This window comes from Abyssisolibacter sp. ZYX002 (assembly GCF_056892235.1).
The window spans coordinates 1-230,686 of sequence record NZ_JARMXH010000003.1 but is presented as its reverse complement, the minus strand read 5'-3'; the positions used below and the strand labels follow the sequence as shown (position 1 = coordinate 230,686).

Genomic DNA, 230,686 nt, shown 5'->3' with positions numbered 1-230,686 from the left:
AACTAATATCCATATAACTCTAGATATTAATACAAAAAACATCATTATAAAGTTTTGCATAACTCTATATATTCTGCTTAATATAGTCTTCGTAGAATAGTTTTCTCCAAACATAACATTGGAACTTTTCATACAGAAGCTATTTCCTTTTATAACACCAACATATTGATTATCTTCATATGATGTTACAAAAGTACTGCTCATAATGTTATTTTCACCTTTGTATTCCCATACTACTTTATTGTTAAACAAACTTCCTTTTTTAAATTTTACAAGCATTCCGTAATTATATCCATTTTGTGTTAAGCCAGTTAGCATTGAATTTAAATAACCTTCTTTATCACTATACTTTGATATTTCTATATCTTTAATTTCTACCAATGCTCCATATCTATCGTGTACCTCTAGTTTTCTTGTTTTAGGTTTTTGTTTTGATTTCAAGCTAAATGTAGAGTACATTTTTATGCCCTGATTTTCATAAATAATATATCCGTAGTTTTCATCTATGCCAAACTTAAAACTATCAGGTAGTTTAATATTATCAAGCTCGTTGCTCAATACTTCTTTTCCGTTTTTATCTAATACTACATGTCTAATAATCCCCTTGCTAGATAGTAACACATGTACATTTTGATTTTTATCTGCACTAAATTTAGCTGTTTTTATACTATCATATGGTATCTTATATTCTTTATCGTTAACCTTGTAAATCAATTCATTATCATTATATGCTGTTATAAAGTTATCACCATTTACATTAAATACATCAAAATCCACGACATTATTAAATATTGCTTTAGTGTTAGAATCACTTTCTTTGTACAATTTGCTATCTTTAATGTTATACATATAACCATTCATAATTTTATAGCTAACATTTGAACCATCGTCAAGTCTTATTACATCATCAACAATATCTCCATAATGATCAAACTTTATCTTGTATATGCCTTTTTTGTTACTCAGTATTGCCGTTATCTCTTTATCTACATTAATGTCTATTATCTTTTCATAACCATCTTCAACTTCAACATTAGTATATAATGGCTGTATGTCTGCCCTTTCTTTTATCTCATCTTCCCAAAGATAATTGTTAAAAACAAAAATTGCAAACATGGTAATTAATACAGTTAAAGCAGTAAATATGCCTCTCTTAAGTATTTTTTCTTGTATATCTTTGTTTTTCTTAAGCTTTGATATAACTAATATTATTATGATAAATATAACTATTAATACAGCTACATATATTGGAACGTAGTTAGCTATTTCTATCTGCTTTTCACTCAAACATAATCTGTATAAATCATGAGTTTCTATTGCATATTGATTCATATATTCGATAGGAACTACACTAATTTTTTTAATCCTGTTTTTGTCTATATTGTTTATATCATCAGATTTAGTATGTATATTTTTCATGCCTGGGTCTATAAAAGATACCGCGTCAATATCGCATTCATTAAAACTATAATGATCACTACGGCGAGAAGTGTTATATACTTGGAATTCTATTTTATTTTCTTCTAATATTTTAACTAAATCTTTTACAAATTGATTAGGTTGTTTACCAAATGAACTATATTCAAGTGAAAGTTTAACATTTTCTTTAGTCCCAATCATATCTAGATTTAATATTCTATTATTTTCTGCTCTTCTAAATGGTTTTCTAGCATATTTCTTTGAACCCTGTAAACCCACTTCTTCTGAATCAAATGCTACAAATGCTACAGTTCTTTTAGGATTAGTCTTTGATATTAACCTAGCTAATTCCATAACCGTTGATATTCCTGAAGCATTATCTAATGCTCCACCAAACACAGTTCCATCTGGGTCAATTCCTATATGATCATAATGAGCTGTAATAGTTAACATATCTTTCTCTAGATATTTATCAGTACCTTCTATATACCCTATTACGTTTCTAGTTTCTATGTTTTCGTATTTCAAGTCAACAGCTACATCTAGTATATATCCTTTGTTGCTGTATTTTATTAATTCGTTATATGCTTTATTTGAAATTATTATATGTGCGAATTTATTGTTAGTACCAGAGTATTCCCCTAAAGCAACAGTTTTTCTGTTAGTAATATCATATTTACCCGGTGTAATAAAAGCTTTAACTCCTGTATCTAATAACTCTTTTCTAAAATTTTGATCATAACTCTTATTATATAGAACTATAGGTTTTCCTTTTGACTCACTAGCATTACTAATAATATTTATTATTCCACTTGCATTCCCTGATCCAGCGCAACCTGATGTTAACTCATAAAAATCTTCTCTATGTATATAGTCCTTGATAATGTTTCCTTTTTGATCCTTTACCCTTAATATTGGTGTGCTATTAAGCCTTGGTACTGTAGTCCTAAATTTTTGAAAATAAGTACCATTATCTCCACCTGGCTTAAGACCATATTTCTCAAACTGGTTAGCTATATATTCTCCTGCAAGTTTATCACCTTTAGATCCTGCTAACCTTCCTTCATATCTATCTGATGAAAGTTCTTTTATATGATCCATTACTTTATCTTCACTAAAATCATTTATCAAGACTGGATTATTGTTATCGTATGTAACATAAACTGTAGTTAAAATTAATATCATAATACAAACTATTATTATTCTTTTGCCTTTTAGCATATAAAGCCCCCTTTTTATTATAATTTATAATTATAACACATTTAATTGAATATTCACACAATTTAAGTCTAATATGTCATTAATTTAATTTTGTTTTTTCAATATTTTAACATTCTTTCTTCGCTTTATTAAAACTACTAACACTCGTCTTCTTTCATTATTAGAGTCATAAAAAAAGAGTTAAGTAAAATTAATATACATATGAAACCATGTAATTAATTTTATAACTCTTTTTTAATACTTTTAATTTTATATAATGTAACACTATGTACATCTATAGTAGGTATATTAACTTTATGTTAATCGCTACAAAACTGTACATAGCACAACTGATAATGCTTTACGATTTAGTTTTTAATATTTTATCATTTCATATCTTAACTTCAAAAACCAGCGGTAATGCATTTATGGTGTATGGCCTCTTATCAAACCCACTATAATAGGTTATTTTATTAAATCCTGCTTCATTTAATAAATTGATGATCTGCTTTTTCTTTACCGGTATTAAATCAACTCTACCTGTAAGAGTTTTGTTTTCTTCTTTTATATATAATTCTGTTTCAAATATTATTTTATCTGGAGTATATTTGTATCTTCTAATGAATTTTATTTTTGTGTTCTCTATCTTTGGCAGATACTGAATTTTTTCTTCTAATATTTTATCATAGTTTAATATCTGAAATTTAAACACTCCATCTTCTACTAATAATTTTTTAACTGAATTAAAGAAATTCAATATGCTATCAGTACTTTTTAAATGTACTAATGTATTTCCTAGACATGTGATCTGATCAAATTTATCGTCTTTGAAAAACTTTTCTATATCCATCATATTTAGGTGATAGAATTTAAGTTTTGAAATTTCTTTTTTCTTAGCAATATTTATCATTTTTTCATCTAAATCTATACCTATAACTTCGTATCCTTCCTTATTTAAAGCTAAAGCAAGCTCTCCTGTAGAACAACCAATATCCAATATCTTACCTTTTTTTTGGCTTAAAACAAAATCTAGTTTATCTTGTTTTAATGGGAATATATATTCATAGTATCTTGCTATTTCTTCATAGAAACTCATTTACTTTCACCTCTTTTTTATTAATTATACTATAAAATCGAACCCAATATTAAAGATTCTATCCTATTTAATTTTGAAACTTCTATTATTATTTTGTCGTTCTATGTTTTTTATTTAAAAAAAATAGAGTTATTTTTTACATTAATTTAACAATATACCATAACAGCCTTTTATAAGGTATAATATACATATATTTAAAAATAAAGAAATATCTAATATGCTTCAAACTTATTATTTACATTATTAAAACCAATTTAAAAAAATTTTGACATCATGAGAAAATAATATTATATTTAGTATATAATGTTCAATTTATTTTTTCCAATTTATCAGCACACTAATTACACTATAGAATGGAGGTTATACTTATCAAAACATCTACTAAAAAAATACTAAGAACTTTACCGTTTATATTTGTATCAATTATAGTTATTTTTATCTATCACATGTACTCAACATATTATAGCTTAGAGTCAATCTATAAAAATAATGCTATTATAGTTATATCTCAAAGCTTAGACCAATCAAATAAGTCAGTTACACTTGATCTTAACGACAGCAAAAAGTTTGTTTCTCTTCTAAAGATAGATGATTGGAAAAAAATTAAGCACAAAACAGATGAAGTTCCTAAATTATATTTTCATGCTAAGAACCACGGTAATACCGATTTGGGTATTCTAGATAATGGTATATTAAAATATAAAGATAATAAATACTTTCAAATGCCTATTGACTCATACAATGAATTGATGAAGTTCTTAAATACCTTAAATAAGTTATAGACACGTTCTTATTTTGGTGTTATACTATAAACAATTGAATAATATTTCGGAAGGTTCACATTAGATGTGATTAAAAGGGAAGTCAAGTGTAATTCTTGCACAGCCCCCGCTGCCGTAACTGTTTGTTTAATATCAATATGCCACTGAATATTTCGGGAAGGCGATATTAAGCAATAAACAGGAGTCGGAAGACCTGCCTTTTAGAGATTATTATATTCAAACTTCGGTGGGAAGTTAGAGTATTAGTTGTAACTAGTACGCTATGAAACCGCCTTTTATGGCGGTTTTAGTCTGTAGACAAAAGTCCAGTGATGTTAAAATTTCTGTTGCTCACTTTACCTCTAAGTAAGCTCCGCTACTCAATTTTAACACGCCTTGAACTCGAACTCTTACTACAGTCTGTATCTTGATGAATACAAATATCTTAACTTCCTATCACATACTAATTTGAAAGGAAGTGTTTTTATGTCAAAATGTATAACAGTTATATTTATTATACTATTATCATTTATTGTTTTAATAGGTTGTACAAATTCTCAAATTATAAGCAAGAATGTGCAGAACAGTAAAAGAGCAGTTCTAGTAATAAGTTTTGGTACAAGTCATAATGAAACTAGAAAATTAACTATTGAGGCTACGGAAAATAAGATAGCCAAAGCTTTTCCTGGATATGATCTTAAAAGAGCCTTTACTTCTGAGTTCATAATTAAAAAGCTAAAGAAAAGAGATAATCTAGAAATAGACAATGTAAAAGAAGCACTAGACAAACTAGTTAAAAATGGCTATAGTGAAGTGATAATTCAGCCATTACATATTATGAATGGCTCTGAATATCACGATACTTTAAAAATAGTTGGCGAATATAAAGATAAGTTTAAAAAAGTTAATTTTGGAAATCCACTTTTAACTTCTCCTGATGATTATATAAATTTGGTTGATGCACTATCAACAGAAATGCCCAATTTAAAAGAGAATGAAGCATTGTTTTTTATGGGACATGGTACTCACCATTTTTCAAATTCAGCTTATGCATGTCTTGATTATACATTCAAATACAAAGGTCATGAAAATGTTTACGTAGGAACTGTGGAAGGTTTCCCTACATTAGATACTATATTAAAAATAACCAAAAATAAAGGCTATAAAAAAGTTTATTTGATGCCTTTAATGTTAGTTGCTGGCGACCATGCAACTAATGATATGGCTGGAAAAGATGATGATTCTTGGCGTAGTATACTCGAAAGTAAAGGATATGCTGTAGAGCCAATATTAAAAGGGTTAGGTCAAATAGAGTCAGTACAAGAACTTTACGTCAATCATTTAAAAGAGTCTTTGAAAAAAGAAAAACGTGAAGATTAATTCGCCAAACACCAAAAAGTATAGACATAATAAAAAAGAAAGTTACGACTGAATTTTTTTCATGTTTACAACAATAAGGGGTATCTTATAAGATACCCCTTATTTGCTAATCCAACTCTTTTTCTAATATCTGGACACACTCTTTTATCAATGCAAATACTTTATCATCATTTTCCTTTATGACTCTAAGGTTCGTAATAACATTCTCACACATTCCCCATTCTAGTAAATCATAGAGTTTACTTGACCAGTCTCTACACATATTAAGCGCTATTATCTGATAACATATATCATGTGTTTGCCAATAAATTTCTCTTATTTTTTTAAACCGTTTTTGTAGTTTTTTATTATCTACCATATTATATATCACACGATTAAAAGCCTCAGCAAATTGATGTGAGTTAAACGTATACCACATAGTTTCACTAACCAATTTAAACCTTCTTTTTATTTCTTTTATATCTGCATTTTTTAGATTTTTCCAGTAATTAAAAGTATCTATATATTCATCCCATATTTTATTAGCGCAGTTGTATTCCATTATTCTTCTCTAAGATGAACTGACAGGCATATCAAAATGAGGTGTGCACTAGTTTAGTACACACCTCATTTTGATAAATTACTTATTTAATACTACCTATCTTAAATTCTAGCCTACCCATTGAGCCACTTGCAACTTCATATTTGTTAAATACAAACATAATATCTCCATCTTTATTTATGTAGAATGGACGATTATCATCAATTTTCATATCCTTTACATAGTCTGTATCATATTTAATTTGACTGTAATCCTTATTCTTTATTTTTTCTTCTATAGATTTAATAGTAGCCTCTATATGCTTTTTCTCTTGATCGCTTTTGCTTTGTTTAAGCGCTTCTTTAGAATATTTCAAGCTTTCCTTCATTTTTCTTTCTTCATCTTCATTTGAATTCATAAGTCTGTTCATTTCTTTGATGATGTTATCTTTTACGTCTACAAAATCATCCTTTAATATATCTTTAAGAGTTAGTACTTTTCCAGTGCTTACATCTATATTGTAATAATTAACCTCATCATATGCTGGAGCTAATGTTTGATATTTATATATATCAAATGAGATCAACTTATCAGTAATATAATGCTTATTATATCCAATTTTTGTTTCAACTTTTTTGTAGTCCTCTTCTTTACCACCAGTTTCTAGGTAAGCTTCTTTATATTCTTTATCTAGTTGCTCTTGCTCTTTTACCATCTCTTCAACTTTTACTTTTATCATTTTGTTGATTTTTCCCTCTATTTCTTTGTTACTTACATCAGCAACCTCTGGTATCTTAACACTACCTTTAGAAGCCTCATTGTCTATGTTATATTCTCTAAACGTAATCACTTTAGCGATACTACTAAGTATAGGTATTTTACTAACTGCTTGTGCAACCTCAGCACTAGCATTTACTGATATTCCAAGAGCTACTATTAATGATGCTGCCGTTAAACCTATTGTTTTAGCACACCCTTTTACACTATTTTTCTTTCTTTTATTATTCATTGATATAACCCTCCCATTTTTACCTTTTTTTAATGCTTCATGAACTACTTCATCTAGCTTATCAGGCACTTTGATATTATCATATATTTCGTTTAGTTTTTTTAGCTTTTCCTCCATGCTAATAACCTCCCATATATTGTTTTAACTGTTGTATCCCTCTTCTCAACCTGGTTTTGACTGTGTTAGGATTCAATTGCAATATATCTGATATTTGCTGTATTTTCATCTGTCTTAGATATTTTAAAATGACAATTGATTTATAATTAGTGGACAGTTTATCAATAGCATGATATAAATCCATGATTTCATCTTTATCTATTTCAGTAGACTCTGTTATTTCCACAATTTCCGTGTTATATACTATTTTTTTCTTTTTTCTTAACGCCATTAAGCTTTCATTTATAAGTATCCTATAAAACCAAGTTTTCATAAATTTCTCGTCATTTAATTTATGAAGAGATCTTAATCCTTTGTAAACTGCTTCACTCATAATATCTAATGCGTCATGTTCGTTTTTAACGTGGCTATAAGCTAATCTATAAAATTCTTCTTTGTTTTGTTCTATCATTGTTACATATTTTTCTTCCAGCTGGTTGAACACTTTATTAGCTCCTTTCTCCAATTAGATGTAGTATGTAAGAAAAAAGTTTCACTAAGCCTTAATTACTTTTGTATTTTATCATAAACTATTACTAATACTCTCTTGCAATAATTACTTATTGTTCAATCATTTGGTTGATTTGCTATTATGCCTAAACAATTATACGAAAACATACTAGTCGCAAATCTATAACCTAAATAATTCTGCTTAATTACATTACAAAGACTTATTTTAACTTTCTAACACCTTATTAGATGTGGCACTAAACTAAATAGTTTCAAATTATTTAATTTTTTAATATTTAAATTGTTTCCATAGCACTTCATCAATACCTAAAATATAAGTAATTGAATATTTTAACTAAAAAAATCATAAAATCTTTATTATACTGAAGGTTTTATCAGAGCTTTTAACTAAGCTATATAATGAAAGGAGATTTTGTCATGAATTCTTATAAATTTTCAAGTAAACTTTTTATAATTATTATGGTAATGTTTATTTCTATATCATCAGCTAGCTGTATAGAGGAACCTGTTAGTGGAGAAAGTAATACTCTAATTTTTTCTGAATACCTTGAAGGTAGTGGATATAACAAGGCTCTAGAGCTGTATAACCCTACTGACCAACCTGTTGACTTATCAGAATATAAAATTGTTAAATATGTAAACAAAAACGAAAACAATAAACAAGAATTATCATTAAGTGGTAAACTACCAAACTACAAAACATATGTAATTGTAAACAAAGATGCTACAAGTGAATTAAAAGAAAAGGGTAACATCAATAATGATACTACCATAACAACCTTTAATGGTGATGATATGCTAGAATTAGTCAAAAACAATGAAGTTGTAGACAGAATATGGTTTACTGAAAAGAAAGACGGAGCAAATATTAAAATAATGAGAAAAGCACATATTACAAAAGGTAATATTGAAAAGATATCTCCATCTGATGAATGGATTTTTTCAAATAATATAGATGACTTTTCTACTCTTGGTGTTTTTAGTAATAATGAGCCACCTACTACACAATTAAGAATTCATGATATTCAAGGTGCAAGTCATTTCTCACCTATAAAAAACAAAAATGTATCTGATATTGAGGGTGTTGTTACTGCCATACTATATAAATACAAAAAGAACTCATCAGGTGAATTTTATAGGGTCTTTGATGGTTTCACTATTCAAGAAAGAGACGAATTTATTGACAATGACATAAAAACATCTGAAGGAATATTAATACTACCACTGAAAACCCCTAGCTCTAAATATGATTATAAAAAACCTGATTTTATAGATGTAGGAGATCTTATTAAAGTCTCAGGTAAAGTGATAGAATCAGGTTATCCGGGAGAATTAAAGCAGACTTCAATATTAGTTCAAACAGAATCTAACATTAAAGAAATATCAAGCAATAACTCGCTTCCTAGCCCAGTAATTATAGGTACTGGTAAAGGTAAAAGAATGGTTTCTACTTCAATAATTTATAGTGAAGATGAATCTGTAGCTTTTGATGATGCAAATTTTAATCCTGAGACTGATGCAATGGATTTTTATGAGTCTCTTGAAGGTATGCTAATACAAATAAACAGACCTCACATAATAGGTGCTAATGAAAAATTCGGTGAAGTTTATGTATTAGCCGATAATGGTATAGCGTCAACTAGCAAACTAAACTCCTATGGAGGTATTAAAACCACTAAAAATAACAAAAACCCTGAAATCTTTATCATAGGTGAAAATGTATATCCTATCACAGAGCCAAAAGGTAATAAAACTACTACTGGTTTTATTGACAAATCATTTATGCCCAAAACAGGTGATAAATTTGATTCTTCTATCACTGCTGTTGTTAGTTATGCATTTGGTACTTACAAAGTATATAATATAAACCATTTGCCGAAATTAGTGGATTGTGGATTAGTTCAACCTAGTGCTAAAATAGTACCTGATTACAATAAACTAACTATAGCATCTTTCAATATTGAAAACTTTAATAAAAATGTTGGTGAAGAAAAAATAGAAAGATTAGCTAGAGCGATAATATGTAATTTAAAAGCACCAGACATTATAGGAGTAGTTGAAGTTCAAGATAATAATGGCCCTATAGATGATGGTACAACCGATGCCAGCCAGTCTTATAAAGCTCTAATAAATAAGATTGCTCAGCTGTCTCCTAAAGGAAAAAAATACAACTATAAATTTACCGATATTGCCCCTGAAAATGATAAAGATGGTGGCCAGCCAGGAAGTAATATCAGAGTAGGATTTTTATATAGAACTGATAGAGTTATCTTAGTTGGAAATGAAAGTAATAAAGGCACTTTCTCAGACAAAGGTATATATACTAATGGCCATTTGAACAAAAATCCAGTTAGGATAGACCCTCAAAACACAGCATTTTATGGGACTAGAAAATCATTAGCTACAGAGTTTCAATTTAAAGGACAACAAATCATAGTCATAAATAATCACTTTTCTTCAAAAAGAGGAGGGAAAGGTATCTTTACTGTTTACAGTGAAGCAGAAAGAAAGCAAAAAGATAATACTACAAAACGTGTAGAACAAGCAACTGCTGTTCGTGATTTTGTAAAAACTATTCCGAATAATGAAAGAACTACTGTTGTAGTACTTGGTGATATGAATGATTACGAATACAGTGATCCTATTGTAGTATTAGAGGATAATGGGAATATGAATAATCTATTTAAAGATATAAGTGTTAATGAAAGGTTTACCTATATACATGGAGGAAGCTCTCAGGTGCTTGATAATGTACTCATAAACTCTCGTTTTGCTAATAAAACTACTATCAATCCAGTTAATATGAACTCTATGTTTGTTGAAGCAGACGGTAGATGCTCTGATCATGATCCTGTTTTGATTCAGATAGATTTTACTAAAAATTGATTATATTTAAAACAGCTATTTGGGTTATACTTAAATAGCTGTTTTATAAATAGTATTATTAATGTCAATCTGTCTGATTCTAAATTCTATATTTTTACTATGTTTCTTTTATCTAACTCAATACCCTCAAATTCTTTTAATTTTTCATTAGAAACTATATCAACAACATTTGAGGCTTTGCTAAATTTATTTAAGGCGGGCTTAACTTTTCTCTGCTCCAATATACATGCCTTACCACCTATACATCCACCTTCACACATCATACCTTCAATAAAGTTCCCTTGTAATTTGCCCATTTTTGCTAGTGTCAAACATTTCTTTATTTCCGCTTGTCCACTTACTTTGACAGGCTCAAACTGTACATCTTTATCTCCTTGTTCTATAACATTTTGTATTGCCTGTGATAGACCTCCGCTTTGAGCAAAATTTCTTCCATACTGTGATGCATCATTTGCCTTTGTAGCTTCGCATTCTTTTACATCAACATCATACGCAGACAACAATGCTGTCAGTTCTTCAAACGTAAGTACATAATCAACATCTTTTGCGTCTTGCATTTTCATCTCTTCTTTCTTAGCTGTACAAGGTCCAATAAAAACAACTGTTGCGTCGCTATGCTCTTTTTTTATAAACCTTGCTGTAGCTATCATAGGCGATACTGTATGGGATATCTTTGATATCTCACTTGGAAACTTTTCTCTTATATATGATACAAACGCTGGGCAACATGAACTAGTCATATACTTGTCTCCATTTTCCAATCTCTCTATTAGTTCGTTTGCTTCATGTATTGTAACTATATCCGCTCCTAACGCTGCTTCAATTATATCAGTAAATCCTACTTTTTTTAGTGCTGCTTTGACCTGCCCTAAAGAAACACCAGCACCATATTGCCCAATAATAGATGGTGCAATTATAGCAAATAGTTTATCACCTTTCTCTATACCTTTGACAACTGATGCAATATAACTTCTATCTGATATTGCTCCAAAAGGACATCCTTCCATACAAGCTCCACAGTTTATACATTTTGTGTTATCTATTGTTGCTGTTCTATCACTGTCTACAGCTATTGCATCCACGGGACACACCTTTTTACAAGGTCTCATAACTTCTGATACTGCATTATAAGGACATACATCTTTACATCTACCACATTCTTTGCATAGCTCTTGGTTTATGTATGCTCTACCATTTAATCTCGTTATTGCATTTACCGGACATACTTCTACACATTTATGTTGAATGCATCCTCTACATACTTCTGTTATTGTATATTTATTTATTGGACATCTATCGCAAGCAGCTTCTATTATATACATTATTTCATCATCATGCTCTGGCTGTATTAGCTCTTGTGCATAATCGCCATTTGGAATATATCCTGATGCTATCTTTGCTCTTTCTTTTAATATTGCTCTTTCATGATAAACACAACACCTATATAATGGCTTTTTCCCAGGTATTATATCATATGATAGCTTTCTAAATTCATCATTGTTTAATCTATTTTCTTTTGCTAAATTAGCAATTTTTTCCAAAACCTGAAATTTGAGCTTTTTTAGTTCTGTCTCAAAATTATACATTCATTTCGCTCCCTTCTTATAACTTATATGTTAAATTAATATATAATAAATGTTTTGTGTATACAATGTACTCTATGTATATTATAATAGTTTTTATAAATTGTCAAAGCATTTACAATAAAAAAATAGCATTCGTTTACTGTAGAGAATTTAGAGATTGAATAACCCCTATGTAATGATAGAATTGTCTTGCTTCATTATATCATATTTTAAACTAACATCTATATATTTAACTCTTTTTGTTTTATAAAGTTTTCAAAAATCTAGCCTTATTAGGATTTTTCACACCTTTTATTTATCTACCACCCGTACTGACTATTATATATTTTTTCATACTTTTATTAAAGTTCCTTTACACTAACCAGTAAAAAGATAATCACAATAATAAAGGCATTTCTCACGCTCCACTGAGAAATGCCTCGTAATCTTTAATTATTGCCAAACATCTAAATCTATCTCAGGCTCCATATCCATAACAACATTTGAAGCTTTAGCATCTTGAAGTTCATCCTTCATTACAGACGCTGCAGTTGTATCTAATTTATATGAAGGTGCTGTTAGCTCTCCTGCAAAATAAACATCCATTGTAACCATAACATCTTCGTTTGGAAGTATTTCTGGTAAATCAACTGTTACTAAAAATTTACCATTACCTAACATTCTCATCTCATACTCAAACTCTTCTGGTGTAATAGTTATTTGTGATAATATCATTCCAGGAGGAATTGTACTCTCAATAAATACTTGCGCTTTATCAGCTGTTACAAAACCTTCGTTTTTAGTTAATACAGCTACTTTGTTAGTTAAAGCTCCATTTCTTGCCATTGGTCTTGAATAAAATAAAGCCATTGTTAAAGGATTTTTCATACCAATCATATTAATACCTACTCCTTAATTAATCATCAATTTAATTAGGGCTTGTTTTCCTTTGTCCCACTAATATAATATGACATAACTTTTATTTTGACATCCTCTATACTAAAAATACATAAAAAAGGCCGTCTATCAGACAACCTTGTGTTTTTTAGTAATTCCAGTATATTGGATTAATCTATTTCTGGTTTCATAACCATAACTACTTCTGCAGCTTTTGAATCTTTTACTTCATCATCCATAGTAAGATATACTGTACTATCTATTGTATAATTTGGATTCATCAAATCACCTGCATAATATATGCAAGCATTCACTATCATAGAAGAATTTGGAGCCATCTTAGGTAAATCTACTGTTATTTCCATGAAGCCGTCTTCTAGCATCTCTATTAGTTGATTTAATTCCTGTATAATTGTCACCTCTGACAACATTAGACCAGCAGGAATATTTGTCATCATAATCAATTGAGCATCCTCTATTGTTTGAAAGCTAGCATTTTTTATTTGCATAAATATTTCATTTGACAAAGCCGCATCTTTTACCATTGGTTTAACTTGAAAAGCTTCAAACTCCATATTTTGAGTTAAATTATTACTATTCATTTCTGTCATTTCATAATCTCCTTATAACTATATTTTTAGGAATTTTTAAAAAGTTTTCTCATTAATATAATATGAAAATAGTAGTTTATTGCTAATATTTAATTAATAGAGCTAGATAATTCTATACTTTTCATGCTCCAAAATTTTTGTATCTGGAGTTGTTAATATCTTTTCTTGTGTAGATTTTGCATCATATAGCTCGCCATTAAGCATCAAATAAACACTTGAATCCAAAATATATTCTGGTGAACTTAATTCTCCTGCATAATATACATGTATTACTATTGTTTCATCCTCACTTGGTTTCATTTTTAGTATTTTTGTTTGAATCAAAGCCTTTCCATCTGATAATATCTTTAATTTATTATCTATTTCTGTATTTATATCAACCTGTGCTAGTGCTAATCCATGAGGTATAGTAAATGTAATAAATACCTCTACATTTTCTATTGATGTATAGCTTGTATTTAAAACTACCACTTTTATTTTTTTACTCAAAGTCCCGTTTTTTAACATTATTCTTGTATAATAATTATCCATTTTTACACAGCTTCTCAATTCTGTATTGCTGTATAACATCCCTATTACCCCTTACTATCGTATTATTATATATTATGTTATAGTAACAAAAAAGGGACTGCACTTTTTTGTGCATCCCATATACAATATAGTTTTTTGATTAAAATGCTGTATCAACTATGCCTTTAGTTTTTAGCTTTTGCTCACGTGGAACACAAGTTACTCTGTGTATTCATTGTGTGACTTTAACAATTCCTCTATCTCTTTTAATAAATCAGTTCTAATTCCTTTTTCTTAAAGGCGCTGCTCATTGAATTTTAAGAAAGTATTAAGCTTTTTCATATTCATTAGATTTACTATCATATGAGTCATTTATATTTATTTTACTAATTACATGCAAAAATGCATGACTAATTGAACTCATATGATCTGCTCCATCAGATTTATCCACCTCAATAAATTGTGTATTCTTTAAATACTTTAGCATTTCTTTAGCGCCATTTATTGGTACCATCTCATCTACTTTCCCATGATAATATATTACAGATTGTTCAATATCTTCAAAAGGAACACCCCAATCTATAATCTGTAATCTGCTCTCCATTGCCATTCCAAAACAATCTTGCTTGATATTTTCATTCAGTGTTTTGTTAATATAAGGCTCACCATGCGATGCAAGCTCTTGTTTCAAGTGGTCTAGATATGCTACATACTTGGATTGAATATCCTCTATTGAGTTTTCTAGAAAAGACATATATTCCACCTGTGCTTCTTCTGAGTAATGCTTAAAAATTGATTCTTTATAAACCGAAGGTACACCTCCTAATATAAAAACTCTTTCAACTATCTCCCCTAAAGCATAAGCAGTTGCATAAGCATAGGGAGCTCCTGCTGAACAGCCAATAATATCGCATTTGTCTATATTTAATTGAGTAGCTATTGTTTTAGCTATATCTGCGAAATCAGCAACACTATTCATCTGTATCTTTGATGAAGAACCATACCCTAAGCGCTCTATCGCTATTAAAGTTATCTCTCTCTCTTCTATAGCTTTAATCCACTCATTACTAAGATATCCCCCACCTATTATTCCATGAAAGAACAATATCTTGTGTTCGCCTGATCCATGAACTATATAACTTAATTTTTTCCCATCTTTTAAATCGATATATCTTTTATTATTCATTACTAAGCCTCCTTATTCTTTTTAATAAACTCCATATCCTTTACCTCAGACCCATGATATAACTTTAATATAGGGTCATCACAGAGTTCTTTAATTAATGGTATAAGCTCTTTATCTGTTCCAAAAGTTATGCTAGAAATCCCCTCAATACCATTGGGATGAATGAAATTAAATGGTTTTGGATCAATATTAAAATAAGTCATTAGAAAAGGTATTTTCAAATTATAAGGAAATGCTACCTTGAATTTAAGTAAATTACCCTTGGTATCCATCCGTTTACTATTCATCTTAAAATATTTGTGCTTGTATTTTTTGAGTATCGCTAGTTCATCATCTAAATTATCTTTATAGTTTTCTATAGCCACTCCTATAAGCCCTTCACCTGCATTTTCCCAATATTCAATTTGATTAACTAAGGCACTTTTTCCAAGTAATTTTAAAATCTTCTTAACTATATTTGGCATTCCAGAGTTTTGAAAAAGTTCTATATATGGTCCATTTGTGAAATATATAAGAGCATTATAGGGATTTTTCTCTTTTCCATATTCGACCACAAACCCTTTATCTCTCCATTCCTCTACTGCTTTATCTAATTCATTAACTTTGTACAAAATATGACTTACCTTCATATCCTATCCCCCTTTATTGATATTGACTATCGTTATCATAATTATAATACAAACCTTATACTCTTTGTCAATAGTGATAAAAAAATAGTTTACCAGATTATGTGACTTATAACACCCCATCTCAATATAAATGTAGAAGTCACATCAATACATTTTGTTGGCTTACTAGATGGATTACTTCTTTTCAGTGCAATTACAAAGTATATGAGCAAATTATTCCAATAATTTTATAATTGTATCAAATTACAAACTAACCTAAATCTTACTGTGTTTATTTGTCATGGAACCCTCGTTCTATTAATGCAGTAAGAAGGAACTATATTAATACCAAAAAATTATTATTAATCACTTATAATTTTAGCTTGATGTACTAAATCTAGTAATACACAAACAAAACCTTATAGTTTTGAGTCAATAATAGAAAAATTTCAAACTAAATTGATTTAAGTAGTATGAAAATATAAATAAAAAAAATTGATGATACTCATTTTCTTATTGGATATAAAAATACTAATGTATTAATGTAAAAAGTATTATTGATAATATGTAAGATGACGATAGCAATTTACACTTCTTGTGTGAGATGGAACAAACATTATTACTTGTTTGAGAGAATTCTCTAAAGATATAAGGTTAATCTTAATTTAGGAAAATTATCTAAAGAAATGGTTTATGATAGTACCAAAAGCTATATTTATAGAGCTATTGGCTATTTAACAAATGAAACTTTGTTATCATCTATGGAACACACTGAAAATTCTATTACAACCATTTTGACAAAACAGACAATATTATTATTATGAAGTGGGGTTTTATATCCTCATATCCAACTGTTTCAAAAGAAAATAGTATTTAAAGCATTGATATTTACTAGAACTTTATATTTACCATGTGCTATTATACAGTATTAATATATTTTTTGTATAACTTTATATGGTATTTATAAATATGAGTAAATATAATTGTTGTATACTTTATTGTGTCAGATATATAATAATATCATATTAGTATATTGGAGGATTTATGGATGCAAGAGAATACACTACATTTGGAATTATAATAGATTGTACAACTCTAGAGGTAGTAGATAAAAAAGAATACATAGCTATATCTCCAGAAGAAGAGACAATATTTATATATGGGTATTCTAAAAATAATGGACAACCTGAATTATTGCATATAGAATCTGATGAAGAGTATGCTAAAGTATCAGAGGCTTTTATGCAATTATGCGATGAAGATGAAGATTTACACGAAGACGATACACATGAAGAAAAATAAGGAGAATTAAAGATAATACAATGTAGTTTGTAGATGGTAAAAACTAGAGTCATTTCTTTTATACACATTAGTTAATTTGTGATAAAATGAGTATAGTTTTATAATATTTCTAAAGTTTAAATTGAATGGATACAAAACTGTTCATTATATAATATAGAAAAGGATGATATATACATGCCTTCAAATGAAATGGCCAAATTGATACAAGAACGACAAAATAAATCTAATAAAAAGAAAAATCAATTCTTTTATGGAATATTATTCATATTAATTTCCATAATCATTTTTATATTCTTATTAAAGAAAGATAATACTATGGCGATATGTTGGATTATTGGAGTATGTTTTGGTATCGTACTAAGATATTCAAGATTTTGTTTTACAGCAATATTTAGAGACCCTATAATCACTGGTGATACTAGACTTATGAGAGGATTGATATTGGCATTAATAGTCACAACATTAGGTTTTACTTTTATACAAGGAGAATATCTTTCTAATAATACAATAAATTATAATACAATACCTGGAGAAGTAAGTTCTGTAGGACCACATGTAATTTTAGGGGCAATAATATTTGGCATAGGTATGGTGATAGCTGGAGGGTGTGCTTCAGGAGTGCTTATGAGAATAGGTGAAGGACATTTACTACAGATAGTTGTATTAGTAGGATTTATAATAGGTGCATTATTGGGAGCTAGAGACTATTCTTTTTGGCATAAGATTACTAAAAATTTATCTAAAGTCATATATTTTAGTGAGTATTTAGATTATAGAGTAGTTACAGTAATTCAAATATTTGTGCTTGTTATTCTATACAGGTATGCAATATACTATGAGAAAAAACGATTCAAAAACTATATGTTCTAAAAAATATTAGGATGAAGAATTTAAATGAAATATATTAAGTTATAAAATAAAGAAAAAGAGAGAGATTGATATGGCAATAAGAGAATTAGATTGTATGTGTGAAGCATGTCCAGTACCAATAATTAAATCTATTAAAGAGCTGAAAGCTATGGATACTGGTGATATTTTAATAGTAAAAACTGATCATAGTTGTGTGGGAATAAGTCTGAAGGAATGGGCTGAAAAAAAAGACTATTCAGTAGAGGTAATAGAAACAGAAAATGGAGAATGGAATGTTTTTATAGAAAAAAAGTAGGTGAATTAATGAAGAAATGGCTTAAAAAGCCTTGGCCTTTTTGGGTTGGAGGTATTTTATTGGGGGCTTTAAATGTAACACTTTTAGCTCTTAGTGGTATCAGCTGGCAGATAACAAGTGGTTTTTTATTATGGGGAGTTGGAATATTACAGTGGTTAGGTTTTGATCCTATTAGTTACGAATATTTTAATTATTTTCATCATTATTATGACCCTATACTACAGAGTGGAAATGTAATGCTTAATAAATATACAATCATGAACATAGGAGTTATAGTAGGTTCTTTAGTAGCAACATTGCTAGCATCTGAATTTAAAATAAGACGAGTTAAAAATAAGAAGCAACTTTTTTTTGGATTAATAGGTGGTATATTAATGGGCTATGGAACAAGATTAGCATTAGGATGTAATATAGGCACATTATTTAGTGGAATACCTTCATTTTCATTACATGGATGGGTGTTTGCGTTGTTTTTATTTGTAGGAGCGTGGATAGGATGTAAGATACTTATTAAATATCTAGCATAGGGCATTATTATTAACAAAAGCCCCTTTTGCTAGATATTATAAAATCAACAAATTTCTTTTCGAAATCAGTAAGTGTATAATTTTTTCTATATGCAATATAGTAATTAAACGAAATGTTTAAACCTATAACGTCTACTTCTTGAATTGTTTTAGCTTTTAATTCATGTTGTATAGCAAGTTTTGGTAACAAAGAGTGTCCTTTTCCTGATATTACTGAAGATTTAATAGCTTCAAGAGAATTTAAATCATACAAAATATTCAAACTATCTGTTGATATGTTTTTATCTTTTAAAGCATCCTCAATTAAATACCTAGTGCCAGAATTTTTTTCTCTTAAGATTAGAGGAATTTTTTTTAGCTCATTTATTGTAATACTTTGATTTTCATCTGACTCATATTTCTTTACGAGTACAATGTTATCAGAAATAATTTTTAAGGTGCTAATATCTTTATATTCATGCCCGTACTGTATAATACCAATATTAATTGTATGATCTCTAAGTTTTTCAATAACACAATCTGAATTACAAATATCCATGTTAATATCAATTTCTTCGTTGAGTTTCTTATAAGTATATACACTACAAGGTAGTGCATATTCTCCAACACTTTTGCAAGAACAAATATTAAGCATTGGTCTTGATTGTTGAAGATTTTTTAAATCTCGTTCTATATTTCCTTGTATAGATAAAATTGTATTAGCATAATCAAATACTACCTTACCCTCTTCAGTCAACTTTACACCTTTATTACTTCTTATTAAAAGTTTTGCTTCAAGTTCTTTTTCTAAGTTTTGTAGTTGAAGGCTCAGACCGGGTTGAGTCATGTGTAGTTGCTTTGCAGCTTTAGAAATGCTATTGCAATTTACAGTAGTGTAAAATGATTGTAGATACTCAAGATTCACATTATCACATCCCCATTAAAAACTGTATTTATACCTAATTATTCATAGAGGGTTGAAAATTTATGCATTTTTAAATCTATGATATTTGAGGTTAAAAGTATCTAAATAATAAAAATAAATCAAATATTTATAGTAAATAAAGTTAGTATCTCTTCGTTTTGTCTAGTATGTAAATTAAACGTCCTATTATTTAGTATATCCAAATAGAGATAGTATTTATATGAAATTGACAAAGTTAAGAATTAATCTAAAACTTAATTAATAATCTGTCCATATGATTTTCACAGTTATATTATCTAAAAATTTATATATTATGTGTTTATTTTTTGTCATTCAAAACTATTTAGATTAAATTGTAAATTTAATATAGATCAAATAAAAAGAAATATAACATTATTATACATTAGAAGAACAATAAGTGCAAACAATACTTCTATTCAAGATATATACTCATCTAATCAATGTAAAATTAATGAAATAAATAACTATAATTATGTATCATAACAAATGCTTATAGTACATAACTTATATTTATTATGAAAATATGTAATTGTAGATTATAATTGAATTGAGATAAAATTAACAAAGATTTTACGAGAGACATAAGGAGCGATAGATATAAAAAATATAATAAGCAAAATTATTTACACACTTAATGGGTACTTGTGGGATGTGTTTTTACCCATAGTAATCTTAGCAGGAATTTTTATAATATATAGAACATTTGAATATAGAAATAAAATAAGCAAAGCAGACAAAAACAGATGGTATTGGTCGAAAATAAGAAATTCTATTGCTATATCTCTTTCTTCAAAAATAGGTACAGGAGCAATAATAGGTGTTTTAGCAGCAATGTTTAAAATGTCCAATAACGGTGTTGGTGGTGAAAGTATAGTATTATGGATTTTGTTAGGAATGTTAATTTTAGTTCCTATTACTTATTGTGAAGTGCTTTTTTCGAGAATAACAAAAAGAAAACCTAGAGAATTTATAAGCTATAATTTAAATGAAAAATCTGGATATGTTTATTCAGTAAGTCTAGTTGTATTATATACATTTGGTTTTGTAGGATTTCAACTTACAGGGATACAAAGTGTAATTAAAAATATAGCAAAAGTTAGTTTGGATTATGAATTTACTAATACTAGTTCAGCACTATATATTGTTTTGCCACTTATAATAGTTGTTAGTTTGATAGTAATAACTAAAAATCATGAATTATTCATAAAGACACTAGCATCAATGATAGGGCTTGTCATAGCATCATATGTGCTGTTATTTATAGTATTTGTAATTAAAACTAATGATTTTATCCCAAAATATTTTTCATTGATATGGAAAGACTTCATTACATTAAGAAGAGCTGCTGTTGGATTGCCTATAGGTATTGTAATAGGTTTTCAAAGAATTATACAAATTAGTGAAACTGCATTAGGAACAAGCGCGTTAGCAAGTGCTGATGGATATAATTCACCTAGAAGAGAGGCAGCAATACAGATACTATCAACCATAATAACAATATTTATAGCTGTAATTATTACATCTTACATATTTACTTATGGTAAATATAATCTGACTGGTGTAAATTTAAGTGTAAATGGTTTTGAGAGGATATCGGGTTATTTTAAAAGTGTAAAAGAAGTAACAGGGTATATCGGAGAATTAGTGATAATGTTTTTCTTTATAATATCAGGATTGACAACAATACTAGGTTCATTTCATTTTGTAAATAAAACTATAAATATAAAAGAGAATAAAAGAATAGTATTATATATAACATTAATTAGTTTATCAGGAATGTTAAGTATAACTGATTTCAATATGATATTTGATGCATCTGATTTACTAATGTTTATAGTAGGGTCATTAAACATATTAGCAATGCTTATGTTTACAATAAAAAATATTAAAAAATATATAAGTTAAAATAGGAGGATAACAATGTCTAGAAAAATTTTGATAGTTGGTGGAGTTGCTGGTGGAGCATCAGCAGCAGCAAGGCTGAGAAGATTAAGTGAAGAAGATCAAATCATAATGTTTGAAAGAGGACCTCATGTATCTTTTTCAAATTGTTGTTTACCATACCATTTAAGTGGTGTAGTAGAGGATTCAGAAAATTTAGTTTTAATGCATCCTGAAAAATTTATGTCACAATATAAAATAGAAGCTAGAGTTAATAATGAAGTTTTATCAATAGATAGAGAAAACAAGCAATTATCAGTAAAAAATACTTTAACAGGTGAAGAATATGTGGAAAGCTATGACAAATTAATCTTATCTCCAGGAGCTAAAGCAATAGTGCCTAATATAAAAGGTATAGATAAAGTAAACGTATTTTCTGTTAGAAATGTAGTTGATATTGCTAAATTGAAAAAATATGTACAAGCAATGGATTCAAAAGAAGTATCAGTTATAGGTGGTGGTTTTATTGGAGTAGAAGTAGCTGAAAACCTTAAAGAAGCAGGATACAATGTAACTTTAATAGAAGCTATGCCTCAGATTATGAGACCTTTTGATTATGATATGGTACAAATATTACACAAAGAGTTACATGATAAAGGAATTAATCTAATTGTAAATGATAAAGTGGCTTCATTTGAAGAAGATACTGTAGTACTTGATTCAGGTAAAAAAATAGAGTCTAAAGTTGTAGTAATGGCTATTGGTGTTACTCCAGAAACAGATTTAGTAGTTAATGCAGGACTTGAAATAGGAAAAACAGGAGCAATAAAAGTAAATCAAAACTACAGAACTGCTGATAAAGACATATATGCAGTAGGAGATGCAATTGAAGTTTATCATGCGCTTACTAAAAAAATGGTAAAATTGCCACTAGCAGGACCAGCACAAAAACAAGCTAGATCAGTAGCTGACCATATAAACGGTAAAAATATTAGAAACACAGGATTTATAGGTTCTTCAGTAATAAAATGTTTTGATTATAATGGAGCTTCAACTGGACTTACAGAAGTTCAGGCAAAAGAGATGGGATTAAATTATGAAGTAGTAAAAATAATACCTAATGATAAAGTAGGCTTAATGCCAGTAAGTGAACCATTACACTTTAAATTAATATTTGAACTTCCAACTGGAAAAGTGTTAGGAGCACAAGCAATAGGCAGAGGAAATGTTGACAAGAGAGTAGATGTAATAGCTACTGGGATAAAATTTGGAATAACTGTAGAAGATTTAAGAGATTTAGAATTGTGCTATGCACCACCTTTTGGAACAGCTAAAGATGTAACAAATTTTGCAGGATATGTTGGATCAAATATATTAAATGGTTCATTTAAACAAGTTCATGCCTCAGATGTAAGAGATTTAATAGAGCAAGGAGCTTTTATAGTAGATGCTAGAGAACAAAAGGAATATGAACAAAGTCATATAAAAGGTGCAGTGAACATACCTCTAAGTCAATTTAGACAAAGACTTGATGAATTTCCAAAAGATAAAGAAATCTATATTCATTGTAGAAGCGGTCAAAGAAGCTACAACATGGTACTCGCATTAAGCCATCTTGGATTTGACAAAGTTAATAATATATCAGGTGGATTCATGGGATTATGTTTCTATGAATATTTTAATGATGAAACAACTGATAGAGAACCAATAGTAACAGATTACAATTTCTTATAAAGATAAAAACTATGAGGACCTAACAAAAAAGTCCTCATAGCTAATCTATAACTAATATCAAATATTTCATAACAACAATCATAAATAGTTGCAAAACGAAAAACAAATAAAAGTAGATATATTAATAAATAAAGTTGATAAGCATTTGGTGAGGGATTTATTATAATGATGGAATTTTATTTATAACAAATTGCTCATAAGCATATAAATAAGTAAAATTTTATTTTATCCATAGGATTAGAATAGTTTTGGTAGTATTAAATAAATTAGAACTTTTAAAACAATTAATTATAAATTTTGTAGAGTTTTGTGACTAACTATAATAAACATAAAACTTAGGAGGTATAAGTAATATGAAGAAGAATCAAATTTATGTTGGTTTTGCTATATTAGCTTCAATGATAGCGTTGGGAATATATCAGTATAGCAAAGACTACAGACTTGCATTGCATTTAATAATAGGGCTTTCTATAGGATATGTTATGCAAAGATCAAGATTTGGATTTGCAGGTGGTATTAGAAAGATATATCACACTGGTGATAGTAGCTTAACAAAAGGACTTATGTTTTTATTTTCAATAACTTTGGTAATAACTGCTGCTATACACTATGGTGCACACGTAAATGGTGCAGATGTGTATTATAGAGCAGTAGAATCTGGTGTAGCAGTTATACCAGGGTCTGATTATGTAGAGCCAGCAAATATTGCAACAATACTTGGTGGTATATTATTTGGAATAGGAATGATGTTTGGTGGTGGATGCGCGTCTGGTACACTTACAGATGTAGGAGAAGGATACGGTAGAGGAATTATAGTACTTTTCTTTTTCTCAACAGGAGCATTATGGGGAGCACATGATATGCCATGGTGGACTCAAAGTGTATTCTTCAAAGTTCACAAAAGACTGTATTTACCAGATGTATTTGGATATATGGGTACAATAGTGTTATCATTGTTAGGTTATTTTTTAATATATGCAATTGCTAAAAAGTATGAAAACAAAAGAAGAAATAATAATACATTGAAACTAGAAAAATATGAAAACTGGGAAAAAGAAATAGCTAAACCAAAAGAATTCAAGATATTTAGCAAAGAAACATATCATAAATTCTTTGTAAAAAGATGGTCATATTATACAGGTGCTGCATTTATTATGATAATGTTTGTAACTATATTAGTTACAACAGGTACAAGCTGGGGTGTAACAGCTATATTTGCAAAGTGGGCTGGTTGGATTTATCAATCTATAGGACTTATAGATGTATCTGATTGGGGTTGGTTTGCAAATAAAATGGATTCAATGAGAGCAGGATTTATTAATGATGCAGGTTCAATGAGAAATATGGGGATTATAGTTGGGGCATTAATTGCACCTTTATTAGCAGGTCACTTTAAATTTAAATTTAAGTTTAATTTCAAAGATGTAGTGTTTTATGCAATAGGTGGTTTGTTAATGGGATATGGTGCTAGAATAGCATTAGGATGTAACGTAGGAGCATTATATTCAGGATTGTCTAATATGTCATTGTCAGGATGGGTATTCTTGCCAGCGTTAACTGTAGGTGGAATATTAGGATTGAAATTAGCAGATAAAATAAAGATAAATATATAGATAAAAAACCTTGAGGTCTTTTCAATATTATGACGCAGTCATTAGTATAGGAGATTGTAGTAAAATCATAAGTTTAAGATATGTTTTTGAATGAGATTTTGACTATATTATGAAAAGACCTTGAGGTCTTTTTTATTTAATAGGAAAATTAATATTTTCAGAAAAGGTCAAAGAATTGGTACAATAAAAAAATTTAAATGTGTAGATTGAATTGTTTACTATATTAAGATTCTATACTTTTAATATCAATATAAGAAACAGATGTCATAGTGTCATCTTAAAGATAAATCATAATAACTCATAGACAACTTCAATTTTTCATCTTCAAATGGATATTCAATCTCGTCTATAAGCTTATTAATGTGTACGACCTCTTTATCTTGAATTTCTAATTCTATAATAATATTTCTACATCCACATTTACATATTTATACCCTTATATATTTTAAATCTTCATAAGATACAAATAATGATGTATGACTAGCTATTGTAGCTAACTTTTAAATGATATTATGATATATCAATAACAATTACTAATCCTTTATAGCCTTTGTCCTTTACTGTTGCCACTATATTCTATATGTTGTACTTTTACTCGTTCCTCCTTTTTAATTTGCTACTTCTCTTATCTCGCTCCTTCCATTAATTTTTGAGTATTAAAAAATTGGACTTCAATCGTGTAACCACCCTTGTAATTTCAAGGTTTTACTGATTTAAAGTCCAATTATATCACTGTCGTATAAGTGCTTCTATTCACATATACCATATATCTTCTTTACTCGTTGATATTCCTACTGCACCTACTTTTAGGCTTTGTATAACATCTTCTTTGTCTATAATAAGTCCTCCAGTTATAACTGGTATCTTTGTCTCTTTAGTTAATATCTTTGTAACCTTAGGCATTATTCCTGGCATAATCTCTATTGCATTTGGTTTTGTGTTAGATATGATTTTTATTCCTGTTTCAAGTGATAGCGAATCAAGCATAAACAATCTCTGTATTACAAACAACCCTAGTTCTTTAGCTGGTTTTATAAGATTGCTCTTAGTTGTTATTATTCCATCTGGTTTTATGTTTTCACTTATGTACCTCATTGCTACTATATCTCTCGAAAATCCATCTAGTAAATCTATGTGTATATAGACACTTTTAGATTTGTCTTTGCATCTCTCTACTAGATTTTTTAGGTTAAATATACTTCCTGTTAATAAAAATATAATCTCGCAAGGTGATTTAAGTGCTTCTTCTAGTTTTTCTATGCTTGAAGCTGCGGCTATTACCGGATTTAATTCCAGCTTACCGTAAAAACTATTAGACATAAAAACACTCCCTATTAATTATTCACTTATATTATATATATTTTTCTTAAACTAGTCTATCAATACTTTCAATTATTGCATAATTATTGTCATATTCAATCTCTATTATTGTACCTAGACCAATTTTAAAATGCCATCTTTTATCTATATCTATTCCTAATAGATAAGTTAAAAAACTCTGTATAACTCCTCCATGAGTTATTATTAAATGTATACCTTCTTTTAATGATTTAACGAAATCTTCTACTCTATATTGTAGATTTAATAAGTTTTCGCCTTTAGGTAATGTATAGTTTATGTAGTCATTAGTCCAATTATTCCAAATATCTTTGTATTGCTCTTTCGCCTGTTTATAGCTCAATCCTTCAAATACTCCAAAATTCAGTTCTTTTAACCTATCATCCTGTATTAGCTCTTTATCTACTGCTAATCTCTCTCCTATTGCTTTAGCTCTATACATAGGACTAGTATATACATTATCAAATTCATATTTTTTTAGCTTCTTTACTAACTTTTCTATTTGTTCATACCCTCTTTGAGTTATTTGCGAATGAGTATGTCCTATATACTTTTGTTCATAATTAGCTTTTGTCTCTATATGTCTTACTAAAATTAGCTTCAATTTATCACCTCAAACACAAATATATATATGTTATGAATAAATAAATACACTGAGTAAACTCTATTGTAAATCCAATTGTATCTCCTGTTATTCCATCTATTTTTTTTGTAAAATACTTCACTATAAGTACTGCAGTAAAGATTGCACCTATCAAGAATGTAAGTGATACCAATCCACTTACAATGAAAGAAATAATACCACTAATTAATATCGCCAATATTGCTTCTTTCTTTCCACTACTCTCTATTATTGCTTTTCCCATACCATCTTTTCTTGCATATCTACCAATTGATGCTGCAACTACTCCCGAGCATCTTCCTACTACTGGTGTTAGTAAAATATAGCGTGGATCTATATAACATGTAAGTGCTATATTAAATGTAAATAGCATAAAAATCGCTAACACTCCAAATGCACCAATTCTACTATCTTTCATTATTTCTAGTACTCTTTCTTTGCTCCTGTTACTTAGTATTCCATCTACTGAATCTGCCAATCCATCTATATGAAGACCTCCTGTTATGTATATATATATAATCCATACCACTATACTAATTATAGGTTTATGGAAGTATTGAGATGGTAAAGTAACAGTATACATTAACCCTCCTATTATTAGACCTATTATAGGCATCATATAAACTGCACTTAAAAAATCCTTTTCTTTAAACTCAAATTTAATATTTATTGGTATCCTTGTTAAAAAAGTCAACATCAATAAAAAACCTTTCATTTAGTTACCTCACTTTATTTGTAATGGTATTCCAGATACAGTAAAATACACTTCGTCTGCTATACTAGCGATATATTGATTGACTCTTCCTGCTATATCTCTAAATACTCTTCCCATTCTATAAGGTGGAACTATCCCCATTCCTAATTCATTTGTGACAATTATAATATCCTTTTTATGCTCTTTTACAACTTTTATGAGTTCGTTTATCTCTTCAAATATGCTCTCTTCCAACTCATCAACTTGCTCCATCTCACATTTATCAAAATCTAATCTACTATCTAACAATAGATTTGACACTAAAACAGTCATGCAGTCTAATAATATATACTCACACCCATCAAAAGCATCCATATCTTTTAAACTGTTGAAACCCTTATATTTTTCGATAGTTTTCCAATGGCTAGGTCTTGAGTTTTTATGCTTTTTTATTCTATCTTTCATGCCATCATCAAAAGCTATTGCTGTCGCTAAGTATGTCACTGTTTTATTAGATTCTCTTGCTACTTTTTCTGCAAAAGTACTCTTTCCACTCCTAGCGCCCCCTGTAACAACTATCATCATAAACACTCACTCCTTGCTAATTTTTTGAGTTCGTTTAATAATTTATCGTTTTCTAATCTTGTTTTAAGTGCTATTCGAAAATACTTATCGTCTAACCCTATAAAATCTTCACATGTTCTTATATATATACCTTTTTGCAATAACATTTCTTGTAGCTGGAATGCTGAGATATTTTCAGTTTTACATATGTGAAAATTGGTATGACTCTTATAAACGTAAATATTATCTATATCTTTAATGGCACTATAAACATAGTCTCTTTCTTTATTGCACCAATCTATAGTAACCTCTTCGTATTCTTTATCCTCAAGCAAAACGGGTACTGCCCTCAGTGATAAATAATTTAAACTCCAAGGTTCTTTATATTGGTATAACTTGTTTATAATCTGCTCATCTGCAATACAAAAACCCAATCTAAGACCTGGTACAGCATAAAATTTAGTCATTGACCTAAGTATAATCAATGGGTATTTTCTGTAATAATCAATTAAAGATTCTTTATTAGCAAAATCTATAAACGACTCATCCACAAACATTATTCCGTTTATTTCTTTTATAACTTTCAATATTTTTTCTAATTTATTTACTTCATTGTATGTTCCAGTAGGATTGTTAGGATTACAAAGCACAATGACATCTGGCTTAATTTTTTTTATATGATTAATCAAATCATCTTCATTTAATTTAAAATCATGTTTATCTAATACATACTCATGAATTTCTGATGAGCTAAGTTTAAACGCTCTCTTGTATTCGTTGAATGTTGGGTGAACTATTAGTACTTTCTTTGGTTTAAGTGCTCTTGCAAATAGATATATAAGTTCTATAGCTCCATTACCTAACGTTATATGATTCTCTTTAATATTGTAATGCTTTGCAATATGTTTAAATGCTGTGCTACCATCAATTTCTGGGTATTTGTGTAATTGTGATATACCACTAATTATCGCCTTTTCTAAATTTTTAGATATTCCTAGTGGGTTTATGTTGACACTAAAATCTATGACGTCTTTACTCTCACCATAATATCCTCCATGTTTATTCATCTGATTACCTACCTTCTCTATATTATAAACACTATAAATAAATACGCTAATATAAATGAACTGTACATTATTTTAACTGTTGATTTTATATCATGTGCTTGTAGATTTCTTTTTTTATCTCCTAATGTTGGTTTGTACAGTTTTTGCCCAAAATAAGTATTAGTGCCTCCAAGCTGTATATCTAAAAGGCCTGCTACTACCGCTTCAGGATATCCACAGTTTGGACTTTTGTGATTCCTTTTATCTCTTAATAGTATCTTCCATCCATCTTTTATATTGTATTTTAGTAATCCTCCACCTAATAGCATAAATATACTACCTATCCTTGCTGGCAGATAGTTTAAAACATCATCAAATCTAGCTGAAGCATACCCTATATCTTTATACGGCTGTTGTATGTATCCTACCATTGAATCGAGTGTGTTTACTGTTTTATAGATATATACTAATTGAACAGGGTATCCTATCATAAATCCTATAGCTATGTAAAGCAAAGGGGCAAGTATGCCATCTATTGTATTTTCAGCTACTGTCTCTATTGTGGCTCTTGTTATTTCTTCTTTAGTAAGACTACTTGTATCTCTGCCTACAAGGTAAGATATTTGAATTCTAGCTTTCTTTATATCATCACTTTTTAGTGTATTATATACTTTTAGTGCCTCTACATGAAGGCATCTTGACGCCAATGAAGTATATATAAAATATATAGACAAAATGATCTTCACATAATTATTAATTTTACCTGCAATATATAACATTAAACTCAGTATAGCCACTACTGTAGCTACACTTAATATTAGCAAAATAAAACCTCCTAATTTTTCTGATATTATCTTTTGCTTTCTTATCCTAGATTCTAAACTCCTAATCATTTTACCTATATAAATAATAGGATGTGGCCATCCGTTAGGATCACCTAATATCAAATCTAATATTACTGCTACTGTAAGCATTATTACGTTTTGCATACTATAGTCCCATGATACCTTTTATTTTGCTTATATCTAGATGATTTCTAACTAAATCAGCTAATTTATCATATTCTCTTTTTTTATATTCTTCATAGCTCATATCATTCTCTTTAAGCTCTAATCCTTTTTTACTAAGTAATTTTTTTATTATTGACTTTCTAAAATCATCATTTTCAAATATTCCATGTAGATATGTTCCTATTATATTTCCTGATTCATCAGTTGCTCCGTCAAATCTACCATCTTCTAGCTTAATAAATGGCGTTACTGCATCTAATAGCTCCGTTTGTCCCATATGGATTTCATAGCCACTTACTTTTGTATTTTTAAGTTCATCTCCTAATATTATATCTTTGTTAATTATCCCTGTAATTTGAACTGTCTCTTTACTATTTGTTATCACAGTTTTAGTTCTTAGTAGACCAAGTCCATTAATTTGCTTAGTGGTTGATTCCATATTTTCAGGATCACTTATTGTTTGTCCCAATATTTGATATCCTCCACATATACCTATTATAGGAACTCCTTTTTTGTGAAGTTTATATATAATTTTGTCAAAACCCGTATCATATAAATATCTCATATCTTTTATAGTATTTTTACTTCCCGGTATTATTAATAAATCAATATCATCAAAATCATTAGGATTTAGTATATATCTTACGTTTATGCCATGCTCTAATTCTAGTGGTGTAAAATCACTAAAATTAGATATATAAGGAAGCTTGATTACTCCTATATTGATATCTCCATTGCCTTTGTCTTTAAACCTCTCGGTCACGCTGTCTTCATCATCTATATTAAGATTCATATAAGGTATTACTCCTAAGCATGGGATACCTATTTTCTCCTCTATCATCTTTACTCCCGGCATTAGTATATCAACATTGCCTCTAAACTTGTTTATTACAAATCCTTTTATCCTCTTTTGTTCTTCTTCTGTCAAAAGCTTAATCGTTCCATATATTGATGCAAATACTCCCCCTCTATCTATGTCTCCAATCAGCAAAACTGGAGCATCGACCATTTCTGCCATACCCATGTTTACTATATCATTATCTCTTAGATTTATCTCTGCCGGACTACCTGCTCCTTCTATTACGATGGCATCATACTTTTCATCTAGCTTGTTATAAGCCTTCATGATACATTCTTTTAACTCTGATTTGTGGTTATAATAGTCAAACGAGTCCATATTTTTATAAACCTGTCCATTTACTATAACTTGACATCCAACATCACTAGAAGGCTTGAGTAGTATAGGATTCATTTCTACTGTTGGCTGTATGTTAGCTGCTTCTGCCTGTACAACTTGAGCTCTCCCCATTTCCTTGCCATCTTTTGTTACGAATGAATTCAATGCCATATTTTGCGACTTAAACGGTGCTATTTTGTATCCATCCTGAACTAATACTCTACATAAACCCGCTGTTAATAAGCTTTTGCCAACCGATGACCCTGTTCCTTGAAACATTATATTTTTTTTCACCTTTGTACACTCCAATTCTTATGTTTTATTTTTAAATGCAAAAAACACATATGGAAATTATGTGTTTTAATAATCGAATGTTAATATTAACACACTTCCCACCGAAGTAGTTACAATCCTCAATCAAAGGCAGGTTTCCTGACTCATAGATTTCTTTACTCTCTTTCCTTCCCAACATAGTCAGTGGTATTAAGATTTCATATCTATTTACAGTAGCGGGGGCTGTAGGGGTTTTTCACCTCTTTCCCTCTTAGCTCACTATTTATGAGCACCTTTGATATTATTTAATTTATATATATGATTATTATATCACTATATCAAACAATCTCAATAGTTGAAAGGATATATTTTTACTTTGTTAAACTAGCCAAACTCTTAGTATTAATACTTTAGTTTTTAATTGTAGTTATTTAGCTATATGGACTTAATCTACATTGTTCTACCATAACTAATATTTTTTCACACTAAATATATTACATAATATAATATAGTATAGTTTGATTTATCACCTTGTGTACATTCTACTATCCTCAAATTTCAGGATTTATTGTTATTCTTTTACTTAAAATGGTTAATATATTAAAATTTCTTGACTTTTATTTAGAATACATCTATAATAGATTTTAATAACTGAATATAATTTTGATTTCCTTATCAAGAGTGGTGGAGGGACTGGCCCTATGAAACCCGGCAACCTGTACGTTATGTACGAGGTGCTAAATCCTGCGAATAATTTCGAAAGATGAGGGAAGCGGTTTTTTTTAAAAAGCTTCTTTCTTCTTTTAGAAAGAAGCTTTTATTTTATTTATGACAAAGTCATTAAATTTCTAGACTGTAGTAAAAGCACAAGTCGGGGGCGTTCTAAAATTGAGTGGCAGAGCTTATTTAGAGATAAGTGAGCAACGGAAATTTTAGTAACAACTCAGAAATTGGGTTTTTGTCTAACTGTCTGTAGCTTCTTTCTTTTTAGGGAAGAAGCTTTTTATATTTAACTGGAGGTGCAATATGATAAAAATAAAAAATCTGACTAAAACATATACCAACAATTCTACTGTAACTACAGCTGTTGACGACATAAGTTTAGATATCAATGAAAATGAAATTTTCGGCATTATAGGTTTAAGTGGTGCTGGTAAATCTACTCTTATCAGGTTGATAAACAGATTAGAGGAAGCCACAAGTGGAACTATTCTCATTAACAATACTGATATAAACAGTATAAACAAAAAACAATTAAATGTTTTTAGAAAAAAAATAGGTATGATATTTCAACATTTTAATCTATTAAAATCAAGGACTGTTATCAAAAATATAGCATTTCCTCTTGAAATAGCTGGCTTTGATAAAGATACTATAAATAAACGGGCTAAAGAACTTTTACACTTAGTAGGTTTAAGTGATAAAGCTTTAAGTTATCCAAGCGAGTTAAGTGGAGGTCAAAAGCAAAGAGTTGCTATAGCTAGAGCTTTAGCCAATAACCCAGATATATTATTATGTGACGAAGCTACTAGTGCCCTTGATCCTAAAACTACTAAATCAATTTTAAAGCTATTAAAGAATATTCAAAATAAACTTAATATCACTATTATATTGATAACTCATGAAATGGAAGTAATCAGAGATATTTGTGATAGAGTAGCTATCATGGAAAATGGAAAAATAATCGAGCTTGATACCGTTAACAAGGTGTTTAGCAATCCTCAATCTAACACAGCTAAAGCATTCATATCACATATGACTAAAGATGATATAAGTCTAGCTACATTATCTGATAGCTCTAAAGTTTATAAATTGATTTTTAATGGTGATATCTCTCACCAACCTATTATATCTGATTTAATTAAATCTTTTGATATATCTATAAATATTCTTTCGGGCCATATTAATGAGCTATTGTCTACTAGTTTAGGAACTTTGGTGGTTGCATTTAAAGGTGATGATAATGAAATTGACAAGGCTATAAATTATCTTAATGAAAAATCTATAAGATTGGAGGTGATTCGTAATGAGTAATTTTATTAGTTTAGTTTTACCTTCTTTATTTGAAACTATATATATGGTAATACTATCTAGTAGTTTTGCTATTTTACTTGGTTTCCCTCTTGGTATATTACTATTTATTACTGAAAAAAATGGGATATATGAAAAAAGAACTCTTAATTCTATACTAAGCTTTATAGTCAATATATGTAGATCTCTACCATTTGTTATATTGATGATATTGGTTTTTCCGCTTTCAAGACTCATAGTAGGTACTTCTATTGGTACTACAGCAAGTATTGTTCCCCTAGCTATATCCGCTTCACCTTTTATAGCTAGGATAGTAGAAAACTCTCTAAAGGAAGTTGATAAAGGTGTTATCGAAGCTTCTATTGCTATGGGATGTTCTACTAGACAAATAATTTTCAAAGTTTTATTGCCCGAAGCACTACCTTCATTAGTACTAGGTATAACTCTAACTATTATCAATATCATAGGTTATAGTGCTATGGCTGGAGCTATCGGAGGTGGTGGTCTTGGAGATTTAGCTCTTAGATATGGATATCAAAGATTTCAAACCGATATAATGTTTGAATCTGTAATCCTCATCATAGTATTAGTTCAAAGTGTACAATTAATAGGAAATAAAGTTTCACAAAATATTTTAAGTAAAAGATAGGAGAGTGTAATTATTATGAAAAAGCAACTTTATATTTTATTGTCTATATTTGCTCTAGTTATATTTGTATCAACTGGTTGCAACAAAAGTTCTAAGGAAAACACAATCAAAATAGGTGCTACACCTGTTCCTCATGGAGAAATACTGGCTCTAATCAAAGACGACCTTAAAAAAGAGAACATTAACCTTGAAATTATTGAGTTTAATGATTATATCAAGCCAAATATAGCTCTTTCTGATAAAGAAATAGACGCTAACTTTTTTCAACATACACCATACTTCAATGATTTCAAATCAGAGCGTAAGCTTGATTTAGAAGTTCTTTGCAGTGTTCATATCGAGCCACTGGGTGTATATTCACAAAGCATAAAGTCTATCAAAGACATCAAAGATGGTAGCTCTATAGCACTACCAAATGGTGCTGTTAATCAAGGAAGAGCCTTTTTACTACTTGAGAAGAATGGACTGATCAAGCTTAAGGAAAACTCTGGTCTAAAAGCTACTGAGAAAGATATCGTAAAGAATCCACACAATCTAAAGTTTAAATTTCTTGAAGCTGCTCAAATACCAAGAATACTACCTGATGTAGATTTAGCTGTGATAAATGGTAACTTCGCTCTTGCTTCTGATTTGAATCCTGTTAAAGATGCTATTATATTAGAAGATAAAGATTCTCCTTATGTAAATATTGTTGCAATCAGAAAAAATGAAAAAAATAAAAAAGTATATCAAAAACTTATTCAATATTTACAATCAGAGAAAGTCAAAAACTTCATTAAGGAGAAATATAACGGTGGTGTAGTTGACGCTTTTAAATAAATTTATAGCGTTTTCAATTACTACGCTACTTTATTAATAGTTGGGGATAGCCTCCATAAGTCATCCCCAACTATTACAAACTTGAATATTTTAATTAAACTGTAATATTTTTTAATGGCATTTTTACGTCTAATATGCTACACTGTATTTACTAATATATACGAAGGAGGGCATATGTTTAAACGTAGAAAAAGAACTAATATTTTTAAAATTTTTATAAGGTTATGCTTAATTGTATTCTTATGTGTTTTGGGATACTATTACATATCTAGCACTGGTAATGATAATACAGAGGTAGCTGAAGCTAAAAAATCTACACCTAAAAAGACGCTTAGTATTTCAGAAATGGAGAGCTTAATTTTTCCTGATCTAGGCTTAACAGCTCAAAGTGTTTTCATGGCTGATCCCACTATTTCTAAATTGATTTATAGTAAAAACGGTAATAAAAAAATGTATCCAGCTAGTACCACTAAAATCTTAACTGCTATTACTGCACTTGATTATTTGGACTTGAAAGATGAAATTAAAGTTGGTGATGAAGCCAATAAAATATCTTTTGATTCTAGTAGGGCTGGATTAGATTATAATGAAAAATTAAGTGTAAATCAGCTTCTTTATGCTTTGTTGGTGCCATCTGGCAATGATGCTGCCTATGTTTTTGCTGTGAATGGTGCTAGAAAATCTGAAGAAAACCAATCTATGGATGTGGACACAGCTGTCGATAGATTCATAACTCTTATGAATGAAAAAGCTAAAAAACTAGGCGCTATTTCGTCTAATTTTGCTACTGTAGATGGTTATCATGATGAAAATCATTATACTACAGCTAGAGATTTGGCTGTTATAGCTTCCGAAGCTTATAAAAATCCTACTATTCGCCAGATCGTAAAAACTGACCAAATGAAAGTTAAGGACTGGAAACAATATAGTAAAAACGACCCTGATTTTAGACTATGGATAAATACAAATCTTCTTATACAAAAAAACAACAAATGGTATTTGAAAGAAGCTACTGGTTTTAAAACAGGGCATACAGATAAATCTGGGTACTGTCTAATAGCTACAGCAACATATGAAGGCAAGGAATATTTAGCTGTTATATTAGGTAGCACTAAAGAAGAAATATATAATGATGCTCATAAGTTATTTGAGTATGCCTTCAATAAAAAATAGTAACTATCGCCTTTTTATTCCATGATATATATTGTATAATATATACTGTGGTTAAGGAGGTGATTTTTTTGAAAAATTTTAAGACCATTTGCATTGTTTTTTTATTAATAGTCAGTGTAGCTTTATCAGTTGCACTTTATAAAACCTATAATACTACACCTGATGTCCAAATAGAAGCAGATAAAATGTTTGATGAACACTTGTCTAAGCTATTAGGCTCTTGCTCTATTATTTTTTCGGATAGTCAATTAAACTCTGAAGATATTGATTTTTACAAGCCAAGATTATATCATAGTTTGCATAGTGCTTACGAGATGGTTTATCTTACATCCTACACGAATAATCATATGAACCTGAGAAATGCTTTAAGCCTACTGATAAAATATACAGATTCTCATAACGAAGAGGTATTTAATAATAAAATTATTGATAAACAGCTTATTCAGAAGATAACAAATATCGCTGGTAGTCCAAGTAGTGAGAAGCATACACTTAATTTATATGATTATTTACTTGAAAAGCAGGCAAATGATAAGTAATATTGATAGTATAAAAGTGTAGATTACTGGTTATATATACATAAGTAATGTTATAAGGATTAATTAAGTTCAAGAGTTAAACTATCAATAAATAAAAATTGAGGGGAGATTTAATCTACCCTCAATTTTAGTTCGTTATCAATATTATATTAATTGTATGTAATATCTATTGGAATATTTGAAAAATTATCTTTAGATTTCATACTGTATATCCAACATAGGCATAACTTATCAGAAACAACCTCAAAGTTCCTTGCAACATAAAAGGTATAACCATGTTTTGATCATTCATTATTATATATTTGATATAATCGTCTGAATTAGATTCCAAATTACTAAACTCAATAAAAATTACTAAATAAACTTTATCTGATGTTAAATTAGGTTCATTTGTAAGAATATTAATATATTTGACTTTCATATATTCACAACTTTATTCAATCGGATAATATTCATATCCACTGGAATTACATGGTGTGAAAGTTTATTTAGTTTAGTTAAATCAAAAAAACCGTCCATTTTATTCAGTTAAAAATATCTCTACAGGAATTCTACACTTATTCTATCTACCTTCATTTCAACATATTTACCTAGCAAATACTTATATTCTACCAGCAATTCATTTTCAAGAATTATGCCAACATCAATCTTTCCTCCTTCTTGTAACTTTCCTCTAATTAAATATTCAAAACCATCATTTATACGCTCTATCTCTTTTGTTTTTGATGTAGATTCTGATATACTAAAATCATCTAAGATAGTAATTCCTAGCGATACCTCGTACTCATCCCCTACATTTATCTCATAAGGTATAAAATTAGCAAAACATACAAATTCTATATCAGAAACTTGTAAAATAACTTCTTCCTCCATAATTTCACTAGCTCTTTTTAATATAGCTCTTTGCTCCAATTCTTTTCACCTTCTCTCCAGTCTATAGGATTTATTATTTTTATAAATCGTAAATCAAAAAGAACCGTCAACCGTCCCTTTTGATTCTATTTTCCTCACTACCTTCTTTACCAAAGGTATCAAATCTTTACTAAAAATCATCAGGATTTGGAATCTGGTATCCATTCGGTAAAGTAATGATTTTATTATTTTTAACATCTATTACATACTTAAAGCTACTTCCAATACTAAAAAAGTAGCTTTAAGTTCTTTGTCTTATATGTATATTCCTCTTTTAAATTTTTAACAGTTTTTTGCTTTATTAGTTTAGTCATCTCTCACTCTCCTAATATATTATTTCATGTTTTTCGTTAATTCGCTTGTTTTTTCCTGTGATATCTGATTTTCATTTCCAGCACAATCATAATTGTATAATTTTAACGTCAACTCCTGTACTAATATTAGCATAGACCTTTTCAACTAATCCATCTCGTACCTCTATTATTAATTACTTCTTTGCATTCTTCAGAACCCATCATCTCCTTTGTGGAAAATAAATGGTGCAATCTCCTAAAACGTTTAAAATAAAAATAGAGTATGCATTTTATGAATTTTAGCACTTATATTATTATTATTTTCATCATAAAATATAATATCATAAAGACATTTAGTTTGATCAATATTAGTCAGTTCAATTATATGATAATCTAACAAATAAGAATTAGGATTAACTTCAATAGTAATTGGATTTTTATTTTGGATAACTAATTTGTATTTTGCTATTTTGTTATTTAAATTATTACCTCCAACTAATACAGATATAATATGTTTATCGTTTTTTTGTTTGCCCGAGAATCCATAATAAATATAGCAATTTCTTTTCCAACCCATTTTTATTATCGAAAATCTATTGAAATAGTGTTTATCTAGCTGTGCTACTCCAATACCTTTATTATTTTCTAATTCAAAAAGTAGTAAAACATCATTATTTTCACAGTATTTAACGGTTTTTATTGTTATTTTATCGTTCACAGTTTTTTCTATATTGGTCTGTATTTTAGAAAAAGGTATTGTTGTTTTATAAATTATAAAAAAAATAATTGAAATCACAAATATAACTAATAATATTATTTTCAAGTAAATACTTTTTTTTTGAGACAACACTTTTTTCACTTCCCTATTTATCATTTTAATCTTATTCTATCATCAAAAAAAACTGCAGGCAACAATTGTCTGCAGTTTGAATTAGTTATTTATTTCTATACTAGATAATATAAGCGATATAGATTTAGAAACAGCTCTAGGGAGTTTGATGAGTTTATTTGCACACTCAACTTTTCCAGCTTAAATTTGTAAATAGACTCTTGATATAGCTTGTTTGTTGGTCAATCCTAATACATATATTTAAGTTAATGAAATCTGAAACCATTATATTTACTACTTGTTATGGTATTTTTTGTAGCAATATTACCATATAGGTAACGTTAACTACTTCTTGACAGCATGTGACTATTGTGATAGTATACTATTGCAATAGTCATTTGTATGGCTTCTAAAAAAATTAAAGGAGGATTAATAATGAACCATAAGAATTTAAAAATTATTGCACTCTGCAGTATGATTTTTGATCACACATTTCGTATTTTTTCATTGGATAATGTCGTTATACCTGTTTGTAACTACCTTGACCATAAGGGGTATAGTGATTTAGGATGGTGGATTATTGAATGGTTCCCAAGGCTCTTAAACTATATTGGTCGTTTAGCTGCCCCCATATTCCTATTTTGTCTGGTACAGGGATTTATACATACTCGCAACGTTAAAAGATATATTGTTCGTATCTTTATTACAGCCATTATTGCACAAGTTCCTTATGTTCTATTTGATTTTGTGAGTTGTGGGTTTACTAATTGGTGGGGTTTCAACATTCTTTTCACTTTGGGATTAGGGCTATTGGCTCTGACTGTAATGAAGTATTTTCATCAGAGAAAACAAATCCTATTAAGCATTGGCTCAGCAGCACTTGCATTAGCACTTGCCTGGTTTCTTCCCATAGAAGGAGGACAGGGATACATACTCATTATTTTCGCTTTCTACCTACTAAGAGATAGTGCTATGTGGAAAAAAGCCTTATATTTTATTCCTATTATTATACTGTCCCGATTCCGTCTTATTCTATTAACTCTTGAAGCTCCTTCACGATTGCTGGCATCTTATATTTCTACTTGTCTTCTTAATATTATTGGTAATTACTTGGGTATATTGATAACATTATTCTATTCAGGTGAGAAGGGAAATATAGGGAAAAGGTTTCAATATTTTTTTTACGCCTTCTATCCCCTTCACTTTTTGGTACTAGCTATCATTGGATATCTTTTAATGTTATAAATGCTTTATATACTTACCTGAACAATCAAAAGCTCTCCATAAAAAAAATAACACTTTAAAGGCAATTTTATAATATCCTCTAAAGTGACTAAACAATAAAGGATAAAGTCAACATTGAAGAGTTATATTTAGTTAAGTTTATCATATTTTTCAATGTTAAACATAGGAAATTACTAAATGATATACTTATAAGAATAAAAATTTTATTTGTTCAGTACTTAATATACGCAAGAAAATATAACTATACTACTATAATTATGTATTTATATCTCATTTAAAGCTCTCTAATTCTATAAAGATTCTTTGAGAGCTTTGATTTATTTATTTCTGCTGTTTATCCGTACAAATTACTATCTGTGATTCACCTGTAGTATAACTTGTCACACCTTTAACATATTCTCCTTTCTCATGCATGTTGTCTTCAATTCTATCAAGCTTGTATACTATCACTTTACCAGATTTAATTTCTTCCAATAGTTTTTCCATTCTCCTAATTGTTTCATCAAGTTCCTGTTGAGTCCAGCCTAAATTCTTCATAGTAGAAGGAGAAATCTCTTTCATTTTTTTAATACGTTCTTCATATTCTTCTGCAGTATATACCGATCTATATATTGAATCAATTTCTTTTGAAAATCTACTTTCAATACCGCTCGAATCAGTAATAATAACACTTTTAACTACTCTATTCAATCCAATATCTTTATCCTTAGCAAATGCAACTAAACTTAACGAACCAAACACGAATGCGAGCCCTAACACTTGACCTATTTTTGATGTTTTTTTCAATTTCATAATGCATACGATCCTCTCCTTAATGGCATTTTTACAAAATGCATTATCATAGGCGTGCATGGAGAAAAAACTTGATTTTTGCTCCGCCAAATTCAAAATAGCCAAGGCATAATCGGATTTTACATCTTCGCCATAGATGGAAATTACTTTCTCATCACAAGACATTTCTATATCCCTATTTAATAAAATATACAGTAGCCATACCATAGGATTAAACCAATGAATACATAAAGCTATTACAGCCCCTATTTTCCATAAAGCATCAAACCGTTTAATATGTATTAGTTCGTGGCTGAGTATATATTCAAGCTGCCGTATGTCAGTATAATCTATACCTTTAGGTAAAATGATTTTGGGATGGATAAAACCATAGGCAATTGGAGTTGAGATTATATCAGAAGTCATTATCTGTAATTTGCGATACAATTTTTGCTGTTCTATCCAACGAGTTATAAAATCGTTAGTTTGAATAGGTACAGCTACTCGTATCTTTTGATAACTCTTTATAAAGTTTATCAAAAAATATAGGATAAATAGTATCATAACAATTAACCAACAGATAGTCATTGGATGGATTGTTTTCATTTCTTGTTGCGGAACATAAATCAAATTATCTTGTATAAGATTATTTATACCTGTAATAGCATTCTTCATTATTTTGTAGGTATGGACTTCATTCCTTTGCATATAATTATTAAAAAGAGTATAGATATTATAACGTGAAGGTATACGTATTGGTACCAACAATTGAACAATTGCAATAATCCATAAATATACAAATGTTCTTTTTGCTAGGAAGTTAAGTACAATCATCCTTATAATGGTGACAAATACGATAAAAACACTGGCTATTAAGCTCATTTGCATAATACTCATAATATTCACCTCACTTTAATTCTTCAATCAGCTTTTTCAATTTTTTAATTTCTTCATTGGATAAATTTGAGTTGCCAAGGAAAGACGCAAAGAATTTTTCGGGTGAGCCATCAAACATTTTTTTAATCAATTCATTAGTCTCATATTCTCCAACCTGTTCTTTGCTAATAATAGCCTCACACATAAAATTGGGTTCATATCTTTTTATGGCACCCTTGTTTATACATTTTTTTATAACAGTATACGTAGTATTCCTATTCCAACCAATTTCTTGTTTTAATATCTTAGCTAGTTGTCCTGCAGATAAATTACCTTTTTCCCATAAAACGTTCATGACTCTACGTTCAGAGTCAAATAATTTAATGTTCATTTTCATATCCTCCTTATAAACTATTACTATAGTCATCGCAATATTACCACGATAGTTATCAATTGTCAAGATATACGAACCGAAATCAGCTATAAAAAGTAAAAATACAAACTACTGTATTTGAAAATAACTACTATTATGTATGATTTAATTATTTCTAGTTTTTTTAAAGTCTTGCACCATTCTAACAAAGGAAGATATATTATACACCGAGAAAAAAACGCACATCAATTAGCGTTTCTTGATATAAGTAGTATGCTAAAGGATGTGGCTAAAATGAAACTATAAAAAAATGAATTACAAGTATGATTGGATATTTCTAATTATAGAGTATGGATGACTATTCATTGGCATACCACGAGCAGAAATCAAAAAAAACCGTCCCTTTTGACGAAAACAAATTGAGAGAAGATTAATCTCCTCTCAATTTATGTTTAAATACTTAAAAATTTATTTTTTTGATATTATATTATATAATCTATAACAGCATTATTAAAATACTCAGGTATGCTTTGAGTAAAAAATTCTTTCATGTCCTCTAGTTGCTCTTTTGGATATACGTATTTTCCATAACCAAATTGACCGTATTTAAATTTTCTATCTTCTTCATTCATTGGAAGTGTAGTGTCCTTAAAAACTTTAAGTATTTGTTTTTTAGCTGATGCTGTAAATCTATGGGATATCACTTCAAAGTGTATTTCACTACCACTTAACTCTGCTAACTCGTTAGCTGTTTCTTTTAATAGTTCACGATATTCTTCTTTCCAATTTTTATATAGCACTACTGGCCCTATTATAAAACCTGTGTTATATCCTGCTTTTATTATCTTTTTAGAAGCGATTATTCTCTCTCTTGCTGTGGATGTTCCATGTTCGTAGCTATTTATTACTGTATCTGTATTAAGACTAAATCTAATTGTTGTATGTCCTCCATGATCTATATCTAAGTAATTATCTACCTGAGGAAATTTGGTCACAAACCTCAATCTGCCAAATTCTTCGTTTGCAAAAAACTCAATTGCTTTTTTTAATGATTTGCTATAATAATCTAATGGTACTGGATCTGATGTCGCTGCTGCCTCAAATATTGTTACCTGTTTTTCTCTTTGGTTCATATATTCTTTAGCTTGATTTAAAATATCATCTACATTTACATAAATCGTATTATATGGTTTGTTTCCAAAACGAGTATTCAAATAACAGTATTCACATTTACCAACACACCCTGAAAACAAAGGTAACTGGTAATGTGCTGATGGTTTACAGGTTTGAAATTCTCCCTTTTTTCTAACTCTTATTGCTAATGTACTTTTCCCTTCGGCAAATGCTTGCTGAGGTGTCTTCCCTGGTATCCCTGTTATCTTGTTGTTTTTTAATACATTTATCTCTACTCCCTTTTTTGTAAAATAATCATACAATCTTTTTCCTATTTCATAGCTTATTGCTTTTTCTTCTATGTAAACTCTCTTTGGTTGATATATCATACTTTATCTTCTCCTGTCATAGGTTATAATTTTGGTATTATCCTATGATATATTCTTTACTATATCTATAGTTATATGCATACTTACAAAACTAGGACAATAGGAAAAGGACTGATTTTCTTTATATATATCAGTCCTCATAAAATTTTATGCTATTCATGAATATCATTAAATTTTTGTTAATAAGAAGCTCTGTCAAGTGCTATTATTGCTTGAAGCCCTGGCTTAGCATTCGCAAGACCTATTGCATATATTGTATAGTACTTATTTGAACGTAATGTAGCATTAGGCACTGTTAATACTACTTGCTTTGTACTATTAACTCTTACTAAAATTGTATAATTTGCTGGTGAGACTAATAAATTTTCACTTGATTGTTTGTAACTAATATCATTAAAAAGCACTAATCCATTAGGGAGTATTACGTCTACTGGTGGTGCATTAGGAACTAAATGAACAAATTTGATTTGTGTTTTATAATCAGTTATAGTCATTGCAGTATCATAGACTCTTATAGCTTCTAAATTACTTAGCTCTCCAGCTATTGCCATAGTATTATCTGAGCCATGTGATATATCAATCATTTTATTAATTATCGGAACATCGCGCATACCAGCTTTGTAAATTTTTAGACTATATGATCCCGGCATTAATGCCATATATTTAGTAAATTCCCTATATCTCAAATTCGACGCTACTAATTTATTGCCTAATAAAATATCTACACCAGGTGCTCTTGGACTTGCATGAAATAATCTTAGATGTGATGTATTTCCATGCTGAACAGGTATCATCCAATTAAAATAATCATAATAATTATAATACATGTCTATTCAAGTCCTATACATTGTCTAATAATACATTTGACAGAAAAGTATTACTAGAATTAAGAAAAAGAATAATAAACTTTCATTTCCTGGATCAAACCAGCCATAATCTTTCATTAATATAACTAATAATAGGAAGAAAAACAGCAGATTCGTGCTTATTCCTGAGCATTCATCACAGTTAACATTGATTTCTTCAGTCATTATATTACCTCCTAAAACTTATCAATTTCTAGATATGTAAATTTTCATATATAACAAAATACAATCTTTACTTAATTCATTTTATTCATATTAGTAATATATGTGACAAGGCAATACTTTGAATTTTAATTAAATTTAAATTTTAGGTATATAATTTTGTTTTTTTAGAAATAATAAACATGACTATAAATTTACTAAATATTTCTAAATTCAAGGAGTGATTTTATGGATATAGCAGCTTTAATACTAGTTATTATTGGAGCTATTAATTGGGGCTTAATTGCACTATTCCAATTTGACTTGGTTGCATCATTATTTGGTGGCCAAACAGAAATTTTAAGCAGAGTGGTTTATGGTTTAGTTGGAATAGCAGGATTATACTCTATAACATTTCTGTTCAGAGACTATGACAGAAATAGAAGAACTACTAAATAAGCTTCCTTATAATTGTTAAAATAGAAGAGATGCATTTAGCATCCCATAACAATTAACTTACTTAAACAAGTAAAGCCACCTTTAAAAGGTGGCTTTACTTGTTTAAGTATATTTATTTAATTATATATATCTAATCTTCTAGCTTTAATAAGTGGCAATTGTTCTCTAACTTCTCTAACTACTTCTAAATTAAGTTCTTGTATTATCAAGCCTTCATTACTATCTAATCTTGCCAATATTTTTCCCCATGGATCTACCACAATACTATTTCCATATGAGGTATAAGATGCTTCTCTATTTGTTGCAGGTGCTGAGCCTATCATATATACTTGATTATCTATCGCTCTTGCTCTAAATAGTGTTTCCCAATGCATTGGACCAGTAGTCATGTTAAATGAAGCAGGAACTATTATTATTTGTGCTCCCTGCTCTATCATTAGCCTACACAGTTCAGGAAATCTAATGTCAAAGCAAATACAAACTCCAATCCTTGCAAATTTTGTATCAATTACTGTTACATTATCTCCTGATGATAAAGTCTTTGATTCCATAAACGAAATACCATCCTCAACCTGTACGTCGAATAAATGCATTTTTCTGTGCTTTGCTATTATTTCTCCACTACTATTTATTATAAAACTCGTATTATATATTTTTCCTGCATCAATCTCTGGTATAGACCCACCTATTATGTGCACTTTATGCTTAATTGCTTCTTCTTTTAACATTTTTAAAGTTATACTGTCGTGTTGTCTCTCTGCATATCCCTGAAATAAGTCACTATCATATGGACAATTAAACATCTCAGGTAGAACTACTATCTGTGCGCCTCTTTTTACTGCTTCTTCTATAAATTTTTGAGCAGTGCATATATTAGATAGCTTATCTTCTGTAGTTATCATTTGACAAACACCAATTTTAAATTTCATTTTCTTGCCACCTTAGATTTTTTATTTACCTGATATTGTTAACTCTTTTACTAATAAAGATGGTGATCCAAAGCAAGTATTTGTTGATGGTATTGAAAATTTAAAGTCTGAACATATTTCTTCTATATCCTTTAGCATATCAAAGAAATTACCAGCAACAGTTATTGTGTTAACTACTTTTTGTATCTTTCCATCTTCTATATAAAAACCATTGCAAGATAGAGAAAAATCACCCGTAACTGCGTCTAAACCAGCATGTAATCCCTGTACATCTGTGATTAGAACACCTTTTCCCATCTTTTTCAACATGTTCTCAAAAGATATTTCTCCTTTTTGTATATACATATTTGTTGGTGCAATCTTAACTACAGACTTAAATATAGGTTTAAATCCGTTTCCTGTCGACTCTACGTCGTCTTTTTTTGCTGTTGCTATGTTGTGTAAGTATGTCTTTAACATCCCGCAATCTACTAATTTTTTTGGTTTTGTTGCAACTCCTTCATCATCAAAGTTCCTATTAACTACACTATCTTTAGCAAAAGGATCATCTATAATTGAGAGCTCACTGCATGCCACTAATGTGCCTATTTTATCTTTTAATAACGACATTCCCTCATGCACTTTTTGTGCTGAAAATATTTCACTATAACTATCTAGTAAGTCACACATAACCTCATTTTTAAAAGCCACCTTGTATTTACCAGAGGCAATTTGCTCTGCACTTAATTTATCTACAGCATCTTTTACTCCTTCTTTAGCTAACTTTTTATAATCAAATTCACTGAAATCTGTGGCAACTTGATATGCTATCCCTGTCTTGATATCTTCTCCTTGTTTTGCAGTAGTGCTTAAATATACATATGCTTTATTTTGTCTATTCTTTAATTCTAAACCTTTTGAATTAAATATCTCTATATCGTTTATCTCTTCTATATATTGACTCATTCCTACCATTGTAATTCTATCATCTAAACTCAATGCTTCTTCTTCAAGTTTTAGTACAAAATCTATTTTCTCTTCTTCTGATACATTATCTAGCTTGTTTTCTTTAGTTTGGGGTTGCATATATTCACTAGAACCTTCAAAGATTGTATCTACATCATCTTTTTCTATTATAGAAGCATTTTCTATTACTTCTTTAACTAATCTATCTATAACTTCTTCATTGATATTTTCTGTGTAAGCATACCCCATTTTGCCGTTGCTTATAGCTCTAAATGACAAACCTACTTCATCTGCTATATCATATTTATCTATTTTTTTATTAAATGAAGCAATCTTTAGCTTGCTCTTTTTATTTATATAAACTTCCATTTCTGATAGTCCTAACGCTTTACCATGTGCAAATAGTTTGCTTGAGAATTCTTTCATCATTATTTTTCACTCCTTCCACCAACTGTCATGGATTTTACTCTTACTGCCGGCTGTCCTACGTTAGCTGGTATCTGCCCACTTACAGAGCCACAAACTCCTATTGCTTGTTTCAAGTTATTTCCTACCATATCTATATCATGTAGTACTTGGCCTCCGTTACCTACTAATGTAGCTCCTTTAACTGGCTTAACTATTACTCCATTCTCTACCATATAGCCTTCTAATACTACAAAGTTAAAGTCTCCTGTTGTAGTATTTACTGAGCCTCCACCCAATCTTTTAGCATATAATCCATGCTCTGTATTTGAAATAATTTCATTTAGTGTAGATTTACCGTTAAGTATAAAGGTATTTGACATTCTAGATGTTGGTGCAAATCTATATGATTGTCTTCTTGAACATCCTGTAGGAGCACTGTTCATTCTTCTACCGTTTAATCTATCAATTAAGTATCCTTTTAATATACCATTTTCTATTAATAAGTTTCTTTGAGTTTTGATTCCTTCATCGTCTACATTAGATGAACCCCATTCATTAGGTAATGTCCCATCATCTACTGCGCTAACTATGTCTGAAGCTATTTTTTGACCTATTTTATTTGAAAATATAGATTTATTTTTAGCTACTGATGTCGCCTCTAATCCGTGTCCACATGCTTCATGGAATATTACTCCACCAAAACCGTTATCTATTATAACTGGCATCTTCCCACTTGGACAATACTCTGCATTTACCATTGTGTGAGCTAATCTTGCAGCTTCACGTGCTGTATCTTCAATATTGTAGATATCATATATTTCGAAGCCTCTGTGGCCACCTATATTATCGCCACCTCTTTGAGTTTGTCCTTTACTAGTAGCTACTGTTATAATATCCGTTCTTGTTCTAACTCTTTTATCTTCTACATATAGCCCTTCTGAATTTGCAATTAATATATCTTGCTCATATTCAGAATACCTTGCTTCAACTTGCGAGATTGTATCATATGCGTTTTTTGCTATATGATATCCTCGTTTTAACATTTCTACTTTTTTTAATTTTGCTACTGTTGAAGGTAAAACTTTTATTGGGTTTATGTCTATCATCTTCCCTGATATTATATCTATTTCTTCTTTGTATGTTGATTTTTTGATAGCTTTAGCAGCTTTTAGAGCCGTTTTTATTAAGTTCTCTTCACTACTATCATTGGTATATGCATAAATACAATTAAACCCACTAAATATTCTTATACCTACTCCATAATCTATCCCCGAATTACTATCTTTTACTTGTCCACCTATCAGAATAATATTGCTGTTTATTCTGTTCTCTACAAAAATCTCTGCAAAATCCCCCCCAGTGGTCAATGCAGCTTCTAGAACCTTCTCGATAGTGTTTCTATTAATCATCCTCTTACCTCCTACTCGATAGTATACTTTAAATTTTTGCCTAAAGTTGCTATTTATAATTTACACTAAATTCTTAAAAGTAGCAATACTTGTACAATAATTTTATTATAGGATTTACATATGTCTGATTTAACTGCAATCATATTATGTTATTATTTCATCGAACTCCCTGTTTATCGAACCCATTTAAGATTAATTGTAGTAAATTAGAAATATATTGACAACCATTGGCTTATTATGTTATATTCAATTTAAAATGATAATCTTTATCAACTATATGCAGAAAGGAGTGTTCTTAAAATGGAATGGTTGAACAGCCCTGCACCAATTAATCCAGATTACAGCTGTAAATGCTTTGGAGCTAAATGTCTTGGAAGGGATACTTGTTGCCCTGAATTTTTCTGTGGTGTTAAATTTGGACAATGCCCTGGTTTAGTATGCGTTGTTCATTTTACGTAATTTAAGTTATAAATATTATTTTGGAGGAAATTAAAATGGAATGGATTAATATACCTAATGATTCAGTTAAAGGAATTTGTATTGCTCAAGCATGTTGGGATCGTGTATCTTGCAATGCTGATGCTTGCTTTGCAAAACTATGTATAACAAAGTTCTGTTTCATAAATTATTCTAGCTAATAGCAATCTATTATTAAATAATAATATTGCACACAGAAATTTTTAAAATAGTAGTTTGTATGGGAACTACCAAAATGATTAAATGGTTTGTTCCCATATTAATTATTGACAACTCATAATCTAGCGTAATAATTTTTTTCATTAAAAATAATGAATCAAAGCTTAATATACTATAGAGAAAATTCATTTTAAGGAGAATGTACATGAAACTTTCAATATTCAATAATTATATTAATAAAAACAATAAAATTATTATATACAATTCATTAAGCGGAGGAATTTTATCTCTAAATTTAGAATACACTTTAGAGTTTTATAGAATAAGAGAACAACTGCATGAATATAATGGTTTATGCAATAAAAACGAGCTCATCAACAACCTTCTTAAAGGAAAAATGATAGTTGATTCGAATCTTGATGAGATAAGCATGGTTAGAACTGATTATAATATTTCAAGGTTTAATAGTAATTCATTCAACTTGACTATTGCACCAACATTAAAGTGTAATTTCATCTGCCCTTATTGTTATGAAAAAGGTAGGAATTACAAAAGTATGGATAAAAAAACTACTAGCCAAACCATAGATTTTATTAATAGTATTATTAAGGATAAAAAAGCTTTAAGTATTACATGGTATGGAGGAGAACCTTTGCTAGAAATAGATACAATAGAACAAATAACTAATTCTATAAAATTACATGAAGATATTTTATACAATAGTAATATTGTAACAAATGGATATTTTCTTAATAGGGAAAACGTATTAAAGCTAAAAAAACTAAATATATCTAAAGCTCAAGTAACAATTGATGGTCCTCCTGAAATACATAATAAACGCCGAAAGCTTCCTAGCAACGAAGATACTTTTTATAAAATAGTTAATAACATAAAAAACGTATGCGATTTAATTACTATTAGTATTAGAATAAATGTTGATAAAACAAATATCTATCAAGCAGAAGATGTCCTAACTTATCTAGATAAGGCTGGATTACAAGGTAAAGTTAGTGTATATCTTGCACCTGTTGATGAAATTACACCTTCTTGTAATGCTCCTCTTTGTTTTAATGATAAAGAATTTGCAGAAGAAGAAGCTAATTTTATCCTTAAAAATATAAACAGTGGTTACACATATATTAATATACCAAAATATAATCCAAGTATTTGTGGTGCTGTTTCTTTAAACAGTTTTGTAATAGATCCCTGTGGGGATTTGTACAAATGTTGGGATGAAGTAGGTGATAAAAATAAAAAATGTGGAGATATTTTCAATAACTTCACCCATTCACCTAACTCTCTAAAATGGCTAGACTATAATATTTTCCAGCATGAAGAATGCAACACGTGTAGTATGCTACCTGTCTGCATGGGAGGTTGTCCTTATAAAAATCTTGAAAATAAATTTAAAAGCTGTCATTCTATTAAATATAACGCTAATACATTAATAGATATTTTAAAAGGTTTAAAACAAAAAGAATACCGAGGTGAATAATATGTCCTATGTTATTGAAACAACTAAGCTTTGTAAAAGATATATAGATACTGCTATTGATAATCTGGATTTGTGTATTAAACAGGGTGAAATATACGGACTCATAGGAAAAAACGGTTCTGGTAAGACTACCTTCATGAAACTAGTTATGGGACTTTGTAATCCAACATCTGGCAAGATTAGTTTATATGGTAAATCCACTCCATCTGAAATATTATCTCAAAAAAAAAGAATAGGATGTTTTATAGGAAAGCCATCTCTTTATCGGGATTTTACTGCAACTCAAAATATTGAATTACATAGAGTTTTGAAAAATATAAAAGATAAAAATATCACTGAAGAACTATTAAAAAAGGTAGACCTATGGAAGTACAAGGATCAAGTGGTTCGAGGTTTTTCTATGGGTATGGAGCAAAGATTATCTATAGCCATTGCACTAGTTGGTACTCCTGATTGTCTGATATTAGACGAGCCTTTTAACGGTCTAGACCCTATTAGTGCAATAAACATTAGAAAACTTTTACTAGATTTAAATCGTACTAAGAGTGTTACTATGCTTATTTCAAGCCATGCTCTTGAAGAACTACAAAAGATTGCAACTAGGTTCATCATGATAGATGATGGTAAATTAATAAAAGAAATATCTTCAAAGGATTTGTATAATGCTAGTGTTGAATCTATTTTGTTAAAAATTGATGATACTAAAAAAGCCCTTATGGTTTTAAAATCTAAGCTAAATATTCAAGATATAAGCTTTGTTGATGATAATTGTATCAGGCTTCGTAACCCATCTGTAAATATAGGCAAAATATCAAATACTTTATTTTCAGAAAATATTAATATTACTCATATAGAATCATCTAAAGAAACATTAGAAAATTATTTTCAAAAAGTTTTAGGAGGTGAAATATTATGATACAATTGCTAAAAACAGATATCCTAAAACTCAGATGGTCAAAAGTGTTTCGATACTCAATAATAGGTGTACTCCTTATAGTTATGAGTAATATATCCTCTATTACCCTCACGTTATTTGGAGTTGGAGGAGGTAGTATTCCAGTTGGTAAAGGAGTTGGATTTGTTTTTAATGGATATTTATCTAAACCAATTTTTGAAGAAGTAATGCAGACATCTCTAGCAAATACAGGTTTTTTTTGGGTTATTGTTTTAATTATTGCAACTTCATATGTTGCCAAAGATAATATTAGTAACACTGGTAGTCTATCAATTGTAAATGGTTATAGTTCTTTCAAAATCTTTATTTCTAAATTATTCATTGGAATAGTATATATGTTCATTTTGTATTATACTTGTATATTATTATCACTATGCGTTAATATACTTAAAACCAATACATCATTTAATTATCATCAAATTAAAAAAGGTATACTCCTTATTAACTACAACTTTATAGCTTTAGCTATATTTTTATTTATTAGTTCTTCATTGTGTATACTACTAAAAGAAGTTAACAACGTTAGTACTATAATGTGCTTGTATTTTTTTGCAGGTGGATTTGTGTATATATTTAATTATCATAAATTAGATAAATTATTTTTCTTGGTGAAGATATTTTTGTACTCAAACCCTATAGTTTATTTGCTCAATATTAGTAGTTATAATCTATCTAATCATTTAATACTCAAATTGTTTATTTACTTAATTACTACTATTATTCTAGCTACTATCTTAGTTCACAATGTTTTATCTAATAGAGATTTTAGTTAATAAATTGCTCTTTTAAGACTTTAAAATCAAAAAGACATTTCATATTGAAATGTCCTCTTGATTTTATTTATCTAGGTAGGGGGATTTTACTAATTTATTAAAAATATTGAAATAATTAAAAAGAAAAACAATAAACTCTCTTCACCTTCTGAATAAGATATGTAATTGTTTAATATGACTGCTAAAAGTAAAAAGAAAAACAATAAATCGTCAACGCCTTCTTTGATATACTTCTTTACCCTATTAAACATATATTCCCATAGCTTAGGATAAGCCCTACTGCTACAGTCCCTCCCTAATTATAAGTATATGTTCATTATATGCTTACGTTCTTTTTTTGTTACAATAATTAATTACAATTAATTAAGGGACTAGTCACTTTTCCAAATGAGTAGCCCCTTTATATCAATCTGGTGATTTCAATACTTCCACCGCTCTTTCAAATTTGTCAAGATTCCTAGTATGCTCTTGGCTAAGTATTGGCTTAAAACATTTTATAAATTCAAACAAAATATCCATAGTACTATTAATACCCACGTCATCTAATGCATTAAGTCCATTTATTTTACTCTTAGCTGTGAATATTTGCTCTTTAACCTCCATTGCTTTATCTATTATTTGTTTTTTATCATAATCTAAATAATCATATAACGCCTCAATGATCCTCTGTTTTTTTTCTCCCACATCCAATTCAACATCTAAGCTACAAACTTCTGTTTCGTACTGCTCTCCTCTGATTCTGCCAACTTTATTTAATACATCAAATATATCTTGCAATTTAGAAATTGTGTATTGTTCGCTATGAGAAAAATACGGCTTAATATGTTTTAATAGATTAGCATTTTTCTCAAACCCTTTTGACATTCCTGTGATTTCACTAAAAACTTTACCTAGCCCAATAGCTTTTCCGCCGAAAATCCCTATAGCGATAGGAACTGCTAAGCTCGTAATGCTTTGATTTTTTATATTTTTAGGCTCTTTATCACTCATATTACATTCACCTCAAATACCTAGACATATACTCTTTATATTTTATGCTAATGTATATTGTTTTGTGATTGTTATATGAAGTAATACTATCTTACTTGTAAAGTCAAATCAAAGCCTTCTCCTAAAACTTCGTTTACAAAATTCATTATTATAAATGTTTTAGGTGTTTGTTTTTTTATAAAGATTTTTAGTTTTTTATACTCTTTATAGGTTAAAACTACACTTATTATTTTTTTATCACTGTTAGTATAACCTCCTACTCCTGGTAAAAATGTTGTTCCTCTCTTAAGTTCATTGTGTATGAAATTATTAACTGTATCAAAATCCTGTGAAATAACTAATGCATGAATTTTTATGTTTATTTTCTCAATTACTTTATCTATTATCAGTCCATTTATGAGTATTCCTAAAAATGCATACAACCCTAATGTCAGTCCGAAGGTTAGTCCTGCTAATAATGTAATTAATGAGTCAGACAAAAACAACGATTTTCCAATGTCTATATGTGTATACTTGTTGATTATTTTAGCAATAATATCTGTCCCTCCTGTTGATGCATTATAATGAAATATTATAGCCATTCCTATCCCTTGAATAACTATTCCAAACACTAAATTGATTATTATATCATCTGATATTGGAGCTTCTAAAGGTAAAACTATTTCAAAAACACCTATTATAATTGATAATAAAAAACTACAATAAATTGTTTTCCCTCCGAATTGTTTGCCTATAACTATAAGCCCTAGCAAAAATAGTATTATATTAAATACTCCCATAACTAAGCCTATGTTTATAGATGGTAAGTAGCCTTGTATTACCATAGCTAAACCACTTACTCCTCCAACAGCTAGATTTGCAGGTATTAAAAAGAAATATAAACCTATTGCCATTATTAATAATCCCAAATTTATAAAAATGTAATCTTTAAGTTTTTGCACCACAACCCTATCCCCTTTCTCAAAAAACTTTTAATTTTGATTATTCTTTAAAGCCAATAAAAGTTCTGGTACTATATCAGATATTGTTTTAGCTACTTTTACTCCACATGAATTCAGAGTTTCTATTTTACTTTGAGCTGTTCCTTTTCCTCCAGAGACTATTGCTCCTGCATGCCCCATTCTTTTTCCTTTTGGCGCTGTTTTCCCACCTATAAATCCTACAACGGGTTTTGTCATATTGTTTTTAATCCACTCAGCTGCCTTTTCTTCTTCGTCTCCTCCAATTTCTCCTATTATTACAACTCCATGTGTCTGATCATCTCTGTTAAACTCTTTTAATACATCAATAAAACTAGTGCCTTTTATTGGATCACCACCAATTCCAACAGTAGTCGATTGCCCCAAGCCTGCTTTTGAAATAACATTGACTGCTTCGTAAGTCAAGGTTCCTGATCTTGAAACAATACCTATATTACCTTTCTTGTGAATATGTCCCGGCATAATACCTATTTTGCACTCACCAGAAGTTATAATCCCTGGACAATTTGGTCCAATTAATCTAGTTTTCTTATTCATAATATAATTCTTTACTTTTACCATATCTAGGATAGGAATGTGCTCTGTAATGCATATAACTAAATCTAACTCGCTGTCAACAGCTTCTAATATAGCATCTGCTGCATATGGTGCTGGCACGTAAATAATAGAAGCATTAGCACCTGAAATTTCAACCGCTTCTTTTACTGAATTAAAAACTGGCACACCCTCTACCTCTGTATTCCCTTTATTGGGTGTAACACCTGCTACTATTTTAGTCCCATACTCTAGCATATGTTTTGTATGGTACCTAGCAGCTGAACCAGTTATTCCCTGTACTAAAACCTTAGTATCTTTATTTATCCATATACTCATTATCTTTTTCCTCCTCATGACTAGTTAAGAAATTATTCATATGTGTCATATTTTTTATGATTTTCGTAATTTATCTTATTGAGCAATTTTACTATCATCTCACTACCTTCGTCCAAACTGTTTACTATATGAATATTTGCATTTGACTTTTTTAATATCTCTTTGCCTTTTTCTTCGTTTGTTCCTTCTAATCTAACAACTATAGGCATCTTTGTATGTATAATATTTGTAGCTTTGATTATACCATTTGCTATAACATCGCATTTCATTATACCGCCAAATATATTGACAAATATCCCTCTAACTTGAGGATCTGATAGAATAAGTACAAATGCATTTGTAACACTTTCACTACTAGCACTTCCACCAACATCTAGAAAATTAGCAGGTAAACCACCAGCATTTTTTATACTATCCATTGTTGCCATCGCTAAACCAGCTCCGTTAACTAAACATCCTATAGAACCATTTAACGCTATATATGATAATCCATATTCAGACGCCTCTATTTCTTTTGGATTTTCTTCTTTTATATCCCTTAAATCTTTTATATCTGGATGTCTAAATAATGCATTATCATCAAAGTTTATTTTTGAATCTAACGCTACGATATCATTATCTAGAGTCAACACTAAAGGATTTATTTCTACTAAACTACAATCATTTTCTATATAACATTTATACAGACCTTTTAATGTTTTTTCCATTGCTTTGTGAGCTTCTAAAGGTAACTTTAGCTTATTGATAATATATCTTATTTGATAGTCAGTCAATCCTATGCAACTATTAACATCAGTTTTTATAATTTTTTCTGGTGTCTTTTTTGCTACTTCTTCTATCTCTACTCCACCTTCTTCTGATGCTATAACTGCTACCTGACTATTTGAACGATCAAGTACTATACTCAAATAATATTCTTTCTTTATATTACATCCTTCTTCTATATACAGCTTTCTCACTAAAACACCTTCGCTTCCGGTTTGGTGTGTTACGAGTGTCTTACCTAATAGATCTTTGGATGTCTCTATAGCTTCTGCTAATGATGTAACCAGTTTGACTCCTCCTGCCTTGCTTCTTCCTCCAGCATGAACTTGAGCCTTTACAACTGCTATATCACTTTCTATCTTTTGTACATTAGGTTTTATATCCTCTTCCTTAGTTATTAGATAACCTTTCATCACTTTTATACCGTACTGTTTTAAAATTTGTTTAGCTTGATATTCGTGTATATTCATTCCTAACTACCTCCAAATAATAGATTTGTAAAAACAATCATAAACATCAATGCAAAGGGATATGTTGCACCATAGCCTACTACCACCTCTTCGCTTTCAAATGTATCTATAGCTGTTGCTAATCCTGGCGTACTTGTCATCCCACCACAAATTCCTCCGATTAAATATATAGTCTCTATCTTTAAAATATACTTACCTACTAAATATCCTGCCCCTATACTAATTATTCCTATAGACGATCCTATTACCAATAATGTTATTCCATATTGACTTAATGCATTTATAGCTTCATATCCATAATTTAGTCCAACAATTGCTAGAAACATATTTAGAGATATATCTCTGATTATACTAAGATGCGTAACGTTAAAATCAAAAGATAACTTTCCTATTTTTCTCAAACTACCAAGCACTAGAGCGCTTATCAATACTCCTCCTGTCATACCCAATGAAAGCGTCGTAGTTTTAGTTAATTTTATTTCAATCAAACTTAGTAAAGTTCCTACAATTATCACTACTATAAAGCTTACTAAATCAAAAGGCTTTTGAATTTCATCAGATACTTCAACTATTTCTTCACTAACAATTGCTTTATTTTTCTTTCCTACTAATTGAGTAAATAGTATTACGAGCAACACTCCTGGTATATAAGCTATCGAATATCCTAATCCTACATTTGCACTTTGGTCAGTATACATTCCTTTGGCTATTTCTAATGCTGTAGCTAAGCCAGGTGAGCTAGTTAGTGCCCCTATATACGTACCTACTATACTTGCTTTTTGGCTATAAAATAAACTTATAAATATTAGTGTTGTAGCTGCTCCTGTAAATGTTATAATAAAAGCTAATATTAAGAATTTAATACCATACTGTTTTAGTATCTTTGCTAAATTTTTAGATGCTATAAGCCCTACTGAACTTATAAATCCAATCAAACTTAGTTCAAATACTGTTTTTTCTATACTAATATCTACTTTTAAATACTTTGTTAATAAATAACTTATTAACAAACCCAAAAACAGTATCGCAGAATTACCAAGTTTGATATGTCTTATTCTTATTGTCCCTATGATTTGCCCTAAAACAATACAAACTGCAATCATCAATAAAGGATTCTGTACTAATTGCTTTACCAAAGTCTCATCTCCTTAAACAAAAAACTAGCCATAATTAGCTAGTTATTTTCACAATTAATAAAGCCCTTTCATAAGAAAGGGCACTACAAACATATGGAAGGAATCTATAAATTCCTCTATGTTATATAACACCTCCTCATCCTCGTGAGTCAATAAATAGCATTGTTACTATTGGCAGGTCTCCTGACTCAAGCAATACGTATATTCTCCTTCCCATAACAAATTACAGTGGATAATGAATATACTAAGCTCTTACAGTGGCGGGACCGTGTTGGAATTTAACCAACTTCCCTTTTAACAATATTATTGCACCAATAGCCTTTATTATTCAGTTTTTAAATATATTATGAGTGTACCATTGAAGCTCATTCTTGTCAATGAATTATTAGTTTCTTTTCTGATTCTTATTTTATTATTGTAATATAGCATATCCTTTGTGAGCCCTTGTGGTTGATTATATTTTATTGTAGTGATAAAACCGTTTTTCACTAAAAAATAATAAATGTGTCTTGGCTCTAGAACATGTCTATACTATCTCATTTTACTTTATGATATACTTTTAGGTTAAAGGTTTATATCTATTTCTGTTATAATAATATTAATACCCATGTACAAAATATTACACTTGTATTGTTAAATGGAGGTACAACATGAAGAAGCAATTTGTTGCAAGTTTATGCCATATAGGGGCACATGGAGGCATGATATTACTAAGTAATGAATTTTTAGTTTATAAAACTCAAAATCTTGTCTTATCTGACAACTACAGAAACATTAAAATACTATATTCTGATATAAAATATATTAGGCGTTGTCGTTGATTACTTGTATTCCCCGCAGTAATAATAAATTTGAAAGATGGCTTACATTATAAATTTATAGTTTTTAATAGAAAACAATTTTTTAAAATTCTAAATAATAAATGTATCCGTATATTATAACTTAATAAGTCAACTTTTCAATCTTGACCCCACCAATTTTACTTACGAGTAAATTTCATATCACAGCAGGTTTTACCTGTAGCTAATGTTCCCTCTCTCTTAAATTCAAAATTAACTTGCTCACATAGTTTAGGAAAGAAAACTTCATCGCCATAGCAAGTTGAATAATAGCAATTTATTGAGTTCCCTAATGCCTTAGCTACCTCATGGTACACGCAATAGGTTACATTCATTTGGAAGCAATCTTTTGTATCTATACCAACCTCATATTCTTCTAAACCTACCTCCTTCATAGCATCTTGAAGAGCTATATAATATTCTTTAAAAGATACTAAAAAATCACCTTCACCGCACGCAACAAAATCCTCAGGTTTTGCGAAAACTTCTTGTAGTATGTAATAAGCACATCTATCTGAAAAGTGGTTTCTAATCTTCGCAGCTTGCTCATAGCCTAAGATATCAACCATCACCTTAGCTACTACCTGTTTACTGATAACTGAGGTAAGATCTTTTTCAGAGATACCCTTTGCCCGTACATGGGTCCAATCCATTTGAAGCGCTTTATGCTTTTCTAATTTCACTTTTTTGATAAACTTTAAAAACCCGACTGGGTTCATATGCCAAACTAAACGACCTCCTAATCTTAGCGCTGAATTTATAATCTTCATCTTACTTTTTAATGGTAACTTCATGTTTTTTTGAATAGTTAAAATATCCTTCCCGTAATTCCTTAATTCATCTACTCGCATAACACCCACCTTTCATTTAATAGTTTTCTAAACTAACCACATCATTTGTATTTATCTCATATACCTGTTGCTCGATATGAAAGTGACAAGTATATTAACCACAATCATTTTTGACAATTATTAGGCGTTGTCATTCATCCTTATTTACCAAAGTAATAGTAAATTTGAAGGATAGCTTACGTTATAAGTTTGTTGTTTTAATAGAAAGGTCTTTGTGAAATTAATTAACCAATATAAGGCTTGTATCGTAAATAATCGCAATTTATGAACAGTGTTTAAACATCTTTAATAATACACTGCTCTTTTTTGTCTAATCTCTATTTTGATTTAATATATCTCTTGCCTTTTTTAAAAGTATGTCTTTTTTATTATCATTTGGATGTTGATAGATTTCGTGTAATAGTGTTTCTAACATATTCCCTATCGCTTGCCCTTTTTTTATTCCTATCTTTATCAAATCATCTCCATTTATAGCTAAATCTCTAATCTCTAACGGGAAATTTGAATGTAATATTATATTTATTTTTTCTTTATTTTCTATAAAAATATTACTATTATACTTTTTTAATAATTGTAATGCATCGCACACTTTAATCAACAGTTCTATATACTTTAAATTACCTCTTAGTAACTCTTTTAACTCCGTTTCATCGTTGCTCTTTAATAATTTATTGTAATTCTTTAAAATAAACCTATTATTTTCTATTGTTTTATTATCATATTTTAATTTTTTCATAATCTCTTTTGATTGCTCGGTGCTGATATTATTTACTATAAACATCACCGATAATCTAATATCAGTATTTTTAGGAATCTTATTCATCATTGTAAGTATTTCATTATTACTGAATATATCATAAGCAGTTATATATTCACCTAGTTCTAGTTTCTTAATAAGTTTAATCCCCATATCTACAAATTCACTACTCAATATTTTATTGAATTCTTCTCTTATTCTTTCTTTACTTATATTTTTTAATTTTTCTCTTCTTAACTTAATTGCTTGTATACATCTCTCGTCTAATTTATAACCTAGTTGAGAAGAAAATCTGACTGCTCGCATTATTCTTAAGGCATCTTCATTAAATCTATCTTTTGCATCCAAAACACATCTAATAATTTTGTTTTCTATATCTATACACCCGTTAAATGGATCAACAAGTCCCTCTAAAGGGTTATATGCTATTGCATTTATTGTAAAGTCTCTCCTACTTAAATCCTTTAGTATATCTTCTGTAAATTCAACTCTCTCCGGCCTTCTGTCATCCTTATATTCGCCCTCTACTCTATATGTTGTTATCTCATAAGCATTACCTTCTATAACTGCTGTAATTGTCCCATGCTTAATCCCTGTAGGTATATTTTTTATATCATGCTTATCCAATATCTCTCTTAACTTATCAGGCTTACAGCTTGTACAAATGTCAAAATCGTTAGGGAGCCTCCCAATGAGGCTGTCCCTAACACATCCACCTACTATATAGGCTTCATAATTATATTTTTTTAGTATATCTAATATTATTTCTACATTTTTAGGTATTCTTATACTCAGTTTTATCCCTCCAATAATATATTTGGATTATCAAGTGCTTCTTTTATCAACATTTCATATATTAACTTATCATTTTCTTTTACATTGTCCGGTAATTCATTAAAAAGTTTAACTATATCAGTTTCACTCCATCTAGGTTTTGGCTCAAACTTATCTATCTGCCCAACTACTACTCCTGTTGTAACTTTTGTATCTTCCGCTATAATTTCATAATAAGCAAATGGTTGCACAGTGTTAAACGTAGCACCTATTTCATTGAACCCACTTCTTGCTACACACGCATTTATATCTTCATCAGTTATCATTTCTGTCTTAGGAAAATCCCATACTTTTTTCTTTGGATGATAAGTCATTACTAAACTTGAATTATAAAAAGGTATTACTAATATATTTTTAAATTTATCTAATAAATTATCTATATCATTTTCAAAATAAATACACACTTTATCTTTTAATCTATCTATAATAAAATTAGCTTGCAAATTTTCCACCACCATAAATTAAAAATTTCTCTCTATAAAATATAGTATGGAAAAATAGTGTTTTTGGTTTCTACTCTTCTCTGTAACAACTGCCTCCTATAAACTCTTTAATTATTGATGTATTGGGTATTATGCTTTCATCTTTTATCTCTTTAAAATAATCTAAAAATTTTAAAAGTCTTTTGCTCTCACTATAATGCTCACTATTTTGATGTATTTCTCTGAGTAAAGGTTTAGCATGTTTTTTTAATACAGAGAGTTCATATACAAGTGCAGAATTGAACATTGCATCTGCTTCTTCTTGATACGGGAATATGTTTCTCTCTTCTCCATTTCTTACGTTAGTCCATAAATCTAATGTTCTCTGAGCGCTATTTCCTCTATACTTGTAATCTCTAACCATTCTCCTGATTAATCTTGTATCTGTTGTTGGTATTCTATTATGATTATCAATGTTTAATTGTGTTAACGCACTTATATAGATTTTGAATTTTTTCTCATGTGGTATCATACTAGTAAGTTTTTCATTTAGTCCGTGAATCCCCTCTATTATTATAATTTGAGATTCATCAATTTGTAACTTTATCCCTTCTTTTTCTCTTTTACCCGTTTTAAAATTAAATATAGGTAGTTCTACTTCTTTACCGTTCATTAGATTTAGTAAATCTTCGTTAAATTTAACAATATCTATAGCATCTATTGATTCAAAGTCATAATTTCCGTTTTTGTCTTTTGGCGTATCTACTCTGTTAACAAAGTAATTATCTAGTGATATAGAAACTGGTCTCTTTTCATTGACTCTTAACTGTGTATATAGCCTTTGAGCAAAAGTAGTCTTTCCTGAAGACGAAGGCCCTGCTATCAATATAAGCTTTACACTCTTTTTTTCACATATCTGATCTGCAATATATGCTATCTTTTTTTCATGTAATGCTTCTGCAATTCTAACTATTTCACCAGACAATCCCTCTGATATTTTATCATTTAATGCTCCAACGTAACCTATATCTAAAATTTCTGCCCAGTCTTCAGTTTCTTTAAAAATCTTTGCTAACTTCTTATGTTCTTCATATTTTGGGATTTTAAAGTTATTTTCTTTTCTTGGGAATTGTATTATAACCCCCGGTCCAAAATATTTTAAGTCAAATGAATGTATGCAACCTGTCAGTGGCGCTAAATATCCATAAAATTTATCATACAAGCCATCTAATATATATACATGCATTTTATCTTGTTTTCTATACTTAGATAATCTAAGTTTATCAGTATAACCTTGCTTTTTAAATATAGCATCTGCTTTTTGTAAGTCAATTAGTTTTCTTTCTATTTTTAGATTCATATCTATAATTTCTTTTATTCTGGCTTTGATTTTGTCTACATCGCTTGCAGTTAAAGGTGAATCCTTAGTAATCTCAACATATTTCCCTTTGTTAAGAGAATGTTCAATTGACACCTTACATTCTGCAAATATGTCTATACATGCTTTGATAAATATAAAGGAAAGTGTTCTTTGATATACTCTAAAACCATCTTTATCTTCTATATCTAATAACTCAATATCGCAATCCTCTGTTATTTCATAGTTCATATGCTTAATATCATTTTTTATTTTAGCGCATAGATATTTTTTTTCTATATTATGCTTTACTAATATATCATATATACTAGTACCTTTTTCTATTTTTATTTTACCAACCTCAGTTATATTTACTGTTTGCATATATCACCCTCCTTATTTATGTGTTATATAACTATGCATTAGGCGAGCACTATTATTCCAAATATGTTTGTCCTAATATTATTATAATATATATTGCAATAATATTCATACATAATAGGGATGTCATATAGACATCCCATAAAGGCATCTCCCAAGAAGTATTTCCTATTTATTTAAGCACATCTTCTGATATGCTAGAAAGAGCACTTCCTGCTTCATTTTCATATATGTCTCTTATTGCTAAATCTCCTATAGATACTATCCCTACTAGCTTGTCACTATCTACGACTGGTAATCTTCTTATTTGATGCTTAGCCATTATTCTTGCTGCTTCATGTACATCTGTATCTGGTGAAGCTGTTATAACGTTTCTTGTCATTACTGATTCTACTGGCTCTAAGCTGTCCTGACCCTTTGAAACACTACCTAGTACTATATCTCTATCAGTTACTATACCTATTGGTCTGTTTGAGTTATCACAAACTGGTATAGAGCCAACATTTAAGTTTTTCATTTTCTCAGCTGCTTCTCTAATTGAAGCATCGCTGTTTAAGCTAGATACTTCACTAGTCATTATGTCTCTTAATATTTTCATATACATCTCCTCCTTAGTTACTCTATTATTTAGGATATGTATTTTTCTAGTTTTTAATCAAAAACTTAGGCTCTAAATATATCGTTTTCAATATTTGCAAAACTTTCCTCTATATTGTCTTCAAACTCCATTCCATTTAAATACTTCATTTCACCTGATATATTGTCAAATTTCAATTTATATGCTATTAGAAATTGATGCTCAAGCTCAAATTTTTCTTTAAATATTTTATTTACTTTCTTTAGTCCATATTTACTATCACCAACTATTGGATGACCTATTGATGCTAGATGTACTCTTATTTGATGTGACTTCCCTGTTATTAATTTAACCTCTAGTAAACTATATTGGTTATTTGCTTTTATTATTTTTACATCTGTCTGTATCTTTTTAGATTCTGAAGTCTCATATTTTGTTATATACGACTTATTCTCATCTTTGTTCTTCACTATATAATCTTCTAGCTTAAGATTATTCTTGAGTGTTCCTACAACTAAGCTTTTATAATATTTATCTACATTTTTAAGCCTTATAGCCTCGTTTATAGCTTTTAATGCTTTATAATTTTTTGCACCTATTACTATTCCTATTGTATTTCTATCAAGTCTATTGCATATAGAAGGTCTGAATACCATTTCTTCATCTGGATTATATTCACCTTTATTATATAAGTAATTTACTATATCATCTGTTAATGAGCTCTCCCCTGCTTGAGATGGCTGTGATAATACCCCCGCTTCTTTGTGTACTAGTATTATATTATTGTCTTCATAAATAACTTTTATATGATTTGATGACTTTGATAGTTTATCTTTTTTAGCCCTAAAGCTGTCAATCGTATCTTGAGATAAATATAGTTGTATTTTATCTCCAGCTAAAATCATCTCTTTTGGATCAGTTCTTTTACTATTAAGTTTTATTCTCTTTTTCCTGATCATTTTATATATGAATGAATTAGGTGCTTTATCCATGTATTTTTTCAGAAATCTATCCAATCTTTGTTCACTTTCATTTTCTTTTATCAATATTTCTATCATAATTTCACCTGCTTTTTTCTCTTTAATCTAAACCAAATTATCTATAGAACTCTATTTACAATATATTTATCAATATTCCACGATATTTCATGATAATATTTATTATATCATCTTATTGTAATTGAATTATACAGTAATATTATGATATTATAAAAACAGAGTATCTATACACTATGTTTTAAGAATGGTCATCTTATATCCATGAGTACTCATAGGTATTGATAAATACATACTAATTAACAGTTTTAAGGGAGTGGTAATTTGAAAAAATTTATTGAATGGTTTAAAGATGGTGTTTATGATATTTCTGATTTCTTGATTATGGGTGCTGTTGTTATAGTTGTTGGCGGTATTATAGGTTGGAAACTCCCTATTTTATTTACTGATTCAAATGATACTAGTATTGCAGCTGTAGAAACACAAAAAACTAATACTGATAGTAAAGGTAATACAGATAAAAAATCTCCTGACAATAACACTGGTGATGTTAAAGATCAGGATGGCCAAGATTCTAACGCTGATAGCAATACTGCTGATCCAAAAGGAACAGATAAGAATATTGATAAGAATCAAAATAGTCAAAACAATAACAACCAAAACAACCAAAGCAATCAAAACAATGAACAAAAAAATAACAATAATCAAGAACAAAATAATAATGGTGAAACACAACCACCTAAACAAAACACCAACGAAGCAACAGTTGTAGAAATTGATATTCCTTCTGGGTCACTTCCTGGAACTATTGGAGATATTTTAGTTAAGAACAATTTAATTGAGTCTAAAAAAGCATTTTTAGACAAAGCTGTTGAATTAAAATTGGACACTAAATTGAGATCTGGATCTTATAAGATTAAATCAAATAGTTCTCTAGAAGATATAATTTATAAATTGGCTTGGAAAAAGAAATAAAACTAATGATATTTGTTAAATAAAAGAGCATCTGTAAAAGATTGCTCTTTTTATTTTTTATTCATGTCATACAGGCGTCAAGAATATAGTGCTATATTTATTATATTCTATACAAATAGGGAGGATCACTATGTTAAAACTAAAAAAGATGAAGGTTGCCTTTGTATTTTATTTTTAGATTAAAACCTTCAAAACAAAGGATTTGGTACTAGTAATTAAATTGTTAGAAAATATACATGAAAACTCCAATATCTATTTCTTAAAAATTGTTTTAAACTAAGGATACTTGTTAAAACTAAAGACATCTATCAAAGCTTTTATTTTATATTATGCCATGCTGATGTCAAGAATATAATGTTATACTGAATATATTAATTAAAGAAAGTAGTGATATAAATGAAATTTGAATGGCGAAAAAAAGAAAAAGACTTATATTTACCTAGTAAAACACCGTCTCTAATAACTATACCTAAACAGAAATTCTTTGTCATCGATGGTAAAGGAAATCCTAATAGCCCGGAATTTACTGAAAAAATAGGCATTTTATATTCTTTAGCGTATGCAATCAGGATGATGCCAAAGAAAGGTTATACTCCTGATGGTTACTTTGAATATACTGTTTATCCTCTTGAAGGTATATGGGATTTGACAGAAAAAGGTCAGCAATCTGATACTTTCAATAAAGATGAGCTAATATATTCAATCATGATTAGACAACCTGATTTTGTTACAGATGATGTTGTAGATAAGGCATTTGAACTTGTTAAAAAGAAAAAAGATAACCCTCTTTTAAATGATGTAGTTTTTAAAACAATTGAAGATGGACTATCTGTTCAAATGATGCATTTAGGCTCATATGATAACGAGCCTGAAAGTTTCAAACAAATGAATAAATTTATAAATGAAAACAATCTTGAAAAAACAGTATTTAAACATAGAGAAATCTATCTTACAGATTTCAGAAGAGTTGAAAGCTCAAAATTAAAAACTGTACTTAGATACATGGTACGTTATAAAGAATAGCTTTTACCAAATTACAGAATAAAAACTTGGAGTCGTTTATTACGTCTCCAAGTTTTTTATTAATATTTTACATTAACATATTCATCTATTACTGATTTTTTATAATCTCCTGAAAAAACTCTTTCTTTTTTTAAGATTTCTAATATTTTATAATTTTGAGAATGTAATATTGCTTTATCATAATCTTTTAAGCATATCTCATAAAGTTTACCCATTAAATTTTTAGAATTTAGTTTTATAAAATACGCTTCCATGTTTTTAAACTTTAGTAGCTTTAACAAGTTTAATGTTGATTTATCTTTCATTCTATAATAATAGTGTCCTTCTTCGATAAAAGATTTAACATATTTTTCATCGTCTTTGTTTTCATTTAGTATTTTACCTTGCATAAAATAATACTTAGCCATCATGTTATAATATTGATAGTTATACATTCCTTTTTCATATATATCTATTTTATCAAATGGTTTAATATTATTTTTATATATATAATCAACATTAGCTTGTATATACTCTTTTTTTGTTAAATCACCCTGTTTATACTGTATTATAAGATAATCCCTATGATTAAAAAATTTATCAAATATAGTTTCTTTCATACTTGAACCTTTCTATTATGTGATTATTTTAGCTTCTGCTATCTTTTTTTAAGTTTTATTCTCTTAGTTATCATAGTATATGATAATAAAAGCATTATAACAGCTAAAACTACAATATTTATGTAGTATTTAGTTAAGTATAGTGATATTATTGCTACTATACCACCAGACATGGTAATTGGTATACCGTAATAAACTCCATCAAACTCCATTACATTATATCTAGCTAACCTATATGCTCCTGCTATTGAATATAATATTGTAATAATTATACCTACAACTCCAAATTGATTTAATGCTATATTCCACATCAACAATGTGGGTGCTACTCCAAATGATATTAAATCAGAAAGAGAATCTAGTTCTTTACCTATTTCTGATGTTGCATTGAGCTTTCTAGCTATTTTCCCATCATATCTGTCCATCACGGCAGCTAGTAATATTAATAATCCCGATACAAAACAATTTTCTTTAAAAATCCACATAATAGCTAAAATTCCTAATGCTAAATTAAAAAAAGTAAAAATATTAGGAAGATAGCGTTTTATATTCATTAATTAACACCTCCAAATTTTTCATGGCTAGAATATACAGATAGTTATAAATGCTATATATAATACACGTTTTTCTTTAACTAATTTTGTGTATGTGAAATTATAAATTTATTTGATAATATCTATATGCTTTTAATTGCTTTCTTATTAATTACTTTATTATAACACAATATTCTACCACTATCATATCATAAAATTCACTCATTATGAAATTTTTTAATTGCTTTTCCATTTAAATAATCACATACATCTCCTTGTTTTGCATGTAAATCATTCATTTTTTCAACTATTTCATCTTTAATTTTCCACCAACTAGTGTTCCAGTTTACAAACAATGTTTCTTTTTTAGGAGCTCTTCCTAGCAATCTTTCAACTACTATATCTTTTTTTAGATACTTCAAAAATAATATCACCCTATTTATATAGTCTTCCTTAGATAGCATTTGAATCTTATCTTGTTTGTAAAGCTGTGCTAAATGTGTATCTCTAACAATATAAAGTGAATGCAGTTTAACATAATCCACCTTTAATGCAGATAGTATTTTTGCATTTTCTATAACATCTGTTACGTCATCCCATGGTAAATTCAGTATCAAGTGTGCACATACCTCAAATCCACGCTCTTTAATTCTTAAAACACTATCTATAAACTCTGCTAGTGTATGTCCTCTATTTATTATTTTTAATGTCTTATAGTTTACAGTTTGAAGCCCTAACTCTATTGTAATTTCAATATTATTTTCTATTTTTATTTGTTTTAAAAAATCTAATATATTGTCATTTATACAATCTGGTCTTGTTGATATAGATATCTCTACTATATTTGGTTTGATAGCTTCATTAATATATTGTTTAAACGCTTTAAAATCAACATATGTATTTGTGAAATTTTGAAAGTAAGCTATAAATTTGTTAGCTTTATACTTTTCTTTTATATACTGCATGTTTTGATTTATTTGCTGTGATACTGTAAGTTTATTGTCCAAATTTTCAAATCCAGCCCCAACTTCTCCGCAAAATATGCATCCGCCTTCGCCAACACATCCATCTCTATTAGGACATGTCACTGGTAGATTTATTGGCAATTTATATACTTTAGCATTGTACTTATTTTTTAGATATTGTGAATAGGTTCTATATGGCATTTCATTCATTTTTACAACTTCTTTCTTTTAAATTTTGAGCTATCTAATAAAATACTTTATTTTCTGTATAAATACAATAGTTATCTTAATTTTATTATATATTATATCGTCATAATTTTATTTTATAGTTATTTTAAATTTATATAAATATTATTTTCTTATCAGGTAAAAATATATATAACGGTCAATAAAGTCTAGATTGTTTAATTTATTGGTTCATAGGAGGTTGTCATGCGCATTAGAGAAGGTATGATTCCTACAGTTTTAGGAACAGCTGTTACTGTAGGAGGAATTTTATCGAAAAAAGTTCTACCTAAACAGGTTGCTTGGGGTATTGTTGGCTTTGGTTTAGCTCATGTTGTTTTAGGTGGAATAGACTTATTTGAACATCATAATTGCGATTTTACAGATGAATTATTTGATTAATTTATAATGGGGATGTCTCATATGAGACTCCCCATTATCTACAATTACTTAACCTCAAACTTATATTTGCTTCTTAAGCTATTAGTTTTGTTTAAGTATTCTTTGTTTTGTTTCATAGCTAATAGTTGATTTTTAATTTGTGATTGCACTTCATCAAATTTCTTTGTACCTGCTTCTTTTTTATCTGTCACCTTGATTATATGGTATCCAAATTGTGTTTTTACTAGATCACTTAATTCTCCGATAGCTAATTTAAATGCAGCTTCTTCAAACTCTGGAACCATCTTACCTCTAGTAAATTCACCTAAACTACCACCTTGAGCTTTTGAAGGACACTCTGAGCTTTCTTTTGCAACTTCTTCAAAGCTACTGCCTTCTTTTAGCTTAGCTAAAAGTTCTTTTGCAACTTCTTCATCTTTTACAAGTATATGACTAGCTTTTACACTTTCTTCACTAACAAATTGCTCTTTATTAGCTTCATAGTACTCTTTAACTTCTTCATCAGAAACTTCTATTGAATCTAATAACTGCTTAATAGCCATTTGCTTTAATATATTTTCTTTTGCATGTTGTAATTCCATCTTGAACGCTTCTTCTTGGTCTAATCCTTGCTCTTTAGCATCTAAGTAAAACATCTCTTGGTTGATTAATTCATCTAATAACTTTTTCTTTCCCTCTTCGTTATTGAATTGCATTGCTCTTTGAGGGCCTATACCTGCTAATAAAAAATCTAAATCTTTTTGTGTTATTTCTTTACCTTCTACAACTGCTAAAACTTTATTCTCCATTTAATTCTCTCCTTTTTAAATCTACTTTTTTTATATTATCAAATTATGGCACAGATGTCCAACTTAAACTTCAAATATTTGAAAAATCAATAATAATACATCTACATATATTACAGGTTAAATATCTTTTTAAGTATATGTCCTACACCATTTTGATTATTAGTTCTGTCAGACACTATATCTGCAAATGCTTTAATATCTTCATGTCCATTTTTCATTGCTATCCCTAATCCTGATTCCTTTATCATGCTTAAATCATTCATATCATCACCTATGGACATGATCTGATTAGTTTCTATATTTTTAGAATCAGCATAACTTTTTATTGTATCCCATTTAGAAGCGTTTACTTTCATTACTTCTAACATTGTACCTACTTTAGATAAGGTTCTCAGTATATGGCTTGAATATAACTCGCTATATCTTTGCTTCAATATGCTATATAATCTTTCTAATGTCTTCTCATCTGATATATAGCACACTGATAGGACTTTTCCACAGTTATAATCTAATCCATTTTGTATCTCTTTATACCTTTTAACATTTTTGAGGTAACTTGAATATTTCTCATGATTCTTGTTTAATTCTATAATCATATCATACCCTTCATCATAATGATCAACATGAATTATTGGGTATAAATCAATTTTTCTACCTTCTTTAAGTAGTATATGCAAATGTTCGTCATGTAAATACTTAGATAATATAGTTTTATCATCTTTTATATTTCTGACTATATTACCGTTGTTAGCCATTATAACTAAATCAAGTTTACTATCCTTAATGAATTGCTTAGCAGAATGATAGCTCCTTCCTGTTGCTATAACTACTTCTACTCCTAGCTCTATTACCTTAGTTAAGACCTCTATATTTTGCTTAGAGATAGTCTTTTCATCATTAAGCAGTGTTCCATCTAGGTCAATTGCTACTAATTTGTAGTTCATACTAACACCTCTTGTTATATGTTATAAAAATGTAGCATTGCCTCTTTCATATAGTAGTGATCATATACTCCTGCGAATTCTCTAATTGAATGCATTGCTAATAAAGGATTACCTATGTCTATTATTCTCATACCTACTTTACTAGCTGTAATAGGTCCTATTGTGCTACCTCCTGGCATATCAGATCTATTGACAAACTTTTGGCATGGAACATCAGCTTTTTTACATATTTGCTCGAATACTGATATTGAATCACTATCACTTGCATATCTGTATTTAGCACTTATCTTAATGGCTGGGCCTTTATTGATTAAACAATTAGCACTAGTATCAAATTTATCCGCATAATACGGATGAATTCCTTGAGCTGAATCAGCTGATATTAAGAATGAGTTCTCTATGCTCTTATAGTAATCTATTTTATCTTTGCCAAGCTCTAAACATATTCTCTCTAGTAATGTAGCTAGTAATGGTGAATCTGCTCCCTGCTTTGTTGAACTTCCAATTTCCTCATTATCAAAACATACAAGTACGTTAGTCCCTTTTGTTATCTCACAATTTAATATAGCTTTTAAACCTGTATGAACCATAGCTAAATCATCAAGTCTGCTACATGATATAAATTCTTCTTTTAAGCCTACTAAACATCCCTTTTCAAATTCATATGTATAAAGTTCAAAATCTGTTATTTCACTCACCTTGATATCAAGCTCTTCTGCTATTAAGTTCACTAAAAAGTTATCTTTGTTCATTTCGTCATTTATTGTCGCCAATACTGGCAATAGTTCTTTTTGAGGATTTATCTCTACACCTTTATTTACACTCTTATTAAGATGGATCGCTAGGTTCGGTATCATCAATAATGGTCTCTTAAAATCAATGAGTTTATGCTCTGGATTTAATATATCATCACTCTTTACCATAACTCTACCTGCTAGAGATAATGGTCTGTCAAACCAAGTGTTATATATTGGCCCTCCATATGGTTCTGTATTCAATGTAAGAAATCCTGATTTAATAGTCTCTGGATTAGGTTTAATTCTCAAACATGGTGAATCAGTGTGTGCTCCAACAATCTTGAAACCATCCTCATCAACTTCTCCTGTTCCTACTGTAAAAGCAATAATTGCAGAATCATTTTTAGTTACAAAATATTTACCTTCTTTTTTTATATTCCAGTTCATTCTCATATCTAATTCTTCGAAATTATTTTCTTTTAGTATACTCTTTACTGTTTTTACCGCATGATATGAACATGGACTATTTTGTATGAAATCTATTAATTCCTGTGCAAAATCTTGTTGTTTGTTCACCGTCATCACTCCTTATATTAATGTTTATACCCTTTGTGTAGAATTGTCATAACATCGTTTAACTCTTTTTCATCCTCAATAATTTGTAGTTGTTCTTCTATTATACTAAAGGCATATGCTTCATTGTCTTCCTCATTTAATAATACCACATATTCTTTATTTTTCATTATAAATGATGCTATTAATTTACAAACTACATTATTACCATTAATACTAATCTCTATATTGTCTTTATCCATTATAGCCTCCAACCATGATTTTATGTCGTATAATTTATAGGTGTTCTAAAAAATATGTATATAGTAAATTTAAAATTTATACTTACAATTCTTGGGACTGTCATCAGACAGCCCCTTATAAATTTATTTAATATTCTTTAATACTTCTTTTAAAAACGTGTATGTTCTCTCTACTGATGATATGCTTATACATTCATCTGGAGTATGCACATCAAATAAATCTGGCCCAATAGAAATCATATCTATATCTCCGAGCTTTTCTTTCAAGAAACCACACTCTAAGCCAGCATGTATAGCCATTACTTTAGGTTCTTTATGGTACATATTTTTATAAGTTTCTATGCATATCTCTCTGATTTTTGAATCCTCTTTATACTCCCAACCTGGATATCCATCAGATGCAATAAACTCAGCACCTACCAGATCAGCCGTTCTTTTCATTTGTTTTACCATATATTCTTTTAAGCTATCAACTGAGCTCCTTAATGCACATCTAAACTCTATGTTATCATTTTCTAGCACTACTACACCTAAACTTGTTGAGCTCTCTACTAAATTCTCTATAGACATACTCATAGTTTGTATCCCATTTATAACTGTTGTAATCAATGCAATAACTTTATTTTTAACATCGCTTGTAAATGTCTTTTCTGGTTTACTGACTGGCTTTAGCACTACTTTTACATCTGAATCTGTAATGCTAAATTCGTTTTTAAATGTCTCCTCGCATTTCTTTACACATAACTCTAAGCTAGTTTTATCCCCTGCATTTACTCCTATAACTGCATCTGCCTCTCTAGGGATAGCATTTGCTTTTGCTCCTCCTTTAATATCAGCCAACGTATAATCAAAATCAAAAGAATCTAATACTCTTGCCATTAACTTATGAGAGTTCGCTCTACCTTTGTCTATATCTGCGCCAGAATGGCCACCTTTTAACCCTCTTATTTTTACTGAGTAAAACTCATCATACTTTGAATCTACGTCAACATAATCTGCTTTAATATAAAAACTACCACTTACACCACCTGCACATGATACACAAAACTCTCCTTCTTCTTCTGAGTCTAAATTGATTAAAGTTGTTCCTTTTATGTCTTCTGGATTTAGATTCATCACGCCAGTCATGCCACTTTCTTCATCTGAAGTAATTAATACTTCAATTGCAGGATGTTCAAGAGTTTTGTCAGCAAGTATAGCTAGTCCATATGCAACAGCTATTCCATTATCTGCTCCTAAAGTAGTTCCCTGTGCTTTAACCATATCTCCATCTATTAATAGCTTTAAAGGATCAGTGCAGAAATTATGCACACAATCATTATTTTTCTCACATACCATATCCATATGACCTTGCAATATTACTGTAGGCGCATTTTCATAGCCTTTAGTCGCTGGCTTTCTGATTATTACATTTAGACACTCTTCTTGAGAAAAATCAAGTCCATTATCTATTGCAAACTTTACAAGATAATCACTTATACGTTTTTCATCTCCTGAACACCTAGGTATGTTTGATATTTCTTCAAAATACTTAAATACATCTTCTGGTTTTAAACCTTTTAATACTTGCACTTTGTTCACTCCTTTATAAATTTAATTTATTACCCATTGCTTCCTGTATATACGGCTTGACATTCCAAAATGTTGTCAAATCCTTATAGTTTTTTATTGCTTTTGTATTATCTTTTTTGTCGTTTTTAATTGCTCTTATCATTATATTTTTAGGGGTATGCTCCATATCTATAAACTCTAGTATTTGTGTATTATAGCCTAGTATTTCTAATATATTTGCTCTAATACTATCTGTTATAAGAGAGGACATACGCTCTTTTATTATTCCATACTTCTCTATACCCTCCATTATAGGATTATGTATCTTGCTCAATAGTTCATGCTGACAACATGGTACTGAAAGGATTATATCTGCTCCCCAGTTTACAGCTTTAACTAATGCATCATCTGTAGCTGTATCACATGCATGTAATGTGATAACCATATCAACACTGTTTAATTCATCATAGTTTTTAATATCACCATGTATGAATTTCAATTTATTATAACCTAAATCCTTAGCTGTTTTATTACAAAACTCTATTACTTCTCTTTTTAAATCCAGTCCAATTATCTTTGCTTTGATTTTCTTCATTTTCACTAAGTAATGATATAGTGCAAATGTCAAATACGACTTGCCACATCCAAAGTCAATTATCATGAGTTCCTTATCTTTTTTATAGTTCTTAAAACAATCTTCTACTAACTCTAAGTACCTATTAAGTTGCTTGTATTTATCATATTTTTTATCAAATATTTTACCACTTTTATTTGTTATTCCTAACTTATATAAAAACTCTGTTTGTTCCTTTAGAATATAGTTCTTTTCTCTATTATGATTTATATCCACTTTCTTTTTTGTTGGTTTTTTCTTTAGTATCTTGATTTTATGATCTTTGTTTATAAATACTTGATAATCACTGTCTGTTGTAAATATATTTGCCTGCTTGAATCCATTTTTAAGCAAAATCTCTAACTCTTTTTTTGCTTCCTCTTTACTTATATTTCTGTGAAATGCTTGCTTGTCTGTTTGCTCTTCAATCTGAATATATAATTGTTCTTTTAGTTTTACACATTTGAATTTGACCTTTTTTATTTGTGGATTAAACTCGTTAGATGCTTTTTTCTTTCTTCCACTCAATACCCCATATATTAACTTATCTTCATTTATAATTTCTGTTAAAAACTGATTTATGTTCACTCGTTACACCTTCTTTATTTCATCATAATTATCTTTTATTGTTAATATTTTTACTAAATTAGGTTTCGTAAATATGTAGCTGAAAAGTGGGAATCCAACTAATGTCACTACAGCAAGCTCACCTATTGCTATCATAGTACTCCAAAATAAAAACGATCCCTTACCTAAAACATATATCTGAAGTGCAATTATAACGCTTGATATAGCAGGAAATAAACTAGCTACAAATAACGCTCTATGTGTATTTTTTATATAACTTCTACACTTGCTTATCATATAAACTGCAAAAAAAGTCGCTGTACTTCCAACTATTGCATCTATTACCCCAAAAGGTCCAAATAGATTGGCTACAAAACAACCTATTACAAGACCTGGTATATAAAGCGGATCTATAAACGCAAAGAATACCATTATTTCTGAAATCCTAAACTGTACTGGACCATAACTCATAAATGAAAATGTTATAGTTACTACTACATATACAGCAGCTATTAGCCCTGTTAATACTAAAAACTTTGTTTGATCTTTTACCATGTACAAATCTACCTTTCTTTCTTTTTACTAAATATATTGCCCATTATATAAACTATAATAATCAGTACTAAAAAAACAAGTATTTTTTGATCTACTGACATACTTTTAACTGTTTTCATAAAAGCATCACCATATTTAATTGTTAAAATACCTACTGCTGTAAACCTAAAACCTCTACTTATTAGAGCTGTTAATGCAAGTTTTTTTCGCTCCATACCAAGAATTCCTGATATTAATGCAAATATCTTATATGGTAGTGGCGTGAGTGCTGCTATTGCAACAGCATAAACTCCGTATTTATCAAATAATTTGTGTATCATATCAGACTTATCATTTTTAATGTATTTATATATAACTCTTTTACCTGCTACTTTACCTATATAATGATTAATTAACGCACCTATCACTGAACCACCTGTACTAGCTATAATAGCAAATACTATCATTTTCTTATTCATCATGAGATATGGTATTATTAATGTTTCTACTGGAACTGGTAAAAACATTGCTTCTAAAATTCCTAGTACAAATATACCTATTAAACCATATCCACTCAATAACTCAGTAATCATTGTTACACCTCTTTTTAATGTCAAAACATTCTTATTTATTATTCCCTAATCCAAAGGATATAATGATTAATATAGGCACTACATAAATTATATAATATTATATACTATTAAGAATTATATTTTTGTAATATATTAGTTTATTTATGAATTAATAGAGACTATTCGTTATTTTTCTTAAATAGCCTCTTTAGTAACCCTATTTTTCATCCTCTTTGTATTCCAAAAGTTCTATGACTTTACATTGTTTAGCTTCTTTTATATCACCGTATTTCAGCTTTGCTTCATATTCATTTAATTTCTCTTTCATTGAGAATATTACAGCTAGCAAAACTACCAAGTCGTCTATTAATCCAATCCCAAAAACTGGGTCTGGGAGCAAGTCTATAGGTGATATTAAGTATAAAAATCCAAAAAATATCAGTATTTTTTTTCGAAATTTAACATTTGAATCAAATAGATACTTAAAGGCTATTTTTATTTTTGCTATAACTCTAAAAATCCTCATAAAATACCCACTCCATCTTTTCACTTCTTACTATATTTTGTTACTGTCATTATACACTTATATTAACAGTGATGCAAGTTACAAAGCTGTAAGAAAAAGCTTAAATATGACCATATAGAGTATGCAATCAGCAAGATATAGTATCCCTATAGGATATCCAAGTAAGTGTATAATATAACGCTATCTTTCAAGATGATTTAAAAATAAAAAACTGCACTTAGATATAATTGCAGTATATAAATATAACCCTAATTTTGTACATAGTTAAGCTTTGTAAATTAGGTTATTACAATGGTTTTGAGTAACCAAAAAAGTTTAACGTGTTAAATATTTTTTTATTATATATATATATAAGTATTTATGTAGATATTTTTAATTTTACACTATCAAGTCGTTTTAAATATTTTTCATATGTGATATAATCAAAATCATCCGCAAAACGGGTATATTGTTTTAATTTAACTAATTTTAAAATATATAGTTTTATAACCACTTATATTTATATATATTTTGATGAAAGGAGGTAGTTTAATTCAAATGAGCAATATATTTTATTGGAGGTTGGGTGTCGTATCTTTTAGTAATTATACATAAATCAACAATTGCCATGATAACTTATCAAGCAACAAATCTTTCTTAAATGATAATAGTATTATAGTAGTTTGCACGAAAAATGAAAACCACACTTAAAAGGGTGATAACATTTATTACATATAACAAAACTCATGGATTAGTAGCTTAATACAACTAAATAAAGTATTTATGTCTACAAAGCAACAAAAATAATTTACATATTTTATAGTTATTTTTCAAATTGAGTTAGTGCAGGAGTATCCTAAACTGGCTTTTTTCAGTTTAAAAAACTTCAAATTTTAAGTTCCAGTAGCTAAAGAAATAGTCAAGAAAATTAGAACCAAATTTATGGAAGTAAAAATAATGACTTAGGAGATGAAAGTATGAAAAAAACAAGAACAATATTAATGATGATTTTAACGCTTTTTATTTTTAGTATTGCATCATTTGCAGCTAATCTTAACATTGTTATCGATGATGAAAAAATGCTATTTCAAGACAATGTAAAGCCTTATATTGATGAGAACAATAGAACAATGATTCCTGTTGCAGAAATTGCTAAAGTTTTTGGAGCAGAACCTAGTTGGGATGGTAAAACTCGCACCGTAAAACTTGAATCGGAAAATAATACAATTACACTTACAATTGATGAGAATATCATTGATATAAACGGAAGCAAAAAATCGATGGATACAAATGCAATAACAAACAATAACAGAACCTTTGTACCACTTACATTCGTAGCTAAAGCTTTTGGTGCATCTGTTAGCTGGGATGGTAAAACAAACACAGTCACAATTACTAAAGCTCGTTCAAAATTTGATATAACAGTCAATCCTAAAACAAATTACAATATAATAAATGCTCCAAGTTATAATATTGTTAATACGGATGGTCAGTATTTATATTTTTCTAATGTGGCAGATGGGCGAAAATTATATCGATGTGATTTAAAAGGCAATAATGTGGAAAAAATCAGTGAGATTAGGGATGTATTTGATATAAATTTAGCTGATAATTTTATTATTTTTTCTTATTATGACTATGCTAAAAAATGCGATAATATAGGACGTATTAATAAGGAAAATCATGAATTTCTCTCTTATAATGTAACTCCATACCGCTTAAATGTTGTAGATAACAAAATCTATTATGCTGATAATCCTGGAGATAATAAAGAAATAATATCTTTAAGTATTGATAATACAAATAAAAAGCAATTAATTGAAGACTGTGATGACATGCTTGTTTTAGACAATAAAATTATATATACAGAAAATGGAGATATTCATATATTGGAAAATTCGGAATCTAAGTTATTAGCGGAAGGATCAGGATCATGTATTATAGGTTTACATGCAATTAATGACCATATATATCATACTTATTTTTCTTCAAATAAAATATCAAAGATAGATTTTAATGGCAAATCAGAATCATATGAAATGAACAATGAAGTAGGTGAATATGCTATAGTTAATAATACTATTTTCTATACAGATGAATCAACAGGATTATATGAATATGATATAGATTCTAAAAAAGAAACTAAAATCACGGATGGAGTAATATTATTTCCATGTGTTATAGATAATTACTTATTTTTTCAAAATGGATATGATGCTAAGTTTACTAATGTTTATGACTTGAATACTGAAAAAATAATAGAGTTTAAATAAATGTGATGAGGTGTTAATATATCAAGTAGTTTTAAAAGAGATGATTCTTGGATTAGTGCTAATAATTTTAATATTTATATATCTAATTCAGGGGAATTTGATATATATCTTAAAACAACAGATAAAGCTGATTATATGACTATGAAAAAATCTGAAACATCTAAAATGACTTTACGCTAATGATGTAATGTATATTGCTTTTTCTAAGGAGATATAATAATATTAATACTGTCATAAATTAAATTGGGTGGTGAATTTAATGTACGATTATCATGTCCATTCAGAACATTCATTTGATAGCAAATCTTCAATGAAAAATCTTATTGAGAATGGTATAAAATTAGGAATGAAAGAAATATGTTTTACCGATCATGCTGATTTTAATGAAACAAGTATAAATTTTGATGTTCTGAAACACACTGAAGAAATAAATAAACATAAGGGTATTTATAATAATCAAATAAAATTACTTCAAGGTGTTGAACTAGGTGTGCAACCACACCTCTTAGACAAATGTCAAGCTTTCGTTGACTCGGCTGATTTTGACTTTGTTATATTATCTTTACATACTTGCGATAAGCAGGATGTCTACTTCAAGGAATTCTATAATGGTAAAACAGCAATTGAGGCTTATAATAGGTATCTAGATGAATTTATTGATTGTGCTGATAAGTTTGACTCTTATTCAGTACTTGGGCATATTGATTTAATGAAAAGATATAATGAAGATATAGCTAAAGTTGATACGTCTCTTTTATATGAAAGACTCACAAAATTATTTAAAATAGCTATAGAAAAGGGAAAAGGTATTGAACTCAATACAGGTGGTTTAAGATACTGGGTTAAAGATATCAACCCTTCAAGTAATATTATAAGATTATACAAGGATTTAGGTGGAGAGATAATCACATTTGGCTCTGACTCTCACACAGTTGAAGAACTAGGTGCTGATTATCAATATGCAATAGATGTTCTAAAACATGTCGGTTTTGATTATTTGACTACCTTTGAAGGTATGAAGCCTAAGTTTGTGAGAATATAAGCATATTCATTTAAAATTAAGTATATAGGTCATGTTCTCATGACCTATCAGACTGTAGGCAAAAGCCCAATTTCTGCGTTGCAGTCATAATTCCGTTGCTCACTTACCTCTAAGTAAGCTCTGCTACTCAATTTTAACACGCCTTGAACTTGTACTTCTACTACACTCTGCTATCTTGATGACTTTGTCATCAAGGTAATAGGCATGTATTCATGACCTTATACATTTTTCAAGAAGAATACACGAGTGTAAAGTTATATAGATAGTTACATGACTGTTATAAATAGTGATTATTTATAATTAGTCATGTAACTATCTATAATTTCTTATTATTAACTATCGTTTCTGTCACTAAAAATACTATCAATATTATTCCAAAGTATATCCAAGTTCCCCTAGCATTTTTTTATCACTTTCTATATTCTGCCCTGTAGTAGTTAAATAGTCTCCTGTAAGCATTGAATCTACTCCTCCTCTAAGCCCTAGTCTTTGATTATCTCCTAGCGCTAGTCTACCTCCTGCATATCTTATGTTTGCTTTTGGTAATATAAATCTAACCACCGCCATTGTTTTAAGTGCCTCTAATGGCTTTATTGGATTCAAACTCTCATAAGGTGTCCCTTTTATTGGATTTAATATATTAATAGGTACAGACTCTATTTTCAGTTTTTTTAGCTCAAATGCCATATCCACTCTATCTTTTAATGATTCTTTCATACCTATTATTCCACCACTGCAAACCTTTAGCCCTGCTTTCATTGCATCTTTGATTGTATTTACTCTATCTTCAAAGCTATGTGATGTACATATATTACTATAGTTGTCTTTGCTAGTCTCAAGATTGTGATGGTACATATCTACTCCTGCTTCTTTTAGCTTTAATGCTTGATCATATGTTAATATACCGTGTGATGCACATAACATAAGTGTTGTATCTCTTTTTAGTTTTTTATATATCTGAGTCAATTTTACTAAATCATTTTCTTCTATACCTCGTCCACTTGTTACCAATGAAAACCTATGAACTCCTTTTTTCTCTACATATAATGCTCTTTCTAGTATTTTATCGTATTCTAGTAAATTATACTGATCTACATTTGTGTTATAATGGACTGATTGAGCACAGTATTTACAGTCCTCTGAACACTTTCCTGATTTTGCATTTATAATAGTACAAAGATTTGAATCATTCCCCACGTTAGCTTTTCTAATATTGTCTGCTGATATTAATAAGCTTTTAATAATTCCTTCTTCATCTAAATTTATTAGCTTCAAACTCTCATCATATGTGATTTCTCCACCACTTAATATCCTTTGCTCTATATTTTTTATTAGATTTTTCATATTACACATCCTTTTGTCTATCATAATTAAAATCCTTTTTGTCATATACTTATATTATACAAACACATCACTATTGTCAACCTTACAAAATTGCAAGTTGACGATTTGATAACAAACTTGTTTTTGGTATATAATGTAAATATCGAGGAGGTGCATATTATCAAATTTTATTTATTTAAACAAAAAAATAAATCTAGTTATTATCCACATATACTTGTAACAATTTTTATATTCATAATAATCCTATTAACATCATCTATTCTATCTTTTCTTATTAGTCCATACATAAAGAAATTTATACCATCTAAAACTGGTTTGATAAGTAGGAGTATTAATTTTTCTATTTTATCATTAGCAGTTCCCTTTGGTTTAATTATATTGCTCGTCTTTTTATTTGCTATCTTTATCGAAAAAAGAGGAATTTGTACCCTTGGCTTTAATACTAAAAATAAACCTCTCAAAAAGTATTTTATAGGCTTTGTGGCTGCAGTAGCTATGATTATGATATGTACATTATTTCTATTGTTAACTAATAATATCAAGCTAAATACAACTCCTAGAAGCTATACTGGATTAAATGCTATATGGGGTGTTTTAATTGTTTTGTTCGGATGGGTAATTCAAGGTGCTTCTGAAGAAATATTAGTTAGAGGATGGTTTATGACATCGGTTGGTATTAGGTACAATGCTATTAGTGCTATTACTCTATCCTCACTATTATTTGCGTTGATTCATATAGGCAATGACAATCTAACTATTCTTTCTATTGTTAATCTTTTAATATTTAGTGTTTTTGCATCTATTTATTGTTTACTAGACAAAAGCATTTGGGGTATATGTGGTTTTCACACTGCTTGGAATTGGGCTCAAGGTAACATTGTAGGCTTTGAAGTAAGTGGAACTACTCCTGCTGGTGGAATGTTACTAGATTTTGAAAACATAGGCTCTGACTGGCTAACTGGAGGTAGTTTTGGACTTGAAGGTGGAGTTACTGTTACTGCTATTTTTGCTTTGAGTATTGTGGGGATGTTGGTTTATATGTTTAAATTTAAAAGCAGATTTATTGAGTAGTTTTAATATCAACTTGTTGCTTAAATGCACGTATTAAGAGTGTAAAAAGTAACTTATTGCAAAAAGTAATATACTAGTAAATGGAACTCTAAGATAAACTTTACGGTGTAGTAGAGAGGCTGTTTCTAAGTATTTAACTAGGGTTTTGAAGAAACAGCTCCTCAAATTTACCTACAAGTAAAATCCCTTAATTTCCCAAGCAAATTGATCAGTTATAATTTTTTATGGTAGTTAATTTGGATCACGGTTTTGATAGATATACCCAGTGGCAAAACAAGAGCTGGACTGCACAGTCGTTATTTTGCAATTTGGGTGCTGATATTTCATATTGGTGTTGTCTACAATAAACTATCGAGGTCTAATGATGACTTTCCCGACGAGCTAAGGTGGTGGGATGCGCAGAGGACTTTCCAAGAAATTCTTTGGTTTTAAATTTTTACTATTGTCTTACTTTATTTATTCAATACGCTTATACCATCTGCCCAATACACTCTTTCATCAATAGGTCTAAACATACGATATGCAACTGGTTTGAATCCTTCTTTTGGCCAAAAATTAGATGAACTTAAATTGGCAATTCTCCAATCAGCAATAGCATTTTCGAATCCTTGTTCTATAGCTCTGTTAAACATTAACTTAGTAAGTATGTCGCCAACACCAGTTCCTCTACTTTTTTCTATAGTTCCACCAATAGATATTTCTAAAGATTTTTCAGGAATCATCATATTTGAGTTATTCTCTTCTATATTAGCACATTGAAATCCTAATAATTTACTATCATTATAAGCAAGTAAAACAATTGCATCTTCATCATCTGGTAACTCTCCATAACCATCTCTTATTTGTGCTACTTTTTCTGGTAATCCGGCAGCGTAAGTTGGTGATCCAGCTTGATAAGAGTATATAAGATTAGAAATTTTTCTTAACTCCTGTGAATCGTTTTCACCTGCTTGTCTGATAACCAAATTCTCTGGAATACTAACCTCTGCTTTTGATAAGCTAGTTATTCCATATACTTGTTGAAATGCAAAACTAAGTTTTAACCACGAATCTACTACTTCTTTATGACCAGCTGGGACTTCTATGTAGTGGGATAGCGCTCCATTTTCCACCCATATTTTTGCTATTTCAGCATAAAGTTTTCTATATAATTCAGGTGTTTCTGTATCTGCTATTGCTAAGCCCTCATAGCTTACAAATGCGCATCTGCCAACCATACCATCGGTCTTAATATTTGATAGTAAAAATCCTAATAAATTATTATTTTCATATGCACATATTCCTTTAACATAACTACTCTCCATCAAATCATAAAGTATTTTTTCTGTATGCTTACTGTCTTCGAATTCTCTTTTTAATGAGGGGAAAATATCCCTTTCTTTTCTATGCCTATTTGCCAATAATTTCGATGCTTGAATTACATCTTCTTTGTTAAATTCTCGAAATTTCAATAATGTCACTCCTTAAACATATTTTGTTTAACTTACAAGTTCAGACTTGATCTACTCCATCAAAAACTAATGTCTAAAAGAATACTCATTGATGTGTCCAGAAAAACCGTCTGAATATAATATTCCAGCCCTTTCCAAATAAATATTGTTAACTTATATTCTATGATATTTTATATCTCTAGCATATCCTCACTCTTCATAACCTTGACCTGTACATCTTTTACTCCACTCTTAAATTCTTTTACTTCTATCACAGGAAATGTATCATCGTTTATATCATAAGTATTATAATTAATACCATTAAAAGCAAAATGCCCTTTGCAATTTTGGTCAACCAGCTATTTTCATAGTAAGCAGCTTTTTCTTTTCTTTTTATTCTAATACAGTTCTAAGTACCCTCTCTATGCCTTACCTTATTCTTAAAATAAAAAATAGTGGTTATTGTAGCTATTAAAAAAAGTCCGTTTATCCAAACACTTGTCTTGCCTTCAAACTTTAATTTATTTATAAGAAATATATACCAACAAAATATATAACATAATCTCAATATAATAAATGTTCTAGTTTTCATTTTATAAAATATAAAGTTATCATAAACAAATATAAGAATAGCATTAATAATGAATATTATAATATGTGTCTTATCCAAAAACCTTCACCTCTATCACGATGTATCATTCCTTTAGATATTCTTAATATATATTATATACTATATTTCTAGCATATCCTCACTATTCATAACCTTGACCTGTACATCTTTCACTCCACTCTTAAATTCTTTTACTTCTACTTCTATCACAGGAAATGTATCATAGTGCATCGGCACAACTGTTTTTGGTTTGATAAAGTCTACTGCCCTTATGGCATCTTGTATATCCATGGTGAAGTTACCTCCTATTGGCAGTAATGCCACATCTATGTTCTCATATTCTAGTAACTTCATATCCATTGTAAGACCTGTATCCCCTGCATGGTATACTTTTTTGCCATCTACTCCTATTACATAACCACAGGCAGTTCCCCCATTTATCACTGTACCATCTGGTTGCTCTATCCCACCACCATGAAGTGCGGGAGTCATTTTAACTGTTCCAAAATCAAAGCCAAACCTTCCTCCTATATGCATTGTGTGTACTGATAGTCCTTCTTTAGCTAAATATAGCCCTAATTCATATGGACATACTATCAGTGAATTGTTTGCTTTTGCGAGAGCTACTGTATCTCCTAAGTGATCCCCATGACCATGCGTCAAGAAAATATGTGTTATGTCTTTTAAATCTTCTACTTTTACAGTACACTTTGGATTGCCACTTATAAAAGGATCTGTTAATGCTTTTATTTTATCTCCTTCTAATAAAAATGCTGAATGACCTAAATAAGTTATCTTCATATTCTCACTCCTTAGTATCCTAGGTTTTGGTTAACTATTATTACGTGTATTCTGTCTTTATCGTAATCCCCTTTAATTACAACGTATTTTCTACATATTCTATCTTTGCTTAAACAGTCTACACATTCTCCTACTTTGGTACAAGGGGTCTGTTTATCTATTCTTTTGGCATTTGCTGGTGCTGCTATTTTAGCGTTTCTATTTATTGCTTCCTGCATTGTATCTACTAGTTTGTTTACACCTACCACAAATATTACTTTATCTGGACCAAATATTGTTGCAGCTACTCTATTTCCATTTCCATCTACATTGTATATTTCTCCTTTTGTTGTAAGTGCATTAGCACTTGTTAAGTAGCCATCTGCAAAGAATGCTTTTCTGTATATTTCTTTTTTATCCTCAGCTGTTAAGCCTTTAACTTCTCTATCTAGAAAATTATATCTTCCCTTTCTTAAATAATCCATAACACCTGTTTCTTTTAGAGTTATCGAACCTCCTGCCGTAACTGTATCGCCTTCTTTTAATATTTTTTCTATTATTTCTATAGCGTCGTTTCCATCTTCTACTAAATAGCCATTAATATTTCCTTTTGCTAAGTTTTCTATTGTTTTTTTTGCTCTACATTGATTTACAAATTTCATATTATCATCCATAATCACTACCTCCTTTAAATGATTGTCCTTAAAATATATATTGTACTAATTAGTCTGATTTCCTCTAATTATATTAAAAAGGAGCTATGTTTTTTCTATAGCTCCTCGTGTAAAAGTTTTATCAGTTTTCAAGTACTTCCTTTAAAAATCTACCTGTTACAGACTCTGAAGATTGTGCAATTTCCTCTGGCGTTCCCTCAGCTATTACTATTCCACCCTTTTTCCCACCTGTTGGGCCTAGGTCTATGATATGATCTGCCATCTTTAGTACTTCAAGATTATGCTCTATAATTAGCATTGAGTGACCTTTTTCAATAAACAGCTTTAAACAGTTTAACAATTTTTTTATATCTGATATATGTAGCCCAGTTGTAGGCTCGTCTAGAATATATATGTTATGTTTACCTCTTTTTATCTTACCTAGCTCTGATGAAAGCTTAATCCTTTGTGCTTCTCCTCCTGAAAGTGTTGTAGAGGGTTGAGATAGTTTAATATATCCTAATCCTAATTGATTCATAATATCTAGTTTATAGTGAATATTTCTCTTTTCTTTAAAAAACTCTGTTGCTTCTTCTACGCTCATATTCAGCACTTCATATATGTTTTTATCCCTATACTTAATATCCAGAACTTCTTTTTTATACCTTTTACCTTTACATATTGGACAAACAACTTCTACATCGGGCATAAACTGTAGCTTTGTTACTATTCGCCCTTCTCCTTTGCAATGTTCACATCTTCCACTGCTTTTACTATTAAAGCTAAAGTTAGATATTGTAAACCCTTTTTCCTTTGATTCTTCCGTATTTGCAAATAGCTTTCTTATACTATTAAACACTCCTATATATGTTGCTGGATTTGATCTACTGCTTTTTCCTATAGGGGATTGGTCAATGTTTATGATACCATCAATATGTTCTATACCTTTTATTTCATCATGCTTGCCTGGGATTATTCTAGGGTCTTTTATACTTCTAAGTTTTTTGTAAATTATATCATTAACTAGTGTGCTCTTTCCTGACCCTGACACCCCTGATACACATACTAATACACCTAAAGGCACTTCAATATCAATTGATTTAAGATTATTTTCTCTTGCCCCTAATACGGATAATTTTTTATCACTCTTTAACATTCTTTTTGTCGGTAAATCTATCTTTTCTTTACCACTTAAGAATCTACCTGTTATAGATTTTTTATCTGATAAAATTTTCTCTATCTTTCCTGATTGTACTATATAACCTCCATGAAATCCTGGTCCTGGTCCAATCTCAACTATATGATCCGCACTTTTTATCACCTGTGTGTCATGTTCTACTACTATTACTGTGTTTCCTATATCTCTAAGTTTTTTTAATACATTGATTACTTTGTCACTATCTACAGAGTGTAATCCTATCGTAGGTTCGTCAAGTATATATATCATACCCATTAACCCTGAACTTACCTGTGTAGCAAGTCTTATTCTCTGTGCTTCTCCTCCTGATATAGTATCTGCTCTTCTGCCTATAGACATATAATCAAGTCCAACTTCTAGCAGAAGTGCTACTCTCTTTTTAATCTCTTCTACTATTGGCTCTCCAATATGTTTTTTATCTTCTCTAAACTCTAGCTTTTTAAAGAAATCATGAAGCTCGGTTAACTCCATTTGTACTAGTTGATTAATATTTTTACCGTCTATTTCTAAATTAAATCTTTGCCTTTTTAGTTTTTTCCCTCCACAATCTGGACATGTATATTCAACCATTTTCTTTCTAAACCACTCAAGAACTGATTCATTTATTTTATCTTTTCTTATTGACTCTCTATACCAACGCTCTGTTTGATTTACATAACCACTAAACTGTATCTTTCTTCCTATCAGCCAGTGTCTTTTTTTTAATGCCGGAGGTTTCTTGATTAAAATACTCTCTCCCTTTGTTCCATAGAATAACACTTCTTTATCTTTATCTAATAAACTATCAAACGGAACATCTAAACTAAATTTATAGTGTTTTGCTATATTATACATTATGATGTCTTTGTATGTCATCTCACTTCTTCTATAATATACACTAGCATCAAATGCACCTTCGTTTATACTCTTACTCCCGTCAACTATCATCAACCTAGGGTCAGCTTTTTTAGATGTTCCTATTCCTGAGCATGTCCTACAACAACTGTTTATATTATTAAAAGAAAAGTAATGTGGTTCTATGTTTACCATTGCTATATGATGATGACAACATCCTATTTTTTTATAAAACTCATCTTTAATTCTCTGATCTATTTCTGATAATATCTCTATCTTGAGTACATGCTCTCCGATTATATTTAGTCCTGTTTCTAATGAATTAGCAATACTTTTCTCTATAGAACTATTCACATCAAATTTATCCATCACCACATATATCTCATGTTCAGTATATTCATCTATGTCTATTTCTTGACTTATATCTATTCGTTCACCATCTATGATTAGATTATTATAACCTTTTTGTCTAATCTCATCAAATAAATATGAATACTTTTCTCCATATATCTTGTATACTGGTGCTAAAAATTCTATTTTTGTCCCTATAGGCAAAGATAGTACTGTTTCTATAATCTGCCCAGATGTCTTTATATCAAATTCATTGTTACAGTGTGGACATTTCACTCTTCCAACTGTAGCATATAATAGTCTCATATAATCATATATATCAGTCATTGTTCCAACTGTAGATCTTGGATTAACAAGCCCTCGTTTTTGCTCTATAGCTATAACTGGTGATAATCCTTGTATGAAATCAACGTCTGGCTTTTTCTGCTGAACTATTCTGCTACGTGAAAACACTGGTAATGAATCTAAGAACTTTCTTTGTCCTTCTCCATAGATGATATCAAATGCAAGTGATGATTTGCCTGAACCACTTACACCTGTTATAACCGTCAATTTGTCTCTAGGTATATTGATATCTATATTCTTTAGATTGTGATGTTTGGCTCCTTTTATTTCTATATGCTTTTTAATCATTCAACCACTCCTATCCTTCTATAGAAATATATCAATGTCTTTATTGCTTAGGAAATAAGCTGGTTCATATACTATTGTATTACCCTTTTTAGTTATTCTAATTTCTGACATGTCTTTAACTAAGATTCCTTCGTCGCACAACCATTCGCACACTTCACATATTACGTTTGCATTAAGAGCGTTTTTAAAATCCTGCGCTATCATTGATAAGGGTTTCATTTTATTGGTACTATCAAAATAATCTAATATAGTCTTACATATTACTTCTACATTCTCACGGAGGTAAGCATATATCATATCTATTGCTTGAGATATGTTTATGCTGTTTTTTTTCTGATCCATAAGCCCGATGTAAAGCTTGTCGATTAAAGGATTTTTGTACTTCAACGCTTGTAATATGACCTCTCTTGATGGTACTCCATCATTCATTATTACTTCTATTGATGCGATATACCTCAGAGCCTCTGTTATCCAAAGATATGCATATCTGACATCACTTTTAACTTTCAACCATTTTTCAGCTTTGTATATTCTCCATAGTATGTACGCAATATTGTTCATCAGCATGACAGATTTATCTTTTTCTGGGGAATTATCATTATTACAGATTTCTTCAAATAATTCTCTTATTGACTCATCTTTACAATATATCATAGTGCTTAATGAATAGTATGAATAAAAAAAAGATGATTTAAGACTTTTGTTGAGAAGTCCTTTAAAGTCACTTCTCGTTATTACATGTCCATCTACATATATGTCTTCTTCTAATAAACATATCTCTGATTTTAGTTTGCAACCATCATTGACTATAATAGATATGTCTATATCTGATTTTTCCCAAACTTGATCATATGATAAGCTACCTGATATTATCACTGCCAGTATATTTTTATCCTGTTTCAATCTATTACATAACCGTTCTACCGCTTTCATGTACTTTTTTTGCAAGTCACTATTAGCAAAACTCACCTTCCAAAAATTTATTGGTATTGCATGTGTATTTAGTTTTCTATACGCAGTAGGTGTTATATCAAACGTTCTTTTAAATGCTCTCGTAAATGTCTCATGCGAATTGAAGCCATACTCTGTTGCAATATCTAATATCTTTTTATCTGTTTCTATTATTTCATTTGCTATAACTGCTAATTTCCTTTTCCTTATGTAATCACTGATTGGTATTCCTACTATTGACTGAAAGATTCTATGAAAATGATGGGATGAATAAAAACACATTTGAGCTAATTTGTCTAAAGATATCTCATCTTTTATGTTACTCTCGATATACTCAAGAGTTTTTTGAATTCTACTATAATAATCTGACATTAATATCACCAACCTTTATGTAAAAGTATAACACAAATATATCAAGTATTCTTGACAATACTTGATATATCTCTATATCTTGATTTTTCAATGATTGTAAGTGATTTTTTTCTATTATCTTCATTTCTTGACATACAAAAAAAAGAGACTTTCGTCTCATACATCATTTATTAAAATATACTTTGTAATCATACATTTCTTTAATTGGGTCTAGCTCCTCATCTTCTCTTATATAGTCCATAAGATTAATATTTAACTCGACTGCTTTCAAAGCGTCTTCTAATGCTAATTTTAAATTGCCTATATGTACATAAAAACATGCTCTGTTATAGTATAAAAATGCTGATTTTTCGTTATTCTTTATTCCTAGTGAAATTATATCTATAGCGTATTTATAATCTAACCTCTCTTTAAAAATAATAGCTAGGTTTAAATAACTGTATGGATAAGTATTGTTCTGCTTTATTGATAACATGTAACTATCTATAGCTTCATCTATTTTCCCAAGTTTTTTCATTATTACTCCCATATTAAATAATGCTAAAAAATTATCTGACTTTATTGCCATAGCTTGTCTTATCATTTCCAAAGCTTTTTCATTTTCATTTAACTCTTCGTATATTGAACCCAAATTTATATATGCCCAAAAGTCGTCTGGTTTAAGCTCTATTGTTTTTTTGTAATACTTTATAGCATTTTCTTTATTTCCCATACAGTCCCATGTATCAGCTAGAAAGAAATATGCTCTGTCATAGTCTGGTTTAATTTCTATTGCTTTTTCATAGTATTCTATTGCTTTAAGATGCTCCTTTTGCTCGTCATATAATATAGCTAGTCCATAATAAGCCCTCGCTTCATTTGGATTTATCTCTAATATATGCCTATATTTTTCTTCTGCTAGAGTGTAGTTTCCAATCTCATCATAAATTAGACCCATTTTAAGAACTATTTCATATTTATCTATTTTATCTGCATATGACAATGCCTTTTTAAGAAATTCTATCGACTTAAATAGTTTATTGTTTTGTCGAAAATCCTCTGCTAGATTGATATAATTATTAAGCATATAATTTCGTTTCATCTCAATTATTACTCCTTTATAAATCAAATATTTAACTATTTTTTTAGAAATTCTGAATCATACATATGTTTGGATTCTTTATAGTATGAATTTAATTTTCTTAAGCTAATAATCCACAAATAAACAACAAATGCAATCAATATCGGCATTAAAAACGGTATATTTGACATCAATATAAAATTAAATAGTCCATGAAATATGATTGGCACAACTAATGATTTAGTCATGAATTCTCTAGCCTCTTTTTTATTATCTGCAAATTTAGATAAAGATAAATAGTACCCCATAGTAACTGCAAATAATGTATGTGCAGGGACAGATAATAGTCCTCTGTAAATTCCTATATGAGGGTTTGTAGTAAATCTAAAAGCAACATAAATAATATTTTCAACTAGAGCAAAGCCTAGAGCTGAATATATACAATATACAATTCCATCCAGCTTTTCGTTAAAAGCTTCATGATTAAAGGCTAATCTAAGAACTACCTGCCTTTTGAAAAATTCCTCTGTAAGCCCAGCTACTATAAATGCTACATATGCAATTGATAAAAATCCCCCAAATATATCAAAAGACATTAAAATTTTTTCTATTATAGATATTGGTATTGCTGATAACATTCCAAAAATAAATACTTTTACTAACAAATTGAAAGGTTCTTTGTCAAATCTATCTGTTAAGTATATTCCTAATCCAAGTGCAAAAACTGGTATAGTTGCTATAACTATTAGTCTTACATTCATAATCCTTCACCATCCTAATTTATAATCAATCTCATGAGATTATTTTTTCGTGTTATTAGGTTTGTTATACAAGGATATTATGGTAATGTAAAACCAACTTGGAAAGAATATATTATTTTAGTTCATTTATTAGTTTTGATTTTATTATAAAATAAAAAAAAAATCAAATATCAGAGGGTAAGTATAAATAATAATACCCTCTACATTTATATTGTATCATAAAACACCCATTTTTTGTTTATTTTAACTCGAACTTGTATACTATTGACATTTTTTATATACGATTTGACCATCGATTATAGTGTATATAACTTCTGAACTTATTTCTAGTGGATTGCCATCCCAAATAGCTATGTCTGCATCTTTACCAATTTTAATACTTCCAACTCTATCGTCAATCTTTAGTATCTCTGCTGGATTTATAGTAAGTGCTTTTAATGCTTCCATCTCATCTAACCCTGCTTTTACTGCTAATGAAGCACATACTGGTAATAAATGTAGTGGTATTACTGGATGGTCAGTCATAAGAGCTACTTTTACTCCGTTTTCAGATAGTACCTTTGGTGTAATAAATGATCTATTTGCTAGTTCAAATTTTGATCTATGTGTCATAATAGGTCCAACTATAGCATCTAAATTTGCATTCTTTATACGCTTCGCTATTAAATGACCTTCTGTACAATGTTCTAATGTTAAATCTACATCAAATTCATCTGCTATCCTCATTGCTGTTAATATATCATCTGCTCTATGTGCATGTACTTTTAGTGGTATTTCTTTGTTTAATACTTTAAGTAATGCTTCATTTTTCATATCAAATGCTGGTCTTTTTGAATAATCTCCTTTTGTAGCTTCTATTCTATTTTTATAATCTTTTGCCTTGAATAGTGCTTCTCTTAGTAATCCAGCTATACCCATTCTAGTTATTGGCATTTTTCCTTTTTCATTGTAGACTCTTTTAGGATTCTCTCCAAAAGCACATTTCATACCAACACTCTTTTTTACTACCATATCATCTATAATATTACCATATGTTTTTATAGCTACGAATTCACCACCTATAACATTAGCACTCCCCGGACCAGTAGCTGTACATGTTATCCCTTTTTCCACAGCTTCTTTAAATGCTATATCATTTGGATTTATAGCATCAATTGCTCTTAAATGTGGAGTTATAGGATCTGTCCTCTCATTGTGATCTGATCCTTCAAATCCAATACTACTCTCTGTTATCCCTAAATGCGTATGTGCATCTATAAATCCAGGCATAACAAGTTTACCTTTGGCATCAATAATTTCCACATCACCATTTGTCTTTATATCATATCCAATCTCAGCTATTTTACCGTTTTTGATTAGTATTGAAGCCCCATCTAATATTCCATTCTCCATAGTGTAAATTTTCCCGTTTTTAATTAATATCATTAAACTCACTTCCTTTTCATTTCACTTATGCTATATAGTATTATACCATTTTATTCTATATAATAAAATAAAGATATCTCAAGGTATGTAATCTTGAGATATCTTTTTCGGGACAAAGTCATCAAAAAAGCAAACTGTAGTAAGAGTTCATTTTCAAGAAGTGTTAAAATTGAGTAGCAGAGCTTACTTAGAGGTATGTGAGCAACAGAAATTTTAACTACGACGCAGAAACTGGGCTTTTATCTACAGTCTGAGATATGTCAAGACAATACGCCTTGACATATCTTTTTTATTCTTATCTACCTACACAATAATACTTAAATCCCAATTTCTCAACTATATTTCTATCATAAATATTTCTAAAGTCAAAAAAGTAGTTTCCCTTCATTATCTTTTTTATCTTTTGGAGATCCATTGTTCTAAATTCATTCCATTCTGTTAGGATTACGATTGCATCTACATCTGTAACTGCATCATATTCATTTTCACAATACTTAATCTTATCTAATATATTTTGTAGCCTCATTGCACTTTCCTTATGCCCTTGTGGATCATATACTTTAAATTTTACATCATACTTAGATAGTTTATTTAATATAGTTATAGCTGGAGATTCTCTCATATCATCTGTTTTTGGTTTAAATGTTAACCCTAAAACTCCAATTGTTTTTCCATTTAGATTTCCTATCTCTCTTTTAATTCTTTTTGCCATTTTATGTTTTTGATGTTCATTTGCCTTTATTGTCTCTTTTATCAATGTAACTGGTTCCTTTTTTTCTTCACTAATTCTAAATAATGCATTTGTGTCTTTTGGAAAACAGCTACCTCCATATCCGGGTCCCGGGTTTAAAAACTTTGAACCTATTCTCTGGTCCATACCCATTGCTTTTGCCACATGACAGACATCAGCACCCACTTTCTCACATAAATTAGCTATTTGATTAATGTATGTTATCTTCATAGCTAAAAATGCATTTGATGCATATTTTATCATTTCTGCTGTCTCTATATTTGTAATTACAAATGGTGTCTCACTTAAATATAGCACTCTGTAGACTTCTTTCATTATACGTGTTGCTTTTTTACTATCTACCCCTAAGACTATTCTATCAGGGTTAGTAAAATCGTATACCGCTGAACCCTCTCTTAAAAACTCTGGATTTGATACCATATCAAACTTGTGACTTACACCTTTATTATCTAATATTTCTTTTATGACTTTTTTTACTAATTTTGCAGTCCCTATAGGTACTGTTGATTTGTTAACTATAACCTTGTATCCATTCATGTATTTTCCTATAGTTTTAGCAACTTCTAATACATTGTTCAAATCCGCTTTGCCATCCTCCATAGCTGGTGTCCCCACTGCTATGAATATTACTTTACTTTGCTTGATAGCATAGGATATATCTGTTGTAAATTCTAATCTTTTATTCTGTCTATTTTTCTTTATCAGAGCCTCTAGATTCTGTTCATATATTGGAATTATACCGCAATTTAATTTATCAATTTTCTCTTTATCTTTGTCTACACATATAACGTTCATACCAAAATCAGCTAGACAAGCTCCACAAACTAATCCTACGTAACCACTTCCTATAATAGTTATGCTATTTATTTTATATGCCTCCTTTCTAAATACTGTCTCTATTAATTACTCAAATATCTTTATACTTTATAATTATGACGCTATATAAAATATTGATAGCATAAATTTATTATTTTTTAGATTAAATCTAAATTATTCACAGAAAATCAATAACTACACAGCATCCTTCTAATTATTCTATCGATTTTTCACCGTACTAACCAGTACGCTTACAAAATCGCTGAAATATTTCAATTTAAAAAACTACAGTGTATTTAAGACGTTCCATGAGTAATTCAAATTAGTTGCTTATCAACATTTAAGAACTTTATTATTTCACATCCATCTGTTGTTAAATAATATCGTACATATTTACCTTTTTTAAGACTTTCTATGTATCCCTTATACAATAAATCCGATACAGCAGCTTTTACAACCAGTATCTCTAGTTTAGTTTCTCTACTTATTCCTTCTATTGATCTAAATACAAAAGTACTTTCGTATATTGCGGTTAATATCAGTATCTTTTCGCTATCCATCATTGCATCCTCTGGTTTAATTGATACTTTTTTGTCACTTGGTACTACTTTCGTATCATTGTCTTCTATCTCTTCATCCTCTATCACCTTATTTACTATTGGGTCTATATATTTATTTATGTGATTTACCTGACTTTTCACTTCATCTACTTGTTTTAGGAAAGAACTTGTCATTGAATTAATAAACGAGCTTGACGCTATTGAAGCTATAGTACAAAATCCTAAGAATACAAATAACTTATTTTTATCAGTCTGACTAGCATCAATTAGATCACTAGAAATCATATTTAAAAATAATGGTACTAAAAATGTTGCTGCTATACCTATAATAATTGACTTAAACAACTTATCTTTTTTGCTTTCAATATTGTCATCTGTGCTATTTTGCATATAGTTATTTACCACACCTCCTAATACTCCAGAGATAATCATAATTGTGATAATACATAGTGTATGCATCATAACTAACCAACCTCCCTTTGTGTATATTTTATCATTAATTACTTATTTTGTAAATTTGACTATTCTTTGTTTTTGTTATACTATACAAACGACAAATAAATTTTCCACATAAGAGGTGTTTTATATGAAGCTTAATTTAAAATGTTTGCCTTGTAATATAAATCAAGTTCTCAAAATAACAGAGCTTATAAATTGTGGTGATCATCAAACAAAAGCTATACTCTCAGATGTTTTTAACTTACTTAAAAATGTAGATTATGAACTACCCAACCCACATACTATGAAGTTCATCATTGAAATTATACAAAAACACACAGGCAATGATAATCCATATAAGGAAGTAAAAGAATATTATAACCGTATTTTACTTGAGCAATTTGATGAAATTGAAAGTATGGTTTTAGAATCTAATAACATCTTCCTTACTGCTCTAAAGACTGCGATAATTGGAAATATAATAGATTTTGGTCCTGCTCATAAATTTGATAAAGAAATAATACTCTCAAAAATAAGAAGTGTTAACGACTACAACCTAACTATTGATAATAGTGATGCTTTAAAAGAAAGCCTTAGCAGTTCTAAATCTCTTTTATATATTGGCGATAATTGCGGTGAAATAGTACTTGATAAAATTTTTATCAAAATTTTGAAAAGGTTATATCCTAGTTTGCATATAACTTTTGCTGTTAGAGGCAAACCTGCTTTAAATGACGTTACTATAGATGATGCTATTATGGTTAATATGCACGAACTAGCAGATGTAATTGATAGTGGTGATAGATCTCCAGGTGCTATTATTAATGATTCTAGTGATGAGTTTAAGAATTGCTTTAATTCATCAGATATTGTTATTGCTAAAGGCCAAGGAAACTATGAAGGATTAAGTGATGAAAAAAGAAATAATCTTTTCTTATTATTTATGGCTAAATGTGAAGTAGTTGCTGGCTTAGCTGGTGTAGAAAAAATGAGTATAGTTTGCCTAAATAATTAGGCTCTATACTCACTTTCTTATATTACTTAAATCTTTTTAAATTATCTTTACTAAATGTCCACTCTGGTGTTATTATAGTTTCGTTATTATCTAACATATACCAAGGGCTTATATCACTATTGTTTGGGTTACATAGTATTTGTATATCCTGTGCAGGCATGTAGCTTTGTGCCAACATATAATATTTTTTACCATTTGTTTTATCTTCTGCCATGTCTACTACTATTACAGCATGCCCTGGGCTACCACCTTGCACCAATACATCTCCTATTTGCATATCCTCAAATTTTACAGGTTCTAACTCCTTTTCTAAAGATAATGTTCCTGCATATATGAAAACAAATGTCATATATTCTCTAAAATCCTTGTAGGTATTTGATGCTTTTTTGCTCTTAACCCAACTAGTTTTATTGCCACTAACTTTTACTCTGTATCCTTGCATCCACTTTTTATAATCCATCCTGAAACCATTTGTGAGATTAAAATGAATTTCATCATATTTTTTTAGACTGTATAGATACTCTCCTCTCAGTCTCATAACTGCATCTGCACATTGCTGTAAATTTTTATCTCCTATATCCATATCTACAACAGCTTCGTATACATTGTTGTTTGATTTTGTGCTTCCATTATAGTACTTTACTTCACTACCATGAGGTTTTAACTCTAAATCTCTAATATATTTACCAAAACTATTTTCACTTACATCTATTCGTTTGCATCCATTAATTACATTAAACCTAGTTTCTATAGTTTTGCCTTCCTTGTTTAATATTTTATTGTCTGTTTTTATAGGTTTTTGATCTTCTTTCTGCTCCCCTTTTGGTTTGTTGTCACAAGTTATATTACTGCTCTCTTTATTATTATCTGCTTTTTTATTCTCTGCACCTTTATTGCTACATGAAGTAATTGCTATCATCATTACTATAATTAGAGCTAAATATCTTTTCACGTTAACACTCCTTTATTCCGATTTATATGAATGTGAAATTACCGTATCATAAAAACCAATCTTACTATATAAATTTGATGCATTATTATCTATATCTGTACTTAAATATACTTGCTTAATATTTTTATTAGCACTTTGATTTATTACGTGCTCTATCATAGCTCTTCCTATTCCTTTACCTCTATGTTTTTCGTCTACTGCTACATATTCTAATCGTGAAAAATCCATATCATCAAGGTAATCTGAGCAAACTGCACCTATAAGCTCTTTACTATCATTAACAACATAACCTAATTTATATCCTTCTTTTAAGAATTCTTCTATTCTTTTTCTATCTCCTTGCCATTTAAATACTCTATCAAATAGTCTAAATATACTATTTATTACTTCTTCATTTTTCTCATTTAAATCTTGCACTTGATATTTCGTTTGATTATATACTATTTCATCAGAAATATCAAAACACATTTCTCTGTCTGTGCTCTTATATGTCCAATCTAACTCCAAGTAACAATCCTTAAGTAGTGTATTCTCATCAGTTATAGCCGCATATATTGTTTTTAGAGTATCCTTTTTGCTTTGTTTTACTAAACCTATTATTTCTTTAATGATAGTCTTAGTGCTATGTTTTGGCCTTATTATTGGCCCAATCATATATCCATATTGGTCCTCTGGTGCATATAATAAACCACTTATTCCTACTCTTTCATTTTCATATAGTATAATACATATACAGTTTTTTAACTCATTTTCGTATATTTTAATTTCTGCGATTAATTCTTTTAAATCTTCACATCTAGGATATCCAATCCCTGCTTCTAAATTATTGAATGAATACTTAAGCATTTCGTCTATGAAACTATTATCCTCATCTATTGCGTATCTTATTGATAATTTCCCCATATTATCCTCCTTTATTTAAAAGGACTGCCTCATATTCGGTGGCAGTCCTTTTAAAATATTCCCTATAGTTTTGAAACATTCATATCTATTACTAAACATTTATTATCACTATTTGGTAATGCTTTGCTTTTTGCTACACCTCTAAAATCGTCTCCATACATATCATACATGTTTGAAGATACTTGAATTTCTGGTAATCTACCTATTATCTTTTCACCATCAAATAAATATGCAAGTTGAACTGGTGTTGAGAAATCTCCACTTGATGTAAAATCTCCTCCACTCGCTACCCAGATTAATATACCTACTTCACCTTTTAGCAACTCTTTTATATCTTCATTGGTTTGCTTTATACTATAAGTAATATTCGCATTATTAGAAGGTTTGTCGAAATACCCACCTGTAGCACTTCCTGTTTGCTTTAGATTATATTTTCTAGCCGTTGTTTTACTTGTATAAGGTAGTTTAAATACTCCTTCTTCTATTATAGCAAATCTATAGTCCTCATTCACCACTCCTTCTGTATCAAAAAATGGTTCTACAGCTACATCTTCTGGATTAAATGTATTGTATATTGTGAATTTTTCATTAAACAACTTTTCTCCGATTTTGTTACTAAATTTTGAGTAGCCAGCTCCATACAACTCTCCATTTGATTCTTGGCGTAATTTATTTACGAAACTTTGTGATAGATCATGTAAGATAATTACTGGCATTTTAGTCTTTTCAGGTAATTCTACAACATTTCTATATCCATCTAATATTTTATCAATATCATTTAAGAAATTTTCTCTATTATATTTCTTACCTTCACAAAAAATATATCCATCCATTATGTTTACTGATTTCTTTTCTGTAAACAATAATGAAAATTCTAACCCCTTACCATGATACCTCAAATCAAGATTGTTGTCATTGCAGAGTGTAACTTCTCTTTCTTTGAGTTTAAAATTTCCTGAGAAATCAAAATCTGAATGATTTGATTTCAAATGTGATAATACCTCTTCAACTTCATCCTTCAAATCTTCTTTAATAATATCAGGTATATCTTCTAACTTCTTAACCATGTTCTTGCTAGGCTCATCTTCATATACCACATTAAAATCTAATGCTTTTATAGCTTCTTTCTCTAACTCACCTTCATCAAAACTTCCGATTGCTCCAGCTATACCTATCTTTCCATTATCATATATTCTAATACCTGTTTTGACTGTATCTTTTGTTCTAGTAGATTGTATTGAAGTATTAGCTATTATTACAGCACTCTCTTTGTTTTTATCTATATACTTTTCCTTTATCATCCTACTTACCCCCTTTTATCTATCTAACATTTATATTTTTAACTCTCATGTATGGGCCACCCATTCCTACTGGTAACGGAAACTGTTCCATTTTACCACAACCACCTAGTACAAATGATAGAACCTCACATTCATTAGATAATCCATCGACTTCCCCCAGTGTTTCAAATACATTTCCTGTGATTACTGCAATCTTAACTGGATTTGTTATCTTTCCATTCTTTATTCTATAAGCTAGTGATGGTGCTATAGTAAACGTAGACATTCCGCTTCCATGTTTTATGGTTTCTATATATATACCATCTTCAACTTCATTAAACAACTCTTCTTTGGTTTTATCTCCACCAAGAATATATGTGCTTGTCATCCTAACTATAGGCTCAAACTCAAAACTGACTGCCCTTGCATTACCTGTTAACTCTTCGTCTAACTCTACTGCGGTAGCTACACTATGTAACCTTCCTGATAATATACCATTCTTGATTAAAAACGTCTCCTCTGTTTTTGTTCCTTCATCATCAAATGGCACATATCCACTTCCCGGTGTCATCCCATAATCAACTATTGTTAATATATCCGAACCTACTTTTTTACCTATAGCCCATTCTTTTTTCATAGTTTCATTTCCTACCATAAAATCTGCTTCACTTTTATGCCCAAAGCTTTCATGTGCAAATACACCTGTTGTTATTGGTGACATTATTACTGTATATTTCCCTGGCTCAACTGGCTGTGCGTTCAAAAGTGCATCTTCACACTGTTTTAATCTTTTTACCATGTCTTCTTCTAAGTTATTAAGGAAGCTGAAATTATCACCATCTTTAGAGAAACCATCTGCGAAATTTTCACCTTCATGCTCTAGTGCAAAGACAAATTTGAATCCTGCTTTTTGTGTATCGTACTCAATTTCTGTTCCCTTAGATGAATAAAAGCTTATAATTTTCTTAAAATCTACATACCTAGCTGTAAATACCTTTAAATATTTTGAATCAACAAATTTAAAATAACTCTCTATTAAATCCATCTTATCTTTTCTAGATACTTTAGTAACATCATTTTCCTTGTCGTATTTAAAAACCTTCTCTTTGTTAACTTGATATTTCATAACTATAGGATTATTGTTTATATCTTCGTTAGGTATGGCTTTCTTTGCAAGCTTATCTATCTCTTCTTGAATATTATCTACATTTGTAGTAGATGCATAATGCCATATGTTACCGTCAAATACTCTAATAAATACTGCTTTGTGCTTTGATGCTTTAAAATCTTCTAACTTTCGTTGTTCATATTTAATATCTGTGTTAAATACTTCTTCAATTCTTACATCTGTGTATAGATTTTTTGGAAATTTAAACATTTTTTTACCCCCTTAGTTTTTTAACCTTTTATTCTAGTAATTCATAACTGCTCATCATAAATGGCATATTTAAATTACTCAATACTTTTTCTAGTAATATACCTTCTTTTCTATCATAGTTAAATCCATAGCTTGCCCTAATACATGCAGTTATAAATTGAACGCCTCTATCTAATGCCATAGGTAGACTATCTCCATTTAATAAGCTTCCTACTATAACACTTGTAAACGCATCTCCTGTTCCAGGAAAATGAGCAGGTATGTATTGACAACTAACTTTCCAAAACTTATTTTGTAGACTATCATAGGCAATAACCGACGTGTTTTTTGTGTCTGTTTCCGGAACACTAGTTATGATTACTGTTTTGGCACCCATATCTGACAATCTCCTTAGCCAGCTTTTTACATTTTCCTCGGAAATATTTTTATCATATTTTTCTCCAAGAAGAAACGCTGCTTCTGTAAAATTAGGTGTTATTATATCAGCTTTACACACTAGTTCTTTCATATTCTGAACCATTTCATCGTCCATTGTACTGTATAAGTGACCATTATCCGCCATAACAGGATCTACAACTACTAAACACTTTTCATGATTAAATTTGTCTATGAATTTGGATATTATATCTATTTGTCTACTAGAACCTAAAAAACCACTGTAAATACAATCAAATTCTATTTTTTCTTTAACCCAATGATTAATATAATCACCCATATTGTCCGTAAAATCTACAAATGTATAATCATTGAATTCTGTATGGCTTGATAATACAGCTGTTGGTAGTGGGCATACTTGTATACCCATTGTTGATATTATCGGTATAATCACTGATAAAGAAGCTCTACCAAACCCCGCCAAATCATGTATAGCCGCTACTCTCTTTACTTGGTTCATTTATTCACTTCCTTTATTAAAACACATTTTTTCATAATATTTAGGCAACTTAAGACATGAATAACATATATATATTATATACCATTTTTTCATTTATGTCATTATTAATTTTAATAATATTATTACAAAATTATATTAATTTATTTTAACTGTGCATTAATCAATTTAAAAAAACATATTAAAATAGCTGTTTAAATTTAAACAGCTATTATCTAATGGATTTCATTTTCCATTTGATAAAATCTATATATACTATCTGGTGTAAATTCTTCTGTTGGTGAGTATATTATCCAATCTGTCATTGTATCTAGATCATATATAACTCTGTCTTCTTCTTTCATTTTTGATACCCAGTATGGTTTATTAAGTAATACTGCATCAACTTTATCATCATATATACTTTCAACATTAAACCATAAATGCTCTTTTTGATTTATGTCCTCATAACTATCTACTATTATTCCTAGCTTAATTAAAAATCTCCATCCTTTAATATGTTTATAAAAACTTAAAATATTTCTAAAATGCTCAAATCTTTCTTTTGCTAAACTAGACATTCTATCCGTCTCTGATGTTGTAACATAAAATACTGGATTATCTTGCAGTAATCCGTGATATATACTTGGATGAGTAAATTGTTTATCTTTTACTGCAAATAGTATACCTGAAGGTCTGTCATGCAATCCATCTTGCCTATCTTCTTTCCCGCCTACTATAATTTCTTCTATTTTTAACTCTTGTTTTATTTTTTTTAGGCCTTTTTCCCAAGGAACCCAGACAAAATCCATTCCATCACCGACATCAACTACTTTTTCAGTTCTTATCATACCATTCTCTATAAATCTTTTAGCTATAGTATTTATAATAGATATGTACTCGTCAGGCTCAAACTCTATTTCTACTATTTCTATTTCTACACAACCACATCTATGTAAACCATGAGTATGTAACCAATACTTAGTTTCTTCATCATACTCATCATATACAACATGTACAGAATATAAGTATGTTGGACTAGGGCATATATCAGAATTAGCTACTAATTTTAGCCACTCACCTGATAAAAGCTTTAAACTACTAATATCTAATAATAAACCTTTATTGGGTACAATGGCATCCAATATTTTAAGTTGTATATGATAAGAAACTAGTGAATCATTATCAAAATACATTTTGCTTTCTATATATTGTGTTTTGTTTTTTAAGCAACTTAGTTCATCTGCTCCAAGTTTATTTCCTAATTTCATTATCTCAAGGTCTAATTCCTTTAAATTATAAATATGGAATTCTACTTTAAAGTTCTTATTTTGAATTAATATATCACAGTTAAGTTTTTCTTGTGTGATTCTAACATTTTTTACATCAAACAATTGACTATTCTTTAGATTGTATAAGATGTTCTCAAATGTAAATATGTATTCTGTATGAGGTACTATACCCATTACCGAGGGTAATTTAGTTTTTCCATCCATAAGGTACTCATATAATTCATTATTTTTCATATAGCCTCCTTTAATGTCTTAAAGCTATAATAATTATAACATACCTGTAGCGGTATTTATATCATCCCACCACTTTATTAACACTGTTAATCACCTATTTTACCTACAAAAAAGTCATCCATATTAGATGACTTTTTCATAGTTTTATAAGTATTATGAATATATACTTATTTCTGTGCTTTTATATAGGTTGCTCCTGTATGATATTCAATGTTGATTCCTTTATCTATTTCTAATTGAATATTTTTTATACCTTCATTAATTTCTTCATCACTTAAAGCTGTAAACATTGAATATGCTCTCTTTTTTGCTATATTAATAAGAAGTTTTCCATAGTTTTTTACTGGTGGCATATTTACAATCCCTGACTTAATATTTTTATAATTATTGCATGTTAGCAAACCAGCTAATTCATCAAAACTTTGGTATCTGTTTAATTCATACTTTAATGTTTTGGGAAAGTATTTTGTAGTAAGTCTATTTTTTATATGCTCATGACTATCTGTAAATATGTATAAACGCCCATTATCTTTTAGTATTCTATATATATTATTAAAGAAAATTTCTTCCTCTTTAATATGGTGTATAACATCTACCATATAGATTAAATCGAATTGATTATCTTTATAATCTTCTAGCCTGATAGCATCTCCAGCTGTAAAAGCCACATTATTACATTTTTCCTTAGCTTTTAAAAGCATACCAGTTGATTGATCTATACCATATAAATTAAAACATTCTGGCATCATTTTTATATAATTACCTGTTCCGCATCCTATTTCTAAAATATTGTCACCTACTTGTAAATCACTACATCTGAGCATCTCTTTTATTATCTCGTAATCTCCATCTCTAACATCATCATACACCTTACTTATTTCATCATAATTATAGACAATCATTCGTCCCTCCTATTTAACTCTATACCAGTAATAATATTGGTGTTTATAACCTAATTTCCTATATAAATCTACTGCTGGTGTATTACTATCTACTACCTGTAAATATGTTTTGTTTACTCCTCTTTCTTTAGCCTCGTATAGCAGTGTATTCATTATTTTTTTAGCAAACCCTTTTCTTCTATAGTTTGGCTTAACAAATATCCCATATATCCCTATATATCCTCGTTCTATAATACCTAAACCGACTCCCACACATTCGCCATCTATGATTATTGATGCACATAATGGTTGTTGTACTAGATTTCTGTATATTTTCTTCGAAGCTTCTGCATGTTCTTTACTTTTATTACTTATGCTATTAGAATAATCTAGCCAACCATCAAACATTGTATCTTCAATATTAACATCATTATCTATTTTTATGTTATTATCTATATCCATTGTCATGACACCTGTTTTAGCCTGTATTTCGTAACCTCTTTCCTCTAATAAACTATCTACTTTTAAACTTTCTTCATCTTCTGTTATTTTGAATACTGTTTTTATACTCTCTTTCTCATAGATGCAAGAACAAACATCTATTTTTTCTTCCAAAGGCAGTGTTGAGTTACTCACAGGATAAACCGAATTTGCCCTTTTGCTTTTAGAATTCTCGGTTATTCTTATAACCCATCCATCATATAAAACTGTCTTTAACGAAGGCATTGCGTTCATTGTTAGTTCTTCAATAAGTCTTATCATTTTATCCCTCCTAATATAAAATTGTTTATATCTTCTAGTGCTTGTTTCACCTTGACTTCATCAAGGTAATAGTATATTGAATTACCTTCCCTAGCTTGTATATCTACAAAATTTGTATCTTTAAATATCTTTAAATGTCTAGACACTGTTGAAGCATTGACTTTCAATATCTGTGCTATTTCATTTGCACTCATACTTTTATTAGTTAAGAGTTTAAGTATCTTGAGCCTAGTCTTATCGTTAAATGCTGATGTCTTTAACAACAGCATATCTGAAGGGTCTGTAGGTGTTATTTGGTGGCTATCTAGTCCTATATAAAAGATAAAATCACTATTGTTATACCAAAATGTAAAGTTTCTACATGCGTACAATGATGGCATAATTATTATGTTTTCTATAGATTTAATCTCTACTTCTAAATCCGGTTTGATATGAAAACTTATTATATCGTTACATATATCAAATCTATCTGTTATGCTTTGTAGGTATTTAAGAAGTCCTTTTTCGTTCACTTTTTTATCAATGTGAAATACTTTTTCTACTAATTTCTTATGGTTTTTAGAAATCTCAATATTAAAATACTTTTGCCACATAAATATCAAAAAATTGATGTTACTCAAGTTGTTGTTACAATCGTTTAGAACTAATGCAGGGTTTTTAATTAATTTTAAAAACAATTCTTCTATTATTACATTGTTTTTTAATGTAATATCAATAGCTTTTTCAATAGTATCAAGATATCCATTATTTTCATCTCCTATATCATTAATACTTTTCAATTCCTCTTTTTCTAACTTAGCCATTAAATCTGATAATTGAGTACAATAAGGTTTGAACCTCTCACCCATATATATCTCTCTAAAACTGAGTAGCATATCCAAAAATCCATAGTATCCTTGTTTGAGTTTCACGAAATCACCTCTTTGCGTATTTGTGCATCTATGCAAATAATAACATGTTTTTTTATCTTTGTCAATGAATCTTAGAATATTTTTTGTAATTTTTAGGTAGTTTTGAATGTATTTATACCAAAATCGTATCTGCTTCAAGTTGGTTGATCGGAAGTCTGTAGAAATACTCTGGTAGGACGAAATGATTAGTTTTTTGTAATTTTTCACTTGAATTTTTCTCTAAAAATAGAGTAATGTCTTTACCAATTAGGCAAAATGATAATGAGCTATGTCTTTTCACATGACATGCTTTTCAACTTTTCAAGTCTGATACCCTTTTACCCATATAAAGTAAAGAGCAACACTCTAAGTGTAGCTCTTTTATCCCTTATAGTTATTTTAGCTGGTCATATATTTATAAGTAAATTTAATTTTTATTAGGATCATAAACAACTCCCATAAACAATACAACGCCTGTTTCATTGTGTTTTATTACATATATAAATGGTTTATTTACATGTAATTTTATGATATTTTCTTCAGGTGCCTCGCTCTCATTTACTTCAGCTGATGTTACTGCTGCTGCTTTTGTGCCCTCTTCATCTACCTGTATGACACATTTTTGTCTTATTATATCTGTCCATAATGGTGTATTAACTTCTAGTATTCCTGACAAATCAGCTTCGTTACTAGAAAACAAGTCTCTAATACCTATATCTTTCAAACACTTTGTCAAATCATTTTCTACCTTATATTCAAATCTTGGTAGTTTTATCTCGCAATTTCTATACTCCATTTCTTTGATGCATTCTAGATTAAAGTTCTTAATATAGCTATCTATATCGCCTTTAGGTACTATTATATTCATACTACAATCTTTGTATTTTAGCTCTCCTGAAACTATTTCATCATCTTCATAGCAGTCTATTTTTCTTTCTTCATTCATCATATTTACTTTTACAATATCTTTGTTTTTTAGTGTAAAATTTTCTTTTTTTGTGAACCTCTGATTAAATTCATCTATCCAATTCCCTTTAAAATACAGAGTATTTATCACATACATTACTTTTAAATCATCTATATCTTCTATGAATTGTTTTATCAATCCTTCTGTCTCTTCACTAATCCAATTATTTATACTTTTCTTAGCATTTTTATTACTAAACTCTATACTAAAGGTATCTGTATCATAGTATCTCCCAATTAACTGCTGAAAATCGCTTTTTATGTTTTTATCTTTATCTACCCACAATGAATTAGCTAGATTAATTATAGTGTCTGTGTTTTTTGTCGTTTTAATTAATGCATTTATTATTATTGCATATTGCTCTGCCAACTCCATATTACTTAAACCTACACTGTTTATAGCTGTATCTAATTCCTCTTTTGTATTGCCTTTTGCACCTTGACTAATCGATGACAGCACCATAGCTAAACTTATAGGTGAAACTATATTATTTGTTTTGCCATCAGAAGTAGCCTTAAAAGCTTTCACTCCTAATGTGTTAATATCAGCTACAACACCTTTATTTAATGACTTATCTTTTATGTCAATTAATCTACTTGATGTCTTTTTCATATTGTTATCTGCACAACCAACTAGATTTATTGCCATGATGACTATAAAAATAGTATATAGCTTTTTCAACTCAAATCCCCCCCTTATTGGTTAGACGATGTGTTTGAATAAATGTTCCCCAAAATTATATAAGAGTTAATTATTAAATCAGAAAATAGACAAGTAATCTTTATAGTAAATAGTCACACTCTTTAAGCATAAGTCTATTATCACTTATCGTTAATTAAAATCATGTGTATAGTAAGTAAATTTAATTTTTATTTCTAGGATCATAAACAACTCCCATAAACAATACCACACCCGTTTCGTTGTGTTTTATTATATATATAAATGGTCTATTTGCATGTAGTTTTATGATATGTTTTGAAGGTGGCGCACATCCAACTGCACCCGCTGAAGTTACAGTTGCTACTTTTGTGCCCTCTTCATCTACTTGTATAACACATTTTTGTCTTATTATATCTGTCCATAATGGTGTATTAGCTTCTATTATTCCTGACAAATCAGCTTTACTAGAAAACAAGTCTTTAATCCCTATAATTTTTAGACACATTGTCAAATCATTTTCAGCTTTATAATCAAATTTTGGTAGTTTTATCTCACAATTACTATACTCCATTGCTTTGATACTATCTAGATTAAAATTCTTGATATAATCATCTATATCATCTTTTGGCACTATTATATTCATGCTACAGTCTTTATATTTTAACTCTCCTGAGACAATTTTATCATCTTCATAACAATCAATTTTTCTTTCTTCATTCATCATTTTTACTTCTACTATCTCTTTGCTTTTTAATGTGAATTTTTCTTTTTTAGTATATCTCTTGTCAAATTTATCTACCCAATCCCCTTTAAAATATAACGTATTTATAACATATAATACCTTTAAATCATCTATATTTTCTATATATTTTTTAATCAACCCATCTGTCTTTTCGCTTATCCAATTATTTATACTTTTCTTAGCATCTTTATTACTAAATTCTATGCTAAATGTATCTGTGTCGTAATATCTCCCAATTAACTGCTGAAAATCGCTTTTTATGTTTTTATCTTTATCTACCCACAATGAATTAGCTAAATTGATTATAGTATCTGTGTTTTTTGTCGTTTTAACTAATGCATTTATTATTATTGCATACTGCTCAGCCAACTCCATATTACTTAAACCTGCACTGTTTATTACTGTATCCAGTTCCTTTTTCGTATTGTCTTTTGCACCTTGATTAATTGACGATAATACCATAGCTAGACTTATGGGTGAAACTATATTATTTGTTTTGCCATCAGAAGTAGCTTTAAAAGTCTTTACACCTAAACTGTTAATATCAGCTACAACGCCATTATTTAATGATTTATCTTTTATTTCAATCAATCTACTTGATGTCATCTTGTTATTTGTACAACCAACAAAACTAATTACTATGATAATTATAAAAATAGTACAAATTTTTTTCAACTCAAATCCCCCCTTATTCGGTTAGACTATGTATTTAAATAAATGTTCCCTCTTATCTATATAATGTCTAAATTATAGATTGTAGTAATTTAACATTATATAGAAATTTAGTCTATCCCTGATGCTTTCTTTTTTAACGCAACATTTATTGTTATTATTTGAAATTATTACACGCTATACTTGAAGCTGAAAAAGTTATACTTTACTACTCTTTATACTATTTTTCTTTAAAATATATCTAATAACCAAAAAATATAATATCATACAAATCAAGACTATAATTGCAACTATGAACGAAAATGTGTTTCGTATACTCTTTCCTGCTGTTGAATTGATTAAAACATCCCAAGTGGCTCCTACACCCCAAAATATAGGAAACATTATAAACATATTATTGGTAATATAAATGACTGATGTATACATAATTCCTACATAAAATAGCTTTAAAAATTCTGGCTGAAACCCTGCATGATGTAAACTATAAAATATCGCAGTAAGTATGATTGCAGGTATTACTCCAAAAGCTCTCTCAAAATAAAATCTAAGAAATCCATATATAAATACTATCTCAAATATACCTGCCATAAATATATATGTAATGGCACAAATATTGTTATAATCTATTACTATATGCTTATCAGTTTCTTTCATAAACATCATTAATAACCCTACACCAAGTAACACATTGATAATTAAACTTAGTGGTAGTTTTCTTTTTGTAATTCCAAGATCAGCTAAACTACCTTTTTTATTAATTAGAATATAATACAATGTAAATCCAATGCCAACTACCAATATCATTAATATATCTCTTAATATCACACATACTATTTTATTTAAAATTGTTTCTTCATGAAATAAACTCATAGTAAAGCTAAGTGTGATGACTATGATTCCGCACATTAAGGCAATATACGTATCTCTTGTCGGTTTAAATCTAAATAATCTATTCATTTACGTATTTCCCTCCTTTATATCATTTAAAATTCTTTTTGTTCCTATTATCTCGGCTTTCACAATTTCAACCATTCTACTAACATTACTAATATGATGTATTGGTACTTGGTCGTTTTTTAGTATTGGCAGCTGTTTGTTTATGTTTCTTAAATATACATCAAGATATTCTAATCTTCTTTCTAATATATCTACAATCTCTTTTCTGTTAAAAACATGGATATAACATGCTGCAATAGAAAATAAAACTGTATCATAACTAAATGATTCACATATTTCTATTATAGAAGTTTTTAATTGGTCTATTCCTTCTTGTGTAATTGAATATACTTTTTTACTTGGCATATTCCCTATCTTCTCTATATTTCCACAGATATACTTCTTTTTTTCTAGAACCTTTATGGTAGCATAAACTGTAGAATCTCCAATATTAAACCACCATTTAATATTCATGTATTCTAGTTGTTTTATTATTTCATATGCATTTACAGGTTCATCATTTATTATACCTAATAACATTATTGCAGTTTTATTTAACATAACTTATTCCTCCTCGCTAAAATACTATAAACATATACTACTCTATATATAGAGTAGTATATGTTTATAGTATTTGTCAATAAAAAAACTCTCTTTTTCAAGAAAGTTTTTTAACTACACTATTAACTCTATACCATTATCTGTTATCTTTATTATTCTCTTCTTTAATAATCTTCCTACAGCTTTTTTGAATGAGCCTTTACTCATATTTAATTGAGCTTTTATTTTATCTGGAGAGCTTTTATCGTTTAATGGGAGTTTGCCACCATTTTTTATTAATTTATTCATCAATGTATCTGTGTCTTTATCCATTTGCTTATACGTTTTATCACGAAGACTTATGTATGCCTTTCCATCCGGTCTAATCTTTGTAATTCTTCCTGTTACTGTATCTCCTATTTTTACATTATGAAAAATCTCATTCTTAGGTATCATAGCATGATATCTGTTATCTATCGCTACAAATGCACCCATTTCTCTGTTTAGACTATACACAAATCCTTTAACGACATCATTTACCTTGTATGGTAGCTCAGTGCTAAGTAAGTCATAAACCCTCATTGTAGCACATAGTCTATTGCTCTTATCTACATAAACACCAACTAAATATTCTCTTCCCTCTACTATCTTATCTTTTTGTTCTTTAAAAGGTAAGAATAAATCTTTATCCATATCCCATTCTAAAAACGCTCCAAATTTAGCTATTTGGGCAACTTTTAGATATCCTATCTCCCCAACAGTCAATTTGGGTTTTTTTGTAGTAGCTACGATTTTGTCATCTGCATTTCGATAAACAAACACCTCTATTTTACTACCTATTTTAATATCTTGATTTATTTCATTACTTGGCAGTACTATATTGTTGTTTCCGTTCATATTGTCATTTAGGCATGCTCCTTTAGAACTTACATCAACAACATATAATTCTTGTATTTCACCTAATTTCACCATTTACTTCTCCTTATCATGTAATAAATTCACTATGTCATAATATATCACTATACCACATAGTTTTCAAGGGGTAAAAAAAAGATAGTTAACTTATATATCAAAAAAAGATATCTTGCATTAGATATCTCTTTCTGATAGTAAATCACTAAACTCTCAACATTAAAATTGCACATAGTCTAACTCAACTTCTTAAGCCCATAGTCAGGCACTTTACTCCATTCATCGCAATTGAAATGTGTATCAAGATTTAACATATTTTTCAAACATAATTTTCCTCGATATATTCTTGATTTTACCGTTCCTATACTGATATTTAGTTCGTCGCTTATTTCTTTGTAAGATAGATTTTTGTAGAAATAAAGGTAAATAACCTTGCTATACTTAGGATTAAGACATTCAATCTTTCGTAGCATAAACGATCTACGTTCCTCTTCTATAAGATTCTCTGGAATAGATGTTAACCCTTTATCATAATTGAGCTTGTCGAAACAATACTGTTCTACTTTGACATTTTTCTTATTTTGGTTATAACGTAATTTTGAAAAGTTGTATGCTATGGAGCAAATCCAAAATTCAAGTTTTTCGTCGTTTTTTAACTGACCAATTTTATCTACAGCTTTCATAACTGTGTCTTGTACTATATCTTTTGCATCATAATCATTTCCCAGTACTGAATAAGCAATATGATAAATTTTACTTTGATAAGTATTAAAAATAGTGATGTACAAATCGTAAATATTGTACTCTTTTTTTAACAATTTAAACACCTCAATCATAATTAATTTTGTGTTAATCAGTAAAATTAAAATAGCTTACATATGATTACAATCCAATATTTAGTTTTAAGTAAATAATTCTTCTAAAAAAATGTCTATTCCATTTACCTTTGAGTTTCAAAAATATGCCTATGTAATATGTTATTATTATAACATCAATTTTACGCAAATTTTGTCATTTTTACTGTAAAAAGTAATATTTTAAATATATTATTATATTTATTTCATCTGAACTCAAAAAGGGGGCTGCTTTCACAGCCCCCTGAGGATATTATTCGACACTATTTATTATTTACAATACTACGTATTTAAGCTACTACTGTATTGCTTTTACTTCTCTTTTGTAAAATAAATCCTAATATTAACATTCCAAGCCCTATTGCATTGAATGTATAATTTGTTGTAACTAGTAGAACTCCACCTGCTATGAACAACAACCTATCTACTATTGACATCTTTGCTATGAAGAATCCTGTTAATGCTGATGCTACTGATATTATACCTATTAATGATGTTATAATTATAAATACAATCTCAATTACTGTTACATCTATCAATAGTAGCTGTGGAGAATAAACAAATATAAACGGTATCAAGAATGCTGCTATTGCAAGTCTTGCTGCTTGTACACCTGTTCTCATTGGTTCTGATTTGGCGACTCCTGATGCCGCAACGGCTGCTAAGCACACAGGTGGTGTTACATCTGCTACTATACCAAAATAAAACGCAAACATGTGAGCCGCTAATACTGGAACATCCATCATCAATAACGCTGGTGCTGCTATCGTTGAAGTTATAACATAGTTTGCTGTTGTTGGCACTCCTATTCCTAATATCAAAGACGTAAGCATTGTAAAGAATAATGTTAAGAATAGTTTTCCTTTTGCCATACTAACAAGTATTGAACCCATCTTAAGCCCCAAACCTGTCTGTGTTACAACACCTATTATTATACCAGCACATGCACAGGCTGCAATAACTGTTATTGCACTTCTTGCGCCTTTCTTTAGCCCATCTATTATATCCCAAAAGCTCAGTCTAGTCTCTTTTTTAAATGCTGAACACACTATAGAAGCTACTATTGCACCTAACGCTGCTCTTATCGGAGTATATCCTGCTACTAAGAAGTAAACAACTATTATGATTGGGATTAATAAATGTCCTCTTTCCTTCATTATGTTCCCTAATCTTGGTAATTTATCTTTTGGTAATCCTTTTAATCCAAGTTTTTTAGCCTCAAAATGTACTCCTGCCCAAACTCCAAAGTAATACAATAAAGCTGGAATCGCTGCTGCTGATATAACTTTAATGTATGGAGTATCTGTAAATTCAGCCATAAGGAAAGCTGCTGCTCCCATGATTGGAGGCATTAACTGACCTCCTGTAGATGCTGTTGCCTCAACTGCTCCTGCAAATTCTCCTTTGTATCCTAGTTTCTTCATCATTGGTATTGTAAAACTTCCTGTTCCAACAACGTTTGCTACTGAACTTCCTGTAAGTGTTCCCATACACCCACTTGAGATAACAGCAACTTTTGCTGGTCCACCAGAAGCAAATCCTGCAATTGCGTTAGCTGCATCTATAAAAAATTCTCCCATTCCTGTTTTTTCTAGGTATGCACCAAATAATAAAAACATGAATATAAATGTCGAGGAAACCTTTATTGGTATACCAAATACACCCTCTGTTGTATAGAATAAATGTTGTACTAAATCCGATACATTAACACCTCTATGTGCTAACTTTCCTGGAATATATGGCCCTAATAATGCATATGCAATAAATAGCAACGCTATAATCACCATAGGCCACCCTATAACACGTCTAGCTGCCTCTAAAACCATCACTATAGCTACAAGCCCAACTATCATGTCTGTCGTTGTAACTCTACCTGCTCTAAATACTAAATCTTTATAGAATACGAAGACATACATACACACTGCCGCCGCTACTATTGCCAATACTATATCAACAGGATGCATTTTATCTCTTGACCATTTTTTGCTAGATGGATATAGCAAATATACTAAAGATAATCCAAATGCTAGATGTACTGATCTTTGAAGCATTGCATCTAATTGTCCGAATACAGCTGTATACAGTTGGTATAATGTAAAAATAATTAGTATTGCAGATATTACTTTAGCTGCAAACCCTTTTAGCTCTCTATAGTCTGACCCTTTATCATATTTTCTCAAAAGGTCATTTGCATTTTCAGGATTTGCATTTTCAACTACATTACTTTTTTGCATTCTCAAACTCCTTTCTCTTTGGTTATAAAATCAATTTTCTTTTTCCGAACTTTATAATCAACGTGTTCTTTGCATATATTTTTATCAAATCTTCCTCTTTTGCGATTAAGTCTACGAGTTGATATTTTGCATTTCCTATTTGTAACCAGTGCTTTGGAATTGACGATATTCTCATATTTATTGAATCAAAAGATCTCTTTACATATAATATAAACTTACCGTCTTTTATCTCAAATTTGTATTTTTCTCTATCATAAGGCAACCCTACTCCAAAGGACTCATAAATAGTCTTTTGGAGTAGTAATTCATTGTCTCTTCCTACAGTAAATACTTCTTCTGCTGGTGTGAGTAACACCGAATGAATATACCCTAATGTGAATTCATTATCTTCTAGCACAAATTTAACTTTTGAGTATTCATCTAAGTCTTCTATTACTAATACTTTGTCATAGGATAGTATATCTGTTAAAAAGCACACACTCACTAATAGAAGCACTCCTAAGCTTAGTAATAATATCCTTATTTTAATATTCACGTTATTTTATTACACCAATCTCTTTGAAGTATTTTTCTGCTCCTGGATGTAAGTCTATTGACATACCTTCAGCCGCAGTTTCTTTAGTTATATATTTACCTACATTGTGAGCTGCTTTTACTCTTTCTGGGTTTTCGTATATTGTCTTAGTTAAGTTATACACAACATTTTCGTCAAGTTTGTTACTAACAGCAAGCATTGCTTTTACTGTCAAAGTCTGTACATCCTCTGTTTGACCCTTATAAGTTCCTGCTGGTATAGTAAACTTTGTGAAGAAATCATATTTAGCCATCAAAGCATCAGATATTTCAGTATCAACTGGTACAACATGAACATCATGTTGTGTAGCTAAATCTTGTATAGCAGCTGTTGGTATACCAGCTGTTAAGAACGCTACATCAACTTGATTGTCTTTAAGCCCAGCAGAAGCTTCAGAGAATGATAAGAACTTAGCATTGATATCTTTCTCAAAATCAAGACCAGCAGCTTTTATTATCTGTCTAGCATTAGCTTCAACACCTGAACCTATAGCTCCAACAGCAATACTCTTTCCTTTTAAGTCTGCTATAGTTTTTATATCTGGATCTGTTGTTACTATTTGCAATGGCTCATTGTACATTGTAGCCATACCTCTTATGTCATCAAATTTTTGTCCTTCAAACATAACTTTTCCATTCTTTGAATACCAAGCTATATCATTTTGAACGATAACAACTTCCACTTTTCCATCTTTAAGTAAATTGATATTTGCAACTGATGCACCTGTTGATTGCGCTGTAGCATTTATCCCCTCTATATTATTGTTCCATATATCAGCAAATGCTCCACCTAGTGGGAAATATGTTCCTGCAGTTCCTCCTGTACCGATGTTAACAAAAACATCTTTGCCACCACAGCCAGCAAACGTTACTATCATTAGTAAAACAACAGTAAGAATTAATCCTTTTTTCATCTTCATAAGTATAAATCCTCCTTGAAATATATTATAAATTGTTCATTATTTATATATTATTTACTCACTACGATTTACTACGCCAAACTACTAAATACTACATTAAATTTTCTGACTTTTTTAAATATTGCATTGCTTCAAAATAGACCTTCATTTGTTTGAAATAAAATATACTTAGAAAATAAAAAAAAGACCTCTCACAACTGATTGGTCTTCTCTCTATTTTAAAACTCTATGTATCCTATAATACCTTCTATAAATTTCTTTATATTAATTTTCCCTGGTTTATCGGATTTTTTATCTAAATACAGCATTTCTTTTCTCACCTGTGAAAAATCAAATAATGTGTTTGAATATCTCTCAAACTTAATGTTAGTATAATCATCTAATCCTATACTAGATATATTCACAAACGAACTTTGTACTACTCTCCTAATTCTTTGTTCTATCGCTTTAATAGATACTTTATCATTTGCTTCCTTTTCGTATTTATTAGCTAATTCTTTGTATAGCTCACCGATTTTATATTGATGAACCTTTACATCTAATTTTTTTCGTTTTTCTATTATTATCTCTAACATATTAATCAAATCTTTGCTTCCTGTCTCTCCCAATATCCCTAAATCTGATAATACCCTTATTATCTGAGGCTTTACTACATTTTTATTGTCTATTATTTTCCGCTTTCGTTCCATTGTCCTTTCTATAAGTGATAGAGCTTTCTTTAGATTAACATTGTCTATTACTTTCTCTATAACTGATACTACCTCGATTACATTGAGAGGTTTATTGATAAAAAACTCTATACCACTTTTGTACGCTTTTGCAATCATGTCTTTAGATTTTACTTCTGATATCATAATGAACTGCACTAAATCATTTTGCGATTTTATTTTCTCTACTATTTCTATCCCATCAACTGATGGCAACAACAAGTCTACTAACACTATATCTGGACTAAGCTCATTTATATCCTGTATTGCTTGGTTACCATCCTCTGCTTCACCTATTACATTTCCAAGGGAATACTCAATAATTATATTTTCTAGCATTTTTCTTATGCCTAAATCATCATCTACAATATAAAATGTTTGCAATACAACCCCTCCATAATACCACTTATATTCTATCTATTGGTATATAAACATAAAAACTTGTTCCTTTATCTCGCCTCTTCACTTTTATGTCGCCACCAAATTTATTCATGGCTATATTTCTAACATGAGTAAGTCCTATGCCCGTCGACATGTTACCAGTCTTTCGATCAAATTTGGTTGAAAAACCGGGTTCAAATATAGCACATAGATTCTTTTTTGGTATTCCACAACCATTATCTAACACTTCAAATATAACATTATCATCATTGACTGTCTGAGTAACCTTTATAAAACCTCTACTATCTATAGCTCCTATCGAATTGTTAATCAGATTGTTTATTATAGTAATAATTGCATAATAATCTTTTATATTAATGTTTTCATTTATTATAAACTCAAGACTGATTTCTTTGTTTAGTTGCTGGATAAATCTCTTCGTGTTATCACTGATAATTTCAAATATAGCACTTAGCGACATACTATTATTCGTCTTTTCATTTGGTAACAATTTTTCTATCCCTAATACTACTCTCTTATTATCTTTTTTTATTTCATGGATATCTTTAGATAAATTAAGTGCCTTTTGCCTTAGCTCATTAACTTTGTGACAATCTAATGTATCTTTCGTACAGTTGTAGTCCTTTAACTGCTGATATATTGAATAGCTTTCTCCCATAACTTGCTCAATTAGTTGTGAGTTCTTCTGTAAGAAAAAGACCTCTGCTTTCATGTTAGCTGTAAACAGCAATAATTCTTTATACCTCTTTTGATGCTCCTCTTTTATAGTCAATGTATTAAACGACCTAACCATCATATAAAGAAAAAGTGTTAGCAAAGCTCTTCCAAATCCAGTAATTAATAATCTATTCAATATAGCTTCAACCATATTTATGTGTACTTCATTTCTAACTAATATCTCCACTATATTTGAAATAACATCTGTAATTCCTAATAAAAATATTAGCAATATTGGTTGTCTTTTATATCTACGTATATTAACTTTGTTAAATATAAATCCCATAGTTATATAAAATGCAATTGCAGGCAAATGATTTAAAAGTAACTCTCTCACCATACCATATTTTAATATATCTAGAATTGTCCTAAATGAATATATCATAGCAGATGTTATTATAGTGGTTTTGATTATTGATAGTTTTTCAAACCAAAGCAATAAAAACATTAAAACTGCAACACCTATACATATTCTAAAAGATGAGTTAAAAGGATTGATGTACACTTGCCCCATTAGAGTAGCTATAGCTGATACTATGATGATTTTTTTTAGAGTAGTAATTTCTTTCATATCTTTACTTCCTATTTTGTATTATAGTAAAACCAATACATATGAACTTCTAAGTTAATTAATATTATAATGATACAATATTTTATTGTCAAATTTATAAATGTTCCAACAAGTAAAAAAGCAATTCTTCTGTACTTTATTATCAGGAGAAATGCTTTAATATATTTATTGATAAACCTAAAATCTAGATGCTTAGAATGCCCTTTTTCTAATTGTAATATACCTTACCAAAGATATCTTTCTCTCTATAGTGCGTTGTTTTATTACTTCCGCTACGTTTCTTAACCTCAGTTCCATCATGTAACATATAAAAATATTCTTTCCCTTTAACGGCCTTTTTAATTAAAAGAATTTCGTAAACTCCTGGCTGTAATGCATAAGATTTGTTTATATATAATTCATCTGTTATCCTATGTTTATCTATAATGCTATCTTTATTTTTTAGCATTATTTCTATATATCCATCCTTTAAACTTGCATCAAACTTCAAATATATTTTTGTATCTTTTAAAACTTCTAGCCTATATTTTTGAACACCTTCAGCTATTTCATATGTACTATGACTATGACTTGTATTCATATATTCGAATGTGTGAATTAATGAATAAGAACTAAATGCTAAAAATACAAGAGCTATTAACAATATTATATTTCTCTTTTTCATGACCTCACCACCTAAAATTTATATTCACTGATTTTTGTTAATTTATAATTTAGAATACACAATAAAATATCAACTATAAGCATTATAAATATAAATTTATATATCCCTGCACCAAAATAAGCCAATATTATTAACTGCTTTGCAGATAAAAATGCTATTGAGACTACTATAAGCATGTACGCTAATGCTATCTGTTTATTATATGTATTGCTTATATTGTCTAAAGAAAAGTAAAAGTTAAATACAAAATTAATTACTAAAATCATAGCTATAAACAGCGTTATAACCTCTTCGCTATTTAGTGTACTTATCTTGAACCCTAAAAAATAACTATTATTGCTAAAATATATACTGCCCATATAGATAATTGATAGTATTATACTTCTTTTAATTATCTGATAAAACATAACTTTACTTAACAACTTTTTAGGACAATTCATGTATGATGCTTGCGGTAAACAGTAAAGAACTATTAATAAAATATACATTATTGCATATAAAAACAATATAACTCTAATCATATAAGGTCCAAGTTCCGCTATCATTTGCATCATAGATTCATTTGTATCATCTAAAAATCCACCCACACCTATAAGTACCATGAAAAATATAACCAGTATAATTGAAGCAAGTATAGCGAATTTTTCATGTTCAAATATTAACTTTTTTATATTTTTACTAGTTATCATTTTCCTTACCCCCTTTTGAAAGATTGACAAATAACTTTTGTAACCCTATGTTCTTTACATTAATGCCTAGCTCTCTCATATGTTTCTTTTCATCTTCAGATAAGAAGTCATAAACAGTATAAGTTACCATTCTTCCTAAGATATTTCTGTTTATTATATTTTTATTTTTTAGAGCTTCAAATGTAGTCTGATATTCTCCCTCAACTATATAAGCTTTGCTACTTAGCTCCTCCATCGAAGTCTCAAGTTTAAGTTTACCTTTTTCGAGTATTAGAACATGCTCAAATATATTCTCAAATTCACCAACTAAGTGCGAAGATATTATTATCGTCCTTGGATTTTTATCGTAATCTTCTAACAATAACTCGTAAAATAACTCTCTCGCTACAGGGTCAAGTCCTGAATATGGTTCATCAAAAAGTGTTATAGGTGCTCTACTTGCTAACCCAATGATTATTCCTACACTTGTCTGCATACCTTTTGAAAGTTTATTGTATTTTTTGTATGTATCTAAATCAAACCTTTCTATTAACTCATTTGCATACTCATTATCCCAGTATGGATACATATATGATGCTTGTTTTAATATATCTTTTATTTTATAATTTATAGCACCAAAGTAATTCTTTATAGTATCTCTTGCTAAACATATTTTTTGCATTAATTCATCATTATTTTCAAGTATCTCTCCACCGATTTTGATTTCACCTTCACTTGTTCTTAGCTGATTTGCCAACAATTTAAGCAATGTTGTTTTTCCTGCACCATTTCTTCCTATCAATCCATATATTTTATTTTCCATAATCTCTATTGATATATTATCTATAGACTTTACTTCTTCGAAATATTTGCAAACTTTACAAATCGTTATATTATTCATTTAATCCCTCCTCTGAATAATTATTGATCATACTTATGATTTCTTTTTTTGTAATTCCTAGTTTTTTACCTTCTGACAAAACCTTTCCTATGAAATTATTTAAAAAATTATTTTTCCTTTTTTCTTTAATTAACTCTACAGCTCCTGATTTTACAAACATACCTATCCCTCTTTTCTTGTATATTATTTCTTCCTCTACAAGCATGTTTAACCCCTTTCTTGCTGTTGCTGGATTAATATGTAGGAGTGTGGCAAGTTGATTAGTTGAATAGACTTGTTCTTCTTCTTTTATAATTTCTTTTAATATTTGGTCTTCTATCAATTCAGCTATCTGTACGAATATAGGTATATTTGAATCATTTTTTACCTCCATATCACACCTCCGTTATTTGAACTTTAGCTTTTTAGAAAAAACTACGCCTTCTAAGAAAATGATAATCATTAATATAACTGCCAATGCTATATATTTTTCATTATTGTCTATGTAGCCCATTGGGGTTATTTCTACTTTACCTGTTGACGAGCAAATGTATTTAAGAGGTGCTGTCATACTCCCAATTATGGTGTATATATCATCTTCTTTAGCCCATTTTAGATTTTCTAGATATATTTTATGTTCTTTATCCTTACATCCATAAGATAAATGTCCTCCATCAATCTTCCCAAAGTTATTTTTTCCTCCCCATGCTGGGTCTGCATAATGCCATCTACCATCAGCATAAAATTCCACCCACGCATGTGCACCAGCTTGATGATTCCATGCTTTTTTTGACAACTTTGCTATTTTAGGAAGTGCCAACCCTGATATACTTTTAGCTGGAATATTACTCGCTCTACACATAGCCACCATCAGATTCGCATGTTCTCCACACCCTCCAATTTTGCAGTTGTAAGCTTTAATAGCAGATTGACTAACTCCTATTCTATTTTGGGTGGGATAACTTAGATGCTCTGATACGAATGTGTATATCTTATATGCATTTTCAACAGTATTTCCTTTTGTGATTTTACTCGTTGCTTCTTTAAGAATAACACTGTCTGATTCTATGTCTTTGGAAGGTTGTAAGTAATTATTATCTATATTACCTTGCCAACTATATTCTCTGGTTTTAATTTGTACATCATATTTTGCTACTATCTTTTGATTGTGTCTAGTAAATTTACCGCTTACTCTTGCTACTTGAAGGCTGTCATAGTCTACCATCTCTATATTTTTATCCCAGTCTATTGATATATTACTTACTGTTTGATATGCCCCATCCTTGGGCAACAGTATAGCTAATCTAATATCTTCTCCGATATTATTTTTAAATTCATACTCCTCAACTATTGTGTATTTCACTGGTCTTTTCAATATCTTAAACAATACAGGATGCATTATAAAACTCTCTATTACCAAAATGTAAATTAAAACTCTAAGAAACTTTTTTAATAGATTTTTATTTTTCACATTTATACCTATCCTTTTACTTGGTTATATGGTTAGTTAGTTAACTAACTAACCATATAACCAATATAACATCTCCTTATACGCTTTGTCAATAATAAAACCAAAAAAAGGCTTATCCATTAAAAAAGCCTTTTTAAATATTAATCAAATATATAAAATTTTCACGACCTAGTTTTTATTTGTCAATTGGTTATACACATCTAATAACTCAGTCATTTTTGATGTATCTCCACCAAGATCAGGATGGTAGATCTTTGCTAATTCTCTAAATCTCTTTTTTATTTCAGCTAATTCTGCATTGAAAGGTAGTCCTAATATCTGAAGTAAATGTGGATCGTATGAAGACATAGTCAAACCGTTTTCTATGTAACTCCTAAAATAAACATTAAAAAAGTATTCATCTATTACCTTTTTGTATGTCTCTTTATCCATTGCAATTAAAGTTTTGAGGTTATATCTGACGCGTGCTTTTTCATCCTTTGTATCAAAAAACTCATTCCATACTAATTTTCTTCTTTTTTTATTATCAGAATAGAATCTTATCTTAATTTCTAATTTTTTTAATTTTCTTAGCTTTCTTTTTAGCTCATTTATGCTAATCACCTCTAATATATAATACTACTTTTAATTTATAATAAAACAATCCCAATATCAAGGGATTGTTTAGATTGATGATAAAGTCATCAAGATAGCAGACTTTAGTAAAAGTTTAATTTCAAGGCGTATTAAAATTGAGTAGCAGAGCTTACTTTAGAGGTAAGTGAGCAACGGAAATTTTAACAACAACGCAGAAATTGGGCTTTTGTCTACGGTCTGCACAATCCCAATACCAAGGGATTGTTCTAAGAGTTAAATACTTAGTGTTTTATAAATGATAAATAGGTTCGTCTTCTTTGCAGAAGCATGGTTCTATATTTTGAGTAGGTAAACATGGTCTACGAGACTTTGACACTTTATATCCTACAAATTTTGATAAAGACATAAATTCGCCTCCTTTTTATTTTTATCCTTTATTATAAGATTATTTCAGCTATTTTTTTGTTCCGATAAAAAGTATTATACTTACTTCACTCTAATATATAATAATACTTCAAAGTTATAGTAAAACAATCCCAATAGTATCAAAGAGTTAATTATAAATAACATCACCGCAGATATTTGTAGAAACTGCTTCAGGGATACATTCAAAACTCTCTAATGGTTTATATTCTACAAATCTTGATAATGACATAAATCAACTTCCTTTAAATTTTCTCATTTATTATAAGATTATTTTAGGTGTCTTTTTGTTCTTTCTTCACTTTATTTACCCATAAATCAGCAAAAAAGATATTTCTCAATTATTAGTAATATTTAATGTTGTTTAGCTATGACATTATTAATTGCACCCATTGCTTGACAAATAATGAAATGAGGCTTATAATTTATATTACGTTTAACGATATAAATAGGTGGTGTAAAAATTGTATGTATGAAAGTAAAAAAACAGGAGCTTTAACAGAAACGACATTATATATGTTATTAGCGTTATATAAACCTAAGCATGGATACGCTATCATGCAGTTTATTGAAACTAATAGAGGAGTGGGAATTGGTGCAGGCACATTATATGGTGGTATAAAAACTTTATTAAAAAACAAGTGGATTATCAATATAGAAACAGATATAAAAGATACCAGAAGAACAAAAGAGTATCTTATAACAGACCTAGGAAAAGAAGTTGTACAAAAAGAAGTAATAAGATTAAAAAAAATATATAAATTAGCATCACAGATTTCAACGGAGGGGTTAAAATGATAAAATATAGATTTTTTATTGATACAGAAAAAGAAGCTAAATTTCTTAATAATATGTCATCACAAGGTTATAGATTGACAGATACAGGAAGTATCAAATACACTTTTGAAAAATGTCAAAAGAATAAATATATTTATGCAGTAGATTTCGTAGGTAGAAGAGGCGATAAAAGTTTTAAAGACTATACATATTTGTTAAGTGATTTGGGTATAAAATATTATGCTAAAAAAATGAATTTGGGCAAATATTCTTATCATAATCTAAAACTAAGGTTTTTTAATAGAGATAGAATAGGAATTGATACAACCAAAGGCTCTTTAAATTCAGAGTTCTTAATTCTTGAAAAAGAAAATGACAGTAAAGCATTTGAAGTTTATACAGACAACGAAAGTAAACTAACACACTATAGAGCTATACGAAATATAGGATTTTTATATTTAGTAGTTATTTTATTAAGTATAATGGGAAGTCCTGAATTGACCATTATGGGAAAAGATTATACATACATGATAGAGGATTTTGCAAGTAAAATAAAAATCCCTCTAATAGGAGTTCTTTCTTTATTAGCAATAATACCTATATCTCAATCTATTGGAATAATTAATAAAATAAAACACATTAAGGAGAATGGATATGAATAAAAAAGTTTTTATAATATTGATTATATTATTATTAATTCTAACTGGATGTAACGTCAGGTCAACAGGCGGAAGTTTCCTACTTATAAAAGGCGATATAGATTTTGAAGACAATGAAATTACAGGTAAGTATTCTAAATTTAACGGAGAAAAATATGGAAAATATTCTTTCAATGAAGATGATAAATTAGTATTTGATATAACGACAGAAACCAATAAAGGTAAATTTGCTTTTTACATTGTAACAGATGATAATAAATGCGAAATAAAAGACGGTGATACATTTTCTGTTAAAAAGAATACCACCTATACATTTAAAGTTTTAGGTAACAACCATAGTGGCAGTTTTAGTGTAAAGTGGAAAAAATAACGAAATATAATTTATTTGCCCAAAATCTTATTTAAAAAGTAATAACTAACTGTGAGCAAAAGTATTGTTATTTATAACTTAATCAAAACTATTGTATCAGTTAGTAGTTAATATTAATTATCCAAAAAAATACAAAAAGATAAAACACTCTGAACTTTGTAGTACAGCGTTTTATCTTTTATTTGTATCTCGCTCTAAGATATCTTTATATGTAAGCAATCATGTCGTATACAAATCTTATCTATATTTATAGTTTTTTCAACTTCCCTTAGCTTTCTTTTTTGCTCAAAATCCTAAGCGTATCTGATATAATATTATAAGTTAAATTATAATAAAACAATCCCTCATAGCAAGGGATTGTTTTAAGAATTAAAGATTATTAGTACGGATGAACAACAAAATAAGTTATAAGTGTCTGGCATACATTAGGCTCTTCATATATTGTATATGCTACAAATTTTAATAATGTCATAAACTTACCTTCTTTTATTTTTCTCCATTTTTAACATAAGATTATTTGAACCATTTTTTTTGTTCCTTACGCAAACTAAAAACTGCTCTATGAGCAGTTCAGACCGTAGACAAAAGCCCAATTTCTGCGTTGTTGTTAAAATTTCCGTTGCTCACTTACCTCTAAGTAAGCTCTGCTACTCAATTTTAACACGCCTTGAAATTGAACTTTTACTAAAGTCTGCTATCTTGATGACTTTGTCATCAATCTAAACTGCTCTATGAGCAGTTTTTTATAATATAGATTTAATCTTCAAATCACCTTTACATTACACACTTGCTTCGGCTAACTTCTTAACGCTTTTCTCTCTGAAAAATTCCATTTTCTCGCATATCTCTTTTACAGAACTATTTACTTCTCTCAATTCTTTATCCCATGTAATCATTTTTTCATCTAGTTTATCTAGCTTAAACTCTTTTACTATATCAATCATATCTCGCTCTAAAATATTGCCATATGTGAATAGATCTTCAGGAAAGAAATCACAAGGTAATATATTGCCTTTTGCTGATATACACCAAGTTAGTGTTCCTGCACCACAGCCCATTCCTTCTCGCTCTTTTTCATCCTCTTTTTTTTCTTCCTCTTCTGGTTCTTTTGCATCTTTGCCATCATTCCATTGTTCTATATCTATTTTGCCTTTGTATTTTTCTCCTAACTCTAATAATAAATCTTCTGCTTTTACCCTATGTTCTTCATCCAAGAACCAATGATCTTCTAAATTCAACCCTCTACCACATTTACTTAAAGACCCTAGGCTAAATCTCTTAACTCCCATAGACAATAAAAACTCTAGCATAAGCGGTATTTCATCTAAGTTCTTATGATTTGCAAGCATAGCAACCGATACATTAATATCATTTTTAACTAACTGTTTTATTCCGTTTACTGTTTTATCATACGATCCTTTTGTATTAGTAAGCAGTTCATGTTTTTCTTTAATATGAGAATATAAAGATATTTGCACACTTTTTGTTCCTTTAAATTTAGGCGCATTTTCCTCTGTGATTAGTGTTGCTGTAGTAGTTATATTTACACCGAAATTTCCATTACAATATTTCAAAATATCAAAAAATCTTTCATGTAACATTGGCTCTCCACCTGTTAATTGAAGACCAGGTACTTTACCATTTACTTTTTCTAGGATATCTATGAGTTCATCATATGGTAAAAAATCCTTATTATTTATGTTACATGATTTGTAACAGTGTTTACAGGTAAGATTACACCTATTTGTCAAAGATAATATAAGAGTACTTGGGTACTTCATATTTCGCTCTCCAGTATATGGTATTGTATATACTGCTGGTTTTTCTTCATATTTTAAAATATCATTATTTGCATCTAAGAACTTGTCAAATACTACTTCAATTTGAGATCTTTCCTCCGCACCTAGTTCAATAGCTATTTCATCTATTACATTGTCTATAGTCTTTTCACCTGTTAATTTATCAAATATATAAATATCAATATCGCTTAACATACGGTCTTTGCCACCTGTAACTATGGCATAATCATTAATATAATGGAATTTTAACTCTTCCTTTAAATGTGGATACATAGCTTCTCCTTTCTCTATCTTTTTAGTATACAGTTAAAATACAAACAATCCCCCTTGTCCATAATTTATTTGCCTCTATGTACTATTCTTTTACAAAAGTATATCATATACAATGTAAAAAATTTGTAGTATTTTGGTACACTTTTTGTTTTTTTAAATGGGAGATGTCTAAACACCTCCCATTTTATAATTAAAGCAAATTTATTACAGATATAATCACATATTAATTCATTCCAATAATTACATTAGCTACTCTTATAACTTTTATAGCTTATAAGTTTAACTAATTTTATTTTCCTCCTCAGATTGAACTTTTAAGTATATCTATATTTATTAATGATAAAATCACCATTTATTGTAGTGTTCTACATATTAAGGAGTATTAGTTCTTTTACTTAGTATTCTGTTTATCACTAATTTACAATATATAATGTAGTACATAAATATTGTATAAATTCAGTGCATTATTAATCTTAAAATCTGCACATGAATCTTCTATCAATACTATAATCAGTAAATCTAACTAATGTCATAATTTATCTCATCTATTTTTTTATGATTTTTTATTTTTGATATAAAACTTTAAGAAATATAGTTCTTTATGGATCTTATTATTCATATGAGCTACATGTTTTTATTACATTACTTAAGAACAATAAGATGAGATATCAGTCTGTCAAAGGAGTGCATATTGATACTTTATTGAACTTGTTATTATAGATGTTGCTTATATTACCATTACACACTCCTCTTTATTGTATTATAATATTTTGTCTATGATTGTTGAATAAAACTAAACTGCAATGAATCTAGCTGTACTACATAAATATTGTGTATCTGTTTTGCACCAATCTGCGTAACGCACTGTATAAGGATAACAATACAATTTATCTGATTTGTTATATTCATACTTAGAAAATCTAGCAAGTGTCATTATTTCACCTCCTCTTTTGATTGTTTTTTAGATTTTAGCTTTTGTAAAAAAGTAATAAATTTGAATTTTTTATTGGATTGAATTATTTATATGGGCTAATTGATTAATTTATTTTATGGAATTTAAAATTAAAAGGATGTACTGCAGTTTTTTTATGGTTTATATTAGTAGATTACAACATGTGCTTTTGTTTCACATTCTTGTATTTTTTTATGGGTTTTAGTGTGTTATAGATTTGTATTCCTATATTGACTTGAACTTTTCTATAAATTAGTTATCTAATCTAGCTATAACTAGTGGTGGACAATATAAACTAATGCATCCGTAAAGCTTGTCTATTTTTCTGTATTGCTTAAATTTAATAATAGTCAAAATACTTACCTCCTTTATTATTTTTTAATATCCGTTTATTTTATTAATGTAATTATAATAGATATATATTGCAAATTTTGTAGATATTTATTGTCGATTTATTACAATTGTGTTATGTTTTGTTAATATATCGTAATATATAATGGAAGATGTCTAAGGTAAACATCCTCCATTATATGTACCGATTATTTATTATTTAACCATTATAACTATAGTTTACTGATGGTGGGCAATACGTACTAAAACAATGGCGTTTTGATGTTTTTGATTTTTTGTATCTTGTAAAATTAGATAGCTTCATACAATTATCCCTCCTCTCTAATTAATATTATTTTTATATAAGTTAATTTATACTTTTCTTCTGATTTTTTATTTGAGCTATATATTAAATAAGCCGTAGACAATTGTTTAATTGGCTACAGCTTAAAAAATTTAATAGAATCTTTAACTAAAAATTTGTCATAGGTGTTATCCCTGGCAGACAACTAATTAACGACTTAACAGTATCACATCCTTTTGTTTTTTCAGATTTTCTATAATTGATAAATTTCCCTATACTCATTTTTTTCCTCCTTTCTAGTAATTAATGATCAGCATAACTAACTTATACTAATTAAACAATAAGTTTAACCATAATAATAGTTTAAAAGTTTCTAATGCTGTTATAGTCTTAATTATAATAAATGCTGTTTTAAAAAAATGTCATCATTTGTTGCAAAATTTATTACATTAAATTTAGAATATGCCCATAAGCCAAAACACTTATATGAAAAGTCTCTATGTGTGTATTTTACTGTTGTTTTATCCATTATAACTATATCTCTTTAATGAAATAATCAGTGTTAAAAAATAATATTTGACATACTCTTTTATACTTTAATATAGCAAATTTTTGCAATTAAAAAATGCCATTTCATCCACAAGTGAATTACTTTGACATTCTTTCTGTTGTATATTAAACCTTAACTTTTCATAGAAAATCAATAACTATATAAGCATCCTTCTGATATTTATGAAAGTTTCCACAATCATTTCAGTTAAGCATTTATATCTCTATATTGATATTTTTTATATGTCAACGCTATACCTGCCAAAATTATAGCAATTGATATTATTATATAAACAGTTTCTATCTTTCCAGTTATCAATATCTTTTTAGCATCAAAATAGTAAAATGGTATAGCGTAGCGTATAAAATTAATTTTATCATACATTCCGATTACTATTGATAATATATATGTTGCTAATAAAACAGATGTTGATATACCTGAAGCCCGTTTTGCCGATTTAGTGAACATAGAAATCATCATTCCTATACTAAAAAAGACAAATTGTAATATCAATAGTGTTCCTATTATTTTTAGTATATACGACGTTATTGAAGCTCCCTTATTCAATTTGTTCACAAACAACATTGATGTTATCAATGTCACTGCATTAAGTATAACCATATTGATTACTGCTGCTATTATCTTAGAAGTTACTATTCGACTTCTCTTAATTGGTTTAACCATCAAGAAATCTGCTGTCTTATCTCTTTCTTCTTTTATAAGAATTAAGGAACCTAACAATACTGCATGTATGCCTGCTATAAGTGAAAAATATATATTAAATATCGCATAATACCCGCTTATCTCTGAGAGATTAATTTTATCAAGTGAAAAAACCCGTTTAAATATATCTGGCATGCTATTTAGTAATTCATTAGCTTCTTCTCCCATCTCAACAAAACCTTGATACTTTATCATCCCTACTGCTATCAGTAAGATCATGCATGAACACCATATGATGAGTGATTTTCTATTTGAACGTAATTCTTTTAAAACTATATTCATACCATTTCCTCCAATCTATATAGAAGGGAAATCCTTCTTTTGATATTTCACATATGTTAAGATAAAAAATACAATAATCAATGTGAAATTGATAATAACAAATTTACTACTATACGCTTCACTTAGAATAATTGTATCTGTATCAAAATAACCAAATGGAGAAATGTAAGCTAACTTTGCATCTTGTAGTGTATTGTTTAAAAGCTGTAATATATATAATCCAAATACAGTCCCCATAGCTATTGCTATAACACTTTTAATCTTCTTTAGCCATGATCCAATAAATATTCCTAATGAAAAAAAGAACATTTGTATAAAGAACATACTGAGAGTTATCAATAAGAATACTCTATAATTTATATCTCCCTTTCCAAATATTCTAGTTGATATTAAAGATACAAGTAAAAAAATTAGATTCATAAAGATTATATGTGTAAAAACTGCAATCAATTTATAAGTAACCACCTTGACTCTTTTTACTGGCTTAGTGATTAAAAATTCAACTGCCTTTTCTCTTACTTCTTTTGATATGACATCTAGCCCTAACTTCATTGCAAATATAGCACTTATCAATTTAATATACAGAAAAATCATACTATAAAAGCTGTTAAACTCAGACAAATTTATACTACCAAGACCAAATGCTTTTTTAAACACATCTGGAAAGTTCTCAAACATTCTCTCTAATGTTTCTGCCTCTGCTGCAAAAGAATTAAAAGTAGATAGGAATAAAAATAAACACGCTAGTAAAGATATAGTCCATATTATATTTTCTTTTAAATATGTTTTTAGTTCATATTTATAGATATTCATACTATTCCTCCTTTTCATAATAATACATGAAAATCTCCTCTAATGTTGGTTCTTCGACTAGTAGATTTCTAATATTTATACCTAAAAATATCTTTATTACTTTGTTTATATCACCTTTAAACATAAAACTCGCATTATTTTGTTCTATTTTTAAATCCTTTATGCCACTTGAATTAAACATTTCAACGCTAAGTTTTTCTGTTGCCTCGATTCTTATTTTTTTATAGTTGTTTTGTCTTAATGTCTCTATACTTTCTACTTTAATTAGCTTACCTTCTTTTATTATTGCTACTTTATGACATAACTTTTGAACTTCATCAAGAATATGTGATGAAAAGAAAATAGTAGCTCCCTTTTTGTTTTCTTCTTTAATAAGCTCAAAAAATTTCTTTTGCATTAGAGGATCTAAACCACTTGTCGGTTCGTCTAATATTATTAGCTTTGGCTCATGCAATAATCCTTGAACTATACCTACTTTTTTCTTGTTTCCCAATGATAAATCATCTATCTTTCTCTTTAAATCTAAATCCATTATTTCAGCTAAGTGATAAATTCTTTTAGTGTAATCTTTAGAATAAAAACTAGCAGAATATTTTAATAGATCAATTACTTTCATGTTATCGTAATAAAAAACCTCTGATGGTAAATATCCTATATCTTTTCTTATCATTGAACCCTCTTTAATACAATCTTTCCCAAATATTTTAGCACTCCCACTTGTTGGGTATATTAGAGATAGCATTGTTCTTATAGTAGTAGATTTGCCTGCTCCATTTGGACCTATAAACCCAAATATCTCTCCTTCTTCAACTTTTAGTGAAACATCGATTATCCCCCTCGCTTTGCCATAATATTTTGTCAATTTGTCGGTTTCAATAACATACATAATATTACCTCCTTCAAATTATTTATAAAAAGCACTTTTTAACATAATAACATATTGATCAAACTCTTCCCATAATTCTTTTAGGTTTAATTTGTACTCAGAAAGCTTTAATGTTTCTCTATACTCATCAGCATATTTTTCCATAGTCCATCTGATGATTTTTATCGCCTTGGTTGTGTCAATACCTTCTTTGAACTTTGTCAAATCAACATTGTAGGAATATACCTTTTTCATCAACCCAAGCGTTTCATTACCAAAAAGTTCATTCAATTCTTCTTGAGTTTTGTTTTCAAAAGTTTTAAGTGAAAATTTAAAAATATGAGGATATTGTTTTGTAATTTCAATCTTTACTATTACTATTTGTTTCAATCTTTTAAAGATATCTGTTTCATTCCAATCTACTTTCTTTTTTATAGTTTCAAAAAATACTTCATAAGACAGTTTTTCAAGATAGTCATATAATGCTTTTTTATTTTTAAAATAATGAAATAATGCTCCTTTTGATATATTTGCATTCTTTACTATATTATTTGTAGAAGCTTTTTCATAAGTATTATTACCGAATTCTTGCATCGCACTATTTATTATTCGATTTCTTTTTTCTTCATCAATGTTTTTAAATGAATCTTCCAATATATTCACCTTCTTCTTATTTATAACTTGTTAAGATTATAGTAATAATATCATACTTAACCATAGTGGTCAATTTATCTATTAAACTAATTTATATGTTATTTCTATAGATTTTATTCTATATAAACAAAACCTCGTTTACAAAAAACGAGGTTTCATTAGCAATAAAATTAGCTATATAATACTTCTCTAAATAAATCTAAATATTTATCCATCTCAGCTATAGCTTTTTGCATATCAATATCTTCTTCAAGTTTTTTAGCTTTATTAAAGTACTCTTCTGACATTTTTTCTATTGTCCATCTTATCGTATTTATTGCCCTTGAAACATCAATGTCTTTAAATTTTGAATAGTCAATATTCTTATTATAAATCTGACATATTAATTCTGGCATAATATCTTCTGCTTTTTCTTTTAACTCCTGAACAGTCCTTTTTTCCATTATAACGTTTATGAAAGATTGTATCTCAGGATATTTTTTTGTAACTTCTAACTTAATTAGAGCCACTTGCTTAATTCTTTCTAGTAAATCACTCTCTTCCCAATCAATACCATCCTCAATAGCATTGATCATAGTTTTGTAGACGAATCTTTCAATATACTCATACATCTCGTCTTTGTCTTTAAAGTAATGGCATAGTTCCTCTTTTGATACACCTGCCTTTTGAGCAATACTATCAAATGAGGCTTCTTCATAGTGTTTTAGTGCAAATTCCGTCAACGCACTATTTAAGATAGTGTCTTTCTTCTTCGGGTCAATGTTTTTGAAGTTCTTATTCAAATTATCACACCCTTTATATTTTTTGACCAATGCGGTCAATATAATTATATCAACATTGACCGCATTAGTCAATAAAGAAATTGAAAATTTATCCGATATGTTTTAATTTTATTTAGGCATAGCACAAAATAAAGCCCCTTAACGGGGCTTCATTTTAATCATTATAAAATCTAGTATGGTGGATAATATGGTTTACCTTCTGGGCATGGCTTTCCAATTGGTTTATTAGGTAAACAAAGATATCTAGGAACATTTTTATAACTCACAAATCTTGATATTGTCATATTACACCTCCTAAATATTATTCTATGTCTAGTTTATCAAGGTGTTTTGTTAATTTTTATATCATGCTTTATTTCTATCATTTTATGCTTAGAAATATGTTATTTTGTCTACTTTACATGGGTCAATTCTTTTAGGTAACTCTTTATAATTTATAAATTTTGATAATGACATTATGTCACCTCCTTTATATTATTAGTAGTAATACTTTATAGCTATATCTCGCTATAGCGATTTTGTATTAATTATGCTCACCTTTAATTTCAACGTGAAATATAGATGTTTATAAATATAGTCAATTTAGTAAAAGATTTTATCGCCTGAGCATGGTTTTCCTATTACTTTGTGAGGTAAACAAATATATCTAGGAACATTATCATAGCTCACAAATTTTGACATTGTCATATTTTCGCCTCCTTTGTATTTTTATCAATTCAATGCTTTATAAGCTATATTTCACTATAGCTATTTGTGCTTAAATTATACTATTTATTGACAAGGTATAAACTACAGGTGTTTATAAAATCTAGTCAGTTTTAGTAGTGAATTTTATCGTCTAAGCAAGGCCGTCCATGTATTCTGTCAGGTAAACAAAGATATCTAGGACCCTCTTTATAGCTTATAAATCTAGATATTGTCATATTTACACCTCCAAAATATTATTTTATATGTATAGTATATCATTACATTATATCATTTTTTTGTCATATTTTGCATTTTATTATAGTTTTCTTTATTTCTTTACAACATGAAAGAGACCGTCCATCTAGGAACAGTCTCTTATTGTTATTTACCCTCTTAAGCTACTTGAAAATTGTATAACTTTTAACCTTTTTCTTTTGTTATTTGTTCTGAGATCAATATTTAGTATATTTGTATTTTAAAATCATATTGATTTTCTGTTAATCAGCTAATTTTCATCTTTAAGTAATATCAGCTGTGTTAATGCAATATATTTATTATTCAATTATATTATACGTATAATTATTATATTGTGTTACTAAATAATTATAACTCTTGTTTTGAAATAGAAGTTTTGACCTGAACATTCTCTAATCTTCCTAACTTTCCTGTCAAGCTATTTATGTTATCGAGCTCTCCCATTACTACTATACATATTACTGTCACTTTATCATTACTAAGTGGTAATCCCATTCTTCCTTTTATCAAATGTTTGTAATCTGATACAATATCATTAAATTTAGCCTGCGAAGCTAATGGATTATCTAGTATTGCACTTATTACTGCAACTCTTTTCATAATCTATATCCTCCTTTGTTGTATTATTTCTCTTTATCAGCAATATTAATATCAAGCAGCATTTTTTGAGCTAATCGTTTATTTATATCTGCTTTTATTATTAATCTTAGTATAGTTTCTACTTTGTTAATACTCTCATTTTGCTCTTCTTCACTCTTTGATTCATTCAGAACCTTCTCTTGGATGTCAATAAACATATTGTACATTTCTTTAATACATATAGATTTTTCAAACTCACAATTATCTGAATTTAATTTGAATATATCAGAAACTTCATTTATAGACATTACATTCTTAAGACTATAGATCATTATGAGTTGCATAATCTGTTCTTTACTATATTTTTTCTTGGTAGGTTTTTCTATTAGCTTGGCTTTTACATAGTTATTAATCATCGTCTTAGTTAATATTTTCTCATCAGTTGACACTTTATATTTCTCAAAAACGGAATCTAAATAACTCGTCAACTGATCCATATATAAATCAATCGTTGGTATACTATCAGCTGTTACAGCTTCGTATGATAGAATATTCCCACTTTCATTCATTACACTCACCTCAAAGTTATGTACTTACTATTCATTAATAATTATATAGTAATAACTCTATTATTACAAAACTTTTAAAAACTTATTGACTTGTCTCAACTATGTTGCTATTATATTAATATGATGTTATCTAGTTTTTTATACTATGTATGGAGGTGTTTGTATTATGAAGATGAGAGAACCAATTAATTCAATTACTCATTTAGTAGGAATCTTTCTTTCAATAATAGGTTTAGTTCTATTGTTGTTAACTTCTATTAGTTCCCACAGCTGGATTAAGATTTTAAGCTCTGTAGTTTTTTGTTTAGGTCTTATAGGTCTTTACAGTGCTTCTACAGTATACCACTGGTCTAAAGCTTCTGATGATACTATAAAAATCCTTAGAAAAATTGACCATACAATGATTTATGTGCTTATTGCTGCATCTTATACTCCTATATGCTTGGTTGTACTAAAAGGAAAAGTGGGTTATACTTTGCTTAGCGTTGTATGGACATTGGCTATTGTAGGTATAGTATTGAAATTTTTTTGGCTGAATGCACCAAGGTTACTATATACTAGTTTTTATCTTATTCTAGGATGGTCAGCTATATTTGTTATTTACCCTCTTTATAACTTGTTACCTAAACCTGCGTTTTTCCTTTTGTTTTTAGGAGGAATAGCTTATTCCATAGGTGCTATTATATATATGGTTAAATCAAGTAAAATACGTATATGGAAATTTGGATTCCATGAGATTTTCCATGTATTTATTCTTTTAGGGAGTTTATTTCATTTTCTATTAATTTATAATTACATAATATAAAAAAACCTCTTGTATTCTCTAACTTATTGGGAATAATACCGTTTAGAGGTGATAATTTGAAGGATAAATTAAACAATAAAGAATCTATTGTAGCTCTAGTACAAAATGATAATGAAAGTACAGCTGTATTAGATGCTCTTGAAAAAATAAACGCTAAAGATATCATAAATACTAATGATGTTGTTGTAATAACACCTAATTGGGTAAACAACAAAAAAAATCATGCGAGCGATGCTATTGTCGTAGGTGCTAAAACTCTAAAGACCATTATAAGATATGTAAAAAATCTAAATCCAAAAAGGATTATTGTAGCCACTGGTTCTGGAAGTGTAAAAACTCACACTGTTATGAAAGAAGTGGGCTATGATGAAATAATAAAATCAGAAGATGTTGAATTTATAGACCTAAACAATGGGCCTTTTATAGAAGTAGAACTTAATCACGACAATCCAAAGAAAACCAAAATTAATAAGCTCATTGAAGAAATGACTGTATTAATATCTTTTACTCAATTAAAACATCACGAAGAAGCAACTATGTCAGCCAGTATAAAAAATATAGCTCTTGGATGGCCTCCAGCTGAAATACATGGCTATCCAAAGAAAAATCTAGGTATTCATGACGATTTACACAGCTTTATTACTGCTATGACAAAAATACTACCTATAGATATAGCCATTGTAAGCGCTAATCCAGCTATGATAGGTTCTGGTCCATCAAATGGTATAGCAAGACACACGGGTATAGTAATATGTGGCAATGATGCTATAGCAACTGATACTATAGGTGCTAGGCTTTTAGGCTTTAAACCTCAAGCTATACATTATCTTTATAATTGTTCAAAGCTAAAGTTAGGTGAAAGCAATTTGGATAATATAATATTAAAAGGTATGACTATAGCAGAAGGTGAACGTGCTTTTAGTAAAAAAGTATACGGTGATATTGTGGTTATTGATAAGTAGGTTTAATCATTAAAGCTATTTTTAACATAGAATCGACTCTAAGCTTATTGATTATTGACAAAAGCATATCCTGATTTTTTCAACAGGTATCCTGTTTCTTTATTCACTAGAAGCTTTGCAGGAATAAGTCCTCTAAAGTGCTTCTTCAAAAAACGGATATGCTTCTTGTTGCTTTAATGAAACACTACTCTCGCATGGTTTGGCAGATGTTATTTATCCTTTCCACCAAAAGAAAAGAGCCACACTTCAAAAGCATGACCCTAAGTGATTTATTATCTCACATCCATTCTTCTAAAGTACCTGATTCCCAACCTAGTAAACAGTCCAAATGATACTATCGTTACAAATACCATGACTATTGAATAACTATTGCTATAAAAACATGTACCTGCCATAATCAAATGACTTGGAAATGCAAATGGAAACACGCACCATAATTTACTTGAATTAATTATCATAGTAGGAAATACTAGACAAATTGATAGTATAATTGGTATTATTCTGTTTCTTAGTCTTATGTTTAAGTAATAATATATAGCTACTATTGGCAAAGAAGATACGAAAGATATCAGAGGACTCATTATTACATATAACGGTATTTTATCTGGCTTAATTATAATTAAACCACTTACAGCTATAAAAACAATAAATATCACTACATTTAGTAAAATCATCAAGCTTACGACTATTAGTTTACTGATATAAACTTGTTCTTTTTTTATTGGCAACGTAAACATATTTTTAAGGTTGTTGTTTTTAAACTCTACTCCTACTATAGCTCCAACAATCACTGCTATCATAATTTGAAAAAATAGCCCACCATAAAATATTGCGTTCTGTTCGTAAACTATAGACCACGGATCTGTGTTACTAAAGAATTTTTCTTTATATCTTATAACATTCATCAATCCAAGTGAACAAAATATTAGTGGAAACAATATAAATATTGGTATTAATTTTGTCCCTTTTAATTTATTAAATTCAACCTTTATTAACTTTAAGAAGCCTACTCTCATTATCGTACATCCTCTCTGTTAAAAACTATACTACTAATAGATAGTGATATCACTATACAAGCAACTGAACTTATACAGCTTGATACTATGAATCTATCACTACTCGGCTCTAATCTAAATATATAAGCATATGGTATTATTTTGGGCAGTAATGGACTCTGAAGCACCATGATACTACCAAAACTTGCTATTAATCCAATTACCATTGCAGCAATTTCACTCTTTAGTACTATTGCTACTAACTGTTGAAAGCTAATTAATGCAACTACTGCTAATATCATTGATGCAATATAAATACTTAACTGATAGTAGTCTATATCAGATAGCATATTATTCATATCTGCAACAATCAAAACACTAATGTAAGTCAATATCACTATAACTAATGTCCAGATCGCCATTGCTATAAATTTACTTATTATAAAGCTCATTTTACTTATAGGTCTTGCGAGTATTAATTTTAACGTATTATTTTGCTTTTCTATGGTATTTGACATATATACCATCATAACTACTATGGCTGGTAAAACTAACCCCCACCCATTCATATAGAAATTTTCTATGAGAGCAATTCTCCATAACTCACTGATTTCATAATATTTCATTGTCCCCTTAATTATTGTCTCTTTTCTTAGTAGTATATCTATATAAAATAAGCTAGAAATAAAAAGCGGAACTATTAAAGTCAATTTATACAGCAAGTTTTTTCTAAATTTAAAAAGTTCGATTTTTACTAATCTACTAATCATTAATTTCACCACCATTTTTTAATATATCAAAGAACACCTCCTCAAGATTAGCATTGGGTTTAAGCTTTTTAAGATGCTTTAGCGTTCCTTGGTATAGCAATTTCCCCTCATGTATAATACCTATATCATCAGCAATTAATTCTATTTCACTTAAAATATGACTAGATATTAAAACCGTTATACCGTATTTTTGTGGGAAGCTTTTTATAAGCTCCCTAATTTCATGTATCCCCAATGGATCTAACCCGTTGGTTGGTTCGTCTAATATTAAAAGCTTCGGTTTACCAATCAATGCCTGTGCTATTCCTAATCTCTGTTTCATTCCTAGCGAGAATTTTTTTACCTTTTTGTTTCTTACCTTACTGAGATTAACAATGTCTAATACTTCATCTATCTCTTTATATTCTAATCCAAGTATATCAGCTGATATTTTTAAATTATCATACGCAGATAGATTTGGATAATATGATGGTGATTCTACAATTGACCCTACATTTTTTAGTGTATCTATCCTGTGTTTATTGATGTCTTTTCCAAATATACTCACCTTTCCTTTACTAGCCTTAATAAGACCTAGTAACATACCAATGGTTGTCGATTTTCCTGCACCATTAGGCCCTAAAAAACCATATATTAATCCTTCTCTAACCTTTATGTCTAAATTATTTACTGCTTTCATATCCTTGTAATTTTTAGTTAATCCTTTAGTTTCTATAATGTACTTGTTCATTTTTTGACCTCCTATCTTATAAATACACAAATTATCCATGAATAAATATTGTATATATTCATGATACTATCTTATCTTTAACAAATAATTTTCTTAACCTTAACTAAACCTTATTTTTTTATAGAAACATTGAACATCTATATTTTTTTTGCTATATTTAGAGTAATTAGAAGAAAGTAGTGTGATATTTTATGAAAAAATCATTATATTTAAAAAATATATTATTAGTAGATGACGAGCTGTCTCTCTTGTTGCTTTTAGAAACTGTTTTAAAGAAAGAAGGTTTTACAAATATTTATAAAGCAAAAACTGGTGCTGAAGCTATTAGAATGTCAGAAGACGTTTCTTTTGATATCATAGTCTTAGACATAATGTTACCCGATTTAGATGGCTATGAGGTATGTAAAGAAATACGCAAGTTTTCATTTGTACCAATTATATTTTTATCTGCAAAATCTGAAGAGTTTGATAAATTTTATGCTTTTAAAACTGGTGCTGATGACTATGTTACTAAACCATTCAGTCCTACAGAAGTAGTTTTGAGGATTATAGCAAACCTTAAAAGGAATAATTATGTAAATAAAAAACATAACGAAAATATACTTAAATTCGATAATATTATTATTGATACCGATAGGCATGTAGTATTGAAAGATAACCATGAAATAACATTAACACCTATTGAGTATAAGCTTTTGGCTTATATGGCAAAGAACTATAATTACGTGCTTAGCAAGAATCTTATTAGTCTTAATGTATGGGGTTGTGACTTTGAAGGTTATGATAACACTATAATGGTTCATATTCGTAAACTACGAAAAAAGCTTGAAGTTGATCCATCAAAGCCCAAATTTATAAAAACTATCAAGGGCATGGGTTATAAATTCGCTTACAATAAAGGGGAGTATTATGAAAAAATTTAGACAATGGAAAACAAATATAAGATTGACTAATACATTCTTAATAGTATTCATCCTGATCACTGTATTTGTTATTGTAATAAATATCATTTTTACTGGCTTAGGTGTAGTATCATATAACAAAATAACTAATACTGACCCTGAAACATTGACAAGGAAGTTCAAAGAGTATATTTCCTTTAATAAAACAATATTAATCAAAGATAGAGGTAAAACTTTTCTTACTGACAATAATGCATGGCTTCAAATACTAGATGATAATTTAACTGAAGTCTATTCAACATATAAGCCTTCTAGTATACCAGCTTCATATACTACATTTAAACTACTTAACAACTTCAAATATGATATAAATAAAAGTTATACTATATTTGTAAACAATATCAATGTTGATAATCATGAATATATATATGTCATAGGGTATCCATTAGAAGAAATTGCAAAACATACTGTTGTATTCAAACCTTCAATGCTAAGAAATGCAATACAAAAACTTGGTCTGCTTGTCACTCTTGATTTGATTTTAATCGTTCTAGTATTATACATTTTACTTTCTAGAAAATTCACTACACCTATAAATAAAATAATTGGTGGTATTGACAATTTAGCAAAAGGAAACTATAATATTAATCTTGAAAATAAGGGCATATTCAAACACGTTTTTTATAATTTGAATCAGCTAGGAGAAACTTTAAATAAAAGCTTAGCTAGTAGAAAAGAAGTAGAAAACATTAGGAACGAATGGATTAGCTCTATATCTCATGATTTGAAAACACCTCTTTCTTCAATAAGAGGATTTGCTGAGCTACTAAAAAATCCAGATTATAGCTTTAGTAAAGATGAATTAATTGAATACTCAAATATAATATGGTCAAAATCAATGCATATTGAGAATTTAATCAACGACTTGAATCTAACAAATAAGCTTAAAAATAAGCTAATTCCTTTAAAATTAGCTCGTATAGATGTTAATGATTTGTTAGAGGATATAGTTTTACAAATTTCAGGTAATCCTTTATACTCAAACAGAAATATCGACTTACAAAAATCCAATAGTAAAATCAATGTTAATATTGACAAATCGTTGATGGAAAGAGCTATTAATAACATTATAATAAATGCTCTTAAACACAATGATGACAATGTAAATGTCAATATATCTATAAATAAAACAAGTACAGCTAATATTATAATCAAAGATAACGGGAAAGGTATACCTCAGGATGACTTGAAGCATGTTTTCAACAAATACTATAGAGGCACTAATACTAGCTCTGATATAGAAGGTAGTGGTTTAGGTATGGCAATTGCTAAGAGCATCGTAACATCACATGGTGGGATAATAAGCATAGACAGTTCTATAGGTGTTGGGACAGAGGTTGTTATTTCTATAAGATTATAAAAATTGGGATGTAGCTCTAAATTTTTAGAGTAACATCCTTTATAATTGTCATTAATCAAATCTGCCATCTTGTTTTAACTCATAGCTTCTTTGCTTTCATCCTTTAAAGCACTTACATTACTTACATTGAATAGTGAATAAAAAAATCCCTTTTTAGAAATTAATTCATCAAAAGATCCCTTTTCGTAAATAGCCCCATCATTTAAAACTAAAATTTCATCATACATAGATAATATATTTTTGTCCATCTTATGAGTAATTACAATTTTAGTTAATCCATCAATTTTAGCAAGCTCTGCTTCAATTTTTTGTGTTGTAACTACATCAAGAGCAGATGTACCCTCATCCATAATTAATATAGGTGACTTTCTAATTAAGCTTCTAGCTATGGAAATACGTTGCTTTTCACCACCAGATAAAAATTTCCCACTTTCACCACAGCTATAGTCATAGTTTTTTTCATTTATTAAATTATCTAAACTTGCTATATCTACAGCTTTATTAACTATATTTTCCTCATATTTCTTAAACATTACTATATTTTCCTCAATAGTGTTATCAAATATAAATACATTCTGCTGAATTACAGAAAAAAGTTCATATAAACTGCTTGCTTTTATTCTTCTCAATTCTAGATCATCAAAAATAATCTCTCCTCTATAGCCATCCATATATCCAAGAATCAAATTGAGTAAGGTAGATTTTCCACTTCCACTACTTCCAACTAAAGCATAACTTTTCCCTTTTTCAAAACATACATTGATGTTCTTTAGTATATCTCTACCTTCATCATATCCAAAATAAACATTTTTAAATACTATACAATCGTCAAATTCGTCTTTATATATCTTATCATCTTCATTATTATCGCAGTAAGTAGCTATCTCCATCTTTTCTATAAGGCCTTTACTAGATCTTCTGGCTGGAATCAAATTGCCAAGATGATTTATAGGGTCTATTACATAGTTTAACAATTGTATAAAAGCTACCACTGTTCCTGCCGTAATGACTCCTTTTATTGAAAAGTATGCACCCACACCATAAGTTACCAAAGCAAGAGCTAATCCAGCTTCTCCTGAAATCATTTCTATTAATTCAGCTTTTCTTTTTTTTCTCTTCTTTGAATATTCCACCGCTTTATTGCTTAAGTTAAATTGAGCAAAGACCTCTTTTTCCACTTTAAAGCTTTTAATTATAGGGAATCCAGTTAACATATCCTTAACTGTAGCAATAAATTTCTCATTGATTTTTGATAGTTCTTGATCCATTTTGCTAAGAGAATTACCAAATAAGATAGATACTATTATGGATAATATGCTGGCTGTCACAACAATCGCCATAAGTGTAAAATTCATATATGCCATCGCCAAGATTGCTAGGACAAATTGTAATCCTTGAGCAAATATAGTAATAGCGGATTTTACATACCCTGATTCTATAACATTCAAATCATTTGTAAATATTGAAATATATTTGCTAGTAACATTTTCTCCAAAGGCATTCATGTTTTTCTTTAGTAGGTTATTAAAAGCATAGTCCTTATATTGTTTCATAGCCCTTTCAACATAATTATTTATAAAACATCTTTTTAATAAATAGATCACTAAAAACATAACCATAAAAATAATATATCTTAAGATAACAACTTTTAATTTTTCTAATGTTCCGCCTGTTGCAACATCAATGAGTTGTTGTAATAAAAAAGCATTTACTATATTAAAAATAGCTCCTAGTATACATATAAATATAGACATTGAAAAATTAAGCTTATTGTTCTTATAAAACTGCTTTATATACGCACTTTTGATTTTCATAACTATATTTTGTCCTTTCTTTATTTTCTTTCAACAGGAATTATAATGATTTGATTAAATGTAACGGATTCTTTTACCTTTTATAATGTTTTTACTATAGATTGGATTTTAAGGTTAATTATTGGTTTCATTTCATAATCATTTTACCATTTTTTCAATTATATTTAAATAGTTTTTTATATATAAAGTACTATAGTATATATAGAAGATAACGGTCTAGGTATGGCAATTGCTAAGAGCATTGTAACATCACATGGTGGGATAATAAGCATAGACAGTTCTATAGGTGTTGGGACAGAGGTTGTTATATCAATACCATTAAAAGTTATATAGACAGGGAAAGGAGTGTTTCAACTTTGAAACACTCCCTTAAGATTGTACATTTTAATTCATAGTACAAGATGCATATTTTCAACTTCTTACTCAACCTATTTATTCTACTTGTTTAGTTAATAAATTATTATCTATTTGCAATTGACTTTATTCGTTAATTAGTTTAAGCAAATCCTCATTTCCATAATATTTGCCTTTTTCTAATTTCCCATCTTTATATGCGTCGTTGAATACTTTTGTGTAATATTCTAACACTTTAATTATATCATCTTCATTACGACACCAATCAATGCAATTTTTATTATTAGAATTATATTCGGTACTGCGTTCGTTGTTTATTCTATTGAAATTCGAGTTATAATTATTCGTGGCTGCATCTGCATTAGTAGGGGCTAGTATACTAGCAGATATAAGCACTCCTAATCCTAGTGAAATTATTTTCTTCATAACATACCCTCCTATATTCTTTGTGTTTTTAACCGTAAGGTTATTTATAGTAAACAATTCAATTTTCGTGATAATAAATATTAACTATAGACTAAGTATACATAGATAATTTGGTAAGATTATGTTTGTATTGTGTGATATTAAGGTAAATTGTGTGTAATTGTGTTTTCTATATTATTACATATTATCTTAACATTCTAACGATATAAGCTTATAATGTTATTACTTCTTTAGGTATCTCTAAGTACCATGAAAATAATTCGACATCTATGCTATTATAAAAATCTTTTTTTATTGGCTTAATCATAGCTAATCTATTCTTAAATCCATTAATACCAATTTTTTTGTCTAATCTAAAACCCAAGGAGCCTGAATAATTTTTATAGACTGGCTTTTTATCAAGATATTCCTTTGTATAAAAATTAAGCTGTATCCCATCTTCTGTTTCATATTCAAGCATTGCTAAATCCATACCTTTAGGACAAATTTCTTCAATACTAGCTAAATAGTCTGTTTTCATCTGCTTCATCTGATTCTTTGAAAAGTTCTGAAATTCTTGACTTTCCAATTTTTTATTTATGTCTTGCCATACATCATAATGCTCCATTTTGTCAATATAAAAAGTACGTTTTTTGTTTCCAATAGTGTCATAAAAATAAAGCTCATTTCCTTTTTGCATTTCACCAAATTCTAGTTTGATAGGCTGATTTATTAACACTTCCTTAAATCCTTCACTAATCGTTATTGTGATATCTAGTTCTCTTGATAAATCGATTTTAGGAAATTTTTCGTCTTCTTTTTGCTCATACGCTTCTATAACTATATTAGATACGTTGACTTCATCCCAATGATCTGTAGACATTCCATTTTCAATAAAATGTTGCAACCAACTATATCCTTCGTCTGGGTGATAATCATCTAAGCTTATTCCCCTTGATCTTATAAATGTCATCTTTTGATTTTGTATGTATAATTCAGATATATAAAAATTAATATCTTTCATGTGTTTATTCACACTGTTAATCATTTTATCTCTATTTGAAATGTATTCTTCTCTTTCTTCTAAGTCAGTCAATTCGTCATTGCACTCATACAATACCCACAAAACATTTTTATTTTTTTCTTGAGTTAGCGATACTATATGAACATCAAAACCTCTAATTTTTACTATCTTATCTATTAGAATCTCTTTAATTGGAAAAATCATTTTTTCCTTAAAATCTTTTAATAACATATTTATCTCCTTAGATTTAACTTATATTCATTAATACAAAACTGTATACAACTAAGGAGTGTCTTGATAGTATAGACACTCCCATAATTGGTGTTTATTCTGCTTGATCTTTATACTGAAGCTCATACAGCTTATAATACATTCCTTTTTTAGTTAGAAGCTCTTGATGATTACCCATTTCACGAATCTTTCCTTTGTGAAGTACTATAATCTTATCAGCATGCTGTATTGTCGAAAGTCTGTGTGCAACTACTAATGTAGTACGCCCTTCCATAAGTTTCTCCATTGCATCTTGTATCAATCTTTCTGTTTCTGTATCTATATTGGCAGTTGCTTCATCTAGTATTAATATTGAAGGATTGAACACAAGCGTTCTAGCAAAGGATAAAAGCTGTCTTTGACCTGCTGAGAATGTAGCCCCTCTTTCATAAACCTTTTCATCATACTTATCTGGTAACTTCTGTATGAAATAGTCTGCGTTTACGTACTTGGCAGCTTCTTTTATCTCCTCTATTGTGATATCTTCATTACGTAATCTTATATTACTCTTTATATCTCCTGTAAACAGGAAAACATCTTGTAACATCTGCCCTACATGCTGTCTAATAGATTTCTTATCATATTCTCTTATATTTACTCCATCTATTAGTATTTCTCCTTTTTGAATATCATAATATCTACTTATTAGATTCAATATTGATGTCTTTCCTGCTCCTGTGGCTCCAACAAATGCTACTGTTTCACCTGGTTTAATATTAAATGAAACATCTCTTAGTACATATTCACCTTCTTTATATGCAAAAGATACATCTTTAAACTCTATTTCCCCTTTAACCTGCTTCAATTCCTTATGGTCTTTTTTATCTTCTATACGATCCTGTGTATCTAATATAGTAAATATCTTTTCTGCTGCTGCCATAGCTGATTGAAGTATATTAAACTGCTCTGCTAGTTCGTTAATCGGTTGGAACAGTCTTGTATTATAATTGAAAAATATTACTAGCGTTCCGATAGTAAGCGCACCGTTAAGCACCATGTTTCCACCAAACCCTAAAACTAAACAAATTCCTACTATATACATAGCATACATTATAGGTCTAAACATTCCGAATATTATAATACTTTTTAGATTAGATTTGTAAAGTTTCTTATTGTCCTTGTCAAACTCATCAAAAACTTCATCCTCCATTGAAAATATCTGTATAATCTTCATTCCTTGAATGTGTTCTGATAAAAATGTATTGATTTTAGCTACTCTTGTTCTGATCGTTCTAAAATTCTCTCTTGAGAATTTCTTAAATATAAATGTTGTTATAATTATGACAGGCATTATACACAACACTATTAAAGTAAGCTTTACTTTTAATGTAAACATCATCACTATTATTCCTACTAATAAGAATACATTCTTTATAGAATTTGATATAACACTAGTGTACATCTCATTGAGTGTTTCAGTGTCATTGGTTATTCTAGTTACAAGCCTACCTACTGGATTATTGTTAAAATAATTTGTTGATAATCCTTCTATATGGGTAAATATCTCATTTCTGATATTGTAAATTATCTTTTGCCCAGACTTTTGTAATAACACTGCTTGGAAATACTCCGCTAACATACCTATTATCAATAATACAAAATATAAAGCAACTAGCTTTGCTAATTGGACAAAATCATCTTTTCTAATATCCTTTAAATTGTCTTTTGATAACTTAAGTATTGAATATTTTTGATTATTCATTATTAAACTACCATCAGATATATTGATCTTTTTTTCATCTACACTTATAAATTTAGATAAATCTCCTGTTGTTAAATTTACAGCAAGATAATACGTATCATCGCTACTAAATATTCTTGCATATGTATTTGAACTATTAAGCTCATTAACATCATCTTCATCATCTACGTCTATTAGCTTTAAATTATAGTTTTCTACTTTTATATCGCCTGTATCTTCAATGATAAATGTTTTTTCGTAGTTTTGAAATATTGAATCTATTGCTCTTCCCATCAATAAAGGTCTAATTAGCAAAACACCCGTTGATAATAATAGCAATAATATACTAAACATAATCATTAATTTATAGGGCTTTGCATAACCCATGAGCCTCTTCATAATATCTGGGTCATAGGATTTGTATTCTATTTCGTGATTATCCATACTAACACCTCCTACGCCTCATCATCTAATGATTTTTCAAGTTGTTGTTTTTTAGCCATATCAGCATATAGTCCATCTAAGGCCATAAGTTCTTCATTTGTACCTTGCTCTATAATTTTTCCATTATCTATTACTAATATTTTGTCAGCTTGCTTTAAAGTCGATATACGATGAGCTATTATTATTGTCGTCTTACCTTTTCTAGTTCTCTCAAGCTCACTCAATATTTTTTCTTCGGTCTTTATATCAACAGCAGATACCGAATCATCTAATATCAATATTGACGGGTCTTTAATTAATGCTCTTGCTATTGATACTCTTTGCTTTTGTCCTCCTGATAAAGTTGTTCCTCTCTCACCTATTACCGTTTCGTAACTATCAGTAAAATCGACTATATTTTGATGTACATCTGCCATCTTTGCGGCTTCCTTTACTTGCTCACTGGTCTTATCTCTAGCTCCAAATAAGATATTGTTTTTAACTGTATTAGAGAACAGATAGTTGTCTTGAGGTACATAACCAATCTGCTTGCGTAGTATTTTTAACGGTATATCCAGTATATCAACTCCATCTATAAAAATTTCTGATTTCTTTGGATTATATAATCTAAGCAATAAATTAACAAATGTAGTTTTGCCACTTCCTGTTCTACCGATAATACCTACCATCTGACCCTTCTCTATTTTAACATTTATATCTTTTAATGCTCCTTTTTGACCGCCCTGATAATCAAATGAAAAGTTCTTAAACTCTATGTCCCCTTTTAACTCTTTTATATCAGCTGTGTTCTCTGAATCAAATATTTCTGGCTCCACATCTAATATAGCTTGTAATCTTTTAGCTGAGGTCATTCCCTGTGAGAATATGTTTATTGTCATACTAAACGCCATCATTGGCCAAACTAACATTCCTAAATACTGTATAAACTCAATAAATTGTCCTAGTGATATCTGCCCTATCATAGTCATGTAACCACCATAACCTATAGTTATCATAGTACTTAGTCCACTTATTAAGGTTATAGTAGGAAATAATAAAGCAAATAACTTTACAACATGGATATTCTTTTTGAAATTATATTTGTTTATGTCTGCAAATGCTCCTATTTCTTTATCTTCTTGTGTAAATGCTTTGACAACCCTGATTCCTGAAATATTCTCTTGAACTTGCTCAGTCATATCAGAGAATGCTTCCTGTTTTGCCTTAAATCTCTTCATCATTACTTTACCAAAACCAACACCTAGTATCCCTATAAATGGTAAAGGAATTATTGCTATCAATGTTAGTTTTAAAGATATACTGTTTATCATTTGATATAAAACTAAAGAAATAATCAATATAAAATCAAATGCAAACAACATTCCTTGTCCCAGTGACATCCTAATAGTATTCAAATCATTGGTTGCATGAGACATTAGATCTCCCGTTTTTGTCTTATTGAAGTAACTCAATGATAATTTCTCTAAGTGCCTAAAAAAATCATTACGTAAATTATACTCTATCTTTCTCGCGGTACCAAAAATGAAAAATCGCCAAACAAACCGTCCTATCATGATAAAAGCTGCTATCATTATTATCTTAGTTAAATTTTGGTATATGTTTTCTTTTGTATAGGTTCCCATTGATATACCATCTGTTGTATCTCCTATAATAGCAGGAATTTTAACTTGCAAAAAATCCACCATAAAAAGGCTAAGCAAACCTATTAGATACAACGGACTATACTTCTTTAAGTATGGTCTTATACTTTTAACTATCATCCAATCACCCCTTCTTATCAAGTCTTAAGATACCAAGTTAAATATCTTCGAAATAATATGTCACTATGTTACAATTATTTCTCTATGTAAATATTGCAGACATAACTATTATAAACTATATTAACACAACTGTCATGCTAATTTAATATTTTTTTACTTTAATATAATTAATTTTAAATTTTATTTTTGTATACAATATATTATAAAAGATAATAAAAATATAACATCTTATATATATATTTAAATAATACTTTACCTTACAATTTTCTTATACAGCTACTACTGTTAATCCTTTCTATATATACCGCAATACAATAACCTTTAAGATTTGCTATTTTGTTTTATATTTTTACATGTTTTTTACAACTTCACGAAATTTTGTGTTATAATTAAAATCGTCAATAGAACTTTAGACCTAATTTTTGCGAGGGAGATATTATGAACATTATTCTAATGCAATTAGACATCAATATATTCGTTGTTGTATTACTTACAATTGCATATTTTTATTTTAATAAAAACAAAAGATTTGATTATACGTCTGTTGAACATCGACTGATGGTATTATTTCTTACATTAAATATATTAATAGTTCTTTTAGGGAGCCTTTCATATTTGTGCGATACTCACTTTATAACTAATGATGTGCTTTGCATGACAATTTATTCTATATATTATGCTTTCTTTTGGCTACCTTTTTATGTTTGCGCTATGTTTATAGATTATCAAATTCATTCAAATTTAAATAGAAACTCTAAGCTAAGGCATGTTCTTTATATCTTTATTATAATAAATTCAATTTTAATAGTTATTAATATATATACTAATATAATTTTTTCTTATACTGATAATTCTTTTATTAAGGGTTATTTTTATTCTTGTTATGTAATTGCAAATTACAGCATACTATTTATAGCTTTTATAGAAATTATATACAAAAGAAAAAATATGTTTTCGTTATTATCAGTAGTTCTCCCGCCTATGATTTGTATTATATCTCAAGTTATATATGATAATCAATCAATTATCTGGATTAGTATGGCAATATCTAACTTTTTAATATTGTTTGGTTTTCAAGAAAAAAATATAACCTTTGATTACCTAACTAATGCTTTTAATAGAAGACACCTAGATTCTTATTTGAAAAATAAAATCAAGACTATAAATCCATCTAGCACCTTTACTGGTTTTATGGTAGATGTTGATAATTTTAAGCATATAAACGATCACTACGGACATACTCGTGGAGATGAAGCTTTGATAGCTATTGTAAAAATAATGAGAAAATCATTTAAGCCAAATGATTTTATTGCAAGATATGCAGGTGATGAGTTTGTAATAATCAGTGAAATAGATAGTCATTATGATGCACAAAACGCTATAAATATGATTAAATACGAGCTTTCAATATATAATGATACTACCAATAAAGACTCTAATCCTTTAAGTGTTAGTATTGGCTATGAGCTTTACACTTATGAAACAAAACAAGAAGCTAATCAGTTTATTAAGTGCATAGACAGCAAAATGTACCACAATAAAAAATTAAAAAAGAGATTGTATAAATAAATTTATATAATCCCTTTTTTGATTTATCGTTACTTTTTTATACTGATCTGTCTAAAACATGATACTTACCTATATTGAATTTAACAATATCACCTTGTTTATATTCGTCTGAATTTACTGATATTATGATAGTCTGATTGTTAAAATCAACATACAGTTCGCTAATAAAACCTCTATATATTACTCTCTTTATTTCTCCAGTAAATTCACCACTACTATGTATATATATATCCTCAGGTCTTACTGCTATTGTATTTTCCTTAGTTATATCTGTGATATTACCGTACATACCTGAATGTATAATATTGTTTCTTCCTATAAACTCAGCTACAAATTCATTTTTAGGATGTCTATATATCTGCTTTGGTGATCCTTTTTGGACTATTTCACCCTCTTTCATAATAACTATCCTATCCGCTACTAAAAAAGATTCATTTTGATCATGTGTAACGTATATCATCGGTAGACTATATTCTTTGTTTATTCTTGATATTAAATTTAATATCTGATGTTTGAGTACAGCGTCTATATTGGCAAGTGGTTCATCTAACAACAATAACTCTGGCTTACTTACAACAGCTCTAGCTAGTGCAACCCTCTGCTTCTCTCCACCACTTAATTGGCTTTCATAACAATTGGCCTTGTCAGATAACTCCACACTTTTTAGTATATTTACTACTTCCTCTTTAATTAGTGATTTTTTTAACTTCTTTATTCTAAGTGGATAAGCAATATTTTCAAATACATTCATATGAGGCCACAGTGAATAATTTTGAAATACAAATCCGATATTTCTTTTTTCTACTTGTACATTTATTTTATTATCAACTGAAAAAAGAATATTGTTGCCCAATATAATATCTCCATATTTTGGTTTTAGTAAACCTGATATCGCAGACAACAAAGTACTCTTTCCACATCCACTAGAACCTAATATAACTAAAAGTTCTCCATTTGCTAGATTCAAGTTAAAGTTCTTTATTATTTCATCCTTACCGTAGCTAACTTTTAGATTACTTATACTTAACTCGCTCATTTGTTCAGTCTCCTAATACCTATTTTGTTAATAATTATATTTCCTATAATACTTATAGCTATAACTATCACAGCAATTGCTGATGTCATCTCTAATCCATATGAATTTGATTGTATAGTAAATAGCATAACCCCTATTGTTTCGTTACCTTTTGAATACAATAATAATGATATGGGGATTTCTCTTAGTGCTATAAGAAAACATATTAAAAACCCTGTTATAACCCCTCTATTTATGAGTGGAAGAAATATATCTTTTATTCTTCTAAACAAAGGAACTCCTAACGTTTTAGCTACATTATCCATAGAAATATCTATGTTTTCTGAGATACCCTTTATTTGTTTAATTATCATAGGAATAAACAATATCACATAAGTAACTATTATTATCCATTTAGTCCCATATAGTTTTAAAGGCTTATTTATCCACGCAAAAACAGCCCCTATAGCCAATATCATATTAGGTAAAGCTAAAGGTATTATGGCTATGTTCATTGCCAATCTAGCGGTCCTTTTCTTTGAAAACTTATAAATATATATTATTGCTATGCCTATAATACATGCTATAAATGCTGATACAACTCCATATTCTAGACTGTTTATTATCGCCCTCTTTATTAGTGTATTTTCAAATAACACTCTCTTGTAATTAATTAGCGTCATATTTGCACCAACAACCGAAAGTCCCCATCTTTTCATAAGGGATGATATGATTAGCGTTATAGTTGGTATCACTAGCACTATCATAAAAAAACTAAAGACAATAGGATAAATTATAGTAGAAAATTTACCTAAATGGATTACTGTCTTATTACTTGAGGCACCGTCTTTAATATCGAACCTTCTTCTAAATATATATTTTTGAGTTATTATATAGATCAAGCTAGATATTATAACCAATGTTATAGACAATACACAAACAAGTGGAATGTTGAGCTCTGACATAGCTTTGAATATCCTTGTAGTTAACACTTCACTCCCTACTGGTAAAGCTAAATATGCTAATACACCAAAGTTAGCCATTGATCTACTCACAATTAATAATCCTGTTGATAAAAAAGCTGGTATAATTAATGGAAGAGTTATTGTCCTCATGACATGTATTGATGAGCCCCCACATATACGAGCACTTTTTTCTAGTACACCACCTGTTTTCCTTAGAGCATTACTAATACCAAAATAAACTAAAGGGTATAGATGTACCGACATTACTAGTACACAAGCTGTGATTGAATATGTTTTAAAATTGTAACTTTGTATATTAAATAATAATTTAAGTATTCTATGTAAATACCCTCCCTTAGAGGTGATTTGAACCCAAGAGACAGATATTATATATGATGGTATACAAAATGAAAGAAAAACTAATTTGTCTATTAGCTTGCTATATTTAAAGTCTGTCTTTTGGCATAAAAAAGCTAGACTACCCCCTAATAACCAAGTCAGTAACAATACTCCTAACGCTAACTTCATCGTGTTATATAGAGCTTTATATGTACCAACACTCGTTATCATATCCTTATATGCTTTCATAGAAATATTACCATCTATATTGAAGCTATTATACACTATCTTCAGTATTGGAAAGCAGAACAAAAACGCTATAAATACACTAAATACTAACAAAATTGCATTTGTAAAATTCAAATGCAATTTTGGTTTTTTTATGTTTTTACTAGTCTTGGAATATCTGTTCATATTGTTTTTTGAAATTATCTTCATTATCGGTAGCCTTCTTCCAATCAATGTTACACTTTTTGATATCTTTTGGTAAATACTTATTTTCGATATCTTTTCTAACACTTACAAATCCAAAATTATTAGTTATCATTTGTGCTTTCTTAGATAACATAAAATTCACAAATTCTTTAGCTACTTTGTTGTTATTGTCACTTCTATTTTTATTTTTAACTATAGCAATAGGTCTCTTTATTGATATAGCACCTTCAGCTGGCCAGATAATATCTACAGGCATTTCATAACCTTCTTTTTTAGCTTTTTTTCTAAGTCTAATAACAGAATCATGAGGCCCAATTCCTAAGTCAAATTCGCCCTCTAGTATCTTAGATGGGACTATCCCATTAGATTTAGCAAGATATACTCCATTTTTCTGTAACTGTTTAAAGTAATCTATGTTTTCATTCTTAATCTGATAGATACTAGATGCAATCCCAAGCGCTGTAGAAGATCTATTTGCATCTGCCATAACTAACTTATCCGTATATTGTTCTTTTAATAAATCTTCATAACTCTGAGGCACCTTTGAATCTTTAAATGCTTTTTTGTTGTACATTATAGTAATGTATCTTTCATTTATGTATATGTAGTTTCTGTTTTTTATTATGTATTCTTCATTCATTGATTCCATATTTTTGACTTCAATTTTCTCAAGTAATCCTTGATCATCTAGCTTGTTATAAATAAGTGGATCAGACCCCCATATTACATCAGCCTGTATCTGCCCAGCTTCTTTTTCAGTCCATACCTTACTTCTAACTTGCCCACAACTCATAGTAAGAAAATCAGCTACATCTCCTCTATCTTTCTCAAATTCTGCTTCTAACTTATCTATCATTGCTTGACTTCCCGATAGATAAATCAATATTTTATCAGATGATTTCTTATTGCTTTGACTACCAGCTACGTTTTCTGTTTTATCATTAGAGCATGCTGTAAATGATAAAATCATCATCAAAGATAACATAGCACATATTAATCTTTTCATTATAATATCCTCCTAACTTTCACTGATAACAGTTTTCATTATCATTTCTATGTGTAGTATACACCCATAATACTAAAAAATCAAGTTGAAATATTAAATTTTATATTCTAAATTAAAGACAATAATGATTAACATCTGAGAATCAACTTAATTAATTAACTTGCTTGATACTTCAGTTGTTTTGATTAATTTTAATATATTTATTTACATTTATGTAATTTATTGTTATAATATTATTGATTTAAAATTTTTCTAAACTGTACGATATTGATGATACATTATCAAATGTTCAAAGTAACAGGCAAATGCAATCTTGCTTGTCATTATTGCTATTATAGGATGAAATGTGTTTGCTGGTTTTACAATTATACAACCAACTATAATTGATAGGAGGAAAAAAGATGAAAAAATTAAAAAAAAGAATGAATAATGATGGTTCATATGTTGAGATCTTTAGACTTGAGGAATTCTGCGATTGTATATGTGCTGTTTCTATTTCATGGCAAGCAACAGACAATTATTATCCACCAAGAACGATATTATAACTTTCTATATACTTTAAGGTAGCTTCTAATGTTATATTATATAACATTGAATAGTTGCAAAACTTTTACTGTAATGTGTGGTTAACGTTTATTTACTTACCCATAAGTTTATGATTAGAAAAGAAATGAAGAAACGAACTTTTGAAGTAATGTATTTAAAAAATATTAGGTTATTTACTAGTATCTATTTTAGTGATTTATAAATTAACATATGGGAAATAAATAGTGTAAAGTTTTGCAACTACTATATTAAATCAAATTCAGAAGATGAACTAATGGAGAAATAATTAAAATAGTTTTATGACTGAAACTAATGATATATTAACAGACCCAAATAAACCACCACAATTGGGTCTAACTTTATGGAATCTATCTTTCTAAATTCTAGGACAATTATATAAGTTATATATAATCCTAGCAAGTAAAAGTAAAGTACAATTTATGTATAAATTAATACTTTACTTATTTTCTTTGCTAAGTTTTATGTCTAAAAACAGACCAATTATCGGATTATTAAATCCATTAATTTGGTCTATTGTTTTTTCTACTACAATCTAAATAATGCTTCTAATATAGTTACGATAAAAAATATGTACTCAATATTTTGCAATCCATGTAATTGTAAAAGCCTAACTCTTTTTCATGAACTTGTTGCAAAACTGTTGCAAGAGCTGTTGCATACTTTTTTCAAAAACAGTTATATTATATAATGATGTCGAGGTGATAGAATGCAAGAAAAAATATATATAGCAGACGATGAACGTAACATAAGAGATCCTATGGCTGCATTTTTAAGAAGTAGCGGCTTTGTTGTAGTTGAATTCGAAACAGGAGATGCGCTTCTAAAGCATTTCTTACTTGAACCTGCTGATTTGGTTATTCTCGATATAATGATGCCTGGTACAGATGGTCTAGCTCTTTGCACAAAAATCAGGGAAAAAAGCAATGTACCTATTATTATTGTTTCTGCTAGAGATAGCGAAGTAGATAGAATAACAGGCATTACTCTGGGGTCAGATGACTACTTAACTAAACCATTTTCTCCTGTTGAATTAGTAGCTAGAGTACGGGCAATTTTTAGACGTATAAATTTTACTAAAAAATCTAATGAAATCATAGAGTTATCTTATGGCAATCTCAAACTCAATATTAATAGTCGTAATACTTGGTGCGATAATAAAGCTCTTGACTTAACTCCTACGGAATTTGTTCTAACCAAATATTTATTAGAAAATAAAGAAATCGCATTATCTCGAAAAGAACTACTACAAAATGTATGGAATTATGATTTTGATGTTGATACTCGTTCTACGGATTATGCTGTCAAGCGATTACGCAAAAAATTTGAAATTGCTGGTGTTAATCTTATTATCGAATCTGTTTGGGGATTCGGCTTTAAGTTAACTAAAGGAGGTACTTAACTTGAAATCTCTTAAGCAGAAATTATTAGTACCTATGTTTGTAATTATTATACTTATACCTATTATTACTCTATTGGTAGTAAACATTGGTATGAATTATGCCGAAGAAAAAATTTCTAGAGATGAGCTACAAAACATAATTAAAATGTCTAAAAATCGAAAAATACTATGGGATTCAACTAAAAGAAATGCATCTATAGCTATCAATAATGGTGTTTTAGCACTTGTTTTACAATCCACACGCTTTAATAAAAACATTGAATTCGTGGTTTTTGATAGAAATTACAAACCCCTATCTCAATTTAACTCAGGTACAGCTCTAACTGGTAACTTTGTAGCAAATTTACAAAAAAAACTTCCTGATTTAGAAGCAGAAAAAATTTACAAAGTTAATTTTGATAATAAAAACTACCTATACGCTGTCTTTAAAATGAATTCACTCCTACTAAAACCAAATATCTTACTAGTATCCAGAGTAGACTTTGCAGGGCCTATTATATCTATTATGAATATAATTTTTATATCTATAGCTACTATAGCAGTTATTATTGCTTTAGTCCTAACATCCTTTATTGTAAAAGGTATAATTAAGCCAATAAGCAAATTATGTAATTATACTAAACTCATTGGTAAAGGGGATTTTATAGATGTTCCTCCTAATGAAAGTTTTACAGAAATATATCAATTAAGCACTCATATGGGCGATATGTCTAGGCAATTACATAAGTTAACTGAAAATCAAAAAAGCTATATGCAAAATATTTCTCACGAACTTAGAACCCCTCTGATGGCTATTAGTAGCTATGCTGAGGGTATTAAGCTAGGGGTTTTTACTGATGTTCACCATGCCTCTAGTATCATATGTGAAGAAAGTCAAAGGTTAAACGACTTTGTAAATCAAATACTAACGCTATCTCGCATAGAAAATATTGATTATAACTATGAACTCAGTCCAACCATACTATCACATAGCTTACTAGAATATTACCAGAGCCTTAAAGGTATAGCTGTAAAACTAAATAAAGAGTTAATAAGCAACATAAAGGTGGATGAGGTTATGATAGAAGCAAATGATACATTACTATCACAAATCATATATAATATTACCTCAAATTGTTTACGCTACGCCAAACACAGTGTATCTATTACTTTCGAGTCTACTGATCATGAAGTTATAATCACTATTAAAGATGATGGTTCTGGTTTTGATGATAAAGATTTACCTCATATATTTGAACGTTTCTACAAGGGCAAAACTGGCAAGTTCGGTCTTGGACTTGCAATAGCTAAGGCGTCCACTTTACAAATGGGAGGTACTTTAACCGCAATGAATGGTGAGGGTGAAAACGGAGCAATTTTCAAAATATCCTTTCCATTAATTTAATAAATATATTATTATACATTTGCAACAACTTAGCAACAGTTTAGCCGTTGATATGAAAATACAAGAGGATATACAATAAAGTCACAAGCTGATAAAAAATATTGAAAGGATGATGATTAATATGAATCTTTTAAAAACTTGTATATCTTTTTGTTTATTAGGTAGTATGATCTTTACTAATTGTGCTTTTGCAAATGATAAAAATATGGATGGTACTTCAAAATCTCAAACCTCTTTAATAAATAGTTCATCAACTATTGAAGGTGGTTGGGATAATGAATTTATAGGCAATGACCCCACTATCAAATTTTATCCAGATGCGTATGCTAATTATTGGCGTTTTGGTCTTAATCGTAAAGACAGTAATAAAAATATAGGCTTAAAAATAACAGGTGTGTTTCCAGATGCTAGATACATGAGTATTAATGTTTATAATGACTCAAATTTTTCACCTATAGAAAGTATAACTGATTATGATATAGTTCCAGACGAAGGTAGTATTAACCAATTCGCTTCACTTGAAGATAATAAATATAAAGCAGACCAGCACTATACAATATATGTAGTTCCAAAAGGCACTAAAAATATTTCTGGTAAAAACGTTGTTTATTACGACAACTCACTCAATAAAATATCTGTTTTCTTACGTTATTATTTGCCTAACCAAGATGACAAAGGAGGCGCTGTGCTTCCTACTATTGAAGCATTCGATACAACCACAGGAGAAAAAACAGACTTGCCTAAAACAAGTAAAAATGTTGGCTCAAAAAGAATGCATATACGTTCTTCGGTAGGTAATTATATCATTAAAACTATCGTTAGACCATTCTTCTTGGTGAATCGTACTGAAGATTTACATTCATACCATCTAAGTGGTAATGGGATGTATCCAAATAAAGACAATGATTATTTAGTTATGCCTATTACTAGGAAAAATGACGAAGTAGCTGTTGTAAAATTTAAAGCACCTACTCTATCAAAAGTAAATGAAAAAGACGTACGTTATTTTTCTCTAGGTCAAGGAGATATTGAAAGTCATAACCTTCTGACTCTATGTGATGAAGAGATTAAGATAGCCGATGATGGATATGTATATCTTGTTATTGGTGATACTAAAGTAAAAGATTCTTTAGATGCAAATTATAATTATATGCCTTGGAAAGCAGATTCAAATATGGTACTAATCTACAGAAATCTTGTATCTAATCCAAACTTTGAAGGTAATATAAATCTCGTACCAAACTTCAAGGAAAATAAAAAAGCAACTGGTGATGCTTATATCGGAGATTATGCACCAGTAGGAAAGCTTGTAACTTATGATGAATTTATCAACAAAGGCTTTGATGTGTTGAAATAATTCCATCGTTATAAACACCCCTTATTTAGAATCATGTCCTAAATAAGGGGTTAATTTTTTCTATAATGAACTTATTATTCTCTAATCTTGTTTATTATCTCCTCAGCTAAGTAGTTCAGCCCTCCGAAACCAACGTAAGGAGTTTTATTATAATAAAGCACTTTATTTAGATTTGGATTTGATACTTGTAAGTTTACTTTTGTCTGATAGTATTTGTTTGACATAAAATCCCCTAATATCATATCTGGTTTCACGCTTTCTAATATATCCTGTAGCTTACTTTCACTAGGGCATATTACTACATTCTCGTCTTCAAGTTCTTCCTTTGACATATAGTTGCTATCTTTTATTTTGTGGTTTATTACAGTATATTGAACTTTTATTCCTATTTCTCCTAAAAAGTTCTTTAGTCCCAATGCTCTATCATATGGTGCGGTTACTATTGCATTTTTTATTTTATAGGATTTTAGATATCTAGATAAGTTCATCATCACACTAGTTGCTTCATGACTAATAATATTTAGCTTCTCTTCATTAATTTCAAGATTAAACTTATTCTTTATATCTTTAATCCACTTCATCGTACCTTTAAATCCGTATGGCCTACCTACTGTATATTCTTGCTTGTGCTCTTTTAACATGTATTTTGCACAATCAATCCCCTCTGCCCTAATTACGATATTGAATTCTGCCTTAGAAGCACCTTCTATTTCATTTATACTTGTATTTGCTGTCATAACACAGTTACATTCACAGTCAAATAGTTCTTTCATCATCCTCTTTATTTCCCACACATCCGATTTATAGTTATAATAGTCCATTTGATTTCCAATGATATTATATGTTTTAGGTACTTTGGCTGTACTAGCTTTTACTATTTCTTTACATAACATTTTCAGTGTATCTTTTATTCCAACTGTATAATCCCCTTTAAATCCTCCTGTATCTATAGCTATCAATCTTGCTCTTACTTTGTCTTTCATCATATAACATATACTTTCTGTGTCAATCCCTATAACTGATGATATTGATGAAGCTAATATAAATATCACTGGTGGGTTATATATTTTGTCTATTTCTAATAAAGCCTTTTCTAATCTATCATGCTTTCCAAAAGCTATGTCAGTCTCATCTATATGTGTCGTAAAGGTTCTAGCTAGGCTATCTCCTCCTAGTTGCATTAACCCTTCTATTGCAAAATGTGTAGTACCTGCCGGCCCAAATTCAACTATTATAGCATCTTTTATTGATGTTAAAGTCCAAAGTGTACCCATCCTATCCGAAGGTAATGGAAAATTCTCATATAGCATTTATATTACCTCCTTTTTTTTGCTTTTCATCATTTTGTTTCTAAAATTAAAAGATTTATCATTTGTCAATATTTCTAATGTCTCATCTATAACTTCATACCCAAGCTTTTTACTTACAGGGTCTAGTATAATCTGAGTTATTCCTCTAGATATTAATTCCATAGGGTTTTCGTGTCCTAAATAGTAGCTTGGCTTATATTCATCATACACAGTCCTAAGTGGTGCTATGTTAGCTATTCTACTCACATAAGGATTATTACCTGTATCTAGGATTCGTTTTATATTAATCTCATCTTTTTTGAGATATTCCCTCATTTGAATTAATATTGGTTTCATTCCTAATTTAATTAAAAATAAAGACAACTTCATACAGTCAAATGGAGTGTTTCCATATATAAATGTTTTTCCCGAAAGTTTTGCTTTAGACTTTTGTACTTTTTCTAATGCTTTCTCTCTAAGAATCTCTAATTTTTTCGTTAAATTTATTTGCAATAAGTCCTGTAACTTATTATAAGCTTCATCTATATCATCAATATCTAGATGCTTTGCAAAATTAATATATTCTATACCATATTGGTCTTTCATTTGATGCGCTAACATCATTGCTGTTTGATCTACCACGATATTAACTGTAGCTGTTGGAGCATACTTTAAGTTTTCTATAGTACAGCTAGATGGTATCGTCATATTGACTTTTATTTCTGCATCACTTAACAACTTGTACAACTCAGTGTTTTCTATCTCGTCATACCTATAACCCAGTATATTCACTGTTTTTTCTTTCTTTTCTCCGCTAACCATTAATTTAGAAAATACCTGTAGCGTCTTTTCTATTCCTGAAATATGACTATTGCATTTAAAGTGATCTGTTTTAACAACTAGCAGTTTACAATCTACCTCTTCTTGCATGCCTATAATTAAAGATTCGTAATCTTCTCCTATTAATTCAGGTATACATGTTGTCACTATCAATATCGCTTTTGGTTTTTCTTTTTTGTATATTGCTTTTAATGCCTTTTTTACTTTTTCTCCACATCCAAATGTTACATCGTTTTTATCCATTACTAACGAATAAAATCTATCTTTGCCATTTTGCCTTAAGTATGCAAAATCTTTAGCATAGTAAGTACATTCCTCTGTTCCTACAACCATAACTACTAAATCTTCTATATAAGAAGCTGTCATAACACTTCCGAATAATGGACAATGTGTTCCTGGAAATTGTGCATATGACAATTGTGGTATATCTTTATCACTTTTTATCGTATCTAATAATGCAAGTAACGATAAATCATATTTGTATTTCAATGTTCTACCTCCCAGCTATTCCTAATGGTATTATGTGTGGTTTACCAGTAACTTCTTCCTGCCTGACCTGCACATCTACGTTATATACATCTCTTATTGTCTGTTTAGTCATTATATTTTGTGGCAATCCAACCTTATATATTTTTCCTTCTTTTAAGACACAAATTCTATGTGAATACTTACTTGCTTGATTTAAATCGTGTAGGACCATAATGCATGTAAGCATTAAATCTTCATTTAATTCTCTTACTAGCTCTAATACCTCAAGTTGATGACATATATCAAGGTATGTTGTCGGCTCATCTAATAATAATATCTTAGGCTTCTGAGCTAGTGCCATTGCTATCCAAGCTCTTTGCCTCTCTCCACCTGATAGTGTTATAACCTTTCTAGAACTCATATGTAAAAGCTTAGTTTTACCAAGTGCCCAGTCCACTACTTCTTGATCATTTTTATTTTTCTTTTCATACCATTTTTTATGGGGCATTCTTCCATAATAAACTAAGTCTCTTACTGTAAAATCTGCTGGTGATGTGTTTTGCTGTGATACTACTGCGAGTATCTTTGCTATCTCCTTTTGGCTGATTTTAGTTATATTGTCCCCTGAAAGATAAACTACTCCGTTTTCAGGTTTTATTATTCTTGCTATTGATTTGAGTATAGTTGATTTGCCTGAACCATTTGGCCCTATGATAGAAAGTATTTCTCCTTTTTTTACATCTATAGAGAAATCCTCAACTACTATTTTACTTTCATAGCCTATCATCAATCCTTTAGCCTCTAACATTAAGCATCCCCCTTTCTTAGTAAATACAAGAAGAAGGGTCCACCTAATACTGCCATAATAACTCCTACTGGAAGCTCTATAGGTGCAACTATTGTTCTCGCAACAGTATCTGCTATACTAAGAACACTACCTCCTAGTAATATACTCAATGGAAGCATGTATTTATAATCAGATCCTATAATCAATCTACTAATGTGAGGTACTACTAGACCTACAAATCCAATTATTCCAACTACAGATACAGATACTCCAGCTAAATATACAGCTATTGCTGATATTATCACTCTATCTCTATTGACATTTTTACCTAGATTTGTTGCTGTATCATCACCTAGCTGTAGTATATTTGCACTTCTTATACAAAACACTGATAAGAGTTGTCCTATTATTGAATATGGTAATAACATATAGACATCCTTCCAGCTTTTAGCTGCAAGTGAACCGTTAACCCACATCAAAACTCCTTGAATCTTATCACTATGCAGTATCGAAAGAAGTGATGTTCCTCCTCCTAAAATTGCATTAACAGCAACTCCAGCTAATATTATCCTAATAGGCTTTATACCATTTTTCCATGCCAACATATATACCATCAAACACGCGACCGCTCCTCCTGCAAAAGCAACCACTGGTAGTAAATATGTAAGTGTTGGAAAAAGTAATAATATTATTATTGCTGATAAGCTTGCCCCGGCACTGACCCCTGTTACTCCAGGGTCAGCTAATGGGTTTCTCATAACTGCTTGTAATAATGCTCCACTTATAGAAAGATTTGCGCCTACTATTATCGCAATTATAGCTCTTGGCACTCTTACATCCATCAATATAACATTAAGCACTCCTTCATCTTTACCTAATATTATATTTACTACACTTTTTAAACTACACGAAATACTCCCAAACTTAATCGAGCACAAAAACGATAAAGCTAATATTAATATACCTGCAAATAACACTGATTTTTTATTGTTAGTTTTAATACTTGAAAGTTTACTCATTTGTTTATAACTCCATTATCTAAGACTTATTTGTGTATCATCTCGAACATTTTTTCTAAAGCCTTACCGCATCTTATATTTGCTACAACTCCAAAATATTTATTGTCAAGATCATATACTCTGTTGTTCTTTACTGCATCAAGTGATTGCCATACTTTATTGTTGTTAAATTCTTTATCAAACATCTTTCTACTCTGCTCTGGATTTGCATGAGTCATTCTCAATATTACATCTGGATTAGCTTTTACAATGTTTTCTATACTAAATGGTACATATGGTCCTTTTGCACTTTCTAGTGAATCTGTTATATTTATCGCACCTGCTTTATTTACCAAATCACCAACATATGAATGCTTTGTACACATCATGAAACTTTCTGGAGTTCCAAATATAGCAAGCACTGTTATCTTTTCTTTATCCTTTGTTTCCTTTTTAATCTTTTCTTCTATAGCTTCCATATCTTTAATTAGCTTATTCCCTTTTTCTTGTTTTCCAAATGTATCAGCTAATGATTTGATAGTATTTTTAACATCATCGTATTTTGAAGTTTTATAAAATAATGTTTTTATATCTTGGTTTTTTAATTTTTCTTGTAATGAGTTTTTAAGTACATCGTCTGATATAAAGAAATCTAACTTTAGAGATTTTAATTTCTCTATATCGGGATTCATAGGACTCCCTATTGTATCAATCTTCTTAAGTTCTTCTTTTCTTTCATGAGTCGTAGTAGGTATTCCAAGCATTTTTATACCTAACTCATTTATTATTTCTGTTAGAGAATTTGTACCAACTGCTATCCTACTTTCAGCTGTTAATTTATCAGCTTCTTTATTTTGATCATTTTCATTGTTTTGTTCTTTTTGCTCTTTAGATGCGCTAGTATTAACATCCTCTTTTTTTTCTGAGCACCCTGCAAAACTCATAATCATTGCTAACATACTTATTATAATTAATATTTTTTTCATAACATAACCTCCCATTTTATTATCCAATAATTTGATTTGCTAATTTCATGTATTGTTTTGATATATCTGCATCACAAAAAGCTTCTACTACAGTTTTACCCTCGTTTTCTGCTTTTTGAATATTTCCATCTCTAGGGATATATTTGATAATATTTGTTCCTATTTCTTCGCATAACTTTTCAACTAATTCTTGTTCCTTTTCTACTCCTTTCGCATTTAATATAAGGCCTTTTAGCTTTGCATAACCTCTATTTTGGAATTCTCCCACTGCCTTTGATATATTAGATGCAGCATACATGCTCATCATTTCTCCACTAGTCACAATATAGACTTCCTGTGCATAACCATTTCTAAGGGGCATTGCAAATCCTCCACATACTACATCACCTAAAACATCATAAATTACCACGTCAGGCTGATATTTCTCAAATGCTTTTAACTCATCTAGTTTTTCAAATGCAGTTATAATGCCCCTTCCTGCACATCCTATCCCTGGTTTAGGCCCTCCAGCCTCTACACATAAAACCCCATTGTAACCCTCAAACACTATATCTTCAAGTGATATATCCTCTTTATCTCTCATCACTTGCAATACCGTTGGTATGAATTTACCTTTCATTAAGTTTTTTGTTGAATCAGCCTTAGGGTCACATCCTATTTGCATAACTTTATATCCTAATGTAGTCAATGCAGCTGATAAGTTGGATACTGTTGTTGACTTGCCTATCCCACCTTTTCCATATACAGCTATTCTCTTCATTTTGATTCTCCTTTGATAAATATCTTTACTTTTTATGTGATATTGATTATCATTATCCTATATAGTTTAACAAAATTTTTTTATAAGTTCTTATAGTTTTATTCACTTTTTTATAAATTTTTCACGAAGGAGTTTTTTATATGAAATGTATATTAAAAAAAGATGGTTCTATTAACAACCATCACCTAAATGTTATACTAGATTATTTTTATAATATAAGTGGTATTAGCATTTTCGCTATATCTTCTAGCTTAGAAATTATATGTAAAAAAGGAACAATTCCAAAAACAGTCGATATAACCTCTGTATTAAAAAATACAAACAGTAAAAATACAACTATTTGCATTGAAAGTGATTATTTTATAATTCTCCCAATTAATATACGTAATACTCAATTGGGATTTATAGTTATCGGTTCTTTTTCTGATATAACAAAGGAATGTTACCTTAAAAATTTTATAAATTTATTAGTAGAAAATGGCCTACATCATATAAGAAGTTTAAGTGATTCTTCTACTATGAAAAGATGTATCTGTTATAAGAAGCTCAATCATTCAACTAATTATCTAAGTATAATGAATGAAATTATTGCAAATATCAGGCTATCTAAATTCAAATTAGCTCTAAGTATTTATGAAACCTCTTTTACCCATGCTCTTTCTTTACTTCCTTTTGATATTGCTAAAAATGTTATTGTAAGTTTTATTGGTACTATAAGTAATTACCTAATTGTTGATTACAATAACTGTTTCATATATAAAATATATGAAAATAGCTTAGATAAGTTAGCAAGCTCAACCGAGTATAGCTTTATTTTTATGATAGGTAAATCTTTTATTAAAGAAACTCAGTTTTTCATATTATCTAGTATTGAAAATGATCCCAAATGCTATCTAATAAAGAAAGTTATAAATTATATCACTCAAAACTATGATAAATACCTCAGTCTAAGTGATGTTGCTAATAAAGTAAAGCTAAGTCCCGGTTATCTGTCTACCAATTTTAAAAAAGAAACAGGAGAAAGCTTCACTTCTTATCTTAATAAAGTTCGTATAGAAAACAGTAAACTCTTATTTGAAACCACCGATCACTCTATAGTCGATATTGCTTTAGCTGTAGGTTTTGACAATCAAAACTATTTTACTACTGTATTTAAAAAATATACAGGACTTACACCTAAAAAGTATCGTATGTCTTTAAAAAGAAATTAATCTGACTTATGATCTTTGTGTTTGACAACTCACTAATAATACCTTCCTAAATTTAATCGATTAAAAGCAGTTTGATTTCACGGTTGAATTGGTCTAGTACAATCTGTCAAATAAAAATATTAGGTATATTTGTGCTTTATAGGGGATATTGAATCTCCCCTCTCTTTATTTTCAATCTGTCTCTTTTAAATAGATTGATATCATTGTTTTAACTTTCTTATAACCAATAATCTTCCTCTATTCCAATATCTTTTTATCCTTTAATATTTTCATAGTTATTTCTTTTGCTCTTATTCCTCTTGCTCCTTCTTCTCCTTTAACATTGTTAGCAAAGTAGTATACATTATCGTCTTTTTCAACATATCCAATAAACCAACCATTTATAAATTTATTGTCTCTTGTTCCTCCTCCAGTTTTTCCAGAGAATACAACACCATTTTGATTTGTTAGAACTATTATTTTCTTGACTATATCCATATTTCTCTTACTGAATGGAAGATCATAATTGTACAACCTTTTAAGTATCTCTATTTGTTCTATAGGAGATATCTTTAGCGATGATTGTAACCAAAACTTTGTTATCCCGCCTGATATGTCTTTATTTCCATAATCTATTTTGTTTAGATATTTTTGCATATCCTCTTTTCCTACTTTTTCTGCTAGCCTTTGATAATACCAGACAGCTGAGTTTGCTATAGCTGTAGCCAATGTATGGTCCTTATTCCAACTCTCTAAAAAGCGTTTTTTACCATCCCATTTGAAAACTGTGTTTTCATCTTCTACAACCTTTGTCTCGAGTCCAATTAATGAATTTACTATTTTAAAAGTAGAACATGGAGCAACTCTTTTGTTCATTCTATCAATGTTATGTACAATATATTTATTTTGATTACTATCAAATAATATAAAACATCCATCAAGTTCATCATAATATTGGCTCAAATCTTCTTTTGTTATATTTCCCTTTATACCTTTATTGTCTTTTGAGCATCCTATAGTTACTACAATAATCAATATTGCTATAAAGAATAATTTTTTCATATTTCCCCCTTTTATCGTTGATAAAACTCATCATATCTTTCTAGAAACTCTTCTATACACGGTCTTATTGGATCACATAAATTATATGGTAATTCTTCTATTGAGAAAAACTTTGCATCTCTTCCTTCTGTTTTCTCTACCTTTATTTCTCCACTATAATCTTTGCATACATACGTAGCTGTTACGTTATATACCTCATTTCCATCTGGATATTTATAGTACAACTCTTTCCCAGAATAAAGATTCATGAGTTTCAAATTCTGGCAGACTAGATTCACTTCTTCCTTAGCTTCCCTTATAGCTGTTTCCTGTAAAGATTCACCTAACTCCATTGCACCACCAGGTAATCCCCACCAGTCTCTATCTGTCCTGTGATGTAATAATACCTCTCCCTTTTTGTTTATAATGATTACATTTGCGCCAACCATTATTATAGGTTTTGTTCCAATGTATTTACGTAAATCATCTATATATCCCATACTCTCTCCTCCTCTGTTTGCTCATCTAGAAATACTACATGTAAGCACATAAAGCCAAATGCTCATTAGTATTGATGATTTAATATCAACTATTTCGCACAAAGATATAATAGCAATCCTCTATATAAAAATTCTTCAGCAGGTAACTCCAAAATATATTAAAATACACGTTTTCAAAAAACCTCTATTCACCTCCATTATTTTCAGCCTGACTCCCTTAGCCATTAATATATTAATTGTTAAAATACAATTCCTATTATTAAACTACAGGCGTTTCCTCCTTATAAATTAATACAGTCCTCTTTTACCCAACCTACCTCATTTTTGTATTTGCCTAGTACATAACCGCCAAATTTCTCTATCACCTTAAATTGATTACCCTTCTTTATATCCAAAAACAAAGATATGTAAGTTTTTTTAAGACTAGGCTTGTCCGTTGTTTGGTCGATAAATTCATTCTTAAGTAAAAACTTCTCACCCGTACTAGCTTTTTTACAAAGCGAAAATTCACAATCCTCTTTTAATATATCAAATTCTAAATCTCTCCAATCTAATTTTACTATTTGATTATCTTCTGATATAAAATCCTTTACTACTTCTTTTATTTCAAATTTGTCTTCACTAATACTATTGAATGATGTTTGGTTATCCTTTTTTTCTATAATCAGCGCATTGACTTGACCAGCATACTTTACCCCATTTCCACCATCTATAGCAATGATTTTCTTTTTATTATCTATTATCACATCACCATTTAAACTTCTTTCTCTATAGTTTTGAGTTGGCCAATGTCCTACTACTACGTATTTTCCTGCGCTGTGCTTTTTTTCTAAGAATTCACTTATACTAAGCATACTTCTGACTTCTGATTGAGTCCAATCCTCTATATCATCTATACCTGCATGTACAAAAATAAACTCATCAAGTTCTAGCGCTATGGGTAAATCCATCATATATCGTATATAGTCTTGATATCTAGAAACTATCTTTGTTTGTATGTTTTTTATATCATTTATACTTTTATATTCTATGCCAAGTTCATTGATCCATTCTTTTATTATACAAGGATATCTCACGTTATTCAGATGATAAGCTAAATCTTCTGCATTTTCTTCTTTTAATAGCCCTAGAATATATCTTTCATGATTGCCGGTGAGTATAATTGTATTGTTTCTTTTGGATAGCTCTTTTATATAATCAAGTGTTTTTCTGTTATCTTCACCTTTTTGTATTGCATCCCCCAGAATAATAAGATAATCATTTTCTTTTAATTTTGCTCTATCTATAAGCCTCTTTAACAAATCATAGCTACCATGAATATCGCTTATAGCTACTATTCTATAATTACTAATTACATTCATTTTGAGTATCTTGTCCATTCTCCCCCTCCTACTGTAAAACAAAATTATCATTGAAAATCTAGTCTCATGTTATATATGGAACCTTCGTACAAATTCGTTCTTCAATTTTTTATCTGAGAATATAAACATTCCTATCAGTGTAAGTAATGTATATAATGCTGATACAGCACTAGGCCAAAGTATTTTTGCTATATTAGTTAAATAAAGCACAATAGGTATTAAACCAATAAACATGATTATAAACAAATATCCTATATACTCACTCCAAAGCATTGGAATTGTATATATAATTATAGTCATTATAAATATTGATGTTATTATCAATAAAGGTATTACTATATCTACAGACCAACTAAACTGGCCATTGGTTATATCAACCATAAAAAGCATAAACGATAGTCCTATTAATTGCAGTAAAATCTTTACCCCATAGTGCATGTTAGATATTATAGTATTTCTAATTGATAGCCAAACATATCCTAATGGAAATGTCACGTAAAATGACCATAGTAATCCATTGTAGTTAAGTAAATTTATTAACGTACATACGCTTATTACTATAATAACTATAAACGAAAACACTTTAGATCTATAATTCTTTTTTTGTATTTTCTCTAAGTTATATTGAGGATATTGTCTATCTTCATTTTCTATTTGACCTTCTAATTTCTTATGACATAACGGACATCTTACTTGACTATCATCTATATTTACATCACAAAACTTACAATGCTTCATCTTCCATCCCCCATTCATTTGTGTATATATCAACATTTAATCCTTCTTCTTTTGACAGATAGGAAAAGAAATGTTTTATTATCTCTGTCTGGACAATGGTTCTAGAGAATGTTATTGACAGATCATGTTTAACGGAACAAATAGAGCAATTTAAAGGATTGCTTGCTGTAGAATACAATATAACATCTACACGCTCTACATACTTCTCTATAGACTCAGGTATCGTTATTTTCCCCAAATTTGTTACACTGCTTGTTTTCTTTATATTGGCTCTTTCAAATGCATATTTCATCACTATATTTTTAACCCACAGAGGTACAAACCTCGCGATAAGTAGTTTTTCAAATTTAATGTTTTCTGCTATTCTTGGATAAAGATTCTCTTTCTTAACTTTGTACTTCAGCTGCCTTGATGTTTCTTTTATTATTTCATCAAGTGTCATATCCTTGTCTACTTTGACACTTATATTAATAACTGTAAAGAAATTTCTAAGTGTTCTTGAAGGAAAAATCCCTCTCAAGTTAACTGGTACAGATATGGATATTGGATGAGTATATATTCCATACTTCATATTCTCGTTATAAATTGAATAAATTAATAGAGCTACAATATATTCTGTCATAGTTGCTCCATATGATTTTACTACTCTTTTAAACTCCATTGAATCTATTACACCATGTATTACATTGTTACCAAAGTTAACAAATGGCTTTCCTTCTATCTGGTAAGCATCTTCATCTTTTATAGCTGGAGTATCACTAGGCTGATAGTATCTTTGAAAACTATCTTCTATTTCATATTTTGAAGGTGTATCTTCTATCAATAATATTTTATCTTCGTGTTTTATATCTGTATGTATTCTTTTAAGATATTCATATGTTAGAGTTTTTAAAAACTCAAGTGCCCCTGTTCCATCAGTTAAAGAATGAAATATTTCTACTGATATTCTATTCTTATAATATAAGACCTTTATAAGATATCTATTATTAGAATATTTATCTATCTTATGACATGGTGAGTCAACTTCTTCCTGGATTATTAGTCTTTTGTCATTATGCTCGAAGTAATACCAAAATAGGCCTTTTCTTATCCTTACAGCATATGCAGGAAATCTTGTTATTACTTTATCTAATGCTTCTTGAAGTAACTTTGCATTTATGGCTTCTGTAAGTGTTACAGATACTCTAAATGTTGCTGTATTGCTTGATGTAGATGCGGCAGGGAATATCTTCGCTGCGTTGTCTAATCTGTACCATCTATCTTTATCACTCATATATAATATTTCCTTTCATAATAATATCCGTAACGTAATAGTCTAATCTCTTTTATTATTATACCATATCGCATAAATCAGTTTATATTTATCTGTTCTTAAATAATCCTTCACATATATTATAAACTTAAAAAAAATAAATACCCTTAATCTATGAAACTTAAGAGTATTTTATATCATAACATTTATATTTTTATTAGTTAAAATAAATATATTTATATATTAACACAATCAGCTTTAATCCAACCTACTTCTCCATTATGCTTAGCTAATACATATTCACCACAACGTTTTATAAGTTTTATATTATCCCCATTTTTAACTTCTAAAAATAACGATATGTATGTTTTTTTAAGGCTAAGTTTACTTTTTGTTTTATCTATAAATTCATTCTTTATTAATACCTCATCACTCACATTTGCTACTTTACAAATTGAAAATTCCTTGTTTTCTTTCAATATTTCAAACTCTGTACCTCTACAATCTAGTTTCATTACTTGAAATTTATGTGGTAATGTATCCTTTATTACTTGTACCCTTTCAAAGTAATCTTCTCTAAGACTATTAAATAATAATTTACCCTCTAATTTTTCTATAACCAGCGCATTAACTTGTCCAGTAGTCATAACACTATACCCACCATCTATAGCTATGATTTTTTTATCTTTATCTATTATTACATCACCACTTAGACTGTTTTCTCTATAATTCTGGGTAGGCCAATGTCCTACTATTACATATTTGTCTGCTTTATGTTGTTTATCTAAAAATCCTTTTGTCTTTATCATATTCCATGTTTTTGATTTAGTCCAGTCTTCTATATCATCTATACCTGCATGTACAAATATAAAATCATCTAATTCTAAAGCAATCGGTAAACTTTCTAAAAACTTAATATCATCTTTATATCTTGATTTTATTTGATTTTGAATATTTAAAACATCCTCTATATTGTTATATTTGATATTTAGTTCTTTCATCCACTCTTTTAATATACAAGAATGTTTCTTGGTTTTAAAATAACTGTCTACATCAGTGCAATTTTCTTCTTTCAACATGTGCAATATCTTTCTTTCATGATTACCAGCTAGTATTATAGTATTTTTTCTTTTTGACAACTCTTTTACATATTGAAGTGTCTGCATATTGTACTTTCCTTTTTGTATTACATCACCTATTATAACTAAATAATCCTTTTCTCGTAAGTTAACTCTATCTATTAATTTCTTTAATAATTCATATCCACCATGGATATCGCTAATAGCAACTATTCGATAGTCACCTTCTAATTTATATCTTAGTATTTTGTCCATAAAATCCCCCTGTGAAGTTGTATATTTATATAAAGTTATTACATATAAATAATATATTTATTATATCATAGTTCATATGTTTATCTTTTCTCAACCAATAAGCATTTATATTATGATTAAGTAATAAAAAACACCCTCGATTTATTGACTTCTTGAGAATGTTTTGTTAAATCATTGTTTATTAGATTTAGGTACAATCTTTTTTAGTATGTGAAATGTTATGTTACCTATAGCTTTTTTAAATGGGTTCTTTACTGTATCAACAGGATATACTTTATCAAACCAATCCAGTTTTTTATAGTATTTATAATCTGCTGTATCTTCGGTAGTATCCAGAAAAGTTATAGCTCGAAAAGCGTTATAAAATGCTATCCTTCTTACTGAAGGTTCTTTTAGCTTCTTAGACTCAATGCTATTATAAAACATCTTAGATATACGCTTTGCTTTTTGCGCTAATTTATCGGTTATTTCTAGCTTAATGGCAAACACTTTATGTCTAAATATAAACACCTTGTTCGCTCCCCAGTACTCAAATACATCTTTTAAATATTTCGCAACTTTTTTATCTCCCCCACCAGCTGTACTCACTACTACTAGTACATTTTTATCAAATAAAACAGGTCTATGCAATATATAAGCAAAATGATCTACAAAATTTTTAACTACTCCGGGTACACTCAACATATATACAGGTGCAGAAATAATTATAGCATCTGCGTTTAACATTTTTTGTTCTAGCATATCTGTTGTTTCTCTATGAGGGCAAAATTCTTCTCCTTTAAGTATACAGTTGTGACAAGATATACAGTAACCCAAGTCTATATCACCAAGAAATATCTCTTCAAATTCTACATCGCCTTGCTCATTCATATTATCTTGGACTAATTTAGTTAATTTATAAGTGTTGCCCTTTCTAAGACTTCCTAATAATACTAGTACCTTCACTTAAATCACCTACTTATTAATTTTTTTATTATATTCGATTATTTTATTAAATATATCGTAATCATCTGATTTAGTAAATAAATTATGATGCTGTATTGTCTTTTTTGATGTATCGTATTTTTCTGCTACTTCAATTCTATTATGTAGCCATATGTCTACATACATTTTTGAGAAATATTTTTTCCCGTCTATAGACATGTATTTTAGTGGTATTCCAGTATATTCATTACTGCTCAAACTTCTAATCTCCATCCTTAATATCTTATCTATAATATTAGTTTCTATTCCTAAATATTCTGATAACTCATTTATATCCATAAGTGCTGTCTGTTTTTCTTTTTCAATAGTTTTATCACTATGAGTAAATATATAAGCAGTAGATATAATTGATATTCCAATGATTACACTTGCTATTAGTATATATATACCCTGTTTTTCTTTCAAATTTTTCACCCCCTATTTTGGTTGTTATATGTTAATTCTATTAATTGCAGATGAATTTGTCAATCAAGTCACAATAAAAGGAATGTCTCAATAGACACTCCCTCTCTATGTTATTTTTTCATATAACTCTCTAAATTTTATGACCTTCAATCCATATGGATTCATTTCATCTTTTTTATTACACAAACATGTCTTCATGCCTAATTCATGTGCTGGCAGTATATCCGCTTTAAAATTGTCACCTATCATAATTGCCTCTTTACCGATTACTTTAAAATACTCCAATGCTTTGTTAAACAGCTTAATATTTGGCTTCATATAGTTATTGCTATAACTAAAGAAATATCTGTCTACATATTTATCTATACCTTTACTTTTGAATATGTCTATATACACTTCTTCTGGTAAGAAACAATTAGATATGATACCTATTTTCTTGCCATTTTGTTTGACATGCTTTAATATATCCACCACAAAATCATTCACTACTACCTCTTTCATGTACTGTGAGTAAAATAACTTTGAAAGCTCTAGGATTACTTTTTCACTGAGCAACTTCTTGTCAACTATTAATCTAAAAAAATCCTCTATAGGGGTTTCGTGCCCATTCTTTTTTCTACTATTAATCATGTATTCGTCCAATGGATCTAAAAATTTCACTTTAAGTTCATCTACAGTATAGTTTATACCAAACTTATCTAAGTATTTTTGCATTTCTTGTAATCCTATAATATCCTTTTCTACATCTGTTTTACCTTGGTGAAAATCCATCAAGGTATTACCCATGTCAAAGAAAAACACCTGTATATCTTTTGTATTCATGCTATTCTCCTCTCATTTAAGGTTTAGTAGAGATATGTTATCATACTTTTATTTAGGATACAATGTTTTCTTTGCTTTAGATGAATTAATTCAAAAAACATCTAAAATATATTATAATACTCATATGGAGATGATATAATTTTGTGAAAATGGCAGTAATTTCACAATGCCAATTTAGAGGAGGAGTTAAAGATGAGTAGCAGATACGAAGAAGGATTAAGATTAATAGCGGAAAGTTGTGGCAATGGAAAAGATAATGTCATTGCTCTGTCAACCATCGGAATGGAACCGAGTGGTGGCAAAGTCACCTTTCCTTATGTCCGTGAGGTGGACGCTTATTATGAAGACGGTGTGTTTTATGTTACTACTTGGGGAAAATCAAATAAAATGCAACAGATAGCTCAAAACAAAGAGGTTGCATTTACAGTTTGCTTACAGGGGATTTCCGGAAATGGAATTGGCGAAAACCTAGGATGGGTTTTAGATCCGAAAAACGCTGAACTAAGGGCTAAACTTCGTAATGCCTTTGCCGATTGGTACGATGACGCAAATAACGAACAAGATGAAAACTGCGTTATTTTGGCAATACGCATCACAAGATGCTCGATATTTAGAGACCACGGTGCTGTCCGTTATAATATGGACTTTGTGAATAAAGTGGAGACTGCAGAAGTATAAATTAGGTAAGTCATTAGCTGTATCTAAATGAGAATTCTCCTTAGTACACTTTAGTATAATTTATATAGCGAAATATTTGATAATGTGAAAACATAGAAGCTAGAGTAGAATAATATCATTATATAAAATCAAAAAGATACAAAATATATGAGTTTTAAGGAGTTGATACATTGTACGAATATAAATCAGTTGAAGTACCACTGAAAAAAGGACTAAAGGTTAAAGTAGGAGTTACTTTTGAAGAATGTATGAAAATCATAAAAGAACATGCACAAGACGGATGGAGATTGGTTCAGATTGTAACTCCACAAAATGAAAAAGCGGGAGCTTTTATGCCTTATGCTTATCAAATAATATTTGAGAAGAAGATATAAACATATAAGATATTAATAAAGGAGCTGTTCACTTAAAAACATCTCCTTTATCCTTTACTATCTAATTCTAAAATTATACACTTCTACTTCTCAATCAAATGACACGAAACATCATGGTTTTTATCTATACTTATTAACTTTGGCTCATCTTTTTTACATATATCTTTTGCATGTATACATCTAGTATGAAACCTGCACCCTGTTGGTGGATTTATAGGGCTTGGTACATCTCCTGTTAGGAGTATTCTGTCTTTCTTCTTGTTTGGATCTGGTATCGGTATTGCTGACAATAAAGCCTGTGAATATGGATGAGTTGGATTATCATACAGCTTATTACCATCTGCTATTTCTGCGATCTTTCCTAAGTACATTACGCCTACTCTATCACTTATGTGCTTTACTACGTTCAAACCATGCGCTATAAACAAGTATGTCAGTTTGAATTCTTCTTGCAAATCTTTTAATAGATTTAAAACTTGAGCTTGTATTGATACATCAAGCGCTGAAACTGGTTCATCACATACTATTAACTTTGGTCTTAATGATAATGCCCTCGCTATACCTATCCTCTGTCTCTGACCTCCACTAAACTCATGTGGAAATCTATCCTTATGAAACTTTGCAAGCCCTACATAGTTTAAAAGCTTTAAAACCTCGCTATTAATATCCTGTTTTTCTACTATTTTATTTACTCTCATTGGCTCTGCAATAATATCCCCTACATTCATTCTTGGATTGAGAGATGCATATGGATCTTGAAATATTATTTGTATGTCTATAGCTAACTTTCTCTTCTCTTTTTTTGATAGCTTTGTTATGTCTCTACCCTCATACAATATCTGTCCTGATGTCGGGTTTAACAAATTTACGATCATTTTTCCTGTTGTAGATTTACCACAACCTGATTCCCCTACTAGTCCTAATGTTTCTCCTTTATATATATCAAATGTAATATCATCAACTGCTTTAACATAATTAGTAATTTTTCCGAGCGTTCCTGATTTAACTGGAAAGTACTTTTTTAAGTTTTTTACTTGTAGTAGAGTTTCCATAGTTATCACCTACCTTTATTTTATCTCTAAGAAACACCTTACCCTTCTACCATCAATAAATTTAAGTTCTGGCATCTTTTCTTTACATATATCCATACACTTACTACATCTAGTGCTAAAAGCACATCCTTTCGGCATATCGAGAGGATTTGGAACCATTCCTGGAATAATGAATAGTTTTTCAACCTTTTTATCCATCTTTGGTATTGAAGAAAGTAAACCTTGAGTATATGGATGTAGCGGTTTTTCAAATATCTCTTTAACACTTCCAGTCTCCACTACCTTTCCACAATACATTACTACAACTCTATCGGCTGTCTCTGCTACAACACCTAAATCATGTGTTATCAGTAGTATGGAAGTATTAAATTCATTTTTCAGCTTTACCATCAAGTCTAATATTTGAGCTTGTATTGTAACATCTAATGCTGTGGTAGGCTCGTCAGCTATTAATAACTCTGGCTTACACGCTAACGCTATAGCAATCATTACTCTTTGTCTCATACCTCCACTAAGTTGATGTGGATACGAATGTATTCTTTCCTCTGGAGAAGGTATACCTACTAGTTTGAGCATATTTATTGATTCTTTAATCGCTTCTTTTTTGCTCATCTTTTTATGTCTAATAAGTGCCTCTGAAATCTGTTTTCCTACTGTAAATACTGGATTAAGTGAAGTCATCGGCTCTTGAAATATCATAGATATCTTATTTCCTCTTATATCTTGCATTTGTCTTTTAGTTTTTTCTAGTAGATTTTCACCATTAAATAAAATTTGTCCATTTATTATTTTACCTGGAGGATTTGGTATAAGCCCCATTACAGATAATGAAGTAACACTTTTCCCGCTTCCTGACTCTCCAACTAATGCAACTACTTCTCCCTTATCTATTTTAAAATCAACTCCATCAACAGCATTGACTAGTCCTTTTTTTAGTTTAAACTGAGTTTTTAAATCTTTAACCTGTAATAGCATAATTTATCCCTCCTTATTTTCTAAGCTTAGGGTCTAATGCATCTCTCAGACCATCTCCAAGCAAATTAAATGCTAAAACTGTTATCGTTATAGCAATACCTGGGAAGAATACTAGATGTGGTGCATTGTAGAAATATCCTCTACCTGCTCCAAGCATAGTTCCCCATTCAGCGTATGGAGGTTGAACACCTAGTCCTAAAAATCCAAGTGCTGCTGTTTCCAATATAGCTGTTGATATACCTAACGTTCCTCTTACTATTATGGGTGAAATAATATTAGGTAGTATATGTTTAAAAATTATAGTAAAATCATGATTTCCTATAACTTTAGCTGCTTGTACAAATTCACTTTCTTTTATGGATAATATCGAACCCCTCACTATTCTCGCGTATTCTGGTATTGTAACTATACTAATTGCAATGATTGCTTTATCTATTCCTTTACCTAATGCACTCATAAAAGCTATAGCTAACAGTAATGAAGGAAAAGCTAATATAATATCCATAAATCTCATCAAAATCAAATCTATCTTACCTCCATAATATCCTGCTAATGCGCCAATTATTATTCCTATACTGAGTGAAATAGCTACCGATATCATTCCAACCCTAAGTGATATCTGTGTACCATCAATTATCCTACAAAGTATATCTCTGCCTTGCTCATCGGTTCCTAAAGGATGAGATGATGATGGAGTTTGTAAGCTATCTTTTAGTTCTCCCACATTTGGATCATACTTCATTATAAATTGCCCAAAGATAGCGATAAAAACTAGAAATATTATTATTCCTAGACCAACCATAGCTAATTTATTGGTCTTTAACGTATTCCATAATTCTAACCACTGTGACGATTTTTTTTCCATCTATTTCACCTCTCTTTATGAAAATTTGATTCTTGGGTCTAAAAATCCATACAATATATCAACTAATAGATTCATTCCCACAAATACGACTGCCATCATCATTACACTGCCCTGTACTACTGGAAAATCTGATTTGAGTATAGCATCAACTGTATAGCTTCCAACTCCTGGCCACCCAAACACAGTTTCTGTCAATACTGCACCTCCAAGTAATCTCCCTAGCTGTAGTCCTATTACGGTCACTATAGGTATTAGTGCATTCCTAAGTGCATGTGATAGAATTACCACTCTTTCAAACAATCCTTTTGCTCTAGCCGTTCTTATATAATCATGTCTTATTATTTCAAGCATTGTGGACCTAGTCATACGTGCTATTATAGCTGTTGAATATGAAGCTAATGCTATAGAAGGTAATGCAAGATGTTTTAAAGTGCTAATTAAAGCTTCGGTATCTCCTGTTGCTATACTATCTATAATATATAATCCCGTAATTTTGACAGGCTCAAGCCCAAGTTGGATTCTACCTGCTACTGGTAGCCAATGAAGATTAACTGCAAACACTACTATTAGCATAAGTCCAAGCCAAAATATCGGCATAGATACTCCAATAAGCGATGCTATCATACTTATATAATCAATAATAGAATTTTGCTTTATTGCTGATATAATCCCTATAGTTATGCCCAATACAGAAGCTAGGATTATAGAAACTATTGCAAGCTCTACTGTAGCAGGAAATCTTGCAAAAAATTCACTGGTTACAGATTCTTTCGTTATCAATGAATCTCCAAAACTCCCATGCATAATACCTTTTATAAAATCCCAATATTGGATATATAAAGGCTTGTCAAAACCTAGCTCCTGTTGTAATGCTTCTATCTGATCAGCTGTGGCATGTTGTCCTAATATAATACTTGCTGGATCTGTTGTAAATACATGCATAACTACAAATACCATTATTGATATTCCTATTAGTACAGGTATAAGCAACATCAATCTTTTAATAATATACTTTAACATATAACAGTCTCCTTTCTTATTTAATAGTATGTAAAAAGGGCAATCTCAAGATGACCTCAAGATGCCCCTTTAAGTGTTCAATATGTGTTTAGAATCTTAACTACTCTTTATCAATCTTACTTATATTAACAACACCTGTTGGATGAAGCTTGAAACCTTTAATATTCTTAGCTGTTGCTGCCATATCTGTAGCATGTGATATAGGTAACCAAGGAGCTTCTTTAGTTAACTCTTCTTGTGCTTTCTTATATACCTCGTTTCTTTCCTCGCCATTTGGTAAAGTTCTCGCTTTAGCTAAAAGCTCGTCTACTTTTTCACTACCAAAGTTTGCTGAATTAAGCCCACCTTCTATCTCTTTTGAATCTAAAAGGGATAAGAAATTATCTGCATCTCCATTATCACCAATCCAACCATTAAATAGGATGTCTCCTTCACCTTGTCTTACTTTTTGCTTATACTCCTTCCAAGGATAAACATCTATTGTAGCTTTAACTCCAACTTTAGATAGGTAATTTTGAATAGCTTCAGCTAACTTTTGTCCAACTGGGTTATATGGTCTTGGATTAGAATAACATATTATTTTGATCTCTAAGTTTTCTTTTCCTAATTCTTTTAACATTTGTTTAGATTTTTCTACGTTATACTCGTAAGGCTTTATGTCATTATTATATCCTGGTATAAAATCTGGCATGTAACTATTAGCCATCTCTGAATATCCTTGATATAAGTATTTAACTAGCTCTTCACGGTTTATTGCATATGATATTGCCTGTCTTAAATTTGGATCATCAAATGGTTTTCTTTCACAATTAAACGCCATGTAATTAATATTCATACCATTTTGTTTTATAACATTTAACTTATTGTCTTCCATTTGTTTTACATCATTAGGGTCAACTCCGTCGATTATATCAACAGAACCAGCTATTAGCTCACTAGCTCTAACAGAGTTTTCTTTTGTTATTTTAAATATAACTTTATCTATCTTAGCTTTTTCTCCCCAATATTCATTGTTCTTCTCTAGTGTTATAGATTGCCCTTTGTCCCATTTTACAAACTTATAAGGTCCCGTACCTATTGGGTTTGATGCTAGGTTTTTTCCATTTGGACAAGCAATAGGTGCTGCTAAAGCCATTGCCATATTAGCCAAAAACGGTGTATACTTATCCTTTAAAATAAACTTAACTGTGTAATCATCAACCTTCTCAACTTTTTCTACGGCTCCATATGTAAATGATGCATATGGCATATCACTAGTTCTCTTTGGTGGTAATTGTCTCTCTACACTAAATAAAACTGCATCCGCATTAAAAGGTGTACCATCATGGAATTTGACATCTTTTCTCAAGTTAAACGTATATTCTTTCCCATCTTCGCTAACTTTCCAATCTGTTGCAAGGGCTGGCTCAACTTCTGTTGTACCTTCTTTATATCTTAGTAACCCTTCATAAATATTACATGTGACTTTTGCTGACTCTCCATCAGATACATACGCTGGATCCAAACCTACAGAATCTGCGCCTCTTGCATAAATAAGAGTTTTTGGCTTGTCATTGTCAGCTTTTTTATCATCTTTTTTTGGATTATCACCACATGCACTTAGTAGTACTGTACTTAGTACAAACATAGATAACATCAATGCTATAACTCTCTTCTTCATTTTATTCCTCCTTGTTTTTATTGTCTAAAACATAATATTATTATCGGTTTATTTGATTATAACTTTAAAGCAATAAAGTTAAATTGTTATATCACTTTTCCAAATAACTATATGTACTACCCCTTATAGCTAAACGAATTACCTTGTTTAGTAATACCAATATCAATATTATGTTATAGGTTTCCTAATATATTAACACATGCCCATTACTAAATGCAATTGATTTTTATTTTATCGTTAATAATTATTACGATAGCGTTTTCCCGCAATACTTTATTAAACACTATTGTCAATATAGCTAATTTAATATTATGAATATTCAGTAAAATGCTTTCCACAAAATTGGAAAGTTGTCCAAAAATATAGACAAATATCTAAAATTAATATAAATTATCCATAATACTAACCTTTTAGGTATGTATTCTATATGTTAATATAAAAATAACTGCACTATATATGTAAATTGTATAAAATTTTATAACTATAATTTTATTATTTATAGAGTTGGCACAGTTTTCGCATAACTAATAATAGAAATTTCATGAGTAACGAAGGAGGATAACATGATAAGCAAAAACAATAATTCGGTGTTATATTTTGATGGTTGTAATACCATAGATTTGGCAAATAAATATGGTACTCCACTGTATGTTTTTTCTGAAAATGTAATAATTTCAAGATGTAAAGAAATAAGGGAATCTTTCCTCAATAAATATAAAAATACAAAGGCAGTATATGCATGCAAAGCATTCCTATCATTAGCAATGTGTAAAATCATAGAGCGTGAAGGATTAGGTCTAGATGTAGTATCTGGTGGCGAGTTATACACTGCTATCAAGGCAAATTTTCCTGCTGATAAGATAGAGTTCAATGGCAACAACAAATCCCAATCAGAGCTAGAAATGGCTATCGACTATGGAGTAGGAAGAATAATAGTAGATAATTGTTATGAGCTTAATTTGCTAGAAACAATATGTAAATCAAAAAACAAATCCGCTAAGATATTGTTTAGAATAACTCCAGGAGTAAAAATAGATACTCACAAATATATTACAACTGGTAATAAAGACTCTAAATTTGGAATTCCATTAAATGAGAATATCATCTACCCTGCTATAGAAAAAGCTATTAATTCTAAATATATTGAATTTATGGGCTTTCACTTTCATATAGGGTCTCAACTTCATGATAATATATCTCATTTAGCTGCTCTTGATGCTAGTTTATCGTTAGTGAAATACACTAAAGAAAAACATAATTATACAGTTAATGAATTAAATCTTGGTGGTGGTTTTGGTATAAAATACACCAATGATGATGAGCCTAAATCTCTTTCATATTTTATTGACCCTATTATGAATAAGATAAATGATTTCTGTGGTAAAAATCACATTGATGATATGCATGTCATCATAGAGCCTGGCAGATGGATAGCTGGTGAAGCCGGAATAACTCTTTATACTGTAGGCTCTATAAAAACCATACCAAATATCAGAACTTATGTAGCTATAGATGGAGGTATGACTGATAATATAAGACCAGCATTATATCAAGCCAAATATGATGCAGTAATAGCAAATAAACTTGACAGCAAAACATACAAAACAGTTACTATCTGCGGTAAGTGCTGTGAATCTGGTGATATATTGATACACGATTTGAAAACTCCTGAAATTTCTCCAGGAGATATATTAGCAGTATTTAGTACTGGTGCATATGGATATTCTATGGCGAATAATTACAACTCAAATGTAATACCAGCAGTAGTATTGGTAAAGGATGGAAAAGATGAAGTCATTGTAAAAAGGCAATCTTATGATGATATGCTTCGTAATAATATAATCCCAGATAGATTGAATTTTTAATCTTCAATATTCATAAAATTTGATGATTAAGTTGTAAGTTTATAAATTACAAAATTTTAGGGGGACTGATTATGATCAATAAGCCAAAAGCTCTAAAAAAAGGAGATACTATAGCAATCATTGCTCCTTCATCGCCTGTAAAGAATCACCGATATATTAATTTATTGAATGATGTTTTAGAATGCTACGGATTAAACCCTATAATGTACCCTAGTTGTTACGCAAAGCATGGTTTTTTAGCAGGAAATGATTCACTTAGAGCAAAAGATATAAACGACGCTTTTGCTGATAAGTATGTAAACGGTATTTTGTGTATAAAGGGGGGCTATGGAACTCCCAGGTTATTACCGCTATTAGATTATGAAACTATTAGAAAAAATCCTAAAGTATTTATGGGATATAGTGATATCACTGGACTTCATATGGTTCTTAATCAAATATGCCGTATGGTCACATTTCATGGTCCAGTCGGTATGAGTGACTGTTTTGTTAAAAATAAAATGGACGAATATACAAAGAAAAGTATTATAAATAACATATTTAAAACTGATGTCATTGGCTCAGTTAAAAATCCTATCGGTGAAGAAATTATCACTATCAATGATGGGCAAACTTACGGCGAAATAATAGGTGGTAATCTATCCCTACTAGTTTCAACTCTAGGTTCTCCTTATGAGATTGATACTAGAGGTAAAATATTGTTTATTGAAGATGTAGGAGAAATGTATTATAGATTAGATAGAATGTTTAACTCGCTTGCTCTTGCAGGAAAATTCAAAGACTGCAATGGTATAATTCTTGGCACGTGGAATAAATGCGAAAAGGAATACGAAGATTTCTCATTATCATTAGAGACTATAATTGATGAAATAATAAAACCTTATAATAAACCTACGATTAATAATTTTAGAGCTGGTCATATTCACCCTCAAGCAACTATTGCCTTTGGAACAAAAGTAAGACTTAATGCTACTACTAAAGAAATTGAATTTTTAGAATCTGCCTGCATTTAACTACAAATAAAGGAGTTTGATAATGTCTAATTTATTTAGAGATACCATATTAGAAGTAAATATTGATAACTTAGAGTACAATATCAAAGAAATCAAGAAACTTATTGGCGAAGATGTAGCTATAGCTGCTGTTATCAAAGCAAATGGATATGGTCATGGAGGAGCTTTTTTAGCACCTATAATCATAAAGAGTGGCGCAGATATGATTGCTGTTGCTACCTTGACGGAAGCTCTTGAACTTAGGAAAAATAATTTCACTGATGATATACTTATAATGGGATATACTCCCGATAATGTTCTAGAACATACTGTGAAACACGATATAATTCAAACAATATTTTCGCTAAATCAGGCACTCCTATTAGATAAAGTTGCATATAATTATAATAAACAAGCTAAAATTCACATAAAGTATGATACTGGTTTTAATAGATTAGGTTTTAGAGATTGTACTTGTAGTATAGATGAGATTGAGCAAATCTATAACCTCAAACATATATCCCCTGAAGGTATATTTTCACATTTTGCATTAAAAAACAAATCTACCGACAGCATTCAATACAATAAGTTTGTAAACGCTATTAACGAGTTAAAAAAACGCGGTATCATCTTTAAATATAAACATATATGTGATAGTATAGCAGCAGTGGATTATCCAGAATATAGACTAAATATGATTAGACCTGGTGCAATAATTTATGGCTTGAAATCCTATGAAAATGATTCATTAATATTAAAACAAGTTATGACGTTTAAAACAAAGATTTCTCATATAAAATTAGTTTCAAAAGGCGAAGGTGTTAGTTACGGTTATAGATGGATTGCAAAAAAAGATAGTATAATCGGCACTCTACCTTTTGGATATGCTGATGGTTACCCTAGGAATATGAAAGATAAAGGTTATGTAACTATTCACAATCAAAAAGCTCCTATAATCGGTGTAATATGTATGGATCAATGTATGGTTGATTTAACACATGTCCCTAATGTTAAAATAGGCGATGAAGTAATAATATACGGAGACGGTAAAAATAATACCATGAGTATACAAGAAGCTAGTGAATTAGCAGAAACAAATAAGAATGAAATTGTGGCAAGAATAACTCGTAGAACGCCAAGAGTTTATATAAAAAGCAATAATATTATTAAAATTGTTGATTATTTACTTGATTAATTTTCAAATATTTAAAGGAGTAGAGTACATTATGGATTTAAAAAAAGCTGTTAACAGTATATATAACGAATTAGTTGATATTAGAAGAGATTTTCACATGCATCCAGAACTAAGCACAAAAGAATTCAGGACTAGAGATAAAATATGTGAATATTTAACCAAATGGGGTATTGAACATGAAGTAATAGCTACTACAGGTGTAGTTGGTATAATTAGAGGAAAAGAAAGTGGAAACACAGTAGCTTTAAGAGCAGATATCGACGCACTTCCGATTAAAGAAGAAAACAACGTACCATATAAGTCTAAATATGAAGGTATTATGCATGCTTGTGGCCATGATGCCCACGCTACTATACTTCTAGGAGTAGCTAAGTTACTTAAACAAATGGAAGATTCTATAAAAGGAAATGTAAAGCTGTTCTTTCAACCTGCTGAAGAATCAACTGGTGGTGCTTTACCAATGATAAATGAAGGCTGTATGGATAATCCAAAAGTAGATTATGTACTAGGACTCCATGTGATGCCTAATTTGGATGCTGGTAAAGTAGAATTAAAATATGGTAAGTTAAATGCTTCTACTGACAGTGTAAATATAACCATAAAAGGTAAAAGTGGTCATGGTGCTTACCCTGAGCAAGGAATTGATGCTATAATGATAGCTGGCCATGTTCTTGTAGGTCTACAATCTATCGTAAGTAGAAACATATCTCCTTTAAATTCAGTTGCACTTTCTATTGGAACAATACAGGGTGGTACTAGGGGTAATGTAATATCTGATGAAGTAACTATGATCGGAACACTTCGTACATTAGATTCAGAAACTAGACAATATACTAAAGACAGAATAAAAGGTATTGTAGAAAATATCTCTGCATCTTTTGGTGGTAGTGGAGAAGCTCAAATACTCGATGGCTATGAGCCTTTAGTAAATGATTCTGATGTTGTAAATATTATTAAAAATACTTCGGAAAGTTTACTTGGTAGAGAAAATATTGTATTTAAAGAAACGCCTAGTTTAGGCGGTGAAGATTTTTCTTATTTCTCTAATAGAACAAAAGGTGGTTTTTTTCATCTTGGCTGTGGTAATTCTAAAAAACATATTAACAACTCTCTACACAATTCTAGTTTTGATATAGACGAGGAATGTCTAAAAGTTGGTGTAAGGCTGCAAATAGCTAATACTCTTGCTCTATTGGACTTGTAATCTATATCTCTTGATATTACAATTATAAGGAGTGGTATAATGAATATCGAATTTTACAAACTACAAGGACTTGGTAATGACTTTATCATTGTAGATAATAGAAAATACAATCTATCAGACAAAGAACTGTCTACTCTAGCATCAAGAGTTTGCAAAAGAAAACTTTCTGTTGGAGCTGATGGTTTAATGGCTGTGAATAATCCTGTTACTGAAGGTACTGATTTTCTAATGAAATTTTACAATACTGATGGGAGTATTGCAGAAATGTGTGGAAACGGCGCCAGATGTATAGCTAGGTATTCTTTTGAAGAAAATATCGTAAATAAACAAATGTCTTTTGAAACCACCGCTGGAGTAGTTAATGCTGAGATATTAGATAATAGACAGGTTAAAATACAGTTAAACAATCCAAGTGTTTTAGAACTCGACAAAACAGTCTATATTGAAGGAAAAAAATACGAATGTTCTTATATTGAACTTGGTAATCCTGGAGTACCTCACTGCGTTATTAAGTACGATAACTTAGCTAATACTGACAATGATAGTATATTTGAGCTTGGTAGATCTCTTCGATATAATAAAGCTTTTCCAAAAGGGGCAAACATCAATTTTTATGATATAATAGACGAAAATACTGCTATTGTCAAAACATACGAAAGAGGTGTAGAAGACTTTACACTAGCTTGTGGAACAGGCTCTACCTCTGTAGCTATAGCACTTATTCTCAAAGGCATACTAAGAAAAGATACTGTCAATATACTTGTGGAAATAGGAGCTTTAAAAATTAGTTTGTTAAAAGATAATAATGCTATAACAAAAGTATTTCTAACAGGAGATACTAATATAGTATGTAAAGGAATCATAACTGACGAAGATTTAAAATAAACTAAGGAGGGTAACTGTATGAAAGTATATGTAAGTACTGATATTGAAGGGGTAACTGGCTGTAATAATTGGAACGAAACAACTCTTGGTCATAGTGAGTATGCTTTGTTTCAAGAACAAATGACAAATGAAGTCAAAGCAGCATGTGAAGGTATCAATGAAGCTTTTGACAGTAATGTTGAAATAGTAGTCAAAGATTCACACGACTCTGGAAGAAATATAATAATGAAGAACTTACCTGAAAACGTAAAATTGATTAGAGGCTGGACTTCTGACCCCAATATAATGATAGGCGGTATTGACGAATCATTTGATGCTTTAGTTTATATAGGCTACCATTCAGGTGCAGGAGAAAATGGTAATCCTTTGTCTCATTCTATGAATCTGAAAACTAATTACATCACGGTTAATGGTTTGCAAGCTACAGAATATTTATTACATACTTATGCTGCCAGTGAGATGGGAATACCTGTTGTCTTTTTAAGCGGAGATGCAATGCTTTGTGAAAGTGCTAAGATAATAAATCCTTCTATTGAAACTGTTGCTGTAAAAGAAGGGCTTGGAGATAGTACTATAAGCTTAAATCCTAACTATGCTTGTTCATTAATTAAAGAGAAAATAAAAATTGGTCTATCAAAAATTGATGAATGTATAGTTAATCTTCCAGATAGCTTTGAGGTTGAAATCAATTATCAAAGACATCAAGATGCTAGAAAAGCAAGCTTTTATCCAGGTGTAACTTTAATAAACAATACTACTGTAAAATTTGTGGCTGAAACAGCTAGAGATATGATGGTAACTATTTTCTTTATATTATAAAGATGAGGGAGATATAATTTCTCCCTTTTTAGCGTTCTAAAACAAGTGTCTATAGTCACTTTCCATAAAAGCGGATATTCATTTAGTTAGTTTTTGATACCGTAGTAATCACTTAGATATTTTGCTAAATATCATCCTATACAGCTTTAATGATATACATAACTACTGTATATATTCCTACTGTTGATACTATGCTGAAAAATATTCCTAACAAATAATACTCTTCAAAATATCAATCTTTAAAAATATGTTGCAGTCTACAGTGCAACTTTGTTTAGTGTTGCAGTTACAAATGCAACTTTTAAATCCACCGAAAGCCTTCTTGACAAATCTAAACATATTAGTAATACTAAATATAACAAAAAAACTATAGGAGGTATGTTCTTATGAAGGTATTTATAAGTGCGGATATAGAAGGTGTTGCTGGCTGTACTCACTGGGATGAAGTTCGTATGGGAAACATAGACTATCCGATGCTTAGACAGCAGATGACTAACGAAATCAAAGCTGCATGTGAAGGTATCAATGAAGCCTTTGGTGATGATACTGAAATATTGGTAAAGGACTCTCATGCTACTGGAAGAAATGTAATAATAGCAGATTTGCCCCAAAATGTTAGATTAGTTAGAGGGTGGACATCTGATCCAAATTCTATGATAGGTGGTATAGATGATACATACGATGCTGTTGCTTTTATAGGTTATCACTCTGGTGCTAGTAGAAATGGAAATCCTCTATCTCACACCATGAATACTCAGATAAACTATATAAAAATTAATGGTACTATAGCAACGGAATACACGCTACATGCATATGCTGCTGCTGAAATGGGAATCCCTGTTGTTTTCTTAAGTGGAGACAAGATGCTCTGCGAAGATGCAAAACTTATCAATCCCACTTTGGAAACTGTAGCAGTTTTAGAAGGCCTTGGAGATAGCACAATTAGCTTAAACCCTAGCTATGCTTGCTCTCTAATAAAGGAAAAAATAAAGGTAGGTCTATCAAAGATGGAGAAATGCACTATAAAACTTCCTGAAAAATTTGAACTAGAAATCAACTACAAAAAACATCAACTTGCTAGGCGAGCAAGTTTTTATCCAGGTGTTGAGTTAGTAAACGATACTACTGTTAAATACACTGCCAAAACCGCTAGAGACATGATGGTAACAAACTTTTTTATACTATATTAGGTATAAAAGCGACTGCTTTAGAGTCGCTTTTTTGCTATCTTAATTAACTAAAATATGTTTTTCACCGAACTGTTTTTCAACTTTTCAAGCCTGACCCCAAAACCCCACGATCTGAAGTTACTGCTTGCAGTCGCTTTTTTTCTATCTTAATTAACTGAAATATGATTTCACTAAACTGTTCTTCAACTTTTAAATCATAACCCCAATCCGTCTTTAACATAAACGAACCTTCAAACTCATGGAGGTTATAGTTAAGATTAGTTTTAGACTAATCAATATGTTTGCTTGTATGTGATTTCTCATTTTTTAACCTTAAATCATGTATTTCAATTCTTTTAACACTTCCAGTTTTAAACTTTTGTACTCTAGCTATACTATAGCTTATGCAATAATCTAACTTTGTTTTTCAATATCAGCACTTGTTTTTAATGTATTTACAGGAGAAAAACCTAAAATAAGAGCAACTAAAACTTTTTAGTTGCTCTTATTTTAGGTTAAAGCAGTCTATATTACTAAAGTTTAAAAAATTACAAAACAAGTCAAAATATACCCGTTTACAAAAACAGCTCCAAATTCATTTGTATCTAGTACAAGTATGTTTAAAAGGGGTCGCATGAGATGAAGTTAAGTAAAGCAATACTAGACGCGCAAAAAGAAGATAAGCAAGCATTAAAAGAGTTATACGTTGATTTTTATAAATCTATAGTATACTACAGTAAAAAAAATGAAGATATGCAAAGTGATTTAACTATATCATTCTTAGATTTCATATTAAATTTAAATCCAAGCAAAATAAAGAATCGCAATAATAGTCAGATAGCTAAATATATTAATGCTTTTTTAAAAAGTAAATCACTTGGATTATTAAGAAAAAACAATCAAATAAAAACAAAAGAATGTCTTAAAATTAACCAAGAATTATTGAAAAATAGCGCAACGGTAGACTTTGCTAGTAATCTGTTTATTTGTGAGTTACTAAAAGAACTACCAGTACAGCAAAGAAGAATTGTTGTAAGGAAATACATTTATGATTTGTCAGATATAGAAATAGCTAAACAATTAAAAATATCAAGGCAAGCAGTAAATCATTTAAAAAACAGAGCATTGAAAAATCTTAGAAAATACATATCATCCGACGGAGGTGAAAAAGATGGAATCGAATCTAATAGAAATTGCCTCCAAACATGGTATTTGGGCAGTATTGACAGTAATATTAGTGTTTTACATTTTAAAAAATCAAGAAAAACGAGATATTAAGCAAGAAGAAAGAGAAATAAAATATCAAGATATTATAACAAGTCTTACTGAAAAGCTTAATTTAGTTTTAGATATTAAAGAAGATGTAATAGAAATAAAAAAATATGTATTTAAAGCCGATAAAAAGTAACTCGTTAAAATAATTTTTTGAGGGGGTTTACATTTCGATTAGTTTTTTTGTTTGTATATAGTGAGAAGTTAAATTTAACCGGTTAAACTTTCTTAGAAAAAATAAATAGGAGGTTTTAATTTGAAAAAAATATTAATAACAGGTTTCGATCCTTTTGGAGGAGATTCTGTAAACGCTTCTATAGAAGCTGTTAAAAAATTACCTGATACGATAATGGGCTATAGTATCGTAAAACTTGAAGTTCCAACAGTCTTTAGAAAATCTATAGATACTTTAAAGAAAGCAATAGTAAAAGAATCGCCTGATATAGTAATTTGCACTGGTCAAGCAGGTGGTAGTTCTTCTATATCTATTGAAAAAATTGCACATAACTTAGATTATGCTACAATTCCAGATAATGAAGGAAATCAACCTATTAACAAACCTATTTACGATGATGGTAAATATGCCTATTATTCTAACTTGCCTATTAATGCAATTCTTAAGAAATTGACTGATAATAATATATCAGCAGTTATTTCAAATTATGCAGGTACTTTTGTTTGTAACCACTTAATGTATGGTTTGCTTCATATGATTGAAAATGAATTTAGCAATATCAGAGGAGGTTTTATACACGTACCATATTTACCTGAGCAAGCTGGATACCACTTACCTTCTATGCCTCTTGAGACTATAGCTACTGCTCTAAGGTTAACAATAGAAGCTTCGATAGAAAATAAATAAAGTTATAGCTTTGGTTACTGATAGAACTCATTAAAAACGATAAAGGAAGATGTCTTAAGTGATATCTCCCTTTATCACTTTTATTACTTTGTCTATTTCTTTTTGCACAATTTATATATCCAAACTATATTATCTCTTTTAGTTTGTTTATGTATATTTGATGAAAAGAAAAAAGATGGGATCATAACTAATAGAAATTATCTCCACACAGTCTTGACAGTAATCTTAATGTTTTACATTCTAAAATTCAAAAAGAATAAGATATTAAGATATCAAGCAAGAGATATAGAAATAAAATATAAGGATATTATAGTCTTACTTTCTCCAACTTTATAATCCAGTCCCTAAGGCATTTTGTGTTAATTAAAAGAAACTCTTTTGTACATTACATATATCATAAATATTACTAAAAACTTTAATCAAATCATCTCTATTTACCTTTTTATACTTCCATCCCATTTTATCATCACTAAACCCATTATCATCTAAATACATCATTATCTCTTTTAAAAATTTATCATTCTTCCCTATTATCACTTCATATTTTTCATCTTCATATTTTCTCAAAACAATCTGTATGTTTTTTAACTCATTAAAATAAGTAGTCAATATAAAATAACCTGTACTTGTCAAAGTTAATGTTTCATAGTCACAATATCTTATAATAGTATCTTTTATACATGTTTGTATGAACTCTTTTGTATCAATATTAATATCATTTTTCTTCATAATATTTTTATATTGCTTTACTAGTATAGTCTTACCATTCCAATCTACAGGTTTCTCACAAAATTCTAGTAGTTCTTTAAAAAATTTTCTATGACCATCTACGAGTTCACTTTTTAAATAGAATCTTGAATGTAAAAAGCATGTCCTGTTATCACTTGTTAGATGTTTTTTCCCGTATTGATTTATCCAATCTAGATAATTACACTGATTTTGCTTATATACTTTTAATGAATTAATGATTAATCTTATACTATCTAAAAAAGATATTTTACTCTTAGTTTTTTTCATTAGTCTCTTTTGTGAAACATTTTTACTCCATCCTTCTTCAGCAAACGTAGAAAGTATCTTTTCATCATTTAAGCTGTCTGTATAGAAAAACTGAAATTTAGTTTTGTCATTAGCAATACTCATATTAAATGGCATTTCATATTTTATATAATTACCATAGTCAAAAAAATTTCTGAATCTCTGCTCTCCGTTATATGTTAACTCAAATACATCTCTATTATATTCCAGTTCTATCAAAAACGGAGCATATAGACATCCTATTATTTCATTTTCCACCCATTTCCTTGTCATATTTATTTCTCTACCATACTTATATAGCTGCTGTCTAGTTATTGATTTATTCTTGTATTTTAAAAAATGATTATGTATTTTTTTATAAAATTTGAATCTATATTCATTTGGCTTCATATAATTATTCAGTCCAAGTTCATACATAATAATCCCCCCGATTAATACTATATTTTTGATTCACATTATATTCTATACAAAACTCTTCTATAAGAATATTGTAAACTATATCTGTTATAAATCAAAGAAAAAAGCTGTATCAAGAATTTTATCTTGATACAGCTTAGCAGGATGTATATTGAGTAACTATTTATTTATTGCGTTAACTGCGTCTCTTAGCCTTTCTAAGCCTTCTTTAAGCATAGCTCTTGGGCAAGCGATGTTTATTCGCATAAAGCCTTCTCCCACTTCACCAAACCAGTGTCCACTATCAAGGGCGATTTTAGCATCTTCAAAGAACAGCTTGTCTATATCTTTTGTATCTAACCCTAACCCTTTGCAATCCATCCACATTAAATATGTTGCTTGCATTTTGTATGGAGTTATCCCTTTAATGTTTTCTGTTATAAAGTCGTATACAAAATTCATATTTCCTTCCAAGTACTTAACTAACTCATCTACATACTCTGCTCCATTTTCGTAAACAGCTTGTGTGATTTCTCTACTAAATGAATTTGATCTGTTAAGATCTAACAACCCTAACTCACTTCTGTATGCATTCATTTTTTCTTCGTCTTTGATTATACAGAAAGCAGTGTGAAGTCCAGCTATATTAAATGTCTTGCTAGGTGCTGTACATATGATAATATTTTTGTTCCATTTTTCGTCAACGTTTATCATAGGTGTATGCTCGTATCCACTATACACTAAATCATAGTGAATCTCATCTGATACTAACAATACATCATTTTTAAAACATATTTCTCCAACTTTTCTCAATTCATCTTTAGTCCAAACTCTTCCTACTGGATTGTGTGGGCTGCAAAGAATCATCATTTTGCACTCTGGATTACTTGCCTTTTTCTCTAAGTCTTCAAAATCCATTACGTATTTTCCATCTTCAAATACTAAAGTATTGTCACTAACTACTCTTTTATTGCCTTCTATAACAGCTTTAAAAGGATAGTATACAGGTGTTTGTATTATGATTTTGTCACCTTCATTTGTGAATTTTCTAATCATCATGTTGAGTAAGAAAACTACACCAGGACCATACTCTAATTCTTCTCTTTTAACAGTTATATTGTGTCTTGTATCTAGCCAGTTAATTATAGCACCATAGTACTCTGGCATTCTCTTAGTGTATCCAAACACACCATGGTTTGCTCTCTTTACAAGGCAATCAATCATGAAATCAGGGCATTTGAAATCCATGTCTGCTACCCAAAAAGGAAGTAAATCATTACTGCCAAATTTAAGGCCCATTTCTTCATATTTTACTGAACTAGTATTTTTTCTATCTATTGCTAAATCAAAATTATACATGTTTACCTCCAAATCTTTCGTTAAGCACTGTTTAGCGCTAATTTATTTAAATGCTTTTTGCATCCAATTCTTACCTTCAACTCTTCTTGTAACCATCATTGAAGCAACAGCATCACCTGTAGCATTGATCATAGTTGCTATAGCATCTGTTAGAAGTCCTATTGTTACAATAATTGGAATAACTTCTGTGTTAAATCCATAGAACCCTACTATGATAAGTGATCCCATCATTCCTCCACCAGGTATACCACTCATTACAACACCACTCATTACTGATATTGCTATCGCTGTAGCCCAAACACTAAGTCCTGTAAAGTTCATATCAAATATTCCAAATAAGAACGATATCTTCATCAATGTTGTGAGCGCTGTACCATCCATGTGCATAGTTGCTCCTAATGGTAAAACTATACTACTGATATCTTCAGGTACTCCCATCCTCTTAGTTCCACTTAAGTTTGTTGGAAGTGTTGCTACTGAACTTTGTGTTGCTAATGAAGTTATAACTGCTGGTAAAATATTTTTATAGAATACCTTGATACCTTTTAGTCCCCCAGCATAGTATGCATAAAGAGTGAAACATACTAAGAAATAGAATATACATATAGGGAAGAACATTCCAACTGCTTTAGCATAAGTTTTTGCTAAATTCGAGCCATAAGTTCCAATTAATGATGCAAAGTATGCACCCAATCCTATTGGAGCATAAAGCATGATTATATTTATCATCTTCATAAATGCTTCTGCACATATATCCAACACATCTACTACTGGGTTGTGTTCAAGATTCCTGCTACTTGTTATTAAACTCACGCAGTAACCAAATACTATTGAGAAAATTATCAATGGAAGCATTGCTCCTTTAGATAAAATATCTTTAAAATCACCAACGGTTAAAGCTTTTACAACCTGATCCATCAAATTCATTTGCTCTGGTTCTTCATAACTTCCAAGTGATATATTAACACCTTCAGCTGGTGGGAAAATAGTCACTACTCCAATTATAAATACTGACGCTATAAGTCCTGTAACAATAAATACTAATAGTGTGTTACCTAGTATTTTTCCAAGTCTTTTTGTGTTTGACATTTTAGCTATTGAGCTAGATAAACTAAAAAATACAAGTGGTACAACTGCTGTAAACATTAAGTTTAGAAAGATTTGACCAAAAGGCTTAAGTACAGTCGCTTTCTCTCCATAAATTAGACCAATAATACAGCCGGCTATAATACCCATTAGCAATAATATCAATGATCTGTACGATTGAAACACTGTTTTTTTAGTAATTTTTGTTTGTGACATAAATAACCTCCTAATTTTAGTCCTATTTAATCATGTTTCATATCATTATATTTACAAACTTAACCATTGTAAAGCATTAAATTTGAAAAGTAATAATCAAGCCCACATGATTGCCTAGGTAAGTATGAGTAAAATAATTTCACGAAGCGATATCAGCTTTCGTTCTTTTATATTGCAAAAGAAGTGCCAAATTAAATAGATTTATATTATTTTTTTATTAAACAATTCAAATTTAAACATTTTTCTCGCTTATAAAAAAATATCTATGAAAAAGTTTTCCTAAACAATTTAAAATAAAATGGGCTAACGGAATTTTTATCCCCCGTTAACCCATTTTATTTTTCATTATATCTATACCTTTACTAGTAATAGTACTTCCACCTCTACCAACTTCAATATTTATATATCCTAATTCTTTCAATTTATTAAGTATTCCTCTAACATCATACTCTGTTATATGCATATTTTCTTCAAAAGCTCTCTGTGATATACTTCTTCTTCCTAATTTTTTGCGACTAAGGAATGACTCGTAAAATAGATTTAGAACAAAACTTTGTTTTTCATTCAAATCTTCTATAGTTTCCACTTGCTTTGATTGTTTACTTTTTTTATATATTTCCTCCATGTGATGTGGCAAATGATTCATCTCTATAACTTCTGTACCTATATTATCAAAATACTCAATACAGTTTATAAGCTCTCTGATATTTCCATCCCATTTATATCCCTTTAAAAATCTCATGACAGAATCAGAGATTTTAAAATCGTATCCTTCCTTGCTTTTAATATGTTCTATCAATACCTCCAAATCTTCTACCCTATCTCTTAGTGGAGGTAGATTGATAGGAAGTACATTAAGCCTATAATACAAATCCTTTCTGAACTGTCCCTTTTCAACTTGCTCATAGAGATTTTTATTTGTAGCCGCAACTATACGAACATCTATCTTGATAATCTTATTGCCTCCTACACGCATAACCTCTTTTTCTTGTATAACTCTAAGCAATCTAGCCTGAAGTTCCATAGGCATTTCCCCTATTTCGTCTAAAAACAGTGTTCCATTATTAGCAAATTCAAATATACCTATCTTACCACCCTTTAGAGCTCCTGTAAACGCTCCACTTTCATATCCGAATAGCTCGCTTTCTAGCAAATTAGGTGATATTGCAGCACAGTTAATAGCAACAAAATGTTTATCTCTTATTGGAGATGCATTGTGTATTGCTTGAGCTACTATTTCTTTTCCTGTTCCACTTTCTCCTGTAATCAAAACAGCTGATTTTGAGTTACCCATTCTAACTATCAGACTCTTTACTTCTTCTATTTCTTTGCTTCTACCTACGATATTATTAACATTATATTTAGCTATATGACCCTTGTTAGCTAGTTGTAGTCTTAACATATTCTGCTTATTTTCTTGTGATTGAAAACTTTCTATTATAGCATAAGCACCATCTGTTATGTCGTAAACATCTGACCCACTCACTACTCCAATTGGATATATTGATACTGTTACGTATTTTCCTTTAACCTCAATTAGTTTATCCTTTACGGTTTTTTTCGTTTTGAAAAATTTATCAAACTCTATCTGTGGCAGAACCTCTCTTGCATTATGTCCAATAGATGATTTGCTTTCGCCTAGTATCTTTTTTGCTATGCCATTGCAACTTACTATATTGCAATCACTATCCACACCGATTACTCCTTTTTTCATAATGGAGAGCAATGTATTAAATTGGTTTTTTATAGTGTTAGATCTACTTATCAAAAACTCCACACCTTTGTTGTATGCAACCAATGATTCAAAGTATTTAAGAGCTCTTTTTTCTGAAAGTACTTCTTCTAAATTCAAGCTGGCAGCAATCTCAACAATAGTATTTTTATCTATCAATCTATGTCCTAAATCAATAACTTTTTTGATATCTCTGGGAACATATCTCATTTCTCCAGTAGTTATTGCTGTATCTAGGTTAGGTATTTCATTAATATTAGGATACATAGGAATTAATTCATAGTTATCAAAACCTAACTGATATAGTAAAGCCATAGTTTCTATACACATCTCTAAGCTTAAATTTACAAGCATTGCTGTTTTATCAATCTTAAAATTCCTCAACAAATCAAAACTTCTTTTAGAGAGCGTGAGTTTGGATATTATAATCTCAACTTCATTGTCTATATATTTTTTTAAAACCTCGTATTGTGAAAAAGTACTTATCAATATTGCATCTAGATTTGTTATATTTTTCACGTCATTTGACTCAAATGCATAAGTGATAACCTCTATCTTATCACCAAAGACATTTAGTAGCTGTTTTTCGTATTCATGTCCAACATCTTTACTAGATGTAACTATCCCTAGTCTTCTTTTCATATCGTCCTCCATCATCTAATATAAAAGTACTTATTTACAATACAATCATTAACAATTCCTTTAAACTATCTTATTTTTTGTATAACTAAAATTTTTACTCATTTTAGTTTCATCCTCTTATTATGATATATAGAACAATTACTAATAATAATGTAAGAACAACAATACCTACTATGGCGGATCTTTTATAAAATCGGATTAAATCTTCACTAGCTTTTGGTTCTTCTTTATACATCCACCTTCTACCCATTACAAAACTTTTCTCTGGATATAGGTACTGATAAATCATAAATCCATAAAAAACAGTTGCAACTGCTAAAGTCATAAAACACTCTAGTATTTTTTCAATCATTATCTATCCCCCCAAAATAATTTATAAATAAAATAAAACTACAGATTCATTACGAAGTCACGTAAGATTATTAATTTTCAAAATAATTACAATTAAGTTATCCACATTTTCTTGTTACTGTTTATTCTATCTTAGACAATGCATTTCTTTTTCACACTCATCCCATTTCAATGTATACGATTTACCCTTAGAACAAAATATAGAAGATGATATATACTCACTATCCGCCGTTTTATCATATCCAATCTTGGCTATTACTTCATCTTGATTATGACAAGCTTCATAACCCGCCAATTTAAAACTTAGCTTACCTTTCCCTTTAGTAAACGTTGTTAATTCCATACTGTAGTTCATAAAAGTTGCAACTGGTCCTTTACCTGTTATAATCACATTATCGCCTAAATTTTCTGGTTCATTAAAACTCCCATGATATTTCTGTATATCTGATATTACTCTTCCAATATGTTCGTTTTTTACTTGTATTTTAAAATCATAATAAGGCTCTAATAGTATATTTTCTGCCTTCTCTAACCCTTGTCTCAAAGCTCTATATGTTGCCTGTCTAAAATCTCCACCACTAGTATGAAGCTTACTTGCTCTACCTGTTAAAAGTGTTATCTTTAAGTCAGTTAACTCACTACCAGTTAATAACCCATTGTGATCTTTTTCAAAAATATGTTTTTCTACTAACTTTTGATTTCCTATTGGAAGCATATCTACATGACATTGATTCTCAAATATTATTCCCTCTCCGCTTTCGTTTGGCTCTATCTTTAGATGAACCTCCGCATAATGACGGAGTGGTTCAAAATGACCATAGCCGATGGTTTTTGTTTTGATAGTTTCTTTATATATAATCTCAGGTTTTGCAAATTCAACATCAAGTGAAAATCTATCTTTTATTATATCAGCTAAGACCTCTAATTGTATCACACCCATTACATGAACATGTATTTCCTCTAACTTTTCCTGCCATGATACTTTTAATGATGGTTCTTCTAAATCAAGAATCATAAAATATTTGAGAGCCTCCTTTGGCCTTGTATCGGATTTGAATATTACTTTTGCTTTTAATGCAGTCATGCTTTCATAGTTATCTTTAGTTCCTAATAGCTCACCCAAGCCATCCCCCACATTTGCCTTTGTAAGTCCTAATACACACGCCATATCACCTGCATTTAAATCATTTACTTTTTCATACTTATCCGCATTGTACTCTCTTAACTGTGTAACTTTTTCTTTAATTTCTTCTTCACCAGCTATATAGTTTACTTCATCTCTCACTTTTAATTTGCCTGTAGTTATTTTTATATGTGTAAGTCTAGCGCCATCTTTATCATGCCTGATTTTATAAACCCTGCCACCAAAGCCACTTTCTATGTCATTTTTGACATGTGTCAAAAGGTCTACATTATCAAAAAAATCCACTACACCATCATCTAGGAGCGCAGAACCACTCATACATATACTAATATTATTTTCTTTTATCATATGTTTTAAAGCTTCTATCCAGTATTTATAGCTTCTCTCACCATCCAAGTATTTTTCAAGTAATTTTTCATCTCTTTCTGCCATGAATTCAATCAGTTCTTCACTTAACATATTTTCATGTTTTAGATTTTTTTCTATATAATATACATCTTCAAAGAGATTGTCCTTTATTTCCTCCATTACTTCTTCTACCCTAGCACCTATTCTATCTATTTTATTTATAAAAAAGAAAGTAGGTATGTTATTTTTTCTTAAAAATTCGTAAATAGTTTCAGTATGACCCTGCAAGCCTTCAACTGCACTTAGAATAACTATTGCATAATCCATCATCTTTATTGCTCTATTCATCTCAGGAGAAAAGTCTACATGCCCAGGTGTATCTATCAAATAATATTTGCATCCTGAGTAATTTATAACTGCTTGATCTGAGAACACGGTTATTCCTCTGTTTTTTTCTATATAATGTGTATCCATAAATGAATTTTTATGATCTACTCTACCTCTGCTTTTAATCTTATCTGTATGATATAATAGCTGTTCACAAAATGTAGTCTTCCCTGCATCTACATGAGCAAGAACTCCTATAGTCTTTATCATTTGTTCACCTCAACGATAATTACATCATTTGTTTTTGTTATTACCTGAAACACTGTTTTTAGTTCTTCTTCTCTGGATATAATAATTTTTAAATCCTCTATATCGGAAATCTTTTTATTCATACTTTTCCACTTCTGTTTGAACTCTTTCATTAAATCGTTAGTATTTACATATTTATTGTTTATGTTGATGTTAAAAACAGGTGTTATTTTATTTGTGCTAACCTTACTACTAATTATATTTTCATCTGAAACAATCTCTTTTTGTGAAAGTTTAGTAGCAAATAATGCTTCTTTTGCTAACTGATCAACCTCTTCATTATATTTATCTCCCGAATGTGCCTTTACTTTAACAAAAACAACCTCTAGTTCTTTGGAAATACGATTAAAATACTCCTGATAATCTTTAGTTCCTTGTTTATTAGCTGACCAAGACATGTTAGCCCATTTTTCAATACCTTCATAGTCATAATATAGGTATAGTCGCTTTACCTTTTGCTCTAGTGCGTATTCTATGGCTTTTTTAGCTCCTTCTAGTTCCCCTGCTACATTTCTCATTTCTACAAGGTCTATATCATTTGCTTTATCCGAAAAATCTTGTCTTTTATTTTTGTAGAATGTTATAGCTCCATAACTGTACCATTTCTCTTTTTTATCATAACTACCATCTACATATGCTATCATTTCGTCGTCATCTAATTGCTCTATTGTTTTTACTTGCTTCTCATCAATAGCTTTATTCATAAACTGTAGAGCATTCTCCATATTATCGAAACTTTTATATTCTGCGCCCGAAAACCCCATTATTGATCTTTGACACTCACTCCATGTATTAAATATACCTGTTTTTCTTCCTTTTCTAACCGCGTATACTTTACTTTTACTCATAACTAACTCCTTAATTTTATTTTCCATTTCATCAATTCACTTATATTATAGCACATAATATCTTCATACATTATTAACAGTTAATATAAAAGCAAGAATACTTAGCAAACTATCGTCCACTAAGTATCCTTTATCTAAATATCTTATTATTTGTTTTTCCTATCAGCCAAACGTTATTCAGCCTTGATTTTTTGGTTATTTTTCTCCCATTTCCAAGGATTCTTTTTTATTATTTTATCTGCAAACGGTACAAATATTGATATGATAGCAGACACTGCTAATAGTTGCTGATACCATAAAAGAGGAATTACATCAATAGATGATAGTGAATCTTTCGCAAAACTAGTCAATATAAGCATCTGTGCACCATACGGAATCAAGCCCTGTACTATACATGAGAAAGTATCAAGCAAAGATGCACTTCTTCTAGGATCTACTTTATATTTTTCACAGATTTCTTTTGCAATAGGACCATTAATGATTATAGCAACTGTATTGTTTGCTACTGCTGCATCTGTTAAAGAAACTAATGTAGCTATCCCTAATTCTGCTGATTTTTTGCCTTTAATTATTTTTTGTATCTTATCAAGTAAAAACTGTATTCCTCCACACTTTGTTACCATAGCCGCTAGACCTCCTGTCAGCAGTGATAACAACAATATGTCAGTCATGTTTGTGAACCCTGTAAATATCTCATTTGCTAAACCAATAATATTCAGATCATTATAATATAACCCTATAACACCTGATAAAAAAATACCTCCTGTTAACACTACAAAAACATTTAAGCCTGACAATGCCAAAATCAAAACGAATAAATAAGGTATTACTTTGATAATATTAAAATCGTAGGATTGCATAGCAGGAACAGTTTCTGGATGTCCAAATATTAATAATAATATAATCGTACCTATAGCTGCTGGCAACGCAATAAATATATTAACTTTAAACTTATCTCTCATTTCACAGCCTTGAGTTCTAGTTGCAGCAATCGTAGTATCTGATATTACTGATAGATTATCACCAAACATTGCACCACCACAAACCGCTGCCAAAGTCAATGCTAATGATAGACCTGCTTTGTCTGATACTCCTACAGCTATAGGACCAAGTGCAGCGATAGCTCCTACAGATGTACCTGTTGCTATAGATATAAATCCTGCTATTACGAAGAGTCCCGCCATTACATATTGTGGCGGTATATATGTAAGTCCCAAATTAACTGTGGAATCAACTCCCCCCATAGCTTTGGACACAGCAGCAAAAGCTCCAGCAAGAAGATAGATTATACACATTATTATAATATCGTTGTTTCCACAGCCCTTTACAAAAGTTTCAAATTTTTCATTAATAGTTCCTTTAAGTATGATAAATGCAACTATAATCCCACAAAAAATCGCCACTGGTGCAGGGAACTGGTAAAAAGCTTTCGCTACGCCCTTCATCTGAAAATATATGCCACTCCCTAAATAAACTCCAACAAATACCAATAAAGGTATTAGAGCAAATCCATTAGAGGTCTTTTTATTTAATTGTTTATTCACTACAATTTCCTCCTTTGTTTTAGTAATGCGTTAAATTTATAAAGTTAAAATAGTATGAATACGTTTTCAAATATGTAAAAAATTTATATAGCCAAAAGGTGCAATCGGGATTATTCATGTCCCAATTACACCTTTTAATTTCATGATGTCTTAGAACAATTTATTATTTTACTATTAAATCTAGAGCTTGCTTAACATCTGCTATGATATCATCTGCATCTTCTAATCCTACTGATAACCTTACTAAACCTTCACTTATACCAGCTTTTGCTCTCTCTTCTGGAGTATATGGCGAATGTGTCATTGAAGCTGGATGTTGTATCAATGTCTCAGCATCTCCTAAACTAACTGCTAGCAAAGCCATATGAACACTGTTCATAACTATTTTTCCTTCTTCTAATCCACCTTTAAGTTCAAATGCAATCATAGCACCTGGTAACTTCATTTGTTTCTTTGCTAAATCATAGTATTTGAAACTCTTTAATCCTGGATAATAAACTTCTTCAACTGCTGGATGTCCTTCTAAGAATTCAGCAACTTTCATCGCATTCTCGCAGTGTTTCACCATTCTCACTTCTAGTGTTTTCATTCCTCTTAAAATCAAATATGCATCATCTGGGCTCATAACTGCACCTGTCATATCTTTTAACCCAAATAATCTAACATCATTCATAAATTCTTGAGAACCAGCTACAAATCCTGCTATAACATCTCCATGTCCATTTAAGTACTTAGTTGCTGAGTGTATTATTACATCTGCGCCAAGTTCTAAAGGTCTTTGAATATATGGAGTACAGAAAGTATTATCTACAAATACTAAACAATTTTCATTTTCATGAGCAATTTTTGCTACTGCTTCTATATCTGTTATTTTTAGAGTAGGGTTTGCAGGTGTTTCTAAATATACTACTCTTGTATTTGGTTTCATTGCATTTTTAACTTCTTCTAAATTAGCAACGTCAACAAAAGTAACTTCTACTCCAAATCTTGTTAATCCATGACTTAAGAATGCAAACGTACATCCATATAACGTATCAGAAGCAACAATATGATCTCCTGCTTTTAATGCTGTCCACAATGCTGAAGAAATTGCTCCCATACCTGAAGCCATAGATACTGCTGCATCTGCACCTTCTAATATCGCTACCTTCTCTTCTACTTCTGTATTTGTTGGGTTTCCTAATCTAGTATAGATATATCCTTCTTCTTCTAGAGCAAATCTTCTTCCTCCTTGCTCAGCTGAATCAAATACAAATGTTGATGTTCTGTATATCGGTGTTGCCAACGCTCCATATTGCTTATCTGGCTTATGACCACCATGAATAGTTTTTGTTCCAAAGCCTTTGCTTTTTAAATAATCTCTGTTCATCTAAATCTCTCCCCTTATTTATATTTGAATATATATAATTCACATAATGTACTCGTGAAATAATTAATAGCAAGTGTTGTGCCAAAAATCCAACATCAGTTATCATCAGCTTTTAAGGTGCTTTTTAGACTCCCACGTCTTATTCGTGTAAAGTTTTAGAACCACTTCAATTTGCAAAGTGTAAATATTTCTTTACATATGTCAAAATATCTTTACACTTAAAAAGAGTTGTAATATTTTACAACCCTTTTTTGATATAATAATTTTATTTTACTATTAAATCTAAAGCTTGTTTTAAATCAAATATAATATCTTCTGCATCTTCAAGACCTACAGATAATCTTACTAATCCATCAGTGATTCCCGCTTTAGCTCTATCTTCTGGCGAATATGCTGAGTGAGTCATTGAAGCTGGATGTTGTATCAATGTCTCAGCATCTCCTAAGCTAACTGCCAGTTGTGCCATATGGATATTATTCATCACTTTTTTACCTTCTTCTATTCCTCCGTTTAATTCAAACGATATCATAGCTCCAGGTAACTTCATTTGTTTCTTTGCTAGCTCATATTGTGGGAAACTCTTTAACCCTGGATAGTATATTTTTTCAACTGCTGGATGATTCTCTATGAACTCAGCAACCTTCATAGCATTTTCACAGTGCTTTTTCATCCTCACTTCTAGTGTTTTCATTCCTCTTAAAATCAAATATGCATCATCTGGGCTCATAACTGCACCTGTCATATCTTTTAATCCAAAGAATCTAACTTCATTCATAAATTCCTTTGGTCCTGCTATGAAACCTGCTATAACATCTCCATGTCCATTAAGATATTTAGTAGCTGAATGAACTACAACGTCCGCTCCATGCTCTAGCGGTTTTTGAATATATGGAGTACAGAAAGTGTTATCCACAAACACTAGGCAGTTTTCGTTTTTATGTGCTATTTTAGCTACTGCTTCTATATCTGTTATTTTCAATGTTGGGTTTGCCGGAGTTTCTAAGTATACTACTCTTGTATTTGGTCTCATCGCTTTTTCTACTTCTTCTAATTTAGATACATCTACAAACGTTACTTCTACTCCAAATCTTGTTAGGCCATGGCTTAAATATGCATAAGTACATCCATACAATGTATCAGAGGCAACAACATGATCCCCTGCTCTTAACGCTGTCCAAAAAGCAGTCGTAATAGCTCCCATTCCAGAAGCAGCTGATACAGCTACATCTGCACCTTCTAATATAGCAACTCTTTCTTCAACTTCTGTATTTGTTGGATTTCCTAATCTAGTATAGATATATCCTTCTTCTTCTAAAGCAAATCTTCTTCCACCTTGCTCTGCTGAATCAAATACAAATGTTGATGTTCTATATACTGGTGTTGCTAATGCCCCATACTGCTTGTCACCTACATGTCCACCATGTATAGTTTTTGTTCCAAAACCTTTACCTATTAGATACTCTCTGTTCATTTATTATGTCTCTCCTTTTTTAAAATGTTAGTTTATATATAATCCTGAATTATTCATAGAATATAAATTTATCAATCCATATGAAAATTTAGAATGTGTATAATTTGAAAACGTTTATAAAATATAATGCAAATTATATGCCAATAACATTAATTTTAATTCAAATAGATACTTGAGTAGTATTTTGTATTATAGCTCTTTATGGTGGTAATTTGTATATCAATATTTTCTATATACATATTTGCGTAGCATCAGTCCAGTAATTCGTGAATAAGTATTATTTTAAATGAAAACTGATTATGTTAAATCCTACAAAACAATTTGGGTTTTTAAAAATAACCCTTTAACTAACCCTGATATTATAGCCCTTTAGTGGCTTCTTTACATTCCTGAAGATGTTTAATTACTGTAATAAATCATTTAAGGCAAAATATCATTCTAATATGTTAAAAACATATTTATTCAATAAATTTAATAAAGTCATAAAATACATATTGACTTTCCAGTTACTGGACATGATATACTAACAAAGAGTTAACTCAATATGTTTGGAGGTTGTTATCATGATGAAAATTGGTGCTTTTTCACAATTAACAGGTATACCTGTTAAGACACTTAGATATTATGCAGAAATTGGACTATTAAATCCTGCATGTATAGAGGGTAATAATTATCGGTACTATGGACTTGAACAACTATCGGAAATCAATCATATCGTTGAGTTAAAAGAATGTGGTTTTACGCTTAATGAAATTTCTAATAAGGATATAAATAAAATGAATGATTCTGATTTGCTCCGTCTATATCAAAAAAAACTATTCGTTGCTGAAAAAGAACGTCAATTTACTGATATGAAAATAGCAAACCTAAAAAAAAGAATTTCTGAATTAATAGAAAAGGAGAAAGAAGAAATGATTTTAAATAATTTATATCAATCACCTGACCACTCAACCTTAATGGGAACAATAAAAGGAATTGCAAATTTTTATTCTTTAGATCTTAGTCCAGCGATGCTCTATGGGCTTACTGGGCAAGCATTTATGATAAATATACATGATGAACTATGCGCTAGTGGACCTTATTGTTACAATTTAACAGTATTTATCGAGCTTCTTAAAAACATTGGTATTGAAATGAAAAACTGTGGTTTCTTCACTAAATCAAGTACATTAAAAGAAAGAAAGCAAATTGAAAAAACAATCAAAGAACATTTAGACAGTAATAATCCATGTGCACTATTAAATACGGAATATCAGCTGATAAATGGTTATGATGATAAAGGTTTAATTACAGCACAACCGTGGTCAACAGATTACCCAGCAGGACATTTGACATTTCAATCATGGGAAGAGATTGAAAATGAAATTCATATGAGCATTTTTACTTTTAAAAGTGTAACACAAACGCCAATAAATGAAATGATAAGAGCTGCTCTGTATTCCGCAATAGAGATCAATACGAATCCTGACAAGTATACAACTAAACCATATTTTACTGGATTAGAGGCATATGATGTTTTTATTAAAGCCATTGAAGATGGACATGGTAACGGACAAGGTAATCGTTGGAACGCTACAGTATGGGGAGAATGTAGAGTTATGGCATCAATCTTTTTTAAAGAACTTTCTGAAATGTATCCTAATTTGTCAAATGAATTTTTATCATTGAGCCATAACTATAAATTAATAGGTGAAAGCTTACTTAAAATATCTGAAAGTAATCTTCCAATAGTACCTAGAATAGATGTGCTTAGAGAAATAAAGGATATTGAAAGTACATCAATAAAAAAGATAAAAAGTGTTTTAAACAAGTTATAATATTAAAATCATGAAATCCAAGAAAAATGAACTCAAAGGATTAGGAATTGGGCTATGATTTTAGGTCAACTAAGTATATATTTTGAGGGGAGAATTTAATCCCTCCTCTCATCTTAAAATTGTTATTTATTTTAGTTAGTTTACACCAATTACTTGACAGACTCAAGAATATTACAACTTATGAATAAAGGGAGGGATTGTTTAAACAATACCTCCCTTTATTCATAAATTTATTATATTTGTTACGCATGTGTGAATATTTTATTTATTTCTTCATCCCTTTAATCCATTCTTCTAAAGGATCTACCCCTTGTACTATATCTGATACAGTTAGTGGCATATATATGTCTGGCTCTAAAGTATATTTGACGTCTCGATTTGAGAAATGTGTAATAAATGTCGAAACACTATAGTCTATTTGTGTTATTGGCAATGTCACATACCTAGGGCGACCATATACAACATTACCACCACCTGTCGGTTCTCCAATTATTTTTGCTTCCTTGTTGATTTTTAACATATATGCAATTAATGGAGCTGCACTATATGTCCCATTTGAAGTAACTACATATATTTCTCCATCGTATAACTTATCATTATAATGTTCTATAGTTTTTTTTGTATTATATAGATAATAAAACTTATCTATGTCAATGTACTTAAAAAACTCTTCTGCAATTGAAGTATGTCCTCCAGGGTTGTCTCTTAAATCTATGAATATATTAGAGATATTGTTATCGTAAACATATTCAAAAAAGCTTTTAATTGCCTCTTTATGTTCATCGTTATCTCTACACCTCTTATAAACAAATACAGCTGAATCAAACTCTTTAAATCCCTTGTGAAAATATTCTTTAGTTTTTTCACCTTTACTATTATTTATTTTTACAAATTTAACAGTACAGCTTTTAATTTCATTTTTGGGTGTTTTTACTTTAATTAACGCAGAATCATTCTCATCATTAACGACCTCTAAGTATTTCAATACATTCTTCGCTGTCACATAATACGACATTTTATACTTTTTACCATGAATAGTCTCTCCAGAAATTATTTTTTTCAGTTTATCCAATATTTCATCAATATCAACCCCATTAATCTCTAAAACTATATCACCCTTATTTAATCCATCATCATTATCATTAAGCACCGCTAAACCTTCACCTATTAATCTTAAATTCATCGGTAAATACCATTCATTTTCAATCTCAACCCAACTATGCCCATCATCTAATGTTGCAACGTATTCCATTAGCATGAACCTTATTTCATGTTTTGTCATAGGTCTATTTATCGAACTCACTATTTCATCATATCTTCGGAAAAAATCTTCCCTTATTTTTTTGTCCCTCTTTGAAAGATGCATCGTATCATACGCTAACCTTAACTCATATATATCTTTTTTTATTTCTTTGACACTAAATGTTTCTTCCTCTGTTACATTTTGAACACTCAAATTACTTTTTTATCCTCTTCTACTTTATTACATCCCGCAATTGCTAATAAAATACCAATAGTGATAATACATAGGATTTTTCTCATAGTTACACCTCCCCTAGTTTGTTATGTAATAATTGATATAAACGTAATAATATACCACATTTCCTGTTTTGTCAATTTTTGATTATTATAACTTAAAAAGAGATGCCTGTATTTAATAGACATCTCTTTAAATATATGTTATTTAACTATTTCATATGGCCAGTCTAATATTCCGCCCATATCATAAACATTTGTATATCCCATACTAATTAGCTTATTTGCTGACAATTTACTTCTTCTACCACTTCTACAGTATACTATTATTTTTGTGTCTTTATCAGGTATTAAAGTTTCTACCTCGTCTTCTATCTGATACATCGGAAGTAATATACTATTCGGTATGTGTCCCTGTTCATATTCCCACGAATTTCTTACATCTAACAGTTTTATACTAGGATCTGAATCAAGCATATGTTTCCCTTCTTGCGGAGTAATCTTTTGGTAGCCACTAGCTTGTACTATAACCGCTGACATCACTATAACTACAAGTAATGCAATCATTAAAACGTTATACTTTTTCTTCATATTTCACCCTCCTTTAATATAATATTTCTAATATGAGTAAGATATTATTAGAATTACATTTACTTTTTTCTATTATATTACATTTTTGTAAAACCCTCAAGATTTTTATTGAAAATTTTCTTATTTTTCTACTTCATATGGCCAATCTATAATTCCTCCCAAATCATATACATTCTTATACCCCATATTAATTAATTCCAAGGAAGCTATTTTACTCCTCCTCCCACTTCTACAATAGACTATTATTTTTGCATCTTTATTTGGTAATACACTTTTCGCTCTATCTTTTATCTCGTCGTATGGCAAAAGTATACTACTAGGTATATGGTTTTCGTCATACTCCTGTTTTGTTCTGACATCTAATAGTTGGACATTTGTATCTTCATCAATCATTTTTTTAGCTTCTTGTGGAGTTATAGTTTGATATGTGTTATTTACAGTTCCAACCTTTACCCCTTCATTATTTTCACTATTACCTTCAGTTTTTTTACTACAGCCACTAAAATTAACCAGCGTTATAACTACAATAAATATCAAAGTATATTTTTTCATTTATCATCCTCCTTTTGCACATTTATTATGTGATTTTTTGCGTTGTTTATTCTTTTATACCCATATTTTTTGATAAATATCATAAACAAAAAACTTATTATAATATAATGGCATATGTTACCTTGTATTTAATTAATATAAATGTTATTATACTAATATTGTATCTTACAGGAGGTTTTCTATGAATGATAAATTAAAGGGAACATTTTTAATACTTCTATCAGCATTATTTTTTGCACTAATGGCTGCTACTGTTAAGTCGTTACCAAATGTCCCTATGGCAGAAAAAATATTTTTTAGAAATATATTAGGCTTTGCTTTTTCACTAATTATACTTAAAAAAAGAAAAAGTTCTCTGTTTGGAAACAATAAAAAACTGCTTATATCCAGAGGTGTTTTTGGATTGCTCGGCGTAGTTTGTTATTTTTACGCATTAAATAGGATAAAATTTGCAGATGCTGTTATACTCAATAAGTTTTCACCATTCTTTATAATATTGTTATCTGCACTATTTTTAAAAGAAAAAATAAAAAAATACCAAGTAATCTCTTTAACCATAGCTATAGTGGGGGCTAGTCTTGTTATAAAACCCAAATTCGACTTGAGTATTGTACCATCACTATTTGCTTTATCTTCAGCATTTTTTGCTGGATGCGCATATACCATTATAAGGCATCTTAGAAAAACAGATTCACCAGAAACTATTGTTCTCTACTTTACTTTTATTTCAACTGTAGCCACGATACCATTTATGGTTTTTGGAGACTTTCGCATCCCTACAAATCCTGAAATAATACGTTTAATTCTATTAGGTATATTTGCAACTTCAGCACAATTTTTGATGACTTATGCATATAGATACGCACCTGCAAGCGAGTTGTCTATATATACTTATGCTAATATAATTTTCTCAAGTATAATTGGGTTATTAATATGGCAAGAAGGCCTAGATTGGCTTACTTTTATAGGAGCGTTGCTTATAATATTAGCTGGAAGTATAAATTTCGTTGTTAATAATAATCTGTTTAAAAAATCCAAGCAGTAGCTTTGCTCTCACGATAAATACAAAATACCTAGTTTATATAGACTAAACTAGGTATTTTTATAGTTTTTATTGTATGATAATTTAATTTACTTTATTCATATCCTTACTCTTCTCTGCTACTGCCAGAACTTCATCAAGCGAGTTTCCTATTGATGCCTGAACTGAAGCAACTACACAACCTTCTACTATTGGTGCATTAGCTATTCTTACTCTATTTTTTAATTCTTCATCTAATAAATCAAGTGCAAGTTCAGTACTCATGACCGCACTTCCCATATCCACCAATATCAATACTCCATCTTTATCATCTGCTTCTTCTATAGCATCCATTATTTTAGTAGCATCAGTTCCTATTCTCCCATCTTCGGTTCCTCCAGCTGCTATCAACTTCAACTCTTTGTTAGCCATTTGCCTACATAAGTCAACTATGCCCTCTGCAATTTTATTGCTGTGAGATACTACTACTATTCCAACCACTTCTTTATCCTCCTATTCAACGCATCTTGTTATTTATTCAAAGTTTTAGCTATAGTGTCTATTATAAGATAACTAGAAGTTGCCCCTGGATCTTGATGTCCTATACTCCTATCTCCCAAATAACTAGCTCTACCCTTAGTAGCTCTTATAGTTTTAGTATACTGCACACCTTCTAGTGCAGATTTGGCAGCTTTATCAAATGCAACTTTAGTCAAATCACCATTTTCAAATGAATTTTTTAGAGTTTCAAAAGCAGGAATTAATGCATCAAGCATTGTTTTTTCACCTTTCTCAGCTTTACCTCTCATTATTATTCCTTTTATAGCTTCATCAAACATGTTTAATATATCATTTTGATCTATGTCATCCTTCCCTCTAATTGCTGTTGATGCTTTTAAAAATGCCGTTCCATATAAAGGTCCTGATGCCCCTCCAACTGTTGATATCAAAGTCATAGCTACAGTTTTCAATATTGTAGAACAATCCTTATCTTTTAGAGTATCAAGCTTTTCCCCAGCAGCCTTAAATCCCTTACTCATATTTATGCCATGGTCTCCATCACCTATCGCTCCATCCAAATCCGTTAAGAATTGTTTATTCTCTTGTATAACTTGTGCAATGTTATTTAGTACCTCTAATAATAAATCGCTTTTTATCATATCTTTTCTCCTTTCCACTACTTAAAATAGGAATATGCCAAAAAAAGACATCCCCTATTACTTAAAATTGTTTATAAGCAGGAGTATCAGCTTTATAGTCTAATAATTCTTTTAGTTCATCGTCTAATTTTAATATCGTTATAGAGAATCCAGTCATTTCTAGAGATGTCATAAAGTTACCCACAACTGTTTTGTATGATTTTACTCCTTTTTCTTCTAATATTTTTTGCACTTCATTGTTTACTATATAAAGTTCCATTAATGGAGTACCACCTAACCCATTAACTAACACAGCAACTTCATCTTCAGATTTTATCTCTATATCATCAAATATTTTGTCCATTAAATCCTTTGTTATCTTATCAGCGGTCTTAACTTTTTCTTTATGCGTCCCAGGTTCTCCGTGTATCCCTAGTCCTACTTCCATCTCATCTTCTTCTAGCGTAAAACCAGGCTTTCCAGCAGCAGGTACTGTACAAGGTGATAATGACATTCCCATACTTCTAACATTGTCATTGACCTTTGTCGCTATTCTTTTTACTTCTTCCAGTTCCATACCTTTTTCAGCTGCTGCTCCTGCTATTTTGTGAACGAATACTGTTCCTGCTATACCTCTTCTTCCTGTTGTCCATGTACTATTTTCAAGAGCTACATCATCATTTATAACTACACTATCAACCTTGATGCCCTCTGCCTCAGCAAGTTCCCCTGCCATTTGGAAATTCATAACATCTCCAGTGTAATTCTTGATTATTAATAATACTCCTTTTCCATTGTCTACAGCTTTTACTGCTTCAAATACTTGATCTGGTGTTGGAGATGTAAATACCTCGCCAGCCACTGCTCCATCTAGCATTCCTTCACCCACAAAACCTCCATGAGCTGGTTCGTGGCCACTTCCACCACCACTCACTAGCGCAACTTTACTATCACATGGCTTTTTAGCTCTTACTAAAACATCAAATCCCTCTAATCTCTTTATATACTCTGGATGTGCTTTAACTATACCTTCAATCATATCGTTTACAACGTTCTCTGGACAATTTATTATTTTTTTCATCGTACAATTCCTCCCTATATTTTACTTATAATTATACTATTTATAACTACCCTATGGATAATATAAATATAAATAATTAATAAAATTTATAATATAACTTCCTGTTTATAACAAGATAATAAAATGCACCTAATGTTCCTCCACCATACAAAAAAGCTTTAGTAATCTTTTTACCAAATCATCTCCACTTAACTTTCATTGATATATTTCACCATAAATCAATTCATAAATATAGCGTTAATCAACTTTAATGATTAACGCTATATTTATGAATTGCAATTACCTCTGAGCAGAATTCTTAACATCTCTACTCCTTTTTTACTTTATTTCTTCTTTAGTCCAACTGCTATTTCCACCATCTGAACGTATGTATTTCGTCCATACCGTCCCTGTAACCGTGTCTAGAATAGCTATATTAACATCATTTGCTTGATAAAACTGATATCTACCTATCTTATCATTTTCCGAACAATTTGCTGTCGATATCTTATTTATCTCTACATAGCATATAAAAGCAAGCATAATAGTTATAGCAGTTAATAAAACAACTCTTATTAGATTTTTTGTATCTTTTGCTCCTTCCATTTCTTCCTCCTCTAATCTTAATATTAATAAAACTAGTAAGCACTGCAACTCTTGCATATACTTACAATAATATATTGAATTATACCTCAGATAACATTATAACATAGAACATATAATATAAGTCTAAGTAAGCTAATTTTAAACGATGGTAATATTAGGAGTTTTCAGTTTGCTTCACTCTCCTATTAGCTGTGTTTTGGCTTTAATATTTACATACTATATTTTTGCTTTTTTCTAACTAACGTCGATATGTCTATGTCTAGTTTTTCAGCAGCATGTTTAAGAGTTTTAGAGTTCTTTATAGTTTGCTCTATAATTGATTTTTCAAATAACTCCACTCGTTTTTTAAGGGAAAGATTAGTATTCCCTTTTGCTATAATTTGTTTATAATCAAATGCTTTCTTTATAGTTTTGCTCGATACTTGTTCATTAAATGTATTTGAATCTATTCTAGCATCATCAGATATTATGACTAATCTCTCTATAAGATTTTTCATTTCTCTAATATTTCCATGCCAAGAATACACTAAAAATAACTCTAATATATCTGGAGAAAAGTAACATGATTTTTTGTATTTAGTGTTGTAATATTCTAAGAAATTCCTTGCTAACGGTAATATATCTTCTCTACGTTCTTTTAGCGAAGGTATCCTAATATTTATGACATTTAGCCTATAATATAAATCTGCTCTAAAATTCTTTTCTTCAATTAATTTTTCTAAGTTCGCATTAGTGGCAGATATTATTCTAGCATTGAATTTTATGGATTTATTACCTCCCAGTCTGTGAAATTTTTTATCATTTATAGCGTTGAGTAGTTTGACCTGTAATGTATATGGCATATCTCCTATTTCATCTAAAAATAATGTCCCATTATTAGCTTCTTCAAACAACCCTTTCTTGCCACCTTTTTGTGCTCCTGTAAATGCTCCTTCTTCATAACCAAATAACTCTGATTCTAATAGATGCTCTGGTATAGCACCGCAGTTTATTTTTATCAAGCTTCCCGTTTTACTTCTATCACTTATTTTGTGTATAAATGAAGCTATGAAATCCTTCCCCACACCAGTTTCTCCTAGTAATAAAACAGTACTATCTACATTGGCTATCTTTTTGATTTTGCTGTATATTGATTTCATATTCATATTTTCAGTTACTACATGATCATTTTCTATATAATTGATACTAGTATTTATTCTTTTAGCATAACTAAGTGATAGATTATCTTCTTTTGCTATCTCCTTCATTAGTAAATCTAGCTCAGATACATCCCTTACAACTGCTATAGTTCTCTTTAAATTATTATCATCATCATATATAGGAGAACCACTAACTAAGCACTTTTGTCCTTTGTAATAGTTATTAATTGTTGATACTGGGGCCTTATCTTCTATTACTTTCATGCAACATGAATTTGGCAATATATGTTCTTTTCTCAGTTCATATACGTTTTTACCTAAAAGTACATCTCTAGATAATCCTGATAAATTTATAAATGCATCATTGACGTATAATGTTTTTCCGTACTCATCTGTTATATATATACCATCTAGAAGTTTATTAAACATCTCATTATAAAAGTAAATATGTTCATTTAGATACTTAATTTGATCAGCTAATTCATATTTTACAGAAAAATCAGTGAAGAAAAAAATGTACTGCGTACTATTATTTACGTTTATCTTATTACCTATAATATGAATTTTTTTGTTATTATTAATTGCATCTACTACTATACCATCATTCATTGTATACTCTAATAGTTTTGGATAGTAATAAGTAAGCGGTTTAGTTATTGTTTGATTATTTCCGTTTATTAAAAAATTAAAAACACTATTGTAATCAATTATATTATAATCTGCATCAGTCAGTACAAATCCGATATTATTACCAAGCAGTGTTTGATTCATTTTTTCTCCCTCCTAGCTATCCAAAGACATAAAATTAACTATATTACCGTCAACATCTCTAAACCAAAACGAACTAGTCCCCCAGTCATGCATTTGTAGTGGCTTGATGATTTCCACACCATCTGCAATTAATCTATTATATTGTTTCTCTATATCCTCTACCTTTATTGCAATAGTAAATCTACCTACTCCAGAATTACTCAAACAGCCTTTAGCCATTTCCTTCATTCGTTCCTCAGAAAATATCGATATACCAGCACCATCAACTTTTATGTTTGTATGCTCTTTATTTCCTTCATACTCAGTACTGAGAATCTTACAATAAAATTCACTGAGTTTTATAACATCTTTAGTTATTAAGCATATACCTACAAACTCCATAAATAATCCTCCTTTTTACTATTAACTTTATAGTCTCACAAAATATAAAATTTATCAAGTTGAAAATATGCAAAACTGCATATTTTATCACTTCTGCATATGCAGTTTTGCATACAATGCAATTTCGGCATATCTTTTTTAATAGCTCGTCCTCATGAAATACATATCTTTACTACTTGAATCAATTGGCACACATCTTGCTAATATATTTACATTGTAATAAATTTTTTATAAGGTAGGTTAACTAATGTTTAAAAAGTTTACAAATTTTTGCGTAACAATAGTAAAAAAATTACTACCAGACCCTTTCATATTTGCAGTTATACTAACATTCATAGTTTTAATAATGGGTGTCGTTGTCACTAACCAAAGCATTTTTGATATGATAGGTCATTGGTACAACAAGTTTTGGAGCTTACTAGGTTTTTCTATGCAAATGGTTCTAATTCTAGTAACTGGCTTTGCAATGGCTAGTGCCCCATTATTTAAAAAAATGCTAGAACGAATAGCATGCATTCCTAAAAAGCCTACATCAGCAATACTATTGATTTCTTTTGTTGGAATTATAGCTTGCTGGATCAACTGGGGCTTTGGTTTAGTAATCGGAGCGCTACTCGCAAAGGAAATTGCTAAGAAAGTGAAGAATGTAGATTATAGACTATTAATTGCTTCGGCTTATTCTGGTTTCTTAGTATGGCATGCTGGTCTCTCAGGATCTATACCGCTTAAATTATCTTCTAGTGGCGCAGATCTTGTTAAACAGACAAATGGTGCTGTAACTGAAGCAATAAGTACTTCTGCTACATTGTTTTCACCAATGAATCTCGCTATATTAGGTATATTATTACTTACTATGCCTTTTATAAACAGAGCAATGCATCCTAAAAAATCAGAAACAATCTCTATTAATCCAGACTTATTAAAAAATGATACTGAAGATAAAGAAGTTATTTTTGCTAAAACACCTGCTGATAAGTTAGAAAACTCTACTATTATAACTATACTATTGAGTTTAATGGGATTTATACTTATTGTTACTTATTTTAAGAAAAATGGTTTTACTCTAGGTCTAAATATTGTTAATTTTATATTCTTATTTGTAGGTATATTCCTTCATCGAACTCCTAAAAATTATTTAGACGCTGTCAAAGATGCTATCAAAGGTACTTCTGGTATAGTATTACAGTTCCCATTCTATGCAGGAATAATGGGAATGATGACAGGAAAAAGCATAGAAGGCATTTCATTAGCTGGTTCTATATCTAATGCATTTGTCAGTATTTCAAATGAAACAACTTTCCCACTATTTTCATTCCTGAGTGCAGGAATTGTGAACTTCTTCGTACCTTCTGGTGGAGGTCAATGGGCTGTGCAAGCACCTATAATGATGCCTGCTGGTGCCGAGATAGGTGTACCTGCTGCTAAGACTGCTATGGCTATAGCTTGGGGAGATGCTTGGACAAATATGATTCAGCCTTTCTGGGCATTACCTGCTTTAGGTATTGCTGGTCTAGGTGCAAAAGATATCATGGGATTTTGTGTTATTAATCTACTATATAGTGGTATAATTATAAGTGCTATGATGCTTATATTTTAGCATATATTAATATATAAATATCAAAGGGAGGATTTTAAATGAGAGATGTAGTAATTGCATCAGCTGTTAGAACTCCAATAGGAAGTTTTAATGGTGCATTGTCAAAAGTTTCAGCGGTTAACCTAGGCGTAACTGCTACAAAGGAGGCTCTATCTAGAGCAGGTGTAAAACCAGAAATGATTGATGAAGTTATTATCGGAAATGTTCTAAGTGCAGGACTTGGACAAAACGTAGCTAGACAGGTTAGTATCAACGCAGGTATTCCAAAAGAGGTGCCCGCTATGACTATAAACAAAGTATGTGGCTCTGGTTTAAGAGCTGTAAGCATGGCGGCTCAGTTCATAATGCTAAATGACGCTGACATTATACTATGTGGCGGAACTGAAAACATGAGTCAGTCACCATATGTACTCCCTAAAGCAAGATGGGGAATGAGAATGGGAAATTCTACAGTTATTGATACTATGGTAAATGATGGTCTTACTGATGTTTTCAATAACTACCACATGGGAATAACTGCTGAGAATATTGCTGAGCAATGGAATTTGACAAGAGAAGCTCAAGATGGATTTGCAGTTAACAGCCAAAATAAAGCTGAAAAAGCACAAAAGGCTGATAGATTTAAAGAAGAAATTGTTCCAGTAAGCGTTCCTCAACGTAAAGGCGACCCTGTAGTTGTTGATACTGATGAATACCCTAAGCATGGTGCTTCTTTAGAGAAGGTTGCAAGATTAAGACCTGCATTCAAAAAAGATGGAACTGTAACAGCTGCTAATGCTTCTGGTATAAATGACGGTGCTGCTATGTTAGTAGTAATGTCTAAAGAAAAAGCTGACGAATTAGGTATTACTCCACTAGCAGTTATAAAAGGCTATGCTTCTGCTGGAGTTGACCCAACTATAATGGGATATGGACCTGTTCCAGCAACCAAAAAAGCTCTAGCTAAAGCTAACTGGACTATAGAAGATTTAGATTTAGTTGAAGCTAATGAAGCTTTTGCTTCTCAATCTCTAGCTGTTGTTAAAGATTTAGGTTTAAACCCTGATATTGTAAACGTAAACGGTGGTGCTATAGCTTTAGGTCATCCAATAGGTTGCTCTGGCGCTAGAATATTAGTAACACTATTACACGAAATGATTAAACGCGATTCTAACAAAGGATTAGCCACTTTATGTATTGGTGGAGGAATGGGAACATCAATCCTTGTTGAAAGATAATAGGAGGTGCAGTCTATGAATAAGATTATTTCATACGATGAAGCTGTAAGCAGAATAAAAGATGGCATGACAATCATGATAGGCGGTTTCTTGGGAGTAGGTAATCCTCATGGTTTAATAGATGCATTGATAAAAAAAGGTGTTAAGGATTTGACTATTATAGCTAACGATACTGCTTTCACTGAAATAGGTATAGGTAAGCTAATAGTAAATAAAATGGCTAAAAAAGTCATTGCCTCACATATAGGTACTAATAAAGAAACTGGTAGACAAATGTCAGAAGGAGAAACTGAAGTTGTATTAGTTCCTCAAGGAACGCTCGCTGAGCAAGTTAGAGCTGGCGGAGCAGGTCTAGGTGGTTTCTTAACTCCTACAGGAGTAGGTACTATTGTTGAAGAAGGAAAACAAAAAATTACTATTGATGGTAAAGACTATATACTAGAACTTCCATTAAAAGCTGATGTAGCTCTAGTAGGAGGATCTATGGTAGATAAAAAAGGTAATGTATTCTATAACAAAACAACTAGAAACTTTAACCCACTAATAGCTATGGCTGCTGAGACTGTAATAGTTGAAGCTGAAAAAATAGTAGAAGTAGGAGAAATCGATCCTCACTTAGTTATGACTCCTGGAGAAGTTGTTGACTATATTGTAGAGGGGGTTAGTCATGAATAGTAAAGAATTTATAGCTAGAAGAATTGCAAAAGAACTACATGACGGAGATATCGTAAATTTAGGTATTGGACTACCTACTATGGTAGCTAATTACGTTGCTAGTGATATTGATGTAACTTTCCAATCTGAGAATGGATTCTTAGGTTTAGGCCCTGCCCCAGAAGAAGGAAAGGAAGACAAAGACTTAACAAATGCAGGTGCTCAGCCAGTGACAATGTTAACTGGTGGTTGCTATTTTGACAGTGCAACTTCTTTCTCTATCATTAGAGGAGGACATGTTGACATAACTGTTCTTGGAGCTTTACAGGTTGACCAACAAGGCAACCTAGCAAACTGGATGATTCCAAACAAACTTATACCTGGTATGGGTGGCGCTATGGACCTTGTTACAGGTGCTAAAAAAGTAATAGTTGCTACAGAACATTGCACTAAAAAAGGTGGTTCTAAGATACTTAAAGAATGTATCTACCCATTAACAGGAGCAAAGGTAGTAGATGCTATAGTAACAGAACTGGCATATATTGAGGTTACTAATGAGGGACTAGTACTTAGAGAACTAGCTCCAGAAGTAACTGTAGAGGAAGTTGTAAGTAAAACAGAAGCAGACCTTATCGTCCCAGAAGATGTAAAGGTTATGGTTGTAGAGTAGATAAATAATTTGCTAAATAAAAATAACCTATCATTGAATGTTAATTTCAATATAGGTTATTTTTTGATTATATTTATAGTTGTATGGTTCTTGTATTGCTCGTTTCTTAGTTATAGAAATCATATCTCACTGTTTTGTCAATTTCTATGAATTTCCCTAAATTTATCTAACATTTATCAAATAAAAAAACACAATTTATACTGAACTAGTTTTGATTTTGTACTCCTATAAAATCTTTAACTTTGTCAAAAACACCATCTTGCCCAACAAACAAAATTATATCTTCTTCTAAAAAAGTAAAATGAGGTCCTGGAGAAATGATTAACTGTTTATCTCTTTTTATACCTAAAATAGTAGCACCTGTATTTTGCCAAAATGCACTACTACTAATCGTTTCGTGAACTATTTTACTTGATTTAGGTATTGTTAATTCCATAGTGTATATTAATCCTATGTTTTTAAATTGTGAAGAATACTCTATTATGGAATTGATATTGTCTAAAATCTGATTCTCCAAATCTTTTTTGTCATTTAATAATTTTTCTGTATCATGTTTTAATCTTAAAACATCATTTTTGACATTAAAATAATTAACAAAGGAATGTGCTTGCTCAACACTAAGAATATTAATACCACTTTTCTCGGAAACTTCAACAACATTCATGTCTCTAAGTAAAGCTATTGCCCTTCTGATAGTTTCAGGCGAAACATTGTATTTACTAGCGAGAGTTGAACGTCCACTTACTTTTGTTCCAATCTTTAAATCACCATTTATTATACTGTAAGCTATATCTAGCGCTATTTTTATGTACCTTGGCATAGAAACTTTTTTTTTCATAGTAATCTCCTTTATTGATATAACTAATTTTAACAAATATCTATCCTAGAAATCAAGAAAAAGTTCACTTCACATCTGTCAACTTATGTGTTATAATAAGATTATTGCAAACCTTACTTCAAAATGAAGTTGTCAGTTTGCTATTTTATTATATATTAAAATAATGTACAAAAGGAGGATAAATGATACAATTAAAAAACATATGTAAATCATACAATGGAAAGAAAAAGATAGTCGATGATCTTAACTTGTATGTAAATAAAGGTGAGTTTGTTGTTTTAGTTGGTGAAAGTGGTTGTGGTAAAACAACAACTATGAAGATGATCAACAGATTAATTGAGCCAACCAGTGGACAAATCTTAATCAATGGAAAAGATATTAAATCTATTAACAAAAATAGTCTTAGAAAAAATATAGGTTTTGTAATTCAAAATATAGGACTATTCCCACATTATACAATAGAAAAAAATATAGCTACCGTTCTAAACCTCTGTAAAGTAAATCCAAAAACAATCAAAAGTAAAGTCAAAAATTTAATGAACATTATAGAGTTACCCTATGATGTATACGCCAAAAGATATCCTAGAGAATTAAGTGGTGGACAACAACAACGTATTGGTGTTGCAAGAGCTTTGGCTAATGAACCCGATATTATTTTAATGGACGAGCCCTTTAGCGCTTTAGACCCTATAACCAGAGAACAACTTCAAGACGAATTGTTAAGACTACAAGATGAGTTAAGCAAAACTATAATATTTGTTACACATGACATAGATGAAGCAATAAAATTAGGTGATAAAATAGCAGTTATGTGCGATGGTAAGATAGTTCAATATGATACCCCCGAAGAAATACTCAAAAATCCTAAAAACGAGTTTGTAGAAAACTTCGTTGGTAAAGACAGGTTATGGAAAACACCCGATATGTTACGAGCTCAAGATATTATGAATAAAGAGGTTGTAAAAGTGCATGCAAATAGATCTGTAGCTCAAGCTATAGAAATTATGAAGAAAAATGACACAGATGTATTGGCTGTGATAAATAAAAAAGATAACAACGAAAAACTATTAGGTATCGTTGGTTCTAATAGATTTTATGGTATAAATGATCACAGTATTAAAATGAAAGATATAATGAAAAAAAATATTATAAAGATACCATTTGATATGCCATTAACTGACGTCCTTAATATAAGGCAAGATAACAAGTTAAAATATAGTCCCGTAATAGATGTACATGATAATTTACTAGGGATTATTAGCAATACAAGTATACTAAATGTACTAAGTCAAATCGTACCAGAAAGTGAGGAATATTAATGAACACTAGTTTAATAGATATTTACAATTTTATTAGTACAAATGCCAATGAGATTTTGACTAAGACTTTTGAACATGTATCCTTAGCAGGTATAGCAGTGTTACTTGCTTGCGGCATTGGTGTTCCCATTGGTTTTTTAATAGTAAATAACAAAAAACTTGCTAATATAGTAATAAATATAGCTAATGTCATTCAGACTATCCCATCGCTTGCACTGTTCGCATTTTGTATGCCATATTTCGGTATAGGTAAAAATCCTGCAATATTTGCTTTGTTCTTATATGCTCTTTTACCTATAATAAAAAATACTTTAATAGGAATAAGAAATGTCAATCCAGCAACTATTGAAGCCGCAAGAGGTATGGGTATGTCAAAAATGCAAATCATGTTCAAAGTAGAAATCCCATTAGCTATTTCTGTAATAATGGGCGGTATTAGAATCGCTACAGTTACAAGTATAGGTATAGCTACTATTGCCACTTTAATCGGAGCTGGTGGCTTAGGTGATATGATATACCAAGCTATAGGAAATTACAACTATCCTATGTTACTTACAGGTGCAGGTGCTTCTGCATTACTTGCTTTATTTGCTGATTTTATATTAAGCATGTTTGAAAAATTGTTGACATCAAAAGGGATTGTAAGGGAAGAAAATATTTAGGAGGAGTGTAGTATGACGAAAAAAATAATAAGTATATTAATGATATTTGTATTATCTCTATCTCTTATTGCATGTGGAGATAATAAAGATTCTAAAAGTCAGACGATTAAAATAGCCCACAAGAATTATACTGAACAAAGGATAACAGGGCAATTATTAGCAATATATCTTGAGTCAAAAGGATATAAAACTGAGGTTAAAGAATTAGCTGGTACTATGTTATGTTATAATGCCTTAAAAAATGGGAATGTTGATATATATCCCGAATTTACAGGTTCAGCTTATACAGCTGTTTTTAAACAAATAAAAATGCTTGGTCAACAAGAAACTTATGATTATGTAAAAACTAACTGTGAAAAAGAACACGGAATAACATGGTTGACTCCATTAGGTTGGAATAATACTTATGTTCTCTCTGTAAGAAAAGACACTGTTGATAAATACAATCTAAAAACAATTTCGGATTTAGAGAAAGTCTCTAAAGAGTTAATCGTTGGTGGAAACGTAGAATTTTTAGATAGAACCGATGGACTCAAAGGACTTAAAACTGTGTATACTAATCTTGGATTTAAAAAAGAAGTTGCAATGGATCAAGGTTTGACTTACTCAGCTCTCAAAAATGGTCAAATAGATGTTAATTCTTCTTTTAGTACTGATGGAAGAATAGCAAAGTTTGGTTTTATTAATTTAGAAGATGATAAAGAGTTTTTTCCGCCTTACTTTGTTACTCCAATATTAAGATTAGACTATGCAAAAGAAAATCCTGAAATAGTCAAAGCACTTAAAGAGCTAGGTAACAAATGGTCAAATGATGAACTGCAAAAATATAACCTAATGGTTGATGAGGGTGAAAATCCTAAAGCCGTAGCTACTAAAATGCTAAAGGAAAAGAACCTGATTAAATAGTTAATACCCATGTATCTCATATCCTTTGTTTTATCTTTATTTACGGTAGCCTTTAGAAGCCGAATGACATTTGCTGTAAGCAACATTGAGAATAGTAGTAAAAAACATACTTCCATCAGAGTTAAGCAAATGTTATTTGACGCTTCCACACAAAAATAAAGAACTATACTCAAAAGTATAGCTCCAATATTTATTCAATATTTTGTTTGTGTTCAATGTATCATCTTACAATTAATATTTCTAATAAACTTATCCTATTCCTCATCAATTATCAGCCTCATAATCTCCTGTTAGAGGATTAAAACATATTATCACTTTTTTATATCTATCTTTAAAGTACAATACATACTTGAATTTCACAAAATATCTCCCATAAACCCTTTCAAGAGCTGACTGTTCATAAACAATATCTAAATCATACTTATTCTTAAAGTCATTCTTTACAATATCGATAGCTTCATCGTGAGTATATGCTGGTAATATCATGATATAAACAGTTATAATCGCTATAAACATCAGTACATGTATAAAAAGTATTTTCTTCATCAATGTCCTTCTATGGTATATGTCTTTTATTTCTGATAAGCTGAGTAAAAGGCAAATTATCAAGAAGTCAAAAGTGTTTATGACGCCATTATAGATTGTACTATTAATTTGATTTATTGCTATGATTATACCTATGTATGTTAGTGCTATTATTATGTGGTTTATTTTTGGTTTTGTTATGGTTGATTTTTTTGTGTTGTTCATGTATGCAATTCTCAATATTAAACAATTTAAATCTATATGTCATCTTTATCTATATAATCCTTTATAAATAAATTATCAGTTATCTTTAAGAAGTCATCAAAATTTTCTTTAAGCTCCAAAGCATCTGCTTTTTCGCCTAAATAATATAAGTCCATAATCTTAATCATAATTGTTTTAAAATATCTAGCATCAAATATTTTATATTCTTGCGCAATTTTTATATTCTTTTCACAGTATTCGAGTGACTTTTTATATTCTTCGAAATCATAATATCCACTTTTACAGCAGGTCAATCATGGACTAACGGTACAGAAACTGCTTCTAGCACTTCTGTAACAACATCATACGATACAACCGTACCAGCTAAAAGCAAAAAAACTGTTAAATTAATGAGTTTTAAAACTAAATCAGATGTTCCATATACAGCTAAAATATATATGGAGTATGACATCACTTTCCACGGTTTCTTAAGATATAGTGGAAATGCAAGAAACGATCATCTTAAGAAAAGACCATTTGTAGATGTTACATTTGGAAACAAAGATAAATCAGCTCAAGAACAAATACAAGATATCTATGAGCATAGAGATATAAATGGATATTCTGATTGGGATTGGAGCTGGATGGAAAAAGAATTTGGTGCTGACAATGTGAAAATTGTAGTATCTCAAATTTGTAGACCTAGAGGAGCAGAAGTAGATGGTAAATTCACGTGCGTAGATGGAACACACGTAGAAGTAGTATCAGAAGATGCTGTGCCATTGACTGACAAAGAATTAGCTAGTGATAATACTACAACAAACAGCTTTGCTATGAGCAAAAAAGATCTTTCTAGTAGTCTAAAATCCGTTAACCCATCACTTTCAAAAGGTATATCAATAGAGAATATAAAATTTAATGATACACCTGAGAACCGTGTTACTAAAAGTAGTGTAACTACAAGTTCTGGAACAACAACTATGAGATAATAAGTATCCTCCAATTAATTTATTGATATGTGTTGCATTAGCAAATAAGCCTTGCTAGTGCAATACCTTTTTTTGAACTATAAAAATATAATCTCATACTTTTTTCAATTTATAATAAAAGGAAAATTTTGCTTAACATAATAGATTATATTGATTATTTATGCACAAAACCTGCAACAATCTTACATATATACATTACTCTTTATTTGTTTTAAAATTGTCAATGAAAACGTTATTTTTCGGACTAAAATGACATTTACTTCAACCAAGTCATAGGTGTATAATGAAAGTATAAAGAATATTTACATAATCCTCGTAGTATTGATATTATGTAAACAAAAAACATAGTGTAGGAGGTATAATTATGAAATGCAAAAGCAGATTTATTAAAAAAATTCAATATTTATTTGTAGCAATGATTTTGGTTCTAAATTTAATACCTATGGGAAATATTTCTTATGCATCGGATACTTCGATTTCCCACTATACCCCTAAATATTATACATTTAAAGATGAAGAAGATCTCAAAAGACAGATTATAAACTCAGATGATTTTATCAAATACCATGCTTATTTAGCACATTATATGGGCTTTGGATGGTGCGGTGGTACTGGTAGTAAATATGTAGGCGAAGATTTTTCATTTAAAAAAGATGGAAACAAGTATATTTTACAAGCAAATTATAACAAGCATGATCCTCATGCAAGTGGTTACTGGGCTGACAAAAGATTAAGAATGACTGTATCGAATGTTAGATTTTACATTGACACTGATTCAATTAAATTAGGTGATGAAAAAGTAACCAAGTTAGACCCTGTAATGATCCAAAGCTTTAATGCAATTAATAAAGGCGATACTGATGATACTGCTAATGTAAGCTTCACATATACAAAAGATAAAACCGTATCTCATTCTTTCACTTATTCATTTGAAGAAGGCATACAAGTTAATAGTACCGCAGAAGTGGGCATTAAATTTATTTCTGCTTCATGTAATTATGGTTGGTCTTTTACAGCAGGACAATCATGGACTAATGAAACGAAAACTGCCTCAAGTACTTCAGTAACAACATCATACGATACAACCGTACCAGCTAAGAGCAAGAAAACTGTTAAATTAATGAGTTTTAAAACTAAATCAGATGTTCCATATACAGCTAAAATATATATGGAGTATGACATTACTTTCCATGGTTTCTTAAGATATAGTGGAAATGCAAGAAAAGATCATCCTAAGAAAAGACCATTTGTAGATGTTACATTTGGAAACAAAGATAAATCAGCTCAAGAACAAATACAAGATATCTACGAACATAGAGATATAAGTGGATATTCTGATTGGGATTGGAGCTGGATGGAAAAAGAATTTGGTGCTGACAATGTGAAAATTGTAGTATCTCATATTTGTAGACCTAGAGGCGCAGAAGTAGATGGTAAATTCACATGTGTAGATGGAACACACGTAGAAATAGTAGCAGACAATGCAGTAGCATTGACCGATGAAGAGTTAGGAAGTACAAGTGCTACAATGAGCCCAAAAGGTTTATCTAGCGGATTTAAATTAGCCAAGGCATCAGCTTCAAAAGGTATAACTATAGAAAATACTAAATTTAATGATACACAGGAGAACCGTGTTACTAAAAGTAGTGTAACTACAAGTTCTGGAACAACAACTATGAGATAATAGATTTCCCCCAATTTATTTATTGATATGTGTTGTATTAGCAAATAATTTTTGATAATGCAACACTGTTTTATTGTAAACTAATTACACAACTGTATCTTAATAACAGAGTGTCATTTAATCTAAACTACCCTAGATAAGATTTGAATATAAAATGATTTTCCAAGAAGCATATAAATCAGTATAAGAAATATGATATAAATAGATTAATAAGTTTTGTTTACATAAAATTGAAATATTTTATTAATTTAAGCAAATATTACACATCTTACATGAATCTACCCCTACCTCTTTTTGATATTGAAACAAGTTTTATTTACTAATAGTTTTGTATAAGCTTATCTGTGCGTATTTTTCTTAATCCTTCATTTATTACTCAAATTTAGATGAACTACTTCCTTGTATTTTCTTATCTGTATACGAACACCCATGCACAAATGTACAAAAAATCTATTTATCGTTTACAACATTTCAATCATTTTAGCAATTTGTTAATAAAACCGTTGTTTTTAGGCCTGAAACGACATTTACTTCTATAAATCATAGTAGTATAATTAAGTTATAGACTATGTTTACATAATTCTTGATGCGATATATTATGTAAACAAATAAAAAAACAGGAGGTATTAATATGAAAAACAAAAGTAACAAGAGTAAATTTAGTAAAAAAATTATATATTTATTTGTAGCTACATGTTTGATTTTAAATTTAATACCTAAAGGAAACATCTCTTATGCAGCATCACCAATTTCTCATTATACACCAGCATATTTCACTTTTACTGACGAAGAAGATCTCAAAAGA

Annotated in this window: 221 protein-coding genes and 4 riboswitches (1 of these 225 cut by a window edge); of the genes, 67 read left to right on the top strand and 154 right to left on the bottom strand. The window is 29.7% G+C overall.

The window, feature by feature from the left end; genetic code table 11:
- Positions 1-2,640: the 5' portion of a M28 family peptidase gene (locus tag P3X86_RS11115; protein WP_483292762.1), read on the bottom strand. It extends 330 nt beyond the left edge of the window; only the first 2,640 of its 2,970 coding nucleotides appear in the window; it begins with the start codon at positions 2,638-2,640; its stop codon lies beyond the left edge, outside the window.
- Positions 2,641-3,010: 370 nt separating this feature from the next.
- Complete coding sequence (locus P3X86_RS11110; protein WP_483292761.1) at positions 3,011-3,715, bottom strand: class I SAM-dependent DNA methyltransferase; 705 nt, start codon at positions 3,713-3,715, stop codon at positions 3,011-3,013.
- Between the two features lie 353 nt (positions 3,716-4,068).
- Between P3X86_RS11110 and P3X86_RS11105 the strand changes: the two genes are divergently transcribed.
- Together P3X86_RS11105 and P3X86_RS11100 are read left to right on the top strand one after the other, a co-directional pair.
- Positions 4,069-4,497, top strand: a complete 429-nt coding sequence (locus P3X86_RS11105; protein ID WP_483292760.1) for a hypothetical protein — start codon at positions 4,069-4,071, stop codon at positions 4,495-4,497.
- Positions 4,498-4,531: 34 nt separating this feature from the next.
- A riboswitch (cobalamin riboswitch) is annotated at positions 4,532-4,712 on the top strand.
- Positions 4,713-4,962: 250 nt separating this feature from the next.
- A complete protein-coding gene (locus P3X86_RS11100; RefSeq protein ID WP_483292759.1) occupies positions 4,963-5,856 on the top strand; it encodes a sirohydrochlorin cobaltochelatase in 894 nt (297 codons plus the stop codon).
- 106 nt (positions 5,857-5,962) lie between these two features.
- On the opposite strand, the gene P3X86_RS11095 is transcribed toward P3X86_RS11100, so the two are convergent.
- From P3X86_RS11095 to P3X86_RS11085, 3 genes are all read right to left on the bottom strand, one after another.
- On the bottom strand, positions 5,963-6,397 hold the full coding sequence (locus tag P3X86_RS11095; protein WP_483292758.1) for a hypothetical protein: 435 nt from the start codon (positions 6,395-6,397) through the stop codon (positions 5,963-5,965).
- A gap of 82 nt (positions 6,398-6,479) precedes the next feature.
- Positions 6,480-7,502 (bottom strand): DUF3298 and DUF4163 domain-containing protein, encoded by a 1,023-nt coding sequence (locus tag P3X86_RS11090; protein WP_483292757.1) that lies wholly within the window; start codon positions 7,500-7,502, stop codon positions 6,480-6,482.
- Between the two features lies 1 nt (position 7,503).
- Positions 7,504-7,986, bottom strand: coding sequence for a sigma-70 family RNA polymerase sigma factor (locus P3X86_RS11085; protein ID WP_483292756.1), 483 nt, complete (start codon positions 7,984-7,986; stop codon positions 7,504-7,506).
- 443 nt (positions 7,987-8,429) lie between these two features.
- Here P3X86_RS11085 and P3X86_RS11080 point away from each other — a divergent pair, with 443 nt between their 5' ends.
- Positions 8,430-10,898: a lamin tail domain-containing protein gene (locus P3X86_RS11080; protein ID WP_483292755.1), complete on the top strand. Its 2,469-nt coding sequence runs from the start codon at positions 8,430-8,432 to the stop codon at positions 10,896-10,898.
- An 86-nt stretch (positions 10,899-10,984) separates the two neighbouring features.
- Here P3X86_RS11080 and P3X86_RS11075 read toward each other — a convergent pair whose 3' ends face one another.
- From P3X86_RS11075 to P3X86_RS11050, 6 genes are all read right to left on the bottom strand, one after another.
- Positions 10,985-12,484: a 4Fe-4S dicluster domain-containing protein gene (locus tag P3X86_RS11075; protein WP_483292754.1), complete on the bottom strand. Its 1,500-nt coding sequence runs from the start codon at positions 12,482-12,484 to the stop codon at positions 10,985-10,987.
- Between the two features lie 432 nt (positions 12,485-12,916).
- Positions 12,917-13,360 carry a hypothetical protein gene (locus P3X86_RS11070; protein WP_483292753.1) on the bottom strand — a complete coding sequence of 148 codons (444 nt, stop codon included), beginning with the start codon at positions 13,358-13,360 and terminating at the stop codon, positions 12,917-12,919.
- A gap of 170 nt (positions 13,361-13,530) precedes the next feature.
- Positions 13,531-13,971: a hypothetical protein gene (locus P3X86_RS11065; protein WP_483292752.1), complete on the bottom strand. Its 441-nt coding sequence runs from the start codon at positions 13,969-13,971 to the stop codon at positions 13,531-13,533.
- Between the two features lie 102 nt (positions 13,972-14,073).
- A complete protein-coding gene (locus tag P3X86_RS11060; RefSeq protein WP_483292751.1) occupies positions 14,074-14,541 on the bottom strand; it encodes a hypothetical protein in 468 nt (155 codons plus the stop codon).
- 268 nt (positions 14,542-14,809) lie between these two features.
- Positions 14,810-15,667 carry an alpha/beta fold hydrolase gene (locus tag P3X86_RS11055; RefSeq protein WP_483292750.1) on the bottom strand — a complete coding sequence of 286 codons (858 nt, stop codon included), beginning with the start codon at positions 15,665-15,667 and terminating at the stop codon, positions 14,810-14,812.
- Positions 15,668-15,669: 2 nt separating this feature from the next.
- On the bottom strand, positions 15,670-16,296 hold the full coding sequence (locus P3X86_RS11050) for a VOC family protein (protein ID WP_483292749.1): 627 nt from the start codon (positions 16,294-16,296) through the stop codon (positions 15,670-15,672).
- 1,023 nt (positions 16,297-17,319) lie between these two features.
- Between P3X86_RS11050 and P3X86_RS11045 the strand changes: the two genes are divergently transcribed.
- From P3X86_RS11045 to P3X86_RS11030, 4 genes are all read left to right on the top strand, one after another.
- The gene (locus P3X86_RS11045; RefSeq protein WP_483292748.1) at positions 17,320-17,577 is read left to right on the top strand and encodes a DUF1292 domain-containing protein; all 258 of its coding nucleotides are present in this window, start codon (positions 17,320-17,322) and stop codon (positions 17,575-17,577) included.
- 174 nt (positions 17,578-17,751) lie between these two features.
- Positions 17,752-18,447, top strand: coding sequence for a YeeE/YedE thiosulfate transporter family protein (locus tag P3X86_RS11040; RefSeq protein WP_483292747.1), 696 nt, complete (start codon positions 17,752-17,754; stop codon positions 18,445-18,447).
- A 70-nt stretch (positions 18,448-18,517) separates the two neighbouring features.
- Positions 18,518-18,742, top strand: coding sequence for a sulfurtransferase TusA family protein (locus P3X86_RS11035; protein ID WP_483292746.1), 225 nt, complete (start codon positions 18,518-18,520; stop codon positions 18,740-18,742).
- An 8-nt stretch (positions 18,743-18,750) separates the two neighbouring features.
- Complete coding sequence (locus P3X86_RS11030; protein WP_483292745.1) at positions 18,751-19,269, top strand: YeeE/YedE thiosulfate transporter family protein; 519 nt, start codon at positions 18,751-18,753, stop codon at positions 19,267-19,269.
- A gap of 10 nt (positions 19,270-19,279) precedes the next feature.
- Here the strand turns inward: P3X86_RS11030 and P3X86_RS11025 are convergent, their stop codons facing one another.
- Positions 19,280-20,173: a LysR substrate-binding domain-containing protein gene (locus P3X86_RS11025; protein ID WP_483292744.1), complete on the bottom strand. Its 894-nt coding sequence runs from the start codon at positions 20,171-20,173 to the stop codon at positions 19,280-19,282.
- 672 nt (positions 20,174-20,845) lie between these two features.
- On the opposite strand from P3X86_RS11025, the gene P3X86_RS11020 reads away from it, so the two are divergent.
- The 3 genes from P3X86_RS11020 (at position 20,846) to P3X86_RS11010 (ending at position 25,422) form a co-directional block, all read left to right on the top strand.
- Positions 20,846-22,099, top strand: a complete 1,254-nt coding sequence (locus P3X86_RS11020) for an alanine:cation symporter family protein (RefSeq protein ID WP_483292743.1) — start codon at positions 20,846-20,848, stop codon at positions 22,097-22,099.
- A 15-nt stretch (positions 22,100-22,114) separates the two neighbouring features.
- Positions 22,115-23,809, top strand: coding sequence for an FAD-dependent oxidoreductase (locus tag P3X86_RS11015; protein WP_483292742.1), 1,695 nt, complete (start codon positions 22,115-22,117; stop codon positions 23,807-23,809).
- A 353-nt stretch (positions 23,810-24,162) separates the two neighbouring features.
- The gene (locus P3X86_RS11010) at positions 24,163-25,422 is read left to right on the top strand and encodes a YeeE/YedE family protein (protein WP_483292741.1); all 1,260 of its coding nucleotides are present in this window, start codon (positions 24,163-24,165) and stop codon (positions 25,420-25,422) included.
- Positions 25,423-26,175: 753 nt separating this feature from the next.
- Here P3X86_RS11010 and P3X86_RS11005 read toward each other — a convergent pair.
- Genes P3X86_RS11005 through P3X86_RS10975 form a run of 7 tightly spaced genes read right to left on the bottom strand, consistent with a single transcriptional unit; the run spans position 26,176 to position 32,152 of the window.
- On the bottom strand, positions 26,176-26,742 hold the full coding sequence (locus P3X86_RS11005) for a glycerol-3-phosphate responsive antiterminator (protein ID WP_483292740.1): 567 nt from the start codon (positions 26,740-26,742) through the stop codon (positions 26,176-26,178).
- 46 nt (positions 26,743-26,788) lie between these two features.
- Entirely contained in the window at positions 26,789-27,364 is a 576-nt protein-coding gene (locus tag P3X86_RS11000; protein ID WP_483292739.1) for a histidine phosphatase family protein, read from the bottom strand.
- Between the two features lie 4 nt (positions 27,365-27,368).
- On the bottom strand, positions 27,369-28,097 hold the full coding sequence (gene cobS, locus P3X86_RS10995) for an adenosylcobinamide-GDP ribazoletransferase (protein ID WP_483292738.1): 729 nt from the start codon (positions 28,095-28,097) through the stop codon (positions 27,369-27,371).
- Positions 28,098-28,106: 9 nt separating this feature from the next.
- Positions 28,107-28,661: a bifunctional adenosylcobinamide kinase/adenosylcobinamide-phosphate guanylyltransferase gene (cobU, locus tag P3X86_RS10990; RefSeq protein ID WP_483292737.1), complete on the bottom strand. Its 555-nt coding sequence runs from the start codon at positions 28,659-28,661 to the stop codon at positions 28,107-28,109.
- The gene (gene cobD / locus P3X86_RS10985) at positions 28,658-29,707 is read right to left on the bottom strand and encodes a threonine-phosphate decarboxylase CobD (protein WP_483292736.1); all 1,050 of its coding nucleotides are present in this window, start codon (positions 29,705-29,707) and stop codon (positions 28,658-28,660) included. The genes cobU and cobD overlap by 4 nt, the downstream gene beginning before the upstream one ends.
- A 17-nt stretch (positions 29,708-29,724) precedes the next feature.
- Positions 29,725-30,675, bottom strand: coding sequence for an adenosylcobinamide-phosphate synthase CbiB (gene cbiB / locus P3X86_RS10980; RefSeq protein WP_483292735.1), 951 nt, complete (start codon positions 30,673-30,675; stop codon positions 29,725-29,727).
- A 1-nt stretch (position 30,676) separates the two neighbouring features.
- Positions 30,677-32,152 (bottom strand): cobyric acid synthase, encoded by a 1,476-nt coding sequence (locus tag P3X86_RS10975; RefSeq protein ID WP_483293035.1) that lies wholly within the window; start codon positions 32,150-32,152, stop codon positions 30,677-30,679.
- Between the two features lie 126 nt (positions 32,153-32,278).
- Positions 32,279-32,458: riboswitch (cobalamin riboswitch) on the bottom strand.
- A gap of 357 nt (positions 32,459-32,815) precedes the next feature.
- Positions 32,816-32,916, top strand: a riboswitch (SAM riboswitch).
- Between the two features lie 256 nt (positions 32,917-33,172).
- Between P3X86_RS10975 and P3X86_RS10970 the strand changes: the two genes are divergently transcribed.
- From P3X86_RS10970 to P3X86_RS10950, 5 genes are all read left to right on the top strand, one after another.
- Positions 33,173-34,180: a methionine ABC transporter ATP-binding protein gene (locus P3X86_RS10970; RefSeq protein WP_483292734.1), complete on the top strand. Its 1,008-nt coding sequence runs from the start codon at positions 33,173-33,175 to the stop codon at positions 34,178-34,180.
- Entirely contained in the window at positions 34,173-34,826 is a 654-nt protein-coding gene (locus tag P3X86_RS10965) for a methionine ABC transporter permease (protein WP_483292733.1), read from the top strand. The genes P3X86_RS10970 and P3X86_RS10965 overlap by 8 nt, the downstream gene beginning before the upstream one ends.
- 9 nt (positions 34,827-34,835) lie before the next feature.
- A complete protein-coding gene (locus P3X86_RS10960) occupies positions 34,836-35,645 on the top strand; it encodes a MetQ/NlpA family ABC transporter substrate-binding protein (protein ID WP_483293034.1) in 810 nt (269 codons plus the stop codon).
- A 174-nt stretch (positions 35,646-35,819) separates the two neighbouring features.
- Complete coding sequence (locus tag P3X86_RS10955) at positions 35,820-36,818, top strand: D-alanyl-D-alanine carboxypeptidase family protein (protein WP_483292732.1); 999 nt, start codon at positions 35,820-35,822, stop codon at positions 36,816-36,818.
- 68 nt (positions 36,819-36,886) lie between these two features.
- Entirely contained in the window at positions 36,887-37,357 is a 471-nt protein-coding gene (locus P3X86_RS10950; RefSeq protein ID WP_483292731.1) for a hypothetical protein, read from the top strand.
- Positions 37,358-37,897: 540 nt separating this feature from the next.
- Here P3X86_RS10950 and P3X86_RS10945 read toward each other — a convergent pair.
- The 3 genes from P3X86_RS10945 to P3X86_RS10935 form a co-directional block, all read right to left on the bottom strand.
- Positions 37,898-38,269, bottom strand: a complete 372-nt coding sequence (locus P3X86_RS10945) for a hypothetical protein (protein ID WP_483292730.1) — start codon at positions 38,267-38,269, stop codon at positions 37,898-37,900.
- Positions 38,270-38,602: 333 nt separating this feature from the next.
- Positions 38,603-38,728: a hypothetical protein gene (locus P3X86_RS10940; RefSeq protein WP_483292729.1), complete on the bottom strand. Its 126-nt coding sequence runs from the start codon at positions 38,726-38,728 to the stop codon at positions 38,603-38,605.
- A gap of 99 nt (positions 38,729-38,827) precedes the next feature.
- Complete coding sequence (locus P3X86_RS10935) at positions 38,828-39,280, bottom strand: hypothetical protein (RefSeq protein WP_483292728.1); 453 nt, start codon at positions 39,278-39,280, stop codon at positions 38,828-38,830.
- A gap of 546 nt (positions 39,281-39,826) precedes the next feature.
- On the opposite strand from P3X86_RS10935, the gene P3X86_RS10930 reads away from it, so the two are divergent.
- On the top strand, positions 39,827-40,636 hold the full coding sequence (locus P3X86_RS10930; protein ID WP_483292727.1) for a TraX family protein: 810 nt from the start codon (positions 39,827-39,829) through the stop codon (positions 40,634-40,636).
- A gap of 321 nt (positions 40,637-40,957) precedes the next feature.
- Here P3X86_RS10930 and P3X86_RS10925 read toward each other — a convergent pair whose 3' ends face one another.
- From P3X86_RS10925 to P3X86_RS10905, 5 genes are all read right to left on the bottom strand, one after another.
- A complete protein-coding gene (locus tag P3X86_RS10925) occupies positions 40,958-42,304 on the bottom strand; it encodes a M56 family metallopeptidase (protein ID WP_483292726.1) in 1,347 nt (448 codons plus the stop codon).
- A gap of 10 nt (positions 42,305-42,314) precedes the next feature.
- Positions 42,315-42,674 carry a BlaI/MecI/CopY family transcriptional regulator gene (locus tag P3X86_RS10920; protein ID WP_483292725.1) on the bottom strand — a complete coding sequence of 120 codons (360 nt, stop codon included), beginning with the start codon at positions 42,672-42,674 and terminating at the stop codon, positions 42,315-42,317.
- A 464-nt stretch (positions 42,675-43,138) separates the two neighbouring features.
- Complete coding sequence (gene splB / locus P3X86_RS10915; protein ID WP_483292724.1) at positions 43,139-44,158, bottom strand: spore photoproduct lyase; 1,020 nt, start codon at positions 44,156-44,158, stop codon at positions 43,139-43,141.
- A gap of 179 nt (positions 44,159-44,337) precedes the next feature.
- The gene (locus tag P3X86_RS10910; RefSeq protein WP_483292723.1) at positions 44,338-44,985 is read right to left on the bottom strand and encodes a DUF4397 domain-containing protein; all 648 of its coding nucleotides are present in this window, start codon (positions 44,983-44,985) and stop codon (positions 44,338-44,340) included.
- A gap of 24 nt (positions 44,986-45,009) precedes the next feature.
- Entirely contained in the window at positions 45,010-45,189 is a 180-nt protein-coding gene (locus P3X86_RS10905) for a hypothetical protein (protein WP_483292722.1), read from the bottom strand.
- Between the two features lie 225 nt (positions 45,190-45,414).
- Here P3X86_RS10905 and P3X86_RS10900 point away from each other — a divergent pair, with 225 nt between their 5' ends.
- Entirely contained in the window at positions 45,415-45,624 is a 210-nt protein-coding gene (locus P3X86_RS10900) for a DUF378 domain-containing protein (protein ID WP_483292721.1), read from the top strand.
- A gap of 116 nt (positions 45,625-45,740) precedes the next feature.
- Here P3X86_RS10900 and P3X86_RS10895 read toward each other — a convergent pair whose 3' ends face one another.
- Genes P3X86_RS10895 through P3X86_RS10885 form a run of 3 tightly spaced genes read right to left on the bottom strand, consistent with a single transcriptional unit; the run spans position 45,741 to position 49,315 of the window.
- The gene (locus tag P3X86_RS10895; protein ID WP_483292720.1) at positions 45,741-46,553 is read right to left on the bottom strand and encodes a carbon-nitrogen hydrolase family protein; all 813 of its coding nucleotides are present in this window, start codon (positions 46,551-46,553) and stop codon (positions 45,741-45,743) included.
- Positions 46,554-46,574: 21 nt separating this feature from the next.
- Entirely contained in the window at positions 46,575-47,927 is a 1,353-nt protein-coding gene (locus P3X86_RS10890; RefSeq protein WP_483292719.1) for a TldD/PmbA family protein, read from the bottom strand.
- On the bottom strand, positions 47,927-49,315 hold the full coding sequence (locus tag P3X86_RS10885) for a TldD/PmbA family protein (RefSeq protein ID WP_483292718.1): 1,389 nt from the start codon (positions 49,313-49,315) through the stop codon (positions 47,927-47,929). Before P3X86_RS10885 ends, P3X86_RS10890 begins: the two co-directional genes overlap by 1 nt.
- Before the next feature lie 300 nt (positions 49,316-49,615).
- Between P3X86_RS10885 and P3X86_RS10880 the strand changes: the two genes are divergently transcribed.
- The 5 genes from P3X86_RS10880 (at position 49,616) to P3X86_RS10860 (ending at position 53,174) form a co-directional block, all read left to right on the top strand.
- Entirely contained in the window at positions 49,616-49,774 is a 159-nt protein-coding gene (locus P3X86_RS10880; protein ID WP_483292717.1) for a hypothetical protein, read from the top strand.
- Positions 49,775-49,809: 35 nt separating this feature from the next.
- Positions 49,810-49,953: a hypothetical protein gene (locus tag P3X86_RS10875; RefSeq protein WP_483292716.1), complete on the top strand. Its 144-nt coding sequence runs from the start codon at positions 49,810-49,812 to the stop codon at positions 49,951-49,953.
- Positions 49,954-50,156: 203 nt separating this feature from the next.
- The gene (locus tag P3X86_RS10870; protein WP_483292715.1) at positions 50,157-51,446 is read left to right on the top strand and encodes a radical SAM protein; all 1,290 of its coding nucleotides are present in this window, start codon (positions 50,157-50,159) and stop codon (positions 51,444-51,446) included.
- 1 nt (position 51,447) lies between these two features.
- Positions 51,448-52,362 (top strand): ABC transporter ATP-binding protein, encoded by a 915-nt coding sequence (locus P3X86_RS10865; protein ID WP_483292714.1) that lies wholly within the window; start codon positions 51,448-51,450, stop codon positions 52,360-52,362.
- Positions 52,359-53,174: a hypothetical protein gene (locus P3X86_RS10860; RefSeq protein WP_483292713.1), complete on the top strand. Its 816-nt coding sequence runs from the start codon at positions 52,359-52,361 to the stop codon at positions 53,172-53,174. Before P3X86_RS10865 ends, P3X86_RS10860 begins: the two co-directional genes overlap by 4 nt.
- A 405-nt stretch (positions 53,175-53,579) precedes the next feature.
- Here the strand turns inward: P3X86_RS10860 and P3X86_RS10855 are convergent, their stop codons facing one another.
- The 5 genes from P3X86_RS10855 to P3X86_RS10835 form a co-directional block, all read right to left on the bottom strand.
- A complete protein-coding gene (locus tag P3X86_RS10855) occupies positions 53,580-54,164 on the bottom strand; it encodes a hypothetical protein (protein WP_483292712.1) in 585 nt (194 codons plus the stop codon).
- A gap of 86 nt (positions 54,165-54,250) precedes the next feature.
- Positions 54,251-55,108, bottom strand: a complete 858-nt coding sequence (locus P3X86_RS10850; RefSeq protein ID WP_483292711.1) for a YitT family protein — start codon at positions 55,106-55,108, stop codon at positions 54,251-54,253.
- Between the two features lie 27 nt (positions 55,109-55,135).
- On the bottom strand, positions 55,136-56,017 hold the full coding sequence (gene sucD, locus P3X86_RS10845; protein WP_483292710.1) for a succinate--CoA ligase subunit alpha: 882 nt from the start codon (positions 56,015-56,017) through the stop codon (positions 55,136-55,138).
- 32 nt (positions 56,018-56,049) lie between these two features.
- Positions 56,050-57,252, bottom strand: coding sequence for an ADP-forming succinate--CoA ligase subunit beta (sucC, locus tag P3X86_RS10840; RefSeq protein ID WP_483292709.1), 1,203 nt, complete (start codon positions 57,250-57,252; stop codon positions 56,050-56,052).
- 2 nt (positions 57,253-57,254) lie between these two features.
- Positions 57,255-58,388, bottom strand: coding sequence for an aspartate-alanine antiporter-like transporter (locus P3X86_RS10835; protein ID WP_483292708.1), 1,134 nt, complete (start codon positions 58,386-58,388; stop codon positions 57,255-57,257).
- A gap of 156 nt (positions 58,389-58,544) precedes the next feature.
- Positions 58,545-58,719, bottom strand: a riboswitch (cobalamin riboswitch).
- A gap of 319 nt (positions 58,720-59,038) precedes the next feature.
- On the opposite strand from P3X86_RS10835, the gene P3X86_RS10830 reads away from it, so the two are divergent.
- On the top strand, positions 59,039-59,209 hold the full coding sequence (locus tag P3X86_RS10830) for a hypothetical protein (RefSeq protein ID WP_483292707.1): 171 nt from the start codon (positions 59,039-59,041) through the stop codon (positions 59,207-59,209).
- 158 nt (positions 59,210-59,367) lie between these two features.
- Here P3X86_RS10830 and P3X86_RS10825 read toward each other — a convergent pair whose 3' ends face one another.
- The 6 genes from P3X86_RS10825 to P3X86_RS10800 form a co-directional block, all read right to left on the bottom strand.
- A complete protein-coding gene (locus P3X86_RS10825) occupies positions 59,368-60,078 on the bottom strand; it encodes an L-2-amino-thiazoline-4-carboxylic acid hydrolase (protein WP_483292706.1) in 711 nt (236 codons plus the stop codon).
- A 310-nt stretch (positions 60,079-60,388) separates the two neighbouring features.
- Positions 60,389-61,588, bottom strand: coding sequence for a CCA tRNA nucleotidyltransferase (locus P3X86_RS10820; protein WP_483293033.1), 1,200 nt, complete (start codon positions 61,586-61,588; stop codon positions 60,389-60,391).
- A gap of 44 nt (positions 61,589-61,632) precedes the next feature.
- Positions 61,633-62,112: an NUDIX hydrolase gene (locus P3X86_RS10815; protein ID WP_483292705.1), complete on the bottom strand. Its 480-nt coding sequence runs from the start codon at positions 62,110-62,112 to the stop codon at positions 61,633-61,635.
- A gap of 70 nt (positions 62,113-62,182) precedes the next feature.
- Positions 62,183-63,832 carry a uridine kinase family protein gene (locus P3X86_RS10810; protein WP_483292704.1) on the bottom strand — a complete coding sequence of 550 codons (1,650 nt, stop codon included), beginning with the start codon at positions 63,830-63,832 and terminating at the stop codon, positions 62,183-62,185.
- A 169-nt stretch (positions 63,833-64,001) separates the two neighbouring features.
- A complete protein-coding gene (locus tag P3X86_RS10805) occupies positions 64,002-64,427 on the bottom strand; it encodes a CBS domain-containing protein (protein ID WP_483292703.1) in 426 nt (141 codons plus the stop codon).
- A gap of 65 nt (positions 64,428-64,492) precedes the next feature.
- Positions 64,493-65,464 (bottom strand): RluA family pseudouridine synthase, encoded by a 972-nt coding sequence (locus tag P3X86_RS10800; protein WP_483292702.1) that lies wholly within the window; start codon positions 65,462-65,464, stop codon positions 64,493-64,495.
- Positions 65,465-65,725: 261 nt separating this feature from the next.
- Between P3X86_RS10800 and P3X86_RS10795 the strand changes: the two genes are divergently transcribed.
- Together P3X86_RS10795 and P3X86_RS10790 are read left to right on the top strand one after the other, a co-directional pair.
- Positions 65,726-66,376, top strand: a complete 651-nt coding sequence (locus P3X86_RS10795) for a hypothetical protein (protein ID WP_483292701.1) — start codon at positions 65,726-65,728, stop codon at positions 66,374-66,376.
- A gap of 396 nt (positions 66,377-66,772) precedes the next feature.
- Positions 66,773-67,399: a GyrI-like domain-containing protein gene (locus tag P3X86_RS10790; protein ID WP_483292700.1), complete on the top strand. Its 627-nt coding sequence runs from the start codon at positions 66,773-66,775 to the stop codon at positions 67,397-67,399.
- A gap of 59 nt (positions 67,400-67,458) precedes the next feature.
- Here P3X86_RS10790 and P3X86_RS10785 read toward each other — a convergent pair whose 3' ends face one another.
- From P3X86_RS10785 to mnmL, 3 genes are all read right to left on the bottom strand, one after another.
- On the bottom strand, positions 67,459-67,998 hold the full coding sequence (locus P3X86_RS10785) for a DUF6648 family protein (RefSeq protein WP_483292699.1): 540 nt from the start codon (positions 67,996-67,998) through the stop codon (positions 67,459-67,461).
- A 38-nt stretch (positions 67,999-68,036) separates the two neighbouring features.
- Positions 68,037-68,552, bottom strand: a complete 516-nt coding sequence (pssA, locus tag P3X86_RS10780) for a CDP-diacylglycerol--serine O-phosphatidyltransferase (RefSeq protein ID WP_483292698.1) — start codon at positions 68,550-68,552, stop codon at positions 68,037-68,039.
- A gap of 197 nt (positions 68,553-68,749) precedes the next feature.
- A complete protein-coding gene (gene mnmL, locus P3X86_RS10775; protein WP_483293032.1) occupies positions 68,750-69,697 on the bottom strand; it encodes a tRNA modification radical SAM protein MnmL/YtqA in 948 nt (315 codons plus the stop codon).
- A gap of 231 nt (positions 69,698-69,928) precedes the next feature.
- Here mnmL and P3X86_RS10770 point away from each other — a divergent pair, with 231 nt between their 5' ends.
- A complete protein-coding gene (locus tag P3X86_RS10770; protein ID WP_483292697.1) occupies positions 69,929-70,123 on the top strand; it encodes an asparagine synthase in 195 nt (64 codons plus the stop codon).
- Positions 70,124-70,167: 44 nt separating this feature from the next.
- On the opposite strand, the gene P3X86_RS10765 is transcribed toward P3X86_RS10770, so the two are convergent.
- The 9 genes from P3X86_RS10765 to P3X86_RS10725 all read right to left on the bottom strand — a co-directional run bounded on the left by P3X86_RS10765 (position 70,168) and on the right by P3X86_RS10725 (position 77,770).
- Complete coding sequence (locus P3X86_RS10765; RefSeq protein ID WP_483292696.1) at positions 70,168-70,911, bottom strand: peptidylprolyl isomerase; 744 nt, start codon at positions 70,909-70,911, stop codon at positions 70,168-70,170.
- Between the two features lie 110 nt (positions 70,912-71,021).
- Positions 71,022-71,855 (bottom strand): Cof-type HAD-IIB family hydrolase, encoded by an 834-nt coding sequence (locus tag P3X86_RS10760; protein ID WP_483292695.1) that lies wholly within the window; start codon positions 71,853-71,855, stop codon positions 71,022-71,024.
- 14 nt (positions 71,856-71,869) lie between these two features.
- Positions 71,870-73,168, bottom strand: coding sequence for a M18 family aminopeptidase (locus P3X86_RS10755; RefSeq protein ID WP_483292694.1), 1,299 nt, complete (start codon positions 73,166-73,168; stop codon positions 71,870-71,872).
- 17 nt (positions 73,169-73,185) lie between these two features.
- Positions 73,186-73,407 carry a DUF1292 domain-containing protein gene (locus P3X86_RS10750; RefSeq protein WP_483292693.1) on the bottom strand — a complete coding sequence of 74 codons (222 nt, stop codon included), beginning with the start codon at positions 73,405-73,407 and terminating at the stop codon, positions 73,186-73,188.
- A 123-nt stretch (positions 73,408-73,530) separates the two neighbouring features.
- Complete coding sequence (locus P3X86_RS10745) at positions 73,531-74,979, bottom strand: aminoacyl-histidine dipeptidase (protein ID WP_483292692.1); 1,449 nt, start codon at positions 74,977-74,979, stop codon at positions 73,531-73,533.
- A 13-nt stretch (positions 74,980-74,992) separates the two neighbouring features.
- Complete coding sequence (locus tag P3X86_RS10740; RefSeq protein ID WP_483292691.1) at positions 74,993-76,159, bottom strand: class I SAM-dependent methyltransferase; 1,167 nt, start codon at positions 76,157-76,159, stop codon at positions 74,993-74,995.
- A 3-nt stretch (positions 76,160-76,162) separates the two neighbouring features.
- Positions 76,163-76,693, bottom strand: coding sequence for a QueT transporter family protein (locus P3X86_RS10735; RefSeq protein WP_483292690.1), 531 nt, complete (start codon positions 76,691-76,693; stop codon positions 76,163-76,165).
- A gap of 8 nt (positions 76,694-76,701) precedes the next feature.
- Entirely contained in the window at positions 76,702-77,265 is a 564-nt protein-coding gene (locus tag P3X86_RS10730; RefSeq protein ID WP_483292689.1) for a YqaA family protein, read from the bottom strand.
- 196 nt (positions 77,266-77,461) lie between these two features.
- Positions 77,462-77,770, bottom strand: a complete 309-nt coding sequence (locus P3X86_RS10725) for a YkvA family protein (RefSeq protein WP_483292688.1) — start codon at positions 77,768-77,770, stop codon at positions 77,462-77,464.
- A gap of 956 nt (positions 77,771-78,726) precedes the next feature.
- On the opposite strand from P3X86_RS10725, the gene P3X86_RS10720 reads away from it, so the two are divergent.
- Both P3X86_RS10720 and P3X86_RS10715 read left to right on the top strand, forming a co-directional pair.
- Positions 78,727-80,022: a stalk domain-containing protein gene (locus P3X86_RS10720; RefSeq protein ID WP_483292687.1), complete on the top strand. Its 1,296-nt coding sequence runs from the start codon at positions 78,727-78,729 to the stop codon at positions 80,020-80,022.
- A 259-nt stretch (positions 80,023-80,281) separates the two neighbouring features.
- Positions 80,282-81,064: a histidinol-phosphatase HisJ family protein gene (locus P3X86_RS10715; protein WP_483292686.1), complete on the top strand. Its 783-nt coding sequence runs from the start codon at positions 80,282-80,284 to the stop codon at positions 81,062-81,064.
- A gap of 369 nt (positions 81,065-81,433) precedes the next feature.
- Here P3X86_RS10715 and bioB read toward each other — a convergent pair whose 3' ends face one another.
- Positions 81,434-82,408: a biotin synthase BioB gene (gene bioB / locus P3X86_RS10710; RefSeq protein ID WP_483292685.1), complete on the bottom strand. Its 975-nt coding sequence runs from the start codon at positions 82,406-82,408 to the stop codon at positions 81,434-81,436.
- Positions 82,409-82,608: 200 nt separating this feature from the next.
- Positions 82,609-82,950 carry a hypothetical protein gene (locus tag P3X86_RS10705; protein ID WP_483292684.1) on the bottom strand — a complete coding sequence of 114 codons (342 nt, stop codon included), beginning with the start codon at positions 82,948-82,950 and terminating at the stop codon, positions 82,609-82,611.
- On the opposite strand from P3X86_RS10705, the gene P3X86_RS10700 reads away from it, so the two are divergent.
- A complete protein-coding gene (locus P3X86_RS10700) occupies positions 82,904-83,479 on the top strand; it encodes a CPBP family intramembrane glutamic endopeptidase (protein ID WP_483292683.1) in 576 nt (191 codons plus the stop codon). The genes P3X86_RS10705 and P3X86_RS10700 overlap by 47 nt on opposite strands.
- Positions 83,480-83,931: 452 nt before the next feature.
- On the opposite strand, the gene P3X86_RS10695 is transcribed toward P3X86_RS10700, so the two are convergent.
- The 10 genes from P3X86_RS10695 to P3X86_RS10650 form a co-directional block, all read right to left on the bottom strand.
- Positions 83,932-84,930: a GNAT family N-acetyltransferase gene (locus P3X86_RS10695; RefSeq protein WP_483292682.1), complete on the bottom strand. Its 999-nt coding sequence runs from the start codon at positions 84,928-84,930 to the stop codon at positions 83,932-83,934.
- Between the two features lie 709 nt (positions 84,931-85,639).
- Positions 85,640-86,320: a metal-dependent hydrolase gene (locus tag P3X86_RS10690; protein ID WP_483292681.1), complete on the bottom strand. Its 681-nt coding sequence runs from the start codon at positions 86,318-86,320 to the stop codon at positions 85,640-85,642.
- A gap of 11 nt (positions 86,321-86,331) precedes the next feature.
- Positions 86,332-86,973, bottom strand: coding sequence for a lactate utilization protein (locus tag P3X86_RS10685; RefSeq protein ID WP_483292680.1), 642 nt, complete (start codon positions 86,971-86,973; stop codon positions 86,332-86,334).
- Between the two features lie 121 nt (positions 86,974-87,094).
- Complete coding sequence (gene uvrA, locus P3X86_RS10680) at positions 87,095-89,968, bottom strand: excinuclease ABC subunit UvrA (protein WP_483292679.1); 2,874 nt, start codon at positions 89,966-89,968, stop codon at positions 87,095-87,097.
- Positions 89,969-89,986: 18 nt separating this feature from the next.
- Positions 89,987-91,291 carry an AraC family transcriptional regulator gene (locus tag P3X86_RS10675; RefSeq protein WP_483292678.1) on the bottom strand — a complete coding sequence of 435 codons (1,305 nt, stop codon included), beginning with the start codon at positions 91,289-91,291 and terminating at the stop codon, positions 89,987-89,989.
- Between the two features lie 163 nt (positions 91,292-91,454).
- Positions 91,455-92,372, bottom strand: coding sequence for a tetratricopeptide repeat protein (locus P3X86_RS10670; RefSeq protein WP_483292677.1), 918 nt, complete (start codon positions 92,370-92,372; stop codon positions 91,455-91,457).
- A 35-nt stretch (positions 92,373-92,407) separates the two neighbouring features.
- Complete coding sequence (locus tag P3X86_RS10665) at positions 92,408-93,112, bottom strand: PrsW family intramembrane metalloprotease (protein ID WP_483292676.1); 705 nt, start codon at positions 93,110-93,112, stop codon at positions 92,408-92,410.
- Positions 93,113-93,373: 261 nt separating this feature from the next.
- Positions 93,374-94,537: an amidohydrolase gene (locus P3X86_RS10660; RefSeq protein WP_483292675.1), complete on the bottom strand. Its 1,164-nt coding sequence runs from the start codon at positions 94,535-94,537 to the stop codon at positions 93,374-93,376.
- 295 nt (positions 94,538-94,832) lie between these two features.
- Positions 94,833-96,137, bottom strand: coding sequence for a UDP-glucose dehydrogenase family protein (locus P3X86_RS10655; protein ID WP_483293031.1), 1,305 nt, complete (start codon positions 96,135-96,137; stop codon positions 94,833-94,835).
- 284 nt (positions 96,138-96,421) lie between these two features.
- Positions 96,422-97,126 carry a YEATS-associated helix-containing protein gene (locus tag P3X86_RS10650; RefSeq protein WP_483292674.1) on the bottom strand — a complete coding sequence of 235 codons (705 nt, stop codon included), beginning with the start codon at positions 97,124-97,126 and terminating at the stop codon, positions 96,422-96,424.
- Between the two features lie 124 nt (positions 97,127-97,250).
- Here P3X86_RS10650 and P3X86_RS10645 point away from each other — a divergent pair, with 124 nt between their 5' ends.
- Entirely contained in the window at positions 97,251-98,117 is an 867-nt protein-coding gene (locus P3X86_RS10645; protein WP_483292673.1) for a damage-control phosphatase ARMT1 family protein, read from the top strand.
- A gap of 22 nt (positions 98,118-98,139) precedes the next feature.
- Here P3X86_RS10645 and P3X86_RS10640 read toward each other — a convergent pair whose 3' ends face one another.
- The 26 genes from P3X86_RS10640 to P3X86_RS10515 form a co-directional block, all read right to left on the bottom strand.
- Positions 98,140-99,069 (bottom strand): DUF4846 domain-containing protein, encoded by a 930-nt coding sequence (locus P3X86_RS10640; RefSeq protein WP_483292672.1) that lies wholly within the window; start codon positions 99,067-99,069, stop codon positions 98,140-98,142.
- A gap of 12 nt (positions 99,070-99,081) precedes the next feature.
- Positions 99,082-99,972: a GNAT family N-acetyltransferase gene (locus P3X86_RS10635; RefSeq protein ID WP_483292671.1), complete on the bottom strand. Its 891-nt coding sequence runs from the start codon at positions 99,970-99,972 to the stop codon at positions 99,082-99,084.
- A gap of 62 nt (positions 99,973-100,034) precedes the next feature.
- Positions 100,035-101,273 carry a metallopeptidase TldD-related protein gene (locus P3X86_RS10630; protein ID WP_483292670.1) on the bottom strand — a complete coding sequence of 413 codons (1,239 nt, stop codon included), beginning with the start codon at positions 101,271-101,273 and terminating at the stop codon, positions 100,035-100,037.
- Positions 101,274-101,292: 19 nt separating this feature from the next.
- Positions 101,293-102,630, bottom strand: a complete 1,338-nt coding sequence (locus P3X86_RS10625) for a TldD/PmbA family protein (protein WP_483292669.1) — start codon at positions 102,628-102,630, stop codon at positions 101,293-101,295.
- 28 nt (positions 102,631-102,658) lie between these two features.
- The gene (locus P3X86_RS10620) at positions 102,659-103,525 is read right to left on the bottom strand and encodes a pyridoxamine kinase (protein WP_483292668.1); all 867 of its coding nucleotides are present in this window, start codon (positions 103,523-103,525) and stop codon (positions 102,659-102,661) included.
- Positions 103,526-103,737: 212 nt separating this feature from the next.
- Positions 103,738-105,027: a DUF4026 domain-containing protein gene (locus P3X86_RS10615; protein ID WP_483292667.1), complete on the bottom strand. Its 1,290-nt coding sequence runs from the start codon at positions 105,025-105,027 to the stop codon at positions 103,738-103,740.
- 167 nt (positions 105,028-105,194) lie between these two features.
- A complete protein-coding gene (locus P3X86_RS10610; RefSeq protein ID WP_483292666.1) occupies positions 105,195-105,929 on the bottom strand; it encodes a class I SAM-dependent methyltransferase in 735 nt (244 codons plus the stop codon).
- Positions 105,930-105,938: 9 nt separating this feature from the next.
- Positions 105,939-106,670, bottom strand: coding sequence for a GNAT family N-acetyltransferase (locus tag P3X86_RS10605; protein ID WP_483292665.1), 732 nt, complete (start codon positions 106,668-106,670; stop codon positions 105,939-105,941).
- Positions 106,667-107,581 carry an ArsR/SmtB family transcription factor gene (locus P3X86_RS10600; RefSeq protein ID WP_483292664.1) on the bottom strand — a complete coding sequence of 305 codons (915 nt, stop codon included), beginning with the start codon at positions 107,579-107,581 and terminating at the stop codon, positions 106,667-106,669. The genes P3X86_RS10605 and P3X86_RS10600 overlap by 4 nt, the downstream gene beginning before the upstream one ends.
- A gap of 406 nt (positions 107,582-107,987) precedes the next feature.
- Positions 107,988-109,208 carry a serpin family protein gene (locus tag P3X86_RS10595; RefSeq protein WP_483292663.1) on the bottom strand — a complete coding sequence of 407 codons (1,221 nt, stop codon included), beginning with the start codon at positions 109,206-109,208 and terminating at the stop codon, positions 107,988-107,990.
- Positions 109,209-109,389: 181 nt separating this feature from the next.
- Complete coding sequence (locus tag P3X86_RS10590) at positions 109,390-110,604, bottom strand: serpin family protein (protein ID WP_483292662.1); 1,215 nt, start codon at positions 110,602-110,604, stop codon at positions 109,390-109,392.
- Between the two features lie 195 nt (positions 110,605-110,799).
- Complete coding sequence (locus P3X86_RS10585; RefSeq protein ID WP_483292661.1) at positions 110,800-111,558, bottom strand: hypothetical protein; 759 nt, start codon at positions 111,556-111,558, stop codon at positions 110,800-110,802.
- A complete protein-coding gene (locus tag P3X86_RS10580; protein ID WP_483292660.1) occupies positions 111,559-112,098 on the bottom strand; it encodes a PadR family transcriptional regulator in 540 nt (179 codons plus the stop codon).
- A gap of 114 nt (positions 112,099-112,212) precedes the next feature.
- Positions 112,213-113,049 (bottom strand): CvfB family protein, encoded by an 837-nt coding sequence (locus tag P3X86_RS10575; protein WP_483292659.1) that lies wholly within the window; start codon positions 113,047-113,049, stop codon positions 112,213-112,215.
- 176 nt (positions 113,050-113,225) lie between these two features.
- Positions 113,226-113,807, bottom strand: coding sequence for an RNA polymerase sigma factor (locus tag P3X86_RS10570; protein ID WP_483292658.1), 582 nt, complete (start codon positions 113,805-113,807; stop codon positions 113,226-113,228).
- A gap of 326 nt (positions 113,808-114,133) precedes the next feature.
- On the bottom strand, positions 114,134-116,077 hold the full coding sequence (locus P3X86_RS10565) for a TRAP transporter permease (protein ID WP_483292657.1): 1,944 nt from the start codon (positions 116,075-116,077) through the stop codon (positions 114,134-114,136).
- Positions 116,078-116,099: 22 nt separating this feature from the next.
- On the bottom strand, positions 116,100-116,561 hold the full coding sequence (locus tag P3X86_RS10560) for a DUF1850 domain-containing protein (protein ID WP_483292656.1): 462 nt from the start codon (positions 116,559-116,561) through the stop codon (positions 116,100-116,102).
- A gap of 52 nt (positions 116,562-116,613) precedes the next feature.
- Positions 116,614-117,570: a TAXI family TRAP transporter solute-binding subunit gene (locus P3X86_RS10555; protein ID WP_483292655.1), complete on the bottom strand. Its 957-nt coding sequence runs from the start codon at positions 117,568-117,570 to the stop codon at positions 116,614-116,616.
- A 218-nt stretch (positions 117,571-117,788) separates the two neighbouring features.
- Positions 117,789-118,661, bottom strand: a complete 873-nt coding sequence (locus tag P3X86_RS10550; protein WP_483292654.1) for a response regulator — start codon at positions 118,659-118,661, stop codon at positions 117,789-117,791.
- Positions 118,662-118,683: 22 nt separating this feature from the next.
- Positions 118,684-119,967: an ATP-binding protein gene (locus P3X86_RS10545; RefSeq protein ID WP_483292653.1), complete on the bottom strand. Its 1,284-nt coding sequence runs from the start codon at positions 119,965-119,967 to the stop codon at positions 118,684-118,686.
- 208 nt (positions 119,968-120,175) lie between these two features.
- Positions 120,176-120,631: a hypothetical protein gene (locus tag P3X86_RS10540; RefSeq protein WP_483292652.1), complete on the bottom strand. Its 456-nt coding sequence runs from the start codon at positions 120,629-120,631 to the stop codon at positions 120,176-120,178.
- Positions 120,632-120,642: 11 nt separating this feature from the next.
- Positions 120,643-121,320, bottom strand: a complete 678-nt coding sequence (locus P3X86_RS10535) for a hypothetical protein (protein WP_483292651.1) — start codon at positions 121,318-121,320, stop codon at positions 120,643-120,645.
- The gene (locus tag P3X86_RS10530; protein ID WP_483292650.1) at positions 121,310-122,200 is read right to left on the bottom strand and encodes an ATP-binding cassette domain-containing protein; all 891 of its coding nucleotides are present in this window, start codon (positions 122,198-122,200) and stop codon (positions 121,310-121,312) included. Before P3X86_RS10530 ends, P3X86_RS10535 begins: the two co-directional genes overlap by 11 nt.
- The gene (locus P3X86_RS10525) at positions 122,193-122,573 is read right to left on the bottom strand and encodes a GntR family transcriptional regulator (protein WP_483292649.1); all 381 of its coding nucleotides are present in this window, start codon (positions 122,571-122,573) and stop codon (positions 122,193-122,195) included. Before P3X86_RS10525 ends, P3X86_RS10530 begins: the two co-directional genes overlap by 8 nt.
- 12 nt (positions 122,574-122,585) lie before the next feature.
- Positions 122,586-123,650, bottom strand: coding sequence for a transglutaminase-like domain-containing protein (locus P3X86_RS10520; RefSeq protein WP_483292648.1), 1,065 nt, complete (start codon positions 123,648-123,650; stop codon positions 122,586-122,588).
- 168 nt (positions 123,651-123,818) lie between these two features.
- Positions 123,819-124,253 carry a J domain-containing protein gene (locus P3X86_RS10515; protein ID WP_483292647.1) on the bottom strand — a complete coding sequence of 145 codons (435 nt, stop codon included), beginning with the start codon at positions 124,251-124,253 and terminating at the stop codon, positions 123,819-123,821.
- Positions 124,254-125,117: 864 nt separating this feature from the next.
- On the opposite strand from P3X86_RS10515, the gene P3X86_RS10510 reads away from it, so the two are divergent.
- Genes P3X86_RS10510 through P3X86_RS10500 form a run of 3 tightly spaced genes read left to right on the top strand, consistent with a single transcriptional unit; the run spans position 125,118 to position 126,455 of the window.
- The gene (locus tag P3X86_RS10510; protein ID WP_483292646.1) at positions 125,118-125,447 is read left to right on the top strand and encodes a PadR family transcriptional regulator; all 330 of its coding nucleotides are present in this window, start codon (positions 125,118-125,120) and stop codon (positions 125,445-125,447) included.
- Complete coding sequence (locus P3X86_RS10505) at positions 125,444-126,088, top strand: DUF2812 domain-containing protein (RefSeq protein WP_483292645.1); 645 nt, start codon at positions 125,444-125,446, stop codon at positions 126,086-126,088. Before P3X86_RS10510 ends, P3X86_RS10505 begins: the two co-directional genes overlap by 4 nt.
- Positions 126,081-126,455, top strand: coding sequence for a hypothetical protein (locus P3X86_RS10500; RefSeq protein WP_483292644.1), 375 nt, complete (start codon positions 126,081-126,083; stop codon positions 126,453-126,455). The genes P3X86_RS10505 and P3X86_RS10500 overlap by 8 nt, the downstream gene beginning before the upstream one ends.
- A 779-nt stretch (positions 126,456-127,234) precedes the next feature.
- On the opposite strand, the gene P3X86_RS10495 is transcribed toward P3X86_RS10500, so the two are convergent.
- The 9 genes from P3X86_RS10495 to P3X86_RS10455 form a co-directional block, all read right to left on the bottom strand.
- On the bottom strand, positions 127,235-128,527 hold the full coding sequence (locus P3X86_RS10495) for a radical SAM protein (RefSeq protein ID WP_483292643.1): 1,293 nt from the start codon (positions 128,525-128,527) through the stop codon (positions 127,235-127,237).
- 793 nt (positions 128,528-129,320) lie between these two features.
- Positions 129,321-129,461, bottom strand: a complete 141-nt coding sequence (locus P3X86_RS10490; RefSeq protein WP_483292642.1) for a hypothetical protein — start codon at positions 129,459-129,461, stop codon at positions 129,321-129,323.
- Positions 129,462-130,870: 1,409 nt separating this feature from the next.
- The gene (locus P3X86_RS10485; protein WP_483292641.1) at positions 130,871-131,668 is read right to left on the bottom strand and encodes an ABC transporter permease subunit; all 798 of its coding nucleotides are present in this window, start codon (positions 131,666-131,668) and stop codon (positions 130,871-130,873) included.
- A gap of 15 nt (positions 131,669-131,683) precedes the next feature.
- On the bottom strand, positions 131,684-132,481 hold the full coding sequence (locus P3X86_RS10480; protein WP_483292640.1) for an ABC transporter permease: 798 nt from the start codon (positions 132,479-132,481) through the stop codon (positions 131,684-131,686).
- A 1-nt stretch (position 132,482) separates the two neighbouring features.
- Complete coding sequence (locus P3X86_RS10475; protein WP_483292639.1) at positions 132,483-133,367, bottom strand: ABC transporter ATP-binding protein; 885 nt, start codon at positions 133,365-133,367, stop codon at positions 132,483-132,485.
- Positions 133,368-133,385: 18 nt separating this feature from the next.
- Positions 133,386-134,000: a TetR/AcrR family transcriptional regulator gene (locus tag P3X86_RS10470; RefSeq protein ID WP_483292638.1), complete on the bottom strand. Its 615-nt coding sequence runs from the start codon at positions 133,998-134,000 to the stop codon at positions 133,386-133,388.
- Between the two features lie 170 nt (positions 134,001-134,170).
- Positions 134,171-134,782: a TetR/AcrR family transcriptional regulator gene (locus tag P3X86_RS10465; protein ID WP_483292637.1), complete on the bottom strand. Its 612-nt coding sequence runs from the start codon at positions 134,780-134,782 to the stop codon at positions 134,171-134,173.
- 1,290 nt (positions 134,783-136,072) lie between these two features.
- Positions 136,073-136,324: a TM1266 family iron-only hydrogenase system putative regulator gene (locus P3X86_RS10460; protein ID WP_483292636.1), complete on the bottom strand. Its 252-nt coding sequence runs from the start codon at positions 136,322-136,324 to the stop codon at positions 136,073-136,075.
- 23 nt (positions 136,325-136,347) lie between these two features.
- Positions 136,348-136,872, bottom strand: coding sequence for a DUF1836 domain-containing protein (locus tag P3X86_RS10455; RefSeq protein WP_483292635.1), 525 nt, complete (start codon positions 136,870-136,872; stop codon positions 136,348-136,350).
- Between the two features lie 166 nt (positions 136,873-137,038).
- On the opposite strand from P3X86_RS10455, the gene trhA reads away from it, so the two are divergent.
- Both trhA and P3X86_RS10445 read left to right on the top strand, forming a co-directional pair.
- On the top strand, positions 137,039-137,677 hold the full coding sequence (gene trhA / locus P3X86_RS10450; RefSeq protein WP_483292634.1) for a PAQR family membrane homeostasis protein TrhA: 639 nt from the start codon (positions 137,039-137,041) through the stop codon (positions 137,675-137,677).
- A 56-nt stretch (positions 137,678-137,733) separates the two neighbouring features.
- Positions 137,734-138,639 (top strand): DUF362 domain-containing protein, encoded by a 906-nt coding sequence (locus P3X86_RS10445; protein ID WP_483292633.1) that lies wholly within the window; start codon positions 137,734-137,736, stop codon positions 138,637-138,639.
- Positions 138,640-138,911: 272 nt separating this feature from the next.
- Here the strand turns inward: P3X86_RS10445 and P3X86_RS10440 are convergent, their stop codons facing one another.
- From P3X86_RS10440 to P3X86_RS10430, 3 genes are read right to left on the bottom strand one after another with little or no spacing between them, the layout of a single operon-like run.
- Positions 138,912-139,655, bottom strand: coding sequence for an ABC transporter permease (locus P3X86_RS10440; protein ID WP_483292632.1), 744 nt, complete (start codon positions 139,653-139,655; stop codon positions 138,912-138,914).
- Positions 139,655-140,404, bottom strand: coding sequence for an ABC transporter permease (locus P3X86_RS10435; RefSeq protein ID WP_483292631.1), 750 nt, complete (start codon positions 140,402-140,404; stop codon positions 139,655-139,657). Before P3X86_RS10435 ends, P3X86_RS10440 begins: the two co-directional genes overlap by 1 nt.
- Positions 140,397-141,134 carry an ABC transporter ATP-binding protein gene (locus tag P3X86_RS10430; protein ID WP_483292630.1) on the bottom strand — a complete coding sequence of 246 codons (738 nt, stop codon included), beginning with the start codon at positions 141,132-141,134 and terminating at the stop codon, positions 140,397-140,399. The genes P3X86_RS10435 and P3X86_RS10430 overlap by 8 nt, the downstream gene beginning before the upstream one ends.
- 191 nt (positions 141,135-141,325) lie before the next feature.
- Here P3X86_RS10430 and P3X86_RS10425 point away from each other — a divergent pair, with 191 nt between their 5' ends.
- Together P3X86_RS10425 and P3X86_RS10420 are read left to right on the top strand one after the other, a co-directional pair.
- Positions 141,326-142,057: a response regulator transcription factor gene (locus tag P3X86_RS10425; protein ID WP_483292629.1), complete on the top strand. Its 732-nt coding sequence runs from the start codon at positions 141,326-141,328 to the stop codon at positions 142,055-142,057.
- Positions 142,044-143,456: a sensor histidine kinase gene (locus P3X86_RS10420; RefSeq protein ID WP_483292628.1), complete on the top strand. Its 1,413-nt coding sequence runs from the start codon at positions 142,044-142,046 to the stop codon at positions 143,454-143,456. Before P3X86_RS10425 ends, P3X86_RS10420 begins: the two co-directional genes overlap by 14 nt.
- A 74-nt stretch (positions 143,457-143,530) precedes the next feature.
- Here P3X86_RS10420 and P3X86_RS10415 read toward each other — a convergent pair whose 3' ends face one another.
- Positions 143,531-145,270 (bottom strand): ABC transporter ATP-binding protein, encoded by a 1,740-nt coding sequence (locus P3X86_RS10415; RefSeq protein ID WP_483292627.1) that lies wholly within the window; start codon positions 145,268-145,270, stop codon positions 143,531-143,533.
- A 192-nt stretch (positions 145,271-145,462) separates the two neighbouring features.
- Between P3X86_RS10415 and P3X86_RS10410 the strand changes: the two genes are divergently transcribed.
- On the top strand, positions 145,463-145,603 hold the full coding sequence (locus tag P3X86_RS10410) for an ATP-binding protein (protein ID WP_483293030.1): 141 nt from the start codon (positions 145,463-145,465) through the stop codon (positions 145,601-145,603).
- 147 nt (positions 145,604-145,750) lie between these two features.
- Here the strand turns inward: P3X86_RS10410 and P3X86_RS10405 are convergent, their stop codons facing one another.
- The 4 genes from P3X86_RS10405 to P3X86_RS10390 all read right to left on the bottom strand — a co-directional run bounded on the left by P3X86_RS10405 (position 145,751) and on the right by P3X86_RS10390 (position 151,208).
- A complete protein-coding gene (locus P3X86_RS10405; protein WP_483292626.1) occupies positions 145,751-146,050 on the bottom strand; it encodes a hypothetical protein in 300 nt (99 codons plus the stop codon).
- Positions 146,051-146,261: 211 nt separating this feature from the next.
- On the bottom strand, positions 146,262-147,284 hold the full coding sequence (locus tag P3X86_RS10400; protein ID WP_483292625.1) for a hypothetical protein: 1,023 nt from the start codon (positions 147,282-147,284) through the stop codon (positions 146,262-146,264).
- A 94-nt stretch (positions 147,285-147,378) separates the two neighbouring features.
- Positions 147,379-149,448 (bottom strand): ABC transporter ATP-binding protein, encoded by a 2,070-nt coding sequence (locus P3X86_RS10395; protein ID WP_483292624.1) that lies wholly within the window; start codon positions 149,446-149,448, stop codon positions 147,379-147,381.
- An 11-nt stretch (positions 149,449-149,459) separates the two neighbouring features.
- Positions 149,460-151,208, bottom strand: a complete 1,749-nt coding sequence (locus P3X86_RS10390; RefSeq protein ID WP_483292623.1) for an ABC transporter ATP-binding protein — start codon at positions 151,206-151,208, stop codon at positions 149,460-149,462.
- Between the two features lie 438 nt (positions 151,209-151,646).
- On the opposite strand from P3X86_RS10390, the gene P3X86_RS10385 reads away from it, so the two are divergent.
- On the top strand, positions 151,647-152,777 hold the full coding sequence (locus P3X86_RS10385) for a GGDEF domain-containing protein (RefSeq protein ID WP_483292622.1): 1,131 nt from the start codon (positions 151,647-151,649) through the stop codon (positions 152,775-152,777).
- A gap of 37 nt (positions 152,778-152,814) precedes the next feature.
- On the opposite strand, the gene P3X86_RS10380 is transcribed toward P3X86_RS10385, so the two are convergent.
- From P3X86_RS10380 to P3X86_RS10370, 3 genes are read right to left on the bottom strand one after another with little or no spacing between them, the layout of a single operon-like run.
- Positions 152,815-153,813, bottom strand: a complete 999-nt coding sequence (locus P3X86_RS10380; protein WP_483292621.1) for an ABC transporter ATP-binding protein — start codon at positions 153,811-153,813, stop codon at positions 152,815-152,817.
- A complete protein-coding gene (locus tag P3X86_RS10375; protein ID WP_483292620.1) occupies positions 153,810-155,534 on the bottom strand; it encodes an ABC transporter permease in 1,725 nt (574 codons plus the stop codon). The genes P3X86_RS10380 and P3X86_RS10375 overlap by 4 nt, the downstream gene beginning before the upstream one ends.
- A complete protein-coding gene (locus P3X86_RS10370; RefSeq protein WP_483292619.1) occupies positions 155,488-156,537 on the bottom strand; it encodes an ABC transporter substrate-binding protein in 1,050 nt (349 codons plus the stop codon). The genes P3X86_RS10375 and P3X86_RS10370 overlap by 47 nt, the downstream gene beginning before the upstream one ends.
- Positions 156,538-156,938: 401 nt before the next feature.
- On the opposite strand from P3X86_RS10370, the gene P3X86_RS10365 reads away from it, so the two are divergent.
- From P3X86_RS10365 to P3X86_RS10350, 4 genes are all read left to right on the top strand, one after another.
- Positions 156,939-157,082: a hypothetical protein gene (locus tag P3X86_RS10365; RefSeq protein ID WP_483292618.1), complete on the top strand. Its 144-nt coding sequence runs from the start codon at positions 156,939-156,941 to the stop codon at positions 157,080-157,082.
- A 728-nt stretch (positions 157,083-157,810) separates the two neighbouring features.
- Complete coding sequence (locus P3X86_RS10360; RefSeq protein ID WP_483292617.1) at positions 157,811-158,503, top strand: response regulator transcription factor; 693 nt, start codon at positions 157,811-157,813, stop codon at positions 158,501-158,503.
- Between the two features lies 1 nt (position 158,504).
- Positions 158,505-159,887 (top strand): HAMP domain-containing sensor histidine kinase, encoded by a 1,383-nt coding sequence (locus P3X86_RS10355; protein ID WP_483292616.1) that lies wholly within the window; start codon positions 158,505-158,507, stop codon positions 159,885-159,887.
- A gap of 121 nt (positions 159,888-160,008) precedes the next feature.
- Positions 160,009-161,244 (top strand): hypothetical protein, encoded by a 1,236-nt coding sequence (locus P3X86_RS10350; protein WP_483292615.1) that lies wholly within the window; start codon positions 160,009-160,011, stop codon positions 161,242-161,244.
- A gap of 74 nt (positions 161,245-161,318) precedes the next feature.
- Here P3X86_RS10350 and P3X86_RS10345 read toward each other — a convergent pair whose 3' ends face one another.
- Genes P3X86_RS10345 through P3X86_RS10320 form a run of 6 tightly spaced genes read right to left on the bottom strand, consistent with a single transcriptional unit; the run spans position 161,319 to position 167,372 of the window.
- Positions 161,319-162,554 carry a nitrogenase component 1 gene (locus tag P3X86_RS10345; protein WP_483292614.1) on the bottom strand — a complete coding sequence of 412 codons (1,236 nt, stop codon included), beginning with the start codon at positions 162,552-162,554 and terminating at the stop codon, positions 161,319-161,321.
- On the bottom strand, positions 162,555-163,862 hold the full coding sequence (locus tag P3X86_RS10340) for a nitrogenase component 1 (protein WP_483292613.1): 1,308 nt from the start codon (positions 163,860-163,862) through the stop codon (positions 162,555-162,557).
- Between the two features lie 4 nt (positions 163,863-163,866).
- Positions 163,867-164,649: an ABC transporter ATP-binding protein gene (locus tag P3X86_RS10335; protein ID WP_483292612.1), complete on the bottom strand. Its 783-nt coding sequence runs from the start codon at positions 164,647-164,649 to the stop codon at positions 163,867-163,869.
- Positions 164,649-165,647 (bottom strand): FecCD family ABC transporter permease, encoded by a 999-nt coding sequence (locus tag P3X86_RS10330; protein WP_483292611.1) that lies wholly within the window; start codon positions 165,645-165,647, stop codon positions 164,649-164,651. The genes P3X86_RS10335 and P3X86_RS10330 overlap by 1 nt, the downstream gene beginning before the upstream one ends.
- 26 nt (positions 165,648-165,673) lie before the next feature.
- Positions 165,674-166,612: a helical backbone metal receptor gene (locus tag P3X86_RS10325; RefSeq protein ID WP_483292610.1), complete on the bottom strand. Its 939-nt coding sequence runs from the start codon at positions 166,610-166,612 to the stop codon at positions 165,674-165,676.
- A 19-nt stretch (positions 166,613-166,631) separates the two neighbouring features.
- Positions 166,632-167,372 carry a nucleotide-binding protein gene (locus tag P3X86_RS10320; protein WP_483292609.1) on the bottom strand — a complete coding sequence of 247 codons (741 nt, stop codon included), beginning with the start codon at positions 167,370-167,372 and terminating at the stop codon, positions 166,632-166,634.
- Between the two features lie 140 nt (positions 167,373-167,512).
- Here P3X86_RS10320 and P3X86_RS10315 point away from each other — a divergent pair, with 140 nt between their 5' ends.
- Positions 167,513-168,583 carry a helix-turn-helix transcriptional regulator gene (locus P3X86_RS10315; protein WP_483292608.1) on the top strand — a complete coding sequence of 357 codons (1,071 nt, stop codon included), beginning with the start codon at positions 167,513-167,515 and terminating at the stop codon, positions 168,581-168,583.
- Between the two features lie 237 nt (positions 168,584-168,820).
- Here P3X86_RS10315 and blaOXA read toward each other — a convergent pair whose 3' ends face one another.
- The 9 genes from blaOXA to P3X86_RS10270 form a co-directional block, all read right to left on the bottom strand.
- A complete protein-coding gene (gene blaOXA / locus P3X86_RS10310) occupies positions 168,821-169,624 on the bottom strand; it encodes a class D beta-lactamase (protein ID WP_483292607.1) in 804 nt (267 codons plus the stop codon).
- Between the two features lie 11 nt (positions 169,625-169,635).
- Positions 169,636-170,103, bottom strand: coding sequence for an NUDIX hydrolase (locus P3X86_RS10305; protein WP_483292606.1), 468 nt, complete (start codon positions 170,101-170,103; stop codon positions 169,636-169,638).
- Positions 170,104-170,384: 281 nt separating this feature from the next.
- On the bottom strand, positions 170,385-171,482 hold the full coding sequence (locus P3X86_RS10300) for a metallophosphoesterase (protein WP_483292605.1): 1,098 nt from the start codon (positions 171,480-171,482) through the stop codon (positions 170,385-170,387).
- A gap of 51 nt (positions 171,483-171,533) precedes the next feature.
- Positions 171,534-172,202, bottom strand: a complete 669-nt coding sequence (locus tag P3X86_RS10295) for a DUF6320 domain-containing protein (RefSeq protein ID WP_483292604.1) — start codon at positions 172,200-172,202, stop codon at positions 171,534-171,536.
- Positions 172,189-173,475 (bottom strand): alcohol acetyltransferase, encoded by a 1,287-nt coding sequence (locus tag P3X86_RS10290; protein ID WP_483292603.1) that lies wholly within the window; start codon positions 173,473-173,475, stop codon positions 172,189-172,191. Before P3X86_RS10290 ends, P3X86_RS10295 begins: the two co-directional genes overlap by 14 nt.
- 215 nt (positions 173,476-173,690) lie before the next feature.
- Complete coding sequence (locus P3X86_RS10285) at positions 173,691-174,788, bottom strand: metallophosphoesterase (protein ID WP_483292602.1); 1,098 nt, start codon at positions 174,786-174,788, stop codon at positions 173,691-173,693.
- Between the two features lie 171 nt (positions 174,789-174,959).
- Complete coding sequence (locus P3X86_RS10280) at positions 174,960-175,733, bottom strand: flavodoxin family protein (RefSeq protein ID WP_483292601.1); 774 nt, start codon at positions 175,731-175,733, stop codon at positions 174,960-174,962.
- Between the two features lie 9 nt (positions 175,734-175,742).
- Positions 175,743-176,177, bottom strand: a complete 435-nt coding sequence (locus P3X86_RS10275) for a hypothetical protein (protein WP_483292600.1) — start codon at positions 176,175-176,177, stop codon at positions 175,743-175,745.
- Between the two features lie 105 nt (positions 176,178-176,282).
- Positions 176,283-176,999, bottom strand: coding sequence for an HAD family hydrolase (locus P3X86_RS10270; protein WP_483292599.1), 717 nt, complete (start codon positions 176,997-176,999; stop codon positions 176,283-176,285).
- A 192-nt stretch (positions 177,000-177,191) separates the two neighbouring features.
- Here P3X86_RS10270 and P3X86_RS10265 point away from each other — a divergent pair, with 192 nt between their 5' ends.
- On the top strand, positions 177,192-177,677 hold the full coding sequence (locus P3X86_RS10265; RefSeq protein WP_483292598.1) for a pyridoxamine 5'-phosphate oxidase family protein: 486 nt from the start codon (positions 177,192-177,194) through the stop codon (positions 177,675-177,677).
- 170 nt (positions 177,678-177,847) lie between these two features.
- Positions 177,848-178,051 carry a DUF4177 domain-containing protein gene (locus P3X86_RS10260; protein WP_483292597.1) on the top strand — a complete coding sequence of 68 codons (204 nt, stop codon included), beginning with the start codon at positions 177,848-177,850 and terminating at the stop codon, positions 178,049-178,051.
- Positions 178,052-178,134: 83 nt separating this feature from the next.
- Here the strand turns inward: P3X86_RS10260 and P3X86_RS10255 are convergent, their stop codons facing one another.
- The 5 genes from P3X86_RS10255 to P3X86_RS10235 form a co-directional block, all read right to left on the bottom strand.
- Positions 178,135-179,103, bottom strand: a complete 969-nt coding sequence (locus tag P3X86_RS10255) for an ABC transporter ATP-binding protein (RefSeq protein ID WP_483292596.1) — start codon at positions 179,101-179,103, stop codon at positions 178,135-178,137.
- 15 nt (positions 179,104-179,118) lie between these two features.
- The gene (locus tag P3X86_RS10250) at positions 179,119-180,078 is read right to left on the bottom strand and encodes an ABC transporter ATP-binding protein (RefSeq protein WP_483292595.1); all 960 of its coding nucleotides are present in this window, start codon (positions 180,076-180,078) and stop codon (positions 179,119-179,121) included.
- Between the two features lie 13 nt (positions 180,079-180,091).
- On the bottom strand, positions 180,092-180,943 hold the full coding sequence (gene nikC, locus P3X86_RS10245) for a nickel transporter permease (protein ID WP_483292594.1): 852 nt from the start codon (positions 180,941-180,943) through the stop codon (positions 180,092-180,094).
- Between the two features lie 15 nt (positions 180,944-180,958).
- The gene (locus tag P3X86_RS10240; RefSeq protein WP_483292593.1) at positions 180,959-181,963 is read right to left on the bottom strand and encodes an ABC transporter permease; all 1,005 of its coding nucleotides are present in this window, start codon (positions 181,961-181,963) and stop codon (positions 180,959-180,961) included.
- Between the two features lie 100 nt (positions 181,964-182,063).
- Positions 182,064-183,623 (bottom strand): ABC transporter substrate-binding protein, encoded by a 1,560-nt coding sequence (locus tag P3X86_RS10235; protein WP_483292592.1) that lies wholly within the window; start codon positions 183,621-183,623, stop codon positions 182,064-182,066.
- Positions 183,624-184,186: 563 nt separating this feature from the next.
- Between P3X86_RS10235 and lysA the strand changes: the two genes are divergently transcribed.
- The 7 genes from lysA (at position 184,187) to P3X86_RS10200 (ending at position 191,773) form a co-directional block, all read left to right on the top strand.
- On the top strand, positions 184,187-185,488 hold the full coding sequence (gene lysA / locus P3X86_RS10230; protein ID WP_483292591.1) for a diaminopimelate decarboxylase: 1,302 nt from the start codon (positions 184,187-184,189) through the stop codon (positions 185,486-185,488).
- A gap of 71 nt (positions 185,489-185,559) precedes the next feature.
- Entirely contained in the window at positions 185,560-186,501 is a 942-nt protein-coding gene (locus P3X86_RS10225; protein WP_483292590.1) for a S66 peptidase family protein, read from the top strand.
- Positions 186,502-186,523: 22 nt separating this feature from the next.
- Complete coding sequence (alr, locus tag P3X86_RS10220; RefSeq protein ID WP_483292589.1) at positions 186,524-187,675, top strand: alanine racemase; 1,152 nt, start codon at positions 186,524-186,526, stop codon at positions 187,673-187,675.
- Between the two features lie 31 nt (positions 187,676-187,706).
- On the top strand, positions 187,707-188,879 hold the full coding sequence (locus tag P3X86_RS10215; protein WP_483292588.1) for a M20 metallopeptidase family protein: 1,173 nt from the start codon (positions 187,707-187,709) through the stop codon (positions 188,877-188,879).
- Positions 188,880-188,918: 39 nt separating this feature from the next.
- Positions 188,919-189,764, top strand: a complete 846-nt coding sequence (gene dapF / locus P3X86_RS10210) for a diaminopimelate epimerase (RefSeq protein WP_483292587.1) — start codon at positions 188,919-188,921, stop codon at positions 189,762-189,764.
- Between the two features lie 18 nt (positions 189,765-189,782).
- Positions 189,783-190,583: a M55 family metallopeptidase gene (locus P3X86_RS10205; RefSeq protein WP_483292586.1), complete on the top strand. Its 801-nt coding sequence runs from the start codon at positions 189,783-189,785 to the stop codon at positions 190,581-190,583.
- 386 nt (positions 190,584-190,969) lie between these two features.
- The gene (locus P3X86_RS10200; protein ID WP_483292585.1) at positions 190,970-191,773 is read left to right on the top strand and encodes a M55 family metallopeptidase; all 804 of its coding nucleotides are present in this window, start codon (positions 190,970-190,972) and stop codon (positions 191,771-191,773) included.
- A 76-nt stretch (positions 191,774-191,849) separates the two neighbouring features.
- On the opposite strand, the gene P3X86_RS10195 is transcribed toward P3X86_RS10200, so the two are convergent.
- A complete protein-coding gene (locus P3X86_RS10195; protein WP_483292584.1) occupies positions 191,850-191,993 on the bottom strand; it encodes a hypothetical protein in 144 nt (47 codons plus the stop codon).
- A 398-nt stretch (positions 191,994-192,391) separates the two neighbouring features.
- Here P3X86_RS10195 and P3X86_RS10190 point away from each other — a divergent pair, with 398 nt between their 5' ends.
- The 3 genes from P3X86_RS10190 (at position 192,392) to pcp (ending at position 193,886) form a co-directional block, all read left to right on the top strand.
- Entirely contained in the window at positions 192,392-193,030 is a 639-nt protein-coding gene (locus P3X86_RS10190) for a sigma factor-like helix-turn-helix DNA-binding protein (RefSeq protein WP_483292583.1), read from the top strand.
- Positions 192,924-193,160 carry a BhlA/UviB family holin-like peptide gene (locus P3X86_RS10185; protein WP_483292582.1) on the top strand — a complete coding sequence of 79 codons (237 nt, stop codon included), beginning with the start codon at positions 192,924-192,926 and terminating at the stop codon, positions 193,158-193,160. The genes P3X86_RS10190 and P3X86_RS10185 overlap by 107 nt, the downstream gene beginning before the upstream one ends.
- A gap of 120 nt (positions 193,161-193,280) precedes the next feature.
- Positions 193,281-193,886, top strand: a complete 606-nt coding sequence (gene pcp / locus P3X86_RS10180) for a pyroglutamyl-peptidase I (protein ID WP_483292581.1) — start codon at positions 193,281-193,283, stop codon at positions 193,884-193,886.
- A 363-nt stretch (positions 193,887-194,249) separates the two neighbouring features.
- On the opposite strand, the gene P3X86_RS10175 is transcribed toward pcp, so the two are convergent.
- From P3X86_RS10175 to megL (P3X86_RS10130), 10 genes are all read right to left on the bottom strand, one after another.
- Complete coding sequence (locus tag P3X86_RS10175; RefSeq protein WP_483292580.1) at positions 194,250-195,338, bottom strand: hypothetical protein; 1,089 nt, start codon at positions 195,336-195,338, stop codon at positions 194,250-194,252.
- 159 nt (positions 195,339-195,497) lie between these two features.
- Entirely contained in the window at positions 195,498-196,676 is a 1,179-nt protein-coding gene (locus P3X86_RS10170; protein ID WP_483292579.1) for a MalY/PatB family protein, read from the bottom strand.
- A gap of 42 nt (positions 196,677-196,718) precedes the next feature.
- Complete coding sequence (locus P3X86_RS10165; protein WP_483292578.1) at positions 196,719-197,978, bottom strand: dicarboxylate/amino acid:cation symporter; 1,260 nt, start codon at positions 197,976-197,978, stop codon at positions 196,719-196,721.
- A gap of 325 nt (positions 197,979-198,303) precedes the next feature.
- Positions 198,304-200,352: a sigma-54 interaction domain-containing protein gene (locus P3X86_RS10160; RefSeq protein WP_483292577.1), complete on the bottom strand. Its 2,049-nt coding sequence runs from the start codon at positions 200,350-200,352 to the stop codon at positions 198,304-198,306.
- 109 nt (positions 200,353-200,461) lie between these two features.
- Positions 200,462-200,704 carry a hypothetical protein gene (locus P3X86_RS10155; protein ID WP_483292576.1) on the bottom strand — a complete coding sequence of 81 codons (243 nt, stop codon included), beginning with the start codon at positions 200,702-200,704 and terminating at the stop codon, positions 200,462-200,464.
- Between the two features lie 126 nt (positions 200,705-200,830).
- Positions 200,831-202,792 carry a GTP-binding protein gene (locus tag P3X86_RS10150; RefSeq protein ID WP_483292575.1) on the bottom strand — a complete coding sequence of 654 codons (1,962 nt, stop codon included), beginning with the start codon at positions 202,790-202,792 and terminating at the stop codon, positions 200,831-200,833.
- The gene (locus tag P3X86_RS10145) at positions 202,789-203,679 is read right to left on the bottom strand and encodes a ribonuclease H1 domain-containing protein (RefSeq protein WP_483292574.1); all 891 of its coding nucleotides are present in this window, start codon (positions 203,677-203,679) and stop codon (positions 202,789-202,791) included. Before P3X86_RS10145 ends, P3X86_RS10150 begins: the two co-directional genes overlap by 4 nt.
- 173 nt (positions 203,680-203,852) lie before the next feature.
- Positions 203,853-205,223 (bottom strand): Na+/H+ antiporter NhaC family protein, encoded by a 1,371-nt coding sequence (locus P3X86_RS10140; protein ID WP_483292573.1) that lies wholly within the window; start codon positions 205,221-205,223, stop codon positions 203,853-203,855.
- A gap of 163 nt (positions 205,224-205,386) precedes the next feature.
- Positions 205,387-206,592: a methionine gamma-lyase gene (gene megL, locus P3X86_RS10135; protein WP_483292572.1), complete on the bottom strand. Its 1,206-nt coding sequence runs from the start codon at positions 206,590-206,592 to the stop codon at positions 205,387-205,389.
- A gap of 265 nt (positions 206,593-206,857) precedes the next feature.
- Positions 206,858-208,063: a methionine gamma-lyase gene (megL, locus tag P3X86_RS10130; protein WP_483292571.1), complete on the bottom strand. Its 1,206-nt coding sequence runs from the start codon at positions 208,061-208,063 to the stop codon at positions 206,858-206,860.
- 563 nt (positions 208,064-208,626) lie between these two features.
- On the opposite strand from megL (P3X86_RS10130), the gene P3X86_RS10125 reads away from it, so the two are divergent.
- Positions 208,627-209,880: a MerR family transcriptional regulator gene (locus P3X86_RS10125; protein ID WP_483292570.1), complete on the top strand. Its 1,254-nt coding sequence runs from the start codon at positions 208,627-208,629 to the stop codon at positions 209,878-209,880.
- Positions 209,881-210,145: 265 nt separating this feature from the next.
- Here P3X86_RS10125 and P3X86_RS10120 read toward each other — a convergent pair whose 3' ends face one another.
- From P3X86_RS10120 to P3X86_RS10110, 3 genes are all read right to left on the bottom strand, one after another.
- Positions 210,146-211,336 carry a S41 family peptidase gene (locus P3X86_RS10120; protein ID WP_483292569.1) on the bottom strand — a complete coding sequence of 397 codons (1,191 nt, stop codon included), beginning with the start codon at positions 211,334-211,336 and terminating at the stop codon, positions 210,146-210,148.
- A gap of 224 nt (positions 211,337-211,560) precedes the next feature.
- Positions 211,561-211,947 (bottom strand): rhodanese-like domain-containing protein, encoded by a 387-nt coding sequence (locus tag P3X86_RS10115; protein ID WP_483292568.1) that lies wholly within the window; start codon positions 211,945-211,947, stop codon positions 211,561-211,563.
- Positions 211,948-212,067: 120 nt separating this feature from the next.
- Entirely contained in the window at positions 212,068-212,499 is a 432-nt protein-coding gene (locus P3X86_RS10110) for a rhodanese-like domain-containing protein (RefSeq protein WP_483292567.1), read from the bottom strand.
- 181 nt (positions 212,500-212,680) lie between these two features.
- On the opposite strand from P3X86_RS10110, the gene P3X86_RS10105 reads away from it, so the two are divergent.
- Positions 212,681-213,544 carry a DMT family transporter gene (locus P3X86_RS10105; RefSeq protein ID WP_483292566.1) on the top strand — a complete coding sequence of 288 codons (864 nt, stop codon included), beginning with the start codon at positions 212,681-212,683 and terminating at the stop codon, positions 213,542-213,544.
- 81 nt (positions 213,545-213,625) lie between these two features.
- Here P3X86_RS10105 and dhaM read toward each other — a convergent pair whose 3' ends face one another.
- The 6 genes from dhaM to P3X86_RS10075 form a co-directional block, all read right to left on the bottom strand.
- Positions 213,626-214,021 carry a dihydroxyacetone kinase phosphoryl donor subunit DhaM gene (dhaM, locus tag P3X86_RS10100; protein WP_483292565.1) on the bottom strand — a complete coding sequence of 132 codons (396 nt, stop codon included), beginning with the start codon at positions 214,019-214,021 and terminating at the stop codon, positions 213,626-213,628.
- Positions 214,022-214,050: 29 nt separating this feature from the next.
- On the bottom strand, positions 214,051-214,680 hold the full coding sequence (gene dhaL / locus P3X86_RS10095; RefSeq protein ID WP_483292564.1) for a dihydroxyacetone kinase subunit DhaL: 630 nt from the start codon (positions 214,678-214,680) through the stop codon (positions 214,051-214,053).
- A gap of 61 nt (positions 214,681-214,741) precedes the next feature.
- A complete protein-coding gene (gene dhaK, locus P3X86_RS10090; RefSeq protein ID WP_483292563.1) occupies positions 214,742-215,740 on the bottom strand; it encodes a dihydroxyacetone kinase subunit DhaK in 999 nt (332 codons plus the stop codon).
- 318 nt (positions 215,741-216,058) lie between these two features.
- The gene (locus tag P3X86_RS10085; RefSeq protein WP_483292562.1) at positions 216,059-216,325 is read right to left on the bottom strand and encodes a hypothetical protein; all 267 of its coding nucleotides are present in this window, start codon (positions 216,323-216,325) and stop codon (positions 216,059-216,061) included.
- A 209-nt stretch (positions 216,326-216,534) separates the two neighbouring features.
- Positions 216,535-218,235, bottom strand: a complete 1,701-nt coding sequence (locus P3X86_RS10080) for a sigma-54 interaction domain-containing protein (RefSeq protein WP_483292561.1) — start codon at positions 218,233-218,235, stop codon at positions 216,535-216,537.
- Positions 218,236-218,247: 12 nt separating this feature from the next.
- Positions 218,248-218,616 (bottom strand): VOC family protein, encoded by a 369-nt coding sequence (locus tag P3X86_RS10075; RefSeq protein ID WP_483292560.1) that lies wholly within the window; start codon positions 218,614-218,616, stop codon positions 218,248-218,250.
- 247 nt (positions 218,617-218,863) lie between these two features.
- Here P3X86_RS10075 and P3X86_RS10070 point away from each other — a divergent pair, with 247 nt between their 5' ends.
- Genes P3X86_RS10070 through P3X86_RS10055 form a run of 4 tightly spaced genes read left to right on the top strand, consistent with a single transcriptional unit; the run spans position 218,864 to position 222,754 of the window.
- The gene (locus P3X86_RS10070) at positions 218,864-220,213 is read left to right on the top strand and encodes a short-chain fatty acid transporter (RefSeq protein WP_483292559.1); all 1,350 of its coding nucleotides are present in this window, start codon (positions 218,864-218,866) and stop codon (positions 220,211-220,213) included.
- Positions 220,214-220,251: 38 nt separating this feature from the next.
- Positions 220,252-221,430, top strand: a complete 1,179-nt coding sequence (locus P3X86_RS10065; protein WP_483292558.1) for an acetyl-CoA C-acetyltransferase — start codon at positions 220,252-220,254, stop codon at positions 221,428-221,430.
- 15 nt (positions 221,431-221,445) lie between these two features.
- Positions 221,446-222,105: an acetate CoA-transferase subunit alpha gene (gene atoD / locus P3X86_RS10060; RefSeq protein WP_483292557.1), complete on the top strand. Its 660-nt coding sequence runs from the start codon at positions 221,446-221,448 to the stop codon at positions 222,103-222,105.
- Positions 222,098-222,754 (top strand): CoA transferase subunit B, encoded by a 657-nt coding sequence (locus P3X86_RS10055; protein WP_483292556.1) that lies wholly within the window; start codon positions 222,098-222,100, stop codon positions 222,752-222,754. The genes atoD and P3X86_RS10055 overlap by 8 nt, the downstream gene beginning before the upstream one ends.
- A 205-nt stretch (positions 222,755-222,959) precedes the next feature.
- On the opposite strand, the gene P3X86_RS10050 is transcribed toward P3X86_RS10055, so the two are convergent.
- Positions 222,960-223,592: a GntR family transcriptional regulator gene (locus P3X86_RS10050; RefSeq protein WP_483292555.1), complete on the bottom strand. Its 633-nt coding sequence runs from the start codon at positions 223,590-223,592 to the stop codon at positions 222,960-222,962.
- A 182-nt stretch (positions 223,593-223,774) separates the two neighbouring features.
- On the opposite strand from P3X86_RS10050, the gene P3X86_RS10045 reads away from it, so the two are divergent.
- The 3 genes from P3X86_RS10045 to P3X86_RS10035 are packed head-to-tail and all read left to right on the top strand — an operon-like array spanning position 223,775 to position 226,479.
- The gene (locus P3X86_RS10045; protein ID WP_483292554.1) at positions 223,775-224,911 is read left to right on the top strand and encodes a betaine/proline/choline family ABC transporter ATP-binding protein; all 1,137 of its coding nucleotides are present in this window, start codon (positions 223,775-223,777) and stop codon (positions 224,909-224,911) included.
- Positions 224,911-225,573 (top strand): ABC transporter permease, encoded by a 663-nt coding sequence (locus tag P3X86_RS10040; RefSeq protein ID WP_483292553.1) that lies wholly within the window; start codon positions 224,911-224,913, stop codon positions 225,571-225,573. Before P3X86_RS10045 ends, P3X86_RS10040 begins: the two co-directional genes overlap by 1 nt.
- 12 nt (positions 225,574-225,585) lie before the next feature.
- Positions 225,586-226,479: an ABC transporter substrate-binding protein gene (locus P3X86_RS10035; RefSeq protein ID WP_483292552.1), complete on the top strand. Its 894-nt coding sequence runs from the start codon at positions 225,586-225,588 to the stop codon at positions 226,477-226,479.
- Positions 226,480-226,743: 264 nt separating this feature from the next.
- Here the strand turns inward: P3X86_RS10035 and P3X86_RS10030 are convergent, their stop codons facing one another.
- The gene (locus P3X86_RS10030) at positions 226,744-227,229 is read right to left on the bottom strand and encodes a hypothetical protein (protein ID WP_483292551.1); all 486 of its coding nucleotides are present in this window, start codon (positions 227,227-227,229) and stop codon (positions 226,744-226,746) included.
- A 32-nt stretch (positions 227,230-227,261) separates the two neighbouring features.
- Positions 227,262-227,522 carry a hypothetical protein gene (locus tag P3X86_RS10025; protein WP_483292550.1) on the bottom strand — a complete coding sequence of 87 codons (261 nt, stop codon included), beginning with the start codon at positions 227,520-227,522 and terminating at the stop codon, positions 227,262-227,264.
- On the opposite strand from P3X86_RS10025, the gene P3X86_RS10020 reads away from it, so the two are divergent.
- Together P3X86_RS10020 and P3X86_RS10015 are read left to right on the top strand one after the other, a co-directional pair.
- A complete protein-coding gene (locus P3X86_RS10020) occupies positions 227,481-228,197 on the top strand; it encodes an aerolysin family beta-barrel pore-forming toxin (RefSeq protein WP_483293029.1) in 717 nt (238 codons plus the stop codon). The genes P3X86_RS10025 and P3X86_RS10020 overlap by 42 nt on opposite strands.
- A 364-nt stretch (positions 228,198-228,561) precedes the next feature.
- Positions 228,562-229,881, top strand: a complete 1,320-nt coding sequence (locus P3X86_RS10015) for an aerolysin family beta-barrel pore-forming toxin (protein ID WP_483292549.1) — start codon at positions 228,562-228,564, stop codon at positions 229,879-229,881.
- Positions 229,882-230,686: the final 805 nt, after the last annotated feature.

Bases quoted from the DNA above. Each gene is read 5' to 3' on its own strand.
- P3X86_RS11110 (WP_483292761.1), bottom strand. From the start codon at position 3,715: ATGAGTTTCTATGAAGAAATAGCAAGATACTATGAATATATATTCCCA.
- P3X86_RS11105 (WP_483292760.1), top strand. From the start codon at position 4,069: ATGGAGGTTATACTTATCAAAACATCTACTAAAAAAATACTAAGAACT.
- P3X86_RS11100 (WP_483292759.1), top strand. From the start codon at position 4,963: ATGTCAAAATGTATAACAGTTATATTTATTATACTATTATCATTTATT.
- P3X86_RS11095 (WP_483292758.1), bottom strand. From the start codon at position 6,397: ATGGAATACAACTGCGCTAATAAAATATGGGATGAATATATAGATACT.
- P3X86_RS11090 (WP_483292757.1), bottom strand. From the start codon at position 7,502: ATGGAGGAAAAGCTAAAAAAACTAAACGAAATATATGATAATATCAAA.
- P3X86_RS11080 (WP_483292755.1), top strand. From the start codon at position 8,430: ATGAATTCTTATAAATTTTCAAGTAAACTTTTTATAATTATTATGGTA.
- P3X86_RS11075 (WP_483292754.1), bottom strand. From the start codon at position 12,484: ATGTATAATTTTGAGACAGAACTAAAAAAGCTCAAATTTCAGGTTTTG.
- P3X86_RS11070 (WP_483292753.1), bottom strand. From the start codon at position 13,360: ATGATTGGTATGAAAAATCCTTTAACAATGGCTTTATTTTATTCAAGA.
- P3X86_RS11065 (WP_483292752.1), bottom strand. From the start codon at position 13,971: ATGACAGAAATGAATAGTAATAATTTAACTCAAAATATGGAGTTTGAA.
- P3X86_RS11060 (WP_483292751.1), bottom strand. From the start codon at position 14,541: ATGTTATACAGCAATACAGAATTGAGAAGCTGTGTAAAAATGGATAAT.
- P3X86_RS11055 (WP_483292750.1), bottom strand. From the start codon at position 15,667: ATGAATAATAAAAGATATATCGATTTAAAAGATGGGAAAAAATTAAGT.
- P3X86_RS11050 (WP_483292749.1), bottom strand. From the start codon at position 16,296: ATGAAGGTAAGTCATATTTTGTACAAAGTTAATGAATTAGATAAAGCA.
- P3X86_RS11045 (WP_483292748.1), top strand. From the start codon at position 17,320: ATGGATGCAAGAGAATACACTACATTTGGAATTATAATAGATTGTACA.
- P3X86_RS11040 (WP_483292747.1), top strand. From the start codon at position 17,752: ATGCCTTCAAATGAAATGGCCAAATTGATACAAGAACGACAAAATAAA.
- P3X86_RS11035 (WP_483292746.1), top strand. From the start codon at position 18,518: ATGGCAATAAGAGAATTAGATTGTATGTGTGAAGCATGTCCAGTACCA.
- P3X86_RS11030 (WP_483292745.1), top strand. From the start codon at position 18,751: ATGAAGAAATGGCTTAAAAAGCCTTGGCCTTTTTGGGTTGGAGGTATT.
- P3X86_RS11015 (WP_483292742.1), top strand. From the start codon at position 22,115: ATGTCTAGAAAAATTTTGATAGTTGGTGGAGTTGCTGGTGGAGCATCA.
- P3X86_RS11010 (WP_483292741.1), top strand. From the start codon at position 24,163: ATGAAGAAGAATCAAATTTATGTTGGTTTTGCTATATTAGCTTCAATG.
- P3X86_RS11005 (WP_483292740.1), bottom strand. From the start codon at position 26,742: ATGTCTAATAGTTTTTACGGTAAGCTGGAATTAAATCCGGTAATAGCC.
- cobS (WP_483292738.1), bottom strand. From the start codon at position 28,097: ATGAAAGGTTTTTTATTGATGTTGACTTTTTTAACAAGGATACCAATA.
- cobU (WP_483292737.1), bottom strand. From the start codon at position 28,661: ATGATGATAGTTGTTACAGGGGGCGCTAGGAGTGGAAAGAGTACTTTT.
- cobD (WP_483292736.1), bottom strand. From the start codon at position 29,707: ATGAATAAACATGGAGGATATTATGGTGAGAGTAAAGACGTCATAGAT.
- cbiB (WP_483292735.1), bottom strand. From the start codon at position 30,675: ATGCAAAACGTAATAATGCTTACAGTAGCAGTAATATTAGATTTGATA.
- P3X86_RS10975 (WP_483293035.1), bottom strand. From the start codon at position 32,152: ATGTTTCAAGGAACAGGGTCATCGGTTGGCAAAAGCTTATTAACAGCG.
- P3X86_RS10970 (WP_483292734.1), top strand. From the start codon at position 33,173: ATGATAAAAATAAAAAATCTGACTAAAACATATACCAACAATTCTACT.
- P3X86_RS10965 (WP_483292733.1), top strand. From the start codon at position 34,173: ATGAGTAATTTTATTAGTTTAGTTTTACCTTCTTTATTTGAAACTATA.
- P3X86_RS10955 (WP_483292732.1), top strand. From the start codon at position 35,820: ATGTTTAAACGTAGAAAAAGAACTAATATTTTTAAAATTTTTATAAGG.
- P3X86_RS10930 (WP_483292727.1), top strand. From the start codon at position 39,827: ATGAACCATAAGAATTTAAAAATTATTGCACTCTGCAGTATGATTTTT.
- P3X86_RS10925 (WP_483292726.1), bottom strand. From the start codon at position 42,304: ATGAGTATTATGCAAATGAGCTTAATAGCCAGTGTTTTTATCGTATTT.
- P3X86_RS10920 (WP_483292725.1), bottom strand. From the start codon at position 42,674: ATGAACATTAAATTATTTGACTCTGAACGTAGAGTCATGAACGTTTTA.
- splB (WP_483292724.1), bottom strand. From the start codon at position 44,158: ATGATATATCAACCAAAGAGAGTTTACATAGAAGAAAAAGCAATAAGC.
- P3X86_RS10910 (WP_483292723.1), bottom strand. From the start codon at position 44,985: ATGTATTATAATTATTATGATTATTTTAATTGGATGATACCTGTTCAG.
- P3X86_RS10905 (WP_483292722.1), bottom strand. From the start codon at position 45,189: ATGACTGAAGAAATCAATGTTAACTGTGATGAATGCTCAGGAATAAGC.
- P3X86_RS10900 (WP_483292721.1), top strand. From the start codon at position 45,415: ATGGATATAGCAGCTTTAATACTAGTTATTATTGGAGCTATTAATTGG.
- P3X86_RS10895 (WP_483292720.1), bottom strand. From the start codon at position 46,553: ATGAAATTTAAAATTGGTGTTTGTCAAATGATAACTACAGAAGATAAG.
- P3X86_RS10890 (WP_483292719.1), bottom strand. From the start codon at position 47,927: ATGATGAAAGAATTCTCAAGCAAACTATTTGCACATGGTAAAGCGTTA.
- P3X86_RS10885 (WP_483292718.1), bottom strand. From the start codon at position 49,315: ATGATTAATAGAAACACTATCGAGAAGGTTCTAGAAGCTGCATTGACC.
- P3X86_RS10880 (WP_483292717.1), top strand. From the start codon at position 49,616: ATGGAATGGTTGAACAGCCCTGCACCAATTAATCCAGATTACAGCTGT.
- P3X86_RS10875 (WP_483292716.1), top strand. From the start codon at position 49,810: ATGGAATGGATTAATATACCTAATGATTCAGTTAAAGGAATTTGTATT.
- P3X86_RS10870 (WP_483292715.1), top strand. From the start codon at position 50,157: ATGAAACTTTCAATATTCAATAATTATATTAATAAAAACAATAAAATT.
- P3X86_RS10865 (WP_483292714.1), top strand. From the start codon at position 51,448: ATGTCCTATGTTATTGAAACAACTAAGCTTTGTAAAAGATATATAGAT.
- P3X86_RS10860 (WP_483292713.1), top strand. From the start codon at position 52,359: ATGATACAATTGCTAAAAACAGATATCCTAAAACTCAGATGGTCAAAA.
- P3X86_RS10855 (WP_483292712.1), bottom strand. From the start codon at position 54,164: ATGAGTGATAAAGAGCCTAAAAATATAAAAAATCAAAGCATTACGAGC.
- sucD (WP_483292710.1), bottom strand. From the start codon at position 56,017: ATGAGTATATGGATAAATAAAGATACTAAGGTTTTAGTACAGGGAATA.
- sucC (WP_483292709.1), bottom strand. From the start codon at position 57,252: ATGAATATACACGAATATCAAGCTAAACAAATTTTAAAACAGTACGGT.
- P3X86_RS10830 (WP_483292707.1), top strand. From the start codon at position 59,039: ATGAAGAAGCAATTTGTTGCAAGTTTATGCCATATAGGGGCACATGGA.
- P3X86_RS10825 (WP_483292706.1), bottom strand. From the start codon at position 60,078: ATGCGAGTAGATGAATTAAGGAATTACGGGAAGGATATTTTAACTATT.
- P3X86_RS10810 (WP_483292704.1), bottom strand. From the start codon at position 63,832: ATGCAAACAGTAAATATAACTGAGGTTGGTAAAATAAAAATAGAAAAA.
- P3X86_RS10805 (WP_483292703.1), bottom strand. From the start codon at position 64,427: ATGAAAATATTAAGAGACATAATGACTAGTGAAGTATCTAGCTTAAAC.
- P3X86_RS10800 (WP_483292702.1), bottom strand. From the start codon at position 65,464: ATGATAGAAATATTGATAAAAGAAAATGAAAGTGAACAAAGATTGGAT.
- P3X86_RS10790 (WP_483292700.1), top strand. From the start codon at position 66,773: ATGAAATTTGAATGGCGAAAAAAAGAAAAAGACTTATATTTACCTAGT.
- P3X86_RS10785 (WP_483292699.1), bottom strand. From the start codon at position 67,998: ATGAAAGAAACTATATTTGATAAATTTTTTAATCATAGGGATTATCTT.
- pssA (WP_483292698.1), bottom strand. From the start codon at position 68,552: ATGAATATAAAACGCTATCTTCCTAATATTTTTACTTTTTTTAATTTA.
- mnmL (WP_483293032.1), bottom strand. From the start codon at position 69,697: ATGCCATATAGAACCTATTCACAATATCTAAAAAATAAGTACAATGCT.
- P3X86_RS10770 (WP_483292697.1), top strand. From the start codon at position 69,929: ATGCGCATTAGAGAAGGTATGATTCCTACAGTTTTAGGAACAGCTGTT.
- P3X86_RS10765 (WP_483292696.1), bottom strand. From the start codon at position 70,911: ATGGAGAATAAAGTTTTAGCAGTTGTAGAAGGTAAAGAAATAACACAA.
- P3X86_RS10760 (WP_483292695.1), bottom strand. From the start codon at position 71,855: ATGAACTACAAATTAGTAGCAATTGACCTAGATGGAACACTGCTTAAT.
- P3X86_RS10750 (WP_483292693.1), bottom strand. From the start codon at position 73,407: ATGGATAAAGACAATATAGAGATTAGTATTAATGGTAATAATGTAGTT.
- P3X86_RS10735 (WP_483292690.1), bottom strand. From the start codon at position 76,693: ATGGTAAAAGATCAAACAAAGTTTTTAGTATTAACAGGGCTAATAGCT.
- P3X86_RS10730 (WP_483292689.1), bottom strand. From the start codon at position 77,265: ATGATTACTGAGTTATTGAGTGGATATGGTTTAATAGGTATATTTGTA.
- P3X86_RS10725 (WP_483292688.1), bottom strand. From the start codon at position 77,770: ATGAGGATTTTTAGAGTTATAGCAAAAATAAAAATAGCCTTTAAGTAT.
- P3X86_RS10720 (WP_483292687.1), top strand. From the start codon at position 78,727: ATGAAAAAAACAAGAACAATATTAATGATGATTTTAACGCTTTTTATT.
- P3X86_RS10715 (WP_483292686.1), top strand. From the start codon at position 80,282: ATGTACGATTATCATGTCCATTCAGAACATTCATTTGATAGCAAATCT.
- bioB (WP_483292685.1), bottom strand. From the start codon at position 82,408: ATGAAAAATCTAATAAAAAATATAGAGCAAAGGATATTAAGTGGTGGA.
- P3X86_RS10700 (WP_483292683.1), top strand. From the start codon at position 82,904: ATGATTATGATATGTACATTATTTCTATTGTTAACTAATAATATCAAG.
- P3X86_RS10690 (WP_483292681.1), bottom strand. From the start codon at position 86,320: ATGAAGATAACTTATTTAGGTCATTCAGCATTTTTATTAGAAGGAGAT.
- P3X86_RS10685 (WP_483292680.1), bottom strand. From the start codon at position 86,973: ATGGATGATAATATGAAATTTGTAAATCAATGTAGAGCAAAAAAAACA.
- uvrA (WP_483292679.1), bottom strand. From the start codon at position 89,968: ATGATTAAAAAGCATATAGAAATAAAAGGAGCCAAACATCACAATCTA.
- P3X86_RS10675 (WP_483292678.1), bottom strand. From the start codon at position 91,291: ATGTCAGATTATTATAGTAGAATTCAAAAAACTCTTGAGTATATCGAG.
- P3X86_RS10670 (WP_483292677.1), bottom strand. From the start codon at position 92,372: ATGAAACGAAATTATATGCTTAATAATTATATCAATCTAGCAGAGGAT.
- P3X86_RS10665 (WP_483292676.1), bottom strand. From the start codon at position 93,112: ATGAATGTAAGACTAATAGTTATAGCAACTATACCAGTTTTTGCACTT.
- P3X86_RS10660 (WP_483292675.1), bottom strand. From the start codon at position 94,537: ATGATATTAATTAAAAACGGGAAAATTTACACTATGGAGAATGGAATA.
- P3X86_RS10650 (WP_483292674.1), bottom strand. From the start codon at position 97,126: ATGATGCATACACTATGTATTATCACAATTATGATTATCTCTGGAGTA.
- P3X86_RS10645 (WP_483292673.1), top strand. From the start codon at position 97,251: ATGAAGCTTAATTTAAAATGTTTGCCTTGTAATATAAATCAAGTTCTC.
- P3X86_RS10635 (WP_483292671.1), bottom strand. From the start codon at position 99,972: ATGGGGAAATTATCAATAAGATACGCAATAGATGAGGATAATAGTTTC.
- P3X86_RS10630 (WP_483292670.1), bottom strand. From the start codon at position 101,273: ATGATAAAGGAAAAGTATATAGATAAAAACAAAGAGAGTGCTGTAATA.
- P3X86_RS10625 (WP_483292669.1), bottom strand. From the start codon at position 102,630: ATGTTTAAATTTCCAAAAAATCTATACACAGATGTAAGAATTGAAGAA.
- P3X86_RS10620 (WP_483292668.1), bottom strand. From the start codon at position 103,525: ATGAACCAAGTAAAGAGAGTAGCGGCTATACATGATTTGGCGGGGTTT.
- P3X86_RS10615 (WP_483292667.1), bottom strand. From the start codon at position 105,027: ATGAAAAATAATGAATTATATGAGTACCTTATGGATGGAAAAACTAAA.
- P3X86_RS10610 (WP_483292666.1), bottom strand. From the start codon at position 105,929: ATGATTGTCTATAATTATGATGAAATAAGTAAGGTGTATGATGATGTT.
- P3X86_RS10605 (WP_483292665.1), bottom strand. From the start codon at position 106,670: ATGATAAGACTTATTGAAGAACTAACAATGAACGCAATGCCTTCGTTA.
- P3X86_RS10585 (WP_483292661.1), bottom strand. From the start codon at position 111,558: ATGAATAGATTATTTAGATTTAAACCGACAAGAGATACGTATATTGCC.
- P3X86_RS10580 (WP_483292660.1), bottom strand. From the start codon at position 112,098: ATGTTAAATAAAACTGCAATAATGTTATTAGGTATAATAAATGATGAA.
- P3X86_RS10575 (WP_483292659.1), bottom strand. From the start codon at position 113,049: ATGGTGAAATTAGGTGAAATACAAGAATTATATGTTGTTGATGTAAGT.
- P3X86_RS10565 (WP_483292657.1), bottom strand. From the start codon at position 116,077: ATGCAAAAAAGTAATGTAGTTGAAAATGCAAATCCTGAAAATGCAAAT.
- P3X86_RS10555 (WP_483292655.1), bottom strand. From the start codon at position 117,570: ATGAAGATGAAAAAAGGATTAATTCTTACTGTTGTTTTACTAATGATA.
- P3X86_RS10545 (WP_483292653.1), bottom strand. From the start codon at position 119,967: ATGAAAGAAATTACTACTCTAAAAAAAATCATCATAGTATCAGCTATA.
- P3X86_RS10540 (WP_483292652.1), bottom strand. From the start codon at position 120,631: ATGAAAAAGAGAAATATAATATTGTTAATAGCTCTTGTATTTTTAGCA.
- P3X86_RS10535 (WP_483292651.1), bottom strand. From the start codon at position 121,320: ATGATAACTAGTAAAAATATAAAAAAGTTAATATTTGAACATGAAAAA.
- P3X86_RS10530 (WP_483292650.1), bottom strand. From the start codon at position 122,200: ATGAATAATATAACGATTTGTAAAGTTTGCAAATATTTCGAAGAAGTA.
- P3X86_RS10525 (WP_483292649.1), bottom strand. From the start codon at position 122,573: ATGGAGGTAAAAAATGATTCAAATATACCTATATTCGTACAGATAGCT.
- P3X86_RS10510 (WP_483292646.1), top strand. From the start codon at position 125,118: ATGTATGAAAGTAAAAAAACAGGAGCTTTAACAGAAACGACATTATAT.
- P3X86_RS10505 (WP_483292645.1), top strand. From the start codon at position 125,444: ATGATAAAATATAGATTTTTTATTGATACAGAAAAAGAAGCTAAATTT.
- P3X86_RS10500 (WP_483292644.1), top strand. From the start codon at position 126,081: ATGAATAAAAAAGTTTTTATAATATTGATTATATTATTATTAATTCTA.
- P3X86_RS10495 (WP_483292643.1), bottom strand. From the start codon at position 128,527: ATGTATCCACATTTAAAGGAAGAGTTAAAATTCCATTATATTAATGAT.
- P3X86_RS10490 (WP_483292642.1), bottom strand. From the start codon at position 129,461: ATGACACTTGCTAGATTTTCTAAGTATGAATATAACAAATCAGATAAA.
- P3X86_RS10485 (WP_483292641.1), bottom strand. From the start codon at position 131,668: ATGAATATAGTTTTAAAAGAATTACGTTCAAATAGAAAATCACTCATC.
- P3X86_RS10480 (WP_483292640.1), bottom strand. From the start codon at position 132,481: ATGAATATCTATAAATATGAACTAAAAACATATTTAAAAGAAAATATA.
- P3X86_RS10475 (WP_483292639.1), bottom strand. From the start codon at position 133,367: ATGTATGTTATTGAAACCGACAAATTGACAAAATATTATGGCAAAGCG.
- P3X86_RS10460 (WP_483292636.1), bottom strand. From the start codon at position 136,324: ATGAAAAGAGTTGCAGTAATAAGTGCAATACTAGATAATCCATTAGCT.
- P3X86_RS10455 (WP_483292635.1), bottom strand. From the start codon at position 136,872: ATGAATGAAAGTGGGAATATTCTATCATACGAAGCTGTAACAGCTGAT.
- trhA (WP_483292634.1), top strand. From the start codon at position 137,039: ATGAAGATGAGAGAACCAATTAATTCAATTACTCATTTAGTAGGAATC.
- P3X86_RS10440 (WP_483292632.1), bottom strand. From the start codon at position 139,655: ATGAGAGTAGGCTTCTTAAAGTTAATAAAGGTTGAATTTAATAAATTA.
- P3X86_RS10435 (WP_483292631.1), bottom strand. From the start codon at position 140,404: ATGATTAGTAGATTAGTAAAAATCGAACTTTTTAAATTTAGAAAAAAC.
- P3X86_RS10430 (WP_483292630.1), bottom strand. From the start codon at position 141,134: ATGAACAAGTACATTATAGAAACTAAAGGATTAACTAAAAATTACAAG.
- P3X86_RS10425 (WP_483292629.1), top strand. From the start codon at position 141,326: ATGAAAAAATCATTATATTTAAAAAATATATTATTAGTAGATGACGAG.
- P3X86_RS10420 (WP_483292628.1), top strand. From the start codon at position 142,044: ATGAAAAAATTTAGACAATGGAAAACAAATATAAGATTGACTAATACA.
- P3X86_RS10415 (WP_483292627.1), bottom strand. From the start codon at position 145,270: ATGAAAATCAAAAGTGCGTATATAAAGCAGTTTTATAAGAACAATAAG.
- P3X86_RS10405 (WP_483292626.1), bottom strand. From the start codon at position 146,050: ATGAAGAAAATAATTTCACTAGGATTAGGAGTGCTTATATCTGCTAGT.
- P3X86_RS10400 (WP_483292625.1), bottom strand. From the start codon at position 147,284: ATGTTATTAAAAGATTTTAAGGAAAAAATGATTTTTCCAATTAAAGAG.
- P3X86_RS10395 (WP_483292624.1), bottom strand. From the start codon at position 149,448: ATGGATAATCACGAAATAGAATACAAATCCTATGACCCAGATATTATG.
- P3X86_RS10390 (WP_483292623.1), bottom strand. From the start codon at position 151,208: ATGATAGTTAAAAGTATAAGACCATACTTAAAGAAGTATAGTCCGTTG.
- P3X86_RS10385 (WP_483292622.1), top strand. From the start codon at position 151,647: ATGAACATTATTCTAATGCAATTAGACATCAATATATTCGTTGTTGTA.
- P3X86_RS10380 (WP_483292621.1), bottom strand. From the start codon at position 153,813: ATGAGCGAGTTAAGTATAAGTAATCTAAAAGTTAGCTACGGTAAGGAT.
- P3X86_RS10375 (WP_483292620.1), bottom strand. From the start codon at position 155,534: ATGAAGATAATTTCAAAAAACAATATGAACAGATATTCCAAGACTAGT.
- P3X86_RS10370 (WP_483292619.1), bottom strand. From the start codon at position 156,537: ATGAAAAGATTAATATGTGCTATGTTATCTTTGATGATGATTTTATCA.
- P3X86_RS10365 (WP_483292618.1), top strand. From the start codon at position 156,939: ATGAAAAAATTAAAAAAAAGAATGAATAATGATGGTTCATATGTTGAG.
- P3X86_RS10360 (WP_483292617.1), top strand. From the start codon at position 157,811: ATGCAAGAAAAAATATATATAGCAGACGATGAACGTAACATAAGAGAT.
- P3X86_RS10350 (WP_483292615.1), top strand. From the start codon at position 160,009: ATGAATCTTTTAAAAACTTGTATATCTTTTTGTTTATTAGGTAGTATG.
- P3X86_RS10345 (WP_483292614.1), bottom strand. From the start codon at position 162,554: ATGCTATATGAGAATTTTCCATTACCTTCGGATAGGATGGGTACACTT.
- P3X86_RS10335 (WP_483292612.1), bottom strand. From the start codon at position 164,649: ATGTTAGAGGCTAAAGGATTGATGATAGGCTATGAAAGTAAAATAGTA.
- P3X86_RS10330 (WP_483292611.1), bottom strand. From the start codon at position 165,647: ATGAGTAAACTTTCAAGTATTAAAACTAACAATAAAAAATCAGTGTTA.
- P3X86_RS10325 (WP_483292610.1), bottom strand. From the start codon at position 166,612: ATGAAAAAAATATTAATTATAATAAGTATGTTAGCAATGATTATGAGT.
- P3X86_RS10320 (WP_483292609.1), bottom strand. From the start codon at position 167,372: ATGAAGAGAATAGCTGTATATGGAAAAGGTGGGATAGGCAAGTCAACA.
- P3X86_RS10315 (WP_483292608.1), top strand. From the start codon at position 167,513: ATGAAATGTATATTAAAAAAAGATGGTTCTATTAACAACCATCACCTA.
- blaOXA (WP_483292607.1), bottom strand. From the start codon at position 169,624: ATGAAAAAATTATTCTTTATAGCAATATTGATTATTGTAGTAACTATA.
- P3X86_RS10305 (WP_483292606.1), bottom strand. From the start codon at position 170,103: ATGGGATATATAGATGATTTACGTAAATACATTGGAACAAAACCTATA.
- P3X86_RS10300 (WP_483292605.1), bottom strand. From the start codon at position 171,482: ATGGACAAGATACTCAAAATGAATGTAATTAGTAATTATAGAATAGTA.
- P3X86_RS10295 (WP_483292604.1), bottom strand. From the start codon at position 172,202: ATGAAGCATTGTAAGTTTTGTGATGTAAATATAGATGATAGTCAAGTA.
- P3X86_RS10290 (WP_483292603.1), bottom strand. From the start codon at position 173,475: ATGAGTGATAAAGATAGATGGTACAGATTAGACAACGCAGCGAAGATA.
- P3X86_RS10285 (WP_483292602.1), bottom strand. From the start codon at position 174,788: ATGGACAAAATACTAAGATATAAATTAGAAGGTGACTATCGAATAGTT.
- P3X86_RS10270 (WP_483292599.1), bottom strand. From the start codon at position 176,999: ATGAATACAAAAGATATACAGGTGTTTTTCTTTGACATGGGTAATACC.
- P3X86_RS10265 (WP_483292598.1), top strand. From the start codon at position 177,192: ATGAGTAGCAGATACGAAGAAGGATTAAGATTAATAGCGGAAAGTTGT.
- P3X86_RS10255 (WP_483292596.1), bottom strand. From the start codon at position 179,103: ATGGAAACTCTACTACAAGTAAAAAACTTAAAAAAGTACTTTCCAGTT.
- P3X86_RS10250 (WP_483292595.1), bottom strand. From the start codon at position 180,078: ATGCTATTACAGGTTAAAGATTTAAAAACTCAGTTTAAACTAAAAAAA.
- nikC (WP_483292594.1), bottom strand. From the start codon at position 180,943: ATGGAAAAAAAATCGTCACAGTGGTTAGAATTATGGAATACGTTAAAG.
- P3X86_RS10240 (WP_483292593.1), bottom strand. From the start codon at position 181,963: ATGTTAAAGTATATTATTAAAAGATTGATGTTGCTTATACCTGTACTA.
- P3X86_RS10235 (WP_483292592.1), bottom strand. From the start codon at position 183,623: ATGAAGAAGAGAGTTATAGCATTGATGTTATCTATGTTTGTACTAAGT.
- lysA (WP_483292591.1), top strand. From the start codon at position 184,187: ATGATAAGCAAAAACAATAATTCGGTGTTATATTTTGATGGTTGTAAT.
- P3X86_RS10225 (WP_483292590.1), top strand. From the start codon at position 185,560: ATGATCAATAAGCCAAAAGCTCTAAAAAAAGGAGATACTATAGCAATC.
- alr (WP_483292589.1), top strand. From the start codon at position 186,524: ATGTCTAATTTATTTAGAGATACCATATTAGAAGTAAATATTGATAAC.
- P3X86_RS10215 (WP_483292588.1), top strand. From the start codon at position 187,707: ATGGATTTAAAAAAAGCTGTTAACAGTATATATAACGAATTAGTTGAT.
- dapF (WP_483292587.1), top strand. From the start codon at position 188,919: ATGAATATCGAATTTTACAAACTACAAGGACTTGGTAATGACTTTATC.
- P3X86_RS10205 (WP_483292586.1), top strand. From the start codon at position 189,783: ATGAAAGTATATGTAAGTACTGATATTGAAGGGGTAACTGGCTGTAAT.
- P3X86_RS10200 (WP_483292585.1), top strand. From the start codon at position 190,970: ATGAAGGTATTTATAAGTGCGGATATAGAAGGTGTTGCTGGCTGTACT.
- P3X86_RS10195 (WP_483292584.1), bottom strand. From the start codon at position 191,993: ATGTTAAAGACGGATTGGGGTTATGATTTAAAAGTTGAAGAACAGTTT.
- P3X86_RS10190 (WP_483292583.1), top strand. From the start codon at position 192,392: ATGAAGTTAAGTAAAGCAATACTAGACGCGCAAAAAGAAGATAAGCAA.
- P3X86_RS10185 (WP_483292582.1), top strand. From the start codon at position 192,924: ATGGAATCGAATCTAATAGAAATTGCCTCCAAACATGGTATTTGGGCA.
- P3X86_RS10175 (WP_483292580.1), bottom strand. From the start codon at position 195,338: ATGTATGAACTTGGACTGAATAATTATATGAAGCCAAATGAATATAGA.
- P3X86_RS10170 (WP_483292579.1), bottom strand. From the start codon at position 196,676: ATGTATAATTTTGATTTAGCAATAGATAGAAAAAATACTAGTTCAGTA.
- P3X86_RS10165 (WP_483292578.1), bottom strand. From the start codon at position 197,978: ATGTCACAAACAAAAATTACTAAAAAAACAGTGTTTCAATCGTACAGA.
- P3X86_RS10160 (WP_483292577.1), bottom strand. From the start codon at position 200,352: ATGAAAAGAAGACTAGGGATAGTTACATCTAGTAAAGATGTTGGACAT.
- P3X86_RS10155 (WP_483292576.1), bottom strand. From the start codon at position 200,704: ATGATTGAAAAAATACTAGAGTGTTTTATGACTTTAGCAGTTGCAACT.
- P3X86_RS10150 (WP_483292575.1), bottom strand. From the start codon at position 202,792: ATGATAAAGACTATAGGAGTTCTTGCTCATGTAGATGCAGGGAAGACT.
- P3X86_RS10145 (WP_483292574.1), bottom strand. From the start codon at position 203,679: ATGAGTAAAAGTAAAGTATACGCGGTTAGAAAAGGAAGAAAAACAGGT.
- megL (WP_483292572.1), bottom strand. From the start codon at position 206,592: ATGAACAGAGATTATTTAAAAAGCAAAGGCTTTGGAACAAAAACTATT.
- megL (WP_483292571.1), bottom strand. From the start codon at position 208,063: ATGAACAGAGAGTATCTAATAGGTAAAGGTTTTGGAACAAAAACTATA.
- P3X86_RS10125 (WP_483292570.1), top strand. From the start codon at position 208,627: ATGATGAAAATTGGTGCTTTTTCACAATTAACAGGTATACCTGTTAAG.
- P3X86_RS10115 (WP_483292568.1), bottom strand. From the start codon at position 211,947: ATGAAGAAAAAGTATAACGTTTTAATGATTGCATTACTTGTAGTTATA.
- P3X86_RS10110 (WP_483292567.1), bottom strand. From the start codon at position 212,499: ATGAAAAAATATACTTTGATATTTATTGTAGTTATAACGCTGGTTAAT.
- P3X86_RS10105 (WP_483292566.1), top strand. From the start codon at position 212,681: ATGAATGATAAATTAAAGGGAACATTTTTAATACTTCTATCAGCATTA.
- dhaL (WP_483292564.1), bottom strand. From the start codon at position 214,680: ATGATAAAAAGCGATTTATTATTAGAGGTACTAAATAACATTGCACAA.
- dhaK (WP_483292563.1), bottom strand. From the start codon at position 215,740: ATGAAAAAAATAATAAATTGTCCAGAGAACGTTGTAAACGATATGATT.
- P3X86_RS10085 (WP_483292562.1), bottom strand. From the start codon at position 216,325: ATGGAAGGAGCAAAAGATACAAAAAATCTAATAAGAGTTGTTTTATTA.
- P3X86_RS10080 (WP_483292561.1), bottom strand. From the start codon at position 218,235: ATGAATCAAACACTGCTTGGTAATAATATCGGATTTGTACTGACTGAT.
- P3X86_RS10075 (WP_483292560.1), bottom strand. From the start codon at position 218,616: ATGGAGTTTGTAGGTATATGCTTAATAACTAAAGATGTTATAAAACTC.
- P3X86_RS10070 (WP_483292559.1), top strand. From the start codon at position 218,864: ATGTTTAAAAAGTTTACAAATTTTTGCGTAACAATAGTAAAAAAATTA.
- P3X86_RS10065 (WP_483292558.1), top strand. From the start codon at position 220,252: ATGAGAGATGTAGTAATTGCATCAGCTGTTAGAACTCCAATAGGAAGT.
- atoD (WP_483292557.1), top strand. From the start codon at position 221,446: ATGAATAAGATTATTTCATACGATGAAGCTGTAAGCAGAATAAAAGAT.
- P3X86_RS10055 (WP_483292556.1), top strand. From the start codon at position 222,098: ATGAATAGTAAAGAATTTATAGCTAGAAGAATTGCAAAAGAACTACAT.
- P3X86_RS10050 (WP_483292555.1), bottom strand. From the start codon at position 223,592: ATGAAAAAAAAAGTTTCTATGCCAAGGTACATAAAAATAGCGCTAGAT.
- P3X86_RS10045 (WP_483292554.1), top strand. From the start codon at position 223,775: ATGATACAATTAAAAAACATATGTAAATCATACAATGGAAAGAAAAAG.
- P3X86_RS10040 (WP_483292553.1), top strand. From the start codon at position 224,911: ATGAACACTAGTTTAATAGATATTTACAATTTTATTAGTACAAATGCC.
- P3X86_RS10035 (WP_483292552.1), top strand. From the start codon at position 225,586: ATGACGAAAAAAATAATAAGTATATTAATGATATTTGTATTATCTCTA.
- P3X86_RS10030 (WP_483292551.1), bottom strand. From the start codon at position 227,229: ATGAACAACACAAAAAAATCAACCATAACAAAACCAAAAATAAACCAC.
- P3X86_RS10015 (WP_483292549.1), top strand. From the start codon at position 228,562: ATGAAATGCAAAAGCAGATTTATTAAAAAAATTCAATATTTATTTGTA.